The organism is Dyella amyloliquefaciens (genome assembly GCF_004296575.1).
In the GTDB taxonomy this organism is placed as follows: Bacteria; Pseudomonadota; Gammaproteobacteria; order Xanthomonadales; family Rhodanobacteraceae; genus Dyella; species Dyella amyloliquefaciens.
Map to the genome: position 1 here is coordinate 860978 of NZ_SAYT01000001.1, position 230686 is coordinate 1091663.

General features: G+C 64.9%; 195 protein-coding genes, 4 tRNA genes and 1 riboswitch (2 of these 200 cut by a window edge). Of the genes, 123 read left to right on the forward strand and 76 right to left on the reverse strand.

Annotated elements, in window-relative coordinates; genetic code table 11:
• The 5 genes from EPB08_RS03530 to EPB08_RS03550 form a co-directional block, all read left to right on the forward strand.
• On the forward strand, positions 1-2434 hold the 3' portion of the coding sequence (locus EPB08_RS03530; RefSeq protein ID WP_130617658.1) for a GH92 family glycosyl hydrolase. The gene continues 11 nt to the left of window position 1, outside the view; 2434 of the gene's 2445 nt are visible here — the last part of the coding sequence; the start codon falls outside the window, past its left edge; the stop codon is at positions 2432-2434.
• Positions 2435-2596: 162 nt separating this feature from the next.
• A complete protein-coding gene (locus tag EPB08_RS03535) occupies positions 2597-4909 on the forward strand; it encodes a GH92 family glycosyl hydrolase (protein ID WP_130617659.1) in 2313 nt (770 codons plus the stop codon).
• 139 nt (positions 4910-5048) lie between these two features.
• Complete coding sequence (locus EPB08_RS03540; protein ID WP_165418394.1) at positions 5049-6833, forward strand: sensor histidine kinase; 1785 nt, start codon at positions 5049-5051, stop codon at positions 6831-6833.
• Complete coding sequence (locus tag EPB08_RS03545) at positions 6830-7276, forward strand: response regulator (RefSeq protein WP_130617660.1); 447 nt, start codon at positions 6830-6832, stop codon at positions 7274-7276. Before EPB08_RS03540 ends, EPB08_RS03545 begins: the two co-directional genes overlap by 4 nt.
• Positions 7277-7311: 35 nt before the next feature.
• Positions 7312-8889, forward strand: a complete 1578-nt coding sequence (locus EPB08_RS03550; protein ID WP_130617661.1) for a response regulator — start codon at positions 7312-7314, stop codon at positions 8887-8889.
• 935 nt (positions 8890-9824) lie between these two features.
• On the opposite strand, the gene EPB08_RS03555 is transcribed toward EPB08_RS03550, so the two are convergent.
• The 7 genes from EPB08_RS03555 to pgmB all read right to left on the reverse strand — a co-directional run bounded on the left by EPB08_RS03555 (position 9825) and on the right by pgmB (position 23515).
• Positions 9825-11225, reverse strand: coding sequence for a sigma-54-dependent transcriptional regulator (locus EPB08_RS03555; protein ID WP_130617662.1), 1401 nt, complete (start codon positions 11223-11225; stop codon positions 9825-9827).
• A gap of 79 nt (positions 11226-11304) precedes the next feature.
• Positions 11305-12378 carry an alpha/beta hydrolase gene (locus EPB08_RS03560; protein WP_229238194.1) on the reverse strand — a complete coding sequence of 358 codons (1074 nt, stop codon included), beginning with the start codon at positions 12376-12378 and terminating at the stop codon, positions 11305-11307.
• Positions 12375-14114, reverse strand: coding sequence for a trehalase family glycosidase (locus EPB08_RS03565; RefSeq protein WP_130617663.1), 1740 nt, complete (start codon positions 14112-14114; stop codon positions 12375-12377). Before EPB08_RS03565 ends, EPB08_RS03560 begins: the two co-directional genes overlap by 4 nt.
• Positions 14111-16423 carry a glycosyl hydrolase family 65 domain-containing protein gene (locus EPB08_RS03570; RefSeq protein WP_229238195.1) on the reverse strand — a complete coding sequence of 771 codons (2313 nt, stop codon included), beginning with the start codon at positions 16421-16423 and terminating at the stop codon, positions 14111-14113. The genes EPB08_RS03565 and EPB08_RS03570 overlap by 4 nt, the downstream gene beginning before the upstream one ends.
• A 134-nt stretch (positions 16424-16557) precedes the next feature.
• Positions 16558-17817 carry an MFS transporter gene (locus EPB08_RS03575; RefSeq protein ID WP_229238196.1) on the reverse strand — a complete coding sequence of 420 codons (1260 nt, stop codon included), beginning with the start codon at positions 17815-17817 and terminating at the stop codon, positions 16558-16560.
• 84 nt (positions 17818-17901) lie between these two features.
• A complete protein-coding gene (locus EPB08_RS03580; protein ID WP_130617664.1) occupies positions 17902-20424 on the reverse strand; it encodes a TonB-dependent receptor in 2523 nt (840 codons plus the stop codon).
• Between the two features lie 31 nt (positions 20425-20455).
• Positions 20456-23515 (reverse strand): beta-phosphoglucomutase, encoded by a 3060-nt coding sequence (pgmB, locus tag EPB08_RS03585; protein ID WP_229238197.1) that lies wholly within the window; start codon positions 23513-23515, stop codon positions 20456-20458.
• A gap of 390 nt (positions 23516-23905) precedes the next feature.
• Between pgmB and EPB08_RS03590 the strand changes: the two genes are divergently transcribed.
• The gene (locus tag EPB08_RS03590) at positions 23906-24865 is read left to right on the forward strand and encodes a LacI family DNA-binding transcriptional regulator (protein WP_130617898.1); all 960 of its coding nucleotides are present in this window, start codon (positions 23906-23908) and stop codon (positions 24863-24865) included.
• A 144-nt stretch (positions 24866-25009) separates the two neighbouring features.
• On the opposite strand, the gene EPB08_RS03595 is transcribed toward EPB08_RS03590, so the two are convergent.
• The gene (locus EPB08_RS03595; RefSeq protein ID WP_130617666.1) at positions 25010-26656 is read right to left on the reverse strand and encodes a sensor histidine kinase; all 1647 of its coding nucleotides are present in this window, start codon (positions 26654-26656) and stop codon (positions 25010-25012) included.
• A 288-nt stretch (positions 26657-26944) separates the two neighbouring features.
• On the opposite strand from EPB08_RS03595, the gene sucC reads away from it, so the two are divergent.
• Positions 26945-28108, forward strand: a complete 1164-nt coding sequence (gene sucC, locus EPB08_RS03600; protein WP_130617667.1) for an ADP-forming succinate--CoA ligase subunit beta — start codon at positions 26945-26947, stop codon at positions 28106-28108.
• A gap of 14 nt (positions 28109-28122) precedes the next feature.
• Entirely contained in the window at positions 28123-28998 is an 876-nt protein-coding gene (sucD, locus tag EPB08_RS03605) for a succinate--CoA ligase subunit alpha (RefSeq protein WP_109124142.1), read from the forward strand.
• A 247-nt stretch (positions 28999-29245) separates the two neighbouring features.
• Here sucD and EPB08_RS03610 read toward each other — a convergent pair whose 3' ends face one another.
• Positions 29246-30136: a LysR family transcriptional regulator ArgP gene (locus tag EPB08_RS03610; protein ID WP_130617668.1), complete on the reverse strand. Its 891-nt coding sequence runs from the start codon at positions 30134-30136 to the stop codon at positions 29246-29248.
• Positions 30137-30332: 196 nt separating this feature from the next.
• On the opposite strand from EPB08_RS03610, the gene EPB08_RS03615 reads away from it, so the two are divergent.
• A complete protein-coding gene (locus tag EPB08_RS03615) occupies positions 30333-30950 on the forward strand; it encodes a LysE/ArgO family amino acid transporter (RefSeq protein ID WP_130617669.1) in 618 nt (205 codons plus the stop codon).
• A 26-nt stretch (positions 30951-30976) separates the two neighbouring features.
• On the opposite strand, the gene EPB08_RS03620 is transcribed toward EPB08_RS03615, so the two are convergent.
• Positions 30977-32755, reverse strand: a complete 1779-nt coding sequence (locus tag EPB08_RS03620) for a GGDEF domain-containing protein (protein WP_130617670.1) — start codon at positions 32753-32755, stop codon at positions 30977-30979.
• A 152-nt stretch (positions 32756-32907) separates the two neighbouring features.
• Between EPB08_RS03620 and EPB08_RS03625 the strand changes: the two genes are divergently transcribed.
• Positions 32908-34539, forward strand: a complete 1632-nt coding sequence (locus EPB08_RS03625) for an NAD+ synthase (RefSeq protein WP_130617671.1) — start codon at positions 32908-32910, stop codon at positions 34537-34539.
• A gap of 221 nt (positions 34540-34760) precedes the next feature.
• Here EPB08_RS03625 and EPB08_RS03630 read toward each other — a convergent pair whose 3' ends face one another.
• Positions 34761-35600, reverse strand: coding sequence for an outer membrane protein assembly factor BamD (locus EPB08_RS03630; protein WP_130617672.1), 840 nt, complete (start codon positions 35598-35600; stop codon positions 34761-34763).
• A gap of 70 nt (positions 35601-35670) precedes the next feature.
• On the opposite strand from EPB08_RS03630, the gene rluD reads away from it, so the two are divergent.
• From rluD to EPB08_RS03645, 3 genes are all read left to right on the forward strand, one after another.
• A complete protein-coding gene (gene rluD, locus EPB08_RS03635; protein ID WP_130617673.1) occupies positions 35671-36648 on the forward strand; it encodes a 23S rRNA pseudouridine(1911/1915/1917) synthase RluD in 978 nt (325 codons plus the stop codon).
• Between the two features lie 10 nt (positions 36649-36658).
• Positions 36659-37405 carry a peptidoglycan editing factor PgeF gene (gene pgeF, locus EPB08_RS03640; protein WP_130617899.1) on the forward strand — a complete coding sequence of 249 codons (747 nt, stop codon included), beginning with the start codon at positions 36659-36661 and terminating at the stop codon, positions 37403-37405.
• Positions 37406-37539: 134 nt separating this feature from the next.
• Complete coding sequence (locus EPB08_RS03645) at positions 37540-38100, forward strand: hypothetical protein (RefSeq protein WP_130617674.1); 561 nt, start codon at positions 37540-37542, stop codon at positions 38098-38100.
• Between the two features lie 64 nt (positions 38101-38164).
• Here the strand turns inward: EPB08_RS03645 and otsA are convergent, their stop codons facing one another.
• The 3 genes from otsA to otsB are packed head-to-tail and all read right to left on the reverse strand — an operon-like array spanning position 38165 to position 42163.
• Positions 38165-39550, reverse strand: a complete 1386-nt coding sequence (gene otsA, locus EPB08_RS03650; protein ID WP_130617675.1) for an alpha,alpha-trehalose-phosphate synthase (UDP-forming) — start codon at positions 39548-39550, stop codon at positions 38165-38167.
• Positions 39550-41361 carry a glycoside hydrolase family 15 protein gene (locus EPB08_RS03655; protein WP_130617676.1) on the reverse strand — a complete coding sequence of 604 codons (1812 nt, stop codon included), beginning with the start codon at positions 41359-41361 and terminating at the stop codon, positions 39550-39552. The genes otsA and EPB08_RS03655 overlap by 1 nt, the downstream gene beginning before the upstream one ends.
• Positions 41333-42163 (reverse strand): trehalose-phosphatase, encoded by an 831-nt coding sequence (gene otsB, locus EPB08_RS03660; RefSeq protein ID WP_324615129.1) that lies wholly within the window; start codon positions 42161-42163, stop codon positions 41333-41335. The genes EPB08_RS03655 and otsB overlap by 29 nt, the downstream gene beginning before the upstream one ends.
• 170 nt (positions 42164-42333) lie before the next feature.
• Here otsB and clpB point away from each other — a divergent pair, with 170 nt between their 5' ends.
• The 31 genes from clpB to EPB08_RS03815 all read left to right on the forward strand — a co-directional run bounded on the left by clpB (position 42334) and on the right by EPB08_RS03815 (position 73078).
• A complete protein-coding gene (gene clpB, locus EPB08_RS03665; RefSeq protein ID WP_130617677.1) occupies positions 42334-44916 on the forward strand; it encodes an ATP-dependent chaperone ClpB in 2583 nt (860 codons plus the stop codon).
• A gap of 1016 nt (positions 44917-45932) precedes the next feature.
• Positions 45933-46171: riboswitch (cobalamin riboswitch) on the forward strand.
• Positions 46172-46284: 113 nt separating this feature from the next.
• The gene (btuB, locus tag EPB08_RS03670) at positions 46285-48132 is read left to right on the forward strand and encodes a TonB-dependent vitamin B12 receptor (RefSeq protein WP_229238198.1); all 1848 of its coding nucleotides are present in this window, start codon (positions 46285-46287) and stop codon (positions 48130-48132) included.
• A 58-nt stretch (positions 48133-48190) separates the two neighbouring features.
• A complete protein-coding gene (locus EPB08_RS03675; RefSeq protein ID WP_130617679.1) occupies positions 48191-48775 on the forward strand; it encodes a hypothetical protein in 585 nt (194 codons plus the stop codon).
• Positions 48776-48807: 32 nt separating this feature from the next.
• Positions 48808-49407, forward strand: coding sequence for a cob(I)yrinic acid a,c-diamide adenosyltransferase (gene cobO, locus EPB08_RS03680; RefSeq protein ID WP_130617901.1), 600 nt, complete (start codon positions 48808-48810; stop codon positions 49405-49407).
• A 70-nt stretch (positions 49408-49477) separates the two neighbouring features.
• On the forward strand, positions 49478-50743 hold the full coding sequence (locus EPB08_RS03685; RefSeq protein WP_229238199.1) for a cobyrinic acid a,c-diamide synthase CobB: 1266 nt from the start codon (positions 49478-49480) through the stop codon (positions 50741-50743).
• Positions 50740-51657, forward strand: coding sequence for an adenosylcobinamide-phosphate synthase CbiB (gene cbiB, locus EPB08_RS03690; protein ID WP_130617681.1), 918 nt, complete (start codon positions 50740-50742; stop codon positions 51655-51657). Before EPB08_RS03685 ends, cbiB begins: the two co-directional genes overlap by 4 nt.
• Positions 51650-52648 carry a threonine-phosphate decarboxylase CobD gene (cobD, locus tag EPB08_RS03695; protein WP_130617682.1) on the forward strand — a complete coding sequence of 333 codons (999 nt, stop codon included), beginning with the start codon at positions 51650-51652 and terminating at the stop codon, positions 52646-52648. Before cbiB ends, cobD begins: the two co-directional genes overlap by 8 nt.
• Complete coding sequence (locus EPB08_RS03700) at positions 52645-54126, forward strand: cobyric acid synthase (RefSeq protein WP_130617683.1); 1482 nt, start codon at positions 52645-52647, stop codon at positions 54124-54126. Before cobD ends, EPB08_RS03700 begins: the two co-directional genes overlap by 4 nt.
• Complete coding sequence (cobU, locus tag EPB08_RS03705) at positions 54114-54635, forward strand: bifunctional adenosylcobinamide kinase/adenosylcobinamide-phosphate guanylyltransferase (RefSeq protein WP_130617684.1); 522 nt, start codon at positions 54114-54116, stop codon at positions 54633-54635. Before EPB08_RS03700 ends, cobU begins: the two co-directional genes overlap by 13 nt.
• Positions 54632-55678 carry a nicotinate-nucleotide--dimethylbenzimidazole phosphoribosyltransferase gene (cobT, locus tag EPB08_RS03710; RefSeq protein ID WP_130617685.1) on the forward strand — a complete coding sequence of 349 codons (1047 nt, stop codon included), beginning with the start codon at positions 54632-54634 and terminating at the stop codon, positions 55676-55678. Before cobU ends, cobT begins: the two co-directional genes overlap by 4 nt.
• On the forward strand, positions 55675-56241 hold the full coding sequence (locus EPB08_RS03715) for a histidine phosphatase family protein (protein ID WP_130617686.1): 567 nt from the start codon (positions 55675-55677) through the stop codon (positions 56239-56241). Before cobT ends, EPB08_RS03715 begins: the two co-directional genes overlap by 4 nt.
• 5 nt (positions 56242-56246) lie before the next feature.
• Entirely contained in the window at positions 56247-56972 is a 726-nt protein-coding gene (locus tag EPB08_RS03720; RefSeq protein ID WP_130617902.1) for an adenosylcobinamide-GDP ribazoletransferase, read from the forward strand.
• A 105-nt stretch (positions 56973-57077) separates the two neighbouring features.
• Positions 57078-57365 (forward strand): FmdB family zinc ribbon protein, encoded by a 288-nt coding sequence (locus EPB08_RS03725; RefSeq protein ID WP_130617687.1) that lies wholly within the window; start codon positions 57078-57080, stop codon positions 57363-57365.
• 126 nt (positions 57366-57491) lie between these two features.
• The gene (locus EPB08_RS03730) at positions 57492-58070 is read left to right on the forward strand and encodes a DUF3011 domain-containing protein (protein WP_229238200.1); all 579 of its coding nucleotides are present in this window, start codon (positions 57492-57494) and stop codon (positions 58068-58070) included.
• Between the two features lie 130 nt (positions 58071-58200).
• Complete coding sequence (aspS, locus tag EPB08_RS03735) at positions 58201-59970, forward strand: aspartate--tRNA ligase (RefSeq protein ID WP_130617688.1); 1770 nt, start codon at positions 58201-58203, stop codon at positions 59968-59970.
• A 143-nt stretch (positions 59971-60113) separates the two neighbouring features.
• Positions 60114-60770: an alpha/beta hydrolase gene (locus EPB08_RS03740; protein WP_130617689.1), complete on the forward strand. Its 657-nt coding sequence runs from the start codon at positions 60114-60116 to the stop codon at positions 60768-60770.
• A 78-nt stretch (positions 60771-60848) separates the two neighbouring features.
• Positions 60849-61583, forward strand: coding sequence for a YebC/PmpR family DNA-binding transcriptional regulator (locus EPB08_RS03745; RefSeq protein WP_130617690.1), 735 nt, complete (start codon positions 60849-60851; stop codon positions 61581-61583).
• A gap of 39 nt (positions 61584-61622) precedes the next feature.
• A complete protein-coding gene (gene ruvC, locus EPB08_RS03750; RefSeq protein ID WP_130617904.1) occupies positions 61623-62141 on the forward strand; it encodes a crossover junction endodeoxyribonuclease RuvC in 519 nt (172 codons plus the stop codon).
• On the forward strand, positions 62138-62737 hold the full coding sequence (ruvA, locus tag EPB08_RS03755; protein WP_130617691.1) for a Holliday junction branch migration protein RuvA: 600 nt from the start codon (positions 62138-62140) through the stop codon (positions 62735-62737). Before ruvC ends, ruvA begins: the two co-directional genes overlap by 4 nt.
• Positions 62738-62764: 27 nt before the next feature.
• Positions 62765-64642 (forward strand): potassium transporter Kup, encoded by a 1878-nt coding sequence (locus EPB08_RS03760; protein ID WP_130617905.1) that lies wholly within the window; start codon positions 62765-62767, stop codon positions 64640-64642.
• Positions 64643-64798: 156 nt separating this feature from the next.
• The gene (gene ruvB, locus EPB08_RS03765; RefSeq protein ID WP_130617692.1) at positions 64799-65848 is read left to right on the forward strand and encodes a Holliday junction branch migration DNA helicase RuvB; all 1050 of its coding nucleotides are present in this window, start codon (positions 64799-64801) and stop codon (positions 65846-65848) included.
• Positions 65841-66272, forward strand: coding sequence for a tol-pal system-associated acyl-CoA thioesterase (gene ybgC, locus EPB08_RS03770; protein WP_130617693.1), 432 nt, complete (start codon positions 65841-65843; stop codon positions 66270-66272). The genes ruvB and ybgC overlap by 8 nt, the downstream gene beginning before the upstream one ends.
• A gap of 30 nt (positions 66273-66302) precedes the next feature.
• Positions 66303-66992 (forward strand): protein TolQ, encoded by a 690-nt coding sequence (tolQ, locus tag EPB08_RS03775; RefSeq protein ID WP_130617694.1) that lies wholly within the window; start codon positions 66303-66305, stop codon positions 66990-66992.
• Positions 66993-67003: 11 nt separating this feature from the next.
• Complete coding sequence (gene tolR, locus EPB08_RS03780; protein ID WP_130617695.1) at positions 67004-67441, forward strand: protein TolR; 438 nt, start codon at positions 67004-67006, stop codon at positions 67439-67441.
• The gene (tolA, locus tag EPB08_RS03785; protein ID WP_130617696.1) at positions 67438-68382 is read left to right on the forward strand and encodes a cell envelope integrity protein TolA; all 945 of its coding nucleotides are present in this window, start codon (positions 67438-67440) and stop codon (positions 68380-68382) included. Before tolR ends, tolA begins: the two co-directional genes overlap by 4 nt.
• 8 nt (positions 68383-68390) lie before the next feature.
• On the forward strand, positions 68391-69707 hold the full coding sequence (gene tolB, locus EPB08_RS03790; protein WP_130617697.1) for a Tol-Pal system beta propeller repeat protein TolB: 1317 nt from the start codon (positions 68391-68393) through the stop codon (positions 69705-69707).
• Positions 69708-69961: 254 nt separating this feature from the next.
• Entirely contained in the window at positions 69962-70468 is a 507-nt protein-coding gene (gene pal / locus EPB08_RS03795) for a peptidoglycan-associated lipoprotein Pal (RefSeq protein ID WP_130617698.1), read from the forward strand.
• Positions 70468-71370, forward strand: coding sequence for a tol-pal system protein YbgF (gene ybgF / locus EPB08_RS03800; protein WP_205746264.1), 903 nt, complete (start codon positions 70468-70470; stop codon positions 71368-71370). Before pal ends, ybgF begins: the two co-directional genes overlap by 1 nt.
• 31 nt (positions 71371-71401) lie before the next feature.
• Positions 71402-72073 (forward strand): 7-carboxy-7-deazaguanine synthase QueE, encoded by a 672-nt coding sequence (queE, locus tag EPB08_RS03805; RefSeq protein WP_130617907.1) that lies wholly within the window; start codon positions 71402-71404, stop codon positions 72071-72073.
• A gap of 181 nt (positions 72074-72254) precedes the next feature.
• Entirely contained in the window at positions 72255-72941 is a 687-nt protein-coding gene (queC, locus tag EPB08_RS03810; RefSeq protein ID WP_130617699.1) for a 7-cyano-7-deazaguanine synthase QueC, read from the forward strand.
• 61 nt (positions 72942-73002) lie between these two features.
• Positions 73003-73078: transfer RNA gene (locus EPB08_RS03815), tRNA-Lys, on the forward strand.
• Positions 73079-73161: 83 nt separating this feature from the next.
• Here EPB08_RS03815 and EPB08_RS03820 read toward each other — a convergent pair.
• Entirely contained in the window at positions 73162-74598 is a 1437-nt protein-coding gene (locus tag EPB08_RS03820; protein WP_130617700.1) for a sensor histidine kinase, read from the reverse strand.
• A 372-nt stretch (positions 74599-74970) separates the two neighbouring features.
• On the opposite strand from EPB08_RS03820, the gene EPB08_RS03825 reads away from it, so the two are divergent.
• Positions 74971-75492 carry a DUF3617 domain-containing protein gene (locus EPB08_RS03825; RefSeq protein ID WP_130617701.1) on the forward strand — a complete coding sequence of 174 codons (522 nt, stop codon included), beginning with the start codon at positions 74971-74973 and terminating at the stop codon, positions 75490-75492.
• A 51-nt stretch (positions 75493-75543) separates the two neighbouring features.
• Here the strand turns inward: EPB08_RS03825 and phnD are convergent, their stop codons facing one another.
• Together phnD and EPB08_RS03835 are read right to left on the reverse strand one after the other, a co-directional pair.
• A complete protein-coding gene (gene phnD / locus EPB08_RS03830) occupies positions 75544-76599 on the reverse strand; it encodes a phosphate/phosphite/phosphonate ABC transporter substrate-binding protein (RefSeq protein WP_229238201.1) in 1056 nt (351 codons plus the stop codon).
• Positions 76600-76696: 97 nt separating this feature from the next.
• On the reverse strand, positions 76697-77383 hold the full coding sequence (locus tag EPB08_RS03835; RefSeq protein ID WP_130617702.1) for a LuxR C-terminal-related transcriptional regulator: 687 nt from the start codon (positions 77381-77383) through the stop codon (positions 76697-76699).
• Positions 77384-77688: 305 nt separating this feature from the next.
• On the opposite strand from EPB08_RS03835, the gene EPB08_RS03840 reads away from it, so the two are divergent.
• Complete coding sequence (locus EPB08_RS03840; RefSeq protein ID WP_130617703.1) at positions 77689-79431, forward strand: type VI secretion protein IcmF/TssM N-terminal domain-containing protein; 1743 nt, start codon at positions 77689-77691, stop codon at positions 79429-79431.
• 8 nt (positions 79432-79439) lie between these two features.
• On the opposite strand, the gene EPB08_RS03845 is transcribed toward EPB08_RS03840, so the two are convergent.
• The 4 genes from EPB08_RS03845 to EPB08_RS03860 all read right to left on the reverse strand — a co-directional run bounded on the left by EPB08_RS03845 (position 79440) and on the right by EPB08_RS03860 (position 84526).
• Complete coding sequence (locus EPB08_RS03845; RefSeq protein WP_130617704.1) at positions 79440-81290, reverse strand: ATP-binding response regulator; 1851 nt, start codon at positions 81288-81290, stop codon at positions 79440-79442.
• Between the two features lie 153 nt (positions 81291-81443).
• On the reverse strand, positions 81444-82178 hold the full coding sequence (locus EPB08_RS03850) for a TVP38/TMEM64 family protein (protein WP_130617705.1): 735 nt from the start codon (positions 82176-82178) through the stop codon (positions 81444-81446).
• Positions 82175-82732 carry a deaminase gene (locus tag EPB08_RS03855; RefSeq protein ID WP_130617706.1) on the reverse strand — a complete coding sequence of 186 codons (558 nt, stop codon included), beginning with the start codon at positions 82730-82732 and terminating at the stop codon, positions 82175-82177. The genes EPB08_RS03850 and EPB08_RS03855 overlap by 4 nt, the downstream gene beginning before the upstream one ends.
• 24 nt (positions 82733-82756) lie before the next feature.
• Entirely contained in the window at positions 82757-84526 is a 1770-nt protein-coding gene (locus EPB08_RS03860; protein ID WP_130617707.1) for a glutamine--tRNA ligase/YqeY domain fusion protein, read from the reverse strand.
• 279 nt (positions 84527-84805) lie between these two features.
• Here EPB08_RS03860 and EPB08_RS03865 point away from each other — a divergent pair, with 279 nt between their 5' ends.
• Positions 84806-86080, forward strand: coding sequence for a threonine/serine exporter family protein (locus EPB08_RS03865; protein WP_130617708.1), 1275 nt, complete (start codon positions 84806-84808; stop codon positions 86078-86080).
• 73 nt (positions 86081-86153) lie between these two features.
• On the opposite strand, the gene EPB08_RS03870 is transcribed toward EPB08_RS03865, so the two are convergent.
• The 3 genes from EPB08_RS03870 to EPB08_RS03880 form a co-directional block, all read right to left on the reverse strand.
• Positions 86154-86480 carry an H-NS histone family protein gene (locus tag EPB08_RS03870; protein WP_130617709.1) on the reverse strand — a complete coding sequence of 109 codons (327 nt, stop codon included), beginning with the start codon at positions 86478-86480 and terminating at the stop codon, positions 86154-86156.
• 277 nt (positions 86481-86757) lie between these two features.
• Positions 86758-88455: a proline--tRNA ligase gene (locus EPB08_RS03875; protein ID WP_130617710.1), complete on the reverse strand. Its 1698-nt coding sequence runs from the start codon at positions 88453-88455 to the stop codon at positions 86758-86760.
• An 88-nt stretch (positions 88456-88543) separates the two neighbouring features.
• Positions 88544-88975, reverse strand: coding sequence for a DUF4124 domain-containing protein (locus EPB08_RS03880; protein ID WP_130617711.1), 432 nt, complete (start codon positions 88973-88975; stop codon positions 88544-88546).
• A gap of 110 nt (positions 88976-89085) precedes the next feature.
• On the opposite strand from EPB08_RS03880, the gene EPB08_RS03885 reads away from it, so the two are divergent.
• The 3 genes from EPB08_RS03885 to rimI are packed head-to-tail and all read left to right on the forward strand — an operon-like array spanning position 89086 to position 90817.
• On the forward strand, positions 89086-89862 hold the full coding sequence (locus EPB08_RS03885; protein ID WP_130617712.1) for a CDP-alcohol phosphatidyltransferase family protein: 777 nt from the start codon (positions 89086-89088) through the stop codon (positions 89860-89862).
• A gap of 1 nt (position 89863) precedes the next feature.
• Positions 89864-90337, forward strand: coding sequence for a hypothetical protein (locus tag EPB08_RS03890; protein WP_130617713.1), 474 nt, complete (start codon positions 89864-89866; stop codon positions 90335-90337).
• Between the two features lie 6 nt (positions 90338-90343).
• A complete protein-coding gene (gene rimI / locus EPB08_RS03895; RefSeq protein WP_130617714.1) occupies positions 90344-90817 on the forward strand; it encodes a ribosomal protein S18-alanine N-acetyltransferase in 474 nt (157 codons plus the stop codon).
• Positions 90818-90863: 46 nt separating this feature from the next.
• On the opposite strand, the gene EPB08_RS03900 is transcribed toward rimI, so the two are convergent.
• The 6 genes from EPB08_RS03900 to EPB08_RS03925 form a co-directional block, all read right to left on the reverse strand.
• The gene (locus tag EPB08_RS03900; RefSeq protein ID WP_130617715.1) at positions 90864-93764 is read right to left on the reverse strand and encodes a valine--tRNA ligase; all 2901 of its coding nucleotides are present in this window, start codon (positions 93762-93764) and stop codon (positions 90864-90866) included.
• Between the two features lie 305 nt (positions 93765-94069).
• Positions 94070-94423 (reverse strand): DUF3147 family protein, encoded by a 354-nt coding sequence (locus EPB08_RS03905; RefSeq protein ID WP_130617716.1) that lies wholly within the window; start codon positions 94421-94423, stop codon positions 94070-94072.
• 9 nt (positions 94424-94432) lie between these two features.
• A complete protein-coding gene (hemE, locus tag EPB08_RS03910; RefSeq protein ID WP_130617717.1) occupies positions 94433-95503 on the reverse strand; it encodes a uroporphyrinogen decarboxylase in 1071 nt (356 codons plus the stop codon).
• A gap of 1 nt (position 95504) precedes the next feature.
• Complete coding sequence (locus tag EPB08_RS03915) at positions 95505-95765, reverse strand: WGR domain-containing protein (RefSeq protein WP_038615533.1); 261 nt, start codon at positions 95763-95765, stop codon at positions 95505-95507.
• Between the two features lie 216 nt (positions 95766-95981).
• Positions 95982-97085, reverse strand: a complete 1104-nt coding sequence (aroB, locus tag EPB08_RS03920) for a 3-dehydroquinate synthase (RefSeq protein ID WP_130617718.1) — start codon at positions 97083-97085, stop codon at positions 95982-95984.
• Positions 97082-97621: a shikimate kinase gene (locus tag EPB08_RS03925; protein WP_130617719.1), complete on the reverse strand. Its 540-nt coding sequence runs from the start codon at positions 97619-97621 to the stop codon at positions 97082-97084. Before EPB08_RS03925 ends, aroB begins: the two co-directional genes overlap by 4 nt.
• 58 nt (positions 97622-97679) lie before the next feature.
• On the opposite strand from EPB08_RS03925, the gene EPB08_RS03930 reads away from it, so the two are divergent.
• Together EPB08_RS03930 and EPB08_RS03935 are read left to right on the forward strand one after the other, a co-directional pair.
• Positions 97680-98522, forward strand: coding sequence for an NAD-dependent epimerase/dehydratase family protein (locus EPB08_RS03930; RefSeq protein WP_130617720.1), 843 nt, complete (start codon positions 97680-97682; stop codon positions 98520-98522).
• 83 nt (positions 98523-98605) lie between these two features.
• Entirely contained in the window at positions 98606-98950 is a 345-nt protein-coding gene (locus tag EPB08_RS03935; RefSeq protein ID WP_130617721.1) for a YbjQ family protein, read from the forward strand.
• Here the strand turns inward: EPB08_RS03935 and EPB08_RS03940 are convergent, their stop codons facing one another.
• Complete coding sequence (locus tag EPB08_RS03940; protein WP_130617722.1) at positions 98951-99781, reverse strand: kinase; 831 nt, start codon at positions 99779-99781, stop codon at positions 98951-98953.
• 41 nt (positions 99782-99822) lie between these two features.
• Between EPB08_RS03940 and pdxH the strand changes: the two genes are divergently transcribed.
• Genes pdxH through EPB08_RS03955 form a run of 3 tightly spaced genes read left to right on the forward strand, consistent with a single transcriptional unit; the run spans position 99823 to position 101706 of the window.
• Positions 99823-100410, forward strand: a complete 588-nt coding sequence (gene pdxH / locus EPB08_RS03945; protein ID WP_130617723.1) for a pyridoxamine 5'-phosphate oxidase — start codon at positions 99823-99825, stop codon at positions 100408-100410.
• A gap of 29 nt (positions 100411-100439) precedes the next feature.
• On the forward strand, positions 100440-100877 hold the full coding sequence (locus EPB08_RS03950; protein ID WP_130617724.1) for a secondary thiamine-phosphate synthase enzyme YjbQ: 438 nt from the start codon (positions 100440-100442) through the stop codon (positions 100875-100877).
• A gap of 4 nt (positions 100878-100881) precedes the next feature.
• A complete protein-coding gene (locus EPB08_RS03955; RefSeq protein WP_130617725.1) occupies positions 100882-101706 on the forward strand; it encodes a cobalamin-binding protein in 825 nt (274 codons plus the stop codon).
• A 1298-nt stretch (positions 101707-103004) separates the two neighbouring features.
• Here the strand turns inward: EPB08_RS03955 and EPB08_RS03960 are convergent.
• From EPB08_RS03960 to proC, 3 genes are all read right to left on the reverse strand, one after another.
• Positions 103005-105068 (reverse strand): M13 family metallopeptidase, encoded by a 2064-nt coding sequence (locus EPB08_RS03960; protein ID WP_130617726.1) that lies wholly within the window; start codon positions 105066-105068, stop codon positions 103005-103007.
• Positions 105069-105130: 62 nt separating this feature from the next.
• Positions 105131-105706: a YggT family protein gene (locus EPB08_RS03965; protein WP_130617727.1), complete on the reverse strand. Its 576-nt coding sequence runs from the start codon at positions 105704-105706 to the stop codon at positions 105131-105133.
• Complete coding sequence (gene proC, locus EPB08_RS03970; protein WP_130617728.1) at positions 105703-106527, reverse strand: pyrroline-5-carboxylate reductase; 825 nt, start codon at positions 106525-106527, stop codon at positions 105703-105705. The genes EPB08_RS03965 and proC overlap by 4 nt, the downstream gene beginning before the upstream one ends.
• 313 nt (positions 106528-106840) lie before the next feature.
• Between proC and EPB08_RS03975 the strand changes: the two genes are divergently transcribed.
• Complete coding sequence (locus tag EPB08_RS03975; RefSeq protein WP_130617729.1) at positions 106841-107878, forward strand: type IV pilus twitching motility protein PilT; 1038 nt, start codon at positions 106841-106843, stop codon at positions 107876-107878.
• A 39-nt stretch (positions 107879-107917) separates the two neighbouring features.
• Positions 107918-109087, forward strand: coding sequence for a PilT/PilU family type 4a pilus ATPase (locus tag EPB08_RS03980; protein WP_130617730.1), 1170 nt, complete (start codon positions 107918-107920; stop codon positions 109085-109087).
• An 83-nt stretch (positions 109088-109170) separates the two neighbouring features.
• On the opposite strand, the gene EPB08_RS03985 is transcribed toward EPB08_RS03980, so the two are convergent.
• The 7 genes from EPB08_RS03985 to gshB all read right to left on the reverse strand — a co-directional run bounded on the left by EPB08_RS03985 (position 109171) and on the right by gshB (position 115777).
• The gene (locus tag EPB08_RS03985) at positions 109171-109611 is read right to left on the reverse strand and encodes a BON domain-containing protein (RefSeq protein WP_130617731.1); all 441 of its coding nucleotides are present in this window, start codon (positions 109609-109611) and stop codon (positions 109171-109173) included.
• A gap of 413 nt (positions 109612-110024) precedes the next feature.
• Positions 110025-111788, reverse strand: a complete 1764-nt coding sequence (locus tag EPB08_RS03990; RefSeq protein ID WP_130617732.1) for a hypothetical protein — start codon at positions 111786-111788, stop codon at positions 110025-110027.
• 83 nt (positions 111789-111871) lie between these two features.
• Entirely contained in the window at positions 111872-112798 is a 927-nt protein-coding gene (locus tag EPB08_RS03995) for an aspartate carbamoyltransferase catalytic subunit (RefSeq protein ID WP_130617733.1), read from the reverse strand.
• Positions 112799-112822: 24 nt separating this feature from the next.
• Positions 112823-113257, reverse strand: coding sequence for a Holliday junction resolvase RuvX (gene ruvX, locus EPB08_RS04000; protein WP_130617734.1), 435 nt, complete (start codon positions 113255-113257; stop codon positions 112823-112825).
• A complete protein-coding gene (locus tag EPB08_RS04005) occupies positions 113254-113829 on the reverse strand; it encodes a YqgE/AlgH family protein (protein WP_130617735.1) in 576 nt (191 codons plus the stop codon). The genes ruvX and EPB08_RS04005 overlap by 4 nt, the downstream gene beginning before the upstream one ends.
• A gap of 107 nt (positions 113830-113936) precedes the next feature.
• Positions 113937-114803: an energy transducer TonB gene (locus EPB08_RS04010; RefSeq protein WP_229238202.1), complete on the reverse strand. Its 867-nt coding sequence runs from the start codon at positions 114801-114803 to the stop codon at positions 113937-113939.
• Entirely contained in the window at positions 114800-115777 is a 978-nt protein-coding gene (gene gshB, locus EPB08_RS04015) for a glutathione synthase (RefSeq protein WP_130617736.1), read from the reverse strand. The genes EPB08_RS04010 and gshB overlap by 4 nt, the downstream gene beginning before the upstream one ends.
• A 413-nt stretch (positions 115778-116190) precedes the next feature.
• Between gshB and pilG the strand changes: the two genes are divergently transcribed.
• From pilG to EPB08_RS04050, 7 genes are all read left to right on the forward strand, one after another.
• Positions 116191-116547, forward strand: a complete 357-nt coding sequence (gene pilG, locus EPB08_RS04020) for a twitching motility response regulator PilG (protein WP_051595671.1) — start codon at positions 116191-116193, stop codon at positions 116545-116547.
• Between the two features lie 31 nt (positions 116548-116578).
• Entirely contained in the window at positions 116579-116950 is a 372-nt protein-coding gene (locus EPB08_RS04025) for a response regulator (protein WP_130617737.1), read from the forward strand.
• 7 nt (positions 116951-116957) lie between these two features.
• Positions 116958-117500, forward strand: coding sequence for a chemotaxis protein CheW (locus EPB08_RS04030; RefSeq protein WP_130617738.1), 543 nt, complete (start codon positions 116958-116960; stop codon positions 117498-117500).
• 116 nt (positions 117501-117616) lie between these two features.
• The gene (locus tag EPB08_RS04035; RefSeq protein WP_130617739.1) at positions 117617-119647 is read left to right on the forward strand and encodes a methyl-accepting chemotaxis protein; all 2031 of its coding nucleotides are present in this window, start codon (positions 117617-117619) and stop codon (positions 119645-119647) included.
• 82 nt (positions 119648-119729) lie between these two features.
• Positions 119730-125798 (forward strand): Hpt domain-containing protein, encoded by a 6069-nt coding sequence (locus EPB08_RS04040; RefSeq protein ID WP_130617740.1) that lies wholly within the window; start codon positions 119730-119732, stop codon positions 125796-125798.
• Entirely contained in the window at positions 125791-127449 is a 1659-nt protein-coding gene (locus tag EPB08_RS04045; protein ID WP_130617741.1) for a chemotaxis protein CheB, read from the forward strand. Before EPB08_RS04040 ends, EPB08_RS04045 begins: the two co-directional genes overlap by 8 nt.
• A complete protein-coding gene (locus EPB08_RS04050; RefSeq protein ID WP_130617742.1) occupies positions 127446-127922 on the forward strand; it encodes a chemotaxis protein CheW in 477 nt (158 codons plus the stop codon). Before EPB08_RS04045 ends, EPB08_RS04050 begins: the two co-directional genes overlap by 4 nt.
• A 38-nt stretch (positions 127923-127960) precedes the next feature.
• Here EPB08_RS04050 and EPB08_RS04055 read toward each other — a convergent pair whose 3' ends face one another.
• Complete coding sequence (locus EPB08_RS04055) at positions 127961-128695, reverse strand: 16S rRNA (uracil(1498)-N(3))-methyltransferase (RefSeq protein ID WP_130617743.1); 735 nt, start codon at positions 128693-128695, stop codon at positions 127961-127963.
• A 170-nt stretch (positions 128696-128865) separates the two neighbouring features.
• On the opposite strand from EPB08_RS04055, the gene EPB08_RS04060 reads away from it, so the two are divergent.
• Entirely contained in the window at positions 128866-129213 is a 348-nt protein-coding gene (locus EPB08_RS04060) for a hypothetical protein (RefSeq protein ID WP_130617744.1), read from the forward strand.
• 9 nt (positions 129214-129222) lie between these two features.
• Here EPB08_RS04060 and EPB08_RS04065 read toward each other — a convergent pair whose 3' ends face one another.
• Positions 129223-130584 (reverse strand): adenosylmethionine--8-amino-7-oxononanoate transaminase, encoded by a 1362-nt coding sequence (locus EPB08_RS04065; protein ID WP_130617745.1) that lies wholly within the window; start codon positions 130582-130584, stop codon positions 129223-129225.
• A 61-nt stretch (positions 130585-130645) separates the two neighbouring features.
• On the opposite strand from EPB08_RS04065, the gene gspN reads away from it, so the two are divergent.
• The 6 genes from gspN to mazG are packed head-to-tail and all read left to right on the forward strand — an operon-like array spanning position 130646 to position 134793.
• Positions 130646-131434 (forward strand): type II secretion system protein N, encoded by a 789-nt coding sequence (gspN, locus tag EPB08_RS04070; protein ID WP_130617746.1) that lies wholly within the window; start codon positions 130646-130648, stop codon positions 131432-131434.
• Positions 131427-132209, forward strand: a complete 783-nt coding sequence (locus tag EPB08_RS04075) for an inositol monophosphatase family protein (protein ID WP_130617747.1) — start codon at positions 131427-131429, stop codon at positions 132207-132209. The genes gspN and EPB08_RS04075 overlap by 8 nt, the downstream gene beginning before the upstream one ends.
• A gap of 28 nt (positions 132210-132237) precedes the next feature.
• Positions 132238-132585, forward strand: a complete 348-nt coding sequence (locus EPB08_RS04080; RefSeq protein ID WP_130617748.1) for a hypothetical protein — start codon at positions 132238-132240, stop codon at positions 132583-132585.
• A 14-nt stretch (positions 132586-132599) separates the two neighbouring features.
• Positions 132600-133157: an ADP compounds hydrolase NudE gene (gene nudE, locus EPB08_RS04085; protein ID WP_130617749.1), complete on the forward strand. Its 558-nt coding sequence runs from the start codon at positions 132600-132602 to the stop codon at positions 133155-133157.
• Positions 133154-133978, forward strand: coding sequence for a 3'(2'),5'-bisphosphate nucleotidase CysQ (gene cysQ, locus EPB08_RS04090; RefSeq protein WP_130617750.1), 825 nt, complete (start codon positions 133154-133156; stop codon positions 133976-133978). Before nudE ends, cysQ begins: the two co-directional genes overlap by 4 nt.
• Positions 133978-134793, forward strand: coding sequence for a nucleoside triphosphate pyrophosphohydrolase (mazG, locus tag EPB08_RS04095; RefSeq protein ID WP_130617751.1), 816 nt, complete (start codon positions 133978-133980; stop codon positions 134791-134793). Before cysQ ends, mazG begins: the two co-directional genes overlap by 1 nt.
• 81 nt (positions 134794-134874) lie before the next feature.
• Here mazG and EPB08_RS04100 read toward each other — a convergent pair whose 3' ends face one another.
• Entirely contained in the window at positions 134875-135411 is a 537-nt protein-coding gene (locus tag EPB08_RS04100; RefSeq protein WP_130617752.1) for a hypothetical protein, read from the reverse strand.
• 125 nt (positions 135412-135536) lie between these two features.
• Between EPB08_RS04100 and EPB08_RS04105 the strand changes: the two genes are divergently transcribed.
• Complete coding sequence (locus EPB08_RS04105; protein ID WP_130617753.1) at positions 135537-136313, forward strand: DUF4097 family beta strand repeat-containing protein; 777 nt, start codon at positions 135537-135539, stop codon at positions 136311-136313.
• A gap of 282 nt (positions 136314-136595) precedes the next feature.
• Here the strand turns inward: EPB08_RS04105 and EPB08_RS04110 are convergent, their stop codons facing one another.
• The 3 genes from EPB08_RS04110 to EPB08_RS04120 form a co-directional block, all read right to left on the reverse strand.
• Positions 136596-137687 (reverse strand): SLC13 family permease, encoded by a 1092-nt coding sequence (locus tag EPB08_RS04110; RefSeq protein ID WP_130617911.1) that lies wholly within the window; start codon positions 137685-137687, stop codon positions 136596-136598.
• A gap of 63 nt (positions 137688-137750) precedes the next feature.
• Complete coding sequence (locus tag EPB08_RS04115; RefSeq protein ID WP_130617754.1) at positions 137751-140234, reverse strand: ABC transporter permease; 2484 nt, start codon at positions 140232-140234, stop codon at positions 137751-137753.
• Between the two features lie 31 nt (positions 140235-140265).
• On the reverse strand, positions 140266-140988 hold the full coding sequence (locus EPB08_RS04120; RefSeq protein ID WP_130617755.1) for an ABC transporter ATP-binding protein: 723 nt from the start codon (positions 140986-140988) through the stop codon (positions 140266-140268).
• Here EPB08_RS04120 and EPB08_RS04125 point away from each other — a divergent pair.
• The 3 genes from EPB08_RS04125 to EPB08_RS04135 all read left to right on the forward strand — a co-directional run bounded on the left by EPB08_RS04125 (position 140987) and on the right by EPB08_RS04135 (position 143448).
• Positions 140987-141604 carry an arylesterase gene (locus EPB08_RS04125; protein ID WP_130617756.1) on the forward strand — a complete coding sequence of 206 codons (618 nt, stop codon included), beginning with the start codon at positions 140987-140989 and terminating at the stop codon, positions 141602-141604. The genes EPB08_RS04120 and EPB08_RS04125 overlap by 2 nt on opposite strands.
• Before the next feature lie 110 nt (positions 141605-141714).
• On the forward strand, positions 141715-142446 hold the full coding sequence (locus tag EPB08_RS04130; protein WP_130617757.1) for a response regulator transcription factor: 732 nt from the start codon (positions 141715-141717) through the stop codon (positions 142444-142446).
• 18 nt (positions 142447-142464) lie between these two features.
• Entirely contained in the window at positions 142465-143448 is a 984-nt protein-coding gene (locus EPB08_RS04135; RefSeq protein ID WP_130617758.1) for a sensor histidine kinase, read from the forward strand.
• A gap of 131 nt (positions 143449-143579) precedes the next feature.
• Here EPB08_RS04135 and EPB08_RS21370 read toward each other — a convergent pair whose 3' ends face one another.
• Complete coding sequence (locus EPB08_RS21370) at positions 143580-144938, reverse strand: 3-oxoacid CoA-transferase (protein ID WP_130617759.1); 1359 nt, start codon at positions 144936-144938, stop codon at positions 143580-143582.
• Positions 144939-145154: 216 nt separating this feature from the next.
• On the opposite strand from EPB08_RS21370, the gene EPB08_RS04145 reads away from it, so the two are divergent.
• The 3 genes from EPB08_RS04145 (at position 145155) to EPB08_RS04155 (ending at position 148138) form a co-directional block, all read left to right on the forward strand.
• Positions 145155-145526 carry a BlaI/MecI/CopY family transcriptional regulator gene (locus tag EPB08_RS04145; RefSeq protein ID WP_130617760.1) on the forward strand — a complete coding sequence of 124 codons (372 nt, stop codon included), beginning with the start codon at positions 145155-145157 and terminating at the stop codon, positions 145524-145526.
• Positions 145513-147051: a M56 family metallopeptidase gene (locus EPB08_RS04150; protein WP_130617761.1), complete on the forward strand. Its 1539-nt coding sequence runs from the start codon at positions 145513-145515 to the stop codon at positions 147049-147051. Before EPB08_RS04145 ends, EPB08_RS04150 begins: the two co-directional genes overlap by 14 nt.
• Before the next feature lie 91 nt (positions 147052-147142).
• Positions 147143-148138 carry an isoaspartyl peptidase/L-asparaginase family protein gene (locus tag EPB08_RS04155; RefSeq protein WP_130617762.1) on the forward strand — a complete coding sequence of 332 codons (996 nt, stop codon included), beginning with the start codon at positions 147143-147145 and terminating at the stop codon, positions 148136-148138.
• Positions 148139-148213: 75 nt separating this feature from the next.
• On the opposite strand, the gene EPB08_RS04160 is transcribed toward EPB08_RS04155, so the two are convergent.
• The 3 genes from EPB08_RS04160 to EPB08_RS04170 form a co-directional block, all read right to left on the reverse strand.
• Positions 148214-148777 (reverse strand): response regulator transcription factor, encoded by a 564-nt coding sequence (locus EPB08_RS04160; RefSeq protein ID WP_130617763.1) that lies wholly within the window; start codon positions 148775-148777, stop codon positions 148214-148216.
• A 393-nt stretch (positions 148778-149170) separates the two neighbouring features.
• Complete coding sequence (locus EPB08_RS04165) at positions 149171-150448, reverse strand: ATP-binding protein (protein WP_130617764.1); 1278 nt, start codon at positions 150446-150448, stop codon at positions 149171-149173.
• A gap of 116 nt (positions 150449-150564) precedes the next feature.
• Positions 150565-152097 carry a peptide MFS transporter gene (locus EPB08_RS04170; RefSeq protein ID WP_130617765.1) on the reverse strand — a complete coding sequence of 511 codons (1533 nt, stop codon included), beginning with the start codon at positions 152095-152097 and terminating at the stop codon, positions 150565-150567.
• Positions 152098-152327: 230 nt separating this feature from the next.
• Here EPB08_RS04170 and EPB08_RS04175 point away from each other — a divergent pair, with 230 nt between their 5' ends.
• The 4 genes from EPB08_RS04175 (at position 152328) to EPB08_RS04190 (ending at position 154881) form a co-directional block, all read left to right on the forward strand.
• Complete coding sequence (locus EPB08_RS04175) at positions 152328-152699, forward strand: diacylglycerol kinase (protein WP_130617766.1); 372 nt, start codon at positions 152328-152330, stop codon at positions 152697-152699.
• 166 nt (positions 152700-152865) lie between these two features.
• Positions 152866-153483 carry a LemA family protein gene (locus EPB08_RS04180; protein ID WP_130617767.1) on the forward strand — a complete coding sequence of 206 codons (618 nt, stop codon included), beginning with the start codon at positions 152866-152868 and terminating at the stop codon, positions 153481-153483.
• Between the two features lie 2 nt (positions 153484-153485).
• A complete protein-coding gene (locus tag EPB08_RS04185; protein ID WP_130617768.1) occupies positions 153486-154376 on the forward strand; it encodes a TPM domain-containing protein in 891 nt (296 codons plus the stop codon).
• A gap of 1 nt (position 154377) precedes the next feature.
• Positions 154378-154881, forward strand: a complete 504-nt coding sequence (locus EPB08_RS04190; protein ID WP_130617769.1) for a TPM domain-containing protein — start codon at positions 154378-154380, stop codon at positions 154879-154881.
• 194 nt (positions 154882-155075) lie between these two features.
• Here the strand turns inward: EPB08_RS04190 and EPB08_RS04195 are convergent, their stop codons facing one another.
• Together EPB08_RS04195 and EPB08_RS04200 are read right to left on the reverse strand one after the other, a co-directional pair.
• Positions 155076-158048, reverse strand: a complete 2973-nt coding sequence (locus EPB08_RS04195; protein WP_130617770.1) for a TonB-dependent receptor plug domain-containing protein — start codon at positions 158046-158048, stop codon at positions 155076-155078.
• Between the two features lie 260 nt (positions 158049-158308).
• Positions 158309-160288, reverse strand: coding sequence for an alpha/beta hydrolase family protein (locus tag EPB08_RS04200; protein ID WP_229238204.1), 1980 nt, complete (start codon positions 160286-160288; stop codon positions 158309-158311).
• A gap of 207 nt (positions 160289-160495) precedes the next feature.
• Here EPB08_RS04200 and lgt point away from each other — a divergent pair, with 207 nt between their 5' ends.
• The 4 genes from lgt (at position 160496) to EPB08_RS04220 (ending at position 164041) form a co-directional block, all read left to right on the forward strand.
• On the forward strand, positions 160496-161395 hold the full coding sequence (gene lgt, locus EPB08_RS04205) for a prolipoprotein diacylglyceryl transferase (RefSeq protein WP_130617771.1): 900 nt from the start codon (positions 160496-160498) through the stop codon (positions 161393-161395).
• Between the two features lie 3 nt (positions 161396-161398).
• Positions 161399-162193 carry a thymidylate synthase gene (locus EPB08_RS04210; protein WP_130617772.1) on the forward strand — a complete coding sequence of 265 codons (795 nt, stop codon included), beginning with the start codon at positions 161399-161401 and terminating at the stop codon, positions 162191-162193.
• Between the two features lie 388 nt (positions 162194-162581).
• Complete coding sequence (locus tag EPB08_RS04215; RefSeq protein WP_130617773.1) at positions 162582-163070, forward strand: dihydrofolate reductase; 489 nt, start codon at positions 162582-162584, stop codon at positions 163068-163070.
• A gap of 38 nt (positions 163071-163108) precedes the next feature.
• Positions 163109-164041 carry a Nudix family hydrolase gene (locus EPB08_RS04220; protein WP_130617774.1) on the forward strand — a complete coding sequence of 311 codons (933 nt, stop codon included), beginning with the start codon at positions 163109-163111 and terminating at the stop codon, positions 164039-164041.
• A 6-nt stretch (positions 164042-164047) separates the two neighbouring features.
• Here the strand turns inward: EPB08_RS04220 and coaE are convergent, their stop codons facing one another.
• The 4 genes from coaE to pilB all read right to left on the reverse strand — a co-directional run bounded on the left by coaE (position 164048) and on the right by pilB (position 168730).
• Positions 164048-164668, reverse strand: a complete 621-nt coding sequence (gene coaE / locus EPB08_RS04225) for a dephospho-CoA kinase (protein ID WP_130617775.1) — start codon at positions 164666-164668, stop codon at positions 164048-164050.
• Complete coding sequence (locus tag EPB08_RS04230; protein WP_130617776.1) at positions 164665-165522, reverse strand: prepilin peptidase; 858 nt, start codon at positions 165520-165522, stop codon at positions 164665-164667. The genes coaE and EPB08_RS04230 overlap by 4 nt, the downstream gene beginning before the upstream one ends.
• Before the next feature lie 62 nt (positions 165523-165584).
• A complete protein-coding gene (locus EPB08_RS04235) occupies positions 165585-166853 on the reverse strand; it encodes a type II secretion system F family protein (protein WP_130617777.1) in 1269 nt (422 codons plus the stop codon).
• 152 nt (positions 166854-167005) lie between these two features.
• Complete coding sequence (gene pilB / locus EPB08_RS04240) at positions 167006-168730, reverse strand: type IV-A pilus assembly ATPase PilB (protein ID WP_130617778.1); 1725 nt, start codon at positions 168728-168730, stop codon at positions 167006-167008.
• A gap of 226 nt (positions 168731-168956) precedes the next feature.
• Here pilB and EPB08_RS04245 point away from each other — a divergent pair, with 226 nt between their 5' ends.
• The 6 genes from EPB08_RS04245 to EPB08_RS04270 all read left to right on the forward strand — a co-directional run bounded on the left by EPB08_RS04245 (position 168957) and on the right by EPB08_RS04270 (position 175155).
• On the forward strand, positions 168957-170129 hold the full coding sequence (locus EPB08_RS04245; protein WP_229238205.1) for a DegT/DnrJ/EryC1/StrS family aminotransferase: 1173 nt from the start codon (positions 168957-168959) through the stop codon (positions 170127-170129).
• Positions 170130-170193: 64 nt separating this feature from the next.
• Positions 170194-171051, forward strand: a complete 858-nt coding sequence (locus tag EPB08_RS04250) for a glycosyltransferase family 2 protein (RefSeq protein WP_130617780.1) — start codon at positions 170194-170196, stop codon at positions 171049-171051.
• Positions 171052-171061: 10 nt separating this feature from the next.
• Positions 171062-172258, forward strand: a complete 1197-nt coding sequence (locus tag EPB08_RS04255; RefSeq protein WP_205746265.1) for a glycosyltransferase family 4 protein — start codon at positions 171062-171064, stop codon at positions 172256-172258.
• A 65-nt stretch (positions 172259-172323) separates the two neighbouring features.
• Complete coding sequence (locus EPB08_RS04260) at positions 172324-173289, forward strand: glycosyltransferase family 4 protein (protein WP_229238224.1); 966 nt, start codon at positions 172324-172326, stop codon at positions 173287-173289.
• Positions 173282-174301 carry a class I SAM-dependent methyltransferase gene (locus tag EPB08_RS04265; protein ID WP_130617783.1) on the forward strand — a complete coding sequence of 340 codons (1020 nt, stop codon included), beginning with the start codon at positions 173282-173284 and terminating at the stop codon, positions 174299-174301. The genes EPB08_RS04260 and EPB08_RS04265 overlap by 8 nt, the downstream gene beginning before the upstream one ends.
• Entirely contained in the window at positions 174298-175155 is an 858-nt protein-coding gene (locus tag EPB08_RS04270) for a glycosyltransferase family protein (RefSeq protein WP_130617784.1), read from the forward strand. Before EPB08_RS04265 ends, EPB08_RS04270 begins: the two co-directional genes overlap by 4 nt.
• Here EPB08_RS04270 and EPB08_RS04275 read toward each other — a convergent pair.
• The 4 genes from EPB08_RS04275 to tfpZ all read right to left on the reverse strand — a co-directional run bounded on the left by EPB08_RS04275 (position 175152) and on the right by tfpZ (position 180088).
• Complete coding sequence (locus EPB08_RS04275) at positions 175152-176381, reverse strand: lipopolysaccharide biosynthesis protein (protein ID WP_130617785.1); 1230 nt, start codon at positions 176379-176381, stop codon at positions 175152-175154. The genes EPB08_RS04270 and EPB08_RS04275 overlap by 4 nt on opposite strands.
• Positions 176378-178333, reverse strand: a complete 1956-nt coding sequence (locus EPB08_RS04280; RefSeq protein WP_130617786.1) for a tetratricopeptide repeat protein — start codon at positions 178331-178333, stop codon at positions 176378-176380. Before EPB08_RS04280 ends, EPB08_RS04275 begins: the two co-directional genes overlap by 4 nt.
• A gap of 195 nt (positions 178334-178528) precedes the next feature.
• Positions 178529-178978 (reverse strand): pilin, encoded by a 450-nt coding sequence (locus EPB08_RS04285; RefSeq protein ID WP_130617787.1) that lies wholly within the window; start codon positions 178976-178978, stop codon positions 178529-178531.
• 342 nt (positions 178979-179320) lie between these two features.
• Entirely contained in the window at positions 179321-180088 is a 768-nt protein-coding gene (tfpZ, locus tag EPB08_RS04290) for a TfpX/TfpZ family type IV pilin accessory protein (protein ID WP_130617788.1), read from the reverse strand.
• A gap of 167 nt (positions 180089-180255) precedes the next feature.
• Here tfpZ and EPB08_RS04295 point away from each other — a divergent pair, with 167 nt between their 5' ends.
• Positions 180256-182343 (forward strand): alpha/beta hydrolase family protein, encoded by a 2088-nt coding sequence (locus tag EPB08_RS04295; protein WP_130617789.1) that lies wholly within the window; start codon positions 180256-180258, stop codon positions 182341-182343.
• Positions 182344-182563: 220 nt separating this feature from the next.
• Positions 182564-182902, forward strand: coding sequence for an endonuclease domain-containing protein (locus EPB08_RS04300; protein ID WP_130617790.1), 339 nt, complete (start codon positions 182564-182566; stop codon positions 182900-182902).
• 83 nt (positions 182903-182985) lie between these two features.
• Here the strand turns inward: EPB08_RS04300 and corA are convergent, their stop codons facing one another.
• The 6 genes from corA to miaB all read right to left on the reverse strand — a co-directional run bounded on the left by corA (position 182986) and on the right by miaB (position 189400).
• A complete protein-coding gene (gene corA / locus EPB08_RS04305; protein ID WP_229238206.1) occupies positions 182986-184002 on the reverse strand; it encodes a magnesium/cobalt transporter CorA in 1017 nt (338 codons plus the stop codon).
• Between the two features lie 46 nt (positions 184003-184048).
• On the reverse strand, positions 184049-185272 hold the full coding sequence (locus EPB08_RS04310) for a lipoprotein N-acyltransferase Lnb domain-containing protein (protein WP_130617914.1): 1224 nt from the start codon (positions 185270-185272) through the stop codon (positions 184049-184051).
• A gap of 56 nt (positions 185273-185328) precedes the next feature.
• On the reverse strand, positions 185329-186177 hold the full coding sequence (locus tag EPB08_RS04315) for a CorC family transporter (protein ID WP_130617791.1): 849 nt from the start codon (positions 186175-186177) through the stop codon (positions 185329-185331).
• 263 nt (positions 186178-186440) lie between these two features.
• Complete coding sequence (gene ybeY / locus EPB08_RS04320) at positions 186441-186908, reverse strand: rRNA maturation RNase YbeY (protein ID WP_130617792.1); 468 nt, start codon at positions 186906-186908, stop codon at positions 186441-186443.
• Positions 186905-187891 (reverse strand): PhoH family protein, encoded by a 987-nt coding sequence (locus EPB08_RS04325; RefSeq protein WP_130617793.1) that lies wholly within the window; start codon positions 187889-187891, stop codon positions 186905-186907. Before EPB08_RS04325 ends, ybeY begins: the two co-directional genes overlap by 4 nt.
• A 165-nt stretch (positions 187892-188056) precedes the next feature.
• Positions 188057-189400: a tRNA (N6-isopentenyl adenosine(37)-C2)-methylthiotransferase MiaB gene (miaB, locus tag EPB08_RS04330; RefSeq protein WP_130617794.1), complete on the reverse strand. Its 1344-nt coding sequence runs from the start codon at positions 189398-189400 to the stop codon at positions 188057-188059.
• 317 nt (positions 189401-189717) lie between these two features.
• Here miaB and EPB08_RS04335 point away from each other — a divergent pair, with 317 nt between their 5' ends.
• Positions 189718-190833: a lytic transglycosylase domain-containing protein gene (locus EPB08_RS04335; protein WP_324615140.1), complete on the forward strand. Its 1116-nt coding sequence runs from the start codon at positions 189718-189720 to the stop codon at positions 190831-190833.
• On the opposite strand, the gene EPB08_RS04340 is transcribed toward EPB08_RS04335, so the two are convergent.
• Complete coding sequence (locus EPB08_RS04340) at positions 190819-192006, reverse strand: S1C family serine protease (protein WP_130617795.1); 1188 nt, start codon at positions 192004-192006, stop codon at positions 190819-190821. The genes EPB08_RS04335 and EPB08_RS04340 overlap by 15 nt on opposite strands.
• Positions 192007-192380: 374 nt before the next feature.
• Between EPB08_RS04340 and petA the strand changes: the two genes are divergently transcribed.
• From petA to EPB08_RS04365, 5 genes are all read left to right on the forward strand, one after another.
• Positions 192381-192986, forward strand: a complete 606-nt coding sequence (petA, locus tag EPB08_RS04345; RefSeq protein WP_130617796.1) for a ubiquinol-cytochrome c reductase iron-sulfur subunit — start codon at positions 192381-192383, stop codon at positions 192984-192986.
• A complete protein-coding gene (locus EPB08_RS04350) occupies positions 192986-194287 on the forward strand; it encodes a cytochrome b (protein ID WP_130617797.1) in 1302 nt (433 codons plus the stop codon). The genes petA and EPB08_RS04350 overlap by 1 nt, the downstream gene beginning before the upstream one ends.
• Before the next feature lie 13 nt (positions 194288-194300).
• Positions 194301-195035 carry a cytochrome c1 gene (locus tag EPB08_RS04355; RefSeq protein WP_130617916.1) on the forward strand — a complete coding sequence of 245 codons (735 nt, stop codon included), beginning with the start codon at positions 194301-194303 and terminating at the stop codon, positions 195033-195035.
• Between the two features lie 75 nt (positions 195036-195110).
• Positions 195111-195734 carry a glutathione S-transferase N-terminal domain-containing protein gene (locus EPB08_RS04360; RefSeq protein WP_130617798.1) on the forward strand — a complete coding sequence of 208 codons (624 nt, stop codon included), beginning with the start codon at positions 195111-195113 and terminating at the stop codon, positions 195732-195734.
• 184 nt (positions 195735-195918) lie between these two features.
• On the forward strand, positions 195919-196365 hold the full coding sequence (locus tag EPB08_RS04365; protein WP_229238207.1) for a ClpXP protease specificity-enhancing factor: 447 nt from the start codon (positions 195919-195921) through the stop codon (positions 196363-196365).
• A 15-nt stretch (positions 196366-196380) separates the two neighbouring features.
• Here the strand turns inward: EPB08_RS04365 and EPB08_RS04370 are convergent, their stop codons facing one another.
• The 4 genes from EPB08_RS04370 to EPB08_RS04385 all read right to left on the reverse strand — a co-directional run bounded on the left by EPB08_RS04370 (position 196381) and on the right by EPB08_RS04385 (position 200546).
• Positions 196381-196788, reverse strand: coding sequence for a DUF3301 domain-containing protein (locus EPB08_RS04370; protein ID WP_130617799.1), 408 nt, complete (start codon positions 196786-196788; stop codon positions 196381-196383).
• A 184-nt stretch (positions 196789-196972) separates the two neighbouring features.
• Positions 196973-197827 (reverse strand): carboxylating nicotinate-nucleotide diphosphorylase, encoded by an 855-nt coding sequence (gene nadC, locus EPB08_RS04375; RefSeq protein WP_130617800.1) that lies wholly within the window; start codon positions 197825-197827, stop codon positions 196973-196975.
• Positions 197824-200109, reverse strand: coding sequence for a DUF1631 domain-containing protein (locus tag EPB08_RS04380; RefSeq protein ID WP_130617801.1), 2286 nt, complete (start codon positions 200107-200109; stop codon positions 197824-197826). The genes nadC and EPB08_RS04380 overlap by 4 nt, the downstream gene beginning before the upstream one ends.
• 164 nt (positions 200110-200273) lie before the next feature.
• Complete coding sequence (locus EPB08_RS04385; RefSeq protein ID WP_130617802.1) at positions 200274-200546, reverse strand: Trm112 family protein; 273 nt, start codon at positions 200544-200546, stop codon at positions 200274-200276.
• Between the two features lie 66 nt (positions 200547-200612).
• Between EPB08_RS04385 and purE the strand changes: the two genes are divergently transcribed.
• Together purE and EPB08_RS04395 are read left to right on the forward strand one after the other, a co-directional pair.
• Complete coding sequence (gene purE, locus EPB08_RS04390) at positions 200613-201116, forward strand: 5-(carboxyamino)imidazole ribonucleotide mutase (RefSeq protein WP_130617803.1); 504 nt, start codon at positions 200613-200615, stop codon at positions 201114-201116.
• A complete protein-coding gene (locus EPB08_RS04395) occupies positions 201113-202273 on the forward strand; it encodes a 5-(carboxyamino)imidazole ribonucleotide synthase (protein WP_130617804.1) in 1161 nt (386 codons plus the stop codon). The genes purE and EPB08_RS04395 overlap by 4 nt, the downstream gene beginning before the upstream one ends.
• Positions 202274-202445: 172 nt before the next feature.
• On the opposite strand, the gene sodB is transcribed toward EPB08_RS04395, so the two are convergent.
• Entirely contained in the window at positions 202446-203024 is a 579-nt protein-coding gene (sodB, locus tag EPB08_RS04400; RefSeq protein WP_130617805.1) for a superoxide dismutase [Fe], read from the reverse strand.
• Positions 203025-203148: 124 nt separating this feature from the next.
• Between sodB and grxD the strand changes: the two genes are divergently transcribed.
• The 8 genes from grxD (at position 203149) to EPB08_RS04440 (ending at position 214991) form a co-directional block, all read left to right on the forward strand.
• Complete coding sequence (gene grxD, locus EPB08_RS04405; RefSeq protein ID WP_130617806.1) at positions 203149-203472, forward strand: Grx4 family monothiol glutaredoxin; 324 nt, start codon at positions 203149-203151, stop codon at positions 203470-203472.
• The gene (locus EPB08_RS04410; RefSeq protein ID WP_130617807.1) at positions 203472-204242 is read left to right on the forward strand and encodes an SDR family NAD(P)-dependent oxidoreductase; all 771 of its coding nucleotides are present in this window, start codon (positions 203472-203474) and stop codon (positions 204240-204242) included. Before grxD ends, EPB08_RS04410 begins: the two co-directional genes overlap by 1 nt.
• Before the next feature lie 33 nt (positions 204243-204275).
• A complete protein-coding gene (locus EPB08_RS04415; protein ID WP_130617918.1) occupies positions 204276-204875 on the forward strand; it encodes a YhgN family NAAT transporter in 600 nt (199 codons plus the stop codon).
• 105 nt (positions 204876-204980) lie between these two features.
• Positions 204981-206690, forward strand: a complete 1710-nt coding sequence (gene olsF / locus EPB08_RS04420; RefSeq protein ID WP_130617808.1) for a bifunctional ornithine lipid synthase OlsF — start codon at positions 204981-204983, stop codon at positions 206688-206690.
• Positions 206691-207103: 413 nt separating this feature from the next.
• Positions 207104-209554 carry a TonB-dependent receptor gene (locus EPB08_RS04425; protein ID WP_229238208.1) on the forward strand — a complete coding sequence of 817 codons (2451 nt, stop codon included), beginning with the start codon at positions 207104-207106 and terminating at the stop codon, positions 209552-209554.
• 328 nt (positions 209555-209882) lie between these two features.
• A complete protein-coding gene (locus EPB08_RS04430; protein ID WP_130617809.1) occupies positions 209883-213257 on the forward strand; it encodes a TonB-dependent receptor in 3375 nt (1124 codons plus the stop codon).
• A gap of 179 nt (positions 213258-213436) precedes the next feature.
• Entirely contained in the window at positions 213437-214849 is a 1413-nt protein-coding gene (gene ppnN / locus EPB08_RS04435) for a nucleotide 5'-monophosphate nucleosidase PpnN (RefSeq protein ID WP_130617810.1), read from the forward strand.
• Positions 214850-214914: 65 nt separating this feature from the next.
• Positions 214915-214991: transfer RNA gene (locus EPB08_RS04440), tRNA-Asn, on the forward strand.
• A 59-nt stretch (positions 214992-215050) separates the two neighbouring features.
• Here EPB08_RS04440 and EPB08_RS04445 read toward each other — a convergent pair.
• The gene (locus EPB08_RS04445) at positions 215051-215602 is read right to left on the reverse strand and encodes a GspH/FimT family pseudopilin (RefSeq protein WP_130617811.1); all 552 of its coding nucleotides are present in this window, start codon (positions 215600-215602) and stop codon (positions 215051-215053) included.
• A 152-nt stretch (positions 215603-215754) separates the two neighbouring features.
• Here EPB08_RS04445 and uvrB point away from each other — a divergent pair, with 152 nt between their 5' ends.
• The 3 genes from uvrB (at position 215755) to EPB08_RS04460 (ending at position 218542) form a co-directional block, all read left to right on the forward strand.
• Positions 215755-217779, forward strand: coding sequence for an excinuclease ABC subunit UvrB (gene uvrB, locus EPB08_RS04450; protein WP_130617812.1), 2025 nt, complete (start codon positions 215755-215757; stop codon positions 217777-217779).
• 80 nt (positions 217780-217859) lie between these two features.
• Positions 217860-217934 (forward strand) — tRNA-Val (locus EPB08_RS04455).
• Between the two features lie 161 nt (positions 217935-218095).
• Entirely contained in the window at positions 218096-218542 is a 447-nt protein-coding gene (locus tag EPB08_RS04460) for a CopD family protein (RefSeq protein ID WP_130617813.1), read from the forward strand.
• Between the two features lie 116 nt (positions 218543-218658).
• Here the strand turns inward: EPB08_RS04460 and EPB08_RS04465 are convergent, their stop codons facing one another.
• Positions 218659-219672: an NAD-dependent epimerase gene (locus tag EPB08_RS04465; RefSeq protein WP_130617814.1), complete on the reverse strand. Its 1014-nt coding sequence runs from the start codon at positions 219670-219672 to the stop codon at positions 218659-218661.
• 399 nt (positions 219673-220071) lie between these two features.
• Between EPB08_RS04465 and thrS the strand changes: the two genes are divergently transcribed.
• The 9 genes from thrS to EPB08_RS04510 all read left to right on the forward strand — a co-directional run bounded on the left by thrS (position 220072) and on the right by EPB08_RS04510 (position 228518).
• Entirely contained in the window at positions 220072-221973 is a 1902-nt protein-coding gene (gene thrS / locus EPB08_RS04470; protein ID WP_130617815.1) for a threonine--tRNA ligase, read from the forward strand.
• Positions 221974-222019: 46 nt separating this feature from the next.
• Positions 222020-222544 (forward strand): translation initiation factor IF-3, encoded by a 525-nt coding sequence (gene infC / locus EPB08_RS04475; RefSeq protein WP_324615151.1) that lies wholly within the window; start codon positions 222020-222022, stop codon positions 222542-222544.
• A 907-nt stretch (positions 222545-223451) separates the two neighbouring features.
• Positions 223452-223649, forward strand: a complete 198-nt coding sequence (gene rpmI, locus EPB08_RS04480) for a 50S ribosomal protein L35 (RefSeq protein WP_038615747.1) — start codon at positions 223452-223454, stop codon at positions 223647-223649.
• 16 nt (positions 223650-223665) lie between these two features.
• The gene (gene rplT, locus EPB08_RS04485) at positions 223666-224025 is read left to right on the forward strand and encodes a 50S ribosomal protein L20 (protein ID WP_017463630.1); all 360 of its coding nucleotides are present in this window, start codon (positions 223666-223668) and stop codon (positions 224023-224025) included.
• Positions 224026-224315: 290 nt separating this feature from the next.
• Positions 224316-225311 carry a phenylalanine--tRNA ligase subunit alpha gene (pheS, locus tag EPB08_RS04490; RefSeq protein WP_130617817.1) on the forward strand — a complete coding sequence of 332 codons (996 nt, stop codon included), beginning with the start codon at positions 224316-224318 and terminating at the stop codon, positions 225309-225311.
• A gap of 19 nt (positions 225312-225330) precedes the next feature.
• Complete coding sequence (gene pheT, locus EPB08_RS04495) at positions 225331-227742, forward strand: phenylalanine--tRNA ligase subunit beta (protein ID WP_130617818.1); 2412 nt, start codon at positions 225331-225333, stop codon at positions 227740-227742.
• Between the two features lies 1 nt (position 227743).
• Complete coding sequence (ihfA, locus tag EPB08_RS04500) at positions 227744-228043, forward strand: integration host factor subunit alpha (protein WP_019467382.1); 300 nt, start codon at positions 227744-227746, stop codon at positions 228041-228043.
• A complete protein-coding gene (locus EPB08_RS04505; RefSeq protein WP_019467383.1) occupies positions 228024-228380 on the forward strand; it encodes a MerR family transcriptional regulator in 357 nt (118 codons plus the stop codon). Before ihfA ends, EPB08_RS04505 begins: the two co-directional genes overlap by 20 nt.
• 61 nt (positions 228381-228441) lie before the next feature.
• Positions 228442-228518 (forward strand) — tRNA-Pro (locus EPB08_RS04510).
• Between the two features lie 65 nt (positions 228519-228583).
• Here EPB08_RS04510 and EPB08_RS04515 read toward each other — a convergent pair.
• Complete coding sequence (locus EPB08_RS04515; RefSeq protein WP_229238209.1) at positions 228584-229267, reverse strand: TetR/AcrR family transcriptional regulator; 684 nt, start codon at positions 229265-229267, stop codon at positions 228584-228586.
• A gap of 83 nt (positions 229268-229350) precedes the next feature.
• Here EPB08_RS04515 and EPB08_RS04520 point away from each other — a divergent pair, with 83 nt between their 5' ends.
• Positions 229351-230686: the 5' portion of a xylulokinase gene (locus tag EPB08_RS04520; protein ID WP_130617820.1), read on the forward strand. The gene runs 293 nt beyond the window's last position; 1336 of the gene's 1629 nt are visible here — the first part of the coding sequence; it begins with the start codon at positions 229351-229353; the stop codon falls past the right edge of the window.

Sequence of the window (230686 nt, forward strand, 5' to 3'; positions counted from 1 at the left end):
TCGACAATTCCTCCAAGGCGTGGGTGCGCTTGCGGTGCTCGGCAGCCCGCTGTCGTCGCTCGCGACGAGCGTGGCCAGCGCGGTCGCCGCGCAAAAGACGGCCGCAGGCGCTGGCGTCTTGGGTGCCCAGGGTGTTTCGTCCTATGTCGACGTGTTCGTCGGCACCGGTGGACACGGCCATACCTATCCCGGTGCGACGGTGCCTTACGGCATGGTGCAGCTGAGCCCGGATACCAACGATGCGGGCTGGGACGCGAGCTCGGGCTATCACCAGGGCGATGGCTCGATCATGGGCTTTTCGCATACGCATCTCAGCGGCACCGGTGCCAGCGACATGCTCGACGTGCTGGTCATGCCGGCACAGGGACCGGTGATGTTGCAGCCCGGTGAGCGCGGCCTGCCGGATGAGAATTACCAGTCGCGATTCGACGGCGTGACGGCGTCGCAGCGCCTGCCGGCGGACAGCAAGGGCGTGCCGGGCAAGGGCTATCGCTCACGCTACGACCAGGCGTCGGAACAGGCGCAGCCGGGCTACTACCGCGTGCATCTCACCGACCACAACATCCTGGCCGAGCTCACGGCGACCCCGCGCGTGGGCGTGCATCGTTACACCTTCCACGGCAAGGGCGACGGACACCTGCTGGTCGACCTCGCCCACGGATTCCACGACGGCGCGACGGTTCCGTGTGCGGTGACGGATGCGCAGCTGCGCGTGGTCGGCAACGACACCCTGGTAGGCGCGCGTCGCGTGCACCAATGGGCGAACGGCCGTTACCTGTACTTCGCGATGAAGCTGTCGCGTCCGTTCTCGAAAGCAACGCTCTACTCCGAAGACGTGGCGCTGGCGGAAGGCTCGAAGGAGGCCGATGGCACGCACCTGAAGGCCGCGTTGCACATCAAGCGCGCGTCGCACGCGCCGCTGCTGGTCAAGGTAGGCATCTCGGCGGTCGACATCGACGGTGCGCTGAAGAACCTCGAGGCGGAAGTGCCCGCATGGGACTTCGAGCTTGCGCAGCGCACCGCCGCCGAAGCATGGGAGCACGAGCTCAGCCGCATCCGTATCGAGTCCTCCTCGCAGCCGGTGCTGCGCGCGTTCTACAGCTCGCTGTACCACACCATGCTGGCGCCCACGCTGTTCGGCGACGTGGATGGCCGCTATCGCGGCATGGACCTCGCGGTTCATCAGTTGCCGAGCGGCCAGAACAACTACAGCACCTATTCGCTGTGGGACACCTACCGTGCGTTGCATCCCTTGCTCACGTTGTTCCAGCCCGATCGCGTACCCGACCTGGTCAACGGCCTGGTGCGCATGGCGGCGGAGAGCCCGCAGGGCCCGCCGGTATGGCCGCTGCAGGGCGTGGAGACCGGCTGCATGATCGGTTATCACTCTGCCGTGGTGCTCGCCGAAGCACAGGCGAAGGGCTTCAAGGGCATCGACTTCGAGCGCGCCTGGCCGATCTTCCGCCGTCGTGCGATGGAGGACGATTACCGTGGCCTGCCGTTCTACCGGCATCTTGGCTACATCCCCAGCGACAAGGAACCCGAGGCGGTCAGCAAGACGCTCGAATACGCCTACGACGACTGGGCGATGGCGCAGCTGGCCGAGGGTGCTGGCGCGAAGGGGGATGCCGCGGCGCTTCGCCAGCGATCGCGCAACTATCGCAACGTGTTCGACAAGAAGCTCAATTTCGTGCGTCCGCGCGACAGCGAAGGGCAGTGGCTGGAACCGTTCGATCCGCGCGGCATGGGTCACTCGAGCCAGTGGCGCGACTTTACCGAGTCCAACGCGTGGCAGGCGACCTTCCTCAACCAGCACGACCTGTACGCCTACATGGAGATGTTCGGCGGACAGCAGGTGTTCGAACGCAAGCTGGACGAGCTGTTCACCACGAGCTCGGACCTGCCCGCCGACGCGCCGCCGGATATCGCCGGCATGGTGGGCCAGTACGCGCATGGCAACGAGCCCAGCCATCACGTGGCCTACCTGTACGCGTACACCGGTTCGCACCACAAGACGCAGGCGCGCGTGCGCATGTTGCTGGAAACCATGTATCCGGCCGAACCCGATGGCCTCGCCGGCAACGAGGACTGCGGCCAGATGAGCGCGTGGTACGTGATGGGTGCGCTGGGCCTGTATGCCGTCGATCCGGTGAGCACCAACTACGTGTTCGGCAGTCCGCTGCTGGATCGCGCGGAGATCGCGCTGTCCGGTGATCGCAAGCTGGTGATCCAGGCCCATGGGAATGGACCGGGCCAGGCGTACATCCAGTCCGTGCAGTGGAACGGCAAGCCGTGGACGCGCAGCTGGATCAGCCATGCCGAACTCGCCGCCGGCGGCACGCTGGAGTTCCAGATGGGGGCCACGCCGAATACCAAGTTTGGTGCGGCCGCCGCCGACCGCCCGCCGGCGTTCGGCAAGCCGGCGACCGCCTAGGCCACCCAGGCCGAGGGTGTCAGGATGCGGCGAGGCCATGCCTCGCCGCAGAATGCGTTGCAGCGTGCACGGCGTCGTGGACGCTGCTAGATTTCAAACGATCTAAATCTGGTGCAGGGGTATCCGATGGCTCGTCTCCCATCCCGTTCGTGGCTTGCGACCATGCTCGCCTTGTCCCTGTTGCCGGGCCTCGGCGTCGCCGCGACAGCGGGCCATTCGGCCGAGGTCGACCCGCGCATCGGCACAGGTGGCGATGGCCACACGTTCCCTGGCGCCACGGTGCCGTTCGGCATGATCCAGCTGTCGCCCGACACGGCGATGCCGGACTTCAAGCATGCCTACAAGTGGGCCGCCGGCTACCAGTACGGCGACAGCAGCCTGCTGGGCTTCTCGCACACCCACTTCTCCGGTTCCGGCCATTCGGACCTGGGTGACGTGCTGGTGATGCCGATCGCCGGCGACGTGAAGCTGGAGCAGGGTGATCCGGCCCAGCCGGGCAGCGGGTACCGCTCGCGCTTCAGCCACAACACCGAGGTGGTGCAGGCCGGCTATTACGCGGTCACGCTCAGCGATTACGGCGTGCGCGCCGAGCTCACCGCCGGGCGCCGCATCGGCTGGCATCGCTACACCTTCCCGGCGGGCAAGCCGGCGCACCTCCTGCTCGACCTGCGTCCCAGCATCTACGACTACGCGGGCAAGGTGCTGTGGTCCAGCCTGCGCGTGCACGAGGACGGCACCGTCACCGGTTGCCGCACGACGCGCGGCTGGGCGCCGGGTCGCGAGCTGTGCTTCGCCATGCGCTTCTCGCAGCCGATGGCCTCGCGTGAGCTGTACAACCGCGAAGCCGACATCCTCTACAAGGGTTTCCCGGGCCCCGGCAACCAGCCGCTGGACCACGATGCGCAGAACGGGCGCGCCCTGGTCGGCGTGTTCGACTTCGGCCAGCTCAAGCAGCCGCTGGGCGTGAAGGTGGCGATCTCTTCGGTGAGCGAAGCCAACGCCGTCGCCAACCTCGATGCCGACGGGCAGGGCTGGGACTTCGATGCCCGTCGCGCCGAAGCGCGCGCCGACTGGGACAAGGCGCTGTCGGTGATCGACGTGGACGCGGACAAGGACCAGCGCGTCGGCTTCTACACCTCGCTCTACCACGCACTGTTGTCGCCGACGCTGAGCATGGACGTGAACGGCCAGTTCCGCGGTCCCGATGGCGCGGTGCATGAGGCCGTCGACAAGAACGGCAAATTCGAGTTCCACTCCACCTGGTCGCTGTGGGACGTGTATCGCGCGCAGCAGCCGCTGATGGTCCTGCTGATGCCCGAGCGCAGCACGGATTTCATCCGCTCGTTGATCGCCTCCCGCGAGACGAGCCCGTTCGGCATCCTGCCGGTGTGGGCGTACCAGGGCCTGGAGACGTGGTGCATGATCGGCTACCACGCGGTGCCGGTGATCGCCGATGCGTACGTCAAGGGCGTGCGCGGCTTCGATGCCGAGGCCGGGCTCAAGGCCATGGTGGCCAGCGCCACCTACGCCCCCTACGGTGACCTGGGCGACTACATGAAGCTCGGCTACGTGCCGATCGACAAGGAGCAGGAGGGCGCCTCCAAGACGCTCGAATACGCCTACGACGACTGGTCGCTGGCCCAGATGGCCAAGGCCATGGGCAAGCAGGACATCGCGGCCACCTTCGACAAGCGCGCCGGCAACTGGCGCAATGCCTACGACTCCAAGACGGGCTTCATGCGCGCGCGCAAGACCGACGGCACGTTCCGCGAGCCGTTCGATCCGGATGCCGCCGGCTATGGCACCGACTACACCGAAGGCAACGCCTGGCAGTACTCCTGGTACGTGCCGCAGGACGTGGCGGCCCTGGTGAAGGCGATGGGCGGCGACCAGCCCTTCGTCACCAAGCTGGACAGCGTGTTCGATGCCAAGGTGGACCCGGCCCGCTTCGCGCATGTCGAGGACATCACCGGCCTGATCGGCTGGTATGCCCACGGCAACGAACCCAGCCACCACCTGGCCTACCTGTACGACTACGCGGGTGCGCCCTGGCAGACCCAGAAGCGCCTCAAGCAGATCATGGACAGCCAGTACGCCACGCGACCGGACGGCCTGGCGGGCAACGACGACCTGGGCCAGATGTCGGCCTGGTACATCTTCAGCGCCCTGGGCTTCTACCCGGTGACGCCGGCCAGCGACGAGTACGCCATCGGCCGCCCGTTCGTGAAGCGGGCCACGCTGCACCTCACCAACGGCAAGACCTTCACGGTCAGTGCCTCGCCGCTGGACAACGCACATCCCTATGTCGGCAGCGTGACTCTCAACGGCAAGCCGCTGGACCGCGTGTTCCTCCGTCATGGCGAGATCCTGGCGGGCGGCGAGCTGCACTTCACCATGCAGGCCGAGCCGAACCACTCGTGGGGAACCCAGCCGGAAGCGAGGCCTTCGTCGATGAGCACGGCGGCGCCTCGCTAAAAGGTGTCCCCTACTAAAGGCGGAGCAAAAAGCTTGCGGAGATGGTGGCAATCGTCCGGGTGATTCTGCAAACATGCCCCACATGTTGCGCTCATCCTGGAAACTGGCGTCGACACTCCGCCCGGCCCTGAAGGACCGCATGGCGCTGCGCTGGCGCCTTGGCGGTCTGCTGGCCGCGGTGCTGGTGATCGTGGCCTTGCCCTACATGGTCACCCGCAGCGGTTCCAGCGAAGCCATCGAGGCCAACGAGCGCGTCACCCATTCGTCCGAGGTGAAATCGCTGACCTACCGGATCGCGTATGTGACACGCGACGGCGAGGCCTCGATCTACCGCCTGCTCCACGGTGACGTCGACCCGCAGGTTCGCCTGCGCGCCGAGCGCGCCAGCCACGAGGTGCCGGGCCTGCTGGCCCAGCTGCGCGAGATGACGCGCGACAGCCCCGACCAGCAGGCGCTGATCGGCTCGCTCAGTTCGGTGGTCAACGGCCGCATGGCGCTCACCGGTCAGGCGATCCTGCGCCACGAGCGCGGTGACGACACCGGCGCTGCCGAGGCCATGCGTGACTCCGGCACGCTGTTCAAGATGGACGATCTCATCGACGGGATCGTGCGCAACGAGAACAACACCCTGCTCGAGCGACGCGAGGAAGCACAGCGCGAATCGTTCAACAGCAGCCTGGCCCTGAGCATCACGGCGATCGCGCAGGTCCTGCTGCTGGCCATCGTGGTGATCGTCTCCGAACGACAGATCAGTCGTCGCCTGCGCGCCGAAGAGCGCGAAGGGCAGGCGGTGCAGCGCTCGCAACTCATCGTGCAGGCGGTACGCGAACCGATCGCGTTGCTCGATACCAGCCTGGGCACGCTGCTGGTGAATGCCGCGTTCGGCGAGCTGTACGGTCTGCCGCCCGACTTCCGCCAGACCATGCCGTTGACCGAGATTGGCGACGGCGCCTGGACCGACAGCGCACTGCTGCAGCGACTCAACGACGTGCTGCTGCTGGACCGCGAACTGTGGGACTACGAACTGATCCAGCGCACCGTGGACGGCGTGGATCGCCACGTGGTGATCAATGCGCGCCGCCTGGAGCAGGACGACAGCGGCGATCCGGTACTGCTGCTGACCCTGAGCGACGTCACCGCGCGTGCACTGGTCGAGCAGCAGGTGAAGGAGCTCAATCGCCAGCTCGAGGGCAAGATCGAGCAGGTCTCGGACGTCAACCGCGAGCTGGAGGCCTTCAGTTATTCGGTGTCGCACGACCTGCGCGCGCCACTGCGTCACATCAGCGGCTTCGCCGGCAAGCTGCAGCAGCATCTGGGCGAAGCGGCGGACGAACGCACGCGTCACTACATCGAAGTGATCAACGACGCCGCGCGCCGCATGGCGTTGCTGATCGAAGACCTGCTGGTGTTCTCGCGCCTGGGTCGCGGCGCCCTGCGCCTGCAGCCGGTGGACATGCAATCGCTGGCGGACGAGGCGCGTGCACTGGCGGAGACCGATGCGCACGGCCGCCACATCGTGTGGTCGATCGCGCCGCTGCCGATCGTCATCGGCGACGAGAACATGCTGCGCACGGTATGGCAGAACCTGCTGGGCAATGCGGTGAAGTACACCGGCAAGCGCGAAGTGGCGCGTATCGATGTGGACGTGCAGCGCAATCGCGACGGCAGCTACGAGTTCACCGTCAGCGATAACGGCGCAGGTTTCGACATGCAGTATGCTGGCAAACTGTTCGGCGTGTTCCAGCGACTGCATCGTGCCTCGGAGTTCCCCGGCAACGGCATCGGCCTGGCCAACGTACGACGCATCGTGACGCGCCACGCCGGGCGCGTGTGGGCTGACGCGCAACCTGGCGTGGGGGCCCGTTTCCACTTCACTCTGCCTTCGTCCGACCTGGCAGAGAGCTTTGCGCAGAGGCGGCTATGAACCAGCGCGACATACGCACCATCCTGCTCGTCGAGGACAGTCTCGCGGACGCTGAAATGGCCATGGACGCCCTGGCGGGCGCGAACCTCGCCAATCCTGTGGTGCACCTCGAAGACGGGGTGGATTGCCTGGACTATCTTTACTGCCGTGGCGAATGGGCCGGTCGCGATCCGGTGGATCCCGCGGTGGTGCTGCTGGACATCAAGATGCCGCGCATGGGTGGCCTGGAAGTGCTCACGCAGCTGCGCTCCGATGAGCATTTCCGGCGCGTGCCTGTGGTGATCCTGTCGTCGTCGCGCGAGGAAAGCGACCTGGCGCGCAGCTGGGACATCGGCGCGAACGCGTATGTGATCAAGCCCGTCGACGTCGACCAGTTCTTCGACGCGGTGCGTACGCTGGGCCAGTTCTGGGCCGTGCTCAACCAGTCACCCGAGGCGTCCTGAACAGACGCGGAGAGCAAGGCCCGACGGAGTCGCACATGGTGGAGAGGCAACACTGGGGCCTACCCAGAATCCGGATCCTGCAGATCGAGGACAGCCAGCTCGATGCCGAACTGGTGCTGTCGGAGCTGGATGCCGATGCGATCGATTACGACGTGCACCTCGTGGACGAGGAACGCGCCTATGTCGAGGCACTGGACGACTTCCATCCGCACATCGTGCTGTCCGACCTCAGCATGCCCGGTTTCTCCGGGCAGCGCGCGCTGGATATCCTGCGCGAGCGCGACCAGGATCTCCCCTTCATCTTCGTCTCGGCCACGCTGGGCGAGGAAGCCGCCATCGAGGCACTGCGCAACGGCGCCACCGACTACATCCTCAAGCAGAACCCGGCGCGCCTTGCCTCGGCAGTGCGCCGCGCGCTGCGCGAGGCCGAGGCGCAGCGAGCGCGTCGCCGCGCCGAAACCGAGCTGATCCGCGCGCAGCGTTTCGAGAGCCTGGCCATGCTGGCGGGCGGCCTCAGCCACGACCTGCGCAACCTGCTGCAACCCCTGCTGCTGGCCGGCGACAGCCTGCAGGATTACCAGGAAGACCCGCGCCTTGCGCGCCTGGGACGCCTCGTGCGCGATTGCGGCAAGCGTGGTTTGGACATGGTGCAGTCCATGCTGTCCTTCGCGCGCGGTGCACGGCGCGCAGAACAGGTGCGCGTGGGCGCACTGCTGGATGCGCTCAACTTGCTGCTCCAGGGCAGCGTGCCCCGTGGTGTCATGCTGGGGATGGGGGCGGACGATCCCGACCTCACCTTCGACGGCAACCACACCGAACTGCAGCAGTGCCTGCTCAACCTGAGCTTGAACGCCATCCAGGCGATGCCGTCCGGCGGCAACCTGGATATACGTACGGGGGTGGTCACCTTGCCCTCGGCATTTTTCGTTGCGGACGAAGATGCGCGCGAAGGCAACTACCTGTGCCTGACCGTGGCCGATACGGGCACGGGCATGGATGAAGAAGCCATGCAGCACATGTTCGAACCGTTCTACACCACCAAGGAAAGCGGCACCGGCCTGGGCCTGATTTCCTGTCGCCGCATCGTCACCGCGCACGGCGGCGTGATGCGCGTTGAGAGCCGGCCGGGGCAGGGCACCTCTTTCCATCTCTACATCCCGCTGGTGGAACTGCCGTTGGAGCTCGAGCTGGAGGAAGAGGCGGACCTGCAGGGCGAGGCCGAACGCGTGCTGGTGGTGGTGGAAGAGGCCGGCCAGCTGTCGCTGCTGGTCGATACGCTCGACTCGTGGGGTTACCAGGCGCACGCCAGCCAGAGCGGTACCGCCGCGCTGCAGTGGATCGAGGCGCAGGGTGTGCCGGATCTGGTGGTGCTGGACGCCGACATGAATCTGTTTACCGGCGTGCGAACCTTGGCCGCCTTGTTCGAGCATGGCTATCGCGGCGCGGTGATCCTGTTGGCGCGGCCCGATGCGCCGCCGGACATGGACGAGCTGCCTGTGATGGAACACCTGTTTCTGGTCGACAAGCCGATCTCGACGCAGAAGCTGTTGCGTACCGTGCGGGAGGCGCTGGAGGCCAGCGCCTCCGTACTCCCCGAAGGCCCGCCGTTGTAGGGGAGCACACTTCGTGCGTGACGGGCCCCAGGCTCCGGCTATGGTTGTGCGAGCTTTAGCTCCCTCTCCCTTCGGGAGAGGGTTGGGGTGAGGGTGCGGGTCTCGCCCCAGGCCGGCAACGTAGTAGGGGTAGAACCTCGGCTTCTGGTTGATGCCATACCGCCAGCTTGCCGCTAACGCAGCGGGCGTTTCGATCTCCTGCCGGAGCTCGAGTCACTTTTCTTTTGCTGGTCCAAAAGAAAAGTAACCCAAAGAAAATGACCTGAAGAGCTGGCAGCGGAATGCAGGAAAAGGCCTTAAAGGGTTCGGAGCCCTGATTGCGACCGCCTCCGCCGCTAGCAAGCGGCTACACCGCCACGCGCCGTGGCGCTGAGGACTTAAAGCCGCGCCCGCTCCGCTCCCTCTCCCCTCCGGGGAGAGGGCTGGGGTGAGGGGACAATCTCGCGAGAGACTTCCAAGGTCGCCCCACACAGGCTTTAGCCCCTCAGCACTTCGGCGCGCGGCGGTGTAGCCGTTCCCTACGAGGTAGCACGTCTCTGATTCGACTTGCCCCGGTCACCCGACGCTCCTATCCCGCATGTCGCTCAGAGCTCTTGAGGCCATTTTCTTTGGGTTACTTTTCTATTGGGCCAACAAAAGAAAAGTGACTCGGCGGCCGGCAGGACATCGAAACGCCCGCCGCGTCCCACAGGGACTAGCTTTGCGTCGTAGGCGGCACCCTGGCAGAAACACGGCAACCGAAGGCCAAAGTCGCTAGATGACTCGCTACGCTCGCCCCTTCGGGGCCGCCCTACGCGCTTGTCCTGACTTCGCGGGAATGACGAATAGGAAAGACCGAGGCGAAAGGCCTCGCGCACAGGGTGCGCTCCTACAACGGATTCGGTTGAGCCTTGCCCAGATACAAAAAAGGCCGGATCCAATCCGGCCTTTCCTGTTCAGTCGATACCCAATTTCTTGAGCTTGTACCGCAACGCGCGGAACGTAATGCCCAGCTTCTTGGCCGCCGCGGTCTTGTTGTAGCGCGACTCTTCCAGCGCCTTGATGATGGCCGTGCGCTCGAGGTTGCTGATGTAGTCGTCGAGCCCGCCATTGGCGGAAGGTGCCGCGGCCGGTATGGGGGCAGGCGCTGATGCCATGGCGCCGGTCATCGGCGCCACTGCTTCCTGCGCGCGCGGCGTGCGTTGGGGCAGCATCAGGTCGGTCACGTCGATCTGGTCGCCATCGCACATGGCCATGGCGCGCTCGAGGATGTTCTCCAGCTCGCGCACGTTGCCCGGGAAGTCGTATGCCTCCAGTGCCTGCTGGGCGGCAGGAAGCAAGCGACCCGGCGCGCCGCCGCTCTTGTTGGCGAGCTGGCGCAGCACGAAGTTGGCGAGCAACGGCACGTCACCGCGGCGCTCGCGCAGTGGCGGCACGCGCAGTTCGATCACGTTGATGCGGTAGAACAGGTCCTGGCGGAACTGACCCTGGTCCACCAATCCGGCGAGATCCTTGTGGGTGGCCGAGAGGATGCGCACGTCCACCGGCACTTCCTCGCGGGCGCCGATCGGGCGCACGGCCTTTTCCTGGATCGCGCGCAGCAGCTTCACCTGCATGTGCAGGGGCAGCTCGGCCACTTCGTCGAGGAACAGCGTGCCGCCATGGGCGGCCTGGAACAGGCCTTCCTTGTCGCCCACCGCGCCGGTGAAGCTGCCCTTGCGGTGACCGAAGAACTCGCTTTCCATCAGCTCGGACGGGATCGCGCCGCAGTTCACCGGCACGAACGGACCGCTGGCTCGCGGGCCCTGCTCGTGGATGAGGCGGGCCACCAGTTCCTTGCCCACGCCGGATTCGCCGGCGATATACACCGGCGCCTGGTTGCGGGCGAGCTTGGTGATGGTGCCGCGCACCTGCTGCATGGCGGTCGATTCGCCGATCAGGCGCTCGTTGCCGTTTGGCTTGGCGGCGGCCTGGCCGTTGCGCTTTTCCTCGGCCAGTCGCAGCGCGGTGCGCACCAGGCGGCGCAGCATCTGGATGTCGACGGGTTTGGAAACGAAGTCGAAGGCGCCGGCTTTCAGCGCGCTCACCGCGGCATCGACGTTGCCGTAGGCGGTGATCATGGCGACCGGCGTGTCCGGGTGGTCGGCGGCGATCACCTCGACCACTTCATGGCCGGTGCCATCGGGCAGGCGCATGTCCGTGAAGCACAGATCGTAGTGCCGTTCGGCGAGGGCGCGTCGCGCCTCCGTGACCGTGCCTACGGCATCGACCAAGAGGTCCATGCGCCCGAGCGTGATGGTAAGGAGTTCGCGGATGTCGCGTTCGTCATCGACGACCAATACGGTCTGTTGGCTCATGTCGTCTCGATGGATTGATACCGGGCGTAGGATACCCGCCCACCCTCTCGTGGGGCAAAGGTTGACCTGTCGCAGCGGCTTATTTCTGGCCCAGGTACCGGTCGAAGAATTTCACGATGACCTCGTAGGCCTCCCTGGACTCCGGGATCTCCGGGTCGGAGAAGAACGAGTGCCACATGCCGTCCCAGACGTGCAGCTCGGTCTGGACGCCGGCCCGGACCAGCAGGGTCTGGCTCTGGACCACCGAACTCATGGCCATGTCGCGGGTGCCGGTGATCAGCAGGGTGGGCGGGAACTGGGCCAGCAGGGCCGGCGACTGGCCCGGGAACACCATCGGGTCCGTGAGGCTGGCGCCCTTGAAGTAGGGCAGGTCGTTCAGTCGCAGCGGGTGCTCGGGCACGGCTTGGCCGTTGAGCAGCGGAGCGACGTAGACCGAGTCGCCCTCCATATTCACCAGCGAGCCACAGAACGTGCCGATGGCGCCGGGCACGGGCAGCTTGCGGTCGATCAGCCGGGCCACCGCCTCGCCGGTCAGCACGCCGCCGGCAGAGCAGCCGTAGATGCCGATGTTGGCGGGCTTGTACTGCTTCAGCAGGGCTCGGTAGACCGCCTCCACGTCCTCGCTGGCGGCGGGGAACACCCGTTCCGGACCTTGGCGGTAGTCGACGCTGATCACCTTGATGTGGCCCAGGCTGGCGATCGGGATCGATTCCACCAGGCCCCCGCTGTGCGCGCCCCACAGGAAGGCGCCGCCGTGCAGGTTGATCAGCACGCGGTCGCGGTTCTGCGCCGAGATGCCGTCGGCCGGTTCGACCACGTCGGTGCCGACGCCGCCGATGGATGCCTTGTGCGTCTTCACCGCATAGAGCTTTTCCATACGGGCGGCGCGATCGCTGTTCATGCGGTCGTAGAACGCGCGGCTCTGCTCGATCGGGCCGGTGATGGGCGGCGCCTTGCTGCCGGCGGCGAGCATCTTCGGGAAAAAGGCACGCGCCTCTGGAGACGCAAAGCCGGAATAGGGCACCGCGATGCTGCCAGCGTGGATGCCGGCATCCGCGCCCACCGTCGGCTGGTCCGGCTGCTGCGCCAGGGCGGCCAGTGGAAGCGTGAGGCACAGCGCCATGCAGGGCTTCAGCCAACGGGACCGCTTCATGGCAGCTTCTCCGGTGGTGCTGTCTCGGCAGGCTTGTTGACGGGCTGCGTAGCCGCGCCGCTGATCACCTGCTGCATCATCAGGTACACGCCATTGGTCCAGCCAAAGCCAACCACGTTCTCGCTGTAGCCGGCACTCACTTTCACGTCGGCGTTGCCGAGCACCATGTTGTATTTCTCGCGGATGGTGCCGTCGTCGGCCAGGCCCTGGTCCACGGTGGTGGTGAACTTGCCGGCGATGCGTTTGGCATCGTCGTGGAAGCCATAGGCGTCGAGGCCCGCCACGGCCAGCCAGTTGGTCGGCGCCCAGCCGAACGGGGCGCCCCACTGCACACCCTCCGCGCGGTTATCCATGCTCAGGCCGCCCTTGCGCTCGAAGATCGACAGCTTGCCGCGCACCTCGGCAGCCTGCTGCGCCGTGGCCGTGCCCGCCCACAGTGGGTAGAACGTGGTGACGTAGGGGTAAGGCGAAGGCTTGCCGGCCACGAAGTCGTAGTCGCGATACATGCCGGCATCCTCGCGCCACAGATAGCGGTCCATCGCCTCGCGGCGTGCCTCGGCGGCCCGTGCCCAGCGGTCGGCATCGCCGGCCTTGCCCAGTTGCAGGGCGAGGGCGCGCAGGTCGAGCTCGTAGCGGTAGAGCAGGCTGTTGAGGCTGACATCGGCGTAGTGATGGGTCGAGCCACCGAACGGTCCGAAATGCGCGTTGGTGTCGAAGCCCGATTCGCGCATGGCGCGATCGCCGTGGTAGTAGTCGGCGGTGAGGCGATAGCCGTCCACCCACGCGCCTTCACAGACCTTCGAGGCGCGCACGTCGCAGCTGCTGTCCTTGAGCCTGGCGGCTTCGGCGTCGTCAGGATGCTCGGAAGCCTTGAGCAGGTAACCGGGATCCTGCGACGAATGAGCACGCAGCCAGCGGATCACGCCCTTGTAGTACTCGCTGTCCTTCGCCTCCAGCACGGGGCCGCTGCCGAGGTCGTAATAGCGCGCGAGACCGGTATCGCCGGCGCGATGCTCCGGGCGCGTCCATATCTCGTAGTTGCGCACGGCCAGCGGGTAGGCCTGTGTCAGCCATTGCAGCCGCGCATCGGCATTCGGGAATGCTTTGGGATCACCGAGTACGGCGACCATCATCTGGGTGAGGAACGGCGGCTGCGAGCGACTGAGGTAATAGGTGCGATTGGCATTGAGTACGCCGCCGTAGTGCTCCACCTCGAACAGGGCGTTGTCGACCATGTTCTTCGCCATGTCGATGCGATGGTCGGCCACCAGGCCCAGCAGGATGAAGTAACTGTCCCAGCCGTACATCTCGTTGAAGAAGCCGCCTGGCACCACGTACGGATGGGGCAGGTAGAGCAGGCCTTGCTGGGGCAGCGCGTTGGTGTCGATGTCGCCGAGCTGTTGCACCTTGTGCGGCAGCGGGCGCACGTCCACGCCGCAGCGCTTGCCTACTTCCGCCACCTCCGATGGCACCGGCATGTCGGCAGGCACGTACAGCACCGGATGACTGTCGACCTTGGTGTCAGTGAGTGCCGCGCAGTCCTCCTGCGAGCGTGTCAGCGTGGTCCAGGCGTGGTCGATGTAGGCACGCGTCCTGGCCGGGTCGGGCGTGGCCGCCATCGACGCCACCGCAAAGGTGCTGGCAAGGGCGAGCGCGACGACACGAAGCCCGATACGGCAAGAATGCTGCGGCGCCAACGTGTCTGGGCGAAGGGACGAGCTGTGTGGGCCGGTCATGGCTGCTCCCTGGTCGTGGCGTGAGGATCGGAAGTCGGTGTATCGGCGCTGCGACGGATCAGGCGCGGCTGCCCCTGACCGTCCCGGTCCACCGTGATGTCGCGTCGCTGCCCCCGGAACATGATGTGCTTCAACGTCATCGAGCGCCAATGATCGGGCAGCATTGGTGCATAAGCCGTCACCAGGCCCTCGTCGCGGATGCGCAGGCCGCTGAAGCCGTAGAGGATGTTCTGCAGCAGGCCGCCGCTGGCGGTCATGAAGTAGCCGGTGTTGTTGGTGGCCGTTTCGGTGCGCACGTTGAACGGCGGCTTGAGCACGTTGGCAGTGATGTTGCGCGTATACCAGTCACTGGCCGCCGCGGCGTCGCCGGCCGTGGCCGCGGCGATCGATAGCGGCATCAGGCCCATGCTGTTGGGGTCGCGGCTGGAGCGGGTGATAGGCGCGATCGAATAGTCGTAGTTGCGTCGCCGCGTCTGCGCATCCATCGGCAGGTCCAGCGACGGGTTGCTCAGCATCGGCAGCGAACTGCCGCCCCACGAGTCGATGTCGTGTGGCACCGAGGCGTCGAAGTCGAGGTGATGGCCCTCCTTCTCGTCGAACGGCAGCACCAGTCCATCGGCCACCTTGGCCCACTGGGGATCGGGCGTTTCGCCCATCAGGCTCGCCGCCTGCGTAGCGATGCGCAGCACCTTCTGTGCGGCGGCGTTGGTGAAGGTGTCGTTCGGGACGTCGGCGTAGTCCTCATCCACCGACGTGACGTGCTGGATCTCGTAATGCTGCGTGGCTTGCACGTAGGTGGCGCGGCTGGCCCAGAAATCGGCGACGGCGCGGATCACCGGCCAGCCGTGCTGCTTCAGCCAGCCGCGATCCTGCGTGGCCAGGTAGTACTGCCATTGCGCGATGGCGACATCGGCGTTGACGTGGATCTCGCGTTCGTCCAGCACCCAGGCGAAATGTGGCGTCTGCGAGCTGCCATTGTCGGGGTCGGCCTCCCACGGGTACATCGCGCCGCGCAGGCCGCGTCCCTTCGCGCGCTTCTGAGCGGCGGGCAATGTCTCGCTGCGGAACATCACCAGCGACTTCGCGCGTTCGGGATGAAGCAACAGCAGTGCGGGAAACACCCAGGTATCGCTGTCCCAGAACACATGGCCGGTGTAGCCGGGCGTCATGCCGCAGGCGCCGATCGGCCACGCGGTATCCGGCGCGGCGTTGGACAGCAGGTAGTAAAGATCCGAGTGGACGATCTGCTGCGACTTGGGGTCGCCATCGATCACGATGTCGGACTTCCACAACGCATGCCACGCATCGCGATGTTGTTGGAGCATCGCATCGAAGCCGGCCTTGCGTGCGTCGATGGCCAGCGCCAGGTCCTGCTTCGCATCGCCGCCCCAGCGTTCACGCGAGGCGGCGACGAACTTGGTGAAGGCGTAAGTCTTGCCCTTCTTCACCATCGCGCGCAGCTCAAGCGAGAGTTTGTAGTCGGTGTGGTGAAGCTTCACGTCGCTCGGCTGCATGCCCGCCGGCAGCGCGATCGCCACGGCCTCGGCCATGGCGTGGCCTTGCTCAGCCCTGCCGTCCAGCCACAACGTCAGCGCCCTGGTGTCGCCATCGGCCGCCAGTACATGCGTATCCCCGTGATACCAGAGCGGCGCACGGTCCGGCACATCGGGAGGTATCGCCTTGAGCTTCAGGTTATGCGCGGCGACGGTTTCCTGCATCTGCGGCCCGTCGATCTCGCCGAGGGCGAAGCGCGGCTGATGCGGCGCCCACAGGTCTAGCGCGAAGGAGAGCTGCGCCTCGCCATCGAAGTCCGGCGTGATGGTGAACCGGCTGGCGGCCAGGTGCGGCGATGCCTGGCTGACCAGAGACACCACCTCGATGTCCGTGCTCTTGCGACCGTCGACATAGCGATAGCGGGTGGTGAGCGTGCCATCGTGCATGTCCAGCACTTGGCGGTAGTCGCGAAAGCGAGCGCCGTCCATGTCCACCTGGTTAAGCCAGAACTGGCCGGCGTGGGACGGGCCCGTGCTGTAGTCGATGCCGGTCCAGCCAGGAATCGCGGCGGGACGCGACACGTCGCCCTTTGCGTAGTCCATGAAACCGATCATGTACGACAGGTTGCCTTCGGTCCCGCGCGGAGAGGTGAGCGTGGAAAAGAAACCATTGCCGAGCTGGCCGGGAAAGTAGTTGGCGAGATCCTTCTCCGTCGCAGTGAGCAGAAAGCTCGCGTCGGTGGCGTGGCATCCGCCGGCCATCAGAAGTCCGCCGATGAGGGCGGTCACGAAGCTTGGCAGATGGCGTCGATGCATCGTTGGCTATCCTGGGTTAGGAGGCAGAAACATGGATCTTCCGCCGCGACGAACCACGGTGAGCTGCGGTCAGGTTCGCCTCATCGCCATTGCCGCGCCGCGTGGCGAGGCCGGGCGCTGAGGCAGGGCTAAGCTCATGCAGCGCCTTCAGGCGCCAGTGGTGCCGGTATGGCGCGATCGGTTTCGCGCTTGAAGAAGAACAGCGTCACCAGGATCAGCGTCATCGGCAGCAGCGAGAAATAGAACGCGTGGATGCCACCGAAGCTGGAGAACACCAGTGCGGTGATGCGCGAGCCCAGCGTGCCGCCCAGCGCGGAGAAGATCACGATCAGGCCGGTCATCGACGCGTGGGAAGGCTTGGGCAGCGAGCTCAGCGCCACCGAATTGATTACGGGATAAATCGGCGCCATCAGCAGGCCGATCAAGGGAATGAGATAAGCCGCGAGCGGTGCGTTGAACCAGCCGGTATCGGCCGACACGGTGGCCTCGCGTGCAAGCGGCAGCACCAGCACAATCAGCGCCGCCATGCCGACCACGCACAGGTTGAGCAGCACGTGCCAGGGCATGCGACGCAGCAGTTGCCCGGCGAGGATGCGGCCCAGCGCGGTGGCGCCGGCGAGGATGCTCGCCATCTGGATACTCATCGCATTGGGCAGCTTGAGGATCTCGTTGTTGAACGTCGGCAGCCAGGTGCTGAAGCTCTGTTCGATCAGCACGTAGAGGAAGGCCGAGAGCAGGAATACGTAGACCAGCGTGCGCATCAGCAGTCGATACATCTGCCGGAACGCCTGGCCCATCGACGATGCCGTGCCGCCATGCGCCGCCGACTCGTCGAGATTCGCGCCCCACAGCAGCACTACGGTGCCGAAGCACATCGCCGACAGCACCCAGTACACGTTGAACCACGACGGGTTTTCAGGGTGGGCGTGGTCGATGAATGCGCTGAACAGCCAGCCGCTCGCCAGCACGCCCAGCATGAATAGGCCTTCGATGGTGTTGGTGAGACGACCGTGCTCCACCTTGTCGTTCGTGAGCAGGCCGATCGAGGAATACACGGAGACCTTCGCCAGCGCGAACGACACGCCGACGCAGGTGAACAGCAATTCGGTGGTGTGGAAACTTGGATAGAGCGGCATCAGCGCGCACGCGCTACCTACGATCACCAGCGCGAGGATCATGGCGCGGCGATAGCCCAGCTTGGGCAGGAAGGACGCCACCAGGAACGAGGTGACGGCAATCGGAAGGTCCTTGAACAGTTCGAGCAGGCTGGCCTGCGGCTTGTCGATGCCGAAAGTCTGGATGGACTGCAGGATGACGGTGCCCACGCTGTTCAGCAGGATCGCGAAGACCATGTAAATCGTCGCCAGCGCGGCGATCATGCGGTACCGGTTCATCCCCACCTCGTTTGACCAGGCCCAAAAAGGTTCCGGGGCCGACACGGTGTCGGTGGCCCCGGAACAGTCGAGGGAAGTGCTCTCTTAGAACTTGTACTTCACGGACACATTCACCTCACGACCTTCCAGCGGTCGGGCCAGGATCACGCCATCGGAACCTGCCGCCGAACCGAAGATACGCGAGTTGCTCTCGGTGAGGCCCAGCTGGTTCGTCATGTTGGTGCCCTGCAGGCGCAGTTCCCAGTTCTGCTGGATGTTGGCCACGATACCGAAGTCGAGCGTGTAGTAGGTGCCGAGCTGCTGCAGGCCGGACTGATCCTGCGTATGCGGACCCACATAGGTGTAGGTCACGAAGGCCAGCACATCGCCCCACGAGAACGGCATGTCGTAGCTCGGGGTGAACATGTAGCGGTGCTTCGGCTGGCGCTGCAGCTGCACGCCGTCGATGTAGGCGCAGCCGTTGCCGGCCACCTGGTTCACGTACGGGATACAGGCCGAGTAGTGCGAGTAATGGCCGTCGAGGTAGTTGGCCACCAGCTGCAGCTTCAGGTGATCGATCGGCGTGACCGCACCCACCAGGTTGACGCCCTTCGAGTCCGAACCGTACAGCAGCGGCTGGCCGACCGGCACGCCTTCGCCGTTGGTCGGCTGGTAGGGCAGGCCGTTGAACTGGCGGTGGTAGGCGCTGATGTCCGCGTAGACGTACTTGTTCTGGAACTTGAAGCCGCCTTCGAAGTTCTGGACCTTCTGCAGCGGCGGCGTGTTGCCGGTGGTGTTGCCGCGCAGCGCGTTGTCGAAGTCACCAAAGTGCGCACCCTTGTTGGCGCGGACGTACACCGACATCTGGTCGGTGATCTCGTAGTTCACGCCGAACGTCCACGAGGTGTGGGTCTTGTCGTAGTTGGTGGTGGCGAAGGTGCCGTTGCAGACCGGCACGGCATTGTCGTAATCGGTGAGCGGATTGCCGTCGAGATCCCTGTTGGTGGTGTTGCACACGTGCAGGGTGGAATCCTGGTTCTCCACGCGAGCGCCCACGTCGATCAGCCACTTGTCGATGCGCCAGGAGTCGGTGAGGTAGAACGCCTTGTTGGTCGACTGGCCGTGCTCGGTGATGTTGTAGGAGCCGTAGTCGAGCAGGCCCTGGTAATCGGTGAGCTGGTGGGTCAGGCCGTCCTTGCCGACATAGCTGACCTGGATGGGTCGCGCGTTCGGCGTATTGGTCATCAGCATCTGGTTGCCGAGGTTCCACTCATCGTTGTCGGTGTAGTGGGCCAGGTACAGGCCGGCAGTAAGCGTATTGCCTTCGAAGATTTCCTTGCTGATGTGGAAATCGTTGTTGACGTTCTTCAGGTGCTTGTGGATGAACCACCAGCCCTGGTGGATCACGCTCTGGTTCGGATCGACCGTGCCGCCGCCGTTGACGTAGGTGGCCTTGGCCGAGCCGGCCGGCAACGCAAAGCCGCCGAAGTCGGTGCTGAGGTTGTACAGCTCGTCATCGAGGCTGGCCGGGTTGGTGCCCGAGAAAAGCGCATTGGTGTCGACGTCGCCGCCATCGATGAGGAACTTGTCCGAGATGTTCCAGCCGTCGCCCAGGTCGTAGTCGAAATTCATGCCGATGAAGCTGAACTTCGCGCCGCGGCCGTTGGCCAGGTTCGCGCTGGTGCCGCCACCGGGGTAGCCCGGCAGGTTCACATGCTGGATGTACTTGCTGTTGTACGTGTCGGTGAGCGGATCAAAGCCCGGGTAGGCGCTGAAGTTGTCGGTGCCGGTCTGGATCAGCGGGATCGGCGTGATGAACTGGTTGCGGTCGTTGAGCTGGCGGGCGTAGAACACCAGCGAGCCGTTGTCCATGTCATGCGAGATCGTGGCGGTGAACTGGCCACCCTTGTCGGCCGGATAGCCCGGGCTGCGCACACCGTCCGAATCGCGGTAGAAGCCGCCGATGCTGCCGTACCACTTGTTTCCCAGCGGGAAGCCGAGGAAGCCATCCGTGCGCCACAGGCCTTCGTTGCCGTAGGTCATGCCGATGCTGCCGCTCGGCACATCGGTACCCTGCTTGAGGATGAAGTTGGCGGTGGCGCCCATCTGGCCATCGCCGTACATCACCGACGGACCACCCTGCAGGATTTCCGCGCGCTCGACGGTGTCGTCGAGGCGGAAGATCGAGGTGGTTTCGAAGAACGAGAGCGTGGGCATGCCGTACAGCGGCGAACCCATCATCTGCGTGGTGAAGAACGGTGCGTCGCCGCCGCCCGGGAAGCCGGCGATTTCGATGTTCGCGCCGGTCTGGCCGCCGGTGGATTCAGGCCACATGCCCGGCGACACCTTCAACAGGTCGGCCGTGCTCTTGGGGTTGGCTTCCTTGATCTGCTCGGCGCTGACGCTGACCACCGAGTAGCTGGCGTCGATCTTCTTCAGGCCGCCTGCCGCGGACGTACCCGTGACCACCACCTGGTCGAGCGTCTTGGCGCTTTTGGCGTCCGTGGGAGCGGCAGGCGCCGGCCCCTGATTCTGCGGTGTTGCGTCCTGAGCGTGCGTTGCGCCTACCGCCAAGGCGGTGAAGATCGCGGCTGCGAGTAACTGTCGGGTGATGCCTTGCGTGTTCATGGTCGTGCCTCCCCGCCCAAATCGGGCCACTTTACGTGTTGATATGCGACGCTTCGGCACACTCCGCCGTTGCGCGGTTCTTGTCTTCAACGAACTCCACGATGCGGAACTCGGTCAGGCCCGGCAGCACGACATCTGCCTCCCCAAGGGCCTCGCGATGGCCTATACCTACGGCGACCATGCCCGCAGCACGGATACTGGCAATGCCCGCGGCGGCGTCTTCCACGCCCAGGCAAGCGCCCGGCGCGACGCCCAATCCAGCAGCGGCGGCCAGGAAAATTTCAGGGTCAGGCTTGGAGCGCTCGATTTTCGAAGCGTCCACGATGTAGTCGAACAGATCGGCGATGCCGAGCCGCTCCAGCAACAGCGGCGCGTTGCGGCTCGCCGAAGCGAGCCCGACACGCAGGCCGGCGTTACGCGCCGCCTCGACAGCGCTGCGCGCACCCGGCAGCAGGTTGTCGGGGCCGAAGCTGCCGATCTGTTCGCGGTAATAGCGGTTTTTCCGTTCGCTGAGTTCGTCCTTCTCTGCTTCGGCATATGAACGCGGTGCGCGTTCGAGGAGGATCTCCAGCGAGCCGCGGCGATCCACGCCCTTCATGCGTTCGGCAAGCACTTCATCGAACGGCGCGTCGATTTCCCGAGCAAGCTGTTCCCATGCCGCGCGATGCACCACGGCGGTATCGGCGATCACGCCATCAAGATCGAAGATCACCGCGCGCAAGGCTTGCTGCGCACCGGCAACGCAGTGCGGCAACGACAACGCCTCGCCCTGGCGCAGATGCACCAGCTCGCCTTCATGGCGGAAACTCGCTTCGTCGCCGCGGGTGAGCGAGTAGCGCACCCCGGACTGGCTGACCTCCACGCGCAGATGCGAGCCGCGCCACTGCAGGCCAAAACGGTAGCCGCGCCATGCGTCCGGCAACTGCGGGGACAGCGACAGCTCACCGTGATGGATGCGCACGCCGCCGTAACCCCAGCACAGCGCCAGCCAGCTCCCGGCCATCGCGGCCATGTGCACACCGTGCGCGGCGTTGCCGTGCAGGTCGTCCAGGTCCACGCGCAAGGTGTCCTGGAAATAGCGCCAGGCCTTGTCTGCTTCGCCCACTTCCGCGGCGATCACGCTGAAGGTCGACGCCGAAAGCGTCGAATCATGCACCGTGACGCCTTCGTAGTAATCGAAGTTGCGGCGTTTCGCATCGCGCGACACGTCATCGCCTGCGAGCACCAGCGAAAGCAGCGTGTCCGCCTGCTTGCAGACCTGGTGCCGGTAGATGCTGAGCGGATGCAGCTGGAGCAGCAGCGGGCGCTTGGCCGTGCCGTGTGCCGGCGCGGGCATGCGCGGCTTGTCGAGGAAGGTGTCGTCCTGGGGGAAGATGCCGAGCTCGGCGTCCTCGCGCAGGTACATGGCATCGGCCGCACGCAGCCACTGCATCACCTCGAACGACTCCAGGCCGATGCGGCGAGAGAGTTCACCGAAGAAGCGCGGGTCGTATTCCTCCAGCCAGTGCGCGACCTGCGCCGCATCGCGCAGATGACGCTGCGCCATGCGATTGGTGTAGTGGTTGTTGTCCACCAGTGCGGTGTATTCGTCCGGACCGGTGACGCCGTGGATGCAGAAAGCGCCACCGCGTCGTGCATTGAAGTGCCCGATGTCCAGCCAGATGCGCGCCGTCTCGAACAGGATCTCCGCGCCGTGGTCGCGCAGGAATCCAAGGTCGCCGCTCACGTCCACGTACTGGCGGATCGCCCAGGCGACGGCGGCATTGATGTGGTACTGCGCCGAGCCGCTGGGGAAGTACGCCGAACACTCGTCGCCATTGATGGTGCGCCACGCATACAGCGCGCCGCGCGCATGATTGAGTTCGCGCGCGTGATGGCGTGCGCGCTCGAGCGTGCGGTAACGATAGGTGAGCATGCCGCGCGCCAGTTCCGGCGCGAGCGTCACCATCGCGGGCAGCATGAACGCCTCGGCGTCCCAGAAATAATGGCCTTCGTAGCCTTCGCCGGTCAGGCCCTTGGCCGCGGTGCTGCTGTGCCCGTCGCGGCTGCTCGACTGGAACACGTGGAAGAGGTTGAAGCGCAGCGCCTGCTCGGTATGCGGATCGCCGTCGACGGCGAGGTCGGCATGGCGCCACAGCATGTCGAACATCACGGCCTGGCGTGCCAGCAGTGCGTCGTAACCGGTTTCCTGCGCCTTCAGCAGGCTGGCGTCGGCCTGATCGAGCAGCGTCGTATCGGCATCGTCGCCGTGCGGCGCGGTCCAGGCGTAAGACACGTATTTCTCGAGAACGACCGACTCACCGGGAATCAGCTCGCCTTCGTAGACCTGCATGACGCCATGGGGCGCGAGGTTGGCGAGGCGGAATCCGAGCTGGCTGGCGTCGTAGGCGTGGCGCTGCATGCAGGCGACGCGAATCCCGCTGTGTGCCGTGTGCTGGAGCACGTAGGCCTGGTCTTCCTCGGCGCGGGCATCGTAGGTGGAAAAGCCACCGTCCAGGCGCGTGCCGATGCGCGGATCGTCGCCTTGTTCGACGGCATCGCGTGCCGTGCTGAGGGAGGACTCCAGCGTGATCGGCCCGTGGTAGTCGACCGAGCGCACGCGATAGCGGATGGCGAGCAGGGCGGGCGCGTCCAGGCAGACGATGCGCTCGGCTTCGATCTCCAGCGTGGCGCCATCCGGCGACCGCCAGCGCAGGCGACGTCGGTAGCAGCCAGTGCGCAGGTCGAGGGCGCGCTCGAAGTGGAGCCATTCGCCTTCGCTCAGTCGCACCGGCGTGTCGCCCAGGCGCAGATGGATACGCGTGCCGTCGGTGACCGGCACTCGGGTATCGGTGTGTGCCGCAAAGCCGGGGAAGCGTTCGTGGTATTCGATGGGCGCACGTTCCCACGCCCCGGCGAGGAAGCAGCCCTGGCTCGGGCTGTCATCCTCCTCGAGGCCGCCGCGGACGCCCAGACTGCCGTTCGAGAGGGCAAACAGGCTTTCGTCCTGGGCGAAAGCGGCGGGGTTCGTCTGGCAGCGGGTCAGCAGCCAGGGGTCGCAAGGCCTGCTATGCGCAGGCGGCATGACCGACGCCGTTTCATGGTGATCCACGCTCTCTCCCTGGCACGTTGTCGGCTTTGTGGGCGGCCGGCTCATGCGAGGGCAGCCCTGCTCTTGAAGTGGGCCGGAGCTTACAGCAATTGATATCGATATCAAGATATCGATATCAATTGCTGTATCGCAGCATCATTCGGAGTGATATCGATATCAATTGCGAAGAGGAGAGTGTGCTAGAAAGTGGGCGCACAGAGAGTGCCTTGTCCCCGGACTGCCCCCCAAGCCAGTGTTGGACGCGTCGGTCACAAACCGGGACACTTGCTGCTGCCACGGTCGGCGATGGCGCGGACTCCCGCGACATCATTCACAAGACATTGGGGCCAGGTCTTGAGTCGTAACCATAAGAAAGAAGAGGGTGTTTCGTCGCTTCCTGCCAGCCTCACCATGGCCGATCTGGCCAAGGTGGCCGGTGTATCCAAGATCACCGTGTCGAGGGCCTTGAGCGATAGTCCGCTGGTCAATCGCGAAACCCGGGAGCGCCTGCAGGCGCTCGCCCAGAACCTTGGCTACAAGCTGAACGTCAGCGCCCGCAACCTGCGTTTGCGGCGGAGCCACACGGTCGCGGTGATCGTGGAAATGAAGCCCTCGCATGACCGCACGATGCTCGATCCGTACCCGCTGATCCTGCTGGGCGGCATTTCCCAGGAACTGACGGCCCATGGTTACAGCGTGCTGCTGACCACCCGCCAGGGCGCAACGGCCGCCGCCGTGCAGGCGGCCGATGGACTGATCCTGCTGGGCCAGGGTTCTCGCCAGGACGCGGTGCGCCGCTTCGACAAGCTGGGCCTGCCCATGGTGGTGTGGGGCGCGCCGGGCGAGGGCGACGAGCACGTGGTGGTGGGCAGCGACAACCGCCAGGGCGGCAGCGTGGTCGCGGACCATTTCATGGCGCTGGGGCGCCGCAACCCGGTGTTTGTGGGCAACCCCAATCACCCTGAAATTTTCGATCGCCTCAACGGCTTCGTCGATGCACTCGCGGCGCACGGCATCAAGCCGCTGCTGATCCGACGCGATGAGTTCACCCTCAACTCGGGCATGGATGCGATGTATTCGCTGACCGAGCGCAAGGTGCCGTTCGATGCGGTGTTCGCCTGCAGCGACCTGCTCGCGATGGGCGCCATCCGCGCACTCAACAAGCTGGGCCGCAGCGTGCCCGGCGATGTATCGGTGGTGGGCTACGACGACATGCCGATCGCGTCCAGTTCCCTTCCGCCGCTGAGCTCGGTGCGACAGGACTGGCAGGAAGGCGGCACGCTGTTGGCGCGCAAGGTGCTCGCCATGATCAGCGACAAGGCCGTGCACTCCGAGGTGCTGCCGGTGGAGCTGATCGTTCGCGAGACGTGAGTCGGCGAAGTGCGGCCTCTCGCTGTGGGAGCGCACCCTGTGCGCGACGATCTGCAACGCAACCGGAAAACAGCCACAGAGATACATCGCGACGCCGCGGTCGCGCACAGGGTGCGCTCCCACAGGAAGAGGCCGGCTAAACCATCAGCTCGCCGCTGCGGCATCCCCGGTAGCGCGTCCCATGCGTGCAGGCGTCAGCACCAGACGGAAACAGCTGCCGCCGCCGGCCACGCGCACGTACTCCAGCGACGCCTGGTTCGCCTCGCTCATCTGGCGTGCCAGATAGAGACCGAGCCCCGTGCCGTATTCGTGCGTGGTGTAGAACGGCTCGAAGATCTGCGCGGCCACCTTGGGCGCAATGCCGGGACCGCGATCGATCACTTCGAGGATGGGCACGCCGTGTTCGCCGTGTCGCGCCACCACCATCACGCGCGCCGGCTCGCCCGGCATGCGGCCGTAGCGCAGCGCGTTCTGCACCAGGTTCCACACCACCTGCTGCAGCTGCTGCGGGTCGGCGACGGCGGCGACCGGCGTGCTGGCCTGGATCACGCGCAGCGAATCCTCGCCGATGTCGTTGCCCTGGCGGTATTCCTCGACGAACTGATTGGCCCACATGCCGAGGTCCAGCGTCTCCGGGCGCGAACGCTCGCGCCGCGACAGCTGCAGGATGTTCTCGATGATCTCGTTCAACCGCACGCAGTGGTTGTTGATGATCTCCACCATGCGCTGGTCGGTGGGAGGCAGGTCGTGCGATTCGGCGAGCAATTGCGCCGAGTAGCGGATCGCCGCCAGCGGGTTGCGGATCTCGTGCGCGATCGAGGCCGACAAGCGGCCCAGCGAGCTCAGCGTCAGCTCCTCCGCACGGCGCGACACCAGCGACGTGTCGTCGAGGAAGATCAGCACGTGGGAGTCATCGTTGGGCGCCAGGCGGCTGAAGCGCGGCACCACTTCGGGCACGCCGTCGGCCAGCTGGGTGGCCGATTCGTCCAGCTTGCCCGAGGTCATCCAGTGGTACAGACGGCGCGACAGCTCCGGCGCCACGCGGCCGAGGTCGCGCTGGTCTGCCGCTGGGTTGCCCAGCAGCATCCAGGCCGACTCGTTCATCTGGTGGATGCGGTTGGCGTCATCGACCAGCAGCACGCCGGTCTTCATGCGGCGGATGATGAGTTCGTTGACCTGCGCCAGGTTCGCCAGGTCCACGCCGCGCTGCTCGGCCAGCGCCTCGCTGGCGCGGATCTGCCGGCTCAGCACGTAACACAGCACGGTGATGGCGAAATAGGCCAGGCCGAACAGGCTGGACTCCAGCAGTTCGCGGTCCATGCCGCTATCGCCGTGCTGGAGCTCGAATACCGAATGGCCCAGTACACCAAGGGTGGCCACGGCGGCGAAGAAACAGGACAGGCGCAGCGGCAGGATCAGCGCGCCCGCAGCCAGGTTCACCGCCAGCATCATGGCGATGCCGATGCGGGCATCGTGCATGGTGGCGATGGCCAGCACGGCCGCGATGATGTCGACGATCAGGGCGGCCGAGACCGTCCAGCGGATATAGGGCGTGGAGCGTCGGGTCAGCGAGAGCATGCCCAGCGCGAACAGCAGGAACAGCACCGCCATGCCGCGGGCCAGGCCCACGTCCGCCAGCTTGGGCCAGCCCAGGGCGTGTGGGCTCAGCGCCAGGCCGACATAGACCAGGGCCTGCGCCAGGCGGAAGCAATTGAGGAACAGCAGCTCGTGGCGTGCCGCTTCGGGGGCAACGCGGGCGTTCGGGTACGCGGGCTGGACGGTGTCGGACACCTGGATGGGTACTCTCGTCTGGGCCGGAAGACGGTTCCGACCAGTATAGACATGGTCTTCACGGGCGCCAGTGGGGGCCGGCACAAGAGGGCTCCCGGGCGATGCCCCTTTCCATCGGGGGCCTCTTCCGCGAAAATAGGCGGCCGTATTGCGCGGTTTTCGTCATGTCGACAGGCAGGCGGCGGCGCACTGCATCCGGCAGCGCTTGTACCGCCGTCGTTCCCCTGACCGCCCCGGGCCCCACATCCCGTCGCGGCCGCCATGTTCTCCCGTACTCTCGAGGTATCCATGAATTTCCACGAGTACCAGGCCAAAGAATTGTTCGCGAAGTACGGCATTGCCGTGCCCCCGGGCAAGGTCGCCAACTCTCCCGATGCCGCTGTCGACGCCGCCAAGCACCTTGGTGGTTCGCAGTGGATGGTCAAGGCTCAGATCCACGCAGGCGGCCGCGGCAAGGCCGGCGGCGTCAAGTTCTGCAAGAGCCTCGACGACGTGCGCGCAGCTGCCAAGGGCATGCTGGGCACCAACATGGAAACCTACCAGTCGGCTGGCCGCGCGCTGCCGGTGAACCTGGTGCTGGTCACCGACGCCACGGATATCGCCAAGGAACTCTACCTGTCGATCCTGACGGACCGTGACAGCAAGTCGGTCTCGTTCATCGCCTCCAAGCACGGCGGCGTGGACATCGAACAGGTCGCCAAGGACACCCCGGAAGACATCCACACCATCGTGGTGGACTTCGTGGAAGGCCTGCAGCCGTACCAGTGTCGCCAGCTCGGCTTCGCCATGGACCTCAATGCGAAGCAGGTCGGCCAGCTGACCAAGATCATGCTGGGCCTGTACAAGCTGTTCAACGAGAAGGACCTGGCCCTGGTCGAGCTGAATCCGCTCGCCATCCTCGCCGACGGCAACCTCGCCGCCCTCGACGGCAAGGTCAACTCCGACGACAACGCCGAGTTCCGTCACCCGGACCTGGCCGCCATGCGCGACCTGACCCAGGAAGACCAGGCTGAAGCGGCTGCCGTGCAGCACAACCTCAACTACGTGACCATGGACGGCTCCATCGGCTGCATGGTCAACGGCGCAGGCCTGGCCATGGCCACCATGGACGTGATCCAGCTGGCAGGCGGCGAGCCGGCCAACTTCCTTGACGTCGGCGGCGGCGCCACCAAGGAGCGCGTGACCGAGGCGTTCAAGCTGATCCTGTCCTCCGACAAGGTGAAGGCCATCCTGGTCAACATCTTCGGCGGCATCGTGCGTTGCGACCTGATCGCCGAAGGCATCATCGCGGCCGTGAAGGAAGTGGGTCTGAAGATCCCCGTCGTGGTGCGCCTGCAGGGCACCAATGTGGAGCTGGGCCGCGAACTGCTGGCCAACTCCGGCCTGGCGATCACGCCGGCCGACGATCTCAACGATGCGGCGCAGAAAGCCGTGGCTGCGGCCAAGGCCTGAGGAGCAACTGAACCATGAGCGTTCTCGTCAACAAGAACACCAAGGTCCTCGTGCAGGGCTTCACCGGCCAGCAGGGCACCTTCCACGCGCAGCAGGCGCTGGACTACGGCACCAAGGTCGTCGGCGGCGTGACCCCGGGCAAGGGCGGCACCGAGCACATCGGCCTGCCGGTCTTCAACTCGGTCGCCGAAGCCGTCGATGAAACCGGCGCCGATGCGTCCGTCATCTTCGTGCCGCCGCCGTTCGCGGCTGACTCGATCCTCGAAGCCATCGATGCCGGCATCAAGGTCATCGTGGCCATCACCGAGGGCATCCCGGTGCTGGACATGCTGCGCGTGAAGAACGTGCTGGCCCAGCATCCGGAAACCGTGCTGATCGGGCCGAACTGCCCCGGCATCATCACCCCGGGCGAGTGCAAGATCGGCATCATGCCGGGTCACATCCACATGCCGGGCAAGGTCGGCATCGTGTCCCGTTCGGGCACGCTGACGTACGAATCGGTGTTCCAGACCACCAACGAAGGCCTGGGCCAGTCCACCGTGATCGGCATCGGCGGCGACCCGATCAACGGCCTGAGCTTCATCGACTGCCTGAAGATGTTCCAGGACGATCCGCAGACCGAAGGCATCATCATGGTCGGCGAAATCGGCGGTTCGGCTGAAGAAGACGCTGCCGAGTTCATCGGCGAGTACGTCACCAAGCCGGTCGTGTCGTTCATCGCTGGCGCTTCGGCCCCTCCGGGCAAGCGCATGGGCCATGCCGGCGCCATCATCTCGGGCGGCAAGGGCACGGCAGCGGCGAAGTTCGCTGCGCTGGAGAAGGCGGGCGTCACCACGGTGAAGTCCCCGGCCGACCTCGGCAAGACCCTTGCGGGTCTGATGAAGAAGTAAGTCATTCGGGTCTCATCGACCGAAGCAAAAAGGGCCGCAGCGATGCGGCCCTTTTTTATGCCTCTCCGCAGCGGCCGCCGTCTGTAGGAGCGCACCCAGTGCGCGATCGGCGAAGAACGAGGCGATGAAACACGCGAATACCGGCCCCTGGCTGTGCCCAAGGAAATAAGGGCTGCCTGCGGAATCTTTCATCCGGCGACCGGGTGATCGCGCACTGGGTGCGCTCCTACAGAAAACCCATCGTCGTTTAGCGCAACCGCTGTTTGGCGGCCTGCAGCAGCGCGGTGGTCACCCGCGCAAGCGTCTCGGAATGAATCGCCCAATGCTGCCAGTACAGCGGCACGTCCAGCCATCGCTTCGGCGCAATGGGCTGCAGCGCGGCTTCGGCGAAAGGCTTCTCGAGCATCGATTCCGGTGCCATGGCCCAGCCGAGGCCCAGCGCGGCACCTTCAACAAAGGCGGTGGAGGAGGGCAGGTAGTGCATGGGCGGTGCGAGGCGCGCTCGCGTCACGCTGTGGATGAATCGCCACTGCAGCTCATCCTTGCGATTGAACACGAGCATGGGTGCCTTCGCCAGCGAGGCGGCGTCGACGCCACGCGGGAAATACCGTTTCACGAAGGCGGGCGATGCCACCGGGAGGTAACGCATCACGCCCAGCTTCTTCACCACGCATCCCTGCACCGGTTGCGCTATAGCGGTGATGGCGCCTAGCACTGAACCATCCCGCAGGAAGTCGGTGGAATGGTCCTGGTCCTCGACGCGCACATCGAACAGCAACTGGTGCCGCTCATGCAGCTCCGCCAATGCGGACAGGAACCAGGTGGCCAGGGAGTCCGCGTTGACGGCGATCGCGGCCGACACTGGGCCTTCGTCACCGGACGCCACGTGGAATGCTTCCAGCGTCTCCGCTTCCAGCAGGCGCAGTTGCTGCACACTCCTGAGCAGGCGCTTGCCAGCGGCTGTCGCCTCGCAGGGCGTGCGGCGGAGGATCAAGACCTGACCAAGACGATCTTCGAGTGCCTTGATGCGTTGGGACACAGCTGACGGTGTCAGTGACAGACGCTGTGCTGCCGCATCGAAGCTGCCCTCGTCCAGGACTGCAGCGAATGCCGTGAGTTGGGGGTTGAGCAGGCTCATCCGATGACCTCCATGCTATGCCCGCGGGAGGACGACGCCCGGCGCGATGGCAGCGCCAGAGCCATTGGCGACGGGCAACGATCACTCATTGCAGGCGTCCCGCGGAGATTAGTAAATCTTAACCGTCTTCAGTAAGTTTAGTTTTACTGAATCAGGGTATTGCGCCAAAGTGGCGGCCTGTCCTGAAGGTCTCCCTATGTCTCCGACTGCTTACCTTGCCGGTCTTGCCGCTGGCGCGGGCCTGATCATCGCGATCGGCGCGCAGAATGCCTTTGTCCTGCGGCAGGGCTTGCAGCGCGCCCACGTCGGTTCGGTGGTGCTGGTCTGCATCGTGGCCGACATCAGCCTGATCCTGCTCGGTGTCGCGGGCATGGGGTTGGCGGTGCAGCAGCATCCGGGCCTGCTGCAATGGCTGCGTTACGTGGGTGCCGCCTTCCTCGCTGCGTACGGGTTGTTTGCCTTGAGGCGTGCCTGGCGTGGTGAAAGCGGCCTGCAGCCGGCGGGTGATGGCGTGGGCAATCGGGGTCGCATCGTGCTCGCCTGCCTGGGCTTCACGCTGCTCAACCCGCATGTCTATCTCGATACCGTGGTGTTGCTCGGCAGCCTGTCGACGCATTACGACGGTGGTGGGCGCTGGGCGTTCGCCGCGGGCGCCTCCACCGCAAGCGTGGTGTGGTTTGTGTCGCTGGGCTATGGCGCGCGTGCGTTGTTGCCGATCTTCCGCAGTCCGATCGCCTGGCGTGTATTCGATGTAGCGGTTGCCGCTTTCATGCTGACCCTGGCCGCGGTGCTCCTGTTTCAGCCGGTGACCTGAGCTCCGCGTGCGGTCAGGGCGGCACGCTAAGGTTCGCTGCGTATCTCGCGATCGCCCGGCGTCGGCGACTCCGGCCGTTCCGCCTCGCTGGGCGGAGTACGACGCCGCGCCTTGTGCTCGTACATCATGCGATCGGCCTGGCGCACGAGGGCCGTGAATTCCGCCGCGCCAGGCGCGCTGCCGCTCGGCGCGCGACATACGCCGAAGCTGAGCCCCGCGCTGGAAAATCCCTGTCGCGAGAGTTTTTCGTCGAGCCGGACGAGGGCGCGCGTAAGGCGATGCATCGCCAGCTCGTCGCCGAAGGCGATCACCGCGAATTCGTCTCCACCGAGCCGGAATGCGCGTCCATCGCAGGGCAGGGCCGCCAGGCCGTTGGCGGCGGCTTGCAGCAAGGCGTCGCCACGCGCGTGGCCTTCGCTGTCGTTGATCTGCTTGAGGCCGTCCAGGTCGATCACCGCAACCTGCCAGCTGCCCGGCGTAGCGATGTCACCCGCCTGCCCGACGATCTCTTCGATGCGCATATTGAAGGCCAGTCGATTGCCCAGGCCCGTCAACGGATCGGTAGAGGCACGCGCGACGGCATCGAGCATGCCCTGGCGGAAACGCTCGCGCGCCGCCTGCACCAGCTTCACGTGATCGGCGAGTGCGAAGGCCAGCAACATGGCCTCGCAACTGTTGCCGATCAACGTGAGCAGGTCGGCGTTGTCCACCGGGCTGGCCATCAGGCCGAAATTCACCGGCAGGATGACGGCGCCCGGCACGAGCACGCAGACATAGGCGAGCGCAAAGAAGCGCGCCTGGCGTATGCCGTTGAGCATTGCCCACAGACCGCAGCTGGCGGAGAACAGCACCACGGAGGTGATCGCGATGGTGGCAATGAGGAAGGCAAGCGACGGCAGCGCCAGCGACACCGGCAGGGCCACCAGGCTGGCGATCACGATGCCGTAGCCGATACGCGTGGCGCGCGGCGCGTGCCGGGCCAGTTCCAGGAAGCGGATGGTGAACGGTGCGTGCACCACCGGTACGAGGATGAACCAGAGCGTGAAATTGAAGCGACCGTCCCTGAGGCCCAGCCAGTCCTCGGGCAGCCCGAAGAACGACGCCCAACCGGCCATGAGGATCAGCGACTGGCAGCCGTACAGCGTGTAGCTGGCGTTGCGCGTCCACAGGCCCACGAACAGGATGAATACACCCAGCCCGCACAGCACTCCGAGCGAAAGCAGCATGAGTGCCGATTCGCTTGTCAGCCGTCGCCGGTATTGCTCGCGCGTCTGCAGGTCGACGCGCGGCGGCGCCGTGAAGAAAGGCGTGGTGACGCGGATGACGACGGCGTAGCGATGTCCCGGTTGCAGGTTCACCGGCGCGAGGCCGCGCAGCATGAAGTTGGTGTCGATGCCCCGCCCGGCATCGAATGATTGCCGCGTGCCGTCGTCGCCAAGCACGTGCAGGCTGGCCTGGCGGTAGTAGGTGTTGCTGAAGGTGACGACCCAGTCCCGATCCAGGAAGGTGGGCGGGAGGCTGGCCACCAGCCAGTAGTCGCCGCCGTACATGCTTATTCGTGGAATGGCCTGCCGGGAGGCCCGCCAGGCGGACAGCGTGCGAAAGTCCTGCGGCGGCTGCTCGCCGGGAAGCGCGCGGTAGGTAGCCACGGCGGGTTCCATCGGCGCCGGTCCGAACAACGGATAAGGCGTACCGGCGTGCGCCCATGGCGCAACGAGGAACAGCAGCAACAGCCATGCGCCGCGCCACCAGGTGCCTGGCGATACGGGTGAAGCAGTCGTTCCGATGGCCCCGCGATGACGCAACGCTGCCCCCTGTCCGTCTGCGTCAGGGGATCGTAGCACCCGCTTCCAGGGCTCGAGTGAAGGCTCGTGAGGGACCGGCTGGCCTGAATTTCGCGGGCTTCGCGGCAGGGCTCGGGTATCATTTCAGGCCCCAGAGCCAGGTCCCCCACGGCATGTCATCCCTACGTTTCGCGCTAGCGCAGTTTGATTTCCCGGTCGGTGCAGTGGCGGCCAACGCCGCCAAGGTGGGGGACCTGATAGCGCAGGCGCGTGAGGGCGGGGCGTCGCTGGTGGCATTTCCCGAGCTCACCCTGAGCGGCTATCCGCCGGAAGACCTGCTGTTGCGTCCGAGTTTTCTGGTCGCCTGCCAGTGCGAACTCAATGCCCTGGCCGGTGCGACCAACGGCGTGGCCGCGCTGGTCGGCCACCCGCATAGCGAAGGCGAGGTCTACAACGCCGCCAGTCTGCTGCGTGGCGGGCGCATCGAACTCACCACGCACAAGCAGGCACTGCCGAACTACGGCGTGTTCGACGACAAGCGCTATTTCCGCCCTGGCAATGAAAGCGCCGTGGCGTCGATCGATGGCGTGCCCGTCGGCATGCTGATCTGCGAGGACATCTGGGAGCCGGAAGCGGCAGCCCAGGCCGCGGCAGCGGGTGCCGAGCTCATCGTGGTGATCAACGCTTCGCCTTGGGATGACGCCAAGCAGCCCGATCGCGAGCGCGTGCTGACGGCGCGCGCGCAGGAAACCGGCTGCGCGATCGCCTATCTCAACCTGATCGGTGGCCAGGACGAAGTCGTGTACGACGGCGGCTCGCTACTGGTGAATGGCGACGGCACCGTGGCCGCGCGTGCACCGAACTTCGTTGATGCCATGCTGTGGGTGGATTTCGACAGCGAAACACGCACGCTGCGCCCGGACGGCTGGCCGAATGCGGGCGATGTTTCGTCGGAGGCGACGCTCTACGCGGCGCTGGTACGTGGCATTCGCGATTACATCGAAAAGAACGGTTTCCCGGGCGTGCTGCTGGGCCTTTCCGGAGGCATCGATTCCGCGCTGACGCTGGCGCTGGCGGTGGATGCCCTGGGCGCCGAGCGCGTGACGGCGGTGATGATGCCGACGCGCTACACCTCGCAGCTTTCGCTGGACGGCGCACGCGCCCAGGCCGAGCAGCTGGGCGTGGAGTACCACATCATCAACATCGAGCCGATGGTGGATGCCTTCCTCGGCGCGCTCACCCCGGCGTTCGCCGGCAAGCAGGCGGACACCACCGAGGAGAATCTGCAGTCGCGCACGCGTGGCGTGACGCTGATGGCCCTCTCCAACAAGCACGGCCGCCTGTTGCTCGCCACCGGCAACAAGAGCGAAATGGCCGTCGGCTATGCGACGCTGTATGGCGACATGTGCGGCGCCTATGCGCCGCTCAAGGATGTCTACAAGACCGCGGTCTATCGCCTGTCGCGCTGGCGCAATGCGCACGCGGTGCAACGCGGCGAAGCGGAGGCGATTCCCTCCGCGGTCATCGATCGCCCGCCGTCGGCCGAATTGCGCGACAACCAGACCGACCAGGATTCGCTGCCACCTTACGACGAGCTGGACGCCATCCTCGCGCGCTTCATCGAGGGCGAAGAATCGCAGGCGGAAATCGCAGCCCATGGGTTCCATGCCGATACCGTACGCCGCGTGGTGCGCTTGGTACTGCTCAACGAGTTCAAGCGTCGCCAATCGGCACCGGGCCCGCGCGTGACCACGCGGGCGTTCGGGCGCGAGCGGCGGTATCCGATTACCTCAGGCTGGAAATAAGCAGAACCCCGCCCTTGTAGGAGCGCACCCAGTGCGCGATCGGCGTGCGTCACGGTGAATTTTCTCCAGTGCCGCTCAGGGTGCGTGCGTTGCGGCTTCTAAGCTTCGTAGGCTTTTCGCGCACTGGGTGCGCTCCTACAGAGGTAAATGGAGCCCAAAGAAAAAGGCCGGTGGTTTCCCACCGGCCTTTTTTCATGCTTTCCGGAAACCCAGGGGGTCGATCAATGGTGCCCCGAGAACGGAATCATCTTGCGGATCAGCGACGGCGAGTGCGGCCACTTCGGGTCGGTCAGGTACGGATGGTTCGGGTAGTTCGCGGCCAGCACCTGGCGGGTCTGGTCGGCCAGGCCCTTCTGGTCCATCGACAGGTAGCTGCGGGTCAGGATGGCCAGCGCGTCGCCGGTCTGCGGCGCCTGCTGGTAGTGCTCGATCACGTACTGGGCGCGGTTCGCGGAGGCCACGTAGGCCTTGTTGCGCAGGTAGTACTCGGCGACGTTGATTTCGAACTGGGCCAGCAGGTTGCGCAGGTAGATCATGCGCTGGCGGGCATCGGCCGTGTAGGCGCTGTCCGGGAAGCGGCGCGACAGCTCCGAGAAGTCGTCGAACGACTTCAGGTTGAAGCCCTGGTCACGACGGGTCTGCGGCTCGCCCGACTGCAGCATGCGCTCCATGGCGCCGCCGGTGCGATCAAAATTGATCAGACCGCGCAGGTAATAGGCATAATCCACATGCTTGTGGGTCGGATACGTCTTGATGAAGCGGTTGACCGTGGAATAGGCGTCATCCGGCTGGTTGTCTTTGTATTGGGAGTAGGCCAGGTCAAGCTGGGCCTGCTCGTTGTAGTCACCGGAAGGGAAGCGCGCGATCAGTCGCTGGTACGCTTTACTCGCTGCCGAATAGTCGGCGTGCTGCAGTGACTCACTGGCTTTGGCGTAAAGCTTGTCCACCGGGAGGGTGTCGTTGGTGTCCTTCTTGTGGCCGAACATCGAGCAAGCGCTCATCGACAGGGCGATGGCGAGCACGACAAAGACTTTGAAAGCCGGCAGCTTGGTTACGCGCATGGATAAGGGTTCAGATGTTTGATCGAAAAGGGATGATAGCCGAAACCACCGGTTGCCCGGGCGGAAGGCCATGACGACCATCCGTCACGAGGCCACCGTGCCGTTGTCGGCCGCAGGTCGGAGGTTCGACCAGGCTTTGGCCGAGATGTTCCCGGACTACTCAAGGTCCCGCCTCACGGCGTGGATCAAGGCCGGGGCCGTCACACTGGATGGCGTCCAGGCGCCGCCGCGCCAGCTGTTGCGGGGCGGGGAGAAGGTCCGGCTCGAGGCCGAGCTGGAGACCGAGGTGGAGCTGGCCCCCGAGGCCATCGCGCTGGACATCGTCCACGAGGACGAGCACGTGCTGGTGGTGAACAAGCCGGCCGGCCTGGTCGTGCACCCGGGCGCGGGAAACAGCGCCGGCACGATGCTGAATGCCTTGCTGCACCACGATCCTGTGCTGGCCCACCTGCCGCGTGGCGGCATCGTGCACCGGCTGGACAAGGACACCTCGGGCCTGATGGTGGTGGCCAAGACGCTGCCGGCGCACACGGCGCTGGTGGACATGCTGTCCCGTCACGACGTGGAGCGGCAGTACGAGGCCGTGGTGCTGGGCACCCTGGTGGCTGGCGGCACGGTGGATGCCCCGATCGGCCGCCACATGGGCGATCGCCTGCGCCAGGCGGTTCGCGATGAGGAGGACGGCAAGCGTGCCGTCACCCATTACCGCCTGCGCGAGCGCTTCCGGGCCCACAGCCTGCTCCAGTGCAGCCTGGAAACCGGCCGCACGCACCAGATCCGCGTGCATATGGCGCATATCAACCATCCCCTGGTCGGTGACCCCTTGTACGGCGGCGGCCTGAGGCTGCCCAAGGGCGCGACGCCCGAGCTGGTGGCGGCCCTGCGCGGCTTCCGCCGACAGGCGCTGCATGCCGAACGGCTGGCTTTCGAGCACCCGGTGACCGGAGAGCCGATGTCCTTCAGTGCCGAGCGCCCTGCCGACCAGCAGGGGCTGATCGACGCCCTGCGCGCCGACACCGCCCAGGCTGGGTTGGACGAGTGGCAGTAAGCCCGTGACGTTGTCCGAGGCATGGGTCATCCCCGACTGGCCGGCCCCGCCACGCGTGCGCGCCGCCGTCAGTACCCGGCAGGGGCCGGGGGTGTCCGCCGGGCTTTATGGCCGGCTGAACCTAGGGGCCCGGGCCGGCGATGCTGCCGAAGCGGTCGAAAGCAACCGCCGCGCCGTGCAGCGGGCGCTCGAGCTGCCCAGGGCGCCGCACTGGCTGCAACAGGTCCACGGGATCGAGGTGGCAGACATCGACGGGGAAACGCCCGAGGGCGAGCCGCGGGCCGATGCCGCCGTCACCTGCCAGGCCGGCGAGCCGCTGGCCATCCTGACCGCCGACTGCCTGCCTGTGCTGTTCTGCACGCAGGACGGCAGCGGAGTCGCCGCCGCCCACGCGGGCTGGCGCGGGCTGGCCGGGGGCGTGCTGGAGGCGGCCCTGGTGTCGCTGCCGTCGCCGCCCGGACAGGTCATGGCGTGGCTGGGGCCGTGCATCGGCGCGCCCAGCTACGAAGTGGGGGAAGAGGTCCGCGAGGCCTTCATCGGGACAGATCCCGGCGCCGCGGCCTGCTTCACGCCCACGCACCCCGGCCATTGGCTGTGCGATCTCGCCGGGCTGGCCGATCGCCGCCTGCGGGCGGCCGGCATAGGGAGCGTCCATGGCGGTGGCTTCGATACCCGGATCGACGACCGCTTCTATTCCTACCGACGGGACGGGGCCCAGAGTGGCCGCTTCGCCAGCCTGATCTGGCTGGCGCCCTAGACGGCGGAGCCGGTCCTGCGGCTGGAAAGTTGACGCAAGGCTCGTGAAGGGAGCAGATTGGCGCAGTCGTGCCGCAGGAAGGGGCGGAGGACGGCATCCGCAGCCCGCATCAATACGCATTCCAGGGAGGTCACATGAAGCGCAGTCATGTTGTCGCGTTTGTCGGTGCATTGTCGGTCATGGGAGGCGCCGCGATGGCGTCCACCTCGTCCGGTTCGTTGAACCCATTTCCGCAGCGCGTGCTGCCGGTACTCGTACAGGTCAACTCGGACGGCAAGGTGACCTCGGCATCGCCTGCCATCACGCTCGAGCCGCAGATGAGCCGGCTGCTTTCCAAGAATGTGAGCGAGATGGTCACCAGGCCGGCCGAGGCGCACGGGCGCCCGATCGCCAGCCAGTTCATCCTCAACCTGCAGCTCGAGGCAGAGAAGCGGCCGGACGGCAACTATGACGCCCACTTTGTGTCGGTCTCCACCCAGCCCGTGCCCGCGGGCAACTGGCACTGGGTGGACGTCGAAGGGCGGATGTGGGCGTTGGCGGGGCCTGATGGCCATATGCCGTTCCAGCGCGACACACTGAGGGAGCCGGTGCATCGGGACAGCAGCAACTCGTACAGCCCCGCCAGCACTTCGGCCCCACCGTCGTCCGGCGCCAATGCGCCAGCCGCGGCACAGGGTGCAGGACACGGCCCCTGAGCAAGGGTTGCCACCCACGAACGAAAAGCCCGCCGATCTGGCGGGCTTTTTCTTTGCCGGCAGGCTATGGGGCCAGGTGTTGCAGGAACGCATTCCGCCACGCCGTCACATCCTGCTTCTCCAGCACCTCCATCATGCGCCGCCAGCGGTTGCGTCGTTCGTGCAGCGGCATGGTGAGCGCAATGCCCAGCGCTTCGGCCACCTCTTCGGTATCCGACGGATTCACCAGCAGTGCCTCGGTCAACTCCTGCGCCGCGCCGGCGAAACGCGAGAGCACCAGTACGCCGGGATTGCGAGGGTCCTGGCTGGCGACGTACTCCTTCGCCACCAGGTTCATGCCATCGCGCAGTGGCGTGACCAGGCCCACGCGTGCCGTGCGGTAATAGCCGGTGAGCAGGTCATGCGAGAACGAGTTGTTGACGTAGCGGATCGGCACCCAGTCGGGCGCGGCGTACATGCCGTTGATGTGGCCTGCGCTGCGTTCCAGTTCGCGGCGGATCTGCCGGTATTCCGGCACGCCGCCACGCGATGGCGGGGCGATCTGCAGGAAGGTCACCTTGCGATGCAGCTGCGGCGAGCGTTCGAGAAGGCGCGCATAGGCCTGGAAGCGTTCGGGAAGGCCCTTGGAATAGTCGAGCCGGTCGACGCCAATGATCAGCGCGCGTCCTTCGAGGCTCTGCCGAAGCTGGTGGATCTCCTCGTGCTCGTCGGCATGGCTGGCGCTCTCCGCTACCTCGTGCGTATCGATGCCGATGGGAAACGCCTCGGCGCGAAACATGCGTCCGCTGGGTGTCTGCAGGCGTCCGTCGCGGCGCATGGTTGCGCCGACTTCGTGCAGGAAATACTCCTCCAGCGCGCGACGATCGCGAGGCGTATGCAAGCCCACCAGGTCATAGCTCGCCAGCGTTTCGAGCAGCTCCCGATGGCGCGGGAGGGTGATCAGCAGGCCGGCTGCCGGCAGCGGGGTATGCAGGAAGAAGCCGATGCGATTGCGGATGCCGCGTCCGCGCAGCATCGCCGCAAGCGGGATCAGGTGATAGTCATTGATCCACACCAGGTCCTGCGGTCCGATCAACGACATCAGTTGTTCGGCGAACAGGTTGTTGACGCGCAGATAGCCGGCGAGGTGCTTGCGGTCGTAGTCGACCAGGTCGGGCCGATAGTGCAGCAACGGCCAAAGCGTGCGATTGGCGAAGCCGTCGTAGAAGTCGTCGTGGTCGCTGCGAGAGAGGTCGATGGTCGCGTATTCCACGACCCCGTCCTTCTGGCGATGCACGTCGCCACCGGTCTGGCGCGCCACCTTGCCGCTCCAGCCGAACCATAAGCCGCCACGTTCCTGCAGTGCCGCGCGCATCGCGGACGCCAGTCCCCCCGTCGCCGTCTGATCCGGCAATGCCACGCGATTCGAAACCACGACCAACCGTCCCTGGCCGCTGTTGCGTCCCAACATCACAGTGCGTCCTCCCAGCGCCTCGACAGGCGCATGGCAGCCTGGATCAGGCCCACCATCGAATAGGTCTGCGGAAAATTGCCCCAGTGCTCGCCGCTGCGTGGCGCAATGTCTTCCGACAGGAGGCCAAGCGGATTTCGTTGCGACAGCATGTGCTCGAACATCGCGCGTGCGCGCTCTTTGCGGCCGGTCGCAGCCAGCGCGTCGATGTACCAGAAGGTGCAGATGTTGAAGCTGGTTTCCGGCGCGCCGAAGTCGTCGGGCGAGATGTATCGGAACAGGTAGTCGCCACGTCCCAGCGTTTCGCCTATCGCATCCACGGTGGCGACAAAGCGCGGGTCCATCGCGTTGATGAAGCCGATGTCGGCCAGCAGCAACAGGCTCGCATCGAGGTGCTCGCCGTCATAAGCGTCTACGAACGTCCCTAGCTTTTCGTTCCATGCGCGCTTTTCAATGCGTTCGTGCAACGCCACGGCCTCGTCGTGCCAATGCCGCGCGCGCTCGTCCAGGCCAAGCTCGGTGGCGATGTGGGCGAGGCGGTCGCAGGCTGCCCAGCACATCGCGGCGGAATAGGTGTGCACCGCGGCGCGCCCACGAAATTCCCACAGGCCCGCATCGGGTTCTTCAGCCATGCGCAGGGCCATGTCGCCCATGCGTTCGAGTCGACGGTAGGTGAGTTCGTCGCCGGGATGTTCCAGTCGCCGGTCGAAGAAGGTCTGCGCCGACGCGAGCACCACCGAACCGTAGACGTCGTTCTGCCGCTGACGCCACGCGTCGTTGCCCACGCGTACCGGTCCCATGCCGCGGTAGCCGGCGAGGCTGTCCACCTGGGTCTCGGTGAGTTCGTGTTCGAAGGTGATGCCGAATACCGGGCCGATCTCGTGCTCGCCGTCGGCGGCCACCAGGTTGAATACGTAGCGGATGTACTCCTCCATGCTGCGCGTGGCTCCCAGCCGGTTGAGGGCGCGCACGGTGAAGGCGGCGTCGCGTAGCCAGCAGAAGCGATAGTCCCAGTTGCGTTGCGAATCCGCAGATTCAGGGATGGACGTGGTGAGCGCCGCCACGATGGCACCGGTGGCTTCGTACTGGCACAGCTTGAGCGTGATCGCGGCACGTATCACCGGCTCCTGCCACTCGTAAGGCACTGAGAGGTTGCGCACCCATTCGCGCCAGTAGGCGAGCGTGCGCTCCAGCGTGTGGTGGATGAAGTCGGCGGGGCTGTGCGTCAACGTTTCATCCGGGCCGAGCACGAAATGCGCGGGCTTTTCCAGGATGAAGGGCAGGGCACGTTCGATCATCGGCGAGGCGACGTCGCTGGTGAGTCGCTGGACCACGCCGGTCAACAGGAAGCGGATGTGATTGCTGCCCGAGGTGGTGTGCGGTTCGCTGGCGCCGTATTCGCACAAGGGTCGCAGCAGGACCCGTATGCGTGGCGACCCGCCGATGGGGCGAACGCGTCGTGCGATCAGGACAGGGTGGTAGACGCGGCCGCGCGAGCGGAAGCGCGGCATGTAGTCGACTATCTCGACACCGCCGCCGTGCTTGTCGTACAGGCGGGTGACGAGTACCGCCGTGTTGGCCATGTAATGCTGCTCGGCGCGCTCGAAATCTTCGAGATGGATGGCCCAGTCGCCACCTTCACGTTGGGGCGACAACAGCGCGCAGAAGCTCGCGTCTCCATCGAAGCGGGGCAGGCAACACCAGACGATGCGGCCTCGCCCATCGATCAATGCGGCAACACTGCCGTTGCCGATGACACCCAATGCCAGGCTTGGCTGGGTGTCAGGCGCTTCCTCCTGAGGAATGGGCATGTGAGAGGGCTCCATGCTTGAGCGCGTGCAAGACGCGGAACAGCCAGGCCCGCGCAGCGGCGGGGTCGGGCAACGCATAGCGGGCAAGGCTGGGCTCGCGGCAACCCACGCGCACGCTCAATCCGCTTTCGAGATTGGCCATGGCGAAGCCGTGTTCGTCGGTGAGGTCGTCACCCACGTAGACCGGCTGGCGGCCGTGGAACGGCCACGTGCCGAGCAAGGTCGCCACCGCCTTGCCCTTGTCCATGCCTTCCGGCTTGAGTTCGATCACCTGGTTGCCGGGCTGGATTTCGTAACCCGCCAGTTTCGGCATCACGGCTTCCACGCTTTCGCGCAAGGCGTCGAATTGCCACGGCGCGGTCCGGCAATGCAAGGCGAACGCCATGCCCTTGTCTTCCAGCGTCACGCCCGGAAAGCGCGTGGCAATGGAGTCGGCGATTTCACGCACCAGGGTGCGGCGCGCCGAGCCGATATGCACGCCGCGATAGCGGCCGTCGGCACCACGCAGCTCGAGGCCGTGCAAACCGGCCATGGCCCATGGCGGATGGCCAAACAGGTCGTCCAGATCGTCCAGGCTGCGTCCGCTCACCAGGGCAAATGCCCCATCGAGCGTGGCATGGAGGTCTTCGATCAGGTCGCGCAGGCGCGCGTCGACGTACACCTGGTGCGGCTGGTCCACGAAGTCCAGCAAGGTGCCGTCCACGTCCAGGAACATCGCCCAACGGTCGTCCACGCCAGGGAGTGGCGGGGCCGGGAGATGCGGCTGGGCGGGCATGGCGGCGAGGGGGGAGGGCGATGACACGGAACGCAGACTACCAAGGCAAATGTGAAGGCGAGCTATGGACGGCAGCGCTGGCTGAAATGTCGCGGCGCTGTCGTCGCCGTGAACGCTTGAATCACATCGCCGTGAGCCGCATCTCACGGTGCAGTGGCGGCGGGGCCGCCAAATCCTTTTGATCGAGGGGGCAACCCATGCGGATGGACAAACTCACATCGCGCTTCCAGCAGGCGCTGGCCGACGCCCAGTCACTGGCGGTCGGGCGCGACAACAACATGCTTGAGCCCGTACACGTGATGGCGGCACTGCTGGAGCAACAGGGCGGCTCGACCGCACCGCTGCTGACGCAGGCGCAGGTCAACGTGCCCACGCTGCGCCAGCGCGTGAACGAACAGCTGGAACGCCTGCCGCGCGTCAGCGGACAGGAAGGCAACGTGCACGTCGGCAACGAGCTGACGCGCCTGCTCAACCTCACCGACAAGCTCGCGCAGCAGCGCGGCGACCAGTTCATTGCCAGTGAACTTTTCGTGCTGGCGGCGCTGGACGACAAGGGCGAACTCGGTGGCGCATTGAAGGCTGCCGGTGCCACCAAAGCCAACGTCGAGGCCGCCATCGACAAGCTGCGCGGCGGCGAAAAGGTGCAGAGCGAAAACGCCGAAGACCAGCGCCAGGCGCTGGACAAATACTGCATCGACCTTACGGCGCGCGCGGAGAGCGGCAAGCTCGATCCGGTGATCGGTCGCGACGAGGAAATTCGCCGCACGATCCAGGTGCTGCAGCGTCGTACCAAGAACAACCCGGTGCTGATTGGCGAACCCGGCGTGGGCAAGACCGCCATCGTCGAAGGCCTGGCCCAGCGCATCGTGAAGGGTGAAGTGCCCGAAGGCCTGCGTGATCGTCGCGTGCTCGCGCTCGACATGGGCGCGCTGATTGCCGGCGCGAAGTTCCGCGGTGAATTCGAGGAGCGCCTGAAGGCCGTACTGAACGACCTGTCCAAAAACGAAGGCCAGATCATCCTGTTCATCGATGAGCTGCACACCATGGTCGGCGCCGGCAAGGCCGATGGCGCCATGGACGCCGGCAACATGCTCAAGCCCGCGCTGGCGCGAGGCGAGCTGCATTGCATCGGCGCCACCACGCTCGATGAGTATCGCAAATACATCGAGAAGGATGCCGCGCTGGAGCGTCGCTTCCAGAAGGTCTACGTGGGCGAGCCGAGCGTGGAAGACACCATCGCGATCCTGCGCGGCCTGAAGGAACGCTACGCGGTGCACCACGGCGTGGAGATCACCGACCCGGCCATCGTCGCGGCGGCCACGTTGTCCAATCGCTACATCCCCGATCGCCAGCTGCCTGACAAGGCGATCGATCTCATGGATGAGGCCGCGTCGCGCATCCGCATGGAGATCGACTCCAAGCCGGAGGAGCTTGACCGCCTGGAGCGTCGCCTTATCCAGCTGAAGATCCAGCGCGAGATGCTTAAGAAGGAAACCGATGACGCCTCGAGGAAGCGCCTCGCCGACCTCGATGCGGACATCCAGAAGCTGGAGCGTGAGTTCTCCGACCTCAACGAAATCTGGAAGTCCGAGAAGGCCGCGCTGCAGGGCGCGACCAAGGTGAAGGAGCAGATCGAGGCCGCGCGCCTGGAGCTGGAATCCGCGCAGCGCCGCCAGGACTACGCCAAGATGAGCGAGATCCAGTACGGCAAGCTGCCGGAACTGGAGAAGCAGCTCGCCGCGGCGCAGGCCGCCGAGAAGCAGGACTTCAAGCTGGTGCAGGATCGCGTCACCGAGGAGGAGATTGCCGAGGTGGTGTCGCGCTGGACCGGCATTCCGGTCACCAAGATGCTCGAGGGCGAGCGCGACAAGCTGCTGCACATGGAAGAGGCGCTGCACAAGCGCGTGGTCGGCCAGGACGAAGCCGTGCGCGCGGTGTCCGATGCGATCCGCCGTGCCCGCGCCGGCCTGTCCGATCCCAATCGTCCGTATGGTTCGTTCCTGTTCCTCGGCCCCACCGGCGTGGGCAAGACCGAGTTGTGCAAAGCGCTGGCCGAATTCATGTTCGACACGCAGGACGCGATGGTGCGCATCGACATGAGCGAGTTCATGGAGAAGCACTCCGTGAGCCGACTGATTGGTGCGCCTCCGGGCTACGTTGGCTATGAAGAAGGCGGCTATCTCACCGAGGCCGTGCGCCGTCGCCCGTATAGCGTGATCCTGCTGGACGAAGTGGAAAAGGCGCATCCGGATGTCTTCAACATCCTGCTGCAGGTGCTGGACGACGGACGTCTCACTGACGGCCAGGGCCGCACGGTCGATTTCCGCAACACCGTCATCGTGATGACGTCGAACCTCGGCTCGCAGATGATCCAGGAGCATGCGGGCGACAGCGAAGCCGACTACATGCAGATGAAGGCGGCGGTGCTTGGCGTGGTGCAGGCGCACTTCCGTCCGGAGTTCATCAATCGCCTGGATGAACTGGTGGTGTTCCGTCCGCTGGAGAAGAAGCAGATCCGTGCCATTGCGAAGATCCAGCTGGCTTATCTCGAGAAGCGCCTGGCCGAGCGTCAGCTTAAGCTCGAGATCGGCGAGAAGGCGCTGGATCTGCTCGGCAACGTGGGCTTCGACCCGGTGTATGGCGCGCGCCCCCTGAAGCGGGCGATCCAGCAACAGCTGGAGAACTCGCTGGCGAAGGAGATCCTCGAGGGGCGGTTCCCGGCGGGGAGTACGGTGGTGGTCGACGCCGAACACGGGCATCTGGTTTTCAGCAAGCAGTGATGATTGATCACTGAGGTGTCGGGAGTGCCCACGCGGTGATGCAGCGCGGGCACGTTCGTTTTCGCGGCACGATTTGTCTGCTCTTGTAGGAGCGCACCCTGTGCGCGAGGCCTTTCGCCCCGGTCTCCATGTCTTTCGTTCTTGTTGGAGCGGGACGTTGCCTTCGGTAGCGCCGTTCCCGCGAGGGTGCCGCCTACGCAGCGGGCGTTTCGACGTCCTGCCGGCCGCCGAGTCACTTTTCTTTTGCTGGCCCAAAAGAAAAGTAACCCAAAGAAAATGGCCTTCAGAGCCAAGGCTCATAGAAGTACGTGGGATAGAAGCGTCGGAGGACTGGGGCAAGCCGAATCAGGGACGTGCTACCTCATAGGGTGCGGCTACACCGCAACACGCCCATGCGCTGAGGACTTAAAGCAGCCTTGGCGCCCGGCAAATGAACGCCGCGAGCCACCCCACTTCTCCCTCTCTCCTCCGGGGAGAGGGCCGGGGTGAGGGGCCAATCTTGCGAAAGCACTCAAAGGCACCGAAGCCCGCTTTAAGTCCTCAACGCATGGGTGCGGCGTGTTGTAGCCACTCGCGAGCGGCGAAGGCGTTCGCCATCCGGGCTCCGATACCTTCAAGACTTTCCCCACATTGCACTACCAGCTCTTCAGGCCATTTTCTTCGGGTAACTTTTGACGCGAAGCTAATCCCACGGGACTTTGACCCCGGACATTCGCCCTCCGCCCGTCGGGCCGGTTTCGCCGTTAGCACGCAAAGAGCGCGTGCGTGGACCAGCAAAAGAAAGATGACTCGAGCTTCCTGGGGACTAGCCGCGTCGCCGGCAAGAGAACGAAACGCCCGCCGCGTCCCACGGGTACTTCCTACGGTCTTAGGCGGCACCGTGGCGGCGCAGTCACCGACGATAGCCAAGCCCAAGAGGTCACCCCCTGATCGGCACGCCTCCAGCGACAGCCCTTTCGCCACATCAAAAACCCCTCGCCTTGTCGCAAGTCACTCCCTCGCACCAACCCTCTGTTAACATCCCTCCCGCCTGAGGTGACCACCGGCCGCAATGCCGGTGGTTGAAACGGGAATCCGGTGCGGCGCGTGAGCGCCTAGTCCGGAGCTGCCCCCGCAACGGTAGGCGAACCGCGATCACCCTGATCGCTGGAACGACAGAAAGCCACTGTGCCAAGTGCATGGGAAGGCGTCGTTCTCAATGGACATGACGTCCTGGTTCGTGAGCCCGGAGACCGGCCTCGAGGTACGACCAGACAGGCGGTGGGCCATGTCATGGATGCCGTGCCTCCGCATGGCCGCCAAGCACCCCTCCGCCTGCCCTTTTTCCCTTGTGTTCCGCGCGGGCAGGCGCGGTTGAGGAGTAGTGTTTTGGCCATCCATTATTCATTGGTCCGTCGTTCCATTCTGGCGACGGCGCTCCTGACTGTTTTCTCTCCGGCGTTCGCCGATGACGCAACCGATCTCAGTGGCGTGGTGGTAACCGCCACGCGTACGGCGCAGACGCAGGACCAGACGCTGTCTGCGGTTACCGTGATCGATCGTGCCGATATCGAGCGCCTGCAGCCCGCATCGCTGGCGGACCTGTTGCGCGGCACGCCGGGCATGGTGCTGTCCAACAACGGCGGCCCGGGCAAGGCGACCAGTGCATTCCTGCGCGGCACCGAGTCCGATCACGTGCTGGTGCTGATCGACGGCATCAAGATCGGCTCCGCCACGCTGGGTAACGCTGCACTGCAGGACATCCCGGTCGAACAGATCGAGCGCATCGAGATCGTGCGCGGTCCGTTCTCCAGCCTCTACGGCTCGGAGGCGATCGGGGGCGTGATCCAGATTTTTACTCGCCGTCCCGAGGGTGCGTTCGTACCAAGCTTCAGCCTGGGCGTCGGCAGCTACAACCATCTCGCCGGTTCGGCCGGCCTCGCCGGCAAGGTGGGCGATGGCTGGTACTCGCTGGAGGCGTCGCACGACCAGACGCACGGCATCAACGCGTGCCGCGTTGGTGCAGCCGAGGTAGGCGCCGCGTGTTTCGCCGACCAGCCCGACAAGGACGGTTACCGCAATACCGCGGTGACCCTGCAGGCCGGCTATCGCTTCAGCGAGCAGTGGGATGCCGATGCCCGCCTGTTCCGCAGCGAAGGCCACAACTGGTACGACGGCACTTACAGCGACTCCGACGAGAGCGCCACCCAGGTGGTGGGCGGCCGCGTGCACTACCGTCCGACCAAGGACGTGACCGTGACCCTTAGCGCCGGCACCAGCGGCGATTTCAGCAAGGATTTCCTGCACGGCGTGTACACCGATCGCTTCGACACGCATCGCGACATCGGTTCACTGCAGGCGGACGTTGGCGTGTGGAGTGGCCTGCTGACCGGCGGTTTCGACTGGCAGCGCGATGAAGTGGACAGCACCACGGCCTACGCGGTGGACAGCCGCATCAATCGCGGCCTGTTCGCACAGTGGCAGCAGACCTTCGGCCGCCAGTCGGTGCAGGCGAGCGTTCGCCGCGACGACAACAGCCAGTTCGGCGGCAAGAACACCGGCAGCTTGCTGTGGGGTTGGGACTTCACCAATACCCTGCGCCTCACCGCGAGCTACGGTACCGCGTTCAAGGCGCCGACGTTCAACGAGCTGTATTACCCCGGTTATGGCAACGCCAACCTGCGTCCCGAGAAGTCGCAGAACGTCGAGCTCGGCCTGCGCGGCAATTACGGCTGGGGCTACTGGTCGCTCAACGCGTTTCGCAACAACGTCAGCGACCTGATCACCTATGACGCCTCGATCGGCCTGCCGGGCAATGTGGAGAAGGCTCGTATCCGTGGTGCCGAGGGCGTGGTGAGCGGGCACGTGCTGGGCTGGCTGGTGACGGGTACGGCCACCTGGCTGGATCCGCGCGACGAGTCGCAGAACTACGACGGCAACCTGCTGCCGCGCCGCGCCCGCCAGATGGCACGCGTCGACCTCGATCGCAGCTTCGGCGACTTCAGCGTGGGTGGCAGCTGGTACGTGGCTGGCCGTCGTTACGACGATCTCGCCAATCGCCATCCGCTGGGTGGCTATGCCATCACCGACCTGCGCGTGGCGTATGCACTCACGCGCGACCTGAAGGTGCAGCTGGCCCTCAATAACGCGTTCGGCAAGGACTACGAGACCGCCTGGTACTACAACCAGCCGGGCCGCAACACCATGCTGACGCTGCGCTACCAGCCGGCCCAGTGATGCACGTGCGGGACCGGCCAGGCCGGTCCCGCCTTTCCCCCTGAGGAGGAGTGAAGAGATGAAGATGCCTACCGGTCCACGTTTCGCCGTGCTGGCGCTGCTGCTCGTGCTGGTGATGATGGCCACGCGCTTCAAGCATTTCGGCGACATGCTGCATCTGCCCGACGCATCGATGGCGGTGTTTTTCCTTGGCGGCGTCTATCTGCGCCGGCATTGGGCGTTCGTGGGCATGCTGCTGCTGGCCGTGGCGCTCGACTGGGTCTCGATCACCTATGCAGGCGTGGGCGATTTCTGCGTCACCGCCGCGTACGCATTCCTCCCACTGGCCTATGGCGTGCTGTGGTACGCCGGCCGCGGGTATGCACCGAAGCTCACCGGGCAGTTCCACTCGCTGGCTGGCGCATTCGGTGTCGGCTTTGTGGCGGCGGCGCTGTCGTTCGCGATCTCCAACGGCTCGTTCTACTGGCTCGGCGGCCGTTACCCTGACCCGAATGTCGCGCAGTATCTTGCCCGCCTGTGGCAGTGGGGGCCGCTGTTCGTGCGCACCACCTTGAGCTACATCGCCGCGGCCCTGATCGTGCACGCAGTGTGTGCACGGCTTGCGGCACACTCCGCATCGACGCACCACCACCAGGAAGCCTGAGCATGAACGACGCGGTGGAACCCGCTGGTGAGATGAGTGCCGAAGCGCGCCATCGCGAACGCATGCAGCGCAAGAAGGCGCTGGTCGATCGCAAGATCGCCCGCGCGACCATCGAGCGCGGCGTGCTGGTGGTGAACACCGGCAATGGCAAGGGCAAGAGTTCGTCAGGCTTCGGCATGCTGGCTCGCTCGCTCGGCCACGGCTTCCACTGCGGCGTCGTGCAGTTCATCAAGGGCAGTTTTTCCACCGGCGAGGAAGCGTTCTTCCGGCGCTTCCCCGACGAACTGGACTATCACGTGATGGGCGAGGGCTATACCTGGGAAACCCAGGACAAGACGCGCGACATCCGCACCGCCGAGGCGGCGTGGGCGATCGCGGCAGGCATGCTTGCCGATGCGCGTTACGACTTCGTGCTGCTGGATGAACTCAACATCGCATTGGTGAAAGGCTACCTGGACGTGGCCAAGGTGTGCGATGCATTGAAATGCCGACCGGAACAACAGCATGTGGTCATCACCGGGCGAGGCGCGCCGGATGCGCTGGTGGAACTTGCCGACACCGTGACCGAGATGCGGGTGGTGAAGCATGCCTTCCAGGCGGGCATCAAGGCGCAGAAAGGCATCGAGCTTTAAGCATCGCGTTCCACCCCCAACCTGAGGCCTTCTGTTGATGACCGACGCGGCACGCCATTGTCCCGCCCTCATGATTTCCGCACCTGCGTCGGGGCAGGGCAAAACGTCGGTCACGGCCGCGCTGGCGCGCTGGCACGTCCGGCAGGGCCGGCTTGTTCGCGTGTTCAAGACGGGGCCGGATTTTCTCGACCCGATGGTGCTGGAGCGCGCCAGCGGTGCGCCGGTCTATCAGCTCGACCTGTGGATGAATGGCGAGGACGACGTCCGTGCGCGCTTGCATGAAGCGGCGGGCGAGGCCGACCTGATCCTGGTGGAGGGCGTGATGGGGCTGTTCGATGGCGGCCTGTCCAGCGCCGACCTCGCCCAGCGTTTTGGCTTGCCCGTGCTGGCGGTGATCGACGGCTCGGCGATGGCGCAGACGTTCGGCGCGCTGGCCCTGGGCCTTGCCCGCTATCGCGATGGCCTGGATGTATTCGGTGTGGCGGCCAATCGCGTGGGCAGCCCGTATCACGCGCAATTGTTGGCCGGCAGCGTGCCCGACGAGCTGCGCTGGCTTGGCGCCTTGCCCCGTGATGCGGCGATGGCCTTGCCCGAGCGACATCTCGGCCTGGTGGCGGCTGGCGAGCTGGGCGATATCGATGCGCGGCTCGATGCGCTGGCCGATGCGTGGGCCCATCATGCATCGGACGCGTTGCCACGCCCGGTCGCTTTTCCGCCGGCCTCGCGCGCCCCGGTGCCGACGAGCCTGCATGGTTGGCGCATCGCCGTCGCACGGGATGCCGCTTTCTGTTTCCTGTATCCAGCCAACCTGGATGTGCTGCGCGACGCGGGAGCGGAGCTGCGCTTCTTCTCGCCATTGGCGGGCGATGGGCTGCCGTCCTGTGACGCGGTGTGGCTGCCCGGTGGCTATCCCGAGCTGCACCTGCAGGCCTTGTCGAGTAACGACATCCTGCGCAGCGACCTGCGTGCTCACGTGGATGCCGGCCGTCCACTACTCGCCGAGTGCGGCGGCATGCTGTATGCGCTGGATTCGCTCGGCAATGCGGACGGCGATACGTTCGCCATGGCCGGTCTGCTGCCGGGACGGGCCGTCATGCAGAAGAAGCTCGGTGGCCTGGGCATGCAGGCTGCGGTGTTGCCGGAGGGCGAGTTGCGCGGGCACACCTTCCACTACGCGCAAGCGGAGATTTCGCCGGCGCCGTTGGTGATGGCGACGAATCCGGATGGCGGCCCCAGTCGCGAAGGCATCTATCGGCGTCAGCGCATGACGGCGAGCTTCATGCACGCCTACTTTCCCTCGCATCCCGCTGCCGCCATCAACCTGTTCCTGCCATGAGCACGGCAATCGCCATGCTGGCCGCCGTGCTGCTCGATGCGTGGTTGGGCGAGCCGCAACGGGCTCACCCACTGGTGCTGTTCGGACGGATGGTCCGCTGGATCGAGCGCCATGTGTACGCCGATCGTCGGTCGGCGGGCGTGCTTGCGTGGTGCCTGGCTGTGCTGCCCATCGTGCTGGTGATGTCCCTGAGCCTGGTGGCGCCCACCTGGTTGCGCTTCGTGCTTGATGTCGCGGTGCTCTATCTCGCGATCGGCCTGCGCAGCCTGGGTGAGCACGCGATACCGGTGGCACAGGCGTTGCGTGACGGCGACCTCGACGTCGCACGCATGGCCGTTGGCCGCATGGTGAGTCGCGATACCGAGGCACTCGATGCACCGCACGTTGCGGCCGCCGCGAGCGAGTCGGTGTTGGAGAACGGCAACGACGCCGTGTTCGGCGCGCTGTTCTGGTTCGTCCTGCTGGGCGCGCCAGGGGCCGTGCTGTATCGACTGGCCAATACGCTGGATGCGATGTGGGGTTATCGCACGGCCCGATACGAGCGCTTCGGCTGGATGGCGGCACGCGCGGACGACGTGCTCAACTTCCTGCCGGCGCGACTGACTGCGCTGAGCTACGTGCTGCTCGGCGACGCACAGCGAGCGTGGCGCTGCTGGCGCAACCAGGCTCCCGCGTGGGACAGCCCGAATGCCGGCCCCGTAATGGCGGCGGGTGCAGGCGCGCTGGGTGTGCAGCTCGGCGGTGCGGCGCCTTACGACGGCGTCTGGGAGCAGCGCCCGGCACTGGGCGAAGGCGATGCACCCGATGCCGATACCATCGTGCGCGCCTTGCGCCTGGTACGACGCGGCGTGGTGCTCTGGCTGGTGGTCGTCCTCGTGCTTGGCTGGCTATGGCCGGGAGGTCCGCATGCTTGAGCACGGTGGTCGCCTGCTGCGTGCTGCGCGTCTCCATGGCATCCCCGTCGAGGACTGGCTGGATCTGTCCACCGGCATCAGTCCGTTCGCCTGGCCGGTGCCGGCGGTTCCGCCATCGGCTTGGGCGCGTCTGCCCGAAGACGATGATGGTCTCGCCGACATTGCTTGCAGCTACTACGGCGCTCCACGGGTGTTGCCGGTCGCCGGTTCGCAGGCGGCGATACAGGCGTTGCCGACCTTGCGTCGCATGTCGCGTGTCGGCCTGATCTCTCCGGGGTACAACGAACATGCGCATGCATGGCGTCGTGCCGGCCATCAGGTCGAAGAGTTGCCCGCACCGGCCTTGCTGGCACAGGCAACCCGCCTGGACGTGGTTGTCCTGATTCACCCGAACAATCCGGGGGGCGAACGCTTTGATCGTCCCGACTTGCTCGCCTGTCACGAGCAACTCGCCGCGCGCGGCGGCTGGCTGGTGGTGGATGAGGCCTTCATGGACGCCACGCCATCGGAAAGCCTGTGCGCGGCTTCGTCGCGCGAAGGCCTGGTGGTGCTGCGATCCACCGGCAAGTTCTTTGGCTTGGCCGGTGCGCGTGCGGGCTTCGTGGCAGCAAGCCCCTCGCTGCTCGATGCCTTGCGCGAGCGCCTTGGTCCCTGGACGCTGAGCGGGCCGAGCCGATACGTGCTCCGGCAAGCACTGGCCGATCAGGCGTGGCAGGTCGAGGCGAGCGCACGGTTGCTCGCCTGCAGCGAGCGCCTCGCGGCGCTGCTGACCACGCATGGCCTCACGCCGACGGCGGGCTGTGCTTTCTTCCAGTGGTGGCGCGATGAGCGCGCCGATGGCGTGCATGAAGCGCTAGCGACGCAGGGCATCCTGACCCGCCGTTTCGAGGCGCCGGCCAGCCTGCGGTTTGGCTTGCCGGGCGACGAGGCCGCCTTTGCCCGCCTCGATGCCGCGCTTGCGAGTCTCGCGTTGCAGGCAGGCTCGCCGTGAGCGCACGCGTGCTGATGGTGCAGGGCTGCACCTCCGATGCCGGCAAGAGCACGCTGGTCACCGCGCTATGCCGATGGCTGCGTCGTCGCGGCGTGCCAGTCGCGCCGTTCAAGCCGCAGAACATGGCGCTCAACTCGGCGGTCACCGTCGATGGCGGCGAAATCGGTCGCGCGCAGGCGGTGCAGGCGCAGGCGGCTGGGTTACCGCCGCATACCGATTTCAATCCCGTGCTGCTCAAGCCCAACAGTGATGTTGGCGCGCAGGTGATCGTGCATGGGCAGGCCATCGGCAGCATGGATGCGCGGCACTACCACGACTACAAACGCGTCGCGATGGATGCCGTGCTCACTTCGCATCGTCGCCTTGCCGCGCAGTACGAGGCGATCATCGTCGAAGGGGCGGGCAGTCCGGCCGAGATCAATCTGCGCGATCGCGACATTGCCAACATGGGCTATGCGGAAGCCGTCGATTGCCCGGTGGTGCTGATTGCCGACATCGATCGCGGTGGTGTGTTCGCGCATCTGGTCGGTACGCTCGCACTGTTGTCCGAAAGCGAGCAGGCACGCGTGGTCGGTTTCGTGATCAACCGCTTTCGCGGCGACATGGCGTTGCTGCAACCCGGACTGGACTGGCTTGCTCAAAAGACCGGCAAGCCCGTACTCGGCGTGCTGCCGTATCTGCACGGCCTGCAACTGGAGGCCGAAGACGCGTTGCCGCGTGATCCAGTGCACAAAACGCACGCGCGCCTGCGTGTCGTCGTGCCGGCCTTGCCGCGCATCAGCAACCACACCGACTTCGATGCGCTGCGGACCCATCCCGAGGTGGATTGTCGCTTCATCGGGCCAGGCCAAACGCCGCCGTCCTGCGATCTGATCGTGTTGCCCGGTTCCAAGTCCACGCGCGCGGATCTCGCCTGGCTGCGCGAGCAGGGTTGGGACGATGCGATCGCCCGGCATCTGCGCTACGGCGGCAAGGTGATCGGCATCTGCGGAGGCTTCCAGATGCTGGGGCGATTCGTGCATGATCCCTTGGGTATCGAGAGCGAGCCGGGCTCTAGCCAGGGACTGTGTTGGCTGGATGTCGAAACGACACTTGAGGCGCGCAAAGTCCTGCGTCGCGTGGATGGAAGGCTGGCCCTGGGAGAGGCACGCGTGAGCGGCTACGAAATCCATTGCGGCGTGAGTCACGGTGCGGCGCTGGAGCAACCATCCAGCGTGCTCGACGGGCATCGTCGCGACGGCGCGCTGTCGCCGGATGGCCAGATCCTGGGTTCTTACGTGCACGGTTTGTTCGATCATCCGGAGGCGCTCGCTGCGTTGCTGGCGTGGTCGGGGTTACGCGAAGCTGTCGCCCTCGATCTGCCATCTCAACGTGAAGCTGCCATCGATCGCCTTGCCGATGCGGTGGAAGCCCACCTCGATACCGCCTTGCTGTCGCAACTGCTCGCTGTGCCGGGAGGGCAGGCATGCGCACGCTGATCCTTGGTGGTGCGCGCTCTGGCAAGAGTGCGTTGGCCGAGCGGTTGGCCACGGGCTTCGGGCACGAGGTGGTCTACATCGCCACGGCGCAGGCGCGCGATGCCGAAATGGCCGCGCGCATCGAGCATCACCGTGCCCGTCGTCCCGGGCATTGGCAAAGCGTCGAAGAACCGTTCGCGCTGGCAGCCACGCTCAAAGCGCAGGCGCGGCCCGGGCGTTGCGTACTGGTGGATTGCCTCACGCTGTGGTTGAGCAACCTGCTCGGCGACGAAGACCCGTCGCGCTTCGAGGCCGAGCGTGATGCGCTGATTGATGTGTTGCCGACGCTGACGGGCCAGGTGCTGCTGGTCAGCAACGAAGTGGGCTTGGGTGTCGTGCCGCTCGGTGAGCTGACGCGTCGCTTCGTGGACGAAGCGGGTCGGTTGCATCAGGCGCTCGCCGGCTCGTGTGAAACGGTGTTGTTCGTTGCAGCGGGATTGCCGCTGGCCCTCAAAGGAAGTCTTGCATGAGCCATGACTGGCTGGTTGAACCGTGTTTTGCCATCGACGTGGAGAGCAGGGAGCGCGCCCGCGAACATCAGGCACAACTGACCAAGCCGCCGGGCTCGCTCGGCACGCTGGAAACGCTGGCCATTCGCCTGGCCGGATTGCAGCACGCGACCTTGCCGTCGATGCAGCAGGTATGGATCACCGTGTTCGCCGGCGATCACGGCGTAGCCGCCGAGGGCGTGTCGGCGTTTCCCCAGGTCGTGACCGGCGAGATGGTGCGCAACTTCGCCAACGGCGGCGCGGCCATCAGTGTGCTGGCGCGCACGCTGGGCGCGATGTTGGAAGTGGTGAACCTGGGTACGGTGAACGATCCCGGTGAACTACCGCAGGTGCGGCGCGCGATCATCGCGCCGCAGACGAACAATTTCTGCGAACGGCCGGCGATGAGCGCCGTGCAACTGGAACGTGCGCTGCTGGCGGGCGCCGAAAGCGTTGCAGCTGCGCAGGCGGCAGGTGCCAAGCTTTTCATCGGCGGTGAAATGGGCATCGCCAATACCACGTCAGCGGCTGCCCTCGCGTGTGCGCTGCTGGACGAGTCGCCGTCGAGCCTCGCTGGCGCAGGCACCGGGCTGGATGCGGCCGGCGTGCAGCACAAGGCCATGGTGATCGAGCGTGCACTGGCCCAGTATCCCGTCGACAGCGATGCGTTGGCCTGGCTGGGGCGCGTGGGCGGCTTCGAGATCGCGGCCTTGTGTGGTGCCTATATCGCGGCCGCGCAGCGGGGGCTGCCGGTGCTGGTCGATGGATTCATCACGACAGCGGCGGCCTTGGCTGCCGTGCGCATCAACCCGGGCTGCCGCGAATGGATGTTCTTCGCGCACCGTTCGCGCGAGCGCGGTCATGCGCGCCTGCTCGCCGCACTGGAAGCCGATCCCTTGCTCGATCTCGGCCTTCGCCTGGGTGAGGGCAGCGGTGCGGCGACCGCCGTGCCGCTGATGCGCCTCGCCTGCGAGCTGCATGCGCGGATGGCGACGTTTGCCCAGGCCGGCGTGAGCGGCGCATGAGTGGCAAGCACGTCGGTATCGATTTGTTGCGCCACGGCGACACCGGTCAGCGCAGTTATCGCGGGCAACTGGACGATGCGCTGAGCCCGCTGGGCTGGACGCAGCTTCGCGCGGCGATCTTCGGACGCACCTGGGACGCCATCGTGACATCGCCGTTGATCCGCTGCTCGGAGTTCGCCCATGAACTCGCAGCGGCACGCCGCGTTCCCGTGCGCGTGGATCCGCGCCTGGCCGAATACCACTTCGGCGATTGGCAGGGCGTGCCCATCGAGACATTGGCGAAGGACCAGTCCGATGCCCTGGGCCGGTTCTGGTCCGATCCTGTGGCGTATCCGCCGCCTGGCGCCGAATCGTTCGCGGCATTTCGCGAGCGACTGTGCAGCGCGCTGCATGAAGTCGCCGCCGAGGCGGCTTCGCGGCGCGTGCTGGTCGTGACTCACGGCGGCGTGATCCGCCTGTTGCGGTGCGAAACCGAGGGTCGCGATTTTGCCGACATGGCGGGGATCGAGGTGCCGCACGCATCGCTGCATTCGCTCGAATGGGCGACCACGGCGGGAGGCTAGGCGGGATCATGCGCGCCCTGCTTGCTGCCATCGGTTTCCTCACCCGCCTGCCGGTGCCGGCGAAGGTCTTTGATGGCGCAACCTCGCCGTCCGCGCAGCTGGCGTGGTATCCCGTGGTGGGTGCGCTGATCGGTGCGCTGCTGTGGGCGATCGGCTGGCTGATGTCGGCGTCGTCGCCCATGCTGGCGGCGGCCCTGCTGCTGTTCGCATGGGTAGTGCTGACCGGCGGCCTGCACCTGGACGGCCTCGCCGACAGTGCGGATGCCTGGGTGGGCGGCCTCGGCGATCGCGACCGCACGCTTGCGATCATGAAGGACCCACGCAGCGGCCCCATGGGCGTGGCGGCGGTGGTGATGTTGCTGTTGCTGAAGTTCGCCGCCCTGGCCAGCCTGCCGCATCCCGGCGTCGCGCTGTGGCTGGCGCCGTTGCTGGGGCGCGCCGTGCTTACCGTCGCTTTCCTGTCCACACCCTACGTGCGCGGCGGGGGCATGGGCAGTTCGCTGGTGGGTGCCTCTCGTGCCGCCTGCGTTGCGGGGCTCGCCTTTGCCGTTCTGTTAGTCCTGGTCGCGGGTTGGCCAGGGATCCGCGCGTTGGTGGCTGCGGCCATGGTGTTCGTGCTCTGGCGGCTGGCCTGCATGCACCGGCTGGGGGGCATGACCGGCGATACCTGTGGGGCGCTGACCGAGCTGGTCGAGGCCGCCGTGCTGGTCGTGCTCGCGCTGGCGGCCTGAGCGCGCTGCATTGAATTTGGCTCCCAGGCCTCGATAATGGAGGGCTGCCAGCGCGCGCGGCCGATCATGGCGACGCAGACCAGCTGGCCGTATTGCGGAGCTTTCATGCCTATCTACGAATTCGAATGCAACAGCTGCGGCCATCGGTTCGACCGCCTGCAGAAGATGTCCGACCCCGATCCCTCGGTGTGCCCCGCCTGTGACGTGGCCGAAGTGAAGCGTCGCCTCAGCGCGCCCGGCTTCCGACTGGCGGGCAGCGGCTGGTACGAGACCGACTTCAAGAAGGACGGCGACAAGAAGCGCAACCTGGCGGGCGACAGCAATGCTCCCGCGCCGGCCCCAGCGCCAGCGCCTGCCCCCAGCTCGTCCAGCTCGTCCAGCAGCGACAGCTGATCCGGCGCGATGCCTGAACGCCGCGTAGCCGGCGTGCAGGTTCCTGCGAAGAAGTCGCAAGATATTCAATTCCGGTTGATGATCTCCGCACTAGCGTGACGCCCAGTCACAGCAGGAGTGGAATGGATGTTCCGGATACGAACGGGTTTGATGGGTGTGTTGGCGAGTCTCGCCATCGGCGTCGCGGCACTGGCGGGGCCGGCGGCGTACGCACAGGGGCGCGACGTCGTCCGCTGCGGCAGCGACGATGGCCGCTTCACCCGCTGCCAGGTGCCCTGGCGAGACGCCGAGCTGATCCGTCAGGAATCCAATAGTCCGTGTACCCGCGGGCAGAGCTGGGGCGTGGATCGCGGCGGCTTGTGGGTCGACCGCGGGTGCCGCGGCCAATTCGTCGAGATGGGACGCGGCGGTGGCTACCGCCCGCCTAATGGTGGCGGCTACTACCCACCGCCGGGCAATCGACCGCCGGACAGCGGCTGGCGCCCGGGCCCGGACTGGGACCGCGAGATCCGCTTCTCCTGCGAAAGCAACGACAAGCGTTACCAGTTCTGCCAGGTGGACGTCGGCGGTCACGGGCGCGTGCGCCTGCTGCGCCAGATGTCGGGCACACCCTGCGAGGAAGGCTACAGCTGGGGCTGGAACCGCGCAGGCGTGTGGGTGAACCGGGGCTGCCGCGGCCTGTTCTCGGTTGATCGCCGCTGGTAAGCGGGTTGTCCGGAGCGTTGGGTGTGGCCATGCAGCCACCCCAACGCCCGCCACCGGGCGCACCGGTGTTAACATTCCGGGTCCTCTTGTCCACGCATCACGCCGCTACGCGGCCCGGAGTTCCAAGCGCATGCGCACGCATTATTGCGGCCTCATCGATGAGGCACTGGTCGGTCAGACCGTCACCCTTTGTGGCTGGGTCAACACCCTGCGCCTGCAGAGCCACGTGGCCTTCGTCGACCTGCGTGACCACGAGGGCCTCGCCCAGGTGGTGATCGAGCGCGAGAACGCCGCCGCCTTCGCGGTGGCCGGCGAGATCGGCAACGAGTACTGCCTGCGCGTCACCGGCACCATCCGCAAGCGCCTGTCGGTGAACGACAAGCTGCGCACCGGCACGGTGGAGCTGCTGGCCGACAAGGTCGAGATCCTCAATGCCGCGAAGGACCTGCCGTTCGCGCTGCACGAGAATCCCAACGAGGACATGCGGATGACCTACCGCTACCTCGATCTGCGCCGTCCCGAGATGCAGAAGATGATGCGTACCCGCATCAAGCTAGTGCAGTCGCTGCGCCGCTATCTCGACGCGCGCGGTTTCCAGGATATCGAGACGCCGATCCTGACCAAGGCCACGCCCGAGGGTGCGCGTGACTACCTGGTGCCCAGCCGCGTGCATCCGGGCCAGTTCTACGCGCTGCCGCAGTCGCCGCAGTTGTTCAAGCAGATCCTGATGATGGCCGGTTTCGACCGCTACTATCAGATCGCCCGCTGCTTCCGCGACGAGGACCTGCGCGCCGATCGCCAGCCGGAATTCACCCAGCTCGACCTCGAGTTCGCCTTCGTCGAAGAGAAGGACGTGCAGGATTTCGTGGAGGAACTGATCCGCCACGTGTTCAAGGAAGTGCAGTGCGTCGAGCTCGACGCCGTGTTCCCGCGCATGACCTGGGCCGAGGCGATGCGTCGCTTCGGTTCGGACAAGCCGGACCTGCGCATCGCGCTGGAGCTGACTGACATCGCCGATGCGGTGAAGCACGTGGAGTTCAAGGTGTTCGCCGAGCCGGCGAACGACCCGAACGGCCGCGTCGCCGCGCTGCGCGTGCCGGGCGGCGCCACCTTCACCCGCAAAGAAATCGACCAGCTCACCGAGTACGTCGCCAAGTACGGCGCCAAGGGCCTGGCCTGGCTGCGCGTGGATGATCTCTCCAAGGGCCGCGAAGGCATCAACTCGCCGGTGGCGAAGTTCCTCGACGACGCGGCGCTGGAAGGCGTGCTCAAGCGCACCGGTGCACAGAGCGGCGACATGGTGTTCTTCGGCGCGGGCAGCTGGAAGGCGGTCACGGACTTCATGGGTGCGCTGCGCCTGAAGGTCGGCAAGGATCGCGGCATGGTGGAAAACAGCTGGAAACCGCTATGGGTCACCGACTTCCCGATGTTCGAGTACGACGACGAAGAGAAGCGCTTCGTTGCCCTGCATCATCCGTTCACCGCGCCCAAGGTCGACGACGTCGCCGACCTGCGTGCGAACGCGGCCACTGCGGTGAGTCGCGGCTATGACATGGTGCTCAACGGTGCCGAGATTGGTGGCGGTTCCATCCGTATCCATCGCCCCGAGATGCAGAGCACCGTGTTCGAGATGCTCGGCATCGGTGCGGAAGAGGCCGAGGCGAAGTTCGGCTTCCTGCTGAAGGCGCTGAAGTTCGGCGCGCCGCCGCACGGTGGCCTGGCCTTCGGCATCGACCGCATTGCCGCGCTGATGGCGGGCACGGAATCCATCCGTGACGTGATCGCGTTCCCCAAGACCACCAGCGCGCAGGACCTGATGACCGACGCGCCGTCGCTGGTCAGCGATGCGCAGCTGAAAGAGCTGCACGTGAAGGTGGCCGCGGAGCCCAAGTCGGCCTGAGTTACGGGCCGGTCGCATGGCCGGTTCAGCGCAGTCTGTCGCGGCCCCGAGACGGATTTATGTGCAGAATGGACTCCCGCAACGTCCGGGCTGGCAGCGCCGCCCGGACGTTCGACCCTCGCTGATGGAAGTCCGCCTCTCCGATGTCCGACCAAGTGATCCTGCTGCACGGCCTGTGGATGCGCGGTTTCGCGCTGCTGATGCTGCACCGTCGCATGATGGAAGCCGGATTTCGCGTCCATCGCTTCGACTACATGAGCGTCGCGACCACTCCGGAGCGCATCCTGGGGCGACTGCAGACGCGCATGCATGAGCTGGCCGAGGACGGACATACCGTGCACCTCGTCGGCCATAGCCTGGGTGGGCTGCTGGCCCTGCGCACTTGCGCCGAAGTCGAGCAGCTGCCGCCCGGGCGCGTGGTCTGCCTGGGGTCCCCGCTGAAGGGCAGTGCCGCTGCGCGCCGTTTTGCCGGCATGGGCAAGGGCGGGGAAGTGCTGCTGGGGCATAACCGTGCCCTGCTCGAACGCGGTTTCGAGCGATGGAGTGGCCCGCGCGACGTGGGCGTGGTGGCGGGGCGGATGTCACTGGGCCTGGGCGCGGTGATCGGTCAGTTCGACGGCGACAACGACGGCTGTGTGACCGTGGATGAGACGCGCCTGCCGGGCATCGCCGACCACTGCGTGGTGGAGACCAACCACACCGGCCTGTTGTTCGTGCCCGAAGCGGCCCGGCAGGTCACGCAGTTCCTCCAGAGCGGTCATTTCGACCACCCCACCACACAGGCCGGAACGGGCGGTTGATCTGCCGGCTTGCTAGCCTCCCGCCCCAAGGCGATACAATTCGCGTCTTGTCCGTTAAGCCAGATTGCAGGAAATGCCATGGGTAGAGGCCCGTCCATCGAAGGTCGCAAGAACGCCGAAGACGCCAAGCGCGCCAAGGTGTTCACCAAGCTGATCCGCGAAATCACCGTCGCCACGCGCGCCGGTGTGCCCGACCCTTCGCTCAATCCGCGCCTGCGTTCGGCGGTGGACAAGGCCCTGTCGGCCAACATGCCCAAGGACACCATCGAGCGCGCGATCAAGCGCGGCTCGGGTGCCGACGGCGGTGCCTCGATGGAAGAGCTGCGTTACGAAGGCTACGGTCCGGGTGGCGTCGCGCTCATCATCGACTGCTTCACCGACAATCCGACCCGAACCGTGGCCGACGTGCGTCACGCGCTGACCAAGCACGGCGGCAACCTGGGTACGTCCGGCTCGGTGGCGTTCCAGTTCTCTCGTCTGGGAGAGCTCGCGTTTGCCACCGGCGGCGACGAAGCGGCCGAAGAGAAAGTGCTGGAAGCGGCACTCGAAGCCGGCGCGGACGACGTCGTCAACGAAAACGGCGAGAGCACCGTGCTGTGCGCGCCGGAGAATTTCGAAGCCGTGCAGCAGGCGCTCGCCGCTGCCGGTCTCCATGCGCTGCACGCCGGTGTAGGCATGCGCCCGACCAATCGCGTACCCGTGCCCGAGGAGGCGCTGGAGCCGCTGCTCGACCTGCTCGAGAAGCTCGATGGCCTCGACGACGTCAGCGATGTTTCGCACAACGCGCTGCTGCCCGCCGAGGCGGCGAGCTAACTCGTCCTATTGCTCGCCATGCCCGGCGACGCCATACCCATGACACGCATCATAGGCATCGACCCGGGCAGCCAGCGCACCGGTGTCGGCATCATCGATGTCGACGCCAGCGGCAAGCTGTCCCATGTCTTCCATGGCGCGCTGGCGGTAGCCGGCGAGGCCACCTTTCCCTTGCGCCTGAAACGCATATTTGACGAGCTGTGTGCCATCATCGCCGCCCATCGACCGGATGAGTGCGGCGTGGAACGTGTGTTCATGGCGCGCAATGCCGATTCGGCACTGAAACTGGGGCAGGCGAGGGGAGCCGCGATCTGCGCGGTCGTCAGTCAGGGGATCGCGGTGCACGAATACGCAGCGACAGAAGTCAAACAGTCCGTAGTCGGCACTGGCCGAGGCGACAAGACCCAGGTACAGCACATGATCGGTGTCCTGCTCGGACTCAAGGGGCCGTTGCAGGCTGATGCCGCGGACGCGCTCGCCATCGCCGTGACGCACGCCCATACGCGCGCCAGCCTGCAGCGCGTCGGCATCCCTCGCACCGCATGGAGGCGCCGATGATCGGTCGCCTTCGCGGCATTCTGGTTTCCAAGCAGCCGCCGTGGCTGCTGGTGGAGGTAGGTGGCGTGGGCTATGAGCTCGAAGCGCCGATGTCCACCATCTACGACCTGCCGCAGACCGGCAAGGAAGTCACGCTGCTCACGCACTACGCGGTGAAGGAAGACAGCGTGGCGCTGTATGGCTTCATGCACGAGGCCGAGCGCGCGCTGTTCCGCAACCTGCAGAAGGTCAGCGGCATCGGCGCGAAAATCGCGCTGGCCGTGCTGTCGGGCGTGTCCACCAACGATTTCGCGCGGCTGGTGCAGGCGGGCGACGTGGTGGCGCTGACCAAGATCCCTGGCATCGGCAAGAAGACGGCCGAACGCATGGTGGTGGAACTGCGCGATCGCGTGGACGGCCTGGCCGTCACGCTGCCTGGCGCCGGCCCCGCCGTGAATGGCGCGCCGCTCGACCCCGCCGGTGAGGCGACCGTCGCGCTGCAACAACTTGGTTACAAGCCGGCGGAAGTCACCCGCCTGGTGCAGAAGGTGGTCGCCGAGGGCGACACCGCTGAATCGATCATCCGCAAGGCGCTGCGCGCCGCACTAGGGAACTGACTTGTGACCCCAGATTCCACCCACGGCATGACCGACGCCGACACCAAGCGCCGCCTGGCCGCGTTGGCGCTGGGCGCCATCGGCGTGGTCTACGGCGACATTGGTACCAGCCCGCTCTACACGCTGCAGACCACGCTCAGCCACGACGGCATGAAGCCGACGCCGGAAAGCATCTATGGCGTGCTGTCGCTGATCTTTTGGGCACAGATCATCGTGGTGTCGCTGAAGTACGTGGTCTTCATCATGCGCGCCGACAACAAGGGCGAGGGCGGCATCATGGCCCTGCTTGCCCTGGCGTTGCGCAGCGTGGGCGGGCAACCCCGGCAGCGCTGGCTGCTCGCCATCATCGGTATTTTCGGCGCCTCGCTGTTCTACGGCGACGGCGTGATCACGCCGGCCATTTCGGTGCTGTCGGCGGTGGAAGGCGTGAAGGTTGCCGCGCCCAATCTTGGCCACTGGGTCGTGCCCATCACTGCGGTGATCCTGTTCCTGCTGTTCGCGCTGCAGCGGCACGGCACCGAGCGCGTGGGCAGGCTGTTCGGCCCGGTGATGGTGGTGTGGTTCATCGTCATCGCATTGCTCGGTGTCCACATGATTGCCCGCAATCCGCACGTGCTGTGGGCGCTCAATCCGTACTACGGGGTGAAGTTCTTCTTCACCCACGGCATGCAGGCCTTCATCGCACTGGGCGGCGTGGTGCTGGCGCTCACCGGTGCCGAGGCGCTGTATGCGGACATGGGCCACTTCGGCAAGCGTCCGATCCGCTACGCCTGGTTCAGCTTTGTGCTGCCGGCCCTGGTCCTCAACTACTTCGGCCAGGGTGCGCTGCTGCTCAACCATCCGGAAGCGATCGACAGTCCGTTCTTCAAGCTGACCCCGGAGCCGCTGCTGTACCCGATGATCGGCCTGGCCACCGTGGCCACGGTGATCGCTTCGCAGGCAGTGATTTCCGGTGCGTTCTCGATGACCCGCGAGGCCATGTCGCTGGGCTATTCCATGCGCATGCCGGTGGTGCATACCTCGCGCGAGATGTCCGGGCAGATCTTCGTGCCGTGGGTGAACAACTTCCTGCTGGTGATGGTGCTGGTGGCGGTGCTCGGTTTCCGCAGCTCGGACAACCTGAGCGCGGCCTATGGCATCGCGGTGACCGGCACCATGACCATCACCACCATCCTTGCGCTGATCGTGGCCCGTCGGATGTGGCACTGGAGCCGCTTCGTCGTGGTGCTGGCGGGCATCCTGCTGCTCAGCATCGACCTGTCGTTCCTGGGCGCCAACCTGATCAAGATCGAGTACGGCGGCTGGTTCCCGCTGGTGCTGGGCGTGGGCGTGTTCGTCGTGATGACCACGTGGCGTCGTGGCCGCGAGCTGGTGGTGCGCGAGATCAAGCAGTCGGGCCTCGCGCTGGACCCGTTCATCGAGAACATCGCCGAGCATCCGCCGCTGCGCGTGCCGGGTACCGCCGTGTTCCTGACCGCCAACCAGCACGCCGTGCCGCACGCGCTGCTGCACAACCTCAAGCACAACAAGGTGCTTCACGAGCGCAATGTGCTGTTGACGGTGGAAATGCTGGAAATCCCCACCGCTGATCCCGGCGAGCGCATCGAAATCAGCGAACTGGGTGGCGATTTCTACGGGCTGGAGCTGCGCTTCGGCTTCGCCGAGGATCCCAACATCCCGCTGGCCTTGTCCAAGTGCTCCAAGGTGGGCCTGCCGTTCGACATGATGGACACGACCTTCTTCCTGTCACGCGAAAACATCATCGCGGATGCCCGCCGTCCTGGCATGGCGCTGTGGCGTGACAAGCTGTTCGCCTTCATGGCACGCAATGCCTTGCCGGCCACGGCCTTCTTCCAGATTCCCGGCAATCGCCTGATCGAGCTGGGCGCGCAGGTCGAGATCTGACGGACCGCATGCGGGACCCTGCGAGAGCGGGGTCCCGGCGCGAAACGTGCCAATCCCCGTTTTTTGCCCGGATGAGGCTCGTTTTGAGCCCGCCAGGCCCGAATGCGTGCCCGTTGCCGCGCCGCTGCAACCCAAGCACTGCCATAATGCGCACCCATGAGCGAACACCGCATCGTCACCGCCGCCGCCCATCTGGACGATGAGGCCCTCGAAGCCTCCATTCGTCCGAAACGGCTGGCCGAATACCTGGGCCAGCAGGCGGTGCGTGAGCAGCTGTCGATCTACATCGAGGCAGCCAAGAAGCGTGGCGGCGCGCTCGACCATGTGCTGATCTTTGGTCCCCCGGGCCTGGGCAAGACCACGTTGAGTCACGTGATCGCCAACGAGCTGGGCGTCAACGTGCGCTCTACCTCCGGCCCGGTGCTGGAGAGGGCCGGGGACCTGGCCGCTCTGCTCACCAATCTCGAGCCGCACGACGTGCTGTTCGTGGACGAGATCCATCGCCTCTCGCCCGTGGTGGAGGAAGTGCTCTATCCCGCGATGGAGGATTTCCAGATCGACATCATGATCGGCGAAGGCCCCGCGGCCCGCTCGATCAAGCTCGACCTGCCGCCCTTCACCCTGATCGGCGCCACCACCCGTGCCGGCCTGCTCACCGCACCGCTGCGTGACCGCTTCGGCATCGTGCAGCGTTTGGAGTTCTATACGCCCGACGAACTCACCGCCATCGTGCGGCGCTCGGCCCGCATCCTGGGCATCGCCTGCGAGCCGGAAGGGGCGCAGGAGATCGCGCGCCGTTCGCGCGGCACGCCCCGCATAGCCAATCGCCTGCTGCGCCGCGTGCGCGACTACGCCGAAGTGCGTGCGAACGGGGAAATCACCCGTGAGGCCGCCCGCGCCGCGATGGACATGCTGAAGGTGGATGCCGAGGGCTTCGACGAGCTCGACCGGCGCATGCTGCTGACCATCATCGAGAGCTTCGATGGCGGCCCGGTGGGCGTGGAGTCGCTGGCCGCCGCGTTGAGCGAGGACCGCGGCACGCTGGAGGACGTGGTCGAGCCTTACCTGATCCAGCAGGGCTACCTGGTGCGCACCGCCCGCGGCCGGATGGCCAGCGCCAAGGCCTGGCGCCATCTCGGCCTGACCCCGCCGCCACGCCAGCCCAGCGCCGCCGACCTTTTCACTGCCGACAACGCCGATGTCTGACAACGCGCCCATCCTTGCCACCGACCCGTTCCAGTGGCCGGTGCGTGTCTATTGGGAAGACACCGACGCGGGTGGCGTGGTCTACCACGCCAGCTACCTGCGTTTCATGGAGCGGGCCCGCTCCGAATGGCTCCGTGGCCTGGGTATCAGCCAGTCGGCCGTGAAGGAATCGACCGGGCTGGCCTTCCTGGTCCGCGACATGCAGATCGACTTCCTCAGGGCGGCCCTGCTGGATGATGAACTGTCGGTAAGCGTTGAAGTCAAAGAACGGCGCGCAGCCAGTATCCTTTTCGCCCAAACGATCCGCCGGGCGGACGGCGTGGAGCTGATCCGCGCGAAGGTGCGAGTGGCGTGCGTCGACGTCAACCGCATGCGTCCGGTGCAGATTCCGGCCGATCTCATCCCCGGCCTTCCCCATCAATAAGAAGTACGTGCGCTGGAGAACCTTCGAGCAATGAACAGTGGAGTCAACATTTTCAAGCTGATCGCCGAGGCGAGCGTCCTTGTGCAGGCGGTCATGCTGGTGCTTCTCGTGTTCTCGTTCCTCTCGTGGGTGATCATCATCCGCAAGCACGCGCAGCTGAAATCCGCGATGGAAGAGGCCGAGGGCTTTGAAGAGCGCTTCTGGTCCGGCGCCGACCTCGCCCAGCTGTTCCGCGAGGTGAGCAACCGAGGCGCCGGCAACGGTGGCATGGAGACGGTGTTCGAATCCGGCTTCCGCGAGTTCGTGCGCCAGCGCCAGCGCAAGACGCATGACCTGCGCATCGTCATCGAAGGTTCCGAGCGCGCCATGCGCGTGGCCGGCACCCGCGAGATCGGTCGCCTCGAGCGCAACCTGGAATTCCTCGCCAACGTCGGCTCGATCAGCCCGTACGTCGGCCTGTTCGGCACGGTCATCGGCATCATGGGTGCCTTCCAGGGCCTGGGCGAGATGAAGGACGTCACCATTGCCGTGGTGGCCCCGCACATTTCCGAGGCGCTGATCGCCACCGCGATGGGCCTGTTCGCCGCGATTCCGGCCGTGTGGGCATACAACCGCTTCGCCAACAAGGTCGAGCGCGTCGCCTCCCGCTACGAGGTGTTCCAGGAAGAGTTCTCCTCGGTGCTGCAGCGTCAGATCCAGACCGACGATCCGACGGCTTGAGGAGCTGAGCCATGCGTAGCTCTGCGCGTCACAAGCGCTTCAAGCTCAAGTCCGAGATCAACGTCGTTCCCTACATCGACGTGATGCTGGTGCTGCTGATCATCTTCATGGTCGCCACGCCCATGCTCAACGCCAACGTCGACGTGAACCTGCCGCAGGCCAACGCCAAGTCGCTGCAGGACAAGAAGGAACCGGTAATCGTCTCGGTCGACCACAACGGCCAGCTCTATCTCACGCTCGGTACCGAGAAGAAGCAGCCGATCGATGCACAGACCATGCAGGCCAAGGTGGGCGCCTTCGTGAAGGCGAACCCCGAGGTCAGCGTGCTCGTGGCCGGTGACCGCGACGGCAAGTACGACGGTGTGTACCAGGTGTTGGCCCAGCTGCAGCAGGCCGGCGTGGCCAAGGTGGGTCTGATGAGCGCGCCGGAGTCGAGCAGCAAGAAATGAGGGCCGACTCCCCCAAGGGCACATCCAAGGCGGTTGTTCTCTCCGCCATCCTGCATCTGGGCATCGTGGGCTTCCTGGCCCTCGCGGTGATCCCGTGCTCGTTCTACGAGGGCCTGTTCGAAACCCTGCACCTGCCGGCGAGCTGGAACCCGATCACCTGCGCCAAGCCGATCGAGCTGCCGGGCGAGATCATCGAGGCGACCCTGGTCGGCCCGACCGGTGCGCCGCCGCCGAAGGCCGTCAAGGCGAAGCCGGTGCCGGATACCGTACCGCCCCCGCCGACCGTGACGCCGCCGCCGGTACCCGAAGTGCCCAAGGTGAAGACCTTGCCGCCGCCGCCTGAGCATCCGGACACCAAGGATCAGGAGAAGGTCGTGGCCGATGCCTTGCAGAAGGCCGAGGACGCCAAGAAGGAGCAGGAAGAGAAGCAGCGCCAGCGCGCCGCCGAACTGGACGCTCAGGCCGCCAAGCAGAAGCAGGAAAAGCAGAAGCAGATCGATGAACTGTTCGCCAAGATGGACGCTGCTGACCAGCAGACCAAGAAAGCGGACAACAAGGCCAAGCAGGCCAAGCAGCAGATGGAAGACTTGAAGAACGCCCAGGACAACGGCCTGGCCAACGTGCCCAATGCCGCCCAGCGGCAGACCGGCAACAACGGTCCCGATGCCGGCCTGCTGGCGCAATATCTCGCGTCGATTCAGAACGCGGTCACGCAGAATTGGCTACGCCCGGATAACATGCCGAACACGCCGTGCATCGTGCACATCGTGCAGCTGCCAGGCGGCGACGTGATGAGCGCCAAGGTCGACTCGAGTTGTCCATACGACGAGGCCGGCAAACGCTCCATCGAAAACGCCGTCCTGCGCGCGCAGCCCTTGCCCTACAAGGGTTTTGAGAGCGTGTTCCAGCGTCAGATCGATTTCACTTTCAGGCCGCAGTGATGAAGCCCATGCGTAAACTGAGCTCAAGCTTTGCCCTCGTCCTGCTCGTCGTGGCCGCGTTGATCGCCGGCCCCGCAGCAGCCCAGTCGCTCAATGTCGACATCGTCGGCGGCCTCAAGACCGCCACGCCGATCGCCGTGGTCCCGTTCGCCCAGGCGGGCGGCGCACCGCTGTCCACCGACGTGGCCGACGTGATCCGCAACGACTTCAACCGCTCGGGCAAATTCCGCTCGCTGGCGAAGAGCGAGATCGTCGAGACCCCGTCCAAGGGCTCGGACGTCAACTTCGCCACCTGGCGCCTGCTCAAGCAGGACTACCTCACCATCGGCCGCATCAGCGACGCCGGCGGCGGCATGCTGCGGGTGGAATACGAACTGTGGGACGTCAACAAGCAGCAGAGCCTGCTGGCCCAGGCGTACACCGCCCCGGCCGGTGACCTGCGCGGCGTGGCCCACCAGATCGCCGATGCGATCTACGAGAAGATCACCGGCGTGCGTGGCGCGTTCTGGACCCGCATTGCCTATATCACCGCCGTAGGCCTGGGCAACAACACCACCTACTCGCTGATCGTGGCCGATTCGGACGGCTACAACCCGCAGGTCGTGGCGCGTTCGCGCGAGTCGCTGCTGTCGCCCTCGTGGTCGCCGGATGGGCGCAAGATCGCCTATGTGTCGTTCGAAAGCGGCAACTCGGCCATCTATGTGCAAGACATCACGACCGGCTCGCGCCAGCTGATCTCGGCCCGGGCCAAGGGCATCAACGGTGCTCCGAACTGGTCGCCGGATGGCAGCAAGCTAGCGTTGGCGCTGTCCTACCAGGGCAATCCGGAGATCTACGTGATGGACGTGGCCTCCCGCCAGGAGACCCGCCTCACCAACAACCTTGCCATCGATACCGAGCCGCGCTGGACGCCGGATGGCCAGAGCATCATCTTCACCTCCGACCGCTCGGGTCGTCCGCAGCTCTACCAGATGCCCGCCACGGGCGGTGGGGCGGACCGCATCACGTTCCAGGGGCAGTTCAACGCCAACGCCTCGATCAGCTATGACGGCAAGCAGATCGCCATGGTGCAGGGCAACGGGAACGTGTATCGTATCGCCATTATGGATCGCAGTCTGGGTGGGCAGGTGCGCTTCATCTCGCCGGGTCCGATCGACGAAACCCCGAGTTTCGCGCCCAACGCCAGCATGCTGTTGTATGCCGCTTCCGAAGGTCGACGTGGCGTCCTTTACGCCGTATCGGCCGATGGTCTAGTCCGGCAACGCCTCGTGTTGGCCGATGGCGACGTTCGCGAGCCGGCCTGGGGTCCCTATCGTCAACGTTGACCAGTTCATGCCCTGGCGCGCGAGCGTCAGGGTCATGTGATCCGGGCGTGAAACCGTAAAACGACACAATCCGGGTCAAAACAACTTGCCAGCCGCGGCAATCTGTCGCGGAGGGCGGGTCAGGTGGTTGCGAGACAGCGCACCGCCGGCAGCAAAAATGTCAAAATAACAGCCGGTTCACCGGCGAACACTGTCCCGAAACCGCAATCATTACTGACTGTCGGAACTCAAACCCGTTTGAAGGAACGTCCACCATGAATAAGACCGTTCGCGTCGCTCTGGTCGCCCTGCTCTGCGTTGGCGCGGCCGCATGCTCGAAGAAGCAGGAAACCAAGCCGCAGGCTCCCGTGGAACAGGCTCCGGTGACCGCGCCGGCCTCCGGCCCGACCAAGTACACCCCGGCTGACCTCGACACCGACGCTTGCCTGCGCCAGCGCGTTGTGTACTTCGATTTCGACAAGGACGAAATCAAGCCGGAGTTCCAGCAGATCATGGCGTGCCACGCCAAGTACCTGCAGGACCGCCCGATGGCCCAGATCCGTCTGGAAGGCAATGCTGACGAGCGCGGCACCCGCGAGTACAACCTCGGCCTCGGCGAGCGCCGCGGCAACGCCGTGTCCAGCGCCCTGCAGTCGAACGGCGGCTCGGCCAGCCAGATCAACGTGATCTCGTACGGCAAGGAAAAGCCGGTGTGCCGTGAGCACAACGAAGACTGCTGGAGCAAGAACCGTCGCGTCGAGATCGTCTACACGGCGAAGTAATGAAGAAGCAACTGGCTAACAGCTTCAAGGCCAGGATGGGCATGGCGGGCGCGTTCGCGTCCGCCATGCTTTTTGTTGTCCCGGCATTTGCGCAGGATTCCCGCCTGAGCCTCGCCGATCGCGTCTCGCGATTGGAGCAGCAGGCCCAGAACCAGAATCAGGGCGGTACGACCCTGGTCAACCAGGTCCAGGCGCTGCAGTCGCAGTTGCAGCAGATGCAGGGCCAGATCGAAGAACTGCAGCACCAGCTGCAGGAAGCGAACGACAAGAACAAGGCGCAAGCCACGGACTTCGATTCGCGCCTGGGCCGCCTTGAGGGCGGTGCCGGAGCAGCGGCGAACAACCCGGGCAATGCGGCCAACGCAAATACGCCTCCGCCGGCGGGCGATGTGCCCCAGGCGCCGGCCCCCGCGCCGGACGCGGGCAAGGGTGGCAAGGCGGCCGGTGCGGCTGCTGGCGCTGCTGCCGGCACGGCGGCGGCCACCAAGGGTGGTGCTGCGCCGGCCAATTCGGCCGGTGCGCAGGCGGTCTACGACGAAGCCTTCAAGTCGCTGCGTGCCGGCGACTACGTGGTGGCGTCGCGCGGCTTCCGTGGTTTCATCCAGCAGTACCCCGACAGTCCGCTGCTGCCCAATGCCTATTACTGGCTGGGCGAGTCGTACTACGTCACCATGAATTATTCGGTGGCGCTCGAAGCCTTCCAGCGACTGCTGAGCCAGTTCCCGCAGAGCGAGAAGGCGCCCGACGCCATGCTCAAGGTGGGCTACAGCCAGATCGAACTGAAGCAGGTCGATGCCGGCAAGGCCACGCTGAAGAGCGTCACGGCGAAGTTCCCGGGCTCCAAGGCCGCTGGCCTGGCCCAGGAGCGCCTGCGTCGCCTGCAGGCTCAGCCGGCCAACTGAGGTTGATGGTGTGAGCGCCAGCAGTACGAGCGTGGCATCCACCACGCCAGCACCGGCGCAGGCCGAACGGCTGCGCATTACCGAGATCTTCCACTCGATCCAGGGCGAGGCCGACGCGATCGGCTGGCGCACGGTATTCGTCCGCCTCACGGGCTGCCCGCTGCGTTGCGTGTGGTGCGATACCGAGTATTCGTTCTACGGCGGCAACTGGCGCGACATAGACGACATCGTTGCCGAGGTGGCCTCGCATGGCGCCAGGCACGTCTGCGTGACGGGTGGCGAGCCGCTCGCGCAGAAGCGCTGCCTGATCCTGCTGAAGCGCCTGTGCGATGCCGGCCATGATGTGTCGCTGGAAACCTCGGGCGCGCTGGATGTTTCCCTGGTCGATCCGCGCGTGCGCAAGGTGATGGACCTGAAGGCCCCCGATTCGGGCGAGGCCAAGCGCAACCTGTGGTCGAACATCGACCGTCTGCTGCCGCACGACCAGGTAAAGATCGTCATCGCCAGCCGGGCCGACTACGAATGGGCGCGAGATGCGGTCGCCGAGCACAAGCTCAACGAACGCTGCATGGTGCTGTTCTCGCCGGTCCACGGGGCGATCAAGCCGCGCGAACTCGCGGAATGGATCATCGAGGACAAGCTCGACGTGCGTTTCCAGCTGCAGCTGCACAAGCTGTTGTGGAACGACGAACCGGGCCATTGAGCCCAGGTCGGGCGCCGGGTCGTTAGCCCAGCCCGTTAGAAGCACGCTTCATGCGGGGAGGGCACCTCGAACTTTCACGGTGCCGCCAAAGCTTCGACAGTAGATTTCCGCGCGCCGGCCTGTGTTGCCGGTGGCGCTCTTCGGCCGGATCACCGGCATGAACCCAGGAGTGGATCCAACCATGTCTCAATCGTCTCCCCGCAAGGCCGTCGTGCTCGTTTCCGGCGGCATGGATTCGGCGGTCACTATCGCCATCGCGCGCGAGCAGGGCTATCAGGTGCATGCGCTGAGCGTCGCCTATGGCCAGCGGCACAATGCGGAGCTCGCCGCTTCGGAGCGGGTCTCGCGCACGCTCGGTGCGGTGGAGCACAAGACCGTGCAGGTGGACCTGCGCTCCATCGGCGGCTCGGCGCTCACCGCGGATATCGATGTGCCGCTGGACCAGACGGGCGACACCGGCATTCCGGTGACCTACGTGCCAGCGCGCAACACCATCATGCTGTCCATCGCGCTCGGTTGGGCCGAGGTGCTGGGTTCCACGGACATCTGGTGCGGCGTGAATGCGGTGGACTATTCCGGTTATCCCGATTGCCGCCCCGCCTTCATCGAATCCTTCGAGCAACTGGCCAATGTCGCGACCAAGGCCGGTGTGGAAGGGGCGGGTATCCGCATCCACGCGCCCCTGATGCGCATGAGCAAGGCCGATATCGCCCGCGAAGGGCAGCGCCTGGGCGTGGATTTCTCAGAGACGGTGAGCTGCTACCAGGCGGACGCCGAGGGGCGTGCATGCGGTCATTGCGACGCCTGCCTTTTGCGCGCACAGGGCTTCAAGGCGGCGGGGTTGCCGGATCCGACCCGCTATGTCTGAATCAGTCTGGCTTGTGCCATGGGCGGCTAGCCCATAAAATTACGGGCTTGCCTTTGGCGATGGGTCGTTAGCTCAGTCGGTAGAGCAGTAGACTTTTAATCTATTGGTCCCGAGTTCGAATCTCGGACGACCCACCAAAGCATTCGAGGACTTGCCTGGCGGCAAGTCCTTTTTTTTATGGGCGTGTGTCGCTGGTGTGCCGGGCGCGGAAGGGCGCGTGTCAGCTCGCTCGTCGCCACGCGGGTGACGTGTGCTTGCGTGGCGTGGAATTGCGCTCCATCACCGGCATGCGCGGCAATTCGAACCAGAACGCGCTGCCGCGACCCGGTTCGGAGCGCAGGCCGATGCGCGTGCCCAGCAGGCGGGCGAGGCGTTCGGCAATGGCCAGGCCGAGGCCGTAGCCGCCTCGGCGTTCGCTCTCTCCGGCCTGCAACTGCACGAACTCTTCGAAGATGCGCTGTTGGTGGATGACGGCGATGCCGGGACCGTTGTCGCGCACTTCGATGCGCACGGCCTGGCCACGCCGGCGCGCGGCGATCAGCACGCGACCGTCGGGCGAGTTGATGATGGCGTTGCTGGCGAGCTGGTAAAGCAGGCTGGCCGCTACATCCGCATCGCCATGCAGTTCGTGATGGCTTCCGCGCCAGATCAGCGTGACGTGGTGTCGCGCCGCCTCATGGTTAAGCGAGGTGCGATCACGCATGAAGAGTTCGGCGGCGGAGAAGCCGGTGGGCTTCACGGCGATCACGCCGGCGTCGAGTCGCGAGATCTCGAGCAGGGCATCCAGCAATCGCGTCATCGCGGCGATGCTGGTGCGCATCTGCTGGAACAGCAACTGCCGCTCCTCTTCGCTGCCGCTGTCCACGCCGGCGGCGAACAGCTCGAGCGCCTGCAGCGGCTGACGGAAGTGATGGCTGACCAGCGCGATGAACTGCGATTTGCTGCGTGTGGCGGCTTGGCTCTGCCGCAAGCGATCGAGCGCCTCCACGGCGTTCTCCTGCTGCATGGTGCTCCAGTCGCGGCGCTGCTCTTCCAGCAATTCGGAGAGGCGTTCCAGCGCATGGCGAATATCGGAAAACTCCGGACCGACGGGCGTGTCGTCGATGGCCGGATGGCGTGCATTGACCATTTCATGCAGCGCGTCCTGCACGTGTGCCAGGGGTTCCAGCACGTGATGACGCAGGGTGACGCGCGCAAGCCACGCGAGCACGAGGATGCCGGCGGCGCACAGCCCGCCCAGCAACCACACGAGGCCCTGGGCGAGGCGCAGCGGGCGCGTGTCCACTTCCATGCTCAGCCATGAAGCCGGCACACCGGTACCGTGCAGCTCGCTTCGATACGTGGTGCCTCCCCGCGGCAGCGCTTGGCCGCTGCTCCAGAGGCTGCCATCGGGGCGATGCAGTTCCACGCGTTGCAACTGGTCGATCTGTCCGTCCCGCAGTGCCCGATCGAGGGTGTCCTGGGGAGAGGCCGTGAAGCTGTTGCCAAGTTCGCCGGCGAGGCGCTCCAGACGCAAGGTCACCGAAGCTTCCGCGCGCTCGCCCATGGTGTGCGTCTGCTGCAGGCACAGCGCGAGCACGAGCGCGAGCGCGGCGATCGTGCTTGGCAGGATCACATCGATGAACAGGCGTGGAAGCAGTCGCTGGCGCGATTCCATGCGTCAGGCTCCCATGGCCGGGCGGTGTTTAGTGATGCGGCCGGCACATCGCCCGGACGTCCTCAGGCACGGCATGGCTGGCGTGGGCTGCATGGATGTGGACTCGCGATTGGTCGGCGATGAAAACGGCCCCTTGGTTCGGGCACGTCATCTCCATGAAATGCCCTGTGAGGCACTCTAAAGAATTAGTCGTAGCCCAACGATAGCCACTTCGTTCTAGCGCAAGGCGCCATAGTTCGAACGGCCTATCCGCATGCATGTTGCAGCGCAAGAACGAGAATGAACCGAAAGCGGTGCTCGTCGCATGACGCCGAAGCCTTTTGGCGCTAACTTGCACAACCGCAAGGCCCACCGGGCCTCCTGGAGATCCTCATGTCTGCACCCCGCCGTCTGCTGCTCGCTTTCTCCCTGCTGGGCCTCGCCACCGTTGCCATCGCGCAGGACCTGCCGGCCAACATGCCCAAGCGCAAGCCGGGTCTGTGGGAAATGCAGACTTCCGGCATGAGTGGTCATCCGCAGGTGATGAAGCTTTGCCTGGACGCGGACACCGACCAGGCGATGTACAAGATGGGCTCGCAGATGAGCGGCCACATGTGCAGCAAGTTCAACATCGATGTGCAGGGCAGCACCGTGGTGTCCGATGCGGTGTGCAAGCTCAACACCCCGAACGGCACGGTCAACATGACCAGCCACAGCGAGACCAAGTTCGACGGTAATACCGCCTACCAGACCGAGGGCCACATGAAGTACGACCCGGCGGTGATGGGGCAGAGCGAGATGGCGATGAACAGCTCGGGCCATTGGGTCGGGGAGTGTCCGGCCGGCCAGAAGCCGGGCGACATGGTGATGCCCAACGGCAGCACCATGAACATCAAGGATATGCAGCACCACTGAGTGCTGTGAGGTCAGGGCGGGCAGCCTAGGCTGAGCCCGCCTGGCTCCGGGTCAAGGTGTCGAAGGAGCCATCAGTTCGCGCACCAGCGCCTGGTGCTCATTGTCGATCTTGTGCAGTCGCGCCTGCATCGCGGCATCGCTGACCCATTGGGCGCTGTAGGCGCGGCGCCGGTCGAGGTTGAACTCGATATCGGCGAAGGGCACCAGCGTTTCATTGCCGGCAGGCGTGAATCCGCTGATGTCATGGATCAACTGCAGCCTGGCCAGCTCGGCCTGGGCGTTCTTGCCCTTGCCGTAGGAGGTCAGTGCAGTGGCCACGCGTTGGCGCAGGTCCGCGGGCAGGTCCGAACGGATCACTACCACCGCGTGCGGGATCAGGCTGGAGGTCCACAGGACGCGCAACCGGTCGTACTGGTCGGGAAACCGTTTGGCGAACCGCTCCAGGTCGGCGGTGTTGTTGGTGGCAACATCCACCTCGTTGTTCGCCACCGCCAGCGCGTTGTTCTGGTGGTTGTCCACGGTCACGCTGGCGAAGAAGGTGTCCGAGTCGAGCCGGCGATTGGCGAACACCTGCGTTTCGGGCACCAGGTAACCCGATACCGAGAGCACCTCGCCACGCGCATAGCGCAGGTGTCCTGGCTGGCGGAGCATGTCATCGACGCTGTGCAGTGGCGAATCCTTGGCCACCAACAGGACCGAGTAGTAGCCGCGCGAGCCGTTGGTCCGCGTGAGCTGGGCGATCACCTGCATGCGGTCGTGGGTGACCGCGTCCAGGGCGAGGCGACCGGAGACGAAGGCAAAGTCGACACGCTCCTCGGCCATCGCCTGGGCCAGGCCTTCATAGGTGCTGACCGACAGGGAGTGGACGGGCAGTCCCAGGGTGTGGCTGAGGTCGTCCAGCATCGGCCGCCATGCCGCGAGCGACTCGGAGGGGCCACCGATGGGCAGGATGCCGAACGTGAGCGCGCTGATGTGCTTGGGATCAGGCGGTGCGCTGGCGGGCTGGGCCGCCTGGACAAGTGGGGCTGACAGACAGGCAAGGACGAGGCCAAAGGCGACCCACCGGCAGGACCGGAGCCTCAGGTTTGTCAGCCAGCCCTTCGGCAAGACGGTGTTCCCCCAGGAGCGTCAGGCGCGTTCGGCGGCCTATGGCGCCATCAGCATGCGGGCAGCATACGTGGCGTTCGTCACGGCGGAGTGAAGGTTACAGCCCGCTGATACGCCGGGAGGCGACCACGGCTTCCACACGGTTGCGAACGTTGAGCGCCCGGAAGATCGCGGCCAGATGGATCTTCACCGTGCCTTCGCTGATACCCAGGTCGCGCGCGATCAGCTTGTTGGGCTTGCCCTGCGAGAGCAGGCGCAGCACGTCGATCTGGCGCTCTGTGAGCAGCTTGCGCAGGCGCTCTTCCAGCGAATCGGCCGGAGTTGGCGCCGGGGTGGCGGGTTGCGCCGCCATGGTCGCGCCATTGGCAACGCCATCGACGCGTTCCTGCAGCATCAGGGGCGGCACGTACACGCCGCCCGACAGCACCAGCCGCACGGCGGACAGCATGACGTCGGGCGAATAGGCCTTGGGGATGAAGCCCTGCACGCCCATCGCGAGCAGGGTCTTCATCAGGGTGGGGTCTTCCACGCCCGATAGCACGATCACCGGCACTTCCGGCAACTGCTCGATCACCTCGGTCAGGTGCTCGCTGCCATGGACGCCCGGCATTGCCAGGTCGACGAGGGCCAGCGACATGGAGGCCGCGTCGGGGGCGTGGATGGCTTCGCGCAATTCCGCCATGTCCATGGCAGTGACGAAGTTGGTGTCCGGCCCAAGCTCGGCCAGCTTGAGCTTGACACCTTCGACGATCAGTCGATGGTCGTCAGCAATCAGTATGCGCATGTCGTTCCCCGTGACGCGCGCACGGCTCTCCCATCGCCGCGCATTCGCGCACGCAACATAGCCCCAGCACGCGCCTACAGCAACCGTAGGGAGCTTACGAACGGCCTAGTCACAAGGTCATATGGTCCGCTGGATGGGGCACCGTGAGAATCGCCCCGATGCGAGGGGGAGTCGCTCATGTGCACCACACGACAGGGGCGGCGGTGGCTGTATCGGCGCTGCGTATGGCTTGCTTTGAAGGGAGATGGTGCGATCGGGTCGGGTGATGGCGTGCAGGGTGGGCGTTTTGCCTGGACACCGTAGCCATGGGTGTCATGCGGCTGCTGGAGTGCTACGCACCTTTGTTTTCCTTCGGCTTGCTCATCGACGAGCAGGCCGCGACCCCTGATGGCCCCGGCGAACTGGCGACCGTCCAGATGCGGGCGCGCGCTATCACCGATGATGCCCGCGGCAGGGCGCTCGGGGCAGGCAAGCCGCTGACCGACGTCGAGATGGCCGGCTTTGCGGCCGTGGCCTGGTTCGATGAAGTGGTCATGCGGCAGGATGCCTGGAAGCACCTGGCGAGTCCGTTGCAACTGGACCTGTTCGGCACGGCCAGTGCCGCCAGCGAATTCTTCGATCATCTCGCCCACCTGCCGCCCACTGCCGAAGAGGTCCGCGAGGTGTTCGGCATGGCGCTGTCGCTTGGCTACGTCGGGCAGTACTACTACGAGCAGGACGACAGCGGCGAATTGGGGCGCATCAAGGCGCTCTATTGCCGCCCCAGCGTGACGGCGCCGGTCGTGCTGCAAACCCTGCAACGCGAGCCCATCACGCCACAGCCCTATCTCGCGCCGGGATCGCCTCCGTTGCGCCTGCCGGCTTCATGGGTGGGGCGGCGCTCGATGCAATTCGTGGCCGGTGCCCTGGTGTTGCTGGTCCTGGTGGCGTTCGTGGCACCGGTGTTCAGTCACGTCGTCCCCATGCAGACCTGGTTACTGCTTGGCCTTGGCGTGGTCGCCGCGAGCACATTGGCCTGGGCTGCCACGTTGGCATGGCACCGCCTGGTGGTGATGCGCGCGCATACACGCGTAGCGGCACATCTTGAAGCAGGCTACGGCATTGGCGATCTGTGGTCTGCGCTGGTCGATGCCGCGCGACACGTGCGCGGCGCGGTGCTGCATCCGTTTCGTCGCCGTGGCGAATGGCGAAAGCTGTCGCGGCACCCCTGGTTGATGTTCCTTGGCGACAGCCCCGCGGAAGTGCGCAGCCTGCTGCAGGCTGCCGCCCATGCACCGCACGCGCGCAACTCTCCGGCCAACGCGGCAGCGAGACCGTGGTACTGGTGGATCTTCCGTTCGGTGGTTGCGGTTGAGCCGGGCGGTCATCTGCTGCAGTCGCCGAACGAACCGCATGGACAGGCTTCGCCATGGTCACAGGCGCTTTCCCTGCTGGCGCGGGAGCGTCGCAAGCTGCCGCTGGATGGCATGGTGCTGTGCGTGTCGGCGCAGAGCCTGCTGGAATCGGCGGCACAGATCAGCGCGCGTGCCAGCCGCCTGCAGGACATGGCTTATGAAGCCACGCGGCATCTGCAGCTGCAGTTGCCGCTTTATGTCGTGGTGACGGGGCTCGAAGCATTGCCGGGCCATGCCGCCGTGCGGGCCACGTTGCCTTCGGCGGTGTTCAGGCGCGCCTTGGGTTGGCGAATATCGTCTGCACCCGGAGTGGCCTCATCCCACGGACGTATGGACGTCCGCAGCGAAGAAGTGGAGCGACGCTTGGGTGCGGCGGTGATGGCGGCGCTGGCGGTGCAGCGTCATGCGCGTGGGCGCCGTGAAGTGTTCGGCTTCCTGCAATCTTTGCCGCTGCTGCAGCGAGGCTTGCAGGTGTTTCTCGACCGACTGTCGGCGGGTGAGGGGGCTGGCGGACGCCGGTTGCTCTGGTGCGGGCTCTATCTAACCGGTGGAGCACGACCCAGTGCGCCCAGCGGCGATTTCGTCGATGACCTGTTCGCGCGTTTCCTGCCAGCCGATCGCCTGCTTGCGCGCCGCATCGCCCTGGAAAACTGACCGCCGCCTCAGGCCACCGTGACCCGGTTGGAGGTCCAGGCCGTCATCATGGCCTCCCGCAGCTGTTCGGGTGACACCGGTTTGTAAAGTACCGGGATGCGGGCCGCCATGATTTCGCGGAGACGGTCGCTGCGCGTTTCGCCCGTGATGAGCAGGCGCGAGAAGGGCGGGTTGCCGTCGCGCTGGTAATGCTGGTCGAGCGCGGCCAGTACGTCCAGGCCGCTTTCCCCGTCGCGCAGGCGCAAATCGGAAATCACGATGTCGGGAGGCGTCGGCCATTCCTCGGCGGCGAGCAGGGCCTGCGTGCGGTCTTCCGCGACGGCCACTTCGCAACCCCAGCTGCGCAGCAGGTAACGAATGCCCGAGAGGATGGCGGGTTCGTCATCGATCACCAGCACGCGCATGCCCGACACATCCAGCGGAGCTTCCTCGCCCCCGCTGTGCGGTACCTGCTGCGCCGGGACCTGCGGAAGATGAAAGGTGAACACGCTGCCGCGGCCCGGAGTGGACTTCAGCTGCACCTGCGTGTCGAGCAGCTCGGCCAGGCGCTGCACGGTGGCCAGTCCCAGGCCGAGGCCGCGTCGCGGTCCGGTGTCGTGCTCGTGGTTGCTGTGGCATTCCACGCGATAGAACTCGTCGAATACGCGCGCCTGGTGTTCGGGCGCGATGCCGGTGCCGGTATCCCATACGTCCAGCCTCACCGCGCCGTCGCCACGACGGCGCGCCACCACCAGCACGCCTCCCTTGTGCGTATAGCGCAGTGCATTGCTCACCAGGTTGTTGAGGATGCGTGCGAGCATCGTGCGATCGCTGCGCACCCAGACATCGGTGGCGCGCATGATCAGGCGAAGGCCGTGCTGCTCGGCGATCATGCGGAAATTGCGGCTGACTTCCTCCAGCACGTGGTCCAGCGGGAATTCGGTGATCTCGATCTGCATCGCGCCGGTTTCCAGCCGCGACAGGTCGAGCAGTTCGCTGAAAAGATGATCGAGGGCTTCCACGCATTCCTGGATGTGCGCGATGCGATCGAGCCGTACCGGGTCGCGTTCGTCCTCGGCCAGCGACGAGGAGAACAGGGTCAAGGCGTAAAGCGGCTGGCGCAGATCGTGCGAGGCGGCGGCAAGGAAGCGCGCCTTGGCGACGCTGGCGGCTTCGAGTGCCGCGTTCTTGCGCGCGAGTTCCACCGTTGCGTGCTCGATCTCCTTTTCCATGCTGCGCTGTACATCGAACAGTGCGAGCGCGGCGCTGTTGAAGCCGCGCTGCAGTTCGCCGATCTCGGTCTGGTCGGTGACCTCCACCTCCACCCGCCGATCACCGCGTCCCAGCTGGTGCACGGCGGATACGAGTCCGCGCAGGGGAGCGCTGATCCAGCGCGCGGCCTGCCAGCCGATGATGCCCGCGACGAGCACGCTCAGCGCCAGCGCGACGAGCGCGTTGCGCAGGCTGGCCTGCTGCGCCGCGATGGCGTCGTTGAGGCTGACATCCACCATCACCGAACCCAGCACCGGCCGGCCGGGTTGTTCGGTATCGACGACATCGCGAACAACGGTCAGCGTTTCGGCATTGCCGCCACCGCTGCGACCGAGGTTGTCGGCAAGAATTTCTCCATCGGCTGCGCGGATCTGCACGCGCGCGACGTGGGGCAGGTCACCGATCGATTCGGCGATGCGCACCAGTTCGCGGCGTTGCATGTCCCGCAGGGCCGTGGTCGATACGGACGCGGCCTGGGTCGCGATGGCGTCGGCCGTGATCTGCGCCATGCCACGCAGGCTGGTGAGCTGGTGCTGGGTGAGGAGGGCGACCAGCAGCGTGGCCGTCACCAGCGTGGGGACGAGCGCCACCAGGGCAAGCCGCTGCATCAGCGACGTGCGCCGCCACCACCGCCCCGCTCGGGAGTTCGCCCCTGCACCCATTGGCCGTTAACCCCATCCGGCGGTCCATGCGCCATCGGAAGTCAGACTAGCGCGATTCATGGAGTAGGGCAGCTAGCCCATTGGCCGAGGACTATGTCCTTAGTGTTCGTGAGAATTTGCCGACGCAGCGATAGTCTGCCGCCGACGACGGCTGAGGCGTTCGACCAGCAGCGGCAGCAGGGCCAGCAGTCCGATCGCGCTCAGCGGCATCCATATCGAACGTTGCATCAGCAGGCCCAGGCCAAAGTGGCCTTCGCTGTGGGCCAGGGCCTGTCCCAGGCCGGCGCCGATGCTGGTCTCGAAAATCAGGGAGACGGTGCCACCCAGCCAGCTGGCGCCGAGGAACAGCCACATCGGGCAACGCAACCACGCCAGCCCCACCGTGATGAGACCGAACGGCGCCACCGGTATGAAGCGAAGAAACATGGTGTAGGCCACCGGATGACGCTCGAAGCCGTGATGCAGCTTGTCCACGATGGCCGGCGGATGCTTGCTGCCGGCGCCAAAGGCGTAGCGGCTGGCGAGGAACAGGATCAGCGTGCCCAGGGTCAGGCCGATGGAGCTGTAGATGCTTCCTTCGAGCACGCCAAAGGCGAATCCGCCGGCCATGATGATGATCACGGTGCCGGGGATGCCAGTCGACACGGCCAACGTAAGCAGGCCGATGAAGGTGACGCGGCTGAGCCAGGGCGAGCCGTCGATATCGGCGCGCAGCTGGGCCTGGTGCATCACGAGCTGTTCGGGATGCAGGCGATCGAGCGCGCCGGAGCTGAACATGACGATGCCGGCGATGACCAGCAGGATCAGCGGCAACGCAGCGCGCAGGCGGCTCAATAGTGCTGACCGGTTTGACCGTAGGCGGCGAGCACGCTGCGCGCTTCGTCGCGCAGGATGTCGCGACGCACGGCGATGCCGCGGCGTTCGAGCTCGCCCACCCAGTCCGCCGGCAGCGGGCCTTCATCGAACTCGGTGAGTGCTTCCACGTCTTCGGAACGCGCGCCGATCAGCAGTGCGTCCACGCCGGCCCACACGGTGGCGCCGTAGCACTGGCAGCACGGCTGTGCGCTGGTGGCGAGCGTATAGCTGCCACCGTCCTGGTTCAGGCGGAACGCGGCAAGGCGCTGCTGCGCGGTCATGTAGGCCATCATTTCGGCGTGTGCGACCGAGCAGGTCTGCGGCACGACGCGGTTGACGCCCACCGACACGACACGGCCATCACCGTTGAACACGGCAGCGCCGAAGGGGCCGCCCTGTCCATGCTCGATGTTGCGTCGTGACAGCTCGATCGCCAAACCCACGCGCTCCTCGTCGGTCACGTAGCGCTTTCGCTCGTCGACCACTTCGCCGATCCACGGCGGGAGGGTCAGGTGAATCTGTACTGGTAGCATGCAGTGGTCCCTGTGATGCCGATGTCAGCCGGCCTGCTTGGCCCAGGCATCACGCAAGGTGACGGCCCGGTTGAACACCGGTGCGCCGGCTTTGTGATCGATGCGATCGGCAACGAAGTAGCCGAGGCGCTCGAACTGGAAACGCTGCTCGGGCGCAGCGGACGCTGCGGCAGGCTCCAGCCATGCGCGCACCACGCGCTTGGCCTCCGGGTTGATGTGCTCGATCCAGGTCTTGCCGTCGCTCTCGTCGTCCGGATCCGCCACGTTGAACAGGCGGTCGTAGATGCGCACCTCGGTGGAGACGCCGTGCTTCGCGCTCACCCAGTGGATGGTGCCCTTCACCTTGCGATCGGCGCCCGGCATGCCTTGGCGCGATTCGAGGTCGAGCGTGCAGCGCAGTTCGACGACGTTGCCATCGGTATCCTTCACCAGCTCCTCGCACTTCACGATGCCCACGCCGCGCAGGCGCACTTCGCCTTCGGGCTTGAGGCGATGGAAACCCTTCGGCGGCACTTCGGCGAAGTCTTCGCGCTCGATCCACAGCTCGCGCGAGAACGGCACTTCACGCGTGCCAAAGCTCTCGTCCTTCGGATGGTTCGAGAACGTCAGCGTCTCTTCGTGGCCTTCCGGCAGGTTGCTGATCACCAGCTTGAGCGGCTCGAGCACCGCCATGCGGCGCGCCGCGGTGGCGTCCAGGTCTTCGCGGATGCAGTTCTCGAGGATCGAGTAGTCGATGATGCTGTTCTGCTTGCTGACGCCGAGGCGTTCGATCAGCAGGCGCAGGCCGCCCGGCGTGAAGCCGCGGCGACGCAGGCCGCGCAGCGTGTTCATGCGCGGATCGTCCCAGCCATCGACCAGGTTCTCGTTCACCAGCTGCGCGAGCTTGCGCTTGCTGGTGATGGAGTAGGAGAGGTTGAGGCGCGAAAATTCAATCTGTCGCGGCTTGGCCGGCTCGGTGCGGAAGCCGCCTTCGCGCAGGTGCTGCCACAGCTCCGGATGATTGACCAGGTCAACCTTGTCGACGAACCAGTCGTACAGCGGGCGATGGTCCTCGAACTCCAGCGTGCACAGCGAGTGCGTGATGCCTTCCAGCGCGTCGGACAGGCAATGCGCGTAGTCGTACATCGGATAGATCGGCCACGCGTCGCCGGTGTTCTGATGCGCCACCTTGCGGATGCGATAGATCGCCGGGTCGCGCATGTTCATGTTGCCCGACGTCATGTCGATCTTCGCGCGCAGCGTCTTGGAGCCGTCGGCGAACTCGCCCGCGCGCATGCGGCGGAACAGGTCCAGGTTCTCTTCCACGCTGCGGTCGCGGAACGGCGAATGGCGGCCCGGCTCGGTAAGCGTGCCGCGATAGGCGCGCATGTCTTCCGGGCTCAGGTCGTCGACGTAGGCCACGCCGTCCTGGATCAGCTTGATCGCCGAGTCGTAGAACACCTCGAAGTAATCCGAGGCGTGGCGCAGGTCGTGCCACTCGTAGCCGAGCCAGCGCACGTCGTCCTTGATGCCCTCGACGAACTCGGGGTCTTCCTTGCCCGGGTTGGTGTCGTCCAGGCGCAGGTTGCACCAGCCGGTGAACTCCCTGGCGATGCCGAAGTTCAGGCAGATCGCCTTGGCGTGGCCGATGTGCAGGTAGCCATTGGGCTCGGGCGGGAAGCGGGTGCGGATGTCGTGATGCTTACCCGTGGCCAGGTCCTCGCGGATGATCTGGCGGATGAAGTCCCGTTGCCCCTCGGCCTGCGGGGTGGCGGGCGAGGTGGTGGGTTCAACGGTGGCTTTATCGGTAGACATCGGGACTCGAAGCTCGTACGAGGTAGCGGAACCACTAAGTTTACCTCGTCCTAGATGGGGGTGTTTCACCCGGTTTCAGGGGCCGGTCACAGGCCCGGGGGAAGGGCCGCTCCGGGCCCATGCGCAGGCGAACGCACGCTGTGCGTGGCATGGCGAAGAACCCTCGGGTACATCGCTGACAATGGCCATCCAAATCAGGTTTACTACCGGCATGCCGACGGATTTCAGCCCAATCGCCTTCTTGCCGCCCATGACGGACCCGAAGCGGGTCTGCGCGTGATGAATCATCCGGTCGTCCTCACGCCCCTGGCCACCGCGCCCCTGAATACCCGCATCGCCTTCCTGCTCGAGCTGGCGCGTCGCCTGCACCAGTACGGTACGGCGGCGCCGCGCCTGGAAGGAGCCATCGGCGGGGCGGCGCAGCGCTTGGGTCTGGTGGCCGATGTGTGGTCCAGCCCGACCGCGATCATCATTTCGTTCACCGACCTGACCCATGGCGAGGACGAGGTGGCGCAGGTCACCCAGGTGATGAGGCTGGCGCCCGGTGATGTGAACCTGGGGCGGCTCAGCGAGGCCGACGCCATTGCCGACAAGGTCATCGCCGGCGATATCGAATTGCGCGAGGGCTTCCGGCGGTTGCGGGAACTGGGTCGCCCGGATACCCGCCGCGCACAAGCCGGCGTGATCGCCAGTTACGGCCTCGCCGCGGCGAGTGTGGTGGCGCTGCTGTTGCACAGTTCCTGGGCGGACCTGATCACGGCGGCACTGATCGGGCTGATCATCGGCACCATTACCGTGCTGTCGGCCACGCGCCCGCGCCTGGCCGTGGCCAGCGAAGCGATCAGCGCGCTGGTGGCGACCGTCATCGCCATCGTGGTCAGCCAGTTCGTGGTGCCGCTGGCGATCAAGTCGGTGATCCTGGCGGGTTTGATCGTGCTTATGCCCGGCATGTCGCTCACCACGGCGGTGCGCGAGATTTCCAGCCAACACCTCGTCGCGGGCGTGGCACGCATGGGTGGTGCCATCGCCACGCTGATCAAGCTCACCTTCGGCACCGTGGCCGCGACGGAACTTTGCAACGCGTTCGGCATCGAGGGTCACGATTACGCGCTGACGCCCTTGCCGGCGTGGACCGACTACCCCGCCTTGCTGGTGGGCGCGTTCGCTTTCGCCGTGTCCTTCCGTGCGGCGCGGCGCGACTGGCTGGTGGTGATGGCGGCGGTGGTGCTCGGTTATCTGGCGACGCGCTGGGGCGGTGCTCTGGCCGGAAAACTGCCGGCGGCGCCGTTCGGTGTTTTCCTCGGCGGTTTGGCGTTGAGCAGCCTGGCCAACCTCTATGCGCGCTTCGTGCATCGGCCGGGCGCGATCATTCGTGAGCCAGGCATTATCCTGCTGGTGCCGGGAAGCGTCGGGTTCCGCAGCGTTTCCTATTTGCTGGAGCGCGATACCACGCTGGGCATGGATACCGGCATGCTGCTGATTACCTTGTTGATCGCACTGGTAGCCGGGCTGCTGTTCGGCGACCTGCTGATTGCGCCGCGCCGTTCGCTTTGAATGGGATTATCCCCGCGCCATGAAAAACGCCGGCAATAGCCGGCGTATTCTTTGATAAGGATAAAGGCAGCGATCAGATCGCCAGATCCTTTTCCTTCTTGCCTGCCTTCAGCGCATCGTTGAACCAGCGCGGGCGCTTGCCGCGGCCCGACCAGGTCTGTTCGGGATCGGCCGGATTGCGATACTTCGGTGCCACGGTAATACCGGTGCGGCGAGCCTTGCCGCCACGCGCCTGACCAAAAACATCTTCGAACGAAAATCCTTCGGCCTTGATGAGGGCGTGGATCTTGTCGCGCAGCTTGGCCACCTTTTCCTTGCGCAGCTCGTGCTGGCGCGACTGCGCCTTGCTGATCAGGTCATTGAGCTGATTGTGATTAAGGTTCTTGATGTCAACTGCCATAAGTAACTCCCGGGGGTGGGTATTGGCTAATGCATGGGCACGACGACATAAGGCCATGCCTCCATAAGAGTCCTTTGATTCTTACCGATTAAGCCTTGGCTTGCAAAGAAAAGGGATTATCTGGCGCTAATGGATGCGATTTAGGGCGAATATTAATCGGGGTATTAATGCCGGAAATGGCCGGTTCCATGGAGTGCAGCGGCCGGCAGGGCGCCCCTGGCGCCCCAATGAAAAACGGCCGCTTTCGCGGCCGTTTTCCTCAGGCATCCCGGCGTTTTCAGCCGAGCAGTGCGAACAGCTCGTCCTGTGTGATGGCGCGGGCTTCCGCCTCGTTGCGCGCCCGGTATTCCAGCGTGCCGGCCGCCAGGCCGCGCTCGCTGATCACCACGCGGTGCGGGATGCCGATCAGCTCCATGTCGGCGAACATGGCGCCGGGGCGCAGGCCGCGGTCGTCCAGTGCGACATCGACGCCGCGCTGCTGCAATTCGCGGTACAGCGCCTGCGCCGCCTCGGCGATCTCCGGCGAGTTCTTGGGATTGATCACGCACACGACGACGCGCCAGGGCGCCATCGGCTCCGGCCAGATGATGCCGGCGTCGTCATGGCGCTGCTCGATGGCGGCGGCCACGATGCGGCTGACGCCGATGCCGTAACAGCCCATCAGCATCACCTCGGCCTTGCCGTTCTCGTTCAGCACCGTGGCCTTGAGCGCCTCGGCGTACTTGTTGCCGAGCTGGAATACGTGGCCGACCTCGATGCCGCGCGCGATCTGCAGCGTGCCCTTGCCATCCGGCGAGAGGTCGCCGGCGACCACCTTGCGGATGTCCTCCACGCGGGTGACGCGCGCATCGCGCTCCCAGTTGGCGCCGGTGTAATGCGTGCCGTCCTGGTTGCCGCCGCAGACGAAGTCGGCCAGCACGGCCGCGCTACGGTCGACGATCACCGGGATTTCGGCGGGCAGGCCGGCCGGGCCGATGAAGCCGGGACGGGTGCCGGTCAGCGCGAGAATCTCTTCCTCGCTGGCCAGTACGGAGTCGCCCGGCATTTCGGCCAGCTTGCCGGCCTTCACTTCGTTGACCTCGTGGTCGCCACGCACGCACAGGGCCACCAGGCCCTCGTTGCCGCGGACCAGGATGGTCTTGATGCACTGCTCGGGGCTGACCTTGAGGAAGGCCGCCACCTCGTCGATGGTCTTCTGCGTGGGCGTGTCCACGCGCTGGAGCTCGGCGGACGGGGCAGGGCGCGTCGTGGTGGGCGCCAGCGCCTCGGCCTTCTCGATATTGGCCGCGTAGTCCGAACCGTCGGAGAAGATCAGCGCGTCCTCGCCCGAGTCGGCCAGCACCTGGAACTCGTGGCTGGCGTTGCCGCCGATGGCGCCGGTGTCGGCCTGCACCGCGCGGAACTTCAGGCCCAGGCGGGTGAAGATCGCGGAGTAGGCGCGATACATCGTGTCGTACGTCTGCTGCAGCGAATCCTGCGAAAGATGGAAGGAGTAGGCGTCCTTCATCAGGAATTCGCGCGCGCGCATCACGCCGAAGCGCGGACGGATCTCGTCGCGGAACTTGGTCTGGATCTGGTAGAAGTTCACCGGCAGCTGCTTGTAGCTCTTCAGCTCATTGCGCGCGAAGTCGGTGATCACTTCCTCGGCGGTGGGCGCGTAGCAGAACTCCTGCTCCTTGCGATCCTTGATCTTCAAGAGCTGCGGGCCGAACTTCGCCCAGCGGCCGCTTTCTTCCCACAGTTCCTGGGGCTGGATGGTCGGCATCAGCAGTTCGACGGCGCCGGCGCGATCCATTTCCTCGCGCACCACGTTTTCCACCTTGCGCAACACGCGCAGGCCCAGCGGCGACCAGGTGTACAGGCCCGCGGCGAGCTTGCGGATCATGCCGGCGCGCAGCATCAGCTGATGGCTGGCGATTTCGGCGTCGGCAGGGACTTCCTTGACGGTGGCCAGGTGGAATTGGCTGAGGCGCATGTGGCGGATCCGGCGGGTGAAAGACGCCGATTATAGCGATCCGCGATGCTTCAGGCCGGGCCCGCGTTCGGACCCGGCCGGCCGGGGCTCAATTGCCCGAGCAGTACTGCTGGTACTGGGTTTCCGCGGTGGCCTGCTGCTCATGGCGCTGATCCGGGTCCAGCACTTTCTGCTGGCCGTTCTGCTGCATCACGATGGGGCCGCTGCTCTTGAGTGCATCGAGGTTGCTTTTGAGGCCGGCGCAGAGCTTGGCGCGGTTTTCCGGGGTATCCATCATCGGAAGCGACGACTGCGACGTCGACGATTTGGCTTCGGAAGAGCCTTCGGTGGGCTTCGAGGCTGCCGGTTCGGCGAGGGGCTCGACGGTTCCCGTCGTGGTGACCTTGCTGTATTTGGTGCCCTGCGCCGGCGGCGCATCGGAGTAGTGCACGGTGCCGTTGGCATCGGTCCACTTGTAGGCCTGGGCGGCGACCAGAGGCGCAGCAAGCAGCAGTGCGGTGGCGATCAGCAAGCGGCGCATCGGGGTACTCCGGGGCATAAGACGGAAGGTGCGCATTTGTTAACACCCCCTTGGGCCGGACTCAAGCGGAGGATGGTTTACACTGCGCGCATTCCGTCACGGATTGATTCATGAGCGAGAGCGTGCCCGTCCGCCCCCCGCGTCACCGGGGTATTTACCTGCTGCCGAACCTGTTCACAACCGGCGCCATGTTCGCCGGTTTTTACGCGATCGTGGCAAGTATCGGCGGGGACTTCAGCTCGGCGGCCATCGCCGTGTTCGTCGCCGCCTTGCTCGACGGCATGGACGGGCGGGTGGCCCGCCTGACTGGCACCCAGACCGAGTTCGGCGTGCAGTACGACTCCCTGTCCGACCTGATCAGCTTCGGCCTGGCGCCTTCGCTGGTGATGTACACCTGGTCGCTGTCCACGCTGAAGGCATACGGCCCCATCTGGGGCAAGATCGGCTGGGCGGCCGCCTTCATCTATGCCGCCTGCGCCGCGTTGCGCCTGGCCCGCTTCAATACCCAGGTCGGCGTGATCGACAAGCGCTACTTCCAGGGCCTGGCCAGCCCCGCGGCGGCCGCGGTGTGCATGTCCTTCGTCTGGAGCATGGACAAGTTCGGCATCATCGGCGAGGAGGTCTGCTTCGTGACCCCGGTAATCGCCGTGATCGTAGGCCTGCTGATGGTGAGTCGCTTCCGCTATTACAGCTTCAAGTCGCTGCCGACGAGCGGTGACGGGCGCGTGCCCTTCCTGTGGATCATCGTCGGCGTGCTGGTGCTGGTGCCGTTCTTCATCGATCCGCCGCGCGTGCTGTTCGTGGTGTTCACGCTTTACCTGCTGTCCGGTCCGGTGATGACCCTGTGGGGTCGCGCCACGCACCGGCGCCGGCGTGGAGTGGCCTGACATGGCCGCTGCCGCACCGCTGCATCGGGGACGCGTCCTGCGGGCGCTCGGCATTACGCCGTGGGTGCGTCGCAACGTGGCGACCGCCGTTGTCGCCGAACCGGTGCCCATGGATACGCCGCCAGCGATGGCGGCCGGCGACTGCGTGGTGCTGCTGCCGGCGGGCTGCTCGCCGCGTGAGCTGGATCTGGTGGGCCGCGCCTTGATGAGTTGCGGTCCGGTGGTGGCGAGGGCGCCCCGCATCGAGGTGAGCAACGGTCGCCTCCCTGCCGCGCCGGAGGCTCGCGCCTACCTCGTGTTCGGCGAAGCGCAGGCGCATGCGCTGGGACGGGAGCTACCTGCGGCCGCCCTGAGCCGCGCCCATATCGTGCTCGCGGACGAACCGGGTGGCGTATTGTCTTCGGGTGCTGGCAAGCGCCGTCTGTGGAATGCATTGCGCAGCCTGCGGCGCGCCTTGTCCTCATCGTCGGAGTGATCGTCCATGGTCGCGGTGGCCCGTCCCCATGCTGAGATCCGCGCCATGCGGCGCGACGATGTACCCATCGTCGCAGCGATGGAGGCGGCTTCCTACGATTTTCCGTGGACGCCGGGCATCTTCACCGACTGCCTGAAGGCGGGCCACCCCAGCTGGACGATGTGGGTGGACGGCGTGATTGCCGGCTACGGCGTGTTGTCCGTGGCTGCCGGCGAGGCGCACGTGCTCAACGTCTGCGTGGGGCCCGATTACCGCGGCCTTGGCCTCGGCCGTTTCCTGATGCGGCGATTGCTGGATATCGCGCGCTGGAATGGTGCGGGTCGCGTCTTCCTGGAAGTGCGGCCTTCCAATCCGGTGGCGCAGAGCCTGTATCGCTCGATGGGATTCGAGGAGATTGGCCGGCGACCGAAGTATTACCCGGCCAAGGACGGGCGCGAGGACGCCATCGTGATGGCGCGGGACCTGATCGAAGCGCCTTAGTCGAGTGAGCTCCCCGGACGCCGCTAGGGCGCCCGGGGATCCATCATCAGCCGAGCTTCTGCGCCTGCTCGCGCAACGCGGTGAGCTGGATGCCCCAGTCGGTGATGCGCTGACGCTCCTGTGCCACCACTTCGGCCGGTGCATTGGCTACGAAGTTGGCGTTGCCCAGCTTGCCTTCGCACTTCTTGATCTCGACCTCGATACGGCTGATTTCCTTGCCCAGGCGCGCCTTCTCGGCGCCGAGGTCGATCAGGCCGGCGAGCGGGATCAGTACGCGCATCGAGCCCACCACCGCGGCTGCGGCAGCGGGTTCGTCCGCACCGGAGGCGATCCACTGCGGTGCTTCCACACGAGCGAGGAAGCTGATCTGCGCGGCGAACTTGGCGGCGCGCGCGCGATCGGTGGCGTCACCGTCAGCGAGCAGCAGCGGGATGGTCTTGCCCGGGGCGATGTTCATTTCCGCACGGATGCGGCGGATGCCACTCAGCACGTTCTTGAACCATTCGATCTCGGCGGTGGCGGCATCGTCGGCGACGATTTCGTCGGCGCGCGGCCACGGACGCTCCAGCAGGAACTTGGCGTCAAGCGCGAGCTTCGGCGCCACCGAGTGCCAGATCTCCTCGCTGATGAACGGCACGATTGGATGCAGCGCGCGCAGGATGGTTTCCAGCACCACCACCAGCGTGTGACGCGTGGAAGCGGCGGCCGCGGCGTCATCACCGTTGAGTGCAGGCTTGGACAGTTCCAGGAACCAGTCGCAGAACTCGTTCCAGGTGAACTCGTACAACTCCTGCGCCAGCAGGTCGAAGCGATAGCTGGCGAAGTGCTGCTCGACGTCGGTGAGCGTCTGCTTCAGGCGCGTGAGGATCCAGCGCTCCGCTTCCGTCACCGGTGCCGAGCCCCTCTCCCCCCGGGAGAGGGGTTGGGGTGAGGGTGCGGCCATAGCGACAGTCTGCGCGCTGGCCGAACCCTCACCCGGCGCCTGCGCGCCACCCTCTCCCGATGGGAGAGGGGATTCCAGGTTCATCAGCACGAAGCGCGCGGCGTTCCACAGCTTGTTGCAGAACGCCTTGTAGCCTTCGGCGCGCTTGATGTCGAAGTTGATGGTGCGGCTGTAGCTGGCCAGCGCGGCGAAGGTGAAGCGCAGCGCGTCGGTGCCGATGGCGGGAATGCCGGCCGGGTAATCCTTGCGGATGCGCTTCTCCACTTTCTCGCGCACCTGCGGAATCAGCAGCGACTTGGTGGACTTGGCCACCAGCGGCTCCAGCTCGATGCCGTCGATCAGGTCCAGCGGGTCCAGCGTGTTGCCTTTGGACTTGGACATCTTCTGGCCTTCCGCATCACGCACGATGGCGTTGATGTAGACGTGCTTGAACGGCACGCGACCGGTGAAGTACTTGGTCGCCATCACCATGCGGGCGACCCAGAAGAAGATGATGTCGAAGCCCGTGACCAGCACGGCGCTGGGCAGGAAAATCTGGTCGTTTTCCCAGTTCGCGACGACGTTGCCGTGTTCGTCCTTGACCGGGCCATTCATCGGCCAGCCCAGGGTGGAGAACGGCCACAGCGCGGAGCTGAACCAGGTGTCGAGCACGTCCTCGTCCTGGCGCAGCGCGCCGACCGGCGCGACGGTGGCGTGCGCACGCGCATCGGCCTCGTCCTCGCCTACGAAGATGTTGCCCGCTTCGTCGTAGAACGCCGGGATGCGGTGGCCCCACCACAGCTGGCGGCTGATGCACCAGTCCTGGATGTTGTCCAGCCACTGCGTGTAGGTGGTGCTCCAGTTTTCCGGGACGAACTTGATCTCTCCACCGCGCACCGCCTGCAGCGCCGGCTCGGTGATTTCCTTGCGGCCCTTCTCGCTGGTGAGGTCGAGGAACCACTGGTCGGTGAGCATCGGCTCGATCACGGCATCCGAACGCTGGCTCACCGGCACCTGCAGCTTGTGCGGCTTGGTTTCGACCAGCAGGCCCTCGGCCTCGAGATCCGCCAGCACGGCCTTGCGTGCCTCGTAGCGGTCCATGCCGCGGTACTTCGCCGGCGCGTTCTCGTTGACCTTCGCGTCCAGCGTGAAGATGTTGATCGGTGCCAGGTTGTGGCGCTGGCCGATGGCGTAGTCGTTGAAGTCGTGCGCCGGGGTGATCTTCACGAAGCCGGTGCCGAACTCGCGGTCGACGTAATCGTCGGCGATCACCGGAATTTCGCGGCCCGACAGCGGCAGGCGCAGCATCTGGCCGATCAGGCGCGCGTGGCGCTCGTCTTCCGGATGCACGGCCACGGCGACGTCGCCCAGCATGGTTTCCGGACGCGTGGTGGCGACCACCACACTGTCCTTGCCGTCGGCGGTGAAGTAGCGGATCGACCACATGTGGCCATCGCGCTCGACGTTGTTCACTTCAAGGTCGGACACCGCGGTACCCAGCGCCGGGTCCCAGTTCACCAGGCGGTTGCCACGGTAGATCAGGCCCGCGCGGTACCACTCGACGAACACCTTGCGCACGGCCTCGGACAGGCCCGGGTCCATCGTGAAGCGTTCGCGCGACCAGTCGGCGGCGACGCCCAGGCGACGCATCTGGTTGGTGATGGTGGAGCCGGACTCTTCCTTCCACTGCCACACGCGCTCGATGAAGGCTTCGCGGCCCAGGTCGTGGCGCGTCTTGTTCTCGACCGCGAGCTGGTTCTCCACGATCTTCTGCGTGGCGATGCCGGCGTGGTCGGTGCCCACCTGCCACAGCGTGTTCATGCCGCGCATGCGCTGGTAGCGGATCAGCATGTCCATCACGGTCTGCTGGAACGCATGGCCCATGTGCAGGGTGCCGGTGACGTTCGGCGGCGGCAGCAGGATGCAGTACGGCTCGCCCTGGCCAGTGGGCTTGAAGTCGCCGCTGGATTCCCAGGCGGCATACCACTTCGATTCGATCTGGCCGGGCTCGAAACTCTTTTCCATCGGGGGCTCGCAACGGGCGCGCCGAGCGGCGCGCGTGGGTATGGGGCGTAAAAGAGCCATTGTACGGGCGGGGGGGCTGGGGTGCCATTTTCGAAGGCATTGCGGCCGCCTCCAACCTCGTCATTCCCGCGAAAGCGGGAATCCAGTGCCTTAGCCGCCTTGCCACGCATCGTGACACTGGAAAGACGCTGGATGACCAGCTTCGCTGTTGTGAAGCATCTCCCGCCTTCGCGGGAATGACGGATAGGAAAGGGGGCGTAACTGTGGCAGCTAGCCACGGTCGAGTGCGCTCCGCCCAGCTCTACTCAGGGCAGCAGCTCGATCCCGAACCGCCTCACCAGCAGGGCGAACAGGCCAAAACAGGCCACGGTGATCACCAGGCAGGCCAGCAGGGTGGGCCAGAAGCCCAGGCGGGGCAGCAGCACCGGGAAGGCCAGGAACATCGGCAGCGTGGGCACCACGTACCAGAAGGTGTACCAGGCGTGGTTGGCGATCTTGGCCTGGGGCTGGTGCTCGACCTGCAGCCAGATCAGCACCAGCACCGTCACCAGGGGCAGGGCGGCCACGAAGCCGCCCAGGCGGTCACTGCGCCTGGCGAATTCCGACACCATGACCACCACCGCGGCGGTGATCAGGTACTTGGTCACCAGCCAGGCCATCGAAAGGGCTCACCCGCCGCGCAGCTGGCGGCTGTAGGCGTGGACCTCGTCGACCAGCACCTTCACGTTGTCGGGGTCGACTTCCGGAGTGATGCCGTGGCCCAGGTTGAACACATGGCCGGGGTGATTGCCGTAGCTGTCCAGCACGCGGCGTACCTCGCGGCGGATCACCTCGGGGGTGGCCAGCAGGATGGCCGGGTCCAGGTTGCCCTGCAGCGCAACGCGGCCGTTCACCGCCTGGCGCGCGTCGGCCAGGTCGATGGTCCAGTCCACGCCGAGCCCGCTGCAGCCGGTGTCGGCCATGGCGGACAGGTGTCGGCCGGCGCCCTTGGAGAACAGGATCACCGGCAGGTCGCGGCTGGCGGCATCTGCCTTCAGGGCATCGACCACCTGGGCCATGTAACGCAGCGAGAACTCGCGGAACGGCGCTGGGCCGAGCAGGCCGCCCCAGGTGTCGAACACCATCAGCGCCTGCGCACCGGCGGCCGCCTGGGCAATCAGGTAGGCGGCCACGGACTGTGCCAGCGTGTCGAGCAGGCGGTGGGCAAGGGCGGGCTCGCTCCAGCACATCGCCTTGAGGCGCGCGAAGTCGCGCGAACCCTGGCCTTCCACCATGTAGCAGGCCAGCGTCCACGGGCTGCCGGAGAAGCCGATCAGCGGCACGCGGCCATGCAGCTCGCGACGGATCAGGCGCACCGCGTCCATCACGTAGCGCAGCTCGCTCTCCATGTCCGGCACGCCGAGGCGCTCGATATCGGCCTTGGAACGCACCGGGTGCGCGAACTGCGGGCCTTCGCCTTGGGCGAAACTCAGGCCCAGGCCCATCGCATCGGGAATGGTGAGGATGTCGGAGAACAGGATGGCGGCGTCCAGCTCGAACCGGTCGAGTGGCTGCAGCGTCACTTCGCAGGCCATCTCCGGGTTCTGCGCCAGGCCCATGAAATTGCCGGCGCGTGCGCGGGTGGCGCGATACTCCGGCAGGTAACGGCCAGCCTGGCGCATCACCCACACGGGCGTGGTGTCGGTAGCCTCACGGCGCAGGGCGCGCAGGAAGCGGTCGTTCTTCAGGATGTCACTCATCTCAGGATCCGTAAGGGCCGTCCAGGCCCTGGCTGAACATCACGCGGAAACCGCGCTTGATCTGTGCGTCGCGTGCCTTCTGGAACGCGGCGAGCGCATCGTCGCGTTCGAGGAATTGCTCACGCTTGAGCGTGGCCTTGCCACCCTGCACGCCCGACTCGCGATAGAGCGTCCACCCGCCCAGCAGGTCCTGTTCCAGCGCGATCTGGACATAGCGCGGCGCCTCGGAGGTGGCGGGCATGGCTTGCAGGTAGAGGCGCATGGAGGTCGATTCGGAGCAGGACGGCGAATGGCCTTGGAACCCGCATTCTAGAAGGCTTGGCACGCGGGAGCGAGCGCGACGATCAGCCGCGTTCCATTCGTGCGGCTTTTTCTTCCTGTAGGAGCGCACCCAGTGCGCGAAAAACCTACGGAGCGGAAACGCCGTCACTCTGCGGTCGCGCACTGGGTGCGCTCCCACAAAGGGCGGCGGCGACGATCAGCGCGTGGCGGCTTCCAGCACGGCCAACACATCGTCCTCGCTCACGCCGCTGACGATTTCCGCGCGACCCACGCCACGCCACAGGATGAGTCGCAGCGTGCCGGCCAGGTTCTTCTTGTCCAGCCGCATCAGGGCGAGCAGTTGCGCCGGATCCATGCCCGCGGGAATCGCGGTGGGCAGGCCCAGCGTTTCCAGCAGGCGATGCATGCGCGCCGTGTCGCCGGCCTCGCTCATGCCCAGGCGCTCGGACAGCTTGGCGGCGAGCAACATGCCGATGGCGACGCCTTCGCCATGCAGCAGCACGGTGTACTTGCCTGCGGTCTCCAGCGCGTGGCCGAACGTGTGGCCGAGATTGAGCAGGGCGCGTTCGCCTTGTTCGGTTTCGTCACGCGCCACCACGCCGGCCTTGTATTGCACCTTGCGTGCGATGGCTTCGATCAGCGGCGCGGTCTCGCGCGCGTTCAACGCGGCTGCATGTTGCTCCAGCCACGTGAAGAAGGCCGGGTCGCCGATGGCCGCGCCCTTCACCACCTCGGCGAGGCCTGCGCGATATTCGCGATCGGGCAGCGTGGCGAGGGTGTCGATGTCCGCTACGACGGCGCGCGGCTGGTGGAACGCACCCACCAGATTCTTGCCGGCAGGGAGGTTCACGCCCGTCTTGCCGCCCACCGAGGAGTCGACCATCGACAGCAGCGTGGTCGGCATCTGGATGAAATCGATGCCGCGCATCCAGCACGCGGCGCTAAAGCCGGCGAGGTCGCCGACCACGCCGCCACCAAGCGCCACCACGCAGGCATCGCGCGTGGCACCCAGCTGGGCCAGTGCTTCCAGTGCGCGACCCACGTTGGCGAAGGTCTTGTGCGCCTCGCCATCGTCGATCAGAAAGGACGACCAATGCAGTCCGTCCAATCCTGCTGCCACGCGATCGAGATAAAGCGGAGCTACCGTGGTGTTGCTGATTACCAGCGCATGACGGCCGCGCAGCATGGCGCGCCAGCGCGACGTGTCGGTGAGCAGGCCGGGGCCGATCCAGACCGGATAGCTGCGCGACCCAAGGGCGACGTCGATGGTGCGAATGGAGCTGGAAGTAGGTGTGCTCATGCGGCGTGCTGTCGTTGCCAGTGCTGGTCGATCAGGACAATGCTGCGTTCGCTGGCAGCGTGGACGTGTTCGTGCTCGCCGGGAATCACCAGGTCGGCGATTTCCTCGTAGAACGGCGTGCGCATCTTTGCCATGGCGCTGAGCCGTTCGGCGCGATCGCCACTGGCCAGCAGCGGGCGCTGCTTGTCGTGAGCCAGGCGCTCGAGCTGCTGTTCCAGCGTGGCCTGCAGCCACAGCACGAAGCCGCGTTCGACCAGGAGGCGACGATTGGCCGGATCGAGCACCGCGCCCGCGCCGGTGGCCATGAGCACGCCGCCGCTACGGCTGCATTCGTCCAGCAGCGCACTTTCGCGGCGGCGGAAGCCGGTCTCGCCTTCGATCTCGAACACCGCGCTGACCGGTACACCACACTGCCGCTCGATCTCCTGGTCGAGATCAAGGAAGTTCAGCCCATAATGCTCGGCCAGCCGACGTCCGATGGACGTCTTGCCGGCGCCGGTCGGGCCGACGATGAACAGGTTGCACGATGGATTCATGGGTGAATGCTAACAGGCGCGAAAGCGCATGGCTGCGCTGCAGCATGGGAGTTTCCGCATGAGCGCCCGCGTGCTGATCGCCGGCTGCGGGGACGTGGGGCTGCGCGTGGCGCATCGACTCCTGGCCCGTGGCGACGAGGTGTGGGCACTGCGCCGCCGCGGGACGCTGGATGGCAGCGGCATCCACTGGTTGCAGGGCGATCTGACCCAGCCCGCCACGCTGCGCGCTCTGCCCGAGCGCATCGAGCAACTGGTCTACCTGCCGGCACCGGACGCGCGGGATGGGCAGGTGTATCGCGCGTTGTTCGTCGACGGCCTGCGCCATCTGCTCGACGTGCTCGATCCCGGCATGCTCCAGCGCGTGCTGCTGGTGTCCTCCAGCGCGATCTACGGCGAGCACGGCGAGGCCTGGGTGGATGAGGAGACGCCAGCCGATCCGCCGGGCTTCAACGGTGAGGTGCTGCTGGAAGCGGAACGCTGGCTGGCGGCACAGCCGGTGGCATCCGTGGTGCTGCGCCTGGCCGGGCTCTATGGCCCCGACCGCCTGCAACTGATCGAGCGCTTGCGCGCGGGTGGGGTAAGGGTGCCGCGGCAGCATGTGCACTGGGCGAACCGCATCCATGTCGACGATGCGGCCGGCGCCATCGCGCATCTCCTGGCCATGAAGGATCCGATGCCGCTTTACCTTGGCGTGGACAACACACCGCTGCCGCTGGACGTGTTGTACGACCACCTGGCCGCGCTGGCCGGTGTCCCCCTGCCAGCCGAGGGCGCGGCCCCGGCGGGGGTAGGCAGCAAGCGCCTCAGCAACGCGCGCCTGCGCGCCAGCGGTTTCGTTCCGCAATGGCCGGATGCGCGACAGGGCTACGCCGCGCTGTTGCGCGATGAACGCCTGGGCTGAAAGGGATAGTGAGCAACGGCACTGGAAGGCCGCTCGCGGCGGGTTGACCATGCCTGCAGTGATACAGCCCCGGAGGAATTGTCATGCCCGCCAATATCGCGCTTCACATGGTCAGTACCAGCAACGAGCTTCCCGGTTATCGCGTGGTTCGCCCGATGGGCATCGTGCGCGGCATCACGGTGCGTTCACGCAGTGTCATCGGCAACTTCGGCGCCGCGCTGCAGACCCTGGTGGGTGGCAACATCTCGATCTACACGGAGCTGTGCGAGAAGGCGCGCGAGGAGGCCTTCGAGCTGATGATGCGCCATGCCGGCGAACGTGGAGCCAACGCGGTGATTGCCATGCGCTACGACGCGAACGATATCGCCGAAGGCGTCACCGAAGTGCTTGCCTACGGCACGGCCGTGCAGGTGGAGCCGCTGGCCTGATCAGCTGTGGTTGAGTGCGATGACGTGGCGGTTGTCGTCGTACTCGACCGTGGTATCGGCAAGGTCGGGCAGGGTGGCCAGCGCATGCCGGCTCAATCGCTCGAAATGCGCGAGGAAGCGCAGCATGGTTTCGGCATCCATGGCCAGCGGTGCGTGGCGGGCAAGGAGTTCCTCCTCCTGCTCGCTACGCCACTTGCGCACGATTTCCCAGTTGGGTGCCTGCAGCACGATCAGGACATCCAGCTTGCGCCATAGCGGCTGGTACGCGCGCAACTGCTTGTTGACCCAGTGACGCCACACGCCATCGGGGTCTTCATCACGTTCGAGCGTGTTGACGGGTTCTTCCAGCGCGGCCTGGGTCTGCGGGCGCAGGCCGATGGCCCAGCCCTCCAGGATCACCAGCTTCGGCGGCCTTGTCACATTCGGCCACTTCGACGGTGGCATGCGTGTATCCCGACCCTTGTCGAAGCGCGGGTGGCTTACCGGCAGCTTGTCCGAGGCATGCGGCAGGGCCGCCAGCACGGACAGCAGCAGCTCGATTTCATGCGTGCCCGGTACCCCGCGGGTTCGCAGCAGCGGGTGGATCTGGTGGGCCAGCACCTCGCGCTCGCTGCGTGAATAGTAGAAGTCGTCCAGCGACAGCACCTCGGTGGGCCAGCCGCGGGCCTCGGCCTGCGCCTTCATCTCCCGGGCGAGCGTGCTCTTGCCGCTGCCCTGCAGGCCGGACAGGCCCAGCAGGTAAGGGCGGCGGGAGCGGGCGATGCGACCGGCGAACTGGTCGAGCAGGTGCCCGGCCAGGGTCGAATTCTGCGTGCTAGCATCTGGTGACATGCCGGCCATGATGGCGCGCGGCGGCCACGATTCAAGACCCCATGTTGAAACAAGAGATCCTTGACACCTTCCTTCAGTTGCTGGACGAGGCCGCGGCGGGAGGTGACCCCGAAGCCACGGCGATGAATCTGGCCACGGTGGATGCCGCCGGACGCGTGAGTTCGCGCATCGTGCTGCTGAAGGGCGCCGACGAACGCGGCTTCCGCTTCTACACCAACTACGAAAGCGACAAGGGCGCGCAGCTCAATGCGCACCACCAGGTCGCGTTGTGCTTCCACTGGAAGCAGCTGCGCCAGGGTGTGCAGGTGCGCGTGGAAGGCGCGGCGCGAAAACTGCTGGACGAAGAGTCCGACGTCTACTTCGCCACGCGTCCGCGCGCCAGCCAGATCGGCGCATGGGCCTCGCTGCAATCGCAGACCCTGCCTGACCGCGATACCTTCGAGCAGCGCTTCTCGCGCTACGAGAAGGAATTCGAAGGCCATGACGTGCCGCGGCCGCCGCATTGGGGCGGCTACGTGATCGAGCCCGACATGGTCGAGTTCTGGTACGGCGCCGAGTACCGCTTGCACGAGCGCGTGCGCTGGAGTCGCCACGGCCAGACCTGGACCAATCGCCTGCTCTATCCTTGAAGACCGCTCGCCATTCGGAGACCTGAAGCATGCGTGCCACGCCCGCCGATCACGTCGCCCAGAATGGCTTCACCGTGCATACGCGCGGCCGTGGCTTCACCGAGATCACCGAGAAGGTGGGCGAGGTGGTGGCGGCCAGCGGCGTGCACACCGGCATCGCCAACCTCTTCAGCCTGCACACCAGTTGCTCGCTGCTGATCAGCGAGAACGCCGACCCCACCGTGCGCGACGATCTGGAACGCTGGTTCACGCGCGCGGTGCCGGATGGCGATGCCATCTTCCGCCATGACGAAGAAGGCCCCGACGACATGCCCGCCCACGTGCGCGCCATCCTCACCAGCGTGAGCCTGGTGGTGCCGGTGCACGCGGGCAAGGTGCAGCTGGGCACCTGGCAAGGTATCTACCTGTGGGAGCACCGCCTCGATCCGCACCAGCGCAAGGTGGTGGTGACGGTGCTGGGACATTGAACACGTGACCGACGTAGTGCCGACCATCGACCGTTATCCGCAACGCATCGTCTGCCTGACCGAAGAGCCCACCGAAGTGCTGTATGCACTCGGTGAGCAGGATCGCATCGTGGGCATCTCGGGTTTCACCGTGCGGCCGCCGAAGGCGCGCAAGGAGAAGCCGAAGGTTTCAGCGTTCACCAGCGCGAAGATCGACGAGATCCTCAAGCTGCAACCGGACTTCGTGGTGGGTTTCTCCGACATCCAGGCCGACATCGCGCGCGAGCTGATCAAGGCGGGCGTGGAGGTGTGGATCAGCAACCATCGCAGTGTCGACGGCATTCTTGGCTATATCCGTCGCCTGGGTGCGATGGTTGGCGCGGCGGAGAAGGCCGAGGCTTATGCGCAGCGGGCCGAACGGCATATCGCCGCGATTGAAGCGGCGGCTGCGACCTTCTCCAGTCGTCCGAAGGTTTATTTCGAAGAGTGGGATGACCCGCTGATCACTGGCATCCGTTGGGTGGCAGAGCTGGTTCGTCTTGCCGGTGGCGATGATGTGTTTCCGCAAATGTCAGGCGAGTCGCTCGCGAAGCATCGCATCCTCGCCGATCCCGGCGAGGTAGTGCAGCAAGCGCCGGACATCATCCTGGGGTCGTGGTGCGGCAAGCGCTTTCGGCCGGACAAGGTGGCTGCGCGCGAGGGGTGGGATGCGATTCCTGCGGTGCGCAACGGTGATCTTTACGAGATCAAGTCACCGATCATCCTGCAGCCCGGGCCGGCGGCGTTGTTTGATGGGTTGGAGGCGATGCATAAGATTTTTGCCGAGTGGGAGAGTCGGCAGCGTAGCTAGACTCAGGTGATCCTGGGTGCGTTTGCTAGCGCAACGCGAGTCTGCACTTCTCTCTCTGGCTGCCACTGTAGGAGCGCACCCAGTGCGCGACCGCCGTTCGCCTCTGTCTTCACTGTTCGTCATCCCAGCAAGAGGCTGGACAAACGCAAAGCGCGCAGAACGCCCGTAGGGCGGCCCCGAAGGGGCGAGCGTAGCGAGTCATCCAGCGCTTGGGTTTCTGCTTCCTGACGTGACGTTCCCGCCAGCTTGCTCGCCTGCCGCGGGCTTCCGACGGCCTGCCGGCCGCCGGGTCACTTCTCTTTGCGTGGCCAAAGAGAAGTAACCAAGAGAAAGGCCACCCCGATGCCGCGCCTTCCGGGCTATCGCCCGGAAGGTTCGCGGGCGGGCTCCGGGGTTTGTCGACAGGGCGTCCTGCCCTGACGACAAACTGGCCGGCGTCCTGCCGGCCACCCTTCGGGCTGTTCCTCCACCCGCCCGCCGCGTCATAGGGGAGGGGAGGTCAAAAGCCAGAGCGAAGAGCCGACTCCTCTCCCCTGTAGGAGCGCACCCAGTGCGCGACCGCCTTGCGCCTCGGTCTCGGAGATCAAAAGCTAGAAGCAAAGGCTAGAGCCAATCTCAAAGCTGGGCCGAGGATCGTGTGCGTGCGCGACCCGCAAACAAACATCGGGCAGCACACACCAATGTTTTCCACAGCCCGTGTGGAAGCCTATGGGCGAAGCCTGTGGATAGGTGCCCTAAACGCTTGATGCCAAAGAAGGCCGTCACGCACTGCTACTTCTTTGCCCATCACGATGTGCCGCGCAGCGGCACGAGCCTTTAAACCTCCCCCGTGTGGCGGTGAGGGGAGGACGATCAGGCCCCGCAGGGGTGCCCGACAAGGATGTCGGGCACTTTTCGTCCGGGCAGGAGCCCGGTCGAAAAGCCCGGTCGCCCCTCACGGACTGGCTGGGCGCAGCCCAGACAGCGCCACACGGGGTGCTCTTTCTTTTGGTTACTTTTCTTTGAGCAAGCAAAGAAAAGTAACCCGGGCCGCGGCAGCGGCTCGGAAGCCCGCGGCAGGCGAGCCCGCCGGCGACAGCGCCAGATCAAAGACGAAAGTCACTGGACTCCCGCCTTCGCGGGAGTGACGGGTAGGATGGATCGCGGCGAAGGGCGATCGCGCACTGGGTGCGCTCCTACAGGGAAACGCCAGCGTTGCAACGAGCCTCGAGGCGAGGTCGGCCCCTCACCACCTTAAAGGTGGCAATGCCCCGACCCTCTCCCCGGCGGGGAGAGGGAGCAAAGGCGGCGTGCAACGCTTACCAGATCTTCACCCGCTGGTTCTCCAGCCGCCACATCGGCTGCCCCGGCTTCACGCCGAACGCCTCATAGAAATCCGGCACATTCGACAGCGGACCATTGACGCGATACTTCGCCGGCGCATGCACATCCGCCAGCAGCGAATTGCGCAGGCGTGCTTCGCGCTCCTGCGAAAGCCAGCCCAGCGCGTAGCCCAGGAAGAAGCGCTGCAGTGGCGAATAACCGGCGACCTTCTCGCCCTTCTGGTACTGCGCGGTCTTCTTGAACGCATCCAGGCCGATCATGATGCCGCCGAAGTCGGCGATGTTTTCGCCCAGGCTGGCCTGTCCGTTGATGTGCAGGCCGGGCAGTGGTTCGAACGCGTTGAATTGCTTCACCATCACCTGCGCACGCTGGGTGAAACGATCCGCGTCCTGCTTGGTCCACCAGTCTTGAAGGTTACCGTTGGCGTCGTACTGGCGGCCTTCGTCGTCAAAGCCATGGGTGATCTCATGGCCGATGGTGGAGGCGGCGACATAGCCGTACACCACGGCATCATCGATGTCTCCATCCGCGAACCCCGGGATCATGAACTGCGCGGCGGGCAGCACGATCTCGTTGTTGGACGGGTTGTAGTACGCGTTGTAGGTCTGTGGCGTCATGTCCCATTCGGCGCGATCGACCGGCTTGCCGTACTTGGACAGCATGTCGTCGAAGGCCCAGCGCTGCGCGCGCATCATGTTCTGCGCATACGAATCGCGGCCGATGGTCAGCTTGGAATAGTCCTTCCACTTATCCGGGTAGCCCACCTTCCTGGTCACGGCGGCGAGCTTCTCGTGCGCCTTGGCCTTGGTCGCGGGGCTCATCCAGTCGAGCTTGTCGATGCGCTCGCCGTAGGCGGTGCGCACGGCCTCGACCATGGTGTTGTAGCGTTGTTTGCTGGCCTCGGAGAAGTAGTCCTTCACGTAGATACGGCCGAGGATCATGCCCAGCGCGCCGTTCTCGGCGCGCAACGCACGCTTCCAGCGAGGCTTCTGCTGGGCCTGGCCGGACAGGGTGCGGCCGTAGAAATCGAAATGCTCGTCGTCGAAAGCCTGGCTCAGGTAGCTGGCGTATTCGTCGGCGAGATGCACACGCAGGTAGTCCCGCAGCACTGGCACCGGCGTCTTGGCGAGCAGCGACTGCAGGCCGTCGAAGAATTCGGGCTGGCCGACGATGACGGTGGGCGCCGAGAGCTTCCACGCTGCGAGGCGGGTATCCCACACGATGGCCGGCGTGTGCTTCGTCGTCAGTTCCGACGGGGCCATCTTGTTGTAGTTCTTTTCCGGATCGCGCAGGTCGGCCAGCGGACGGGAAACCTTGGCGAGTGCCGTCTCAAACGCCATCACCTGGGTGGCGCTCTGCTTGGCAGCCGCTTCGTCGGCGCCGAGCAGGTGGAACATGCGTCCGAGATGCGCCACGTAGGCGGTGCGCGCCTTGGCCACGCCCTGCTCGCTGTTGAAGTAGTAGTCGCGCTCCGGCAGCCCCAGGCCACCTTGAGAGAGGTGCACGGCCATGGCGTCGCTCTGCTTTTCGTCCTGCGTCACGGCGAAGTCGAAGAACACGTCGACGCCCAGCGACTGCAGTGCAAACGCTGCGTCCAGTGCCGAGTTCACGTCATGCACGGTGTCGACGCGGGCGAGTTCGTCCTTCAGCGGCGTGGCGCCCAGGCGATCGGCCAGCGACTGGTCCATGGCGGTGGTCCAGAAATCGCCGATCTTCTGCTCGTCACTGCCGGCGGCCGCCTGCTTTTGCGCGGCGGCGTCTTCGCTGATCTTGCGCAGCTTGGCGTACAGCTCGTCCTGCACCACCTGGCCGATGCCCCATTGCGATTCCTCGGCGGGAATCGGATGGGCCTTCAGCCATGCGCCGTTCGCAAATTCGAAGAAGTCATCGCCCGGGTTGACCGAGGTGTCGATATTGCCTGCGACCACGTCGGGTTTCGGGGCGATGGTCGGACTGGCGGCGTAGGCGCTGCCCACGGCGGCGGCCGTCAGGGCAAGGGCGAGCAGACGGCGGCGCAGGGAAGAGGAGTTCGCATGCATGCGACGAGCATTCCTTGAGAACGAGAGGGAGATGGCCGCGCCCGAACGGCGCGGCCATGGATTTACATGCCCAGTGCCAGGCGGGCACCGAGGTCGGTAAGCGGCGAGACCAGCAGCAGGCGGGCGAGGATCAGCACGATCATCACGGCCCACGGACCGAAGTCGAGGCCGCCGGCCACCAGCTTGCCGCGCAGCGGGCGCAGCAGCGGGCTGACCAGGGTCCCGGCGAGACGGTAGACGGGGTGGTAGCCCTCGACCTGGAACAGGCTCATCAGCGACCACACGAAGATCAGCACCACGTAGAACATGGCGATGAAGTCCAGTGTGTCGGCAATCGACAGCACGAAGAGGCCGAGCACGTGCGGGAACATGCCGAGCAGGGAGAACAGCACCACGCGCTTGATCAGCATCAGCAGGAAGATCAGCAGTAACGCCGACACGTTGATGCGCCGCCAATTCGGCAGCACGCGGCGAAGCGGGGCAAGCACCGGATTGGTGGTGCGGTAAATGAACTGGCTCAGCGGGTTATGGAAGTCGGCGCGGCTGGCTTCGGCGGCCAGTCGCAGCATGAACAGCGCCGCGGCAGCGCCGAAGGCGAGTTCGAGCAGGAAGGAAAGAGCGTTGACGAGGTAGCTCACGGCGTGTCGTCCAGGGCAGCGGCCATCTCACCGCCACGGCGCGTGGCAGCAGCCACGGCACGGGCAACGACCTGGCTGAAGTGGTCGGCGGCGAAACTTTCCAGGGCGGCCTGGGTGGTGCCGTTCGGCGAGGTGACGCGCTTGCGCAGCACGCTGGGGTCTTCGCCGCTCTCGGTCAGCATGCGGCCGGCCCCCAGGCAAGCCTGTGCGGCCAGCGCACGTGCGGTGTCACGCGGCATGCCCTGCGAGAACGCCGCATCTTCCAGGGCTTCCACCATGGCGAAGAAATACGCCGGGCTGGAACCCGAGATGGCGGTCACCGTGTCCAGCTGCGATTCCTCGTCGAGCCAGCGGGTCAGGCCGACGGCGTCGAGGATGTGTTGGGCCAGTGCGCGCTGTTCGGCGCTCACGCGGCGGTTGGCAAACAGGCCGGTGGCGCCCGCGCCGATCAATGCCGGCGTGTTGGGCATGCAGCGCACGATGGGCAGGGCATGGCCGAACCAGCGTTCCAGCTGGTCGATGCGCACGCCGGCGGCAATGGAGATCAGCAGTGGCCGCTGGCGGGCCAGCACATCCTTCAGCTCGCCATGGACGGCCGGCATGATCTGCGGCTTCACGGCCAGGATCAGTACGTCGGCTTCGGCTGCCGCCTGGCGATTGTCGGCATAGCAGGCCACGCCGAACTCGCGGCCCAGCTCCTGGCGCGCCTCGGCCCGCGGTTCCGCCACGCTGATGGAAGAGGCGGCGACGCCGGTCTTCAGCAGGCCGCCGATGAGGCTGCGCGCCATATTGCCGCCGCCGATGAATGCGATACGTGTCATGCGGGTTCCTCGCCAGTACGGCCTTTACCTTACCGGAGGCGGGGGGCGGCCGTCCCATGGGAAACGTCCCGGCCTTATCCGGACTGGCGGGGACTTTCGCTAACCTGGTCCGCACTTTGGGCGATAGACCTAAGGAAAGACTGGTGGCACGGGCCTTGGCCCGAGTAGTATCGGCCCGCTTGCATGGGGAACCGGGACAAGGCCATTCGCACGGCGTCGGCGCGCTCGCGCTGCGGCGCCCTGCCGCTAGCTAAAACCCGACCCCCATGACCGTCGCATGACATCCAGTCGATTGGGTTGAGGGGAACACCAGATGGATATCGCCGAACTGCTTGCCTTCTCGGTGAAGAACAAGGCCTCGGACTTGCACCTGTCCGCCGGCCTGCCGCCGATGATCCGTGTGGACGGCGACGTGCGCCGCATCAACATCCCGGCGCTCGAGCACAAGCAAGTGCACTCGCTGATCTACGACATCATGTCGGACAAGCAGCGCCGCGACTACGAAGAATTCCTCGAGGTCGACTTCTCCTTCGAGATTCCCGGCCTGGCCCGCTTCCGCGTCAACGCGTTCAACCAGAACCGCGGCGCGGGTGCGGTGTTCCGTACCATTCCTTCCGAAGTGCTCACGCTGGAAGACTTGGCGGCGCCGGCAGTGTTCCGCGACCTGATCGAGCAGCCGCAGGGCCTGATCCTGGTGACCGGCCCGACGGGTTCGGGCAAGTCCACCACGCTGGCGGCGATGGTCGACCACATCAACAAGAACGAATACGGCCACATCCTCACCATCGAGGACCCGATCGAATTCGTGCATACCTCGCAGAAGTGCCTGATCAACCAGCGCGAAGTGCATCGCGACACCCATGGCTTCAACGAGGCGCTGCGCTCAGCCCTCCGCGAAGACCCGGACTTCGTGCTGGTGGGCGAGTTGCGCGACCTGGAAACCATCCGCCTGGCGCTGACCGCCGCGGAAACCGGTCACCTGGTGTTCGGCACCCTGCATACCAGCTCGGCCGCCAAGACCATCGACCGCATCATCGACGTGTTCCCGGCCGGCGAAAAGCCGATGGTGCGCTCGATGCTGTCCGAATCGCTGCGCGCGGTGATCTCGCAGTCGCTGCTGAAGAAGGTCGGCGGCGGACGCATCGCGGCGCACGAGATCATGGTTGGCATTCCCGCCATCCGTAACCTGATCCGCGAGGACAAGGTGGCGCAGATGTATTCGTCCATCCAGACCGGCCAGCAGTACGGCATGCAGACGCTGGACCAGAACCTGCAGGACCTCGTGAAGCGCGGCCTGGTCACTCGCCAGCAGGCGATGGGCTATGCGCGCAACAAGGACATCTTCAAGTAAGCAGTTGGTTGTTGACGTTGAACCCCGGAGGTCCGTGCCATGAGTGATTTCGACTTCACCTCGTTCCTGAAGCTGATGGTGCACAAGAAGGCATCGGACCTTTTCATTACGGCCGGCGTGCCGCCGTCAATGAAGGTGCAGGGCCGCGTCGTGCCGATCACGCAGAGTCCGCTGTCCGCGCAGCAGTCGCGCGACATGGTGCTCAACGTGATGACGCCATCGCAGCGCGAAGAGTTCGAAAAGACCCACGAGTGCCAGTTCGCCATCTCGGCGCAGGGCGTGGGCCGCTTCCGCGTGTCGTGCTTCTACCAGCGCAACTGCGTGGGCATGGTGCTGCGTCGCATCGAGTCGAAGATCCCGACCATCGAAGAGCTCACGTTGCCGCCGGTGATCAAGCAGCTGGCGATGACCAAGCGCGGCATCATCATCTTCGTGGGCGGCACCGGTACCGGTAAGTCGACCTCGCTGGCCTCGATGATCGGCTATCGCAACGCCAACTCGACCGGCCACATCATCACCATCGAGGACCCGATCGAATACGTGCACAAGCACGAGGGCTGCATCATCACGCAGCGCGAGCTGGGCATCGATACCGACAGCTGGGACAACGCGCTGAAGAACACGCTGCGCCAGGCGCCCGACGTCATCATGATCGGCGAAGTGCGTACCCGCGAGACGATGGAACACGCCATCAACTTCTCCGAAACCGGTCACCTGTGCCTGTGCACGCTGCATGCGAACAACGCCAACCAGGCGATGGACCGCATCCTGCACTTCTTCCCGGAAGACCGCCGCTCGCAGCTGTTCATGGACCTGTCGCTCAACCTCAAGGGCATCGTGGCGCAGCAGCTGATCCCGACCCCCGACGGCAAGGCGCGTCGCGTGGCGGTGGAAGTGCTGCTGGGTACGCCGCTGGTGCAGGACTACATCCGCCAGGGCGAGATCCACAAGCTCAAGGAAGTGATGAAGGAGTCCACCAACCTCGGCATGAAGACCTTCGACCAGAGCCTGGTCGAGCTCTACCACGCCGGCGAGATCTCCTACGAGGACGCACTGCGGCACGCGGACAGCTCCAACGAAGTGCGCCTGCGCATCAAGCTGGCCCAGGGCGGCGACGCGCATACGTTGTCGCAGGGCCTGGATGGCGTGGAGCTGGAAGAGACGCGCGATTCGCAGAACTTCGGCGGCGGCAACCTGCTGCGACGCTGATCAATCTGTTGGACGGACAAAAAAGAAGGAGCCCAAGGGGCTCCTTCTTCGTTTCAGCACCGCCCTATGCAGCGTGCGAGCGATTAATGAGCGGAATCGCTGACCATCAGGCCACTGGTATCTACGACTTTCACGCCCTTCACCTGCTTGGCGACATGTTCGACCTTGGCTTTCTCACCGGCGCTGGCGGTTGTGCCCGTCAGCGTCACGGTGCCGTCCTTGGTGTCGACGGAAATGTCGGTGCTCTTGATGCCCTTGGTGGTCGCCAGCTCGGATTTGATCTTGGTGGTGATCCAGGCATCGTTGGTCTTGCCGGGTACGGTCTCGTTGCTCGACTTGTCCTGCATGGTCGCTGAGTCCTGGGCCTGCCGCATGGAGGCCGCGTCCTGTTGGCGTTGTGCAGCGTCCTGCGATGCCTGTGGCGTAGTGGCCTGAGCGGCAACCTGTGCAAACGGCACGGTCGCGAAGGCTACCGCGAAGCCGGCGGCGATCAGCGTCTTGCGAAACAGGTTGTTGGTACGCATGGGGAATCTCCTGTGTGGGGAAGCACGGTCCAAATGGCAGGCCTCTGCCGTTGTCCGCGGCATCAGCGGGTTCCATACCAACAGCCCTTGCGTGAATCGCACATGGCTGTCGGGTCTCGTGATTCAGCGCGCCATTACGGTTGCGAACGCCGTGTCACGACGATGTCCCCAAAATGTTCGAGTCGCTAAGAACGTGCTAAGCGTGATGAGCATCAGAGCGCTCGTTTGCTCACATCGACTTTGCATTCGCGCTCCGGCTTGGCGGCTGCGCTTGCATGCGGCGTACACGTACAGCGATGACTGTCGCGATGCTCGCCGTTGTCGCAGCGACGACCGGATGATGGATGTTCCGCAAAAGAAACGGGGCGCCCAAAGGCGCCCCGTTCTCTACGGTTTTGCGTTGTTGCTACCGCTTACTTGAGTTCGGTCTGGCTGGTGATCACCAGTCCACCGCTCTCCATGCGCACATCGCCGCTCAACGTCTTGATGCGTGCGGCCTGTGCCTCCATCGATGCGAACTGCTGCTTCGAGTGCTCCGCAGCCGCCTTGGCCGTGGCCTGGGCTTCCGGATCGTCCGCATTCGTTTCGGCGGTGAGTTCCGCGATGTGCTCGGCCTTCTGCGCCATGGCCTTGACCCAGGCCTGGTACATCTCGCCACTCAGTTGCAGGCGACCGAGACGGCCCGCGTCGCCAGTCGGCGCGCCGAGCAATTCACCCAGCTTGGCGTCTTCGCCCTGGCCAATGGCCAGCGCGAGTGCCTTCGGGCCCATCGCGGCCCACACCGGCGTGCCCAGCGGCGCGGTGACTTCCGGCGGCAGTGCCACCGGCTTGCCATCGGTGCCCAGCTTCAGCTGCTGCAGACCCGAGACGGCCATCTGCGCCATGGCGAGAAGCCCGGCGGGATTGGAGGTGCCGATCAGGATGCGACCGCTGAACTTAGGCATGCTGTCGTTGCTGCCGGGCTCGAAGCTGTCGAGTGCCACGCGTGCACCGAGCAGATCGCCGACGGGCGGGACGGCAGCCTGCTGCGACATCAGGCCCAGCTTGGCGAAGCTGTCATTGAGGTCGGCCAGCGTGGGGCAGGCGAAGGGCTTGGCAGCCACGGCCTCGGCCTGCGCGCTCCAGAACGCACGCATCTGCACCATCGGCACGGCGATGCTGAGGTCGAACGGCGCGGTACCCGCAGCGCCCAGGCCCGGCAGCTCCACCTTGAGGCCGCTGAAGGCCTTGGTGATGTCGTCAGCCAGCGCCACGTCCCAGCGGATGTCCTGGTGCTTCTCGTCCAGCTTGGTGTAGCCGAAGCTCAGCGACGGCACGCGCGCGGCGATGCGCGTGGCATCGGCCTCGCATGCCGGGGAGACCTGGAGCTGATTGGCGACCGGTTCGCCGGTCTTGGCCGATTCGGCTTCGGCGCGCGCCTTGATCAGCGCGTTGAACATCGGGTCCTTGCCGCTGGCAGCCAGCGGCAGCAGGCGAACGAGATCGACCTGGCCGATCGCCCAGGGCTGGTAATCCTTGGCCTTGGCGAGCTTCTCGAGGCGACCGTCGTCCTGCAGGCTCTTCGTCGGGCGATCGAGGCCGAAGGCGAGGCGCAGGGTGGCTTCGGGCGCATCGGCTGGCAGCAGGGCGGCGACCGCCTGCTTGCCGACCACCGCCATCACCACCTGCATGCCGGCTTCCGCCGAGACGTGCCTGCGATAGTTCAGGCCACCGAGCGTGGCGGTCTCGAACGGCTTGCCATAGGCGGCTTCCAGGCGTCCCACGAAGGCGTCGAACGCCTTGGGATCGATCAGTTCGAAACGCACGACCGGCGACAGGCCCAGGCCGTAGAACGCCGAGTGGCCCTTCATGTTGAGGCCGGCATTCTGTGCGAACGTCTCGATGGTCTTGCCGTCCAGCTCGGCGATGATGGCCTTGAGCAGGCGCGAGGCGTCCGGGTCCTTCTCGGCCAGGTCATCGGCGGTGGAGCGCAGCTGCGCCAGCTCGGCCGGCAACTGGGTGTCCGCCTGGGCCAGCAGGGCCTTGCGGGTGTCGTCGTCCAGCACGTCGAGGTTGGCCACCACGTACGGCGTATCGGCCGGCACGAAGGCGAGGGGCGCGTCCTTGTCCTTGTGATGGCATGCAGCCAGCAGCACGCCGGCGAAGCCCAGCGCGGCAATCCGCGTCGTCGATCGCATGTCTATTCCCTTGAATGAAATGGGTGAGTCGCGCCGCGCATTATGCCCGGATTCGGGGTATGACGCGGCGCATCACGCGGGGCTCAGCGGCCCAGAACCTCGGCCAGCACGGCCATGCGCACGAACACGCCGTTGCCCACCTGCTCGAGGATGCGCGACTGTGGGCCGTCGGCCACTTCCGAGGCGATCTCGATGCCGCGGTTGATCGGGCCCGGGTGCATCACCAGTGCCCCCTTGGCCGCGCGCTCCAGACGGCGGTTGTCGAGCCCGTAGCGCGTGAAATAGGCCGCCTCGTCCGGCAGGTCGGTGGCGGCCATGCGTTCCTTCTGCAGGCGCAGCATGATCACCGCGTCGGCGCCTTCGATCGCCGCGTCGAAATCGTCGGTGATCACGCACTGCGGGAATTCGTCCTGCGAGGGCATCAACGCCTGCGGCGAGCACAGGCGGATTTCCTTGGCGCCGAGTGCGCTCAGCGCGTGCACGTCCGAGCGCGCGACGCGCGAGTGCTTCACGTCGCCGCAGATGACCACGGTGAGCCGGCTGAAATCCGGTCGGTGCTGGCGGATGGTGAGCACGTCGAGCAGGCCCTGGGTGGGGTGTGCGCGATTGCCGTCGCCGGCGTTGATCACCGACACGCCGCTCATCGCGTGGCGCACCAGTTCTTCCGGCGTACCGGACACCTTGTGGCGCACCACGATGGCGTCGAGGTGCATGGCTTCGAGTGTGTGCAGCGTGTCGAACAGCGCCTCGCCCTTGCTGGTGGAGGAGAAGCCGATGTCGAAGTTGATCACGTCCGCGCCGAGGCGGCGGGCGGCCAGCTCGAACGACGTGCGCGTACGCGTCGACGGCTCGAAGAACAGGTTGAGGATGGTGCGTCCGGACAGCAGGTCCAGCTTGCGCGTACCGTGGGCGCAACCGTCGCGCATGGTTTCCGCGCGATCGAGCAGGCGCTCGATGGTTTCACGGGGCAGGTTTTCCAGCGTGGTGAGGTGGCGCAGGCGTTGGCTCATGGCAGGCGATTGTCGTGGAAGGTGTCAGTGTCCGGTAGTCACGGCGCTGGCGAGCCAGCGTTCGAGAATCACGGCGGCGGCTTCGGCATCGATGGTGGCAGCATCGCGGCGTTTCTTCAGCCCCGCGGCGCGCGCGCTGGCGAAGCGCTGCGCGGCTTCGCGCGAGCTGTGGCGTTCGTCGGTGAGTTCGACGGGCAGGCCGTAGCGCTGGCCCAGCTTCTTGGCGAAGCGGCGGGCGCCACGGCTGGCGGGCTGCTCCTCGCCCTCCAGGGTCAGCGGCAGGCCCACCACGAGCGTATCGGGCAGCCATTCCTGCCGGAGAGCATCGAGCCTTGCCCAGTCGGGCTCGCCATCGCGCACGGCCGCCGTGCCGATGCCGCGAGCGCTGCCAGTGAAGCGGTTGCCGACGGCGATGCCGATCAGGCGACTGCCATAGTCGAAGCCGAACACACAGCTCATGCGTGGCCCGCGTAACCGGGCAACTGCAGCGGGTCGACGCCCACGAGGCCGGCGGCGGCGCTCCAGCGTTCCTCCAGCGGGGTGTGGAACACCACGCGCTCGCTGGCTTCGACGGTCAGCCAGGTGTTGTCCTTGAGCTCCTGTTCGAGCTGGCCGGCGCTCCAACCGGCATAGCCCAGCGTCATCACGGCCTGGCGCGGGCCTTCGCCCTTGGCCATGGCGACGAGGATGTCGCGTGAGGTGGTCACCGACCAGTCGGCGTTGATGCGGTAGCTGGACTCCCAGTGTCCGGGGTCGCGGTGCAGCACGAAGCCGCGCTCCTGCTGCACCGGGCCGCCGATCAGCACGGGCGCGTCGGCGACCTCCAGGTCGTTGCAGTCCAGCTTCATCTGCGCCAGCACATCGCCCAGGCGGTATTCGGAAAGCTGGTTCACCAGCAGTCCCACCGCACCGTCTTCGTCGTGCTGGCAGATGAAGGCCACGCCGCGCGAGAAGGGCGGCTCGGCCAGGCTGGGCATGGCGATCAGGAAATGACCGGCGAGGGACTGGGGCTGGGGATGGGGTGCAGTCATGGGCTCATTGTAAGCCCTGGGGCAGGGCAAGCGCCCGTTAGCACGAGGTGAGGAGATTGACGATGCGAGACGAAGGATCGCGGCCGTCCTTCGTCAGGATGAGGTGATCAGCGGCTCTTCAGCACGTCGTTCGGCATGAACTGCCAGGTGCGCGTGATGTTCAGCTCGTCGACGCGCTCCTTGTCGTTCGGCACGGCGGGGAAGGGGGCGGCGAGGCGCACGATGCGCTGCGCGGCAGCGTCCAGCAGCGGCTGGCCGGAGCTTTGCACCACGTCGATGCCCTTCACGGTGCCGTCGCGGTTGAGCGTCACCGTGAGCAGCACCTCGCCATGCAGGCCGCGGCGACGAGCCTCGTTCGGGTAGTTCAGGTTGCCGATGCGCTCCACGCGATCGACCCAGCCGCGCATGTAGGCGGCGTAGGCGTATTCCTTGGTGTTGGACGAGATGAACTTCTTCTTGGGGCGCTTGGCGTAGTTGTCGATGCTGTTGCGACGCTCGGCGGCGAGCTGCGCCATTTCCTGCTTGCGCTTTTCATCTGCCGCCGAATCCGGGAGATCCTGCGGATTTCGCTCCAGCTTCGCCGTATCGGTGTTGACGCTGTAGTGGCTGTTGCCGGTGGTGGTGAGCAGCTTGTCCGGGGTGGCTTCCTGCGGCCTGGGCGTCGCGGCTTCCACCGGCTGCGGCGCCACGCCCGGCGTGGGCGTGGGCAGCGGGCCGGAGAATGGCTGCGAGGGGCGCGATGCCTTGTCGTTCTCGCCGCCGCCGCTGTTGTTGGCCTGGGCCAGGAAGTCGGCCTTGTCCGGCGCCTCGCGGTTGGCGACGTCCACCAGCGTCACGTCCAGCGTGGGCAGGCTGGGCTTGGACTTCACATAGCTGAAGGTGATGCCGAGGATCAGCACGCCATGCAGCAACAGCGAGAAAAGCATCGTGGCGCCGAACATGTCGGCGCCGGTGCGGACAGCAGGTTGGCTCACGCGGCGCGGTTTCCGGTTCTCAGGCTTTCAATGACGTCGAACAGCTGGCCCGTGATATTAAGCCCGAACTGGGCATCCAGTTCGCGCGCACAGGTCGGCGATGTGACGTTGATCTCGGTGAGGTAGTCGCCGATCACGTCCAGGCCCACGAACAGCAGGCCGCGGCGGCGCAGTTCCGGTGCCACCTGCGACACGATCCAGCGGTCGCGGTCGGACAGCGGCACGCCCACGCCGCGGCCGCCCGCGGCCAGGTTGCCGCGGAAATCGCTGCCCTGGGGGATGCGCGCCAGCGCATAGGGCACTGGCTCGCCGTCGATCACCAGGATGCGCTTGTCGCCTTCGGTGATCTGCGGGATGTACTTCTGCGCCATGGTGAACTGGCGATGCTCGCCCTTGGGGCCGGCGGCGATCAGCGTCTCCAGCATGGAGTTGAGGTTGCTGTCGCCGGCCACCACGCGGAAGATCCCGCGCCCGCCCATGCCATCCAGCGGCTTGAGCACGACTTCGCCATGGGTGGCCACGAAGGCGCGCAGCTCCGCGGCGTCGCGCGAGACCAGGGTGGGGGCCATGCACTGGGGGAAGTGCATGGCGAACAGCTTCTCGTTGCAGTCGCGCAGGGCCTGGGGCCGGTTGACCACGGTGACCCCGTCGCGCTCGGCCAGTTCGGCCACCATGGTGTCGTAGATGAACTGGGCATCGACCGGCGGGTCCTTGCGCATCAACACCACGTCCATCTCACGCAGGTCGCGCCACCGGGGTTCCTCCAGCATGAACCAGCCGGAGGCGTCCTCGCGCACGGACAGCGGGGCCAGTCGCGCCCACGGCTCGCCGCTGCGGGCGGCCAGGTCGCCCTGTTCCATGTAGAGCAGCTCGTGCCCGCGCCGCTGGGCCTCCAGCAGCATGGCAAACGTCGTGTCCTTGGCGATCTTGATGGACCCGATCGGATCCATCAGCACGGCGACCTTGAGGGCCATCGTCATTCTCCGGTAGTAGAGCGCGTTCACGATCCCCGGCCGGCATCGGTCGGGGAAGAGCGGGGCAGTTTACGTGGTCCGCGGGCCGTATCCGCAGAGGGTCGGTCCACCCGCCCCCGGGCCCGTAACCTGTCAAGCCCTTCACCGACTGCATTCCCGATTCAATGACGTAGGACGCTTCACGCGAGATTTCAACTTGACGTTACGTCAGGCAGGCGGTAAACAGCTACGCACGAGTGCCTGCCGGCTGAGTGGATGTCGTACGTCGTTGGGGCTTTGCTGGATTTTCCTGTCCACCAGTGGCTGCCAGCATGTTGCCGACAGCTGCACGATTTTCCTGAGCCTGGGGCGGGTCGCAGGGGGGTGTTGTGAACTTGAACATAAGTGGAAATGGCCTGGCCGGCCTCAAGGTCATGGTGATCGACGACTCGAAAACCATCCGTCGAACCGCCGAGACCTTGCTTAAAAAAGAAGGTTGCGACGTGCTCACGGCTGTGGACGGTTTCGAGGCGCTCGCCAAGATTTCCGACCAGAAGCCCGCGATCATCTTCGTCGACATCATGATGCCGCGACTCGACGGCTATCAGACCTGCGCGCTGATCAAGAACAATCCTCAGTTCCGCGCCACGCCGGTCATCATGCTGAGTTCGAAGGACGGCCTGTTCGACAAGGCGCGTGGCCGCATCGTGGGCGCCGAACAATATCTGACCAAGCCGTTCACCCGTGACGAGCTGCTTGGTGCCATTCATCGACATGTCGCCACGGTGTAAAAACCGGCGGTAACAGGGTCTAGGGGGACCTGTGGCAAATATTCTCATCATCGACGACTCGCCGACTGACGTTCGCGTGTTCACCACACTGCTGGAGCGTGCCGGTTACAAGGTCGATTCCGTGGGCAACGCCGAAGAGGGCATCGAGCGCGTGCGCTCGGACAAGCCCAACCTGGTGATCATGGACGTCATCATGCCGGGCATGAATGGCTTCCAGGCTACGCGTACGCTCACGCGCGATCCGTCGACGTCGGGCATTCCCATCGTGATGATCACCACCAAGTCCATGGAAACGGACCGCGTGTGGGGCCTGCGCCAGGGTGCGCGCGCCTTCATTACCAAGCCGGTCAACGAAAAGGACCTGCTCGCCTGCATCAACGATCTCCTGCCGAGCGCGGCCTGAGGCAACGATGACCCAGACTGCCGCGCTCTCGCCCTTCGAAATTCTCGCCCGGTATGAGCAGCTCTCGCTCGCGCATGCCTCGGGTACGCCTGAGAAGCTGGAGGCGCCGGGGCTTTGGCGCGGCATCGGCTTCCGTGCGGGCAGTCGCCTGTTCGTCAGCGGCATCGACGAAATCAGCGAACTGCTGGCTCCGCCGGCACTGACCCAGGTTCCGGGCACGCAAGCCTGGCTGATGGGCGTGGCCAACGTGCGCGGCAACCTGGTGCCGGTGATCGATCTGGCTCGCTTCCTGTTCGGCGAACGCACCCAGCACACCGAACGCACCCGCCTGCTGGTCGTCCGTCAGGGCGGCGGCAGCGTGGCACTGGTGGTCGACGAAGTGTTTGGCCAGCGCACGGTGGATGCCGAGCAGCGTCGCAATGCACAACAAGAAGACGATCCGCGCCTGGCGCGCTTCGTCGACGAACGCGTGGGTGAACCCCTGCTGGCGGTGTTCAGCATGGGCAAGCTGGTGCGTGCACCGGATTTCCGCCAGGCCGCTGCGGCCTGACGGGCAAAACGTTGGAACATAAGTAGGGCCGGTGCCATTCGAGGCCGGATTCAGGGCGATGTACCGACATCTTTGCCGGCAAGGGCGGCGGGGTGTAGACGGGCGAGGTGAACGAAATGAGCACTACAGGGGGCATGGGCAAGGAGCGAGGCTATACCGGCCTCATCATTGCCCTGATCATCGCGTTCGGTTTCACGGGTGTGGACTTCGTCATGCTCACGCTGAGGGGCCGCGAGGACACCCAGGCCGTGGGTCTGACCACCCAGATCCAGGTGTTGTCGCAGCAGACGGCCAAATATGCGCTCGAGGCCGCGGACGGTAACGTCGATTCCTTCAAGGAATTGGAAACCAACCGCAACGCCATCGACTCGGCCGTGCAGCGCCTGCTGAAGGGCGACGAGAAGGGCGGCATGAAGCCCTACGCCGACAACAACGCCACGCCGGCCGGTCGGGCCGTCGCTGCACTGGGCAATGCCTGGGGCCAGCTCGACGCCGACATCGGCAAGATCCTCTCCAACAAGGCGCTGGTGGTGGACTCGTCCCAGCGCGCCTCGGCCCTGTCGCGCGACCTGCCGCTGCTGAACTCCAGCATGGAGCAGGTAGTGAACATCCTGCAGCAGCGCGGCGGCAGTGCGGAGCAGACCTACACGTCCGCCCGTCAGATGCTTCTGGCTGACCGCATGATCCGCCGAGTGCAGGAAGTGCTGCAGGGCGGCGACGCCTCGCAGCCTGCCGCTGACGGCCTCGCCCGCGACGGCCAGCTCTACGGCTCGGTGCTCAAGGGTCTGCTCGAAGGCAACGCCGAAGTGGGCGTGCGCGCCATGGGCGATACCAACGCGCGCAAGATCCTCGCCGACATGCAGACGCAGTGGGACAGCCTGCAGGATCCGGTTGGCAAGCTGGTTGGTGCAGCAGGCAACCTCAGCGACGTGAAGCGCGCAGGCAACCAGGCGTCGCTCGATTCGCAGAACGTGCTGCTGCGCGCCAATGAACTCGCCGACCAGATCGGCAAGCTGCCCACCCGTCGACTGTTCCCCAACCTGTGGTGGGGCGTGCTCGGTGCAATCGGCGCGGCAGCCTTCCTGATCGTCCTCGTGGTCCAGCTCGTGGCCGACCAGCGCCGCCGCTTCCAGGAGTCGACCGAACTCAACCAGCGTAACCAGGAGGCCATCATGCGCCTGCTGGACGAGATGGGTTCGCTCGCCGAAGGTGACCTGACCGTCAAGACCACGGTGACCGAAGACATCACGGGCGCCATCGCCGACTCGGTGAACTACGCCATCGACGAGTTGCGCACCCTGGTGACGACGATTAACGAAACGTCCGAGCAGGTGTCGTCCTCGGCCCAGGAAACGCAGACCACCGCGCGCCACCTGGCCGAATCCGCACAGCACCAGGCGCAGCGGATCAGCACGGCCACCACCGCGATCAACCAGATCGCGAGCCTGATGGATACCGTGTCCAAGGACTCCGCCGAATCGGCCGACGTGGCCGAGCGCTCGGTGAAAATCGCCTCGCGCGGCGCCGAAGTGGTGCGCGAGACGATCTCGGGCATGGACTCGATCCGCGACCAGATCCAGGAAACCTCGAAGCGAATCAAGCGACTGGGTGAGTCGTCGCAGGAAATCGGCTCGATCGTGGAACTGATCAACGACATTGCCGAGCAGACCAACATCCTCGCCTTGAACGCAGCCATCCAGGCGGCCTCGGCGGGTGAAGCGGGTCGCGGCTTCGCGGTCGTGGCGGACGAAGTGCAGCGCCTCGCAGAACGTTCCGCGAGCGCTACGAAGCGAATCGAAACGCTGGTGCAGACGATTCAGTCCGATACCAACGAAGCGGTGAATTCGATGGAACAGACCACCGCGGAAGTGGTGGCCGGTGCACGACTCGCGGAGGACGCGGGTAGCGCACTGGGCGACATCGAGCGCGTGTCGCACGACTTGTCCGCGCTGATTCAGAACATCTCCACGCAGGCACGTGAGCAGTCGACCGCAGCAACCGATATTTCGGTATCGATGAATGCGATCCAGGAAATCACCTCGCAGACCTCGCAGGGCGCGAGCCAGACGGCCGACTCGATCGGTTACCTGGCCCAGCTCGCAAGCGATCTGCGTCGTTCGGTGGCGCACTTCAAGCTGCCGGGTTGAGTTGTTGGCCGATAACGATTTTCACAGGGGGCAACCTCGCCGGTTGCGTGACAAAGCGTTACGTGGCCGCTGAGAGGGGCGCATGAGACTTCAAGACAACATCGATTTCACCACGCTGCAGTGGGTCAAGCCCGAGCTCGACGAGACGCTCGCGCTCGCTCGCGAAGCGCTGGAGTCCTATGTCGACAACCCGGGCAACCGGGGTGCCATGCGCGCCTGCGCGGACCATCTGCACCAGGTGCAGGGCACCTTGCGCATGGTCGAGCTGTACGGCGCAGCCATGGTCACCGAGGAGATGGAGACGCTCGCCATCTCCCTGCTCGAAGACCACGTGGCCGATCGCGAGGAAGCCTACGCCGCGCTGATGCGTGGCCTGATGCAGCTGCCTGACTACCTGGAGCGGCTCTCCGGTGGTCATCGCGACGTGCCGGTGGTGCTGCTGCCGTTGCTCAACGACTTGCGTTCCAGTCGCGGACAGCAGGCGCTGCACGAATCGGCACTGTTCACGCCCAATCTCGAAGTCGTGCTGCCTCCGCAGGCGCCGCATGCGCCGCAGACCATCTCGGTGGAGCGCCAGCGCAGCGAGATCACCAACCTGCGCCTGCGCTTCCAGCAGCAGCTGCTTGCCTGGTTCCGCGGACAGGGCAATGACCAGCAGCTGGGCGGCATGATCCAGACGCTGGACGCCATCACCGCGCGGTGCCAGAGCGTGCCCGGCCGTCGCCTGTGGTGGATCGCCGCCGGCGTGCTGGAAGGCGTACAGCATGGTGCGCTGAAGAATCAGGCGGGCGAAGTGCGTCAGCTGATCGGCAAAGTCGATCGCAGCATTCGCCAGTTGGTCGAGCACGGCGAAGCAAGCCTGCGCGGCGGCGATGCCGACGAACTTGCGCGCAAGATGCTGTACGTGGTGGGCCAGGTCCGCCAGGGCAGTCCGCGCATGGAACAGCTGCGCCAGGCGTACGCGCTCGACGCGTTGCTGCCGGAAGCGAGCGAAGTGGAACATGCGCGTGGCTCGATGTCGGGCCACAATCGCGCGCTGCTCGATTCCGTCGCCAAGGCGTTGAAGGACGACCTCCTTCGCGTGAAGGAGGCGCTGGACCTGTTCCTGCGCCAGACCGACGCCGACCCCGCCCAGCTTGCCGGTCAGACCGAGGTGCTCGAGCGCGTGGGCGACACGCTGGGCATGCTTGCCCTGGGCGTGCCGCGTCGCGTCGTCAACGAGCAGCGCCGCGTGCTGGAGGAGATCGCCAGCCGAGTGCGTGCGCCAGACGAGGAGCTGCTGCTCGACGTCGCCGGTGCGCTGCTCTACGTGGAAGCGTCGCTGGACGACCATATCGAAAGCCTGGGTGCCGAGGACGAGTACGCGCCCGACAGCCCCACCGCGATGCTGCCGCGCAGCGAGGCGCGTCACATCCTCGCCACGCTGATGCACGAAGCGACCGCCAACACCGGCAAGGTGAAGGAGGCCATCGTCGCCTACGTCGAGTCCGGCTGGCAGTCGCAGCAGCTGGCCGAGGTCGGCGCGCTGATGGACGAGGTCGCCGGCGCCATGCGCATGCTGTCCGCGCCGCGCCCTGCCGAGCTGGCCGAAGGCATTGGCCGTTTCGTCGGCAATGAACTGCTGGCGGACCGTCGCGTGCCCAGCAGCGCGCAGATGGACCACCTGGCCGACGCACTCGCGGCACTGGAGTACTACCTCGAGGCGGCACGCGAACATCGCGGTGGCCTGGAACATATTCTCGACGTCGCCGAGCACAGCCTCAGCACGCTCGGCTACTGGCCGCCGCCGGCCGCACGCGTGGTCGAGCACGATGAGCTGGACGAAGCGCCGGAGCACATCGCCAAGGCTGCCGACGCCGCGCTTGCCGCTGCGCTGGCGAACCAGCCCGAGTTGTCCGAAAGCGTCAGCCTTGCTCATGGCGAGGACCTGTCCGGCCTGATCGTGGGCCACAGCGAGACGCCGGAGCCTGTCTCGCACGAGATCACCGGCCTGCGCCTGGCCGATACGGAACATGTGAGTCCGCAGGAAGTCATCGGCGCCAGCGAAGAAGACTGGATCGAGATCGAGGAAGAAGTCTTCGAAGAGGTACCGGTTGCCGGCGGCGTGGCCGTCGATGGTGGTTTCCACACCAGCACCGCGGGCATCGACGACGATATCCGCGACATCTTCCTGGAGGAAATGCAGGAAGAGATCGACAACCTGCATGCAGCGCGCCAGGCCTGGTTGGCCGATCCGACGCAGCTCGATGCACTCACGCCGATCCGTCGTTCGTTCCACACGCTGAAGGGTTCGGGTCGCCTGGTGGGCGCCACCTTGCTGGGCGAGTTCGCCTGGAAGGTGGAGAACATGCTCAACCGCGTGCTCGATCAGTCGATTGCACCGCACGAAGGCGTACAGGCGGTGGTGAATGCCGCCATCGATGCCTTGCCGCAGCTGCGCTCCGCGCTGACCGGCGAACGCGCCGTGACGGCGCCGATCGCGGCGATCATGGAGACCGCCGAGCGCATTTCGGCGGGCCAGGAGCAGGCGCGCATCGCAGACATCGCGCCGGTGGCCACCGAAACGGTACGTCGCGTGGTGCGTCGTCGCGTTCCGCGTGCAAGCGCTTCGGCAGCGTCCATTCCGTCGGACAGCCTGGCCGGCCTTGAACCGGTCGACGAGCCTTTCGTCGTGCCGGCCGAGGACGTGATCGAGGCGCCGGTGATGCCGCCGATCGATCCGGTGTTGCTGGAGATCCTGCGCAGCGAAGTCGCGCAGTACCTGGCCACCATTCGCACCAACATCAATCGCGTCGACGGCGAACTTCGCGTCGACGACGGCCTGCTGCGTGCCGTGCATACGCTGCACGGTGCCATCGCGATGGTGGACATCCCGCTGCTCACCCAGCTGCTGTCCCCGCTGGAAAGCCTGCTCAAGCGCCTGCGCGCGGCCGGACTTCCGCTGTCCACCGAAGGTGTTTACCTGCTCAGCCAGAGCGCGGACGCCGTCGATCACGTGATGAGCCAGTTCGATGCGCCGTCGCCGCAGCTGCCGGATATCGATGGCCTGATCCAGCGCCTGACCGAGCTGCGCGACAGCCAGCCCGAGCCGCAGGTGGCCCACGTGCTGTTCGAGCCTCACGCGGACGAGCTGGATGGCGGCGTCGCCAGCGACAGCGCGCATGAGGACGCGCTTGGCGCCTCGCTCGACGCGGCACTGTCGGATGCTTCCGGCCTGGGAGCCGATGCGGTTCTGCCTATCGATGTTGCGGGCGACAACTACGCGGACGAACTGCTCGCCGCACTCGGCGAGTTCAATCTCGACGCCCATCTGCCGATTGCCGAAGAGCTGTCGCCTGCCGATGTGACGGTGGAGGTGCCTGCACCGTCCGCTGCCAGCGACGACGAGTTCGCCGACGTCTATGCCGAACTGCTTGGCGAGGTCGAATCGCTCGAGATCACGCCGGTCAGTGAAGCGCCGGAGCCGTCGGAAGATGGCCTCGTCGCCGAAGAAATCGATTTCGACGAAGCCCTGGCCTTTGGCCTGGTGGACGAGCCGACGTCCGATGCCGCTTCCGAGGAGGTGGTGGTCGCGGTGGACGACGCGCCGATGGATGCCGGTATCGAGGTGACGCAGGAGAGCGTCGAAGAGATCGCCCCGGTCATCGAATCGGCCATCGAGCCGCAGGTCGAGGAGCCGGTCGCTGCCGAGCCGGTGGAAGTTGCCGAGGTTGCGGAAGCTCCTGAAGTCGAAGAGGCCGCAGCGCCGCAGGAGCCCGTTGCCGCGCAGGAGGAGCCGGAGCTCGAAGGCGAAGGCATGCTCTTGCCGAGCCAGATCGACCCGGACCTGCTCGAAATCTTCATCGAGGAAGCACGCGAGATCCTCGACCACTCCGACAGCGTGTTGGCGCAGTGGCGCGTCGAGCCCACTGAATCCGCGCACCTCGCCGAACTGCAGCGTGACCTGCATACCCTCAAGGGTGGTGCGCGCATCGCCGGCATGGTCCCGATGGGCGACCTGACCCACGCCATTGAAACGGCGCTGGAAAAGCCGCTGAATCCGGAGTCGGCGCAGTTCGGCGAGCTCATCGCCGCGCTGGAAGCAGGCTTCGATCTGCTGCACAGCCTGGTACAGCAGGTGTCGCAGGGTCGCGCCGTCGCCTATCCGCAGGCGATGATCGATCGCTTCCTCGGCATGGGCGAAGGTTCCGTGGAGGCCCCCGCCGCGCCGGTGTCGGCGACGGTGGTGCCGTTCCCCGAACGCATCAAGCTGCCGGAGCTGTTGCCGGAAGAACGCGAAGAAGCCACGAGCGCGCCGCAGGAACAGATCCGCGTCCGCGCCGAACTGCTCGACACGCTGGTGAACCATGCCGGCGAGGTGGCGATCTATCGTTCGCGCCTCGAACAGCAGGTGGCCGGCTACCGCTTCAACCTGGTCGAACTCGACCAGACCGTGCAGCGTCTGCGCAGCCAGCTGCGCATGCTGGAAATCGAAACGGAAGCGCAGATCATCGCGCGCTTCCAGCGCGAGCATCGCGAAGCAGGCATGGCGGTGTTCGATCCGCTCGAACTCGACCGCTTCTCGCAGCTGCAGCAGTACTCGCGTGCCCTGGCCGAGTCGGTCTCCGACTTGGTGTCCATCCAGGGCATGCTCGACGAACTCACCCGCCAGGCGGAAACGCTGCTGATCCAGCAGTCGCGCGTGAGCTCGGAGCTGCAGGAAGGCTTGCTGCGCACGCGCATGCTGCCGTTCGACACCATGGTGCCGAACCTTCGCCGCACGCTGCGCCAGGCCGCCCAGGAAGAAGGCAAGAGCGCCCAGCTGTACGTCGAAGGCGCCCACGGCGAAATGGATCGCAACCTGCTCGACCGCATCAAGGCGCCGTTCGAACACATGCTGCGCAACTCCGTGGCGCATGGTTTCGAGTCGCCGGCCGAACGCCGCAAGGCGGGCAAGCCGGAAGAGGGCGCCGTGCGCATCCGCGTCGCGCGTGAAGCCACCGAGGTGGTGGTGCGCGTGAGCGACGACGGCCGCGGCCTCGACCGCGATGCGATCCACAAGCGCGGCATCGAGCGCGGTTTGATCCGTGCCGATTCGCGCATCAGCGACGACCAGGTGCTCGCGCTCATCACCCAGCCTGGCTTCTCCACTGCCAGCACCGTGACCCAGCTCGCAGGGCGCGGCGTGGGCATGGACGTGGTGGCGAACGAAATAAAGCAGCTCGGCGGCGCGCTGTCGATCGAATCGAAGGCCGGCGAAGGCACCACCTTCGTACTGCGCCTGCCGTTCACCCTCGCGGTGACCCAGGCCATCCTGGTGCGCATCGGCGAGTCGACGTTTGCCATCCCGATGACCTCGGTGCAGGGCGTGGCCCGCATCTCGCCATCGGAACTGGCCGAGCGTGTGGCCGAGGCCGAGCCGGTGTTCCCGTATGCCGGCGAGGACTACAGCATCCACGACCTGTCCGATCTGCTCGGCATCGCGGCCAGCCATGCCAGCGACGAAGAGCAGGTGCCGTTGCTGCTGACGCGTTCGGGTGACCTGCGTGCCGCGATCCGCATCGATGCCGTGATCGGCTCGCGCGAAATCGTGGTGAAGTCGGTTGGCCCGCAGGTGAGCTCAGTGCCGGGCATCCTCGGCGCGACCATCATGGGCGACGGCTCGGTGCTGATCATTCTTGATCTCGCCCCGCTGGTCCGCCATGGCACCGCGCGTCGCCTGCAGCGCCTGGAAGAGGGCCTCAGCGCCGTCGCCACGCCAGTGGTGGAAGAGTCGCGCGTGCGCCCGCTGGTGATGGTGGTCGACGACTCGATCACCATGCGCAAGGTCACCGGTCGCGTGCTGGAACGCCACGAGTACGAAGTCACCACCGCCAAGGACGGTGTCGACGCCATCGAAAAGCTGCACGAGCGCGTGCCCGACCTGATGCTGCTCGACATCGAGATGCCGCGCATGGACGGTTACGAGCTGGCGACGCATATGAAGGCCGATCCGCGACTGCGCGACGTGCCGATCATCATGATCACCTCGCGTACCGGCGATAAGCATCGCCAGCGTGCATTCGACATCGGCGTCGATCGCTATCTCGGCAAGCCTTACCAGGAGGCCGAACTGCTGGCGCAGATCGGCGAGGTGCTGGAGCAGCGTGCCGTGGAGTCGCTCAATGGCTGAGTCGTCGACAGCGGTTGCACTCATCTTCGACGACGTGGAACTGGGTGGCCAGTTGCGTGAAGCGCTGCGCGAACACGGGGCGCGGATCGTGCACGAAGGCGCACTGTCCACGCTGAGCCGCAGCATGCTGAATGACACCGGCGCCCAGGTGCTGGTAGTGAATCTGGACGAGGAGGCCGAGGACGAACTCGACCGCCTCTACGACGTGATCGATGGCGACCATCCGCGCGTCGTGTTCAACGATGCCCAGGCCAGCCGCCAGCTTGGCGGCTGGGACCGTGCGCGCTGGGCCCGCCATCTCGCGGTGAAGGTGATGGCGCAGGGTGACCTGGATCCGCCCCGTCCGCAGGACGCGCCGGCGGTACCGGAAACGGTAGTGAACGAGTTCGCGCCCGCCGAGGCCGAAGAGCCCGAGGCGATCGCCGAGTTCGTTCCCGACTTCGAGCCGGTGGACGACTTCGTTGAAACCCCGGCAGAGCCTGTTGCGGAGATCGAAGGTGGTGAGGTGTCGGAAGTCTCCGAGACCCTGGCCGCCGAGCTCGAGGCACTGCTGGCGGCCGACGAACCGCAGGCCATGGAGGACGATTTCGGCTCGCTCAAGTTCGTCGCCGAGGATGAATTGCCGCCGCTGCACGATGGTCACTTCGGGGTGGACACGCTGGCGACGCAAGGGCCGGCGCCGGTGGAACCGGAGCCCCCGATGCTGCCTCCGCGGGCCATGCCCTCGTTCCAGTTGGACCATTTGTCGCTGAGTCCGCTGGACGACTCGTTCCTGCCTTCCACCACCAGCGAGAGCGTGGAGAAGGGGCCGTCGTCTCTGCTGGGACTGGCGTCGAGCTGGTCACTGGTGGATGAGACAGAAGCGTCCGCCATCGTCGCGCCGGTCGAAACCGCGGATTACGGCATCGAGAAGCTCAGCGCCGCGGAATTTCTCGCGCCCGAAGGCGGCAACGAGGATGAGTCCTTCCTCAAGCCCGGCATGACGCTGGAGCTGGTGTCCATCGAGGAGGCGATTGCTCCCAAGGCCTACGAGGGCGGGCACGAAATGGTGCTGACCGATCTCGATGCCGCCATCAGCCGGGTGCTGGTGATCGGCGCGGCCTCCGACAGCACGGATGCGGTGTGCTCGTTCCTTTCACGCCTGCCGATCGATTTGCGCGCCACCGTGGTGCATGTTCAGCACATGGGTAGCCAATCTGCCGAGATGCTGGTCGATCAGATGGCTGATCATTGCGACCTGCCGGTGAACATCGCCGCCCACGGTGGACGTGCACGCATGGGTGAGGTGCTGGTCGTGCCTGCCGGCCACCAGGCGCGCGTGCAGCGCGATGGTCGCGTGGAACTGCAGCCGTTGGATGGCCAGGACGGACGTGGCAGTTCACCGATCGATGCCAGCTTCACCATGGCGGCCAACGTGTTCGGTCGCAACGCACTGGCGATCGTGTTCGCAGGCCAGGCCAATGACGCGCTGGGTGGCTCGCAAGCCATCTACGATCGCGGCGGCCAGGTCTGGGTGGAAGCTTCCGGGGAGTCGCATTTCCCGGACATGGTGCACGGCATCGAAGCCGAGCGCCTCAATAGTTATTCCGGCACGCCCGCCGAGTTGGCGGCGCGCCTGGTCGAGGAGATGTCGATGGAGGGCCGGCGATGAGCGAGCTACCGCTACCGCGTGAAATCCGCTGCGTGCTGGTGCCGGTGGGTAACCTGCGCCTGCTGCTGCCCAACGCGACCGTGGCCGAAGTGATCACGCTGCCTGCGCCCGAGCCGGTAGAGCATGCGCCGGCGTGGTTGCTGGGTCGTATCGCATGGCGTGGCTGGCGCGTGCCGCTGCTGTCGTTCAGCACGCTGGCGGGTGCCGGCGAGGGCGACAGCGAGCAGGCGGTGCGCGTTGCCGTGTTGAAGGCGCTCGGCGGGCACGCCGAGCTGCCGTTCGTGGCCGTGGTGACCCAGGGCTTCCCGCGCCTGACCACGCTCAACGCCGAGCTGATCATCCCGACCCACGACGGCGCGCCGTTGCCGCCGGGCGTGAAGGCACAGGTGCTGGTCCGCGATGACATTGCGGTCATTCCTGACCTGGAAGGCATCGAGGCCGAACTGATCGACCTGCTCGAACTGGCCAGCTGAGCCAGCCGTGGCGCCGCCTCCAGCGAGGCGGCGTCGCGTCAGACGTCGCCGTGCAGTGCCTGCAGGGCTGCCAATGCCGCCAGGCCGGCGGTTTCCGTGCGGAGAATCCGCGGTCCGAGCTTGAGGCCTGCAAAGCCCGCGTCGGTCAGGGCGGTCGTGTCGCGTGAACCGAGCCCTCCTTCCGGCCCCACCACCAGCAAGCCTCCGGCGGTCGTAAAGCGCAGTTCACTGGCCCGTTGCGTGCCCTCGGGCAGCAGCGCCAGGCGCAGGGCGCCGTCGGTCGCCAATCCCTTGAGCCAGGCCTCCAGTGGAAGCGCGGCGCTTACCTCGGGCACGCAGGCGCGTCCGCTCTGTTCGCACGCGCTGGCCACCACCGCCCGCCAGTGGGCGAGGCGTTTTTCCGCGCGGCTGGCGTCGAGCTTCACTTCCGAGCGCTCGGTCAACAGGGGAACGATGCGGGCCACGCCCAGCTCGGTCGCCTTCTGCATGATCAGGTCCATCTTCTCGCCGCGCGCGACGCCCTGGGCGAGCGTGAGCGGCAGCGGCGATTCGTTAGCGACAGCCACGGCTGCCTCCACGCGCACGGTCACGTCGCGCTTGCCGACGGCCTGGATGACGGCGGGATAGTCATGGCCGTCGCCATTGAACAGGGTGATCGGATCACCGGCCGCCATCCGCAGCACGCGCGCCACATGCTCTCCCGCCTGCGCCGGCAGGCCCAGTTCGAGGCCGACAGCGAGTGGCTGGTCCACGTGTATGCGAATGGTGCGCATGGCGCGTTCTACGGTGGTCGAAACGGAAAGCATAACGGACCCGTGACAGGGCGTCTCACGCGACTTGTACCGTACAAGCTGAACGTGCGACGACGGCAACCGGCCTGCATTTGCCAGTTGGCCCATGCAGGTGCAGGATGAATTAGTCCCTCAGTCCCCGGAGGTGGAACATGAACAAGCCCACCATGGCACTCCTTCTAAGTGCACTCGTCGCCCTCGTGGCCAGCCCGCTGGCCATGGCGCAGAGCACCACCGCAGCCAGCGACAACAGCATGCACGCGCTGCAGGACGGCCAGACCCAGGCCCAGGCGGCGCCGGCAAACCAGGGGCCGCCGAAACCCGGCGACCGTACTTGCCTGCAGAGCACGGGCAGCATGATCCCGGCCAAGCACGGTGGTTGCCTTACGGTGCCTGGGCGCAGCTACAACCGGCAGGACATCCAGAACACGGGTGAAACCACCATGGGGCCAGCGCTGCAGAAGCTGGACCCGAGTGTGACCATCCAGGGCGGGCACTAAGTCCGTCGCTCAGCCGGCAACGGCCCGCTCGATGCCTTCGATGGCGGTGTCCACCAGCTGATCGATCTCCTGCGTGGTCACGACATAGGGCGGCATGAAATAGATGACATCACCCAGGGGGCGCAGCAGCGCGCCCTGGGTGAGTCCGTGCAGGTAGACGCGAAGGCCACGCCGCTCAGCCGAGGGAAAAGGCGTCCGCTGGCGCTTGTCCGCCACCAGTTCCACGGCGGCGATCATGCCGGTCTGGCGCACGGCGGACACATGGGGATGATCGCGTAGCGGCGCCAGGCGCTGCGCCAGGTGCGCCGCCAGTTCGCGATTGCGCTCCAGCACGGGTTCATCGCGGAAGATCGCCAGCGTTTCCAGCGCCACGCGGCAGGCGAGGGGATTGCCGGTATAGCTGTGCGAGTGCAGGAATGCCTTGCCGGCGCTGTACTCGGCGTAGAACGCCTCATACACGTGGGTGGTGGTGAGCACCGCCGAAAGTGGCAGGAAGCCACCGGTGAGTCCCTTGGACAGGCACATGAAATCCGGCGATACGCGGGCCTGCTCGCACGCAAACAGTGTGCCGGTGCGGCCGAAACCCACGGCGATTTCATCGGCGATGAAGTGCACGGTGAACTCGTCGCACAGCGCGCGCAGCCCGGCCAGATAGTCGGGGTGGTACATGCGCATGCCGCCGGCGCATTGCACCAGCGGCTCGACGATCACGGCGCACACTTCGTGCGCGTGCTGCTCAAGCAGTACACGCAATTCGCCAAGACGCCGCTGCGCCACCGAAGCAGGGCTTTCGCCAGGTTGTGCCTCATAGGCGTCGGGAGAGGGCGCGAGGATCGGGGTGAGCAGCAGCGGTGCATAAGTCTTGCGATACAGCGCCACGTCGCTGACCGACAGCGCGCCCAGCGTTTCGCCGTGGTAGCTGCCGGTGAGCGCGATGAAGCGTGTCTTTTCACCGTGACCCTGGTTGAGCCAGTAGTGGAAGCTCATCTTGAGCGCCACTTCGATCGCGGCCGAACCATTGTCGGCGTAGAACACGCGATCCAGCCCGGGCGGCGTCACGCGCACCAGCTCTTCGGCCAGGGCCACGGCAGGCTCATGGGTAAAGCCCGCGAAGATCACGTGTTCCAGCGTGCGGGCCTGGTCGGCCAGCGCCGCGGCGATGCGCGGATTGGCATGGCCGAACAGGTTGGTCCACCAGGAGCTGATGCCGTCGAGATAGCGCCTGCCGTCGGTGCCGACCAGCCACGCCCCCTCGCCGCGCGCGATCGGGATCATCGGCACGGTCTGGTGATCGTGCATCTGCGTGCAGGGGTGCCACAGGTGGCTCAGGTCTCGACGCACCAGCGCGTCGGCAGCGGGGAAGGTGTTCATCCGGCTATGATCGGGGTTTCGAGCATGCCCGCTCAAGTCTTCCAAATCCCTGGGAATTGGTTTGAAGCACTGGCGTATCGCATTGGCAGGCCTCCTGGGCCTGCTGTTCATCGGCTTCGCCCTCGTCTGGTTCATGCCCGCGTGCTGGGTGGTGCCACTGATCGCGGGTCGCCTAAACGGTGTGCAGCTGGAGGAGGTCAGCGGCCTGCTTTGGCGAGGGCACGCCGGCCGCGTCCTGTCAGCCAAGGGCGAAGACCTGGGACAACTCGATTGGCAGCTCTCGCGTAGCGCCTTGCTGGGTAGTCCGCAGTGGCTCGTCGATCTGCGAGGGCCGCGGGTGCAATTCCACGGGCGCATGCAGGGTCGCAGTGCCACCGAAGCGCTGTGGACGGACGTCCATATGAAAGCAGACCTCGAGCTGCTCGGGACGCGCCTCACGCTTCCTGCCGGGAGGCCGCGCGGCACCGTGAAGGTCGTTGCGCCCAGCGTCCAGTTGCAGGGCGGATGGCCACTGGCGGTGGACGCCCATTTCGAGTGGCAGGATGCCTCGCTGCTCACGCCCCGTTCTGGTGAACTGGCGCTCGGCGCGCTGCAGCTGGCCATGCACGGGAGTAACGGCGTGATCGAAGGTCATTTGTACGACAGTGGCAAGGGCCCGTTGCACATCGACGGTCGTCTGCAACTGAGCCCGTTGGCGTGGCGCTTCAATGCCGTGGCGGCACCCAGGCAACCTACGCCCGCGCTGGTGCGCTGGCTCGCGGCTTTCGGGCCGACCAGCGCCGACGGCGTCACGCACATCCAATACAGCGGCGGCCTGGTGGCCGCCGTGTCCGGGGGAAATCATGAGTGAACTGAATCTGGCGCATGCGCTCGATGCGGCCCGGGAAGCCGCGCAGGCCGCGGCTGAGGTGTTGCGGCACTACTGGCGACGCGGAGTAGACATCGAGCTGAAGAGCGACGACACGCCGGTCACCATCGCCGACCGCGAGGCGGAAATGGCGATACGCAAGGTGCTGCAGCGGGCCTTGCCGGAGGCGTCCATCTACGGCGAGGAGTTCGGGCGTGACGAAGGCAATCCCGACCTGCTGTGGATGGTGGATCCGCTCGACGGCACCAAAAGCTTCGTGCGGCGCACGCCGTTCTTTTCCACGCAGATCGCCCTGATGCATCGTGGCGAGCTGGTGCTCGGCGTCTCCAGTGCGCCGATCTATGGCGAGACCATGTGGGCAGGCGCCGGCGGAGGCTGCTGGTTCGAAGGCGAGCGGGTGCACGTCGCACCGACGGCTGCACTCGCGCAGGCATCGCTCTCCATCGGCAATGTCAAATCGCTCACCGCCGATGCGCGCTGGGCCGAGCTGGGCGCGTTGATCCGCGATACCAACCGCATCCGCGGCTACGGCGACTTCTGCCATTACCACCTGCTGGCGCGGGGCAGCCTGGATCTCGTGCTGGAGTCGGACGTGAACATCCTCGATATCGCCGCGCTTGCCGTGATCGTGCGCGAGGCCGGCGGCGTGTTCACCGATCTGGATGGTCAGCCGCTGACGCTGGAATCCCGCAGCGTGCTGGCCGGTACGCCGGATATCCATGCATGGGTGCTGAAGCGCCTTCGTTCGGCGTGCTGAAGAGGAGAGGCCGCGAATGGATGGAAGCTTGCAGATCGTCTACGCCTTGCTCGGCACGTCGCCGCAGCTGACGGCGGCGATCGTGGGCCTCGTGGTGGCCGGCGTGTTCTGGCGGAAGATGCCGCGCGCGGCCATGCTGCTCCTGCTCGCCAGCGTGCTCGAGATGGCGGTGCTGGCCGCCTCCGGCTGGTACCACATGGTCTATTTCCCGGCGGCGCTGCAAGCGCATGACCGGACCATGGTGGAGCTGACCCGCAACATGGCCTTTGTAGGCTTCGCCACGAGCGCGCTGCACGGGCTCGTGTTCGGCCTGCTGGTCTGGGCGGTGGCGACCGGGCGCGGTCGGCCGGTGCCTCCGGCGGTTCCGGGGCGCTGAGCTACAATCGACCCATGCACAAGCCACCCATCATCCATGCGACGCGCGACGTGCACGACAGCGGTTTCCTGCGCGTCGAGCAGCTCGACCTCGAATTCTCCAACGGCGAGCGGCGCACCTACGAACGCCTGAAGGGCAGCGGCCTGGGTGCGGTCATCATCGTGCCGATGCTGGACGACGAAACCGTGCTGCTCGTGCGCGAGTACGGCGCCGGTGTCGGCCGTTATGAGCTGAGCCTGCCGAAGGGGCGCCTCGACCGTGACGAAACGGTCGAGCAGGGCGCCGATCGCGAGCTCAAGGAAGAGGTCGGTTACGGTGCGCGCAAACTGAAGATCCTGCACAACCTGTCGTTGTCGCCGTCGTACATGACGCACATGGCACACGTGGTGCTGGCGCAGGATCTGTATCCCGAACGCCTGGAAGGCGACGAGCCCGAGGAACTGGAAGTGGTTCCGTGGAAGCTCGCCGACCTGCATATCCTGATCGCACGCGACGACGTCACCGAAGGTCGCTCGATCGCCGCCCTCTTCATGGCTCGCGAATATCTCGCCGGCCGGTTTTCCCCGACATGAGCCAAGCGCCGTTTTCCATGCTCCTGCAGCAGATCGCTGCCATTGCCCGTGAAGCCGGCGACGCCATCCTCGTCGTGTACGGCGAGGATTTCGAGGTGGAGCGCAAGGCCGACCAATCGCCCGTCACGGCGGCCGATCTTGCCGCGCAACGCGTGATTACCGCCGGACTGGCCCGGCTCGATGACAACCTGCCGGTGATCTCCGAGGAAGCGCGCGCGGCGCCGTGGCCGCAGCGTCGCGAATGGCCGCGCTACTGGCTGGTCGATCCGCTCGATGGAACGCGCGAGTTCATCAAGCGCAACGGCGAGTTCACCGTGAACATCGCGCTCATCGAACATCATCAGCCCGTGCTCGGCGTGGTGCTGGCGCCGGTGACGGGCGAGCTCTATGCCGCGGCGCGCGGGCAGGGTGCGTGGCTGCAGTCGCGCGTGGATGCGCCCTGGCAACGCATCCAGACACGCGGATTCACCCAGCCTGCAACCGTCGCCGGCAGCCGTTCGCATGGTGGCGCTGGCACGGCCCTGCTCGGGCAGCTGATCGGCGAAGGTTACGCGTCGATGCCGCTGGGTTCCTCGCTGAAGTTCTGCCTGGTGGCGCGCGGCGATGCGGACGTCTATCTGCGTCGCGGCGCCACCAGCGAATGGGACACGGCCGCTGCACAAAGCGTGCTCGAGGAGGCCGGTGGTGCCGTGCTTGATCTCGCCGGCGAGCCGCTGCGCTACAACCGCGGCGATTCGCTGATCAATCCGGAATTCATCGCCGTGGGCGATACCGCCATCGACTGGAAGTCCCGCCTGCTCGCCGCCGACCTGGAGGGGTGATGACCGAGGCCGTTCGCCACAGCCTGGATGACCTGCTCGCCATCATGGCGCGCCTGCGCGATCCCCAGGGCGGTTGTCCGTGGGACCTGCAGCAGGATTTCTCCACCATCGCGCCTTACACCATCGAGGAAGCCTACGAGGTCGCCGACGCCATCGACCGCAAGGACTGGCACGACCTGCGCGACGAACTGGGCGACTTGCTGCTGCAGGTGGTGTTCCATGCACAGATGGCGAAGGAGGCGGGCCTGTTCGAGTTCGCCGACGTCGCCGATGCCATCAGCGACAAGATGGTGCGCCGTCACCCGCACGTGTTCGGCGATGAGAGCTACGAAGACCTCGACGCGCAGAAGCAGGCGTGGGACGACATCAAGAGCGCCGAGCGGGCGGCCAGAGGCGAGCAGCATGACGACAGCGCGCTGGCAGGCATCTCGCGCGGACTGCCGGAGTGGAAGCGCTCGCTGAAGTTGCAGGAACGCGCCGCCAAGGTGGGTTTCGACTGGCCTGACGAACAGCCGGTACTCGACAAGCTGCTGGAAGAGGTCGAGGAGGTCCGTGCCGAGTTCGTGCAGGGACGTGACAAGGAACGACTGCAGGACGAGATCGGCGACGTGCTGTTCGTGGTGGCGAATCTCGCGCGGCATGCCGGCGTGGATTTTTCGCAGGCCTTGCGTCACGCCAATACGAAGTTCGAGCGTCGCTTCCGCCACATGGAGCAGCTGGCGCGCGAGGAAGGCCGGCCCTTGCCGGAGCGTGGCCTGACGGAGCAGGAAGCGCTGTGGCAGAAGGCCAAGCGCGCGGACAAGCCGGCTGCCTGAAAAAAGGAGGCACGGGTTCTGGGGTCCCCGTGCCTCAGCCGTGAGGCACCGCCAAGGCGGCGGTGCCGGTCGTTCTTGTAGTTATGGTTGTGCGGTCGGTGCCGGCTTCATGGCGCCGCGGCGTTGTTCCCAATCGCTGCGCATCTTTTCGAGATCGGCACGCTGCCTGGCCTCGTTGGTCAGGTTCTCATCGAGGCTCTTGCGCAGCGTGGCAATGGCCTGATCCACGTTGGCGGGCGCCGACTGGGCACGAGCGAGGTGGTGGTAGACGTAGGTGCGCACGCGCGGATCCTGCGTCTTGGTCAACACATCGTTGTACAACGTCTGCAGCTCCTTGCTGCGGCCACTCTCGCGATACAGGCGCTCGAGCGCCTGCAGGTCCTCGATCACCGGTGAACCCGGGCCATCAAGGCCAGGGCGCCCGAAGCCCGGACGACCGAAGCCGGGACCACCCGTGAAGTCCGGCATGTCGCCGCGGCCCATCTGCGGACCCTTGGCAGCCGGCATGGCCTTGGCGGCGGGCGCACTCTTGGGTGCGACGTCCTGGGCGATGGCGTAGCTGCCGCCGGCGATCACCAGCAGGACAAGGGCGGAGGTGAGCAGGGTCTTGCGTTGCATGTCGATCCATCTCCACGATGTTGGTTGTGTCTCAAACGTGTCGTTACGGCCTGGGTTGACCCGGGCTCTAAACCTTTTGGCCGCCCGCGACATCCCAAGCCTGTCCGATCAATCAGGAGTTACCCATGCGCCGCCTTCTTCTTGCCGCACTGCTGTTCGCCCCCTTGGCTTCGCACGCTGACGAGTGCAAGTACGAGGCGCCGCGCAACCTCACGCTCGACCTGGCCGGTGTCCGCGAGGTGCAGGTGGACCTGCACAGTCACGACCTGCATCTCAGCGGCAACAACGGGGGCACCGGGGGCACCGTCACGGGTCGTGCCTGCGCATCCGATCCCAAGCTGCTGGATGCCCTCACCGTGACCCAGCGGCGCGAAGGCGACCGCCTGATCATCGAGGCCGGCAGTCGCAGCGTGATGACGATCAGCCTGTTCAAGAGCAGCTACACCAGCCTCAACCTCAACCTGCAGATGCCGGCGCAGATCCCGGTGGTGCTGAATGTCGGTTCCGGCGACGCCTGGGTGACCGGTCTGCAGAAGCTCTCCACGCAGGTGGGATCGGGCGACGTGCATATCAGCAAGATTTCCGGCCCCTTCAGCGCCAGCGTGGGCTCGGGCGATGTGGAGATCAATGACGTGGGCAGCCTCGACATCGGTTCTATCGGTTCGGGCGACGTCAAGGTCGACGGCGTGCGCGGCGAATCGCGCGTGGGCAGCATCGGTTCCGGCGACGTCACCATTCGCAACGTGGGTGGCAGCGTGCGCATCGACACGGTGGGCTCGGGCGACGTGCGCGTGCACGACGTGCGTGGCGACCTGACGGTGGGTGCAAAGGGCAGTGGCGACGTGAGCCACTCCGGCGTGCAGGGCAAGGTCAGCGTGCCGCGCGACCGCGGCGACGACTGACCGCTACCTAGGGCCTGTCAACACTATTCGCGTAGTTCGCGTGGTTCGTCCGTGGCCGTGCAGTGGTAGTGCGTGGCGCTGACCTGGCTGGCTGCCAGGTCAAGCCGCGCGGTGCCGCTGGGCGGCCACGGACGAACCACCCTTCGGGCAGGGTCTGTTTGCCCACCATGACGCGTCATCGCTCAGTCGTGTTCGGACGTACACTCCCTCGCTCTTCCTCGCCTGCCGGGCAAACAGCTCCCGGCGGGAGCCACGCGAATAGTGTCAACAGGCCCTGGTTCCTCAGCCCAGCCAGCGCCACGCGAGATACACGAGTGGCGCACATACCAGCAGGAACGGCACCGAAACCTGGTGAAGCAGCCGACCACCGCCGGGCTGCTTCGCCAGGCGCAAGGCGATGAGGTTGGCCAGCGAGCCGATGGCCAGCCCGAAGCCACCTACGTTCACCGCCACCGCCAGGGCCATCGTGTCGGGCGCGTGGCGCAGGAACAGCACGGTGGCGGGCACATTGCTGATCATCTGCGAGGCCACGATGCCGCTGACGTACAGCGTGAGCGGCTGATCCAGATCCAGGCTGTCGAGTGCGTGTTGCACGAATGGCAGTTCGGAAGCGTGCCCAAGCCCCAGGAAAATGGCGGCGAAGGTGGCCAGCAGCAGCCAGTCGACGCGCGCCAGCGTGCCGCGCTCCAGCAGCGCGAACGGCACCAGCAGGAGCAGTGCACCGAGCACGGCGTGGTTGTGCTCCATCATCAGCACCATGCTTGCCAGTGCGGTTACGGACAACGCGGCTTGCGCTACCGAGATGGGGTGACCGTCGATATCCTCCGCGTGCAGCATCACGCGATCGCGTGGCAACCACCACCAGGTCAGCAGCACCAGCAGGGCGAACATGACGCCGAACGCCGGCAGCATCGCCAACACGAACTGCAGGAAAGGCAAGTGCGTGTACTGCCACACCAACAGGTTTTGCGGATTGCCGATCGGGCTGAGCGTGGAGCCCGCGTTCACGGCCAGTGCTTCGAGTACCACCATCCGCATCACCGGCATGTTGGAGATGCGGCCGATCGCCACCGTCAGCGGCACGATCAGGAACAGGCTCACGTCGTTGGTGAGCACCATGGCGAGCACGGCCGTCGTGCTTACCAGCAGCAGGCCCAGCATGCGCAACGAATGCGCGCGCGCCACCATCGCGGCCGCCACATGCTGAACCAGCCCGCTGTCGCGGATGCCCTGGATGCAGATGAGCAGGCCCAGCAAGCCTGCGAGCGTCGGCAGCTGCAGCCAGCGCTGCTGATCGGAAAGCGGCCGTGGATCGACCACAGTCAGGACGATCGTCAGCAACAGGAATCCGAGGAGCAGCCAATCCTGTCTGATGCGCTTGAGCACCCGCGTAAGCGGGCCTTCTACGTGACTGGCATCGTCGTTTGCAATGCCCACTCAGTTTTCCCGTAGCAGGCGCATGGGCGAGGTATGGCTCACGCGACGCGTGCCGGCCAGGCCCAGCAGCATCACCACGGTGGCAGCGACCAAGGCGGCGAGCAGCAGCGATCCCAGCGGCGGCACGAAGTTGTCGATATGGAAGATGGCGTGGCCAAGCCACAGTCCGGTACCAGCAGCACCGAATGCCGCGGTGAGGCCTGCCACCAGACCGAGCAGGGCGAACTCGCATGCCGCAGCGGCGCGCAGCTGGCTGCGGCGTGCACCCAATGTGCGCAGCAGGGCGGCTTCGTGCCGTCGCTCGTGCGCGCTGGCGGCGAGCGCGGCGGCCAGCACGAGGGCACCGGCCAGCAGGCTGAAGCCGAGCACCCAGCGCACGGCGCCGCTGACCTGGTTCACGATGTCGCGTACGCGATCCAGCATCGCGTCCACGTCGATGAGGCTGAGGTTGCTGTAGTCGCGCGACAACTGCGCCAGCGAAGAGGCGTTGCCGCGCGGCAGGTAGAAGCTGGCGATCCAGGTGTGTGGCAGCTCGCTCGCGTGGGCCGGATCGAACACGAGGAAGAAGTTCACGCGGAACGACGTCCAGTCGACCTTGCGGATGCTGCCCACGCGCGCATCGATATGGCCTTCGCCCACGTTGAAACTCATCACGTCGCCGACCTTCAGGGCAAACATGTCGCGCCACATGGTATCGATCGACACCTCGGCCTGCGCCGGGTGCTCGCCATGCCACTGGCCGGCGACCACCTGGTTGCTGGGTGGCAGCTCCGAGGCCCACGACAGGCGCAGCTGGCGGTCGGCCCAGTCCTTGGCGCGCTCGTCCTTGAAGCCGAGCTGGTCGATCGGGTGCCCATTGATCGCGGTGAGCTTGCCCACCGCCAGCGGCAGCATGTTGAGTTTCTGGCCGCCCATGGTCGCGAGTGAGTGTTCGAAACCGCTCCTCTGGTCATCCTGCAGGTTGAGCACGAACCAGTTCGGTGTGTCCGCCGGCAGCTCGCGTCGCCAGCCCTCCAGCAACGCTGGCGCGACGATGGCGAGCAGCAGCAGGGCGACCAGGCCCAGGCTCAATGCGGTGGCCTGCAGCAGGCTCATGCTGCGGCGCCGAGCCAGTGCGGCGAGGCCCAGGCGCAGCGCGGGATGGGCACCGGGCGCCACGCGCCTGGCAATCCACAGCAGCAGCGCCGATAGCAGGGCAGCCACTACCGCAACGCCCACCAGGCTGGCCGCGAGGATGCCGGCCAGCTTGGCTGAGCCGCTCTGGCTCCAGATCAGCAGCAGGGCGACCAGGGCAGGCACCAGGTACAACGCATCGAAACGACGCACACGGCGCGCGGCGCTCTCGCGGAACACCGCCACGGGAGGTACCTCCGCCAGTCGCGTCAGCGGCGGCAGGGCGAATCCGGCGAGTACGGCGAGCCCCATCACGGCGGCTGCGGTGGCGGGCCCGAGCGGCAGCGTCGTGGGCACGGTCGTGAACATCTGGCTGGCGAAATGCCAGGTGAGCTGGGCGAGCCCCAGCGCCACCACGCCACCGACTGTCACGGCGGGCACGGCAAGCAGCCCCAGCGTACCCACCAGCAAACCAAGGACCTGCCGGCGCGGCGTACCCAATGCGCGGAGCAGAGCTACTTCATTCGTCTTGCGGCGTGCATAGCGCTGTGCGGCCATCGCAATGGCCACGCCAGCCAGCAACGCCGACAGCAGTGCGGTGAGCCTCAGAAACGCGCTGGCGCGGTCGAAGGCGCTGCGCATGCGTTCCTGGGTTTGCTCGGGCGTGATCAGTTCGGCGCCTTGAGGCAGGGTCTGTTCTCCGACCCAGTTGCGCCAGCCCTGCACCGCATCCGGTTCGCCTGCGACAAGCAGGTGATGTCGCGCCCGGCTGCCCACGCCGAGGAGACCTGCCTGCTCCGCATCCGTAATGTTCATCAGCGCGCGGGGCGCCATCGCCACCAATTCACCGCCATCGGGCTGGCGCAGCAGTTCGCCGGCGATGCGCAGGTCGCGGCCGCCCAGTTGCACGGCGTCGCCGAGCTTGAGGTTCAGGGCGACCAGGGCGCGGTGATCCAGATAGACCGTGCCGGCAGCGGGGCCATGGCCGACCACGCTCCGGCCCTGCGCATCGAGCAGCTCCATGGTGCCGCGCAACGGATAGGCTGCATCGGTAGCCTGCACGTCGAGCAACTGGCTTTGCTCGTGCGCGAACGCCACGCTGGGGAAACTCGCGTTGCGCGTGACATGCAGCCCACGCTGTGCCGCCTGCTCGGCGTAGCTTGCCGGCAGCGCCTGGGGCGAGCTGATGCCGACGTCGCCGCCGATCAGTTCCGCGGCGCTGGCCAGCACGCCGCGCTCCATCCGTGTGGACAACGTGGCGACCACGCCCAGTGCCACCACGGCCAGCACCAGCGATGCGCCCAGCGTGCGCAACTCCGGCAGATGCCATTCGCGGCGCAGGGTGCGCAGGGACAGCGTGAGCAGCTTCACGAGGTGCGCTCCGGCAAACGCAGGAGCAGGCTCATTGCGCCACCGCCGCGTTGGCGCGCGGTGCGATCACGCGACCATTGTCGAGTTCCACCTGGCGCGTGCAGCGGGCGGCCAGCTTGGGGTCGTGCGTAACCAGTACCAGGGTGGTGCGGTGGTCATGGTTGAGCGAGAACATCAGGTCGCTGATGTGGTGGCCGGTGCGCTGGTCGAGATTGCCGGTGGGTTCGTCGGCGAACAGCAGGCGCGGGCGATGCACGAACGCGCGGGCGATGGCCACGCGCTGCTGCTCGCCGCCGGAAAGCTGTGCGGGATAGTGGCGGCGGCGGGTAGCCAGTTCCACGGCCTCCAGTGCCTCTCGGGCTCGGGTGCGGGCATCGTCGCGACCCTCCAGCTCCAGCGGCAGCATCACGTTCTCTTCGGCTGTAAGCGCCGGCAGCAGGTGGAACGACTGGAACACGAACCCGACCAGGCGCCGACGCAGGTCGGCGCGTGCTTCCTCGTCCAGGGTTTCCAGCGCGTGGCCGTCGAGCGAAATGCGCCCGCGGCTCGGCGTGTCGAGTCCCGCCAGCAGGCCGAGCAGGGTGGTCTTGCCCGAACCCGATGCGCCGACGATGGCGAAGCTTTCGCCTTCGCGCACCTGCAGCGATACGTCGGTGAGGATGTCCAGCCTCCCCTCGGGACCCTGGACCGACTTGCTAACATCGATGGCATCCAGAAGAACACCGTTGGAAGAAGCGGAGGCACTGCCACTCATGCGTCGAATCCTTTGTTGCCTGGTCGTATTGCTGGGCGCCATCGCCGGTACCGCCCAGGCGGCCCCGCCGAAAATCGTACTGGTGCTGGGCGATTCCTTGTCGGCCGCGCACAACATTCCGGTCGAGTCCGGCTGGGTGCATCTGCTGGGCGACCGTCTTGCCAAGATGGAGCCGGGCTGGACGGTGGTCAATGCCAGCATCAGTGGCGAGACCTCGCTGAGCGGTCGCCATCGTCTCCCCGCGTTGCTGGAGAAATATCACCCGGCCGTATTGGTGATCGAGCTGGGCGCCAACGATGGGCTGCGCGGCCTGCCGCTGGCGCAGTTGCGCGAGAACCTCGCCGCCATGGTCGATGCTGCCCAGCAGGCCAAGGCCCGGGTGCTGCTGCTGGGCATCGAGCTGCCGGTGAACTACGGCCCGCAGTACCGCGACGGCCTGCGCGCCGTCTACGCCGATGTGGCCAGGGACAAGAAGACCGCCCTGCTGCCGTTCCTGCTCGATGGCGTGGCGCTGAAGCCCGAGCTGATGCAGGAGGATGGTCTGCATCCCATCGCCTCCGCCCAGCCTCGGGTATTGGACAACGTTTGGGCGCCGTTGACACCGCTGTTGCGTTAAGGTGAACACGCTCACAACCCGGCGTGAATCGCGCTGGGAATTTTCACGCGGTCCTCACGATGCGGGTCGTTAGCTGTTCACCTTTGTGAAGTCAGCTGCAGGAGGTAGGGATGAGCGCGCGCGACGAACAATCCGGCCTGATTCTTTTGGTCGAGGACAATCGCCAGATCGCCGAGATGGTCGGCGAATTCCTTGAGCGCAGGGGTTACTCGGTCGACTACGCCGCCGATGGCGTGAGCGGCCTGCACCTGGCGGTCTCCAACAGCTACGACGTAGTGGTGCTCGACCTGATGCTGCCGGGCATGGACGGCCTGGATGTGTGCCGCAAGCTCCGCCGCGATGCCAAGAAGTCCACGCCGGTGCTGATGCTTACCGCGCGTGACACCCTGGAAGACAAGCTTGTGGGTCTGGAAGCGGGCGCGGATGACTATCTGGTCAAGCCGTTCGAGGTGCGCGAACTGGAAGCGCGCCTGCGTGCCCTGATCCGTCGCGATCGTCGCCAAGTGTCCACCGAAATCCTCACCGTGGGCGACATGACGCTCGACACGGCCACGTTGCGCCTCGTGCGCAGCGGGCAGGAGCTCACCGTCTCGCCGATCGGGCTGAAGCTGCTGGCCATCCTCATGCGTGAATCGCCGCGCGTGGTCAGCCGTCGCGACATCGAACGCGAGATCTGGGGCGACACGCTGCCCGACTCGGACACGCTGCGTTCGCACCTCTACAACCTGCGCAGGGTGATCGACAAACCGTTCGACCGTCCGCTGCTGCATACCATCCACTCCGCCGGGTATCGCCTTGCCGATCTTGAATCGGAGGTTGCCTCCGCCTCGCTGCCGGCATGACCGTACCCACGAACTGATATGGCTAGCAGGGGTCCTGCGCGGCCCGCGCGTTTCCTGAAGCGCGGGCTGTTCCATCGCCGTCTCGCGATCATCTTCGGCCTGCAGATGCTGGCCCTGGTGCTCGTGTGCCTGATGGGCGTGTACAACGTGGCGCCCGTGGAAGCCGTGCTGGTGCTGATCGTGATCATCAGCGTGTTGGCGTGGCTGGCTGCGCGGCGGCAGTGGTCGCCGGTAAGCCGGCTGGCGCGTGCCGTAAGCGACTGGGACGAGCAGTCGATGGATATCGACAACTGGCGGCCCGACCAGTTGCCCGGCCGTACCGATGCTGATGTGGTGACCCTGGCCAACAGCCTCTACGGCTTTGCCAACCGTATCGCCGGCTACAACCAGCGCGAGCGCAACTTCACCCGCGATGCCAGCCACGAACTGCGCAGCCCGCTGACGGTGATCAAGATGTCCGCCGACATGCTGGCCGACGATCTTTCGTTGGGCGAATTCGGCCAGCGTTCGGTCCAGCGCATCAAGCGCTCGACGCGCGAGATGGAAGCGTTGGTCGAAGCCTTGCTGATTCTTGCGCGCGAGTCAGATAACGGACTCACCGAAGAAGACTTCATCGTCAACGACGTGATCCGCCACGAGCTGCCCGATGTGCTGGCCATGCTCGAGGGGCGCCCCATCACGCTCGAGCTCGAAGAGCCGGCCCGCTTCGCGCTTCATGGTTCACCGCGTGTCTTCTCGGTGCTGTGCTGGCAGCTGATCCGTAACGCCTGCCAGCAGGCGGAAGGTGGCACGGTGGTGGTCACGGTGATGCCAGGCGTGGTGACGGTGACTCATCGCGGCGAAGCCGCCGCGCCCATGGCGGCGAACCGCCATGGTTTCGAGCTGGCTATCGCCCAACGCATCAGCGAACGCTTCCATTGGCCGCTGGAACTGCAGACGCGCGAAGACCGCAAGCATGTCGCGCGGATACGGTTCCCCGAGTCGGTGCTCGTGGCCTCCTGATGGGAGGCGCCGGCTGCCGGCGTTCGCTGTAGCAACGACTGTCGAACGCGGACCTTCCGGTCATCGCGAACTGATGTCATGCAAGAACGTGCTGCGCGGAACGATCGTTCCGCGCAGCTTTGCTCGAGCAGTTACTTTTGCAGTGAAGGGCTGATGGCGAACGCGCAGCCCGTCTTCGCCTTCACGTCGTCCAGCGTCACGCCGTCGTGCATCTCGATCAGGGTCAGGCCCTTGCCCTTCTCGACCGAGAACACGCACAGGTCGGTGATGATCAGGTCCACGCATTCCTTGCCGGTGATGGGCAGGTCGCACTGATCCTTGATCTTGGGCGAGCCATCCTTCGCGGTGTGCTCCATCAGCACCACCACGCGCTTGACGCCGCTCACCAGGTCCATGGCGCCGCCCGGGCCCTTCACCATCTTGCCCGGTACCATCCAGTTGGCGAGGTCGCCGGTGCAGGACACTTCCAGGCCGCCAAGGATCGACAGGTCGATGTGGCCGCCGCGGATCATCGCGAACGACTCGGCGCTGGAGAAGAAACTCGAGCCGGGCAGGGTGGTGATGGTCTGCTTGCCGGCGTTGATCAGGTCCGGATCGACGTGCGCCTCATCCGGGAACGGGCCGATGCCGAGCAGGCCGTTTTCCGACTGCAAGGTGACGTCCATGCCCGGCGGAATGTAGTTCGCCACGAGCGTGGGAATGCCGATGCCCAGGTTCACGTAGAAACCGTCGCGCAGCTCCTTGGCGGCGCGCTGCGCCATCGCCGTGCGGATCGGGCTTTCCTTGCCGGTGTTGGCGCCGGCGATGGTGCGGAACTCGATGCGCTTTTCGTACGAGGGGCCCTGGATGATGCGGTCGACGTAGATGCCCGGGACGTGGACGTTTTCCGGATCAAGCGCGCCGACTTCCACCAGCTCTTCCACTTCCGCCACGCAGACCTTGCCGCAGGTGGCGATCATTGGATTGAAGTTGCGTGCGGTCTTGCGGAACACCAGGTTGCCCAGGCGGTCGCCCTTCCATGCCTTCACGATCGACACGTCGGCGTGGATGGCTTCTTCCAGCACGTACTCCTTGCCGTCGAAGACCTTGGTTTCCTTGCCTTCGGCCAGCTTGGTGCCAAACGCCGTACGCGTGTAGAAGCCGGGGATGCCGGCGCCGCCGGCGCGCAGCTTCTCGGCCAGGGTGCCCTGGGGTACCAGGTGCAGCTCCAGTTCGCCGGCCAGCACCTGGCGCTCGAATTCCTTGTTCTCACCCACGTAGGAGGCGTATACGCGCTTCACCTGGCGGGTCTTGAGCAGCGGGCCCATGCCGAAGTCATCCACGCCGGCATTGTTGCCGGCAATGGTGAGGCCCTTGGTGCCGGCCTTCAGCAGCGCGGCGATCAGATTCTCGGGGATACCGCACAGGCCGAAGCCGCCAGCGGCGATGGTCATGTCGTCGAACAGCAGCCCGTCGAGAGCTTCTGTCGCGCTTGCATACACCTTGTCCATTGAGATGCCTTCTTGCAGGGAGAGCCAGTGGTAAAGGATACGACGAATCGGTGACCGGACATGCTGTACGAAGGTCCCAAGGGGCGCCCCCCTCACCTGGGAGGGTGGGCCAGCCATACGCGACCGGACTGCGCGCGAAATTGCCGCCCCCAGGCTTGACCGACTTCGATTACGCGTGTAAACATTGAATCGCTTACACACGTAAACGGTGCATGCATGGCCATCAGCGAAGCCGAAGCGATCATCATGGAGGTGCTGTGGCGCGCGTCGCCACGCAGCGCCGAGGACATCCTGGCCGAGGTCGGGCCGCAGCAGGGCTGGCAGGAGGGCACGGTCAAATCCCTGCTCAACCGCTTGCTGAAAAAGAAAGCCGTCAAGGCTGAACGCGACGGGCGCCGTTACCTCTATGCGCCGCGGTTGCCGCGCGAGCAGTACGTCTCACAGGAGAGCAAGGGTCTGCTTGATCGCCTGTTCGGTGGTCGCGTGGCGCCGCTGGTGGCCCACTTTTCCGAACAGCGCAAGCTATCGAAGAAGGACATCGCCGAGCTTCGAAAGCTGCTGCAGGAGCTCGACGATGAGCAGCCTTGAATCGTGGGTGGAAAACCTGGCTGCACCGCTGGGCATGCTCCTGCTGGTGTTCACCCTGGGTAGCTCGCTGGTGCTGCTGTTGCGAGGGCCGGCCCGGCGCGCATTCGGCGCGGAACGCGCGGCACAACTATGGTGGTTGCCGCTGGCGATGTTGGTGGCGTGCCTGCTGCCCCATCCCGCCTCGATGGCCCCTGGCGCCGGTAGCCTGCCGCGCATGGTGGTGATGATCCAGTCGGTTACGGACGAGTTCTCCCGGGATGCCAGTTCGCCCACCCATCTGCCGTGGCGTGTGCTGGTCCTGCTGCTGTGGTTGGCCGGTGTCCTGGTTTTGCTGTTGGGGGCGGCCCTCGCGCAGCGGCGTTATCGACATCGCCTGCGCACGGCGGTCGCGGTCACCGGGTGGCCCTGCCGCTGGCCGATTCGGCGGGCAGAGTCCGTGGATATCGGGCCGGCGTTGGTTGGCGCGTGGCGCGTCTGCATCGTGCTGCCGGCGGACTTCGAGCATCGCTACGAGTACGACGAACAGGTACTGGTCGTGGCCCATGAAAGCATGCATGCGCAGCGCCGCGATGGTTGCTGGTGCCTGCTGGCTGGCCTCGTGCTGGCCTTGTTCTGGTTCCACCCGATGGCCTGGTGGTGCTGGCGCGCCCTGCGCCAGGACCTGGAGCTCGCCTGCGATGCCGCGGTGCTGCGGCAGTCGGGCGTCACGCGTCGGCGCTACGCCGATGCCTTGTTGAAGACACAGCCGGCGGCATGGGCGCTGCCGGTGGGTTGCAGTTGGTCATCACAACATCCCCTGATGGAGCGTATCGCCATGTTGAAACTGCCAACGCCGGGTCGCCGGCAACATCTCCTGGGCACCACCCTGGGCGCCTTGTGGCTGGCCTCTGCCGCCGGCTGGGTTTATGCCGCCAGTACGCCGGCTTCAACGCCTGTGCCTGGGGCGGCAGCGTCGCACGAATACCAGTTGGATCTGAAGCTCGCATTCACCACCGACGGCGAGCAGCATCGCCATACAGAGCGCTCGACGCTTGCCCTGTGCATGGCCGATGGCCAGGCCGGTGAGGTGCGCGTGGCGGACTGGACGGTGAAGGCGATCACCACGCCGTCGAGTAACGGCACGGTGGCCATCGACTTGTCGATGAGCCGCGCAGGCGCCGTGCTTGCCCATCAGCAATTGCAGGGGCCGTTGAACACCTCGATGCATGCGGTGCATGAAGACAGCAAGGGCGGCGACAGCTATGTCGTCGATGTCGTTCCACGGGCAGGCTGCCCGGCACGTGCGGCTGCGGAAACATCACCATCGATCAACGAGCACGTGGTCCATGGGCAGGTGCGGGACGTGGCGCAATCGGTGGCATCCAAGGCGGGCTGGACGCTGGCCAATCCCGATACGCTGGGGAATGGTGTCATCAGCCTGAACTTCGAGGATGTGCCCGCCCGCGAGGCCATGCGCCTGGTGGCTGCAACGGTGAACATGCAGCCGGTATTCGAAGGCAAGCAGGTGCGCTTCGAGCCGAAGTAGGGCGGATATACTGCCCTCACTTTTTCGAGGGAACCGCGCTGTGAAGTCCTGCCGTATTGTGGCCGCCGTTGCGGCGCTGGGGATCGCCACCATGACTCACGCTGCCTCGCCGGTGCTGGTGATCCACGGCGGGGCCGGCGTGATCAAGCGCGAGATGAGCCCGGCACGTGAGAAGGCCGTGCGGGCGGCCCTGACCCAGGCGTTGCAAAAGGGCTACGCCCAGCTGAAGTCGGGCAAGACGGCAGTCGACGCCGTAGCGGCGGCCATCACGGTGCTTGAGGACGATCCCAACTTCAACGCCGGCAAGGGTTCGGTATTTACGCACGACGGCAAGAACGAAATGGACGCGGCCATCATGGACGGCGCCACGCTGGGTGCCGGCTCCATTGCCGGTGTTCACCGCGTGAAGAACCCCATCCTGCTGGCGCGTGCCGTGATGGAAAAATCCGATCACGTGATGCTGGTGGGCGACGGTGCGGAGGAGTTCGCGAAGACGGTAGGGGTCGAATTGGTCGATCCTTCCTATTTCCGCACTGAAGAGCGCTGGCAGCAGTTGCAGAAGGCGCTCAAGGAAGACGCGGACAAGGTCAAGCATTCGGACGTAGAAACGGCCAAGCACTTTGGCACGGTCGGCGCGGTGGCGCTGGATGCCGATGGCCACTTGGCGGCCGGCACCTCGACCGGCGGCATGACGGACAAGCGCTGGGGACGTGTCGGTGACTCGCCCATCATCGGCGCAGGTACTTATGCCAACTCTGGCTGCGCCGTGTCAGGCACCGGCTGGGGCGAGTACTACATCCGCACGGTGGCTGCGCATGAAATATGCATGCGCGTCACGCAAATGCGCGTGCCGTTGAAGCGCGCGGCCGCCGAAGTGATCAATCAGGAAATTCCGTCGATGGGCGGCAACGGTGGCGCGATTGCGCTGGATGACAGCGGCCACATCGCCATGCCGTTCAATACCGACGGCATGTATCGCGGCTGGATCGGCGCCGATGGCGTGCCGCACGTGGCGCTCTATGGTGACGAGGACGACGGCACGGCGGACCCGCTGCCGGGCGATGCCGGATCGCAGAACCCGTTGTAACGACGGGTCGGAGCGAACCTGACGGAGGCGAGAAAGGCCAGCCGCGATGGCCGCCTTTCTCGAATCACTTGCTCGTCAATCGTCGCTTTCGGGGCGCTCGCGCACGGGGTGCTTGCTCAACTTGCGCTGCAGCGTGCGGCGATGCATGCCAAGTCGACGGGCGGTCTCGGAGATGTTGCCGTCGCACTCGGTGAGCACGCGCTGGATGTGTTCCCACTCCAGCCGGCGTAGGGCCAGTGGCGCTTCGGGGGCATCGACCAGGTCGTCGTCGCCCGTGCTGGTGTCGCCATCGAGCAGGGCGCGAACCACGGCGTCGGCGTCGACCGGCTTGGACAGGTAGTCGTGTGCGCCGCGCTTGATCGCTTCCACGGCGGTGGCGATCGAGGCGTAGCCGGTCAGCAGGAGTACGCGGATTTCCGGCACCAGTGCCTGCAGTTCGGGAATCAGGCGCAGGCCGTTCTCGTCGCCCAGCTTCAGGTCGAGCACGCAGTAGCGAGGCTGGTGCCGGCGGGTCAGTGCGCGTGCCTCGTCAGCATTGCTTGCAGTAATCACCTCGAACCCGCGCGAGCTGAGAGCACGCGCAAGAACACGGGCGAAGGTGGCGTCGTCATCGATGATCAGGAGTTGCTGGTCGCTCATGGGGGTCTCCACGGCACGGGGGCCGGACGAGCACATTCTCACCGGTGCGGCAACGCATGCACATGTGGCCATGTGCCACTGTGGCTATCCGCCACAGTTAAGGCAACACGGACTAAGTATCGCCGTCGTCACCTGCCCTGTCTGTTCGCAGGTCACAGGGCCGTTGGAGAAGGCAGACTGGCCGTCTGTTGAGACAACGGACCGAAGGCCTGCGGACAGACAGGGCAGGCCCCACAACCGCTCGAATTTCCAAGAATGGGGTGATGTCTGGAAGGCCCACCGGCTGCGCCGCGCGGCTTGGCAAGACGGCCAGTCTTCCCGGCGCCACGCGGCGCAGCCGGTGGGCCTTCCAGACATCATGACAACGGCGATACTTAGTCCGTGTTGCCTTAATTATGGCGCGGCCACCACCGTGAGGGGCAGGCGCAGCCGCATCTGGGCACCGCTGCCGGTATTGCTGGCGGTCAGTTCACCCTCGAGGCGTTCGGCCGTGGCTTCGGCCAAGGCAAGGCCAATGCCCAGGCCCGTCTGCTTGCCTGATCGACCCAGCACACCCAGCTCATCGGTATCGGTGAAGCCCGGTCCATGGTCGATCACGATCAGCTCCAGCCAGCCGCCGTCGCTGCGTACGGTCAGTGCGACGGCCTGGGAGTGGTTGATCGCGGAGGCGTCGGCCGCGTTGTTGAGCAGGTTCAGCAATGCATGGCGCAGGCCCGGGGGCGTACGCAGCACCGTGCGTGAGGCCTCCTGGTCCATGGCCAGGGTGAGATCCGCTTCGGGGCGCAGCAGCTGGAAGCGCTCCAGGCAGCCGTGGATGAAGCGGTCCACCGTGAGCAGTTCGGGCTCCTGCGAGAGCTGCGCTTTGCCGAAGGCCACCATCTCGCGAAGGATCGTGCGGCAGCGGTCGACCTGGCCTTCGAGCAGCTCCAGGTCTTCGGCCAGCGCCTTGTCTTCGGCATGCTCACGACGCAGCTCGGGGAGCAGGGTGCGCATGGTCGCCAGCGGTGTATTCAGCTCATGCGCGGCGCCGGCAGCCTGGGTGGCGATGGCGAGGATGCCCTCGTCGCGCAGGGCACGCTCGCGCACCCGCTGCATTTCCAGCTGCTGGAAGCGCAGGGAACGGGCCAGGCGCTTGATGAAAAAGCCCAGCAGCAGGGCCATGATCACGAAGTTCACGCCCATGCCGATGACATGCAGGGAAAAGCCGCTGGCGGTTTCGCCGTCCATTGGTCCGGGAAGCGGCACGTACCAGAACAGCAGCACGACGTATGCGGCGCCGACGAGCGCTGCCACCGACAGCACGGCGCTCACCGGAAGTGCGGCTGCCGTCAAGGCGATCGGGATGATCAGCAGCGTGATGAACGGATTGCTGGCGCCGCCCGTGAAGTGCAGCAGGTAGCCCAGGATCAGCGTATCGACCGCCACATGCAGGATGGTTTCCCACTGCTTGATCGGCCAGGGCTGCGTCAGGCGCCAGGCGGCGAATACCGCGAACACCGCCAGCGAGCAGATGCCGACCATCAGCGGCAACAGCTGGATATCCAGTTGCATCCACAGCGCACACACGAGTACCGCGGTGCTCTGGCCTGCGATGGCGCAGATGCGCAGCCAAGCAAGGCTGCGGAAGAGGGGGCGGGGACCGATGCGCTGCTGGGAGCTGGAGCGTTTCATGGGCGCGATAGTAGTAGGTTTGTGCACACGCCTCGGTCGGAAGCAGGCCGGTGCGTCCTTGCGTCGCGCCGCCCCCCAAAACGACGAAGCCCGCCGTCAGGCGGGCTTCGGGAGGATCAGACCTCTTCGCTGTGCACGGCCGGAAGCGGCGTATGCGCTTCGGCGTGACTGCGGGACAGCCGGTTCATCAGCGGCAGCATCACCAGCGCGATCACGGTGCAGCCCACGCCCACGAAGCCGAGCTTGTTGAACAGGCCCACGTAGATGTTGAGCGACTCGACCGGGCTGCTGATGTTCTCCGGCATGGCGGCGAGGTTCGCCACCACGCTGCCCAGGTACTGCGAGATGCCCACGGCCACGTAGTAGGCACCCATCATGAAGCCACCCATGCGTGCCGGCACGTAGCGCGCGATCATCGCCAGTCCCAGGCCGCTCACCAGCAGTTCGCCCAGCGAGTACAGGCCGTAGCCCCAGATCATCGTCCACGACGACACCTGGCCGTCTACCGCGCTCAGTGCGCCGAAGCCGTACATGAAGAAGCCCAGCGCCACCGCTGCGAAGCCGAAGGCGAACTTGGTCGCCACCGACGGATCCTTGCCCGCGCGGCCGAGCGTGTTGTAAATCGCCACCAGCACCGGGCTCAGGATCACGATCCAGATCGCGTTGAGGTTCTGGTACTGCTCGGGAATCCAGTTGAACAGGTGGACGCCGAACACGTCGAACGAGAGATTCACGTTCTTCTGCGCGAACAGGTTCAGCGAAGTCGCCATCTGCGCATAGAAGATGAAGAAGAAAATGGTCTGCACGGTGAGCACCAGTGCGGCGATCAGGCCGGAGCGCTCGCTCTTTTCCGCGTTGCGGATCAGGTGCGCGAAGATGCCCAGGATCACGATGCCGGCGAGGTAGACGCAGATCTTCGCGGCCAGCAGGCTCTGCAGGATGAAGGCAGAGACGAACACCAGCACCAGCGAAGCGCCGAACAGCGCGAGCACCCGGTTCATCTTCAGCCGCTGCTCGTCAGCCGGTGAGCCGATGTGGGCCAGCGTGCGGTGCATCAGCCAGTAGTTGACCAGGCCCAGCACCAGGCCCACGGCACAGGCGCCGAACGCGGTGTGCCAGCCCATGGCATCGCCGTAATGGGCGCCCACGTAGTCGCGGATCCACGGCGTGGCAGTCATCGACAGCATCGAGCCGACGTTTACCGCCATGTAGTAGATGGTGAAGGCACTGTCGATGCGGACGTCGTCGCCCTCATAGATCTTGCGCACCAGGTTGCCGGCGTTCGGCTTGAAGAAGCCGTTGCCGACGATGATCACGCCGAGCGAGCAATAGAGCAGCGTCGGGTTGTCCGAGGGGATCCACAGCATCATGTAGCCAAGGGCCAGCACGACCGCGCCGGTGACCATGGTGCGGCGGGTGCCGATGAGCTTGTCGCCTACCCAGCCGCCAATGGCGGGCGTGGCGTAGATCAGGGCGGCGGCCGCGCCCCACACGAGGTTGGCCTTGGTGTCGATGAAGCCGAGCTTCTTCATCATGTAGGTGACCATGAGCACCTGCATGCCGTAGAAGCCGAAGCGCTCCCACATCTCGATCAGGAACACGGTGCTGAACGAGCTGGTCTGGGAGACCGGTGGATTCTGGGTTGCCATTCAATTGTCCGTACTGCGGTTCATACAACGACCGCCAGGCGGTCGGCTCGCGTCACCCGGAAACGGGCCACAAAAACCCGTGAAGAGTAACCGATCCGTCATTCAGGTCTCGTTGCGATGCCGCATACAGGAAACTGCGACACGGACGGGCGGAAAGGGCTGTGGCATCATTGCGCGCTTATGCCCGCCGGACGGGTGCGGCCCGGCCGCGAGCTCACGAGGACAACACCATGGCCGCCACCGGTTTTCGCGGACCCCGACAGATCTGGAATGCCTTCAAGTGGTCCATGAAGGGCCTGCGGGCGGGCTGGGTGCACGAGGCATCGTTCCGGCTGGAGGTCTGCCTCGCCGTGGTACTGGTGCCGTTGGGGCTGTGGCTGGGTAACAGCCCGCTGGAGAAGATCGCCCTGGTCCTGCCGCCCATCCTGGTGCTCTCGGCCGAGCTGCTCAATTCGGCGGTGGAAGCGGTGGTGGACAAGGTCAGCCCCGAATTCCATGAGTTGGCGGGGCGGGCCAAGGACATGGGTTCTGCCGCGGTATTCCTGCTGCTGATGCTTACGGCCTTGAGCTGGGGCCTCATTCTCTGGCCCCGCTGGGGTTAAAGGTCCGTTGTGGGAGCGCACCCTGTGCGCGACCGCGTTGCCACGGACTACCGCTTCGCAGGCTCGTCGCGCACAGGGTGCGCTCCCACAGGTAGTGCGGGGGCAACGATTGCGCCCGTCACAGCGGAATGCTGCAATGGCAGCTCCACCGGATCGGAGCGCCCCCATGAAACTTCTTCGTACCCTTGCATTGCTGCTGGTCGTCGCCGGCCTGTCGGGCTGCGGCTACAACGCCATGCAGCGCCAGGACGAGGCGGTCAAGGCGGCCTGGTCCGAGGTGCTCAACCAGTACCAGCGTCGCGCCGATCTGGTGCCCAACCTCGTCAACACGGTGAAGGGCTACGCCCAGCACGAGGAAAAGGTGCTTACCGAAGTCACCAATGCGCGAGCCAAGGTGGGCAGCACGCAGCTGACCACCGACGACCTGAACAATCCTGAGAAGCTCAAGCAGTTCCAGGCGGCACAAGGCGAGCTGTCCAGCGCGCTGTCGCGCCTGATGGTGGTGAGCGAGAACTACCCGCAGCTGAAGGCCGACGGCCTGTTCCAGAACCTGCAGGCACAGCTGGAAGGCACCGAGAATCGCATCACCGTGGCGCGCAATCGCTACGTGCAGTCGGTGCAGGAGTACAACTCGATGATCCGCACCTTCCCGAACAATCTCACGGCCAAGATGTTCGGCTACCAGGTGAAGCCAAACTTCTCGGTGGATAACGAGAAGGCGATTTCCACGGCGCCGACGGTCGATTTCGGCAATACGCCCGCTCCGGCTACCTCGGCGCACTGATCATGATCCGGCGCTGCACGCGCCTGCTGCTGGTACTGGCGATGGCCCTGCTGTCGCCGGCGCTTCTGCATGCGGCCGACGACGTTCCCAAGCTCACGCGCCACGTCACGGACCTGACCGGCACGCTCACGTCTCAGCAGGTCGACCAGCTCGATGCGCAGCTGGTGGCGCTGGAGAAGGCCAAGGGCGCGCAGCTGGTGGTGTTGATGGTGCCCACCACGCAGCCGCAGGAGATCGCCGAGTATTCGCTCGCCGTGGCCGAGGCGAACAAGATCGGCCGCAAGGGCACGGACGACGGCTTGCTGCTGCTGGTGGCGAAGAATGACCATCGCGTGCGCATCGAGGTGGGTTATGGGCTCGAAGGCGCGATTCCCGACGCGGCGACGGCGCGCATCATGCGCGAATACATCGCGCCGAAATTCCGCGTCAACGATTATTTCGGCGGCATCAACGACGCGCTTGGCGCGCTGACCCAACTGGTGAACGGCGAGGCGTTGCCTCCGCCGGTGGAAGGCAGCCAGCGTGCGCACCGCGGTATCGACTTTGGCCACATCCTGCTGATCGGCGTGTTCGCCGCCTTCTTCCTGCGCAGCATCTTCGGCCGTTCCGCCATCTGGCTGCGCACGCCATTGGGCGCGGCGCTGATTGGCGGCTTGCTGTGGTTGCTCGCCGCCTCGATCGGCGCGGGCATCATGGGTGCCTTGATCGGCGGTGTGCTGATGCTGTTGCCGGCCGGCGCGGGTCGTTCCATCGGCGGGGGCGGCTGGGGCGGCTTCGGTGGCTGGGGCGGCGGTGGCTTTGGAGGAGGCAGCGGCGGCGGCTTCGGTGGCGGCGGTGGTTTCAGCGGCGGTGGCGGCAGTTTCGGTGGCGGTGGTTCATCGGGGAGCTGGTGACATGGCGCGCATGCAACGACTGCTGATGAACCTCTTCGATGGCTGGTTCCAGATGCGTCGCCGTTTTCCGCGCAGCCTGCTCGATGAGATGACCGATGCCATTGCCGACGGCGAGCGCGCGCATCGCGGCGAAGTGTGCTTCGCCATCGAGTCACGCCTGGCACCCACGGCGGTGCTGGAAGGATGGGACGCGGACAGGCGCGCCCATCAGGTGTTCGCGCAATTGCGTGTATGGGACACCGAACACAACAGCGGCGTGCTGTTCTATGTGCTGATGGCCGAGCATCGCGTGGTGATCGTGGCCGATCGCGGCATCGCTGCCGCGGTGCCTCAGAGCGAGTGGGACGATGTAAGGGACCACATGCTGGCGAGCTTCGCGCAGGGCGCGTGGCGCCAGGGTTCGCTGGATGGCATCAGCGAAGCGCATGCGTTGCTGACGCGCCATTTTCCGGGCAACGACAAGGCGAACCCGGACGAGCTGCCTGATCGGCCGGTGTTGCTGTAATTACGACTGAGGCGTGTTGGTCGCGCACTGGGTGCGCTCCTACAAAAAAAGGCCGCGCGCCCTTGTAGGAGCGCACCCAGTGCGCGACCGCAGCGCCGCGCGAGTTCCCCAACGCACCAGTTCCACGCAACTTCCACGCATAAAAAAGGCGGGCCCGAAGGCCCGCCCTTTCAGAAGATCAAACTCTCTCGAGCTTAGAACTTCTGGTTGTACGACACGTAGAAGTAACGGTCGATGTCGAACGCCGGGTTGTACGGCGGGCTGCCGGTACCCGAGGTCGGCACGCTGTAGTAGTACGGGCCCTTCTTGTTGAAGATGTTGTTCACGCCAACGCTGAACACACCCTTCCACGGAGCCGTGTAGCGGAACTGCGCGTCGTTGAACGCGACCGAACCCTTCTGGCTCATGCCGTAGGTGCCCCACCACGGGTTGGTGTAGTTCGGCGAGCTGCACTCGACGTACTCACCCGGGGTGTTGTCGTAGCACTGGTCCTTCAGGCCCGAGTAGTAGCGGATCGTCCAGCTGGCGCCGAACTGCTTGAAGTCCCAGTCCACCTGCAGGTTGGAGCGCAGGCGGTAGATCGCCTGTGCGCCATTGTCGGCAGCAAAGAAGCCGACCTGGTCCTTCGGCGTGGAACCCGGGCCGCTGACCGTCTCGTACTTGGTCAGGTAGGTGCTGTCCGAGGCGATGCGGAAGCGGCCGAACGAGGTTTCCGGCAAGCGGTAGTGGATACCGACGTCGTAGCCTTCGGTCTTCAGCGTGCCGAGGTTCGACAGGCTCTCATTGAGGGTGTTGACCGAACCCACCACCAGGCCGGTGGACGGATCCGCCTGCGCGGTGCGCGTGAAGCGACCGCAGTAGGCCGGGTCGTTCTGCACGTAGCACAGGTTCAGGATGCTGCTGGCATCGACCGCCGTGATCAGGTTCTTCACGTAGATGTTGTAGTAATCAACCGTGAAGTCCAGACCTTCCACCTGGTGCGGGCTGAAAACCAGGCCCAGCGTACGGGTGGTCGAGGTTTCCGGCTGCAGGTTCGGATTGGAGCCCGAGATGAACGGCACCGGGGTCTGCGTACCGGTGTTGTTCTTGATCGGGGTGCCCGAGCCGTCGACCTGGCGATAGTTCGCCGGGACGCCAGCGGCCGAGCAGGCGGCGCGGACGCCGGCGTTGCTGGCAGCGGCACCGAACTTGCTGTCGCACGGATCCAGGAAGGTCTCGAAGCTCTGGCCCGGGCCACCGTACAGGTCGTCGATGGTCGGCGCGCGGAAGCCCTTGGCGAACGTGCCACGGACCAGCACGTCTTCGATCGGACGCCAGCGGAAGCTGTACTTGTTGTTGGTGGTGCTGCCGAAGTTGCTGTAGTTCGAGTAGCGGCTGGCCACGTTGAAGCCCAGTTCCTGGGCGCCCGGCAGGTCACGCAGGACCGGCACGTCGAGCTCGGCGTACGCTTCGTTGGTGAAGTACGCACCGGAGGTGGCGTTGGCGGCCAGATCGGTGGTGTAGCCCTGAGCCACGTAGGAATCCGGACGGAACGCGCCCTTCACGCCACGGTGCTCGATGCCCACGGCCAGGTTCACGGTGCCGGCATTGCCCGGCATTTCGAACAGGCCGCCGGACACGTTGGCGGTGTAGTCGTCGGTCGAGCTGACCTGGCGGGCCGACTCGTTGTAGTTCAGGTAGTTCCACAGGGCCTGCGAGGTCGCGCCCGGACCAGCCAGGATGTTCCACGGCAGGCAGCCGGCAGCGCGGTCAGCTTCGTTGGCGCAAGCGACCTGGCCGTTGATCGTCGTCGTCGGGCCGAGGGCGGCCTGGGCGTGACGCAGATCCAGGTTGCCGGTGGTGGCGAGGTGGATCTTGTTCTGGGCGTAGCTGTAGTCAGCATCCCAGCTCCACTCGTGGTCCAGGAACTGGAAGTAACCCTGGGCGCCGAGGTTGATGTTGTAGGTCTTGGCGTGGGTGTCCGTCACGCGCGGCAGTTCAGCCGTGCGGCGGAAGAACGACACGTCCTGGCCCGGGAACGGGTTGTAGGCGTTCTGGCCGCTGATCTGCACGCCGGTCGGGAACAGGTCGCCGACGGTGTTGCCGGTGGAGAACGGATAGCCGGCGAGCTGGGTCGACGAGTCACGCACGCTGGCAGCAGCCATGCCGTGCAGGGTGATGTTGTCGGTCAGCCTGTACTGGTCCTGCGCGAACAGGGTCTTCAGCTTGGTGCCGGCGCGGAACGTCATGTCCTGCGTCGAGTTGTAGCGGTCCGCGTTGTCGGAGCCGTCGTACAGGTGGTAGCCAGCCGGTGCGCCACCGGTGGTCGTCTGCCCACCGTGGTTGTACGCGTACTGGTTCGGAACCCACTTGCCAGCGGAGTTGTACGAACCTGCGCCTGCGGTGCCCGCAGCGCTCGGGTCGACGATGCGACCGTACGGGCCGGTCGAGCTCCAGCCGTCTTCCGGATGACGGCCGCCATTGGCGTAACGCGTTTCGTCGCGCTTGTTGTCCCACATCGGGTCGGTCTGCTGCCAGGCAGCGCCGATGATGATGGAGTTCTTCTCGGTGCTGTGGCCCCAGGTGAAATCGTAGTTCTGGGTCTGGCCGTCGCCCTGGCCGTTCTGGCCGTAGTAGACGTTGGCTTCAGCGCCTTCGAACTTTTCCTTGGTGATGATGTTGACCACGCCGCCGATGGCGTCGGAGCCGTAGATCGAGGACGCGCCATCCTTGAGGACGTCAATGCGCTCGATCATCGAGACCGGGATGGTCGACACGTCGGTCAGGCCGCTGAGGCTGGTGCTCCAGCGCTTGCCGTTGACCAGGACCAGCGTGCGATTCGAACCGAGGTTGCGGATGTTGACATAGCGGCCGCCGACGTCGGCACCCGAGGACAGCGTGTCCTGCGGGGTGATGTCCGGCGTGCCCATCGAAGGCATGCGGGCCAGGATGTCGTTGACGTTGGTCAGACCGGTGGCCTGGATGGCGGCGCGGTCCATGGTGAAGACCGGCTGCGAGGTTTCCACGTCCACGCTGCGAATGCGCGAACCGGTGACGGTGACGGTCTCGAGGCTCTTGGCCTTCGTCTGGTCAGCCTGTGCGGGAGCAGCATCCTGTGCGGCCACCGACCACGTCTGCAGCACGAGCGCTGCGGCGATGGCAGTAGCCAGCAGTGTCTTTTGCTTCATTGTTGGAACTCCGAACAAAAAATAGCCATCAGCCAGCGCGCGTGAGGGCTGGACATCTGGATATGGGGATGGCGTCCGTACCCTGGGGAGGGGTCAGACACCGCGGCGTCGCCGGGCTTGGGGGACAGGCGACGTGAGTCCGAAGTTAAAACAAAGTGACGGGTGCGTGCAACCTGCCTGCCACGTTCAGCTGGTAAAGGAAGCTGTCATGGCAGGTGCGACAACGACGGGCGTTGTCGCACCTGCCTGTGCGACTCCACTTACGGTGCGGTCGGAGCGGTGCCCGAAGCATGCGGACCGATGTATTTGTCGAGGAACCCTTCCAGCGTGCGGTAGAACTCGACCACGTTCTTCTCTTCACGGAATCCGTGGGCCTCGCCCGGTTTGCTCAGCCACTGATAGGGCTGATGCGCAGCATCGAGTGCGGCACGCATCGCCTTGGCCTGTGCGAACGGTGCGCGCTCATCGTCCTCGCCGTGCACCAGCAGAACCGGGACGGTGATCTTGTCGGCCAGCTTGTCGGGCGAGTTGGCGGCAAGATCCGCATCGTCCTTGCCGATCACCGTCTTCAGGTAGCTGCGACCGCTTTTCAGTTCCTGGGTATCACCCTTCTTGTACATCATGGCCAGGTCATAGACGCCGGCGTAGCCCACGGCGCACTTGAAGAGCCCGGGCGCGCGAATGGTGCTCATCATCGCGGAATAGCCGCCAAAGCTGGCGCCGTAGACGCAGATGCGCTGCGGATCGGCGTACTGCTGGTCGATCGCCCAATGCACGCCATCGATCAGGTCCTGCTGAATGCGCGTGCCCCATTGCAGGTAACCCGCCTGCGTGAAGTCGCGGCCACGCCCGCTGGAGCCGCGATAGTTGACCTGCAACACCAGATAGCCGCGACTGGCGAGGAACTGTGCGTCATCGTCGAAGAACCAGTCGTCGGCGACGCCGTACGGGCCGCCATGAGGCAGCAACACCATCGGCAGGTTGTGTTCTCCCGCGCCCGGCGGCAGCGTCAGGATGGCCTCGAGCTCCATACCGTCGCTGGTCTTGAAGCGCAACGGCCGACGCTCGGCCATGCGTGCCGGCTGGATCCACGGGCGATAGGCAAACAGCTTGCGCACTTTGTAGTTGTGGGTGTCGATCAGGTAGTACGTGCCCGGATCCCGGTCGCTCGATACGGAGAACAGCAGCACTCCGCCGTCCTCGGTGAAATTGATGAAGTTGACGAAGCTTCCGGGGAACTTGGCGCTGAGCGCCATGTGAAGTTTGGATGTGGGCAGGTTGGGGTCGATGTAGCTGACCGTCGGAATGCCCGTGGCCGGGGACGTGGCAAACGGCTGGGACGGCCGTGGGGTCCACTGGATGTAGCCCACGCTGCCGAAGTCCTCCTTGGCAAGTACCTTGCGGTCGCCACCGGTTTCGTCCTGCTCCACCAGCGTCGACGGCCCAAGCCCGGCGTTGAAGCGGGCATAGATGCGTTGCTTGTCCGGCGTGTAGGTGAGGGGCACGAACGTATAGCCGACCTGCGCCGGTGACATGGCCGCCCAGCCATTGCCTTCCTTGTGGAACACCTGGTGTTCGTAGTCGTCGTCCGTGCCGTAGGCGAAATGCGCCGTGCCGTCCGCACCGATCATGAAGTCCATGCCGGTGACGCCGATCTCGCCGATGAGGCGGCGCGAGTTCTTCACCGCGTCCACGTCGTATAGCGAATACTTGCCGCGATTGCTCCAGGTTTCCTCGGCCATGTAGAAATGACCATTGGCCTGCTCAGGCGTGCCCTCGACAAAACCCCAGCCCTTGTCGCTGCCGCGGCTGGCGTTGCGCGAACTCGCGTTTTCATAACCGTAGATGTAATCCTGGTGTTTGCCGTCGAAGTCGGTGGCGAGCAGTTCGCCGTAGGACTCCGGCTTGTCCAGCGAGCCGTGCTGGCGGCCCTTGGCCACGACCAGGCGGGTCGGGCTGACCCACGTAATGCCGAGCGGCAATTCATACTTGGGCATGCGCAGCATGCTGACCGGTTTCTGCATGTCATCGACGGCGAAGATGACCAGCGACGACGAGTTGTTCTCGTTGTCGTCCACGCGCACGGCAAGGTACTTGCCGTCGGGCGACAGATTGGGATCGGACACCAGCGGATACCTGGCGAAATCCTCGACGGGAATGCTGTCGGCGGCCCTCATGGCCATCGGCGCCGCAAGCAGCAGCGCAGTCAGCGCCAAATGCGCTGGTCGGTTGAGCTTCATGTTTTCCCCCTGAACGCTCCGGCGTGCGAAGGTCGAACCGTCCGGAGCTGGCCGGTTTGACGGCAGCAACGCGTACCTCCCCAGATCCGCGTCGAGCCAACGGGCAGTGTAGCCGCCGGCTCCGCCCTTGATAAGGTGACCTCACGGGGTTGCCCGCGGGGACGGCAAGGCCAGCTAAACTTGGGTTTTGCCACCCGTTGCTGTCCTATGACCCAGCCTTACACCGTTGCCATCAATCCCGTGGCCTTCCACGTGGGGCCGCTGCAGATTCACTGGTACGGTCTCATGTACCTGGGCGGTTTTCTCGGCGCCTGGCTGCTCGCGGAATACCGCCGCCAGCGCGGCCGCCTGCCGGTCTCGCGCGATGCGGTGGGTGACCTGGCCTTCTACGTGATGATGGGCGTGATCGTCGGTGGGCGCGTGGGCTACATGCTGTTCTACGCGGACATCCACTGGATCTGGCAGGACCCGCTGGCGCTGTTCCGCGTGTGGGATGGTGGCATGAGCTTCCACGGCGGCCTGCTGGGCGTGCTGGTGGCGGGGCTGTGGTGGTCGCGCCGCAACCAGCTGCACTTCTTCGATACCGTGGATTTCGTCGCGCCGCTGGTGCCGATCGGCCTGGGTCTGGGCCGACTGGGCAACTTCATCAACGGTGAGCTGTGGGGCAAGCCCAGCGACGTGTCGTGGGCGATGATCTTCCCGAATGCGCACGCTTTCGACGTGGAGTGGGCCGCCTCGCATCCGGAGTGGCAGGCGACGCTGGCGCAGCTCGGCGCGCTGCCTCGCCATCCTTCGCAGGTATACGAAATGCTGCTCGAGGGCGTCACCATGTTCACCGTGCTGTGGCTGGTGTCGCTGAAGCCGCGGCCGCGCTATCTCATCTCGGGCCTGTTCGCGCTGATGTACGGCTGTTTCCGTTTCGCCGTCGAATTCGTGCGCCTGCCGGATTTCCCGCGGCCTGGCTACATCGCCTGGGGCTGGCTGACCATGGGCCAGATCCTGTCGCTGCCCCTGGTCGTCGTCGGCGTGATCCTGCTGGTGATGTCGCGCAAGGCGCCGACCCTGCGCCCCTATACCGTTGCCATGCCCAGCAAGGACAAGGAGTAAGCCGTGCGCGCCTATCTGGACCTGTTGCAGCACGTGCTCGACCACGGGACCGAAAAGGCTGACCGCACCGGTACCGGTACGCGCAGCGTGTTCGGCTGGCAGATGCGTTTCGACCTGTCCGAAGGCTTCCCGCTGGTCACCACCAAGAAGCTGCATCTGAAATCGATCATCCACGAGCTGATCTGGTTCCTGCACGGCGATACGAACATCGCTTACCTCAAGGAACACGGGGTCAGCATCTGGGACGAATGGGCGGACGAGCAGGGCAATCTTGGCCCGGTGTACGGCCAGCAATGGCGCGCCTGGCCAACCGCCGACGGTGGGGTGGTGGACCAGATCCGCTGGGTGGTCGACGAAATCAAGCGCAACCCGGATTCCCGGCGATTGCTCGTAAGCGCATGGAACGTCGGCGAACTGCCGAAAATGGCGCTGATGCCCTGCCATGCGCTGTTCCAGTTCTACGTGGCGGACGGCAAGTTGAGCTGCCAGCTCTACCAGCGCTCGGGCGATATTTTCCTGGGCGTGCCGTTCAACATCGCCAGCTATGCGCTGCTGACCCACATGATTGCCCAGGTCTGCGGGCTGGGTGTGGGGGACTTCGTGCACACGCTGGGCGACGCCCACCTGTACAACAACCACATCGAGCAGGCGCGCCTGCAGCTGTCGCGCGAGCCGCGCCCGCTGCCGAAGCTGCAGCTGAACCCGGAAGTACGTTCGGTGTTCGATTTCCGCTTCGAGGACGTCGCGATCGTGGGCTACGAGCCACACGGCGCGATCAAGGCGCCGGTGGCGGTGTAACCGTCGGGCAAGTCGGCAGCGGGGCGTGAGTTGCGTGAGCGCATCCTGCTAAGATCGGCCGGCGCGGCGCCATCGGCCCGGCGACGCGAGCCGTCCCCACTGTCGATGGGAGAGCCTGTTCAATGTCTCCACGTAGCTCGCGTTGGACACCGATAGCCCCCTGCGAGCGGTCCGTGACGCAGCGCCTGACTGGTGGTCAGGTCAAGTCGCGGGGTGCTCGCAGGGGGCTATCGGTGCCCAACCCGTCGGGCCGGGTCTGTTTGCCCGCCATCCTGCGTCATCACTCAGTCGTGTATCGACATACACTCCGTCGTTCTTCCTTGGCTTGCGCGCAAACAGATCCCGGCGCGGGCCACGTGGAGACATTGAACAGGCTCCAGGGATTTCCATGGCTATTTCGTTGATCGCCGCGCTGGATGAGAACTTCGCCATCGGCCGCAAGGGGCAGCTTCCCTGGCACCTGCCGGACGACCTGCGCTGGTTCAAGCAGCTGACCCTCGGCAAGTACATCCTGATGGGTTACAACACCGCGGTCGCCATTGGCCGCCCGTTGCCCGAGCGGACCAACCTGGTGCTCACCCGTCGACATGAGGCGCCGTTTCCCGGCCAGATCACCGTGCGCTCGTTGCACGAGGGCTTGGCGAGGGCGGGCGGTACCGGCCTGATGGTGGTTGGTGGTGGAGAGGTCTATGCCGAGGCGCTGCCGCATGCCCGTCGGCTCTATCTCACCTGGGTCAATGCCGCCGTGGATGGTGCCGACACGTTCTTCCCGGGCGTGCATTTCAGCGACTGGACCGAAGTGTCGCGCGTGCACCACAAAAAGGATGCCGACCATCAGTACGACTTCGACATGGTCGAGTACATCCGCACCGCCTGAGTGTTCCGTTGACGTCGCCCCTTACTGACAGCCGGGCCATGCACGTCATGGCCGGTGTCATGCTCGATGCGCAGGGTCGCGTGCTGTTGGCGCAGCGACCACCTGGCAAGCACCTTGCCGGCATGTGGGAGTTTCCCGGTGGCAAGCTCGAGCCAGGCGAATCGCCCGCGTCAGGGCTTGCTCGAGAGCTGCGCGAAGAGTTGGGTATCGATGCCGCGCAGGGCGAGTCGTTGATCCGCATTCCCTGGCGCTACGGTGAGCGCCAGTTGCTGCTGGATGCGTGGACAGTGCGCGAGTGGCAAGGTCAACCCGTGTCCCTGGAGGGCCAGGCCCTTCAGTGGTGCGAGCCTGCCGCCGTCGATATCGCCATGCTGGCGCCGGCAGATCGCCCGATTCTGCGGGCGCTGCAGTTGCCGGCCCGCTACCCGATCACGCCAGCAGACGTGGTTCCGGAAGCGTTTGACGAATGGCGGGAACGCCTGGCCCAGGCGCTTGGGGACGGCGAACGACTGCTTCTGCTCCGCTTTCCGCACTGGCCGCTCGAACGGGTGCGCGAGCTTGCCCATGCGCTGCTGCCGCTGGCTCGTTCGCGAGACGCCCAGCTGATAATGAGCGGTGACGTGGACGGCGCGCGGATCCTGGGGAAGGGCGTCGGGGTGCAGCTGAAGGCACAGCAATTGATGGCATGGGATGCACGGCCATTGCCTTGGGACCAATGGATCGGCGCCAGCTGTCACGATGCCGGCGAGCTGGCGCATGCGGTCGCGGTGGCTGACTTTGCGACCTTGTCCCCGGTGGCGGCCACGGCCACTCATCCAGGTCAGGCACCGCTGGGCTGGAATGCATTTCGCGAGATGGTCAGTGCAGCGGCCTTGCCGACTTATGCACTCGGTGGCATGGGTGGCGAGGAGGTAGCGGCAGCACGCCGGGCCGGAGGGCAGGGCGTCGCGGGCATCCGCGGATTCTGGTGATCGCAGTCAGCGCCTGGCTTGAGCCAGCGCCAGGTATTGCTGGTGAAGCGCGGCGACCGCGCGGTCAAGTTCGGTTTCGTCCCCGTGATTCTCGACGACGTCGTGGGCCAGCTCGAGCCGGTCAGCCCGGCTGGCCTGGCGCTCGATCATCCGTCGCGCCAACGCTTCGTCGATGCCGTCGCGGCGGATGAGTCGCTCAAGCTGGGTGGCCTCGGGAGCATCGACCACCAGCACGCGATCGACCCAGCGGTAGTGCGCGATGTTCTCGGCGAGCAACGGGATAGCCAGCAGGCAGTAGGGGCCCTGGTCGGCCATGGCGTGGTCATGCAACCACGCCCGTACCCGCGGATGGGTAATGGCTTCCAGCGCTCGCCGTTCCGCGTCGTTGCCAAACACGCGCTGGCGCATGGCGGCACGATCGAGGTGACCTTGCGCATCGAGCACATCCGGACCGAAATGCTCGACTACGGCTCGCAAGCCTTCGCTACCCGGCGCGATCGCCTCCCGAGCTGCGATGTCCGCGTCATAGACATGGATACCCAGGGCCTCGAATCGCTTCGATACGGCGCTCTTGCCCGCGGCGATGCCGCCGGTGAGCGCAACGACGTAGCCCGGGTGCCTGCTCATCGCAGGCCGGTCAGCTGGGCGTAGTGCTGCCACAACCAGTCGCCGGCGATAAACCAGGTCCAACCGGCTGCGGCGATGAATGGACCAAATGGCATGGGGATATCCCGCTCATGCTTGCGCAGCAGGATCAACGAGCCACCAACCAGAGCGCCAATGAGCGAAGAAAGGAGTACCACCGGCAGCAGCGCGCCGGGTCCCATCCATGCCCCCAGTGCGGCCAGCAGCTTGAAGTCACCGTAGCCCATGCCCTCCTTGCCGGTCAGCAGCTTGAACAGCCAGTACACGCTCCACAGGCTGAGATAACCGATGGCAGCACCGATGATGGCGGCCGGCGGCAGCACGAACATCGGCAACAGGCTCAGCAGCAGGCCCATCCAGAGCAGGGGGTAGTTGAGCTGGTCGGGCAGGTACTGAGTCCGAAAATCGATGCCCGACAGGGCAATCAGCATCCAGGTAAACACGAGGCCCGCCACGGCAGCCCAGGTCGGCCCGAACTTCCACACGATCACCGCGCTCAACACGCCGCTGAGCAACTCCACCAACGGATACTGGATGGAAATCGGCGTCTTGCAGTAACGGCAACGCCCGCCCAACAGCACCCATCCGAACAGCGGGATGTTGTCCTTCACCGCCAGCGGATGTTTGCAGTGGGGGCAGTGCGAAGGCTCGCGCACGATGCCCGGCGGCATCGGCTGCTCCTCCGACTCCATCTCCAATGTATCCAGCGCATCCTGCCGCCACTCCGCCTTCATCCGCTCCGGCAGGCGCAGGATCACGACATTGAGAAAGCTGCCGACCAGCAGGCCGAGGACACCTGCGGCGATGATCCAGGCCCAGAGAGGGAGTTCGAGCATGCGTGGTTCCTGAAACGATAAAAGCCCCCCTCCCGCGAGAGAGGGGGGCTACAGACTGATGCTTAAATTGTCTGGCCGAGCTTGAAGATTGGCAGATACAAAGAGATCACCATGCCGCCAACCAATACGCCAAGGATGACCATGATGATAGGTTCGAGCAAGCTGGACAGGGTATCAACCGCGTTGCTGACCTCTTCCTCATAGAATTCGGCGACTTTGAAAAGCATATGGTCCAGCGCGCCGGATTCTTCACCGATGGCAGTCATCTGCACCACCATATTGGGAAACACGCCAGTTTGGCGCATGGCTAGCTGCAATTGGTGGCCGACGGCTACATCATCGCGCATCTGCTTGACCGCATCGCTATAAACAACACTACCCGTAGCGCCGGCCACTGCGTCCATGGCCTCGACCAAGGGAACGCCTGCACGGAAGGTGACACCCAGCGTCCGAGCGAAGCGAGCGATGGCTGATTGGCGCAGGATGGCGCCAATAACAGGCAACTTCAGCATGAGGCGATCGAGGAAGTGCGCGAACTTCGGCGAGCGCTTATTGGCCATAACCAGGGCGATCACGCTGCCAGCAATACCACCGATCACTACCCACCAGTACGACTTCATGAACTCCGAAGCGGCAATTACGAACTGGGTAGGGGCTGGAAGTTCTGCGCCCGCATCCTTGAAGGTTTGGGCAAACACGGGTACCACGAACAGCAGGAGGATCATGCTGACAAGCAGTGCCACGACCAAGACCATGATGGGGTAAAAAAGGGCCTTCTTGATCTTCGACTTGATGCTTTCCGTACGTTCCTTGTAGGTCGCAACCGTATCCAGCACGGTATCGAGCACGCCGGCAGATTCACCTGCATGCACCAGATTGCGATAGAGCTCATCGAACTGCACGGGGTATTTTGCCAAAGCCTCGTGAAGTGAAGAGCCACCCTCAATGCCCTGCTTGACATCGGTCAGTATGTTCTTGAAACGGATGTTTTTCTGGCCGTCAGCAATGATCTCAAAGGCCTGCACCATGGGCACGCCGGAGGCCATCATGGTCGCGATCTGACGACTGAAGATGGCAACATCACGCGGCTTGACCGTGCTGCCTGAGTTGCCAAATAGAGGTTTCCCTCGCTCGCGTACCGTCTGGGGATTCATGCCCTGTCGCCGCAGCTCGGCCTTGACCAGGGCTGCATTCTTGGCGGGCATTTCGCCCTTCATGCGCTTGCCGCGCTTGTCGAGCGCGACCCAGTCGTACATGGTCAGCGCGCTGACCTGTGCGCGTTGTGTGGCGAGCTTGGCGGTGTTCTTCGCGGTGGCGGTGGCCGTGGCCATTGCAATTCCCCCTGCTGGTACGGTCGTGTCGCCTCAGTATGGCGACCGTCTGATCTTATGGAGCTTAAGTCATTCCTGCAGCTCAATTCGTGGCGCCGGGCGCAACTCCAGTGTGATGGGCGCCCCCATCCCGCCGGCTAGGAGCCCGGGCGCTAGTCCTTGGTTACGCGATCGATCTCGGTCAGGCTGGTGACGCCCTTCTTGACCTTGAGCAGCGCCGATGCGCGCAGGTCATTGATGCCGGCCTTCCGGGATACCTCGGCGATCTGCAGTGCGTTGCCCCCCTGCAGGATGATCTTCTGGATATCTTCCAGCATCGGCATCACCTGGTAGATACCTACGCGGCCCTTGTAGCCCTCGTTGCAGCCGTCGCAGCCGACCGCCTCGTAGGTGGTCAGGCCGGCATCGATCTCCGCCTGCGTGAAACCGGCCGCCAGCAGGGTGCTCGCGGGCAGTTCCATCGGCTTCTTGCAATCATGCAGGCGGCGAGCCAGGCGCTGAGCGATAACCAGGGTCACGGACGAGGTGATGTTGTAGGGCGCAATGCCCATGTTCATCAGTCGTGACACCGTTTGTGGGGCATCGTTGGTATGCAGCGTGGACAGCACCATGTGACCGGTCTGGGCCGCCTTGATGGCAATTTCGGCGGTTTCCAGGTCTCGGATTTCGCCCACCATGATCACATCCGGGTCCTGGCGCAGGAATGAGCGCAAGGCCGCCGCGAAGGTCATGCCTCGCTTCGTGTTCTGCTGAACCTGGTTGATACCTTCCACACGGATTTCAACGGGATCCTCGACCGTGGAGATATTTCGCTCTGCGGTATTGAGGATATTGAGTGCCGTGTACAGGGAGACGGTCTTACCCGAGCCGGTCGGTCCGGTCACGAGCACCATGCCGTAGGGCTTGTGGATAGCCTCCAGGTAAAGCTTCTTCTGCGCGTCTTCGTAACCCAGTGCATCGATGCCCAGCTTCGCCGCCGAGCCGTCAAGGATGCGCATCACGATCTTTTCGCCAAAGAGCGTTGGCAGTGTGCTGACGCGAAAGTCAACCGCGCGGCTCTTGGACAGGTTGAGCTTGATGCGGCCGTCCTGGGGCACACGGCGCTCGGCGATATCGAGGCCGGCCATCACCTTGATACGCGAGGAAATGCGTGAGGCCAGCTTCATGGGCGGGCTGGCTACCGCGCGCAACATGCCGTCCATGCGCAGTCGCACGCGGTACTGGGTTTCGAATGGCTCGAAATGAATATCCGAGGCGCCTCGCTTGATGGCGTCCACCAGGATCTTGTTGACGAACTTGACCACCGGCGCGTCGTCGTTCGCTGTCGCGTCGACACCGCTGGTTTCGGCCTCGTCGTCCGGGCCGGCATCCAGATCCAGGTCGTCGAGGTCCCCGCTCCCGAGGTCAGGGACCGCGCTGCTCATCGCGTTGAGCGCCGTTTCGATGGAGCGCAACAATTGGCCGCGCTCGACCAGAATGGGTTCCACCATGCAGTTGGAGTGGAACTTGATCTCGTCCAACGCATGGGACTGCATGGGGTCGGCAATGCCCACAAACAGTCGCTTGCCCCGCTTGAACAGTGGCAACGCGTGATGCTTGTTGATCAAAGCCTCGCTGATCAGGTTCACTGGCATCTGGCTTGCCGCCAGCGCGCCCACGTCCATGATCGGCATGCCAAATTCATCGGAGGCGATGCGGGTCAGCCTGGCGCTGTCGACCAAATTATGGTCCAGCAGCCAAGCGGTAAGACTTGTTTTGTGCTGCAGCGAGTCCGCAACGGCTTTACGGACGTCTGCCTCGGGCAGGACGTCCTCCGATACCAGCCGGCGTGCCAAGCCCGACAGGCCCGCGAGCGAGGGTTGCATTAACGTTGACATGGCAGTACTGGCTCAGCCCCCTGATTGGACGGAATTTACCCCAGATAGGACGGGTTGGTCACGCGGCGGGCTCGGAACGCTCTGTCACAGGTGATGGCGCGCACAAATTGTCCGGTATCCGGGCTGTGCCCCAAAGGCATGCAATACACGTGCCCTAGGTGCTGCCGGGCGGCCTATCTGCAGGAAGAGATGGATAATGTGGGCATCGCATTCAAGAGTCCTGCCCGTGGCCGACCTAGATCCCCAAGCCCCCTTCCTCGTATTTGGCGCCCCCAGTATCGAGGAGGCTGAGATTGCGGAGGTGGAGGCGTGCATGCGATCGGGCTGGCTTGGAACGGGCCCCCGAGTCGCCCAGTTCGAGCGTGACTTTTCGGCATGGCGGGGCGTAAAGGCGAGCCAAGTGGCTGCGGTTAATTCGTGTACCGCAGCTCTCCACGTCAGCATGGTCGCGGCTGGGCTCGAGGAAGGGAGCGAGGTGATTACCACCCCTCTGACCTTCTGCGCCACAGTCAATGCCATCCTGCACGCAGGGCTTCGACCTGTCCTGGCGGATGTGGATCCCATAACCCAGAACATCGATCCTGCGGCGATCGAGGCGGCCATCACCCCCCGTACGCGAGCCATCCTCCCAGTGCATTTCGCGGGTCGCCCCTGCGACATGGATCGCATCATGGCGATCGCAGACAAGCATGGCCTCGTGGTGATTGAAGATTGCGCCCACGCAATCGAAACCGAGTATCGAGGCAAGCCTGTGGGTACGTTTGGCGACTTCGGCTGCTTCAGTTTTTACGTCACCAAGAATGTGGTGACGGGAGAGGGGGGGATGATTCTGGGGCGCGACGAGGAGCACATTGCGCGGGCGCGGATTCTGGCTTTGCACGGCATGAGCAAGGATGCCTGGCACCGCTTTGGCGATAGCGGCTACCGGCATTATCAGGTCGTGGAGTGTGGCTTCAAATACAACATGATGGACCTGCAGGCGGCCATCGGAATCCACCAGTTGGCCAAGGTGGAGAGTAACTGGCTGCGCCGCAACGATCTGTGGCGTCGCTACGATCAGGCATTTGCGGATTTACCGATGACGCTTCCGAGCCCGCCCGAGGCCGATACGCGGCATGGTTTCCACCTCTACACGGTGCTCATTGATGACTCGCGTTGCGGCATCGACCGGGATGGTTTCCTGGAGGCAATGAATGCCGCCCGTATCGGTACCGGCGTGCACTATCTGTCCGTACCTGAGCACCCGTACTACCAGCAACGGTTTGGGTGGCGTCCGGAGCAGTGGCCGAGCGCCATGACGTTGGGGCGCCGGACGGTCAGCCTGCCACTTTCGCCCGCCATGTCAGATGGCGACGCGGAAAGGGTGATCGAAGCTGTGCGATCCGTCATTTCCTGCTGAATACCGGCCTCCGGGCGAGGGTGCCATACGGGGTATGATGTGGGGTCAATCAAGGAAAATACGCTTGAATCGCCTCAGCATCATCCTGCCCGCCAAGAACGAAGGGGCGGCTTTGAAGGGGCTATTGCCTCGTCTTCGTGCTGCACATCCGGAAGCAGAAATCATTGTCGTTGATGACGGGTCGACCGATGACACGCGCGACATTTGTGCGAGCGCCGGAATCCAGTGTCTTTCGTCCCCTTATTCCATGGGCAACGGTGCCGCTATCAAGCGAGGTGCGCGTGCAGCAACGGGAAAATTCCTGGTGTTCATGGATGGGGATGGCCAGCATGATCCTGCGGATATTTCACGCCTGTTGGAAAAGCTCGACAAGGAAGACTACGACATGGTTGTTGGCGCCCGGGACTGGGATAGCCAGGCTGGTGTCGGTCGTGGGCTCGCAAACACCTTTTACAACTGGTTGGCGACTCGTATGACCGGCCACGTGGTCGCGGACCTCACTTCTGGATTTCGCGCCGCCAGGGCGGAGAAGTTTCGAGAATTTCTGCACCTGCTACCCAATGGGTTTTCCTATCCGACGACCAGCACGATGGCCTTCTTCCGTAGTGCTTATGCTGTGGCCTACGTACCCATCAAGGCGGCGCAGCGCGTGGGAAAGAGTCACATCAGGCCGCTCAGGGATGGCATTCGCTTTCTGTTGATCATCTTCAAGATTGCCACCCTGTACTCACCCCTGAAGCTGTTCGCGCCGGCGAGTGCGATGTTTTTTCTCTTGGGCTGCGCCAATTACCTGCGGACATTTCTATCTTATGGTCGCCTGACCAACGGTAGTACGTTGCTGTGGAGCGCTGCGGTGATCATTTTCCTGATTGGCCTGGTTTCCGAGCAGATCACCTCACTCACCTATCGCAGGAATGACTGAGGGTCCGGCAGTGGTTGAGCGCCCGCGCCTGTTGGTATTGACCTCGACCTATCCCAGGTGGGCTGGTGATCCCGAGCCTGGCTTCGTGCACGAATTGGCGCGCCGCCTGGTGGAACGATTCGACGTATGTGTCGTTGGTCCGCATGCGCCCGGCGCCAAACAGTTTGAACAACTGGATGGTGTCGACGTGCGGCGTTACCGCTATGCGCCGGCACGTTGGGAGACCCTGGTCAACGACGGAGGCATGCTAGCCAACGTGAGCAGATCGCCCTGGAAGTGGTTGCTCGTCCCGAGTTTTTTGCTGGGCCAATATTGGGCACTGCGTCGGGCCATGCGTGAATTTGCGCCTCACGTCGTGCACGTGCATTGGATGCTGCCTCAAGGCTTGGTGGCTGCTGCGGGGGTACGCTCCGCGCCTTGGTTGATTACCTGCCATGGCGCAGATCTTTTCGGGCTGTCTGGCCGATGGTTTGCGAGTCTCAGGCGATGGGTGACACGGCGTTCTGCAGCGGTCGCGTTGGTCAGTCAGGCAATGAGCAGGCGCCTGTTGGCCGAGCAGCCTGAAGTCAACGCACTGATCATGCCGATGGGTGTGGATACCTGCGAACGCTTTGTCCCGAACATCGCCGGCCGCGTCGACAGCGAGCTCCTTTTCGTGGGGCGCCTGGTTGAGAAAAAAGGGCTGCACCATCTCCTGTCTGCCTTGCCTGCGGTGCTGGCGAGTCATCCACAAGTGAAGCTGAACATCGTGGGGTTTGGGCCCGAGCGAGCCAGGTTGGACGCCTTGGTTGTGAAGCTTGCGCTGCAGTCACATGTGCGCTTCCTGGGAGCTCTTCCGCAGGAGGCTCTGCCAGAACACTACCGCCGTGCAAGCCTGTTTGTCGCGCCTTTTACCCAGGCTGCCAATGGCGACCAGGAGGGACTGGGCCTCGTAGTGGCTGAGGCCATGGCCTGCGAGTGCCCGGTGGTGGTTGGGGATGTTCCCGCGGCTCATGATCTGGTGAGCGCGGAGACAGGGACACTTGTTTGTGTTGACGATCACGCTGCATTGGCTTGCACCATCAATCGGCTTCTCGATGATCCCGACGAGCGCACGCGATTGGGGCGGGCCGGCCGGCGGCACATTGAGCAGAACTATTCCTGGCAGATTGTCGGCAAGCGTTATTCGGATCTGCTGCTGGACCTTGCCTCCCCGGGCCAGCCATGACTCGGCGACCACTCCGAATCTGGTTGCCTAGCCTTCGCGCTGGCAGTGGTGCGGACGTGTTCGTGATGCGACTGGCAGAGGGGCTTCGGCGAATAGGGCACGATCCGCAACTTCAGTGGTTTCCGCATGCGTTTGAGCTGAAGCCGTGGGCATTGCGGAAGGTCCAACCTCCTCCGGGCACCGACTTGATTCATGCGGGTAGTTGGCAGGGGTTTGCCTTTCGGCGCGAGGGCATTCCATTAGTGGTGACTGAGCATCAATACATCAGGCACCCACGGTTTACGCCACATCGCGGAGCGATTCAGTCCATCTACCACGATGCGTTTGTAGCCCGCTGCGTCGAGCGATCCTACCGGGTAGCTGATGCATTGGTTGCCGTTAGTGAGCATGTGGCGGAAGCGATGCGCGCTGACCTGGGCCAGCAAGTCCGGACGATCCACAATTGGGTAGACACCGGACATTTCGCGCCTTTGCAGGGCCGGCAGCGCAATCAGGATCAGCCATTCCGGCTCTTGTTCGTGGGCAATCCATCGCGCTGGAAGGGAGCGGACCTATTGCCTGCTCTGGCTGACCTGCTCGGAGAGCCATTCGAGATTCAGTGCCTGGGCGGCTTGCGCCGGTCATTTCGCGCAGGAGGCTTGCCATCGTCCATGCGCGCGCTGGATCCGGTCGACATGATGCAGATGCCTGGTGTCTACCATGGTGTCGATGCCGTGCTGGTTCCGACCCGCTACGAGGCATTTGGTTACGTAGCGGTCGAGGCTATGGCGTGTGGCCTGCCGGTGCTGGGTTTTGACAGTACTGGGACCTCGGAAGTCTGCGTGCACGGCCAGACAGGGCTATTGGCGAAGATGGACGATATTGCGCAACTGGCGGAGTACGCGCGGATGCTCGCCGCGGATCCGGCGCTCTGCGAGCGCATGGGTGAAGCGGGGCGGACTCGAGTGGAGGCTTGCTTTACTGAAGCGCGAGCAATCGCATCGTACGATGCTCTGTATAGGGAACTGACCGAAGTCCAACGACATGGTTGAGCGTGAAGAAGTCGCACCCTGGTGTCGGGGTGATCTGGAAGACGTGCTTCACTGCCCGGCGTGTACCTCGTCACGTCACGCCAAGGCATACGACGGCATGCGAGATCACCTGGAGGGAGTGCCGGGGGAATGGGCGATGTGGCGATGCCTGGATTGCGGTAGCTTTTACCTCAGTCGTCGTCCAAATCGCCTGTCCATAGGCAAAGCCTATGCTTCGTACCACACGCATGGAGACGGTGCTGCCAGCTTCGCTTCGGACAATGGGAGTTCATTGCTTTGGCGTTGGTCAAATGGCTACATGAACGCTCGTTACGGTGCTCGGCGAGTACCCGAGTCCTCCCTGGGGCGTTTCCTTGTGCCTTTGCTGCCACCGCTGCGCCAGCAGCTCGATTACTTTTACAGGCACCTTCCGGGCCGTCCCGGGCGCCTGCTAGATGTCGGGTGCGGCAATGGCGTGTTCTTGTTACGTGCCCGGGACGCAGGCTGGCAGGTCCAAGGTTTGGAGCCCGATCCCGCTGCTGCGAGCGCAGCACGTGCGGCTGGCCTCGATGTCGTGGAGGGCACTCTGGATACATTTCAGGCGCCCGGATCTTTCGATGCGGTTACGTCCTCGCACGTCATCGAACATGTTCACGATCCGCGCGACTTCGTACGCAAGATGTTCGCGTTGTTGCGTGTGGGTGGCTTTGCCTGGCTGGCGACACCAAACGCACAAGGTCTGGGTCACCAAAGGTACGGTCGGGCCTGGCGTGGCCTTGAGCCACCTAGGCATATGACGGTACTTACGCCGAGTGTGTTACGCGCATTACTGCAGGAGGCGGGGTTTTCCCGAGTGACGGCGCATCGGCGTGGGCGTGGTTCTCGATACATGCTGCAAGCATCTGCCGAATTGTCGGGTTGCTATGGCGAGCCGGTCCGTGCACTGTCGCCGTTGCTGGTTGATGTGTTGGCGACATTGCATTCGGGTCTGGCGGAGGAATGCGTCATTTCTGCCTATAGAGCCAACCCGTGATGGTAGCTGGCCTGCTGCTCAACTATCTCGATGAGCGGCGCAGCATCGCTTGCATCCGCACGTTGCTGGATGAAGGAATAGAACGGGTGTTGGTGTGGGACAACTCGGCGGACGAAGGTCGATCGGCTGGGCAAATTTGCGTCGCTTTCGAGAATGACCCTCGCATCGTTGTTGAGGTCCATGGCGCCAATATCGGGTTTGCGGCAGGAGCAAACCGTGGCCTGGAGATTTGCCGCGAGCGATTCCAGGCGAGTCATGTTCTTCTCATCAACAACGATGCCAGCCTGAGGCCAGGCGCTCTTTCCGTGTTAAGGGCGGCGTCGCTCGGAAACGCGCAGGCCGGCGTGATCAGCATGGACATCGCGCACGCCGGACATGCCCAAGGGCCGCTTCACTATCACCGTTGGTCCGGCTTGCAATACAGGCGGGCCCTTCCCGGGACGTTTCCCTATGCCAGTGGCTGCTGCCTTTGGGTTGACCTGACGCTCGCGCCATCGCCCCTGTTCGATGAAGTGTTCTTCATGTACGGAGAAGACTGCGAACTCGGCTGGCGCCTGTCGCAACAGCCGGTTTCCTGGCTGCATTTGCCCCAGGTATTGGTCGATCACGAAGGTTCGGCGAGCAGCGGATTGGGGTCGCCGTTCTACGAAACCCACTTGGTGGCTGCACACCTGTTACTGGCACGCAAACTCGCCCGCCATCCCTTCTCGGCGATCGGTTTCACTTTATTGCGTATGCCCTTCCTGATTGCTCGCGCGACGATCCGGTCTCTGCGCTATCGATCATTCGTGCCTTGGCAGGGATTTTGGCGAGGTGCAGTCCTGGCTTTTGGGCCTCGCCGCGGGCTTCGCTAAGTTTGGCGCAGATGGCGCAGTACGAAAATCACGCCGATTGCGCACATCACCGCTTCGGCAAGAATGACTGCGGCGACAAGGCCAAGCACGCCCAGCAGGTGCGTAAAGACCAGTATTCCTCCTACCAGCAGGGCGATTCCGCTGAGCTCGAAGCCAACCCTTTCGAGTGGGTGGCCGAGCGCGACCAGCACGCTACCGGCGGCGATGCGTAGTGAGAGCAGGGGGGCTGATATCGCCATCCAGGGCATCAGCCATGCCATGCGCGCATAGCGCTCGCCAAAGACCATCGGCAATGCCGGGCTTGCCGCGACCAGCAGGGCGCCGCCCAACAGCCCCCAACCGAGGGCCAGCGCGAGAAGCATACGCACGAGTCGGCGCACTTCCTTGCTTCGTTCATCGGCATGGCGAAACAGTCGTGGCTGGGCTGCCAAAAGCAGGCCCAATACAGGGGTGATGATTGCGCCCATGACACGCGAGACAGCGATGTAGATTCCGGCATCTACGGCGCCAACCTGTCGGACGGCGACGATCTTGTCCAGCTCGCTTGGATTGGCCGCGACGATAAGCATGGCTGCGTAGGATCCACCTTGCCCGAGTTCAGCCTGAGTGGCGCGGCGCGGACGCCAACCCAAAGGCACGTGGTGCCGCGTCAACACCCATCCAAGGAGTACCCCGAGCATGGACGCCAGCAACTGCAGTGTGGTGTATGCGAGTAGCCGTTGCGATGACGGGACCGCGAAGCAGGGGAGCACCGCCAATACCCGTAACGCCAATGGCGCCCACTGCACTAGTTGGCTCAGTGGGACACGCTCACTTGCTTGTAGCGCGAAGCTGCACAGCATAGTGAAAGGGGTTGCCAGCAGCTCGGCTGCACCCATCAAGAGCAGAATCTGCCAGTTCACCAACCCTTCGGCCAGCCAGTGCCCGCAGGCGACATACAGCGCCAGCAGTAGTGAGCCAAACCCTGCCGTGAGTGGCCATGCATAACGCCATACGTCGCTGGCGGCCGAGATATCGCGAGAGGCGCGGGCCAGCAGGACGTAACCACTGCCCAGGCTGGGCAGCGTGCCCATGACCACGGCTAACGCGGCGGCGGAGGCGAAGTGCCCGTATGCCTGCGGACCCAGCAGACGGGTAAGCAGGATCAGGCTGGTCGCCTGTGTCACCAATCGCAGGCCCAGCACGGCAGTGGTGAGCAGGCCTCCCCTGGCCAGCTGACCGATCATGGGGAGTTCGGTCCCGAGGAGAGGGAGGGCGGCGTATCCAATTGGTTGCGCAACTGGCCGAGTTGCTCGTCGAGATGTCCCCCCAGGTTCAGTTGTTCAAGCTGCTTCAGCCGCTCTTGCGCCTGAGCGTGATCGCCCTGTGCAAGCAGCATGCGGATGAGCGTGACCAGGTAAGCGGCTTCGTGCGGCGAGGTGCCGACGGCCTGTGTTTGCAGGCTCATTCCGAGCGAACGGTTTCCCATCACGTTCCAGGCGTAGTCGGCATAGGTTGCTAGCAGGCGCGGGCTTGGTGGGGTATGAGTCAGCGCCGCTTCGAACATGGATCGCATCCGTTCTTGTGGAAGCGGGCACTGATTTCGCTCGGCACACTGCGCGAGTGACGCCATTGAGCTTTCGTCCTGGACGCCGGGGCGCCGGCTGGTCAATTTCGCGATCATGCTGTCCCACCATTCGTCCTTGAGCGGCAATCCCATGCGCGAATTCATGAAGATCAAGGCTTGTTGTGGAAGGATCGACGATGCGGGCAGTGCGGCCGCACGTTCCAACGGGGCATAGGCCAGCCGTGTATAAGGGGACTGGGGATCGTTGTGCGAATAGATGATGTAGGTTCGTCCAAGCTCATACTGGGCGCGCGGGGAGTTGGGATCGCGCTCCGCCAGAGTCTGGGCCAAGCGTAATGGTTCCCCCCAGGCGTAGGCGGTCGTGGCTGTCAGACCGGTCCACCAGAGCAAAAGCGCTGCCGCCAGAACATGGGATGCACGATGCGAAATCGTGGAGCCTTCACTTCTCCGCAAAGGAAGCAAGGCCGCCAGCGCAAGCAACAAGCCGTAGCTGGCGAAGTAGTTGCGATGCTCATAGACCAGCTCCAGTGGGAGAATGGTGGCAGTAAGCAGGTGGCACCCAAGAAAGAGCAAGATACCTAGCGTCGCGAGTGGTTTACGCAGGCGAAGCCACCAGGCTGCGCCTCCGAGTGCACCCAAGGTGCACAGACTTGTTGCCGTAGTCCATGGCGAAAGCAGCCCGGACGAAACCACGTAATCGTCATGGTAGAACGACAGCGCATGGGGAAGCGGCACCAGCGTCCATGCGATGTAATCCACGACGACCCGCATCTCCGTCAGAAGCCGGGTGCCCATCGTGAAGTCACGTGTGGCCCATGATTCGGGTTTAAGCAGGGATGGGACCAGCCATGCCAACCCAATGGCCATGGGAAGTACGAGTACCGCCATGAAAAGGCCAAGCAGTCGGCGATCGAGTCGGCCATTGGCGGAGCGGAAGCGGAATATGATTACCTCTACCAGTGCCGCATAAAGCGGAAGCATGATGGCCGTTTCCTTTGCAAGCACGCCTATGGCCGTGGGAACGATGAGGCAAAGTGCGCATAGAGCGGTGGAGCGCCAGTCGCCTTCGTTATCCAGTAAGCGCTCGCGCGTACGGACATAACCGATCAGCCCCAATAGCACGAACACATTGGCCATGCTTTCCATGCGCTGCACGACGTACAGCACTGAAGTCAGGTTGATTGGGAGAACCAGCCAAGCGAAGGCCACCAGCAGCGACGCGGAGTTGGCGGAAGCCTTGCTCGACGAGCGATCTGCCGAAAGGATCAGTACACGGGTCAACAGGAAGACCAGCCATCCATTCAGCAGGTGAATGGCCAGGTTGGTTACCTTCATCCCGAATGGATCAAGGCCGGTAGCCAGGTAATTAGCAGCGAAACTCAGCGAAGCGAGTGGACGCTTGAAGTCGCTTGCTGGCGAGGAAAGCGCCGCTCCGACCAGTGAGCGAATGTCCGCCGACGCCGGTTGCACGCCATGGTTGTCGACGATGTTCGGGTAGTCGTCGAAGAGCCAGCCTCCGTGAAGGCCCGGCCAATAGATTCCAGCGGTGATGATCAGCGCCAGAACTAGCCAGCTAAGGCGTCGACGAAGCAGCAAGGTGTCAAGCGCCATACTGGAGCAATGTATCGGCTGAGGTCACATCAGCTTACTTCGTCTGATGCGCTCCTCCCACAGTGTGGCTGCAGGCGCCATGAGTCGTGGTTTCGAAGGTGCTCCATCCGAGATAAAAAAAGGACTGCCATGGGCAGTCCTTTTTGGGTCAAGCTGGAGGCTAGGTGATGAAATCCACCTGCTCCGTTGTTGCCATTAACCGCGGCAGATGGCCGGCAGGTACTTCTTGTCGATGGTGGAGGCGGTGCACGACCACGACAGCGGAGCGGCGGTCGGGTCCGTAGCCGTGGTGCTTGCGGTCGGGGTGAGGACGAAATTGCCCGTGGCGCTTGCCGGGAGGTGGCCCGCGCCACTCGCGTCGGCACCGACCGTGATAACGCCCGCGGCTACGGAAAGCGAGGCGACGTACTGGGTCGGGTTATCGCTGCAACCGGCAGCCGCCGTGTCGGTCGGCAGCGCGCCCTGAGACTGATAGTACTCGGCGACCGAGGTCTTGCAGGCGTCAGCAGCGACGACAAGTTCCGAAACCTTGGAGCGCGTGGTGTAGTCGCTGTAGGCCGGGATGGCGATGGCAGCCAGGATCGCGATGATCGCAACGACGATCATCAGTTCGATCAGGGTAAAGCCCTTCTGTACCTTCTTCATGATGGTTCCTCTGTTTGATTAGCTAACCGGTGATGCCCCTGAGCCCCGGCCCCGATTTCCCCCTAGGCGGGATCGGTTCCCCTCGCAACGGTCTGGAACGACCAGGAAGCTCGCGGCAGACGCAGCATGTTGTGTGCCATGTGTGCCGTTGACAGGTCCCCGCAGCGTTGCGGGTACAGGGATTGTGCATAGGGTCACGAAGGGGGGCAAGCGGATGGGGTGGCTGACTACGCGGGACTGTGGATCGCGTCTCGGCTCAGTGCGCGATCATGCCGGGATGGGGCATGAAGTGACGTGAAAGGTCACTTTTTGCCTTGTGGACTGGCGACTACTCGGGCGACCTCACCAGGGGTCTGTGGCCAGAACCGCAACCAGTCGATTCGTCCGGGTGCTTAGGATGGCCGCGAAGTCGGTCTTGCGGGACTGCAGGGGGATGTATCTGAGCGTATCGCCTTGCTTCGCAGCTCTATCAGAAAGCCCCTGGAGATATCCCTTCTGGACCGGTGTCAGGCCTTTGAGCTGGGACAGGCTGCGGGAATGCCTCATGAGACTCTCCGCAGCATCGCTGTAGGAAACGTAGTACTGGGGTCTGATATCGATGTCCTTGCCGCTTTCCAATGCCTGTAGGGCCAATTTCAAGGTATCCGCGCCCCCGGGCTTCGCGCCGACAAGAAGGGGCCCGGTCCACGAGCGGTGCCGAAACTCTGGAGTGTGGCCCTTGGCCAAGTCGGCGTCTGAAAGCTCATTGGCCATCACTATCCTCAGTCGGTCGACAACGGCTACCACAAAGACGGGCCTCGTCTGACAGATTACAAATAGCCCATACGCAAATGCGATCGTCTGCACAATGGCGATGATTGAAAGGTCAAGGCGCAGTTGTCGCTTTGATTTGGCAGGATTGAAGACCAGCAGAGTAAGTGCGGGGCCGACGACAATGTCCACGCCGACTATTAGCAGCATCAGTCCGGTTGCGCCTGCGGCAATGAAGTACGGTGGCGGGAACCAGAGCAGGTAGAGCAGTGCGGAAACGCATAGCGCCAGTGTGAGGCTGATTGCCAGATGGATGCCGGAGGCCTTCCAGCGGGACATGGTCGGGAGGTGGGTTGACATGGCTAATGGGATTGCGGGTATAGGCCGCTTGATACCACGTGCAAGGAAAAATTCCAGAGCAGCGTGCCACTCGTTGTTAGGTCGGGCTCCCAGTGCCGCACCGCGCCTTGCGCTGCGTGCCGCCGCCTCTTACCGTCAACGCCTTCGCAGCACCCAGGGACCCCCCAATGAAACCCTTGTTTGTCGCGCTGGCACTCGCGCTGGCCGGAACCTCCGCTGTAGCGGCCGAGGTCGAAAACCATGGACCGCATCCGTTCAATATTCGCGACTTGGTGATGATGGACCGAGTGGGCGATCCGCAGCTGTCGCCGGATGGCCGGTACGCGCTCTATACGGTGCGTGCCACCGATTACGCGGCCAACAAGGGCGTGACCTCGATCTACCTGCTGGACCTGGGCAAGGGCGGTGAGGAGGTGAAGCTGGTCGAGAAGGCCTCGTCGCCGCGCTGGGCGCCTGACGGCCAGGTGTTCTATTACGTGGCGGCAAAGGACGGCGTGGCGCAGGTTTGGCGCCGCGCACCCAACGCAGCTGGTCAGTCGGTCCAGGTGACACACGCGCCGATCGACGTGGACGGCTACAAAATCTCGCCGGACGGCAAGAAGATGTTGCTGACCTTCGGCGTCTTCACCGACTGCGCCGACCTGGCCTGCACCAAGGAGCGCCTGGATGGCCGCGCCGCCGACAAGGCGTCCGGCACCGTCTACGACAAGCTGTTCGTGCGCCATTGGGATACCTGGTCCGATGGCCGTCGTGCGCAGCTGTTCATCGCCGATGTCGATAACGCCAGCGAGCAGCCGGTGCTCCTAACCCGTGGCATCGATGGCGACGTCCCGAGCAAGCCGTTCGGTGGCGAAGACGAGTTCAATTTCTCGCCGGACGGCAAGACGGTCTATTTCAGCGTCCGTATCGCGGGCAAAACCGAACCGTGGTCGACCAACTTCGACGTCTACAGCGTGCCGGCCGACGGTTCGGCGGCGCCGAGCAATCTCACAGCGGCAAATCTGGCGTGGGATGCCTTCCCGTTGCCCTCGCCCGATGGCAAGACGCTGTATTACCTGGCGATGAAGACGCCGGTGTCGGAAGCCGACCGCTTCGGCATCATGGCGCTGGACCTGGCGACAGGCCAGAAGCACGAAGTGGCTCCCAACTGGGATCGCTCCGCCGGCGGCTTGCAGATCTCCGCTGACGGCAAGACGCTTTACGCCAGCGCCGACGATCAGGGCCAGCACCCGCTGTTTGCCATCGATGCCGCGACCGGCAAGGTCTCGACGCTGGTGACGGCTGGCGATGTCGGTGCCTATGCGGCCGGCAAGTCGAAGCTCCTGGTGCAGCGCGATGATCTCAAGCGTTCCGCTGACCTCTACATTGCCGATCTGCAGGGCAAAGGCCTCAAGCAGGTGACGCACTACAACGCCGCGCGCCTCAAGAATGCGCAGATGGGCGAGCCGGAGTTCTTCACCTTCAAGGGGTGGAACAACGAGACGGTGCAGGGCTACGTGGTGAAGCCGGCCAACTACAAGTCGGGCAAGAAGTACCCGGTGGCCTTCATCATCCACGGCGGCCCGCAGGGCGCGATGAGCAATGGCTGGAGCTACCGCTGGAATCCGCAGACCTACGCGGGCCAGGGTTTCGCCGTGGTGACCATCAACTTCCACGGTTCCACCGGCTATGGCCAGGCCTTCACCGATTCGATCTCGGGTGACTGGGGCGGCAAGCCGCTGGAAGACCTGAAGGCGGGCTGGAGTGCGGCGCTGTCCAAATACCGCTTCCTCGATGGCGATCGCGCGTGCGCGCTGGGCGCCAGCTACGGCGGCTACATGACCTACTGGATCGCCGGCGTGTGGAACCAGCCGTGGAAGTGCCTGGTGGACCACGACGGCGTGTTCGACGCCCGCGCCATGTACTACGACACCGAGGAACTCTGGTTCGAAGAACGCGAGAATGGTGGCACGCAGTACGAGCACCCAGAGAACTACGAGAAGTTCAACCCGGTCAATCACGTCAAGGATTGGCGCGTGCCGATGCTGGTGATCCATTCGGCCAAGGATTTCCGCATCCCGGATACGCAGGGCCTGGGTGCCTTCACGGCGCTGCAGCGTCGCGGGATTCCGAGCAAGCTGCTGCACTTCCCGGACGAGAACCACTGGGTGCTCAAGCCGCAGAACAGCGTGCAGTGGCACGAGACGGTCAATGCCTGGCTGAAGGAGTGGACTTCGGTGGGGGCGGCTAACGACGAAGCGAAATCGCAGCATTGACCCCCTCCCAACCTCCCCCTGCAAGCAGGGGGAGGGGTATTGATGCGCCTCGCGAGCAGGAGGGAGGGTGTTGATGTGCCACCCGCAAGCGGGCGCAGCAGCGCGATGTGTTACCCCCGCTAGCAGCGGTAGGCGTACACACTTTTCCTCCCTCCCCTGCCTGCAGGGGAGGGTTGGGGAGGGGTAAGCTCTTCCCTCTCTGGACGGAACAGGACGTTCCATGCAGCGCCTATGGCTACTGGCACGCAGGCTGCGCAACAAGGCCACGGATGCGGTGCGGCATCTATGGCGATATATCCGCTGTAATCAACTCGCTGGATACAAATTCCGCCGCCAGTTTCCGATCGGCGTCTATATCGTTGATTTCATCTGCGTACCGGCACGGCTTGCAGTGGAACTGGACGGTGGGCAGCACCTGGAGGCTCTGGATTACGACAACGCGCGGACCCGGTTTATCGAGTCACAGGGCTTCCGAGTGTTGCGATTCTGGAATGACGATGTGTTGATGCGGACCGATGCGGTGCTGGAGAAGATTCTTCGAGAGCTCGCCGCAGGATAAAGATCACCTCTCGCCGGCCCTCCCTCCTGTCAGGGGAAGCGGCATCATTCAGCAGTGCAATGCATTTCCGGGTGGGCTGGCGGTCAAAGCCACTTCGCCCGCTTGAGGAAGATGTAGATGCTACCCACCAGGGTGCCGACGATCGCAATGATCAGCGGATAGGCCCATGGCTTGTTGAGCTCGGGCATATGGGCGAAATTCATGCCGTACCAGCTGGTGATCAGGGTGGGGGCAGCCAGCATGGCGGCGTAGCCGGCAAGACGCTTCATCACTTCGTTCTGGCCGAACGTCACCAGCGAAAGATTCACGTTGATGGCGGCAGCCAGCATCTCGCGCATGGCGCTGATCGATTCGTTGACGCGGAACACGTGGTCATACACGTCGCGGAAATAGGCGCGCAGCTCATTCGGGATCAATTGAGGGTGCAACCGCACGAGCTGGCTGATGATGTCCTGCAACGGCGCGGCGGCCAGGCGCAGGGTCATCAGGTCGCGCTGCATGTCGTACAGGCGGCGGATGGTGCTGCGGTTGAAGGTGTCCGCGAAGATGTCTTTTTCCAGCTCCTGCAGCTCCTCGCGGAAGTCGCGGACGATAGGGAGCAGGTTGTCGACGATGAAGTCGAGCACGCCGTAAAGCCCATAGCTCGGGCCGTGCGCCAGGAGTTCCGGCGTATGTTCGCAGGTGCGCCTTGCCGGCGCGTACGACAGCGATGCGCCATGGCGCACGGTGACCAGGTAACGGGCGCCCAGGAAGATGTGGGTTTCGCCAAACGCGATGTGCCCGCTCACCAGCTGCGCGGTCTGCACCACGATGAAAAGCGAGTCGCCGTAGGTTTCGATCTTGGTGCGCTGGTGCGCGTGCTGGGCATCTTCGATGGCGAGATCGTGCAGGTCGAATTCTTCCTGGATCTTGTCCAGCAGAGCTTCGTCCGGCTCATGCAGGCCCACCCACACGAAGGTGTCGGGTTGCTTGAGTACTTCGCTGATGTCGTCGAGGCTGACATCGCCGATGCGCCGTCCGTCGAAATGATAGGCGACGCAATTGACGACCATGCCGGTGGATGGCGCGGGTGCTGCTGCAGGCTGTTTGGCTATCGACATGAACCAATGATGCGCCGCCGATCAAGACACGGCAACGACACCACACTCAACGTGTACGAGTGTTCAACGCATCGTTGCGGCGAAGGCACCACGCCAGTGCCAGCCAGCACGGCATGCCGAACAACAGCCAAGGCTGGTTCTGTTGCACGACGCCGGGCAACAGATGCAACAGCCAGGCGGCGAGCGCGGCCAGCAGTTGAAGCACGATCAATGCATTGGCCATGCGTGAGCTGACGCTTCCGTGGCGGGAGCGCCATACGGCGCCTACCAGCAACAGGGCTAACGGATTGAACAGCAACAGGTTGGCGTTGGCCCATGCGGAATGGTGCGTGGTCAGCGTCCACAAAATGAGCAGTGCGATGCCTACCAATCCCGCGAGCACCAGATACAGCGAGCCGAGCAGGGCGTAAGCGGTTGGCACAAACCGGCGTGCCGCGATCAACAGCGCCGCGAAAACCAGGCCTGCGATAGCGAGGGGCAAGCGGAGATCAGGCGCCTGGGCGGGCGGCGGAGTCAGGCGATTCGGCGAAAGCAGTTGCTCGTCCTGCACGAGGGGATGCGAGGCGCCTTCGGCGTCCGTCACGGTTACGTTGCGGATGTCTTCCTGCAGCACCATCGGCAGGAAGCTCTCCTGCCAGGCGCTGAGCGGCTGGTCCGCGTACGGACCCAAGCCAAGGTCGAGGATGAGCATCAGCCACGCCTGCTGGCTCATCAGGCGTGCCGTCTGCTGGCGGAATGTCATGTTCGCCGCGCGTGCTTGCAGCTGTTTCTTCAGGACGCCGCCCAAGGCCTTGTCCAGCGCGTCGCGCACGCGGGTGGCGCAGTTGTCCGCGTAGTAGTCGTAGTCGTAGCGCACGTTTTCCGGGCGCAGGTTCCACAGTAGGAAGTCGCGCAGGTCGCCTGCCTGCGCTGCCGTGAAGGCGAGCCGTTGGCGCGTGACCGAGCGGCCAACATCCACGTAGTAGTGCTGGTCGATCTCGCTGGGGGCGGCATCCATCAGGTAATGCATGCTGCCGCGGGCGAAGTGGAGCAGGAAGCCCTTCTCGTCGAAATCGAACACGCCGTAGTTGAACGTGATCGCTTCGCCGCTGACTGCATCACGCAGCTCGATGGCGTCGTGGCCGAAGCGTTCCCAGTAGGTGTCGCCGGGCCCGTAGGTGATCAGCGAAACCTCGAGATTGGCACCCGGTGCATTGGCGATGCCGGCCTGTGCGCGCGGCGCCCAGGCCAGGGCGCCGCACAGCAGGAACAGACAGAACGCCGCAAACAGGCGGCCAAACGGTTGTGAAGCAGCGGACGTGGGCGTCCTGCCTGATCGATGCACGATCAATCTTCCTGGCGGCGGGTGACTCGGAACGCCTGCACGCGGCGGTCGTCCGCCTCGGTGACGTGGAACAGGAAATCGCCGATGGCGATCTCTTCGCCGACTTCCGGGAGGTGCCCGAATTCGGACGTGCACATGCCGCCGACCGTGTCGAACTCCTCGTCGGAGAAGTTGGCGCCGGTCTCTTCGTTGAAGTCGGCGATCGGCGTGAGTGCGCTGACCGTCCAGCCACCGCCGGATTGCTCGTGCATCAGCGACGGCTCTTCCTCGTCGTCATGCTCGTCGTCGATCTCGCCGACGATCTGTTCAAGCACGTCCTCGATGGTGATGAGGCCGGCGACACCGCCGTATTCGTCCACCACCAATGCCATGTGGTTGCGCGTATGGCGGAACTCCGCCAGCAGCACGTTCAGCCGCATGGCCTCGGGAATCAGTACGGCAGGGCGCAGCACGGTGCTGACGTCGAAATGGTCACCGTCACCGACGAACTTCAGCAGGTCCTTGGCCAGCAGGATGCCAAGGATCTCGTCCTTGTCCTCGCCATGTACCGGGAAGCGCGAATGACCGGATTCGACCACCGTGGCGAGGATCTCGCGCAGCGGGGCTTCGGCGGAGAGCATCACGATCTGGGTGCGCGGCACCATCACATCGTCGACGCTCAGCTCGGTGACCTTGATGGCACCCTCGACCATGGTCAGGGTGTCGTTGGACATCAGGCCATTGGCCTGGGCGGTGCGCAGCTCTTCGATGAGCTCCTTCCGGTTGCGCGGCTCGCCGGAAAACAGGTGGCCCAGTCGATCCCACCATTTGCGGTGGGCCGGGCCGCTGGTACTACCAGGGTCCTCGTTCATTACTCTTTTAGGCTCTGCCCGATACCGGGCGGAACCGTCAGTCTAGCGGAAAAACCGTGACGATTCAGGAACAAGGCGCAACGCCTTGTTTTCCAGCCCCTGTTGACGGAGCGCGGAGCTTTTCCCTCTCCCCGCCGGGGAGAGGGCAGGGTGATAGGTGGGGCTCGCGGTAAGGCCGGTTCAGCGCCGGCTTCGATACAGCGGCACCGCAAGATTGGCCCCTCACCTCAATCCTCTCCCCGGAGGGGAGAGGGGGTAGAGGCTCAGCCTTCGTACGGGTTGGCGATCCCCATCCCGGCCAGGATGCGGGTTTCCAGGGCCTCCATCGCTTCGGCCTCGCCGTCCTCAATGTGGTCATAGCCCAGCAGGTGCAGGACGCCATGCACGGTCATATGGGCCCAATGGTCCCGCGCCAGCTTGCCTTGCTCGGTCGCCTCGCGACTCACCACGGGGGCGCAGATGACGAGGTCGCCGATCAGGGGCAGGGTGATGCCGGGGGGGAGTTCCACCGGGAACGACAGCACGTTGGTGGCGTAGTCCTTGCCGCGATAGTCGCGGTTGAGCGCACGGCCTTCCTTGGTATCGACAATGCGGATGGACAGTTCGGTGGCCTTGCGGCGCCTGGCCCCGCGCAGTGCCGCCTCCACCCACTCGCGGAAGCTGGGCGACGAGGGCACGCCCTTGCGCGGGGCGGCGTAGCCCACGGAAAGCGTCAGAGGCGTGGCGCTCACTTGGGCGTGTCCTCGGACGCCTGCTCGAAGGCTTCGTAGGCGCGCACGATCTTCGCCACCAGCGGGTGGCGCACCACGTCGCGCGAGGTGAAGAAGGTGAAGCTGATGCCGTCCACGCCGCGCAGCACTTCGACGGCATGGCGCAGGCCTGAGCGCACGTTGCGCGGCAGGTCGACCTGGCTGACGTCGCCGGTGATCACGGCGACCGAGCCGAAGCCGATGCGCGTGAGGAACATCTTCATCTGTTCGACGGTGGTGTTCTGCGCTTCGTCGAGGATCACATAGGAATCATTGAGCGTGCGTCCGCGCATATAGGCGAGCGGGGCGATCTCGATCACGTTGCGCTCGATCAGCTTGGCGACCTTTTCGAAGCCGAGCATTTCGTACAGCGCGTCATACAGCGGGCGCAGGTAGGGATCGACCTTCTGGGTGAGGTCGCCGGGCAGGAAGCCCAGCTTCTCGCCGGCCTCGACCGCGGGGCGCACCAGCAGCAGGCGCTGCACGCGGTTGGCTTCCAGTGCCTCGACTGCGCTGGCCACGGCGAGATAGGTCTTGCCGGTACCGGCCGGGCCGACGCCGAAGCTGATGTCGTGCGTCGTGATGGCGTGGAGGTAGCGCGCCTGGTTGGGGCCGCGGCCCTTGATCACGCCGCGCTTCACCTTGATGGTGACGTCCTGTGCGCCGTCGGCTGCGTCATTGACGATCGCGTCGATGCCTGAGTCCGCGAGGTGCAGGTTGATCTTGGCGCCGTTGAGCGATTCGTTTTCGGTGCTCGCGTAGAGCGCCTGCATCACCTTCTCGGCCGTGCGCACCGCGCCTTCCTCGCCGATCACCTGGAACAGGTTGCCGCGATGATTGATCTCTACGCCGAGGCGCAATTCCACCTGGCGCAGGTGTTCGTCGAACGGGCCGCACAGGTTGGAAAGACGGGCGTTGTCTTCGGGTTCCAGTGCGAAATCGCGTTGGGGAAGGCCGTTGGTCATGGGCTTTATCGAAAGGTTTGGATGCGAACCCTTCTCCCCTCGGGAGAAGGTGCCGGCAGGCGGATGAGGGTGCGGACTTGCGACTCAGTCTCAGCGGGGCGCAAGCCCCGTACCCTCACCCCAACCCCTCCGCCGGAGGGAGAGGGGCTTTTAGAGATATCAAGCTCAGGCCGCCACTTCATCGGCAAGATGCACGCGGCCACGCAGCGAATTGCTCATGGCCTCAGTGATCACCACATCGATGAACTGTCCGATCATGCGCGCGTGACCCGGGAAGTTCACGAAGCGCATGTTTTCGGTGCGACCGGTGAACTCATTGGGATCCTTCCTGCTGGGTTTTTCCACCAGCACGCGCTGCACGGTGCCGACCATCGCCTCGTTGATCTTGCGGGCGTTGTCGTTGAGCTTGGCCTGCAGGCGCGAGAGGCGCTCGTGCTTCACCTCGGACGAGGTGTGATCCTCGAGGTTGGCCGCCGGCGTGCCGGGGCGAGCGGAGAAGATGAAGGAGAAGCTCTGGTCGAAACCGACGTCCTCGATCAGCTTCATGGTCTTCTCGAAATCGTCGTCGGTCTCGCCGGGGAAGCCCACGATGAAGTCCGAGGAGAGGCAGATGTCCGGGCGCACGGCGCGCAGCTTGCGGATCTTCTGCTTGAATTCCAGCGTCGTGTAACCGCGCTTCATCGCCGTGAGGATGCGGTCCGAGCCCGCCTGCACCGGCAGGTGCAGGAAGTTGCACAGCTGCGGCACGTTGGCGTACGCCTCGATCAGCGAGTCGGAGAACTCCAGCGGATGGGAGGTGGTGAAGCGGATGCGGCCGATGCCCTCGATCTGCGCGATGGCATGGATCAGCACGGCGAGGTCGGCGATGCCGCCATCGTGCGTGGGGCCGCGATAGGCGTTGACGTTCTGGCCCAGCAGGGTCACTTCGCGCACGCCTTGTTCGGCGAGCTGGGCCACTTCCACCAGCACGTCGTCGAACGGGCGGCTGATCTCTTCGCCACGGGTGTACGGCACCACGCAATACGAGCAGTACTTGGAGCAGCCTTCCATGATGGAGACGAAGGCGGTGGGGCCTTCGGCGCGCGGCTCGGGCAGGCGGTCGAACTTCTCGATCTCCGGGAAGCTGATGTCCACCTGCGGCTTGCCGCTCTCGCGGCGTGCCTCGATCAGCTCGGGCAGGCGGTGCAGGGTCTGCGGGCCGAACACGAGGTCCACGTACGGCGCACGCTTGATGATGTCCTTGCCTTCCTGGGAGGCCACGCAGCCGCCGACGCCGATCAGCACCTTCTTGCCACCCTGCTTGTGCTCCTTCCAGCGGCCGAGCTGGCTGAACACCTTTTCCTGGGCCTTCTCGCGGATCGAGCAGGTATTGACCAGGATGACGTCCGCCTCGGACTCGTCCTGGGTCAGTTCCAGCCCATGCGAGGCCTTGAGCACGTCAGCCATCTTGGCCGAGTCGTACTCGTTCATCTGGCAGCCGTGGGTTTTGATGAAAAGCTTGCCGGTCATGGGCTTGGGTACCGTGGTGTGCAGGACGGCGGGAGGAAGGCGCCGAACAGCACAGTTTACGCGCCTGTGGTTGGCTTCGCCAGCTGAACGGCCAGCTTGGTCAAGGACTTGCATGCCAAAGCGAGCCGGGGGCTGGGCAAGTTTGTCCTGCTGCACGAAATGGCCGGCTCCTGCTTGGCGTAGGCCCTGGCTGGGGGCACACTGCCACTGCCTGGCGTAGCACCAAGGCGTCAGGAAAGCATTGAGGAAGGGGGGGTGATGGGCAGGCTGGGTCGGAAAGTGGCCGTCGCGCAAGCGTCGCGGCCGACGGTGAGGCCGTGATCCAGCGGCAACGGCCGGGCACGGGTCGACCAGCCCTCCTGTGGCTGGGGGCGGTGTGCGCTTTGGCGCTGGCCTGGCTGTGCCCGTTCGCGACCGTCCATGCCGGGGTCCTCTATCGCTGTACCGGCAGTGCGGGTGAGACCGTATTCAGCAGCAGCACTGTCGGTTATCAGGGCTGCAGCAAGATCGCGAGCGCCCCCGATCCGGTTCGGCGCAAGCCGGCGGGCAAGTCGACCGCCTCGCTGTCTGGCGTGCAGGGCGTCGCAGACACCTCGGCCAGGAAATCGCCACCGCCGGCGCCCGTGGCTGCGCCGCCGATCACTTCGCTGGCCTGGGTCAAGGATTCGGCGCAGACCACGGCGCGCGAGGTGTCGCCCGTGCCGGTCGTTCGCGCCGGGAAGGCGGGGCAGTGGAGCTATGCCGAGGCGTCACCGGCACGCAGCAGCTCGGTCCCCGACAAGCCGGTGGCCAATGTGTCCGCCGATGGCGACCGCGTGTTGCGCGGCGCGGTCTACCGGGTGGTGCGCAAGGACGGCAGCGTCGAGTACACCAACCTGCGTCCGGCCGGGCAGCAGGATCACGCGGTGACCATGCTGTTCACCTATATCGCCACCTGCGTGGCCTGCAACCTGCACTCCACCATCCAGTGGAACTCGGTGGCGCTCAACCTCACCGACTATGCCGACGTGATCCGCCTGGCCAGCCAGGAGTCGGGAGTCGACGAGGCCTTCCTGCGCGCCATCATCCATGCCGAAAGCGCGTTCAACCCGCGGGCGATGTCGATCAAGGGCGCCCAGGGCTTGATGCAGCTGATGCCGGGTACGGCGTTGGACATGGGCGTGAGGGACGCGTTCGACACGGCGCAGAACATACGCGGCGGCGCCCGCTATCTGGGCCTGCTGCTGCGGACCTTCAACGGCAATGAGCAGTGGGCCGCGGCGGCCTACAACGCGGGCCCCGGCGCCGTGCAGCGCTACAACGGCGTGCCGCCCTACGACGAGACCCGGGTTTACGTGGAGCGCGTGGGTACGTTGCGTCGGCGCTACGGACAAGCCATCCATGCGCCGGGTGGGCGGCTGCCGGTGGCAGCTGGCATATCAACCATCCAGTGAGGCGGTGGGCGTCTGCGGCGGACGCTGCGCCAGGATGACCTCAGTGTGGAAGGGCGTGCCGTTGCGTAGCCCGGACACTTCGACCTTGCTGCCCGGTTTGAGTGCAGCCTCGTGCCGGCGCAGGTCGGACGGATCGACGATGTCTTCCTGGCCCAGTCGCAGCAGGATGTCGTGCGGCTGGATGCCGGCCTGGGCGGCCGGGCCACCGGGATAGATGTCGGTGACCAGTGCGCCACGTGCCGCGGCGGGCAGGCCGCTGTCGGCGGCCACCGGGACGAAGGTGTAATCCGCGCCCATCCAGCCGCGCACCACATGACCGGTGTCGATGATCTGGTCCAGCACCTTCTTGGCGCTGGCCACGGGGATGGCAAAGCTGATGCCCTCGGCATTGGCCGCCTTGCCGATCAGCAGGGTGTTGATGCCGACCAGCTCGCCTTCAGTGTTGACCAGCGCGCCACCCGAGTTGCCGAGGTTGATGGCCGCATCCGTCTGGATGAAATCCTCCGGGCTGCCGCTGCTCAGCTGCCGACCGATGGCGCTGACGATGCCCATGGTCACGGTCTGGTTGAGGCCAAGCGGATTGCCGATGGCCAGCACCACGTCGCCGGTGCGTACCGCGTGCCGGTCGGCAATGTGGATGACGGGCAGGTTGCCCGCATCGATTTTCAGCACGGCCAGGTCGGTCTCGGTGTCGGCGCCGACCACCTTGGCCTTGGCCACGCGGCCGTCGTAGAGCAGCACCTGGATGTCATCGGCGTTGGCGATCACGTGGTTGTTGGTGAGCACATAGCCCTGGCTGCTCACGATCACGCCGGAGCCCAGGTTCTGCTCGCGCCGCTTGTAGGCGGGGCCGGCCGGGCGTCCGCCAAACAGCCGTTGCAACACCGGGTCGGTGTACATCTGCACGGCCTGCTCGGTGACCATCTTGTTGGCGTAGATGTTCACGACCGAGGGCGCGGCACGTGAAACCGCATCGGCGTAGGAGACCGGGCCGCTGACAGGAGCGGCCGGCACGGTTGCGGCGGGCGCCTCCGGTGTTGCGTGCCCGACGCCGAAATGTTGGCGCAGGCGATTACCCACGTTGGGCCACATCAGGCTGATGACGAAGGCAGCCGCCAGCCCGATCACGACGAATCGGGCAATGAAGGCGAGCGTGCCTGCGGCATGTTTCATGTCGTTATGCTTTTCGTGGCAAGGCGTTAGGTCGGGTCACGCAGGGGTGCGGCAAAAGCACCGCTTTTATTGTACGAGTCATGCCCTGACGCTACACTAACGCGATTTGCGAGAGCTGGATTCTACTGGCGCTTGCGAAGCGGGTCGTCCCGGGAGCTTCCCGGTGCGCAAGGTGCCCGGAAGCGGATGGCCTGTGGCTTTGCCGCATGCCGATCGTGGCGGCACCGCGTACCTGCTGTAATGGGGGAGTTGTCTGGGTTTTTCCGGTTCGCAGTGGGCTCACGCCCGCTGCCGTACATGTCGACGCGCTTGGCAAGCACCTGTGGAACTCTTAAGTTCCGCGTCTCAATGGCATGTAAGTACCGGAGAGCCTGATGGCGAACGAAGTCGTCGATCACGGCCGCCGCCGCTTCCTCACAGCGACCACTGCAGTGGTCGGTGGTGTTGGAGTCGTCGCGGCAGCTGTGCCCTTCATCAAGTCGTGGGAGCCCAGCGCGCGGGCGAAGTCCGCGGGTGCGCCGGTCACGGTCGACATCAGCAAGATCGAGGAGGGCCAGAAGGTCACCTTCCCGTGGCGTGGTCTCCCGGTCTTCGTGGTCAACCGCACCAAAGTCCAGCTTGATGCACTGCCCAGTCAGGACAGCCGCCTGGTCGATGCCAAGTCCGATCAGGGCTCGGCCGAGCAGCAGCCCAAGTACGCGCAGAACGAAGCCCGCTCCATCAAGCCCGAGTGGCTGGTGCTGGTGGGCCTGTGCACCCACCTGGGTTGCGTGCCCGACTTCGTCCCGGTGATGAAGCCCGAGCCGTTCGATCCGGATTGGAAGGGCGGCTTCTACTGCCCCTGCCACAAGTCGCGCTACGACATGTCTGGCCGCGTCTACGCCGGCGTGCCGGCACCGAAGAACCTGTTGGTGCCGCCGTATCATTTCATCGATGACACGCACATCCAGATTGGCGTGGATCCGAAGGAGGCCGGCTAATGGCCAACGTATTCACGCGTATCGGCGATTGGTTCAATGAGCGTGCGCCGGGCTTGATGCCCATGTACCGCAAGCACATGACCGAGTACTACGCGCCGAAGAACTTCAATCTTTGGTACTACTTCGGCTCGCTCGCGATCCTGGTGCTGGTCAATCAGATCGTCACCGGCATCTTCCTCACCATGAACTACAAGACGAGTGCGGCGGAAGCCTTCAACTCGGTCGAGTACATCATGCGTGACGTGGAGTGGGGCTGGCTGATCCGCTACATGCACTCCACCGGCGCGTCGCTGTTCTTCGTGGTGGTGTTCCTGCACATGTTCCGCGGCCTGCTGTACGGCTCGTACCAGAAGCCTCGCGAACTGGTGTGGCTGCTGGGCATGCTGATCTTCCTGGCGCTGATGGCCGAAGCCTTCATGGGTTACGTGCTGCCGTGGGGCAACATGTCCTTCTGGGGCGCCAAGGTGATCATCTCGCTGTTCGGCACCATCCCCGTGATCGGTGGTGGCCTGGTCGAATGGATCATGGGTGACTACCTGCCGGCAGACGCCACGCTCAACCGCTTCTTCGCGCTGCACGTGATCGCACTGCCGATCGTGCTGTTGCTGCTGGTGGTGCTGCATCTGGCCGCCCTGCACGAAGTGGGCTCGAACAATCCGGACGGCGTTGACATCAAGCACGGCCCGAAGGGCAACCGCTGGGATGCGGCCAAGCCGGCCGACGGCATTCCCTTCCACCCGTACTACACGGTGAAGGACCTGTTCGGCGTTGGTTTCTTCCTGATCATCGCGGCGTTCATCATTTTCTTTGCGCCGACCTTCGGTGGCTGGTTCCTCGAGCACGACAACTTCCTGCCGGCGAACAATCTGGTGACCCCGACGCACATCAAGCCGTCGTGGTACTTCACCCCGTTCTACGCCATCCTGCGCATGATCCCGTCGTTCTTCGGCACCGCCTTCTGGGGCGTGCTGGGCATGTTCGGCGCCATTGCGTTGCTGTTCCTTCTGCCCTGGATCGATGCGGGCAAGGTGCGCTCCATCCGCTATCGCGGCACCGGTTACAAGGTGGCGCTGATGTCGTTCGCGGGTTCCTTCATCGGCCTGGCCCTGGTGGGTGCGGGCGTGGTGGGCGAAAAGCTCGTCGAATGGGCTCCGTCGGACGCGACCTTCTGGGAAAACGCCTTCGGCCGCGTAATGACGATCATCTACTTCGGGTACTTCGTGTTCCTGTGGTGCTACACGCACCTTGGCTGGGAAAAGACCAAGGCTGTGCCGGAGCGGGTGGTGTTTGACCATGACTAAGCGACAGTCCCCGATGAAGAAAGCCATCTACTCGTTTGCACTTTCCGTGGGCCTGCTGGTCGGCGCCAACGCGACGGTGTCTGCCGAAGAGGGGCATCTGGCCTCCGCCGGCACCAACATCCGCGACCAGGCGTCGCTGCAGCGTGGCGCGAAGTTGTTCTTCAACTACTGCGTCGGCTGCCACTCGCTGAAGTACGTGCGTTACTCGCGTATCGCCGAGGATCTGGGTCTGAGCGAAGACGAGGTCATGAAGAACCTCAACTTCACGGGCGCCAAGTTTGGTGACACGGTGGTTTCGCACATGCCGGAAGACCAGGCCCAGCAGTACTTCGGCAAGGCACCGCCGGATCTCTCGCTGGAAGTGCGCACCAAGGAAGAGGGTCCGGATTGGGTGTTCGGCTACCTGAACTCCTTCTACGTGGACCCCAGCCGTCCGGTGGGCTGGAACAACACGGTCTTCCCGAACGCCTCCATGCCGAACCCGCTGTGGGAACTGCAGGGCGTGCAGACGGCCGTGAAGAAGGAAGGTTCCGACGAGGTGGAGAAGCTGGAGCTGTCCCAGCCGGGCAAGCTCACGCCGGCCCAGTACCAGCAGGCCACGCGTGACCTGACCGCCTTCCTCGAGTACGCCGCCGAGCCGGCTGCGCTGCAGCGCCAGCGTTACGGCATCTGGGTGTTGCTCTTCCTGGCAGGCTTCACTTTCCTGGCATATCTGCTAAAGAAGGAATATTGGAAGGACGTCCACTGAGGCGTCCCTCCAATGGCCCAGGGTACGGCGGCCTAGTGCCGCCGTATTCGCTTAATGTCGATGGGGAGATCGCGCATGGTTCAAAGCGCTCGTTCGCGTACCGCACTCACCCTGTACACCACCGCGGATGGCATCCAGTGCCATCGCACCAGGCTGGTACTTGCCGCCAAGGGCGTCAGCTATGAACGGGTGCTCGTGGATCCGGCCAGGCCTCCGGAAGACCTGCTCGAACTGAACCCCTACGGCAGTACGCCGACCCTGGTCGACAGGGATCTCACTCTCTACAACACCGCGGTCGTCTGCGAATACCTCGACGAACGCTATCCACACCCCCCCTTGATGCCGATCGACCCGCTATCGCGGGCGCGCTTGCGCCTGGCCTCGGTGCGGATTGAGCTCGACTGGTTGTCCGAGGTGGAGACCATCAAGTCGGGTGGGCGTCCGGCGGACGCTGCCCGCAAGCGCCTGCGGGAGCATCTGTTGTCCTCCCTGCCACTGTTCAAGGCATCCCGGTTCTTCCTCAATCCCGAGATGAGCCTGACCGACTGCCTGGTCGCCCCGGTGATCTGGCGCCTGCCATGGCTGGGCGTGGATCTGGGGCGGGACGGTAAACCTATCCTTGATTATGGCGAGCGGCTGTTTGCCAGTCAGGGCTATGTGCGCAGCATGACCGCCGAAGAAAAGGCCATGCGTTCCTGATCGCCGGTTCCCTGCAGGGTGTGCCCTGCAGCGAGCTGATCGGGCAGGGCGAGGCACACGATCGGGCGTCGTTCGTCCAGATGCGCGCTGCGACATCTTGCCTCGGCTTTCGCATTACACTCCCCACATTCTTTCGACCAGGCTCCGGGTAGCCCCGTGACGCCGGTCTCCTGCAGGTTCGTGAATGACCGACGATAAGCTACCGCCGATGAGTTCCAATCGCCCTTACCTGCTGAGGGCGATCTATGACTGGATCTCTGACAACAACCTCACGCCCTACGTGCTGGTGGATGCCGGCCGCGAAGGCGTGCGGGTGCCACCCCAGGTCGTGAAGAACGGCCAGGTGGTGTTGAACCTGGCCATGCGGGCGGTGGCCAACCTTGACCTGGGCAACGACTGGATCAGTTTCCAGGCCCGTTTCTCCGGGGTCAGCCACAACATCCATATCCCGGTGCAGGCGGTGCTGGCGCTTTATGCGCAGGAGAACGGGCAGGGCATGATGTTTCCGGCCGATGAGGGCGGGGACAATCCGCCGCCGTCCGATCCGGAAGACACGCCGCCGTCACCCGAAACCGATCAGGCGGGCGACAAGCCCAAGCGCAGCGCGCCCTTCCTGCGGGTCGTGAAATAAGTCCTGGCTGCCGCCTCAGTGCAGGCGGCTGTCCCGGCGCAGTCGGGGTTGCAACGGAATGACGTTGCTCTCCCCTGAAGGCGGCTCATGCTCGGTAAGCAGGCCCGGCAGGTGACTCTGTATGGTGGGCAGGCTCAGTCCCGTGAGGATGTGGCCTGACATCCAGAGTCGGCCCGGTTCGCGGTCGTCGCCATCGATGCTCACTTCGAACGCATAGCAACGCTCCCAGAACACGCGCCCGCTGGCGCGTCGCAGGCGCACGCTGCGCAACCCCACGCTCTCGTCGAGCAATTGCAGGCCATGCTGCCGGCATTGCTGGCGAGCTTCTTCGGCGGCCTGCTCGCGGGCTCGGCTCAGCTTCAGCCAGGTGCCGATGATCGCCAGAAGGACCAGCAGCAGGATCAGGTCGGGAAGTTCGCTCATGGAGCGAGAGTGTAGGCGGCGCGTGTGTCTTGCAAGGTGAAGGCGTGGCAATGGCCGGGCGAGAAAATGCACGTGCCGCCGAAGGCCGGGCGCATATCACTGGCCGGCCATGCGTGCCTGGGCGCGTTGGCCCCGGGCTTGGGGCGTCCGCCCCCAGCGGGGTGGATACCCGAACCCTGGAGCGTCAGTCCAGCTGCAACCGCAAGGACAGGTCGATGGCGCGCACGTGCTTGGTCAGCGCACCTACCGAGATGTAGTCCACGCCGGTGCTGGCGTACTCGGCGATCGTGCTCAGGTCTACGTTGCCGGAAATCTCCAGTTCAGCGCGGCCCTTGGCAATCGACACGGCTTCGCGCATCAAGGGGAGCGTGAAATTGTCCAGCATGATGCGGTCGACGCCGGCATCGAGCGCCTGCTGCAGCTCATCGAGGTTCTCCACCTCGATTTCCAGCAGCAACGACGGGTGCAACTTGCGAGCGGCTTCCGCCGCCGGACGGATGCCGCCAGCCGCGATGATGTGGTTTTCCTTCACCAGGATGGCGTCGTACAAACCCACCCGATGATTGTGGCCGCCGCCGCAACGTACCGCGTATTTCTGCGCCAGGCGGAGGCCGGGAACGGTCTTGCGCGTGTCGAGTACGCGCACTTCGGTGCCGGCCACTGCGGCGACATAAGCGGCCGTCTGGGTGGCTGTGCCCGACAGCAGCTGCAGGAAGTTGAGAGCGGAACGCTCGGCGCTCACCAGCGGGCGGGCGCGCCCGTGCAGGCGGCAGATAACGGAGCCTGCCTGGGCCCGATCGCCGTCGCGCAGCAACCATTCGATCTGGACATTCGGATCCAGTGTCGCGAAGCACGTGTTGAACCACTCGATACCGGCGATGACGGCATCTTCCCGGCAGGTAAGCGTGGCACTGGCGAGCGCGGTAGCAGGGAGCAGGTCGGCGGTGGCGTCGCCAGTGCCGATATCTTCGGCAAAGGCGCGCGCGACGTCCGCCCGGATCAGGTCGGACGCCGGTGGAACAAGGGCATGGGAAGTCATTCGATCGCCGGGTTGGTCGCCGAGGCAGGCTGGCTCAGGCGACCGACGATGGCATCCAGCGCGCGGTCGAACAGGGCCGTGGAATCGAGCACGCGTGCCGTGCCGCGGGCGAGTGCCTCGGCCAGCTCGTGCGGTGCATGGTCGGCGACCTTGAGGCCGCGACGGTTCACGAACAGATAGCGGCCGCTCATCGGGCTGATCCAGGAGAGCTTGGCGCGTTCGACGGTTTCCGGTCCGGTGGTGAACTCAAGCCAGGTGCCGGGCTTGAGCTCGGCGACGAGCAGCATTTCCGGGGTGTCGACCGCTGCCTCGACTTCGGGCTCGGAACGGGCCAGCTCCGCTTCGGATTCGGCGATCGGCTGGATGCTTTCGGGAATCGGCAGGCTGCTCGGTTCTTCGACGGCCTGGATCTCGGCTTCCGGCACGGCTTCGCCGAGCTGGTGACGGTAATAGGTGTGCAGCTGCGCCAGCAGGCGGTCGATGTCGCTTTCCTGGAAGGCGACATTGGCAAGGCCGCGGCGAAGGGCGCGCTCAATGCCAGGCAGCATCTGGCGCAGCGCACGACGCTCGTCCAGCGTGCGGGCCGGCTTGGTGCTGTCGATGAAATCGTTGGCGAAGCGCAGTGCGTCGCGGAACTCGGAGGATTCTTCGCCCTGGCGCAGGATGGTCAGCACCAGGTAGTTGGCCCATGCGCGCGAAAGCACGCCGTGGATCAGCGGCGGCAGCGTATGGCCGTCTATGCGGCTGAGAATTTCGCGGGCAGCACGACGGCGCGCCTGTTCCAGCTTCTCGCGGCCACGGGTGGATTCGGCCACGCGCTGCTCGGCCAGTTCCGCGCGGCGACGGCTGATGTCCTGGAATTCCTGCAGCTCGACGCACAGCCGTTCGAAAATGGTGATGTCGTCGTCGAAGTCCTGCAGGAGGCGATCGACGATGGACTTGACCTTGTCGTGCAGGCGGTGATCACGATCGGAATCCGCCGACCAGCCCTTGGCCGCGTCCGCCAGGTTGTCGAGCAACCGGCGCGCCGGGTGCTGGCGGTGCGCGAACAGCTTGCGGTCGATGATGGCGGCCTTGAGATACGGAATCTGCAGGCGCGCCAGCAAGACCTGCATCTCGGTGGGCAGGTTGCGGTCTTCGAGGATGAACTCGAACAGCATGCCGACGAGGTCGATGGTGTCCTCGTCGATGGTCGATACCTGGCTCGGCTTCTCGCCGCGCAGCGAGCCGATCTGGGCCAGCAGGTGCTCCTTGAGCTGCTGGACTTCGCCGGCCAGCTCCAGCGCGTTGCTGTTGCCGCCGCCGAGCGGAAGCTGCTGACTGATCGCCGCCTGGCTCTGCAGCACGCTCAATGCGCCGATGAGTTCATTGGCGCTGGGCATCTGCACGGCCCCGGCGGGGATGCGCATGGCGGTTGCCGGTGCGCCGCGACGGGCACTGAACAGGGTCTGCAGGGTCTGCAGCAGCTCACTCGACGCACTGCCGTCGTCTTCGGTGACGTAAGCGCCTTCCTGGGAAGCATCCATCCCCGGTGTTGCACCGCCAGTCCGGGCTCCGGCGCCGGCACCGCCGCTGCGCAGCACTTCGTGGCGTAGCTGCGGCAGGACGCCGGCACGAATCAATTCCGCGTTGATCTCCTGGTACAGCTCATCCAGCGAGGCCAGCACGTAGCGGTCGAACAACTTGTAGATGATGAGCTTGACGCGCATTTCCGCGTTGAGCTCGCGCATCGCCGAGCGGAACGCTTGCGACAGCGCAGCCGGCCCGATCGGGTTGGTGCCGTCCTCGATCTTCAGGCCACCGTAGATGACCGAGAGGCGCTGGTTCACGGCGAACAATTCGCGCGTCAGGCGCGTTTCGTTCTTGCCGATCATGCTGGTGATGGCCAGCGACTCTTCCAGCTCGTTGTCGGCCACCAGCGAGAGTTCGGCGGTGCCGACCGGCAACTGGATGCCATTGCCTGGCACGTTGCGCTGGTTGGTCGCGAAGTCGCTCAGCTCGCGGGATACGTGGGTGAGAAACGCGCGCTCGACGATCGGACGACGCTTGCGCACTTCGCGCATGCCGTCGAAGTAATGCATCTGCGCGGCGTTGTTCTCGGCCTTCTCGGCCAGGTCGAACAGGGCATCGTCGACATGCTCGAACATGCCGTTGATCAAGATCTGCAGGCGGCGACCCGCGACGTCCCGGACGTTGTTCAAAAGGGCGCCTCCGCGCTCACTGGACGGGTCCAGGCGCTGGGTCAGGCTGACGATGTTGGAAGGTTCACTGGCGTCTTTCATCGCCACACCCCTGAAGTGATGCCGACGTGCGTGCGGCCCGTTCCGACAATACGCATGCCTACAATACGTGAAAGCCGGCCGCGCTGTCATGCGCCGTTTCGATATATGTCGACGCGTTCACAGCAGCGCGCAGGAGCCTGCGATGGGCAAGGCTCCCGAAGGCTTCAGGCGGTGGCCGGGAAGTCCCGCAACTGGACGGTTCCGATGCCCTCTTCGGGAAGCATGACGGGGATACCGTCCTCGACCCGGTAGATCACCTTCCTGTCGGTGGTGATCAGGCCCTCGGAAAGGGCAGTCCGGACGGCTGTTCCGGCCACGGTCTGGACCTGACCGGCCGCGATGGCGGCGTTGAGGGCCTCCATCTCGTTACTGGTAAGGGGGCGGACCGGGACCTTGCTGACCGGGCAGCAGAGGATGTCGAGCAGGCGTTTATCCATGGATGAACGGGTTCGTGCCGAAACGCGGAAAGTCCGTACAATAACCCCTTTTGGACGGCTTGGGTCATGACCTCGACTTCCCTCGCGCCGCGCGTAGGCGTTGTGATGGGCTCCCGCTCGGACTGGGAAACCATGGAACACGCAGCCAACGTGTTGGCTGAACTGGGTGTTGCACACGAGGTGCGCGTGGTTTCGGCGCATCGCACGCCTGATCTGTTGTTCCAGTACGCCGATGAGGCGGTGGAGCGTGGCATCCAGGTGATTATCGCCGGCGCCGGCGGCGCGGCCCATCTGCCGGGCATGCTGGCGGCCAAGACGCGGCTCCCGGTGCTGGGCGTGCCGGTCCAGTCCAAGGCTCTCAATGGCATGGATTCGCTGCTGTCGATCGCACAGATGCCGGCCGGCATCCCGGTCGGCACCCTGGCGATCGGTCGCGCCGGTGCCGTGAATGCGGGTCTGCTGGCGGTTTCCGTGCTGGCGCTGCACGATCCCTCGCTGGCCAAGGCGCTCGACGCCTATCGCACTCGCCAGACGCAGAGCGTGCTCGATCATCCGGATCCGCGCGCGTGAGCAGCCGTCGTCAACCCGTACTCGGCATCCTCGGCGGCGGCCAGCTGGCCCGCATGCTGGCACTCGCCGGGGCGCCGCTCGGCGTAAAGAGCCTGGTGGTCGACAGTGCGGCCGATGCCTGTGCCGGCCAGGTCGCTCCTCTCGTGGTGGCGGACTGGACCGATTACGACGCGCTGGAGCACTTTGCGCGCGAAGTCGACGTGGTCACCTTCGATTTCGAGAACGTGCCGGCGGAGACCGCGCATTGGCTGGCCGAACGCGTGGCGGTCTTCCCGGCCCCGCGAGCGCTGGCGGTGGCGCAGGATCGCCTCGCCGAGAAAACCCTGTTCCGCGAATGCGGCCTGCACACGCCCGACTTCAAGGCCATCGATACCCGCGAGGATCTTGATAAGGCGCTTGCCACGATTGGTGCGCCCGCCATCCTCAAGACGCGCCGGCTCGGCTATGACGGCAAGGGCCAGTTCCGCATCAAGATGCTGGCCGATGCCGATGCGGCGTGGGCTGCGCTGGGCCCCCAGGCAGCCGCGCATGGCCTGATTCTCGAGGCCTTCGTGCCGTTCGACCGGGAGTTGTCGGTCATTGCGGTGCGGGCGCGCGATGGCGAGTTCCGCACGTGGCCGCTAACGCAGAACTGGCATACCGACGGCGTGCTGTCGTTGAGCCTGGCGCCGGCGCCGGATATTGCTTCGCTGCAGGAGCGCGCCACCCAGCTCGCGCGCACGCTCGCGGAGCGGCTGGAATATGTCGGCGTGTTTGCCCTGGAATTGTTCGTCAAGGATGGCGAGCTGCTGGGTAACGAGATGGCGCCGCGCGTGCACAACTCGGGTCACTGGACCATCGAGGGCGCGCTGACCAGCCAGTTCGAGAACCATGTGCGCGCCGTGCTTGGCCTGCCACTGGGTGACACCTCGGCCCGTGGCCTCTCGGCCATGTTCAACTGGATCGGCGAGTTGCCGGATGCGGCGCCGGTGCTCGAGACCGTGGATGCGCACTGGCACGACTACGGGAAGCAGCCGCGCGTGGGTCGCAAGGTGGGGCACGCTACCGTGTGCGCGCCAGGTGCGGGTCAGCTCGTTGAGCGTTTGAGTGGCATTGCCCATGCCCTGGGTCGTGACCAGCAGGCGGGACCGGCCGTGGGTGAGCTGGAAAAGAAGTAACGCGCAGTTCGCGTGGCCCTCCTTTGCAGGAGCGCACCCAGTGCGCGAAAAGCCTACGGAGAGGCGAAACCGATGTTCCGCGGTCGCGCACTGGGTGCGCTCCTACAAGAGCAGGGATGCCGCGCAAAAAAAAACGGGGCCGCAGGGCCCCGTTTTTTGATGATCGCAGGGATCAGGCCAGGTTCTTGGCCGCGAAGTCCCAGTTGACCAGGTTCCAGAACGCCTCGATGTACTTCGGGCGGGCGTTGCGGTAGTCGATGTAGTAGGCGTGTTCCCACACGTCGCAGGTCAGCAGCGGCTTGTCGCTGCCGGTGATCGGCGTGGCGGCGTTGGAGGTGTTGACGATGCCGAGCGAGCCGTCCGGGCGCTGCACCAGCCAGGTCCAGCCGGAGCCGAAGTTGCCCACGGCCGACTTGGTGAACTCTTCCTTGAACTTCTCCACCGAGCCGAAGGCCTTGGTGATGGCATCGGCCAGCTTGCCGGTCGGCTCCTTGCCGCCGTTCGGGCTGAGCGAGTGCCAGTAGAAGGTGTGGTTCCAGATCTGGGCGGCATTGTTGAACACGCCACCGGAGGACTTCTTGATGATGTCTTCCAGCGCGGCGTTCTCGAACTCGGTGCCCTTGATCAGGTTATTGAGGTTGGTCACATAGGCCTGGTGGTGCTTGCCATAGTGATACTCCAGCGTCTCCGCGGAGATATGCGGCTCGAGCGCGTTCTTTTCATAGGGCAGGGAAGGGAGTTCGATCGCCATGATATGGCTCCTGGGCGTTGGCTGAGGAAAGGGGTCGGGCGGGATGAGGCCGGGGGACCGGCTTCCGCTGCACGACTGATACACTACCGATCTGCATGCATTGTAATGATGAATGGCCTGAATTATGGACGTTAATGAGCGAATCAAGGCGGTGCTCGCCGAGCACGCCATCGTGCTCTTCATGAAGGGCACGCCGCAGTTCCCCATGTGCGGCTTTTCCAGCCGCGCCGCGCAGGCGTTGAAGGACGCCGGCGCGCAGTTCCATGCGGTGAACGTGCTGGCCGACCCGGAGGTGCGCGCAGCCTTGCCGCATTACGCGAACTGGCCGACATTTCCGCAGATCTTCATCCAGGGCGAACTGATCGGTGGCTGCGACATCATCGAGGACCTCAAGGCCTCCGGTGAGCTGACGCGCATGGCCGCCGACGTGGAAGGAGCTGGTTCCTGATGACGCTTCCTCTTGTTCGCCTGCCGCAGGACTGGACCCTGCCCGCAGGTTCGCTGGCCGATCGCGTAGTACTGGTGACGGGTGCCTATGGCGGCCTTGGCGCTGCCGTGGCACGCGCCGCTTCGCGCGCCGGCGCCACCGTGGTGATCACGGGTCGACGAAAGCGCCAGCTGGAGCAGCTTTACGATGCGATGGTGAGTGAAGGCCTGCCGGAACCGGTGATCCATCCGCTGGACATGGAAGCGGCGACGCCTCGCGATTACGAAGCACTGGCCGACGGCCTCGAGCGTGACTTCGGTCGCCTCGATGGCATCGTGCACGCGGCTGCGAGCTTCAACGGGCTCACGCCACTGGCGGTACACAAGCCGGATGACTGGTTGCGCGCGTTGCACGTCAACGTGTCTGCGCCGTTCGCGCTCACCCAGGCCTGCATGTCGCTGCTGACGAAGGCGCCGGACAGTGCCGCCGTGTTTGTCCTGGACGATCCCGAACTCATGCAGCGCGCGCACTGGGGCGGCTATGGCGTTTCAAAGGCGGCGCTGGAACGTTTCGTCGAGATCCTGCATCAGGAGACCGAGAAGACGACACTGCGCGCCCATGCGTTGCTGCCGGCACCGATGCGCACCACGCTGCGTCGTGCCGCCTATTTCGGCGAGGACACCACGATTCATCCGATGCCGGATGCCACGGCCGATGCAGTGATCTATCTGCTGGCCGGCCAGGCCGCTTCGGCCCGTGGCGCCACCCTCGATTTGCGAGCGCAAGCATGACCGTGTCGGAGCAGGGGTGACATGGAAGCGCAGATGACCACGCTGTCGGCGGCGATCCTGCTGTTCCTCATCATGGATCCGCTAGGCAACATCCCGATCTTCCTCAGCCTGTTGAAGGATGTGGCGCCCAAGCGCCGTCGCTACGTAATGGTGCGCGAGTTGCTCATTGCGCTCGCGGTGCTGCTGGGCTTTCTCATGGGTGGGCAGCTGATCCTCAAGCTGCTGCAGCTGCGGCAGGAATCGATCAGCATTGCCGGCGGCATCGTGCTGTTCCTCATCGGCATCCGCATGGTGTTTCCACCCGCTGATGGCGGCGGCATCTTCGGCAAGCCGGGCGAAGGTGAACCCTTCATCGTGCCCATGGCGATACCTGGCGTGGCCGGTCCCTCGGCCATGGCGGCGTTGCTGCTGCTGACCAATACACAGCCGGGGCGTACAGCCGATTGGGCGATTGCCCTACTTGGTGCGTGGCTCGCGACGGCAGTGATCCTGTTGTGCTCCACGTATCTGTTCCGCTGGCTCGGCGAAAGCGTGCTCACCGCGCTCGAGCGCGTGATGGGTATGTTGCTCATCGCACTGTCGGTGCAGATGTTCCTGGGTGGTGTGGCGGCTTATCTGCACTTAGCTATTTGATTGAATTGCGGCAAGTTGTCGTCATCGCCATCTTTCGATCCATTTCGCATAACCTTGCTGTCATAATCCGCTACCAGCATTTGGGGTAATTCCCAGGAGGCGGTCATGCTCAGTGTTGAACAGACCCTCACCGAACGTCTGCCATGGTTGGCGCACCATCCCCTGATCCGGCGGCAAGTGGCCGGCATGCTGGGCCGACTGGCCGACCAGGACGGCTTCAACCGTACGTTGAACGCCATCGGTGAGGCTGAAGGCTTCGACTTCGTCGAGCGCACCTTCGACTTGCTTGGGGTGAGCTATTACGCCAATCCCCGTGAGCGCGAGAACATTCCGGTTGAAGGCGGCGTACTGATCGTCGCCAACCATCCCCTTGGTATGGTCGACGCACTCGCCCTGCTGCAGCTGGTCGGCTCGGTGCGCAGCGATGTGCGCATTCTCGCCAACGACTGGCTGATGGCGATTCCCCAGCTGCACAAGCTGCTGTTGCCGGTGGACGTGTTCGGCAAGGGCGCGGCCTCGCGCATGCGTGACATCTACCGCGCGCTGGACAACGGCGAGGCGCTGATCGTATTCCCCGCGGGCGAGGTGTCGCGCATGCGGCCCGACGGCGTCCGCGATGGCCGCTGGTCCGACGGCTTCGCGCGGCTCGCCCAGCGCGGCCGCACGCCAGTGCTGCCCATCCACGTGGCAGCGCGCAATTCGGCCATGTTCTATGGCCTTTCGATGCTGGCCAAGCCGCTCAGCACGGCGATGCTGCCGCGCGAGGCCATTTCGCCGGTAAGTCGCCGCATTGGTTTCAGCATCGGTGCGTTGGTGAGCACTGATGAGCTGGAAGAGCACTCGGGCGGCTCCACCCAGCGGGCCGCCAAGCTCATGCGGCGCCACGTTTATCGCGTGGGACGCCATCGCGGATTGATCTTTGGCGGACAGGCACCGCTGGCGCACCCGGAACCGACCGAGCGCGTGGCCGCGGAGCTGCAGACCCAGGCCGAGAAACTGGCCGACCTCAACGACGGCAAGCAGGTGTACCTGTTCAAGGGAGCCTCGGACAGCGTCGTGCTGCGCGAGATCGGCCGCCTGCGTGAGCTCACCTTCCGCAAGGTGGGCGAGGGCACCGGTGCACGCCGCGACCTCGATGTGTACGACCCGCACTACGAGCACCTGGTGCTGTGGGATCCGAAAGCCTTGCGCATCGTCGGCTCCTACCGGTTCGGCCATGGCGGACACCTGATCGCCGAGCGCGGCATGTCCAGCCTGTATACCTCCAGCCTGTTCAACTATTCGCCGGCACTTGAATCACGGCTGGCGCAGGGCCTGGAGCTGGGGCGCAGCTTCATTGCGCCGGCCTATTGGCGTTCGCGCGCGCTGGACCAGTTGTGGCAGGGCATCGGCCTCTACCTGCAACGCCACCCGGAATTGCGCTACCTGTTCGGGCCGGTGAGCATGTCGGTCAGCATTCCGCGCGAAGCGCGCGAGTGGATCGCCGCCGCCCACCAGCACTACTTCGGTGCTCCGGGACTGGCCTCGGCGCGCCAGCCGTTCGTGGTTTCGCAGGACGTGATCGAACTGGTGCGGACGGCGCTCGAGGGTCTCGACCCGGCCGCAGGTCTCGGCAAGCTCAAGCATCATCTCGACGCCCTCGGTGTCAGCCTGCCCGTGCTGTATCGCCAGTACGTCGACCTCGTCGACCCGGAAGGCGTGCAGTTCCTCGATTTCGGCGAGGACCCCGGCTTCTCTGGTTGCGTCGATGGTCTGGTGATGCTCGATCTGGCGACCCTCAAGCCGGCCAAGCGCGCGCGCTATCTCGGCAAGTAATGATGGGGCCGACGTCGCCGCGCTGTTGGCGCGGCCCCTCTCTTTTTGCGGGGAAGCCGCGAGTTGTTTCGGGCTACCGTGATCGAACGGTAAATTTCCTGTAAAATACTTATGTGAGGCTTACGAGGCTGTCCCGTGCAAGGGGTGTTTCATCGCATAGGCCAGTAGCGTTCAACTGATTTCGTAAATTTATGCCCGATTTTTCGATCGGGCTTTTTTTACGCCCGGAGAAAACGTTTAAAATTACGTTAAACAGCATGAAATTGCGTTATTACACAAATAGTTGCGCATGTTCTTTCGATGCTTCGAAAGAAATTTCTGCCGGGTGGTAACCCCCAAATCCCCACCGCCGTCTGCTGCCGCGCCATTTGGGCTGGCTGCATACCTAAAACATTGAAACTCTGGAATTGACGATGATGAAACGAAACCATCTCTCCCTGGCGATTGCTGTCGTGTTCTGCATGGCCGCTGGCTCCGCCATGGCGCAGGACGCGGCAAGCCAGGCACAGCCGGCCGCCACCAAGGACACGACGCAGCAGCGCACCAGCGTGTCCAGCACCTCCAACACCACCAACTCCAACGACACCAAGCGCGTGCAGGAGCTGAACACGGTGACGGTGCAGGCGCAGAGCCTGTCGCTGGGCGGTGGCCTGATGTCGGTGCAGACGGCGCCGAAGGCGGTTTCGACCATCAGCCGCGACGCCATCGTGAAGGCGCCGCCGGGCAGCAACTTCACCCAGATGATCGGCAGCATCCCGGGCGTGAATGCCTCGACGGATGACGTGACTGGCCTGTCGGACGGCAACTATTCGATCCGCGGCTTCAACTCCAGCGAAATCGGCGTGACCGTCAACGGCGCCCCGATTACCGATACCGGCAGCTATGCGGTGTACGCCACCGAGTACGGCGACTCCGAGAACTACGGTGACATCACCGTGCTGCAGGGCATCCCCGACGTCGACATGCCGGACTCCGGCGCAGCCGGCGGCCACATCGCCTGGGCGACCATCGACCCCTCGCACACCGCGGGCGTGGACGTCACGCAGTCGCTGGGTTCGCATGACTACCGCCGCACCTTCGTGCGCCTCAACACCGGCGACACCGGTCCGGTGCGCTCGTGGCTGTCGTACTCCGACAACTCGGCCGACAAGTGGCGCGGCGCCGGCGACCTGAACGTGACCAAGGTCGAAGGCAAGTCGCTGTGGACGATCGACAGCAACAACTCGATCAGCGCTTCGCTGCAGTACAACCGCGAAGTGCGCAACGGCTACTACAGCCTGACCAAGTCGGACCTGGCCAAGCACGGCTATTTCTACGACTACGACACGACCTATACGCCGGGTGACAGCCAGTACTACCAGCTGCACAACAATCCGTTCCGCAACTACATGTTCAGCCTGGACGGCGAGTTCAAGCTCACCGATTCGCTGCGCCTGTCGGTGGTGCCGTACTTCCAGTACGGTGATGGCGGTGGCGGCACCGGCAGCTCGTACTTTGCCGAGACGACCAACTCGACGCAGAACCTGTACGAATCGGCCCATCAGGACCTGAACCAGGACGGCGCGATCGTCACCGGCCCGAACGGCAAGAAGGCGCTGGTGTATGGCTTCAACGCCAGCACCACGTATCGCCCGGGCGTGCTCGCCAAGTTCAACCAAGACCTGAGCATGGACAACTCGCTCGAGTACGGTTTCTGGTACGAGCGCGCTCGCCAGCAGCAGAACGACAAGTACAGCATGGCCAGCTACGCGACCGGCGTGCCGAACGACGTCTGGGGCGTCTCCAACTACGTGCTGTATCCCGATGGCCAGATCCAGAACGCCTACGAGGAATACACCACCACCGAGATCAAGAAGGGCTTCATCACCGATACGTGGACGCCGAACGACCAATGGCTGCTCACGGCCGGCCTGGCGTACCTGCACGTGGAGCGTACGGGCTTTGCCTATGAGAACCCGGGTTCGACCGGTGGTTACGCCGCTGGCTTCGGCAGCGACGACCTCAACGGCACGTACCACAAGTTCACCCCGGCGGTCGGCGTGAAGTTCTCGCCGAACGAGAACAGCCAGATCTACTACGGCATCGGTGAAACCTACCGCGCGCCGCCGAATGGCGCCGTGTTCCTCAACCAGATCACCGGCACGGCAGCGAACAAGCCGGAGTCGGCGTGGAACAACGACCTGGGCTACCGCTACTACAACGATCGCTTCTCGGCGAACGTGATGCTGTACCACAGCAACTTCAACAACAAGACCATCTCGGCGAAGGATCAGCTGACAGGCGAGCCGGTGTACACGCAGATTGCCCGCGTGAGGCAGCAGGGCTTTGCTGCTGAAGCCAGCTTCAACATCACCGAGGCATGGAAGGTCTACGGTCAGTACACCTTCACCGACGCCACGGTGCAGAGCGACCTCAACGCCGGCAAGAACAAGGCCGGCCAGTACGTGTACTACCCGACCGATGGCAAGACGCTGTTCAACACGCCGCGCAACATCGGCTACCTGCAGCTGAGCTACGACCAGGGCCCGCTGTGGGCGAGCATCTACGGCAACTACCACAGCTCCATGTACGGCGACTTCATGAACACCGAGAAGGTCGGTGGTTACACGACCTTCGGCTTCAATGCCGGCTACCGCTTCAGCGACTTCTCCAGCTGGTTCCGTCAGCCGTACGTCAAGCTCAACGTGTCGAACATCGGCGATCGCCACGCGCTCACCAATGCCGGCAACGCAGCCGCGTTCCTGGCCAACAACAGTGCCGGCTACGTCGGTCCGGACGGCAAGCCGCTGGCGACGTCCGCTCCGTACTACTCGTTGCTGGAACCGCGCACCTTCATGGTGACGGTGGGCGCCTCGTTCTTCTGATACGAAGCCACCCTCGCAAGACCACGACCGGCGCCGAAAGGCGCCGGTTTTTTTTGGCCCAAGGCCGCCCAGTCATGTGCAATAACTTACGAATTTCGCAGGAAGGCATCGCAAGTTATGTGAGGAATTCGTCAATAAGTTACGAATTTGTAATATTATGCCCCTACATTCGTCGTGATGAGTCCAGGCCGGCGGCTTCGAGAAAGCTCCCCGGGACGCATCAAATACTTCAGGGAATCAGCCACTTAAGACGGTGGCGGAGGGGCATGGGACTCCTCTGTGCTGGTCCCATGCCTTTTTTTGCGAATCTCTTAGGGGTCGAATCTCGATGAACCATTCTTTGCGTAGCAAGCTCTTGCCGGTAGCGATCGCCGCTCTGCTGGCCACCGCGCCGGTGATGGCGCAGGACACCTCCTCGTCGATCAGCGGTCGCGTGGTGGACGCCAACGGCCAGCCGGTTGCTGGCGCCACCGTGCAGATCGTGCATGAGCCTTCGGGCACCACCAAGTCCACCACCACCGACGCGGCTGGCCGCTACTCGGCGCAGGGCCTGCGCGTGGGCGGTCCGTTCGACGTGACCGCCTCCAAGGACGGCGGCAAGGTCGAGCAGGAAAACGTCTATCTGCAGCTGGCCTCCGACACCGCGATCAATCTGACCATAGGCGCCGGCCAGGCGGCCGTGCAGAACCTAGGCGGCGTGACGGTCTCGGCCAACACCCTGGCGCAGACGTTCAACTCGGACAACAAGGGCCTGTCGACCAACCTCTCGCGTCGCGAGTTGGAGGCCACGCCGACCCCGAATCGCTCGATCCAGGACGTGGTGCGCCTTGATCCGCGCGTGACCATCACCGACCGCGATCGCGGCCAGATTTCCGCGCTGGGCCAGAACTTCCGCTACAACAACATCACCATCGACACGGTGAGCGCGGGCGACCCGTTCGGCCTGGAAGACAACGGCCTGGCCAGCGTCGGCACGCCGATCTCGCAGGACACGATCGAGGAATACAACATCTCGACCGCCAACTATGACGTCTCCGCCCGTCGCGGCGTGGGCGCCAACGTCAACGCGGTCACCAAGAGCGGTACCAACGACTTCCACGGCTCGGTGTACTACACCTACCAGAACACCAACGACATGGTGGGCGAGCTGAAGAACGCCAACGGCCAGAGCTCCAAGTACAACGGTTTCGACCGCAACTGGACCTCGGGTTTCACCTTCGGCGGTCCGATCCTCAAGGACAAGCTGTTCTTCTTTGCTTCGTATGAAGAGTCCAAGAAGGTCGGCGTGGGGTCGAGCTATGGTCCCAGCGATTCGGACTACACCAACACCGTGCAGGGCCTGACCCAGGCGCAGGTGGATTCGATCATCTCGCAGGCGCAGAAGCTCGGCCTGACGCCGGGCAACTACACTGACAAGTTCGACCTGACCGACAAGCGCTACCTGGTCAAGCTGGACTGGAACATCTCGTCCAATCATCGCGCCAGCTTCCGCTTCAACCAGACCAAGGAAGTGCAGCCGATCGCCACGGCCAGCGCCGTCGGCTATCTGAACCTGAGCAGCAACTGGTACTCGAAGAACCGCGACAGCAAGAGCTATACGGTGAACTTCTTCGATGACTGGACCGACAAGTTCTCCACCGAGTCGGCCATCTCGTACGCCAGCTATGACCAGGCCCGCGCGGCGCTGGTGGGTGGCGACCAGCCGTACATCCAGATCTACCCGAACAACGACGCTACCGGCGGCACCAACGTGGCCATCGGCACCGAGCCGAGCAGCCAGGTCAATGCGCTGAGCGTGAAGTCGTGGAATGCCTACTTCGCCGGCACCGTGTACCTGGGCGACCACACGCTGAAGGGCGGCGTGGACTACGAGCGCGACCAATACTACAACGCCTTCCTGCAGCGCTACTTCGGCTCCTACCAGTTCAACCTGGCCAGCTGGCCCAGCGGCTCCTGGTACAACTACCAGATGAAGCGTCCGGTCAATGGCTATTCGCTGGACGATGTGGCGGCGCGCTACACGCTGAACCAGTACGGCATCTTCCTGCAGGATACCTGGCAGGTCACCGATCGCCTGTCGCTGCAGTATGGCGTACGCGTGGATATTCCGATCACCGACGACCAGCCGCTGCTGAACCCGTGCTTCGCTGCGGCCCCGGGCAAGGCCTTTACCGCCTACCAGGCTGACGGCAAGACTCCGGCGTGCGTGGCCTCCAAGGGCGGCTTCGGTTACGCCAACAACACCCGCGTCAGCGGCAACCGAGTGGTGGAGCCGCGCCTGTCGTTCAACTACCAGTTCGACACCGAGCGTATGACCCAGCTGCGCGGCGGCGCAGGCTTGTTCATCGCGAATAACCCGAGCGTGTGGCTCTCCAACGCCTACGCAAACAATGGCTACAACGTCGGCACCTGGAACATCACCGACAGCAAGAGCGGCCTGCCGGGCACCGTGCTGACTAACATCGGCACCAAGCCGGCGCCGTCGTACGATCCGAATAACCCGATCATCCCGGGCAACTCGACCACGCTGGGCTCCTCCTCGGCGAAGATGGCGGTGGATACGGTCGATCCAAGCTTTAAGCAGCCGACCGTATGGAAGATGAACCTCGCGCTTGACCGCGAACTGCCCTGGATGGGCATCGTGGGCTCGGTGGAGTGGATTCACCTGCAGGTGCGTGACGCGATCTTCTACAAGAACATCAACATCGGCGCGCCGACGGGCTTGTCGCAGGACGGTCGCAACCTGTACTGGAGTGCCAACGTCAAGGGCACCACAGGCACGGCAAGTTCGAACGGCCTGAGCTCCAGCAATGAGCGCGCCAACGCCAACCCGGCGTTCGATCGTGCCACCACCCTGCTGACCAACAGCCACAAGGGCAGCTCGGACAACGTCACGCTGTCGTTCAAGAAGGCGTTCGCGAACGAATGGTTCGGCATGGTCGGCTTCAGCTGGAACCGTGCGACCGACGTGAACCCGGGTTCGTCGAGTGTGGCCAACTCCAACTACACCAATAACGTCTGGGTCAATCCGAACGAGGACAAGGCCACTACCTCGGCGTACTCGGTTCCGTACCGTGTGATCGCCTCGCTGAGCTGGCAGCATCGCTTCTTCGGCGACTACGCCACCACCGTGAGCGCGATGTACGACGGCCACTCAGGCTCGCCGTACAGCTGGACCTTCGGCAATGATATCAACGGCGACGGCTACGCTCGCGATCTGGTCTATATCCCGAAGTCGGTGGACGATGTGAAGTGGGCAGCTGCGGTGACCAACCAGATGAAGCAGCAGTTCATGGACTACATCAACAACGACGACTACCTACGCAAGCACAAGGGTGAGATCGCCGGCCGTAACGCGGACCGTGCCGCGTGGATCAGTCAGCTCGACCTGTCGTTCCGCCAGGAAATCCCTGGTCTGTTCGACGGCAATAAGGGCATCATTTCGCTGGACATCTACAACTTCACCAACATGCTCAACAAGCGTTGGGGCGTGGAGCGTCGCGCGACCTTCCCGGGCGTGCGCAACTTGGCTGACGTGAGTGGCATCGACTCGAACGGCAACTACTACTACGACATCTCCGGCAAGAACTACAAGGACAAGGGCGGCAACTACGCGCCGAACGCGTCCCCGCTGCCGGTGAACGAGTCGCTGAACCCGTCCCAGCGCTGGTCCGCCATGCTGAGTGTGAAGTACACGTTCTGATTCCGTCGTAAAACCTTGCAAGCCAGCCGGCGCCTGAAAAGGCGCCGGCTTTTTTTATGGGGAGTAACCGAAAAGGTCGCGGAGCTTGACCCTGCCATGCCCGGCGCGGGAAGCTAGAGGGTCCGTTTCGATCCCCACGGACGTATGAGCCGCGAGGGCGCGGCCTGGAGAATGCTTCAATGAATGACACCCAAGCCGGCAAGACCGGCCGAGCCGCCACCGTCAGCGCGCGTATTTCCCCCGCCGGTGGCCTGGACATCCTTTCCCGCAACGAAGTGGCACGCCTGCGCGATGCCAGTGGTTCGGGCATGCACGCCTTGCTGCGCCGCTGCGCGCTGGCGGTGCTGACCTCGGGCAGCATGAGCGACGATCCGCGCACGATCCTCGAGCAGTTTCCCGATTTCGACATCCAGGTGCTGCAGCAGGATCGCGGCATCAAGATCGAGCTGACCCACGCGCCGGCCCAGGCCTTCGTGGACGGCCAGATCATCCGCGGCATCAACGAGCTGCTGGTGGCCGTGGTGCGCGACATCGTCTACGTGTCGACGCAGCTGGAGCAGGGCAACTTTGATCTGGACGACAGCGTGGGCCTCACCCATGCGGTGTTCGAGATCCTGCGCAACGCGCGCATCCTCAAGGCACAGATCGATCCGAACCTGGTGGTCTGCTGGGGCGGCCACTCGATCTCGCGCGACGAGTACGAATACACCAAGCAGGTGGGCTACCAGCTCGGCCTGCGCAGCATGGATATCTGCACGGGTTGCGGCCCGGGCGCCATGAAGGGCCCGATGAAGGGTGCCACCATCGCCCACGCCAAGCAGCGTCGCCGCAACAACCGCTACATCGGCATCACCGAGCCGGGCATCATCGCCGCCGAGTCGCCGAACCCGATCGTGAACCACCTGGTGATCATGCCGGACATCGAGAAGCGTCTCGAAGCCTTCGTGCGCATGGGTCACGGCATCATCGTGTTCCCGGGTGGCGTGGGTACCGCCGAAGAAATCCTCTACCTGCTCGGTATCCTGCTGCATCCGGACAATGCCGGCGTGCCGTTCCCGTTCATCCTGACCGGCCCCAGGCAGTCGGCGGCGTATTTCGAGCAGATCGATCGCTTCCTGCGCCTTACCCTGGGCGACAGCGTGGCGGAGCATTACCAGATCATCATCGACGACCCGGCCGCCGTGGCGCGTGCGATGGTTCGCGGCATCGACAAGGTGCGCAACTATCGCCTGGACAACAAGGACGCGTTCTTCTTCAACTGGGCGCTCAATATCCCTTACGCGTTCCAGCTGCCGTTCCGTCCGACCCACGAGGCGATGCGCAGTCTCGCCATCCATCGCGACCGCCCGCGCCACGAACTGGCTGCGGACCTGCGTCGTGCGTTCTCCGGCATCGTGGCCGGCAACGTAAAGGAAGAGGGTCTGCGCGCCATCGAGAAGAACGGTCCGTTCGATATCGACGGCGATGCCGATGTCATGCAGTCGCTGGACGAATTGCTCAAGGCGTTCGTGGCCCAGGACCGCATGAAACTGCCCGGTGGAACGGCGTACGTGCCTTGCTACCGTGTGCTCACCGGTGAGACGGCCCACTGAGAAAGTTTTGGGGAAAAACGTCTTGACAGTTCGGAGTCGGGTATTCAAACTATCCGACTCACCCCGCCCGAATAGCTCAGCCGGTTAGAGCACTTGACTGTTAATCAGGGGGTCGTTGGTTCGAGTCCAACTTCGGGCGCCATATTCAGCAAAGCCTCGCAGAAATGCGGGGCTTTGTGCTTTTCGGGCCTTGAGCGGCGTTCATTCGTTCTTCGCGCATCGAATCGCCTGCGCTTCCGTAGCTTTCGCACCGCGGATGCGGCCCGCATTCGTCACGGTGACGGCAAGCGCGCCATCGGTCTCTCCCGGGCGACAGATGGTGAAGCTGGCATTGCTGCCACCGGCCGAGCCATCGGGCTGGAAGCGGATGCGGCGACGTCCTGCAGTGCTGACGATGTTCAGCTGCTCGTGTCCGCCATCGGCCAGGGCGGGGCTGCCGTCCAGTTGATCGGTGTGATCGCCGTGGTAATGCCCTGTCAGCCAGCCGGTCTCCCAGTGCAGGTCATCGGTGCACTGCCGGCCATCGCGTGTGGGGCACAGCATGACGCGGTGCCGGGTCTGAACGGCCAGCGCTCGCGCCTGCTGGAGCGCGGTTATGATGTCGGATTGCGCGACCTGGAGCCGGTTGCGGGCTACCAGATGCCCCAGGGCTGGCGCCGCCACGCAGGCGAGCACGGCCACGATGGCGGTGGTCACTATCTGTTCGATCAGTGTGAAGCCGCGTCCCCGCGTCGAGTCCTGATGTCCTTGCATGTGCGCCTCCCTGCGCCATGGAAGGATGGAGGCTAGCGAGCACTTGCATGATCGGCAGTCATCGCGCCCAACGGGCAGGCGTCATAGGCTGCTGACAGGCCCTGTCAGCAGGGCGATTTAAAATGCCCGTATGCGACCGCATGTGGAATGCCATGACTGACCGCTTCGAACTCGTTTCCCCCTACAAGCCATCGGGCGACCAGCCCAATGCGATCCGGATGCTGAGCGAGGGCTTCGAGGCCGGGCTCGCGGCGCAGACGCTGCTGGGCGTTACCGGCTCGGGCAAGACCTTCACGATCGCCAACGTGATCGAGAAGATCCAGCGCCCCACCATCGTGCTGGCGCCAAACAAGACGCTGGCGGCGCAGCTGTATGGCGAGTTCAAGGAGTTCTTCCCGCACAACGCGGTGGAGTACTTCGTCAGCTACTACGACTACTACCAGCCCGAAGCCTATGTGGTGGCGTCGGATACCTTCATCGAGAAGGATGCATCGATCAACGACCACATCGAGCAAATGCGACTGGCGGCGACCAAGGCGTTGCTGTCGCGCAAGGACTCGTTGATCGTGGCCACGGTGTCCGCGATCTACGGCCTGGGCGATCCGGAGGACTATCTGTCGCTTCGCCTGATCCTCGCCAAGGGCGAGCGCATCGACCAGCGTGCGCTGATCCGCCAGCTCACCGAGCTGCAGTACACGCGCAACGAAATGGAGCTGCGCCGCGGTACGTATCGCGTGCGCGGCGAAGTGATCGACGTCTTTCCGGCCGAATCGGAAACCGAAGCGCTGCGTATCGAACTCTTCGATGGTGAAGTCGAGAACATGGCGCTGTTCGATCCGCTGACCGGCGAAACGATCCGCAAGGTGCCTCGCTACACGGTGTATCCGCGTACGCATTACGCGAGTACGCGCGAAAGTGTGCTCAACGCGATCGAGACCATCAAGGTCGAGCTGAAGGAGCGACTGGAGCAGCTCTACAAGGACAACAAGCTGGTCGAGGCGCAGCGCCTGGACCAACGCACGCGTTTCGACATCGAGATGATGGCGGAAGTGGGCTACTGCCAGGGCATCGAGAACTACTCGCGCCATCTCACGCGGCGCGGTGCCGGCGAGCCGCCGCCGACGCTGTTCGATTACCTGCCGCCGGATGCGCTGCTGGTGGTCGACGAGTCGCACGTGACCATTCCGCAGCTGGGCGCCATGTACAAGGGCGACCGCTCGCGCAAGGAGACGCTGGTGGAGTTCGGCTTCCGCCTGCCTTCGGCGATGGACAATCGCCCGCTGCGTTTCGAGGAATGGGAGGCGCGCGCCCCGCGTTCGATCTATGTATCGGCGACGCCGCGCGATTACGAGCTGCAGAAGTCGGGCGACGCGATCGTCGAGCTGGTCGTGCGGCCCACGGGCCTGATTGATCCGGAAGTCGAGGTGCGACCGGTGCGTACCCAGGTGGACGATCTGCTGGGCGAGGTCCACAAGCGTGTCGCCATGGGTGACCGCGTGCTGGTCACCACCTTGACCAAACGCATGGCCGAGAACCTCACCGAGTACCTCGGCGAGCACGACGTGAAGGTGCGTTACCTGCACTCGGACATCGAGACGGTGGAGCGCGTGGAAATCATACGTGACCTGCGTTTGGGCGAGTTCGATGTGCTGGTGGGCATCAACCTGCTGCGCGAGGGCCTCGACATGCCCGAGGTGTCGCTGGTGGCGATTCTCGATGCGGACAAGGAAGGGTTCCTTCGTTCGACGGGCTCGCTGATCCAGACCATCGGCCGTGCAGCCCGCAACGTACGCGGCAAGGCGATTCTCTATGCCGACTCGGTGACTCGGTCGATGAAGGCGGCGATGGACGAGACCGCTCGCCGCCGTGAAAAGCAGCAGGCCTACAACGAGGCGAATGGCATCACACCGCAATCAGTGGTGCGGCGCATTGTCGACATCATGGAAGGCGCGCGCAGCGAAGTGCCGGGACGCGGTCGCAGCCGTCGTGGCGAACGGAAGACGGCGGCTGTGGCGGAGCATGGCGCGGACTACAGCGCCATGAACGCCGACCAGGCGGCCGCCATGGTCAAGAAGCTGGAGGCGCAGATGTACAAGCACGCCGAGAACCTGGAGTTCGAGGAGGCCGCCCGGATCCGCGACCAGATCCATCAGCTGCGGGAAAAATCCCTTCGGTAACGGTGTGCCACCGGGGCGGTTGTCGTCTGCCTCGGGAGCACGTATACTGCGCGGCTCGCACGGCTTGCCGGGCGAGCTTCGGGCGGTTAGCTCAGCGGTAGAGCACTACCTTGACATGGTAGGGGTCACAAGTTCGATCCTTGTACCGCCCACCAATACCGATGAAACGGCGCGACCTTCGGGTTCGCGCCGTTTCTTTTTGCGTCCGGGGCGTCGATTCGACGGATGGCCGGTCTTGGCGCCTGTGTGATCTGCAGGCAGACAGAGACGGTAACCGCGGCGATACTTGGCCACTGTTGCCCCAAGGAGTTGGTCGATGACGTACCTGTGGATCAAGAGCTTCCATCTGTTGTTCGTCATGGCCTGGATGGCCACGGTGTTCTATCTGCCGCGCATTCTGGTGAACGTCGCCGAGGCGGGCAGCGAACCGGCGGTGAAAGCTCGGCTGGTGCTGATGGGGCGACGTCTGTATCGCTTTGGCCACAACATGTTCGGCCTGGCCTTTCTGCTCGGGCTGACGCTGTGGCAGGGCTGGCGGGTGTTTCCCGGTGTGCTGCCCAATTTCGGCGATGCGCACTGGCTGCACGCCAAATTGTTCCTGGTCGCCCTGCTGCTGGCCTACTTCATCTGGACGGGGCGCCTGCTGAAGCGCAGCGAGAATGGCGGGGCGCTGCCCTCGTCCAGGATGCTGCGCATCATGAACGAGCTGCCGGTGTTCGTGCTGCTGGGCGTGATCTTCCTGGTCATCGCCAAGCCGTTCTAAACACGGATTTCCTTGTGGGAGCGCACCCTGTGCGCGACTGCGGAGCATCGGTGTCGGGGCTCCGTAGGCTTGTCGCGCACAGGGTGCGCTCCCACAGCTTCATGGCTACGCGCGGCTTACTCCTCGCGCTGGAAATACTCGCGATACCACGCCACGAAATGCGCCACACCTTCTTCGATGGACGTGCTTGGCGCATAACCCACATCGCGGCGTAACGCCGACAGATCGGCCCAGGTGTCGGGCACATCGCCGGGCTGCATCGGCAGCAGGCGCTTTTCCACCGTCCGGCCCAGGTGTTGCTCCATCAGCTCGATGAAGCGCAGCAGCTGCACCGGCTGGTCGTTGCCGATGTTGTAGACGCGATAGGGGGCGCTGGACGTGCCGGGGCTGGGTTTGAGCGCGTCATGGGCGGGATCGGGCAGGGCGACATGGTCCAGCGTCCGCATCACGCCTTCGACGATGTCATCGATATACGTGAAGTCGCGGCTGTGGTTGCCGTAGTTGAAAACGTCGAGCGGCTCGCCGCGACTGATGCGGTCGGCGAACAGCATGGGCGACATATCCGGGCGTCCCCACGGGCCATAGACCGTGAAGAAGCGCAGGCCGGTGGTGGGCAAGTCGTACAGATGGCTGTATGTATGCGCCATCAGCTCGTTGGCCTTCTTGCTCGCGGCGTACAGGCTGACGGGATGATCGACGGCATCTTCGATCGCAAACGGCATTTTTCGGTTGGCGCCGTACACGGAGCTGGAAGAGGCGTACACAAGGTGCTCGACCTTGCCGTGGCGGCATGCTTCGAGGATGTTCACGAAGCCGACGAGATTGCTCTGTACATAGGCCTGGGGATTCTTCAGCGAGTAGCGCACGCCGGCCTGGGCCGCCAGATTCACCACGCGCTGTGGCTCGAAATCCGCAAAGGCGCGATTTACTGCATCGGTGTCGGCCAGGTCGGCGCGCAGATGGGTGTAGTTCGGGTGTGCGGCAAACCGGGCGAGGCGGGCTTCCTTGAGCGTCGGGTCGTAGTAGTCGTTATGGTTATCGACGCCGTAGACCTCATCGCCGCGAGCCAGCAGGCGCTGCGCAAGAGCGGAGCCGATGAAGCCCGCGGTACCGGTAACGAGGACGCGCATGAGGAAACCCCTGGAAGTGAGCCGGGCATTGTATCGCCAGGACGCTGAGACAGCCTGCTGAATTGACAGCCCAAGGTCGGCTAAACTAGCGTCCCAGTACGCATTCATCGGAGACAAGGTGGCCCGCGCCTAAAGCGCCGGTCGAGCGTGTGACATGGCAACTACGAGCTTCCACTGCTGACCCACGCCACGCCTTGTTTTCAGGAAGGGCGCCTGGCGCTCTTTTTTTATGGGTTTTATTTGTGCTCGCCGTCCTGGCGAGCAAGAGCCAAACCGGCCATCCATGGCCGGACGATTGATGGGATGCCCGCCATCCAGGCGGGCGAAGCCAAACCGGCCATCCATGGCCGGACTCTTCAAAAGAGCACGCTTTGATAGAGCGGGCGAACAGGTACTGACATGATCGAAATTACGCTACCCGACGGCAGCAAGCGCCCCTTCGAACATCCGGTGACGGTGCAGGATGTCGCCGCCTCCATTGGCGCGGGTCTGGCCAAGGCCACCCTGGCGGGCAAGGTGGACGGCAAGCTGGTGGACGCCAGTTTTCCGATCGACCACAACGCCAGCCTCGAAATCGTCACCGAGAAGAGCCCGGAAGCGCTGGAGATCCTGCGCCACTCGACGGCGCATCTGCTGGCGCAGGCCGTGCAGCGCCTGTATCCCGGCGCCCAGGTCACCATCGGCCCGGTAATCGACAACGGCTTCTTCTACGACTTTGCCTATGAGCGCCCGTTCACGCCCGACGATCTGGTGAAGATCGAGGCGGAGATGGAAAAGATCGTGAAGGAAGGCCTGCCGGTGACGCGCAGCGTGAAGACGCGCGATGACGCCGTGTCGTTCTTCCGCGGCCTCGGCGAGGAGTACAAGGCCGAGATCATCGAGAGCATCCCGGCCAACGAGGAGCTGTCGCTGTACTCGCAGGGCGAGTTCACCGACCTCTGCCGCGGTCCGCACGTGCCCAACACGGGCAAGCTGCGCGCGTTCAAGCTGATGAAGGTGGCTGGTGCCTATTGGCGCGGCGATTCCAACAACGCGATGCTGACGCGCATCTACGGCACGGCCTGGCTCAACGACAAGGATCTGAAGGCCTACCTGCTCCAGCTGGAAGAGGCGGAGAAGCGCGACCATCGCAAGATCGGCAAGGCGCTCGACCTGTTCCACCAGCAGGAGGAAGGCCCGGGCATGGTGTTCTGGCACCCGAAGGGCTGGGCCATCTGGCAGCAGGTGGAGCAGCACATGCGCCGCGTGTACCGCAACAGTGGCTACCAGGAAGTGCGCTGCCCGCAGGTGCTGGACGTGTCGCTGTGGAAGAAGTCCGGCCACTGGGACAACTATCAGGAAAACATGTTCTTCACCGAGTCGGAGAAGCACACGTACGCCCTGAAGCCGATGAACTGCCCGGGCCACGTGCAGATCTTCAACACCGACCTGCACAGCTACCGCGAGCTGCCGATCCGCTACGGCGAGTTCGGCGCCTGCCACCGCAACGAGCCCTCGGGCGCGCTGCACGGCATCATGCGCGTGCGTGCCTTCACGCAGGACGATGGCCACATCTTCTGCACCGAAGAGCAGATCGAGTCCGAAGTGACGGCCTTCCACCAGCAGGCCATGAAGGTCTACGGTGATTTCGGATTCGAGGACATCGCGCTGAAAATCGCCCTGCGTCCTGACAAGCGCATCGGCAGCGACGACGTGTGGGATCGTGCGGAAGACGCCCTGCGTGCCGCGCTGGGTGCCGCCGGCGTGAAGTGGGAGGAGCTGCCGGGCGAGGGCGCCTTCTACGGCCCCAAGATCGAGTACCACATGAAGGACTCCATCGGCCGCGCCTGGCAGGTGGGCACCATGCAGGTGGACTTCATGATGCCCGAGCGCCTGGGCGCCGAGTACGTGGACGAACATTCACAGCGTCGTCACCCGGTGATGCTGCATCGTGCGATCGTGGGTTCGATGGAGCGTTTCATCGGCATCCTGATCGAGCATCATGCCGGTCTGTTGCCGACCTGGCTGGCGCCGATGCAGTCCGCCGTGTTCAGTATTACGGACGCGCAGGCCGATTACGTTCGCGAAGTGACGCAAACCCTTGTCGATAAAGGTTTCCGCGTTCAGGCCGATTTGCGCAATGAGAAGGTCGGCTATAAAATCCGCGAACATACGATCCAGAAAGTCCCTTACCTGCTGGTGGTCGGAGATCGCGAGAAGGAAACCGGGGCCGTTTCTGTGCGTACACGTTCCGGCGAGGACCTGGGCAGCATGCCGCTGGCCGCATTCGTCGAACGCCTGGAAGCCGAAACCCGTCGCTGAGTGCGCGGGCCGGCATTAAACAAGAACTCTTCTGGAGGATAGTGGTATCGCTACCACCGACAACAAGGGCAATCGCCGTAACCTCGAAATCCGCGTCCCGCGCGTTCGCGTGATCGGCGCTGATTCGGAACAGCTGGGTATTCTGACCCGTGACGAGGCCTTGGCCTTGGCGCAGGAAGCGGGCATGGACCTGGTCGAGATTCAGCCGAACGGCGATCCGCCGGTCTGCCGCATCATGGATTACGGCAAGTTCAAGTTCGAAGCCCAGAAGAAGGCCCAGGCGGCCAAGAAGAAGCAGAAGCAGGTCGAGATCAAGGAAGTGAAGTTCCGTCCGGTCACGGACGTGGGCGACTACCAGATCAAGCTGCGCAACATGCTTCGCTTCCTCGAGGAAGGCGACAAGGTCAAGGTCACCATCCGCTTCCGCGGTCGCGAAATGTCGCACCAGGACCTGGGCCAGAACCTGGCCAAGAAGATCCAGGAAGACGTGGGCGAGAACGGCGTGGTGGAGTCCTTCCCCCGCCTGGAAGGTCGCCAGATGGTCATGATGATCGGACCGAAGAAGAAGTAAGTTTCGGGGAGTCTGGGGAAAAGCGGCCTTTGGGCCGCTTTTCTTTTTTGGTGCCCTGGGGGGGGCGAGGGGCGATGCCTTCCCCCTCTCCCCTTCGGGGAGAGGGTTGGGGTGAGGGGCGGGTGCTCGCCGCGACCTTGCCTACCTCCTCCCTTGTAGGAGCGCACCCTGTGCGCGAAGCCTTTCGCCTCGGTCCTTCCCGCTCGTCATTCCCACGAGGTGCTTTTCAACAGCCGGAGGCTGGTCAAGCGGGAACCCAGTGACTTGGCTCTTTGACGTGGCGTTCCCGCCAGGGTGCCGCCTACGACGCAAAGCTAGTCCCTGTGGGACGCGGCGGGCGTTTCGATCCCCTGCCGGCGACGCCAGGCTAGTCCCGTGGGACGCTCGAGTCACTTTTCTTTTGCTGGCCCACGCACGCGCAGGAGCGCGTGCGAACGGCGAAGCCGGCCCGAAGGGCGGAGGGCAGGATGCCCGGAGTCAAAGAAAAGTAACCCAAAGAAAATGGCCTTAAGAGCCAGGGCTCGTGGCGTTATGTGGGATACGAGCCTGGAGGTTCCGGAGCCCTGATTGCGACCGCCTCCGCCAATCGGGGACGGTTACACCGCAACGCGCCGTGGCGTAGAGGGCTTAAGGCCGGCGGAGGCCAGAGCTGGGACGGGCCGGCTTTGCCCCCTCTCCCATCGGGAGAGGACCGGGGTGAGGGTGCGGTCCCGCGCGAGGCGTGACTCCAGAGCCTTAGGAGGCAGGCACCCCACCGCTGGCAAATCCCCCTGATCCTCCGTATAATCGCCGGTTCGACCCACCAGGACGGGTCGTGCACCGATGCTGGCAGGACGGAAAGCGTGGTCGCCAGGCCACCGCCAGATCAGTCAGAAACCGGGGTCAATCCCCATCAGGGAGCATTTCAATGCCCAAGATCAAGACCAACCGGGCGGCTGCGAAGCGTTTTCGCAAGACCGCATCGGGTAAGTTCAAGGCCGGTCACGCCTTCAAGTCGCACATCCTGACCAAGAAGTCGACCAAGCGTAAGCGCGGTCTGCGTGCGACCAACCACGTCAAGGCATGCGACACCAAGGGTGTAGCACGCATGTTGCCGTATCTCTAAGGCGGAGGACTGAACCATGGCTCGTGTTAAGCGTGGCGTTACCGCCCGTCGTCGTCACAAGAAGATCATTGGCCGCGCGAAGGGTTACTACAATGCCCGTCGCAAGGTCTTCCGCGTTGCTAACCAGGCTGTCATCAAGGCCGGTCAGTACGCCTACATCGGCCGCAAGCAGCGCAAGCGTCAGTTCCGCGCCCTGTGGATCGTGCGTATCAACGCCGCCGCCCGTCAGTTCGGCCTGTCCTACAGCCGCCTGATCAATGGCCTGGCGAAGGCTGGCATCACCGTGGACCGCAAGGTCCTGGCGGACATCGCCGTGCACGACATCAAGGCGTTTGGTGCGATCGCAGAAAAGGCGAAGGCCAGTCTGGCGGCGTAATTTGTGCGCTCATCCTTGATCGCGAAGATCAAGTAGCGGCCATCCATGGCCGCACTCTTCGAAGGATGCGTGTAACGCCCGCGGGGAGGAGGCCTTAAGCCTCCTCCCCGTTTTTATTTGGATTGCTTGCGATGTCGCTCCCTCTCCCCGCCGGAGAGAGGGCTGGGGTGAGGGGACACGCCTTGCCTCGATGTTCGATCGAAGCGTGCTTCGAACGGGCGGTATCGCAAGAGTGACCCCTCACCCTAGCCCTCTCCCCAGCGGGGAGAGGGGATAAGAGAGTCGCATCGATGGACGATCTGGATAGCCGCGCGTCAACTGCGCTGGCCGATATCGACAAGGCCGACACGCTGGAGGCGCTCGACGCGCTGCGCGTGAGTCTCCTGGGCAAGAGCGGCATCGTCACCGCCGCGCTGAAGGCGCTGGGTGCGCTGTCGCCCGACGAGCGCAAGGCGCGAGGCGCCGAGGTCAACCGGGTCAAGGATCGCCTGGCCGATGCACTGGCCGCGCGCAAGCAGGTGCTGGAACAGGCCGAGCTCGATCACCGGCTCGCTTCGGAAACCATCGACATCACGCTGCCCGGTCGCGACGGTGAGCGCGGCGGCATCCATCCGATCACCCGTGCGCTCGAGCGCATCAGCGCGATCTTCGCGCGCCTGGGTTACCAGCGCGCCGACGGTCCCGAGATCGAGGATGACTGGCACAACTTCGAGGCGCTGAATTTCCCGCCGCATCATCCGGCGCGCGCCATGCACGACACCTTCTACTTCGGCGACGGCCGCCTGCTGCGCACGCATACCTCGCCGGTGCAGGTGCGCTCGATGCAGGGTCGCCAGCCGCCGATCCGCATCATCGCGCCGGGCAAGGTCTACCGTAGCGACTCGGATCAGACCCACTCGCCAATGTTCCACCAGATCGAAGGCTTGCTGGTCGACGAGACTTCCAGCTTCGCCGACCTCAAGGGCACGCTGGCAGAGTTCATCCGCGCGTTCTTCGAGCGCGACTTCGAGATGCGTTTCCGTCCCAGCTACTTCCCCTTCACCGAGCCCTCGGCCGAAGTGGACATCCGCTGGGATGCCGAAGACGGCAGCACGCGCTGGCTGGAAGTGCTGGGCTGCGGCATGGTGCATCCGAACGTGCTGAAGAGCTGCGGCATCGACCCGGAGCGCTACACCGGCTTCGCATTCGGCCTGGGCGTGGAGCGCTTTGCGATGCTTCGCTATGGCGTCTCCGACCTGCGCGCGTTCTTCGAGAACGATCTGCGCTTCCTCAAGCAGTTCGCGTAATCGAAGCAGGAACCGCTACATGAAATTCTCGGAAAATTGGTTGCGCCACCACGTGCCGACGGGCGCCTCGCGCGATGAACTCGCCGCGACGCTGACGGCGATCGGCCTGGAAGTGGAAGAGGTCACCGCGCTGGGCGATTCGCTCGATGGCGTGGTCGTTGCTCGCATCGTCAGCGCGCAGCGGCATCCCGAAGCCGATCGGCTGCAGGTATGCGAAGTCGATACGGGCAATGGCCTGGTCCAGATCGTCTGTGGTGCACCGAACGCACGTGCCGGACTGGTCGCGCCGCTGGCGACGGTCGGCGCGCAGTTGCCTGGCGGCATCGCCATCAAGGCGGCGAAGCTGCGTGGCGTGGAGTCGTTCGGCATGTTGTGCTCGGCCAAGGAGCTGGGCATCGATCCGGACGCATCGGGCCTGCTTGAGCTGCCTTCCGATGCCCCGATCGGTACGCCGCTGGCCACCTACCTTGGTCTGCCGGACGCCAGCATCGAGATCAAGTTGACGCCCAATCGCGCCGACTGTTTCAGCGTGCGTGGCATCGCCTTTGATGTTGCTGCTGCGCTGGGTGGCCAAGTCGTTCCTCTCGATGCCACACGGGTGCCGGCGCAGACGGACGCGACGATGAAGGTCTCGCTTGAGGCGGGCGCACGCGTGCCGCGTTTCGCAGGTCGCGTCATCGACAACGTGGATGCCACGGTGCAGACGCCCGTGTGGATGGCCGAACGGCTGCGCCGCAGCGGCTTGCGTCCCATCAGTTTCCTGGTCGACGTCACGCAGTACGTCATGCTGGAACTCGGCCAGCCGATGCACGCGTTCGACAAGGACGCGTTGGAAGGCGAGGTGGTGGTGCGCGCCGCACGTGCTGGCGAACCGCTGGCCCTGCTTGACGGTCGCACGGTCGAACTGGACGAGGATTTCCTCGTGGTTTCCGACAGTCGCGGCGGCAAGGGTGCGCGTGCAGTGGCACTCGGTGGCATCATGGGTGGCTCGGAAACGCGCGTCACCGATGCCACGCGCAACGTCTTCCTCGAGGCCGCGCACTGGATTCCTTCGGCCATCATCGGCCGCAGCCGCAAGCTGGGCATGCACACCGATGCCGGGCATCGCTTCGAGCGTGGCGTCGATCCGCAGCTGCCGGGCACCGCCATCGAATACGCCACGCGCCTGATCCTTGATATCGCCGGTGGCGTAGCCGGTCCGCTGGTGGACGTCACGCTGCCGGAGCACCTGCATTCGCCCGAACCGATCGTGCTGCGCCGCGCGCGCCTGGCCCGCGTGCTGGGGCTGACCGTGGCCGATGACGAAGTTGTGCGCATCTTCACGGCGCTCGGTATGGTGGTCGAGCCGCTGGCTGATGGCTGGCGCGTGACGGCCCCGAGTCGCCGCTTCGATATCGAGCGCGAAGAAGACCTGATCGAGGAAGTCGCGCGCATTCATGGCTACGAGAACATCCCGACCAGCACGCCGGCCGGTGCGCTGACGCTGGCGGTCGAGCCCGAGGCGCGTCTCAATGAGCTGGCCGTGCGCGAGCAGCTCGCTGCGCGTGGCTACTACGAAGCGGTGAGCCTGGCCTTCGTGGCGAACGAACTGCTGCAGCGCTGGGGTATGACCGAGCAGCTGGTGCCGCTGGCCAACCCGTTGTCGGCCGACCTGGCGGTGATGCGACCCTCGTTGCTGCCGGGCCTGATCACCGCGCTGTCGCACAACCGCGCCCGCCAGCAGGAGCGCGTGCGCCTGTTCGAGATCGGTCGCACCTTCCGCATCTCCGCCGAGGCAGCGGCCCGCAAGGACGCGCCGACCGAAACGCCGAGCCTGTCCATCGTGGCCTGCGGCACCGCCCGCGCCGAGCAGTGGGGCGAGGCCGCCCGCACGCTGGACTTCCACGACCTCAAGGGTGATCTGGACGCCCTGATCGCCTGGGGCGGTGAGCCGCATCGCTGGGCGGTCCACGCCGATGGCCTGCCGGGCTGGCTGCATCCGGGTCGTGGCGCGCGAGTCACCCGTGACGGCGTCACCGTCGGCTACCTGGGGGCACTGCATCCCCAACTGGCCAAGGCCCTGGACCTTGGCGCCGACGTCCATGTCCTCGAGCTGGAGCTGGAGCCGGTCCTGGGCCGTCGCCTGCCCAGGGCGCAGCCGGTGCCGCGCTTCCCGTCGGTCCGCCGGGACATCGCCGTGGACGTGCCGGAGGAGGTCACCTGGTCACAGATTGAGCAGGTGGTCCGCCGCACCCTCGGCGGCCAGCTGAAGGAGCTGCGCCTGTTCGACCGATACAGCGGCAAGGGGGTCGAAGCGGGCCGAAAGAGTCTCGCTATGGGCTTGATTTTACAGGACGCTTCACGCACCCTTACCGACGACGACGCAGACCGTAACATTCGTGAAGCAGTCGCAGCGTTGGAGCAGGCATGCAAGGCAAAGTTGCGAGGATAAGATGGCGCTAACCAAAGCGGAGATGGCTGAGCGCCTATTTCTCGAGGTGGGCCTCAACAAGCGTGAGGCAAAAGAATTCGTTGACGCCTACTTTGAGGTCGTCCGCGAAGCGTTGGAAAAGGGCGAGCAGGTGAAGTTGTCGGGTTTCGGCAATTTCGACCTGCGTCAGAAAAACCAGCGGCCGGGCCGCAACCCCAAGACGGGGGAGGAGATTCCGATTTCCGCCCGCCGCGTGGTGACGTTCCGTCCGGGTCAGAAACTCAAGGTGCGAGTCGAGGGCTATGCTGGACCAAGGGAATAACACCGAGCTCCCCGCCATTCCGGCGAAGCGCTACTTCACGATCGGTGAAGTGAGCGAGTTGTGTGGCGTCAAGCCGCATGTGCTGCGGTACTGGGAACAGGAATTTCCCGCCCTCAACCCCGTCAAGCGTCGCGGCAACCGCCGCTACTACCAGCGTCACGATGTGCTGATGATCCGGCAGATCCGTGGCCTGCTGTACGACGAAGGCTTCACCATCACCGGCGCACGCGCCCGGCTGGAAGGCCCGCAGGCGCGCATGGAGTCGAGCATCTCCCACCAGATCGTGCGCCAGGTGCGCATGGAGCTGGAAGAAGTGCTGGCGCTGTTGCGTCGCTGAGCAAATCGAGGCTTCCGGTGCTACCGGCTCTGCTGGTAGACTTGTCGACTTGCCGTATCGTCGGGGCGTAGCGCAGCCTGGTAGCGCATCTGCCTGGGGGGCAGAGGGTCGTGGGTTCGAATCCCGCCGTCCCGACCAATTCGGCAACAGATAGCAGAACGGCGCCCTTGGGCGCCGTTTTTGTTTGTGGATACTTGCCGCGCTCAGCTCGTGATCGCGGGCGCCGAGTGCAGGCGTTCGAAATAGCTGGCCAGGGTTGCTCCGACGATACCCATGACGGCGGGCGGGTCCAGCGCAGGGTCGTCGAACAGCATTTCCAGCGCCGCATAGGCCATGCCGTCGGCGACGCGGCTGATCAGTTCCAGTTGACCGGCGTCGATGTGCGGAAAGACCTGGCCCAGCTGCACCGCGATCTCGGCGGTGACCTCGCGTGCCGAGGCAAGCCGTACATCCTGCAGCGCAGGCACAGCGCGCAGTGCACGCAGGATCCACATGCCGCCCTGGGCCTGCTGGGTGACGCGATACGTCTCGAGCAACAGCCCGGTGAGCGCGTTTTCCAGCTCCTGCACATCGCCCTGGAAGACGGAGGGCGTGAGCCAGCGCGTGATCAGGGCATTCTGCTGCTCCATCAGGCGCCGGCCCAACTCGTGGAGCAGGGCGTACTTGTTCGGGAAATAGCGATACAGCGCCGGCGGTGAGAGCCCTGCACGCTCGCACACCATGTTGGTGGAGAGGCGCTCGAAGCCTTCCTCGGTGAGGATCTGCGCGGTCACGTCCAGCAGGTGCTCGTACGTCTCAGTCGCGCGTGATTGGGCCGGGCGGAGCTTGGGCGCAAGCTCGGGCTGGGCCGCCTTGGCGCGGCGGGTGCGGGGCGGGGGCGAGGACACCAGCAACATCCTGGGAAGGGGATTGTCGAAATTATAGTCGTAACTATACGATAGCTATCACTACCTTTTCTGGACTGCTCCACATGCCGGTTGCCGTGCAGGCCGCTTCATCCTCGTCCGTCGATCCGCTGGTGCTGGCCGTCGACCTGGGAACCTCGGGCTGCAAATGTGCGCTGGTGGGGCTGGATGGGCAGGTACACGGCTGGGCCTTCCGCGCCGTGCCGCTGCATCTGATCGGCGACACCGGCGTGGAGCAGGATCCGCAGGACTGGTGGCAGGCCTTCCTCGATGCCGCGCAGGAACTGCTGGCGAGTGATGCAGCCGTACGCCGGCGCGTGGTCGCGGTGTGCTGCTCGTCGTTCGGCGAGTGCACCATTCCGGTCGACAGCGATGGCAAGGTGCTATCGCGGGCGATCCTTTGGCTCGACATGCGTGGGGCCGAGGCGATCCGTCGCCGAGCACGCAGCGGCCTGCTCAACATTCAGGGTTATGGCCCGCTCAAGCTCGCACGCTGGCTGCGCCTGACCGGCGGTGCACCCTCGCTCTCGGGCAAGGATTCGGCAGGCCACATGGCGTGGCTGCACGATCATCATCCGGCGTTGGTCGAACGCACGCACAAATTTCTCAACGCGCTCGATTTCATGAACCTGCGCCTGACCGGGCGTTTCTGTTCGACGCACGACTCGGCCCTCACTACCTGGGCTACCGACAATCGTGACCTCGGACGCGTACGTTACGACGCGGGTCTTCTCAACGTGCTCGGCCTGGATCGCGACAAGCTGCCGGACATCGTGCACTCCACCGACGTGATTGGCACGCTGACGCCGGTTGTCGCGGACGCGCTGGGGCTTTCGCCGGCTACCCGCGTCGTGGCCGGTTCGGTGGACAACTCGGCCGCCGCCGTGGGCGCGGGAACCGTGCGCGACGGTGATATGCACCTGTATCTGGGCACCTCCTCGTGGCTGGGCGCGCACGTACCCGGAAAGCGCACGGACCTGGGTGCGTTCGTCGCGTCGGTGCCGTGTGCGCTGAAGGGGCGCTACCTCGCGATGGCGATGCAGTCGGCCGCGTGCAGCAATCTCGCGTTCCTGCGTGATCGCATCCTGTTCCATCCTGACGAACTGCTCAGGGACGAGATGCGTCCGGACGTCTATCAGGTACTGGATCGTATTGCCGACCGCGTGCCTGCCGGTGCGCGCGGTCTGATCTACATGCCCTGGTTGTTTGGCGAGCGCACGCCGGTGGACGACAAGACCCTGCGTGCCGGCTTGTTCAACCTTTCGGCGGAGCACACGCGCGAAGACGTGATTCGCGCCTTCCTCGAGGGCGTGGCCTTGAACACGCGATGGATGCTGGAGCCGATGCTGCGCTTCGTACGCGGATACCGTGGGGATACGTTCACCGTGGTGGGTGGCGGCG

Bases quoted from the DNA above. Each gene is read 5' to 3' on its own strand.
- cobD (WP_130617682.1), top strand. From the start codon at position 51,650: ATGCTTGAGCACGGTGGTCGCCTGCTGCGTGCTGCGCGTCTCCATGGC.
- lgt (WP_130617771.1), top strand. From the start codon at position 160,496: ATGACCCAGCCTTACACCGTTGCCATCAATCCCGTGGCCTTCCACGTG.
- EPB08_RS03990 (WP_130617732.1), bottom strand. From the start codon at position 111,788: ATGCGATCGACGACGCGGATTGCCGCGCTGGGCTTCGCCGGCGTGCTG.
- EPB08_RS04195 (WP_130617770.1), bottom strand. From the start codon at position 158,048: ATGAAGCAAAAGACACTGCTGGCTACTGCCATCGCCGCAGCGCTCGTG.
- ruvA (WP_130617691.1), top strand. From the start codon at position 62,138: ATGATCGGTCGCCTTCGCGGCATTCTGGTTTCCAAGCAGCCGCCGTGG.
- EPB08_RS04415 (WP_130617918.1), top strand. From the start codon at position 204,276: ATGACCACGCTGTCGGCGGCGATCCTGCTGTTCCTCATCATGGATCCG.
- EPB08_RS04215 (WP_130617773.1), top strand. From the start codon at position 162,582: ATGGCTATTTCGTTGATCGCCGCGCTGGATGAGAACTTCGCCATCGGC.
- EPB08_RS03930 (WP_130617720.1), top strand. From the start codon at position 97,680: ATGAGCGCCCGCGTGCTGATCGCCGGCTGCGGGGACGTGGGGCTGCGC.
- EPB08_RS04300 (WP_130617790.1), top strand. From the start codon at position 182,564: ATGCAGCGCCTATGGCTACTGGCACGCAGGCTGCGCAACAAGGCCACG.
- EPB08_RS04355 (WP_130617916.1), top strand. From the start codon at position 194,301: ATGAAGAAAGCCATCTACTCGTTTGCACTTTCCGTGGGCCTGCTGGTC.
- tolB (WP_130617697.1), top strand. From the start codon at position 68,391: ATGCGTAAACTGAGCTCAAGCTTTGCCCTCGTCCTGCTCGTCGTGGCC.
- EPB08_RS03845 (WP_130617704.1), bottom strand. From the start codon at position 81,290: ATGCAGCGGCTTGCCCTGGTGGCGCTCGTCCCCACGCTGGTGACGGCC.
- EPB08_RS04275 (WP_130617785.1), bottom strand. From the start codon at position 176,381: ATGATCGGTCAGCTGGCCAGGGGAGGCCTGCTCACCACTGCCGTGCTG.
- EPB08_RS04060 (WP_130617744.1), top strand. From the start codon at position 128,866: ATGAACAAGCCCACCATGGCACTCCTTCTAAGTGCACTCGTCGCCCTC.
- proC (WP_130617728.1), bottom strand. From the start codon at position 106,527: ATGACACGTATCGCATTCATCGGCGGCGGCAATATGGCGCGCAGCCTC.
- EPB08_RS04180 (WP_130617767.1), top strand. From the start codon at position 152,866: ATGAAACTTCTTCGTACCCTTGCATTGCTGCTGGTCGTCGCCGGCCTG.
- EPB08_RS03905 (WP_130617716.1), bottom strand. From the start codon at position 94,423: ATGGCCTGGCTGGTGACCAAGTACCTGATCACCGCCGCGGTGGTGGTC.
- EPB08_RS03630 (WP_130617672.1), bottom strand. From the start codon at position 35,600: ATGCGCGTAACCAAGCTGCCGGCTTTCAAAGTCTTTGTCGTGCTCGCC.
- cobU (WP_130617684.1), top strand. From the start codon at position 54,114: ATGCGCACGCTGATCCTTGGTGGTGCGCGCTCTGGCAAGAGTGCGTTG.
- coaE (WP_130617775.1), bottom strand. From the start codon at position 164,668: ATGAGCAGGCACCCGGGCTACGTCGTTGCGCTCACCGGCGGCATCGCC.
- EPB08_RS03740 (WP_130617689.1), top strand. From the start codon at position 60,114: ATGTCCGACCAAGTGATCCTGCTGCACGGCCTGTGGATGCGCGGTTTC.
- EPB08_RS04175 (WP_130617766.1), top strand. From the start codon at position 152,328: ATGGCCGCCACCGGTTTTCGCGGACCCCGACAGATCTGGAATGCCTTC.
- EPB08_RS04340 (WP_130617795.1), bottom strand. From the start codon at position 192,006: ATGAAACATGCCGCAGGCACGCTCGCCTTCATTGCCCGATTCGTCGTG.
- EPB08_RS03625 (WP_130617671.1), top strand. From the start codon at position 32,908: ATGTCATCCCTACGTTTCGCGCTAGCGCAGTTTGATTTCCCGGTCGGT.
- tolR (WP_130617695.1), top strand. From the start codon at position 67,004: ATGCGTAGCTCTGCGCGTCACAAGCGCTTCAAGCTCAAGTCCGAGATC.
- rluD (WP_130617673.1), top strand. From the start codon at position 35,671: ATGACGACCATCCGTCACGAGGCCACCGTGCCGTTGTCGGCCGCAGGT.
- EPB08_RS04160 (WP_130617763.1), bottom strand. From the start codon at position 148,777: ATGAGCGACCAGCAACTCCTGATCATCGATGACGACGCCACCTTCGCC.
- EPB08_RS03960 (WP_130617726.1), bottom strand. From the start codon at position 105,068: ATGCATGCGAACTCCTCTTCCCTGCGCCGCCGTCTGCTCGCCCTTGCC.
- EPB08_RS04135 (WP_130617758.1), top strand. From the start codon at position 142,465: ATGGCTAGCAGGGGTCCTGCGCGGCCCGCGCGTTTCCTGAAGCGCGGG.
- otsA (WP_130617675.1), bottom strand. From the start codon at position 39,550: ATGTTGGGACGCAACAGCGGCCAGGGACGGTTGGTCGTGGTTTCGAAT.
- EPB08_RS04100 (WP_130617752.1), bottom strand. From the start codon at position 135,411: ATGCAACGCAAGACCCTGCTCACCTCCGCCCTTGTCCTGCTGGTGATC.
- purE (WP_130617803.1), top strand. From the start codon at position 200,613: ATGACCTCGACTTCCCTCGCGCCGCGCGTAGGCGTTGTGATGGGCTCC.
- EPB08_RS03820 (WP_130617700.1), bottom strand. From the start codon at position 74,598: ATGGAATCGCGCCAGCGACTGCTTCCACGCCTGTTCATCGATGTGATC.
- EPB08_RS04285 (WP_130617787.1), bottom strand. From the start codon at position 178,978: ATGAAGAAGGTACAGAAGGGCTTTACCCTGATCGAACTGATGATCGTC.
- gshB (WP_130617736.1), bottom strand. From the start codon at position 115,777: ATGGCCCTCAAGGTCGCCGTGCTGATGGATCCGATCGGGTCCATCAAG.
- ppnN (WP_130617810.1), top strand. From the start codon at position 213,437: ATGAATGACACCCAAGCCGGCAAGACCGGCCGAGCCGCCACCGTCAGC.
- EPB08_RS03590 (WP_130617898.1), top strand. From the start codon at position 23,906: ATGGCCGATCTGGCCAAGGTGGCCGGTGTATCCAAGATCACCGTGTCG.
- EPB08_RS04075 (WP_130617747.1), top strand. From the start codon at position 131,427: ATGAGTGAACTGAATCTGGCGCATGCGCTCGATGCGGCCCGGGAAGCC.
- EPB08_RS04185 (WP_130617768.1), top strand. From the start codon at position 153,486: ATGATCCGGCGCTGCACGCGCCTGCTGCTGGTACTGGCGATGGCCCTG.
- ybgC (WP_130617693.1), top strand. From the start codon at position 65,841: ATGTCTGACAACGCGCCCATCCTTGCCACCGACCCGTTCCAGTGGCCG.
- aspS (WP_130617688.1), top strand. From the start codon at position 58,201: ATGCGCACGCATTATTGCGGCCTCATCGATGAGGCACTGGTCGGTCAG.
- thrS (WP_130617815.1), top strand. From the start codon at position 220,072: ATGATCGAAATTACGCTACCCGACGGCAGCAAGCGCCCCTTCGAACAT.
- EPB08_RS03865 (WP_130617708.1), top strand. From the start codon at position 84,806: ATGAATCATCCGGTCGTCCTCACGCCCCTGGCCACCGCGCCCCTGAAT.
- clpB (WP_130617677.1), top strand. From the start codon at position 42,334: ATGCGGATGGACAAACTCACATCGCGCTTCCAGCAGGCGCTGGCCGAC.
- EPB08_RS04260 (WP_229238224.1), top strand. From the start codon at position 172,324: ATGCGACTGGCAGAGGGGCTTCGGCGAATAGGGCACGATCCGCAACTT.
- sucD (WP_109124142.1), top strand. From the start codon at position 28,123: ATGAGCGTTCTCGTCAACAAGAACACCAAGGTCCTCGTGCAGGGCTTC.
- EPB08_RS04280 (WP_130617786.1), bottom strand. From the start codon at position 178,333: ATGGCGCTTGACACCTTGCTGCTTCGTCGACGCCTTAGCTGGCTAGTT.
- pdxH (WP_130617723.1), top strand. From the start codon at position 99,823: ATGTTGAAACAAGAGATCCTTGACACCTTCCTTCAGTTGCTGGACGAG.
- EPB08_RS03975 (WP_130617729.1), top strand. From the start codon at position 106,841: ATGGATATCGCCGAACTGCTTGCCTTCTCGGTGAAGAACAAGGCCTCG.
- EPB08_RS03950 (WP_130617724.1), top strand. From the start codon at position 100,440: ATGCGTGCCACGCCCGCCGATCACGTCGCCCAGAATGGCTTCACCGTG.
- ihfA (WP_019467382.1), top strand. From the start codon at position 227,744: ATGGCGCTAACCAAAGCGGAGATGGCTGAGCGCCTATTTCTCGAGGTG.
- aroB (WP_130617718.1), bottom strand. From the start codon at position 97,085: ATGAGCACACCTACTTCCAGCTCCATTCGCACCATCGACGTCGCCCTT.
- EPB08_RS04105 (WP_130617753.1), top strand. From the start codon at position 135,537: ATGCGCCGCCTTCTTCTTGCCGCACTGCTGTTCGCCCCCTTGGCTTCG.
- EPB08_RS04410 (WP_130617807.1), top strand. From the start codon at position 203,472: ATGACGCTTCCTCTTGTTCGCCTGCCGCAGGACTGGACCCTGCCCGCA.
- EPB08_RS03835 (WP_130617702.1), bottom strand. From the start codon at position 77,383: ATGCGCATACTGATTGCTGACGACCATCGACTGATCGTCGAAGGTGTC.
- EPB08_RS04190 (WP_130617769.1), top strand. From the start codon at position 154,378: ATGGCGCGCATGCAACGACTGCTGATGAACCTCTTCGATGGCTGGTTC.
- EPB08_RS03870 (WP_130617709.1), bottom strand. From the start codon at position 86,480: ATGGCAGTTGACATCAAGAACCTTAATCACAATCAGCTCAATGACCTG.
- EPB08_RS03890 (WP_130617713.1), top strand. From the start codon at position 89,864: ATGGCCGCTGCCGCACCGCTGCATCGGGGACGCGTCCTGCGGGCGCTC.
- sucC (WP_130617667.1), top strand. From the start codon at position 26,945: ATGAATTTCCACGAGTACCAGGCCAAAGAATTGTTCGCGAAGTACGGC.
- EPB08_RS04445 (WP_130617811.1), bottom strand. From the start codon at position 215,602: ATGCAAGGACATCAGGACTCGACGCGGGGACGCGGCTTCACACTGATC.
- EPB08_RS03655 (WP_130617676.1), bottom strand. From the start codon at position 41,361: ATGCCCATTCCTCAGGAGGAAGCGCCTGACACCCAGCCAAGCCTGGCA.
- EPB08_RS04265 (WP_130617783.1), top strand. From the start codon at position 173,282: ATGGTTGAGCGTGAAGAAGTCGCACCCTGGTGTCGGGGTGATCTGGAA.
- EPB08_RS03615 (WP_130617669.1), top strand. From the start codon at position 30,333: ATGTCTCCGACTGCTTACCTTGCCGGTCTTGCCGCTGGCGCGGGCCTG.
- EPB08_RS03675 (WP_130617679.1), top strand. From the start codon at position 48,191: ATGAAGATGCCTACCGGTCCACGTTTCGCCGTGCTGGCGCTGCTGCTC.
- petA (WP_130617796.1), top strand. From the start codon at position 192,381: ATGGCGAACGAAGTCGTCGATCACGGCCGCCGCCGCTTCCTCACAGCG.
- corA (WP_229238206.1), bottom strand. From the start codon at position 184,002: ATGTCGATAGCCAAACAGCCTGCAGCAGCACCCGCGCCATCCACCGGC.
- EPB08_RS03935 (WP_130617721.1), top strand. From the start codon at position 98,606: ATGCCCGCCAATATCGCGCTTCACATGGTCAGTACCAGCAACGAGCTT.
- EPB08_RS03645 (WP_130617674.1), top strand. From the start codon at position 37,540: ATGAAGCGCAGTCATGTTGTCGCGTTTGTCGGTGCATTGTCGGTCATG.
- olsF (WP_130617808.1), top strand. From the start codon at position 204,981: ATGCTCAGTGTTGAACAGACCCTCACCGAACGTCTGCCATGGTTGGCG.
- EPB08_RS03685 (WP_229238199.1), top strand. From the start codon at position 49,478: ATGATTTCCGCACCTGCGTCGGGGCAGGGCAAAACGTCGGTCACGGCC.
- EPB08_RS04065 (WP_130617745.1), bottom strand. From the start codon at position 130,584: ATGAACACCTTCCCCGCTGCCGACGCGCTGGTGCGTCGAGACCTGAGC.
- EPB08_RS03535 (WP_130617659.1), top strand. From the start codon at position 2,597: ATGCTCGCCTTGTCCCTGTTGCCGGGCCTCGGCGTCGCCGCGACAGCG.
- EPB08_RS03875 (WP_130617710.1), bottom strand. From the start codon at position 88,455: ATGCGCCTCAGCCAATTCCACCTGGCCACCGTCAAGGAAGTCCCTGCC.
- tfpZ (WP_130617788.1), bottom strand. From the start codon at position 180,088: ATGTCAACCCACCTCCCGACCATGTCCCGCTGGAAGGCCTCCGGCATC.
- EPB08_RS03985 (WP_130617731.1), bottom strand. From the start codon at position 109,611: ATGCGTACCAACAACCTGTTTCGCAAGACGCTGATCGCCGCCGGCTTC.
- EPB08_RS04125 (WP_130617756.1), top strand. From the start codon at position 140,987: ATGCGTCGAATCCTTTGTTGCCTGGTCGTATTGCTGGGCGCCATCGCC.
- pal (WP_130617698.1), top strand. From the start codon at position 69,962: ATGAATAAGACCGTTCGCGTCGCTCTGGTCGCCCTGCTCTGCGTTGGC.
- EPB08_RS04200 (WP_229238204.1), bottom strand. From the start codon at position 160,288: ATGAAGCTCAACCGACCAGCGCATTTGGCGCTGACTGCGCTGCTGCTT.
- EPB08_RS03940 (WP_130617722.1), bottom strand. From the start codon at position 99,781: ATGTCACCAGATGCTAGCACGCAGAATTCGACCCTGGCCGGGCACCTG.
- EPB08_RS03580 (WP_130617664.1), bottom strand. From the start codon at position 20,424: ATGAACACGCAAGGCATCACCCGACAGTTACTCGCAGCCGCGATCTTC.
- EPB08_RS03570 (WP_229238195.1), bottom strand. From the start codon at position 16,423: ATGCATCGACGCCATCTGCCAAGCTTCGTGACCGCCCTCATCGGCGGA.
- nudE (WP_130617749.1), top strand. From the start codon at position 132,600: ATGCACAAGCCACCCATCATCCATGCGACGCGCGACGTGCACGACAGC.
- EPB08_RS03745 (WP_130617690.1), top strand. From the start codon at position 60,849: ATGGGTAGAGGCCCGTCCATCGAAGGTCGCAAGAACGCCGAAGACGCC.
- EPB08_RS03555 (WP_130617662.1), bottom strand. From the start codon at position 11,225: ATGAGCCAACAGACCGTATTGGTCGTCGATGACGAACGCGACATCCGC.
- EPB08_RS03545 (WP_130617660.1), top strand. From the start codon at position 6,830: ATGAACCAGCGCGACATACGCACCATCCTGCTCGTCGAGGACAGTCTC.
- ruvB (WP_130617692.1), top strand. From the start codon at position 64,799: ATGAGCGAACACCGCATCGTCACCGCCGCCGCCCATCTGGACGATGAG.
- ruvC (WP_130617904.1), top strand. From the start codon at position 61,623: ATGACACGCATCATAGGCATCGACCCGGGCAGCCAGCGCACCGGTGTC.
- EPB08_RS04170 (WP_130617765.1), bottom strand. From the start codon at position 152,097: ATGGCAACCCAGAATCCACCGGTCTCCCAGACCAGCTCGTTCAGCACC.
- EPB08_RS03825 (WP_130617701.1), top strand. From the start codon at position 74,971: ATGTCTGCACCCCGCCGTCTGCTGCTCGCTTTCTCCCTGCTGGGCCTC.
- tolA (WP_130617696.1), top strand. From the start codon at position 67,438: ATGAGGGCCGACTCCCCCAAGGGCACATCCAAGGCGGTTGTTCTCTCC.
- EPB08_RS04040 (WP_130617740.1), top strand. From the start codon at position 119,730: ATGAGACTTCAAGACAACATCGATTTCACCACGCTGCAGTGGGTCAAG.
- EPB08_RS04325 (WP_130617793.1), bottom strand. From the start codon at position 187,891: ATGACCAACGGCCTTCCCCAACGCGATTTCGCACTGGAACCCGAAGAC.
- mazG (WP_130617751.1), top strand. From the start codon at position 133,978: ATGACCGAGGCCGTTCGCCACAGCCTGGATGACCTGCTCGCCATCATG.
- EPB08_RS04035 (WP_130617739.1), top strand. From the start codon at position 117,617: ATGAGCACTACAGGGGGCATGGGCAAGGAGCGAGGCTATACCGGCCTC.
- cbiB (WP_130617681.1), top strand. From the start codon at position 50,740: ATGAGCACGGCAATCGCCATGCTGGCCGCCGTGCTGCTCGATGCGTGG.
- grxD (WP_130617806.1), top strand. From the start codon at position 203,149: ATGGACGTTAATGAGCGAATCAAGGCGGTGCTCGCCGAGCACGCCATC.
- miaB (WP_130617794.1), bottom strand. From the start codon at position 189,400: ATGACCGGCAAGCTTTTCATCAAAACCCACGGCTGCCAGATGAACGAG.
- EPB08_RS04465 (WP_130617814.1), bottom strand. From the start codon at position 219,672: ATGCGCGTCCTCGTTACCGGTACCGCGGGCTTCATCGGCTCCGCTCTT.
- EPB08_RS03840 (WP_130617703.1), top strand. From the start codon at position 77,689: ATGGGTGTCATGCGGCTGCTGGAGTGCTACGCACCTTTGTTTTCCTTC.
- EPB08_RS03540 (WP_165418394.1), top strand. From the start codon at position 5,049: ATGGCGCTGCGCTGGCGCCTTGGCGGTCTGCTGGCCGCGGTGCTGGTG.
- uvrB (WP_130617812.1), top strand. From the start codon at position 215,755: ATGACTGACCGCTTCGAACTCGTTTCCCCCTACAAGCCATCGGGCGAC.
- EPB08_RS03995 (WP_130617733.1), bottom strand. From the start codon at position 112,798: ATGAGCCAACGCCTGCGCCACCTCACCACGCTGGAAAACCTGCCCCGT.
- EPB08_RS03575 (WP_229238196.1), bottom strand. From the start codon at position 17,817: ATGAACCGGTACCGCATGATCGCCGCGCTGGCGACGATTTACATGGTC.
- EPB08_RS03550 (WP_130617661.1), top strand. From the start codon at position 7,312: ATGGTGGAGAGGCAACACTGGGGCCTACCCAGAATCCGGATCCTGCAG.
- EPB08_RS04365 (WP_229238207.1), top strand. From the start codon at position 195,919: ATGACCGACGATAAGCTACCGCCGATGAGTTCCAATCGCCCTTACCTG.
- queC (WP_130617699.1), top strand. From the start codon at position 72,255: ATGTCTCAATCGTCTCCCCGCAAGGCCGTCGTGCTCGTTTCCGGCGGC.
- EPB08_RS03560 (WP_229238194.1), bottom strand. From the start codon at position 12,378: ATGAAGCGGTCCCGTTGGCTGAAGCCCTGCATGGCGCTGTGCCTCACG.
- EPB08_RS04370 (WP_130617799.1), bottom strand. From the start codon at position 196,788: ATGAGCGAACTTCCCGACCTGATCCTGCTGCTGGTCCTTCTGGCGATC.
- EPB08_RS03980 (WP_130617730.1), top strand. From the start codon at position 107,918: ATGAGTGATTTCGACTTCACCTCGTTCCTGAAGCTGATGGTGCACAAG.
- sodB (WP_130617805.1), bottom strand. From the start codon at position 203,024: ATGGCGATCGAACTCCCTTCCCTGCCCTATGAAAAGAACGCGCTCGAG.
- EPB08_RS03725 (WP_130617687.1), top strand. From the start codon at position 57,078: ATGCCTATCTACGAATTCGAATGCAACAGCTGCGGCCATCGGTTCGAC.
- EPB08_RS04425 (WP_229238208.1), top strand. From the start codon at position 207,104: ATGATGAAACGAAACCATCTCTCCCTGGCGATTGCTGTCGTGTTCTGC.
- EPB08_RS04380 (WP_130617801.1), bottom strand. From the start codon at position 200,109: ATGAAAGACGCCAGTGAACCTTCCAACATCGTCAGCCTGACCCAGCGC.
- EPB08_RS04505 (WP_019467383.1), top strand. From the start codon at position 228,024: ATGCTGGACCAAGGGAATAACACCGAGCTCCCCGCCATTCCGGCGAAG.
- EPB08_RS04150 (WP_130617761.1), top strand. From the start codon at position 145,513: ATGAGCAGCCTTGAATCGTGGGTGGAAAACCTGGCTGCACCGCTGGGC.
- pheS (WP_130617817.1), top strand. From the start codon at position 224,316: ATGGACGATCTGGATAGCCGCGCGTCAACTGCGCTGGCCGATATCGAC.
- EPB08_RS04145 (WP_130617760.1), top strand. From the start codon at position 145,155: ATGGCCATCAGCGAAGCCGAAGCGATCATCATGGAGGTGCTGTGGCGC.
- EPB08_RS03925 (WP_130617719.1), bottom strand. From the start codon at position 97,621: ATGAATCCATCGTGCAACCTGTTCATCGTCGGCCCGACCGGCGCCGGC.
- ruvX (WP_130617734.1), bottom strand. From the start codon at position 113,257: ATGAGCTGTGTGTTCGGCTTCGACTATGGCAGTCGCCTGATCGGCATC.
- EPB08_RS04005 (WP_130617735.1), bottom strand. From the start codon at position 113,829: ATGACTGCACCCCATCCCCAGCCCCAGTCCCTCGCCGGTCATTTCCTG.
- tolQ (WP_130617694.1), top strand. From the start codon at position 66,303: ATGAACAGTGGAGTCAACATTTTCAAGCTGATCGCCGAGGCGAGCGTC.
- EPB08_RS03715 (WP_130617686.1), top strand. From the start codon at position 55,675: ATGAGTGGCAAGCACGTCGGTATCGATTTGTTGCGCCACGGCGACACC.
- EPB08_RS04315 (WP_130617791.1), bottom strand. From the start codon at position 186,177: ATGAACGAGGACCCTGGTAGTACCAGCGGCCCGGCCCACCGCAAATGG.
- cysQ (WP_130617750.1), top strand. From the start codon at position 133,154: ATGAGCCAAGCGCCGTTTTCCATGCTCCTGCAGCAGATCGCTGCCATT.
- EPB08_RS03855 (WP_130617706.1), bottom strand. From the start codon at position 82,732: ATGCTACCAGTACAGATTCACCTGACCCTCCCGCCGTGGATCGGCGAA.
- cobT (WP_130617685.1), top strand. From the start codon at position 54,632: ATGAGCCATGACTGGCTGGTTGAACCGTGTTTTGCCATCGACGTGGAG.
- EPB08_RS03860 (WP_130617707.1), bottom strand. From the start codon at position 84,526: ATGTCTACCGATAAAGCCACCGTTGAACCCACCACCTCGCCCGCCACC.
- pilG (WP_051595671.1), top strand. From the start codon at position 116,191: ATGGTGATCGACGACTCGAAAACCATCCGTCGAACCGCCGAGACCTTG.
- EPB08_RS04350 (WP_130617797.1), top strand. From the start codon at position 192,986: ATGGCCAACGTATTCACGCGTATCGGCGATTGGTTCAATGAGCGTGCG.
- EPB08_RS04220 (WP_130617774.1), top strand. From the start codon at position 163,109: ATGCACGTCATGGCCGGTGTCATGCTCGATGCGCAGGGTCGCGTGCTG.
- EPB08_RS04130 (WP_130617757.1), top strand. From the start codon at position 141,715: ATGAGCGCGCGCGACGAACAATCCGGCCTGATTCTTTTGGTCGAGGAC.
- EPB08_RS21370 (WP_130617759.1), bottom strand. From the start codon at position 144,938: ATGGACAAGGTGTATGCAAGCGCGACAGAAGCTCTCGACGGGCTGCTG.
- EPB08_RS03565 (WP_130617663.1), bottom strand. From the start codon at position 14,114: ATGACCGGCCCACACAGCTCGTCCCTTCGCCCAGACACGTTGGCGCCG.
- EPB08_RS04155 (WP_130617762.1), top strand. From the start codon at position 147,143: ATGACTCACGCTGCCTCGCCGGTGCTGGTGATCCACGGCGGGGCCGGC.
- rpmI (WP_038615747.1), top strand. From the start codon at position 223,452: ATGCCCAAGATCAAGACCAACCGGGCGGCTGCGAAGCGTTTTCGCAAG.
- EPB08_RS04165 (WP_130617764.1), bottom strand. From the start codon at position 150,448: ATGAAACGCTCCAGCTCCCAGCAGCGCATCGGTCCCCGCCCCCTCTTC.
- pilB (WP_130617778.1), bottom strand. From the start codon at position 168,730: ATGTCAACGTTAATGCAACCCTCGCTCGCGGGCCTGTCGGGCTTGGCA.
- EPB08_RS04430 (WP_130617809.1), top strand. From the start codon at position 209,883: ATGAACCATTCTTTGCGTAGCAAGCTCTTGCCGGTAGCGATCGCCGCT.
- EPB08_RS03880 (WP_130617711.1), bottom strand. From the start codon at position 88,975: ATGCGCCGCTTGCTGATCGCCACCGCACTGCTGCTTGCTGCGCCTCTG.
- EPB08_RS04235 (WP_130617777.1), bottom strand. From the start codon at position 166,853: ATGGCCACGGCCACCGCCACCGCGAAGAACACCGCCAAGCTCGCCACA.
- EPB08_RS03610 (WP_130617668.1), bottom strand. From the start codon at position 30,136: ATGAGCCTGCTCAACCCCCAACTCACGGCATTCGCTGCAGTCCTGGAC.
- EPB08_RS04120 (WP_130617755.1), bottom strand. From the start codon at position 140,988: ATGAGTGGCAGTGCCTCCGCTTCTTCCAACGGTGTTCTTCTGGATGCC.
- EPB08_RS04230 (WP_130617776.1), bottom strand. From the start codon at position 165,522: ATGCTCGAACTCCCTCTCTGGGCCTGGATCATCGCCGCAGGTGTCCTC.
- ybgF (WP_205746264.1), top strand. From the start codon at position 70,468: ATGAAGAAGCAACTGGCTAACAGCTTCAAGGCCAGGATGGGCATGGCG.
- cobO (WP_130617901.1), top strand. From the start codon at position 48,808: ATGAGTGCCGAAGCGCGCCATCGCGAACGCATGCAGCGCAAGAAGGCG.
- EPB08_RS03915 (WP_038615533.1), bottom strand. From the start codon at position 95,765: ATGCGCCTCTACCTGCAAGCCATGCCCGCCACCTCCGAGGCGCCGCGC.
- EPB08_RS03885 (WP_130617712.1), top strand. From the start codon at position 89,086: ATGAGCGAGAGCGTGCCCGTCCGCCCCCCGCGTCACCGGGGTATTTAC.
- EPB08_RS04030 (WP_130617738.1), top strand. From the start codon at position 116,958: ATGACCCAGACTGCCGCGCTCTCGCCCTTCGAAATTCTCGCCCGGTAT.
- pheT (WP_130617818.1), top strand. From the start codon at position 225,331: ATGAAATTCTCGGAAAATTGGTTGCGCCACCACGTGCCGACGGGCGCC.
- rimI (WP_130617714.1), top strand. From the start codon at position 90,344: ATGGTCGCGGTGGCCCGTCCCCATGCTGAGATCCGCGCCATGCGGCGC.
- EPB08_RS04295 (WP_130617789.1), top strand. From the start codon at position 180,256: ATGAAACCCTTGTTTGTCGCGCTGGCACTCGCGCTGGCCGGAACCTCC.
- EPB08_RS03730 (WP_229238200.1), top strand. From the start codon at position 57,492: ATGTTCCGGATACGAACGGGTTTGATGGGTGTGTTGGCGAGTCTCGCC.
- EPB08_RS03900 (WP_130617715.1), bottom strand. From the start codon at position 93,764: ATGGAAAAGAGTTTCGAGCCCGGCCAGATCGAATCGAAGTGGTATGCC.
- EPB08_RS04045 (WP_130617741.1), top strand. From the start codon at position 125,791: ATGGCTGAGTCGTCGACAGCGGTTGCACTCATCTTCGACGACGTGGAA.
- EPB08_RS04360 (WP_130617798.1), top strand. From the start codon at position 195,111: ATGGTTCAAAGCGCTCGTTCGCGTACCGCACTCACCCTGTACACCACC.
- EPB08_RS04460 (WP_130617813.1), top strand. From the start codon at position 218,096: ATGACGTACCTGTGGATCAAGAGCTTCCATCTGTTGTTCGTCATGGCC.
- rplT (WP_017463630.1), top strand. From the start codon at position 223,666: ATGGCTCGTGTTAAGCGTGGCGTTACCGCCCGTCGTCGTCACAAGAAG.
- EPB08_RS04050 (WP_130617742.1), top strand. From the start codon at position 127,446: ATGAGCGAGCTACCGCTACCGCGTGAAATCCGCTGCGTGCTGGTGCCG.
- hemE (WP_130617717.1), bottom strand. From the start codon at position 95,503: ATGAGTGACATCCTGAAGAACGACCGCTTCCTGCGCGCCCTGCGCCGT.
- EPB08_RS03760 (WP_130617905.1), top strand. From the start codon at position 62,765: ATGACCGACGCCGACACCAAGCGCCGCCTGGCCGCGTTGGCGCTGGGC.
- EPB08_RS04385 (WP_130617802.1), bottom strand. From the start codon at position 200,546: ATGGATAAACGCCTGCTCGACATCCTCTGCTGCCCGGTCAGCAAGGTC.
- nadC (WP_130617800.1), bottom strand. From the start codon at position 197,827: ATGACTTCCCATGCCCTTGTTCCACCGGCGTCCGACCTGATCCGGGCG.
- EPB08_RS04055 (WP_130617743.1), bottom strand. From the start codon at position 128,695: ATGCGCACCATTCGCATACACGTGGACCAGCCACTCGCTGTCGGCCTC.